This window comes from Streptomyces caeruleatus (assembly GCF_001514235.1).
Classification (GTDB): domain Bacteria; phylum Actinomycetota; class Actinomycetes; order Streptomycetales; family Streptomycetaceae; genus Streptomyces; species Streptomyces caeruleatus.
Genome location: NZ_KQ948924.1, coordinates 795,335 through 1,023,065, shown reverse-complemented (window position 1 = coordinate 1,023,065; position 227,731 = coordinate 795,335). Strand labels below are relative to the sequence as shown.

Annotated in this window: 199 protein-coding genes, 9 pseudogenes and 1 riboswitch (2 of these 209 cut by a window edge); of the genes and pseudogenes, 119 read left to right on the top strand and 89 right to left on the bottom strand. The window is 71.1% G+C overall.

Annotated elements, in window-relative coordinates; genetic code table 11:
* From AQJ67_RS04480 to AQJ67_RS04460, 5 genes are all read left to right on the top strand, one after another.
* Window positions 1-2,028, top strand: partial view of an alpha-L-rhamnosidase gene (locus AQJ67_RS04480; RefSeq protein ID WP_208614898.1) — the 3' portion only. Its footprint begins 219 nt before the window's first position; 2,028 of the gene's 2,247 nt are visible here — the last part of the coding sequence; the start codon falls outside the window, past its left edge; its stop codon occupies window positions 2,026-2,028.
* On the top strand, window positions 2,025-2,963 hold the full coding sequence (locus AQJ67_RS04475) for an alpha/beta hydrolase (RefSeq protein WP_062716621.1): 939 nt from the start codon (window positions 2,025-2,027) through the stop codon (window positions 2,961-2,963). Before AQJ67_RS04480 ends, AQJ67_RS04475 begins: the two co-directional genes overlap by 4 nt.
* Before the next feature lies 1 nt (window position 2,964).
* On the top strand, window positions 2,965-4,374 hold the full coding sequence (locus AQJ67_RS04470; protein ID WP_062716620.1) for a hypothetical protein: 1,410 nt from the start codon (window positions 2,965-2,967) through the stop codon (window positions 4,372-4,374).
* Window positions 4,375-4,453: 79 nt separating this feature from the next.
* Window positions 4,454-6,499, top strand: a complete 2,046-nt coding sequence (locus tag AQJ67_RS04465) for a TolB-like translocation protein (RefSeq protein WP_159058709.1) — start codon at window positions 4,454-4,456, stop codon at window positions 6,497-6,499.
* An 85-nt stretch (window positions 6,500-6,584) separates the two neighbouring features.
* The gene (locus AQJ67_RS04460; protein ID WP_062716618.1) at window positions 6,585-7,211 is read left to right on the top strand and encodes a TetR/AcrR family transcriptional regulator; all 627 of its coding nucleotides are present in this window, start codon (window positions 6,585-6,587) and stop codon (window positions 7,209-7,211) included.
* Window positions 7,212-8,299: 1,088 nt separating this feature from the next.
* On the opposite strand, the gene AQJ67_RS04455 is transcribed toward AQJ67_RS04460, so the two are convergent.
* Complete coding sequence (locus AQJ67_RS04455) at window positions 8,300-9,790, bottom strand: AAA-type ATPase lid domain-containing protein (protein WP_244190357.1); 1,491 nt, start codon at window positions 9,788-9,790, stop codon at window positions 8,300-8,302.
* 201 nt (window positions 9,791-9,991) lie between these two features.
* On the opposite strand from AQJ67_RS04455, the gene AQJ67_RS04450 reads away from it, so the two are divergent.
* The 5 genes from AQJ67_RS04450 to AQJ67_RS04430 all read left to right on the top strand — a co-directional run bounded on the left by AQJ67_RS04450 (window position 9,992) and on the right by AQJ67_RS04430 (window position 13,803).
* A complete protein-coding gene (locus AQJ67_RS04450) occupies window positions 9,992-10,990 on the top strand; it encodes an amidohydrolase family protein (RefSeq protein WP_062716617.1) in 999 nt (332 codons plus the stop codon).
* 1 nt (window position 10,991) lies between these two features.
* Window positions 10,992-11,786: a metal-sulfur cluster assembly factor gene (locus tag AQJ67_RS04445; RefSeq protein WP_079055747.1), complete on the top strand. Its 795-nt coding sequence runs from the start codon at window positions 10,992-10,994 to the stop codon at window positions 11,784-11,786.
* Window positions 11,783-12,808: an NAD(P)-dependent alcohol dehydrogenase gene (locus AQJ67_RS04440; protein WP_062716616.1), complete on the top strand. Its 1,026-nt coding sequence runs from the start codon at window positions 11,783-11,785 to the stop codon at window positions 12,806-12,808. The genes AQJ67_RS04445 and AQJ67_RS04440 overlap by 4 nt, the downstream gene beginning before the upstream one ends.
* Window positions 12,809-12,829: 21 nt before the next feature.
* On the top strand, window positions 12,830-13,324 hold the full coding sequence (locus AQJ67_RS04435; protein ID WP_062716615.1) for a DUF1097 domain-containing protein: 495 nt from the start codon (window positions 12,830-12,832) through the stop codon (window positions 13,322-13,324).
* A 146-nt stretch (window positions 13,325-13,470) separates the two neighbouring features.
* The gene (locus AQJ67_RS04430) at window positions 13,471-13,803 is read left to right on the top strand and encodes a putative quinol monooxygenase (protein WP_062716614.1); all 333 of its coding nucleotides are present in this window, start codon (window positions 13,471-13,473) and stop codon (window positions 13,801-13,803) included.
* 153 nt (window positions 13,804-13,956) lie between these two features.
* Here the strand turns inward: AQJ67_RS04430 and AQJ67_RS04425 are convergent, their stop codons facing one another.
* Window positions 13,957-14,940 (bottom strand): sugar-binding transcriptional regulator, encoded by a 984-nt coding sequence (locus tag AQJ67_RS04425; RefSeq protein ID WP_062716613.1) that lies wholly within the window; start codon window positions 14,938-14,940, stop codon window positions 13,957-13,959.
* Window positions 14,941-14,997: 57 nt separating this feature from the next.
* Window positions 14,998-15,270, bottom strand: a complete 273-nt coding sequence (locus AQJ67_RS04420) for an HPr family phosphocarrier protein (RefSeq protein ID WP_062716612.1) — start codon at window positions 15,268-15,270, stop codon at window positions 14,998-15,000.
* Window positions 15,271-15,743: 473 nt separating this feature from the next.
* Between AQJ67_RS04420 and srlA the strand changes: the two genes are divergently transcribed.
* The 10 genes from srlA (at window position 15,744) to AQJ67_RS04370 (ending at window position 24,235) form a co-directional block, all read left to right on the top strand.
* Window positions 15,744-16,415 carry a PTS glucitol/sorbitol transporter subunit IIC gene (srlA, locus tag AQJ67_RS04415; RefSeq protein ID WP_208614897.1) on the top strand — a complete coding sequence of 224 codons (672 nt, stop codon included), beginning with the start codon at window positions 15,744-15,746 and terminating at the stop codon, window positions 16,413-16,415.
* A complete protein-coding gene (gene srlE / locus AQJ67_RS04410; protein WP_062716611.1) occupies window positions 16,412-17,467 on the top strand; it encodes a PTS glucitol/sorbitol transporter subunit IIB in 1,056 nt (351 codons plus the stop codon). Before srlA ends, srlE begins: the two co-directional genes overlap by 4 nt.
* Window positions 17,464-17,835 (top strand): PTS glucitol/sorbitol transporter subunit IIA, encoded by a 372-nt coding sequence (locus AQJ67_RS04405; RefSeq protein WP_062716610.1) that lies wholly within the window; start codon window positions 17,464-17,466, stop codon window positions 17,833-17,835. Before srlE ends, AQJ67_RS04405 begins: the two co-directional genes overlap by 4 nt.
* A 60-nt stretch (window positions 17,836-17,895) precedes the next feature.
* On the top strand, window positions 17,896-18,261 hold the full coding sequence (locus AQJ67_RS04400; protein ID WP_062716609.1) for a hypothetical protein: 366 nt from the start codon (window positions 17,896-17,898) through the stop codon (window positions 18,259-18,261).
* Between the two features lie 11 nt (window positions 18,262-18,272).
* A complete protein-coding gene (locus AQJ67_RS04395) occupies window positions 18,273-18,695 on the top strand; it encodes a transcriptional regulator GutM (RefSeq protein WP_062716608.1) in 423 nt (140 codons plus the stop codon).
* The gene (locus tag AQJ67_RS04390; protein ID WP_062716607.1) at window positions 18,692-19,081 is read left to right on the top strand and encodes a PTS glucitol/sorbitol transporter subunit IIA; all 390 of its coding nucleotides are present in this window, start codon (window positions 18,692-18,694) and stop codon (window positions 19,079-19,081) included. The genes AQJ67_RS04395 and AQJ67_RS04390 overlap by 4 nt, the downstream gene beginning before the upstream one ends.
* A 582-nt stretch (window positions 19,082-19,663) precedes the next feature.
* Window positions 19,664-20,995 (top strand): NAD(P)H-dependent oxidoreductase, encoded by a 1,332-nt coding sequence (locus AQJ67_RS04385; protein WP_062716606.1) that lies wholly within the window; start codon window positions 19,664-19,666, stop codon window positions 20,993-20,995.
* Window positions 20,996-21,008: 13 nt separating this feature from the next.
* A complete protein-coding gene (locus AQJ67_RS48535) occupies window positions 21,009-21,977 on the top strand; it encodes a thiamine pyrophosphate-dependent dehydrogenase E1 component subunit alpha (RefSeq protein WP_062716605.1) in 969 nt (322 codons plus the stop codon).
* A gap of 18 nt (window positions 21,978-21,995) precedes the next feature.
* Window positions 21,996-23,045, top strand: coding sequence for an alpha-ketoacid dehydrogenase subunit beta (locus AQJ67_RS48530; protein ID WP_062716604.1), 1,050 nt, complete (start codon window positions 21,996-21,998; stop codon window positions 23,043-23,045).
* Window positions 23,045-24,235: a dihydrolipoamide acetyltransferase family protein gene (locus AQJ67_RS04370; protein ID WP_063807275.1), complete on the top strand. Its 1,191-nt coding sequence runs from the start codon at window positions 23,045-23,047 to the stop codon at window positions 24,233-24,235. The genes AQJ67_RS48530 and AQJ67_RS04370 overlap by 1 nt, the downstream gene beginning before the upstream one ends.
* Window positions 24,236-24,438: 203 nt before the next feature.
* Here the strand turns inward: AQJ67_RS04370 and AQJ67_RS04365 are convergent, their stop codons facing one another.
* Window positions 24,439-25,386, bottom strand: coding sequence for a sugar-binding transcriptional regulator (locus tag AQJ67_RS04365; protein WP_062716602.1), 948 nt, complete (start codon window positions 25,384-25,386; stop codon window positions 24,439-24,441).
* Window positions 25,387-25,731: 345 nt separating this feature from the next.
* On the opposite strand from AQJ67_RS04365, the gene AQJ67_RS04360 reads away from it, so the two are divergent.
* Entirely contained in the window at window positions 25,732-26,043 is a 312-nt protein-coding gene (locus tag AQJ67_RS04360) for a hypothetical protein (protein ID WP_062716601.1), read from the top strand.
* Window positions 26,044-26,242: 199 nt separating this feature from the next.
* On the opposite strand, the gene AQJ67_RS48945 is transcribed toward AQJ67_RS04360, so the two are convergent.
* Complete coding sequence (locus AQJ67_RS48945) at window positions 26,243-26,437, bottom strand: hypothetical protein (protein WP_062716600.1); 195 nt, start codon at window positions 26,435-26,437, stop codon at window positions 26,243-26,245.
* A gap of 7 nt (window positions 26,438-26,444) precedes the next feature.
* Here AQJ67_RS48945 and AQJ67_RS48940 point away from each other — a divergent pair, with 7 nt between their 5' ends.
* Window positions 26,445-26,651 (top strand): beta-xylosidase family glycoside hydrolase, encoded by a 207-nt coding sequence (locus tag AQJ67_RS48940; RefSeq protein ID WP_062716599.1) that lies wholly within the window; start codon window positions 26,445-26,447, stop codon window positions 26,649-26,651.
* 117 nt (window positions 26,652-26,768) lie between these two features.
* Here AQJ67_RS48940 and AQJ67_RS04345 read toward each other — a convergent pair whose 3' ends face one another.
* The 4 genes from AQJ67_RS04345 to AQJ67_RS04335 all read right to left on the bottom strand — a co-directional run bounded on the left by AQJ67_RS04345 (window position 26,769) and on the right by AQJ67_RS04335 (window position 31,344).
* Window positions 26,769-27,626: a sensor histidine kinase gene (locus AQJ67_RS04345; protein ID WP_244190356.1), complete on the bottom strand. Its 858-nt coding sequence runs from the start codon at window positions 27,624-27,626 to the stop codon at window positions 26,769-26,771.
* A gap of 5 nt (window positions 27,627-27,631) precedes the next feature.
* Entirely contained in the window at window positions 27,632-27,895 is a 264-nt protein-coding gene (locus AQJ67_RS48935) for a hypothetical protein (protein WP_244190355.1), read from the bottom strand.
* A gap of 101 nt (window positions 27,896-27,996) precedes the next feature.
* Window positions 27,997-30,054, bottom strand: coding sequence for an RICIN domain-containing protein (locus AQJ67_RS04340; protein WP_062716598.1), 2,058 nt, complete (start codon window positions 30,052-30,054; stop codon window positions 27,997-27,999).
* Window positions 30,055-30,279: 225 nt separating this feature from the next.
* Window positions 30,280-31,344 (bottom strand): LacI family DNA-binding transcriptional regulator, encoded by a 1,065-nt coding sequence (locus tag AQJ67_RS04335; protein WP_208614896.1) that lies wholly within the window; start codon window positions 31,342-31,344, stop codon window positions 30,280-30,282.
* 520 nt (window positions 31,345-31,864) lie between these two features.
* On the opposite strand from AQJ67_RS04335, the gene AQJ67_RS04330 reads away from it, so the two are divergent.
* From AQJ67_RS04330 to AQJ67_RS04310, 5 genes are all read left to right on the top strand, one after another.
* Window positions 31,865-33,148 carry an ABC transporter substrate-binding protein gene (locus AQJ67_RS04330; protein WP_079055746.1) on the top strand — a complete coding sequence of 428 codons (1,284 nt, stop codon included), beginning with the start codon at window positions 31,865-31,867 and terminating at the stop codon, window positions 33,146-33,148.
* A complete protein-coding gene (locus AQJ67_RS04325) occupies window positions 33,145-34,167 on the top strand; it encodes a carbohydrate ABC transporter permease (protein WP_062716596.1) in 1,023 nt (340 codons plus the stop codon). The genes AQJ67_RS04330 and AQJ67_RS04325 overlap by 4 nt, the downstream gene beginning before the upstream one ends.
* Window positions 34,164-35,051 carry a carbohydrate ABC transporter permease gene (locus AQJ67_RS04320; protein ID WP_062716595.1) on the top strand — a complete coding sequence of 296 codons (888 nt, stop codon included), beginning with the start codon at window positions 34,164-34,166 and terminating at the stop codon, window positions 35,049-35,051. Before AQJ67_RS04325 ends, AQJ67_RS04320 begins: the two co-directional genes overlap by 4 nt.
* Before the next feature lie 44 nt (window positions 35,052-35,095).
* Complete coding sequence (locus tag AQJ67_RS04315; protein WP_062716594.1) at window positions 35,096-37,132, top strand: beta-galactosidase; 2,037 nt, start codon at window positions 35,096-35,098, stop codon at window positions 37,130-37,132.
* Window positions 37,133-37,295: 163 nt separating this feature from the next.
* Window positions 37,296-39,422 (top strand): glycoside hydrolase family 2 protein, encoded by a 2,127-nt coding sequence (locus AQJ67_RS04310; protein ID WP_208614895.1) that lies wholly within the window; start codon window positions 37,296-37,298, stop codon window positions 39,420-39,422.
* Window positions 39,423-39,593: 171 nt separating this feature from the next.
* Here AQJ67_RS04310 and AQJ67_RS04305 read toward each other — a convergent pair whose 3' ends face one another.
* Window positions 39,594-39,851: a DUF1569 domain-containing protein gene (locus tag AQJ67_RS04305; RefSeq protein ID WP_079055745.1), complete on the bottom strand. Its 258-nt coding sequence runs from the start codon at window positions 39,849-39,851 to the stop codon at window positions 39,594-39,596.
* Between AQJ67_RS04305 and AQJ67_RS04300 the strand changes: the two are divergent.
* From AQJ67_RS04300 to AQJ67_RS04280, 5 genes and pseudogenes are all read left to right on the top strand, one after another.
* Window positions 39,784-40,388 (top strand): annotated as a pseudogene (locus AQJ67_RS04300) (hypothetical protein); the annotation flags it as partial. The gene AQJ67_RS04305 and the pseudogene AQJ67_RS04300 sit on opposite strands and share 68 nt — an antisense overlap.
* Window positions 40,310-40,984, top strand: coding sequence for a transposase (locus tag AQJ67_RS04295; RefSeq protein WP_244190354.1), 675 nt, complete (start codon window positions 40,310-40,312; stop codon window positions 40,982-40,984). The pseudogene AQJ67_RS04300 and the gene AQJ67_RS04295, both read left to right, overlap by 79 nt.
* 32 nt (window positions 40,985-41,016) lie before the next feature.
* Window positions 41,017-42,315 (top strand): bifunctional 3-oxoadipate enol-lactonase/4-carboxymuconolactone decarboxylase PcaDC, encoded by a 1,299-nt coding sequence (gene pcaDC / locus AQJ67_RS04290; protein ID WP_062716593.1) that lies wholly within the window; start codon window positions 41,017-41,019, stop codon window positions 42,313-42,315.
* 49 nt (window positions 42,316-42,364) lie between these two features.
* Entirely contained in the window at window positions 42,365-43,000 is a 636-nt protein-coding gene (locus tag AQJ67_RS04285) for an MBL fold metallo-hydrolase (protein WP_062716592.1), read from the top strand.
* Between the two features lie 56 nt (window positions 43,001-43,056).
* Window positions 43,057-43,836: an exodeoxyribonuclease III gene (locus tag AQJ67_RS04280; RefSeq protein ID WP_062716591.1), complete on the top strand. Its 780-nt coding sequence runs from the start codon at window positions 43,057-43,059 to the stop codon at window positions 43,834-43,836.
* Between the two features lie 108 nt (window positions 43,837-43,944).
* On the opposite strand, the gene AQJ67_RS04275 is transcribed toward AQJ67_RS04280, so the two are convergent.
* Window positions 43,945-45,711, bottom strand: a complete 1,767-nt coding sequence (locus AQJ67_RS04275; RefSeq protein WP_062716794.1) for an SGNH/GDSL hydrolase family protein — start codon at window positions 45,709-45,711, stop codon at window positions 43,945-43,947.
* Between the two features lie 238 nt (window positions 45,712-45,949).
* Here AQJ67_RS04275 and AQJ67_RS04270 point away from each other — a divergent pair, with 238 nt between their 5' ends.
* Both AQJ67_RS04270 and AQJ67_RS04265 read left to right on the top strand, forming a co-directional pair.
* Entirely contained in the window at window positions 45,950-46,357 is a 408-nt protein-coding gene (locus AQJ67_RS04270; protein WP_062716590.1) for a DUF6278 family protein, read from the top strand.
* A gap of 137 nt (window positions 46,358-46,494) precedes the next feature.
* Window positions 46,495-47,238, top strand: a complete 744-nt coding sequence (locus AQJ67_RS04265; RefSeq protein WP_062716589.1) for an amino acid ABC transporter ATP-binding protein — start codon at window positions 46,495-46,497, stop codon at window positions 47,236-47,238.
* Window positions 47,239-47,464: 226 nt separating this feature from the next.
* Here AQJ67_RS04265 and AQJ67_RS04260 read toward each other — a convergent pair whose 3' ends face one another.
* Together AQJ67_RS04260 and AQJ67_RS04255 are read right to left on the bottom strand one after the other, a co-directional pair.
* Window positions 47,465-49,033, bottom strand: a complete 1,569-nt coding sequence (locus AQJ67_RS04260; RefSeq protein ID WP_062716588.1) for a CocE/NonD family hydrolase — start codon at window positions 49,031-49,033, stop codon at window positions 47,465-47,467.
* A 116-nt stretch (window positions 49,034-49,149) separates the two neighbouring features.
* Window positions 49,150-49,908 (bottom strand): hypothetical protein, encoded by a 759-nt coding sequence (locus AQJ67_RS04255; protein ID WP_208614894.1) that lies wholly within the window; start codon window positions 49,906-49,908, stop codon window positions 49,150-49,152.
* A 120-nt stretch (window positions 49,909-50,028) separates the two neighbouring features.
* Here AQJ67_RS04255 and ggt point away from each other — a divergent pair, with 120 nt between their 5' ends.
* Window positions 50,029-51,828 (top strand): gamma-glutamyltransferase, encoded by a 1,800-nt coding sequence (gene ggt / locus AQJ67_RS04250; protein ID WP_062716587.1) that lies wholly within the window; start codon window positions 50,029-50,031, stop codon window positions 51,826-51,828.
* A 22-nt stretch (window positions 51,829-51,850) separates the two neighbouring features.
* Here the strand turns inward: ggt and AQJ67_RS04245 are convergent, their stop codons facing one another.
* Together AQJ67_RS04245 and map are read right to left on the bottom strand one after the other, a co-directional pair.
* The gene (locus AQJ67_RS04245) at window positions 51,851-54,406 is read right to left on the bottom strand and encodes an ATP-dependent Clp protease ATP-binding subunit (protein ID WP_062716586.1); all 2,556 of its coding nucleotides are present in this window, start codon (window positions 54,404-54,406) and stop codon (window positions 51,851-51,853) included.
* Window positions 54,407-54,781: 375 nt separating this feature from the next.
* Window positions 54,782-55,549 (bottom strand): type I methionyl aminopeptidase, encoded by a 768-nt coding sequence (gene map, locus AQJ67_RS04240; protein WP_062716585.1) that lies wholly within the window; start codon window positions 55,547-55,549, stop codon window positions 54,782-54,784.
* Window positions 55,550-55,614: 65 nt separating this feature from the next.
* Here map and AQJ67_RS04235 point away from each other — a divergent pair, with 65 nt between their 5' ends.
* From AQJ67_RS04235 to AQJ67_RS04195, 9 genes are all read left to right on the top strand, one after another.
* Window positions 55,615-55,875 (top strand): helix-turn-helix domain-containing protein, encoded by a 261-nt coding sequence (locus AQJ67_RS04235; protein ID WP_062716584.1) that lies wholly within the window; start codon window positions 55,615-55,617, stop codon window positions 55,873-55,875.
* Window positions 55,876-56,007: 132 nt separating this feature from the next.
* Window positions 56,008-57,771, top strand: coding sequence for a hypothetical protein (locus tag AQJ67_RS04230; RefSeq protein WP_062716583.1), 1,764 nt, complete (start codon window positions 56,008-56,010; stop codon window positions 57,769-57,771).
* A 191-nt stretch (window positions 57,772-57,962) separates the two neighbouring features.
* A complete protein-coding gene (locus AQJ67_RS04225) occupies window positions 57,963-58,805 on the top strand; it encodes a nitrilase-related carbon-nitrogen hydrolase (protein ID WP_062716582.1) in 843 nt (280 codons plus the stop codon).
* The gene (locus AQJ67_RS04220; protein WP_062716581.1) at window positions 58,802-60,085 is read left to right on the top strand and encodes an aspartate aminotransferase family protein; all 1,284 of its coding nucleotides are present in this window, start codon (window positions 58,802-58,804) and stop codon (window positions 60,083-60,085) included. Before AQJ67_RS04225 ends, AQJ67_RS04220 begins: the two co-directional genes overlap by 4 nt.
* A gap of 35 nt (window positions 60,086-60,120) precedes the next feature.
* Window positions 60,121-61,704 (top strand): PucR family transcriptional regulator, encoded by a 1,584-nt coding sequence (locus AQJ67_RS04215; RefSeq protein ID WP_062716580.1) that lies wholly within the window; start codon window positions 60,121-60,123, stop codon window positions 61,702-61,704.
* Window positions 61,705-61,859: 155 nt separating this feature from the next.
* Window positions 61,860-62,702 (top strand): nitrilase-related carbon-nitrogen hydrolase, encoded by an 843-nt coding sequence (locus AQJ67_RS04210; RefSeq protein WP_062716579.1) that lies wholly within the window; start codon window positions 61,860-61,862, stop codon window positions 62,700-62,702.
* Window positions 62,703-62,791: 89 nt separating this feature from the next.
* Window positions 62,792-64,195, top strand: a complete 1,404-nt coding sequence (gene hydA / locus AQJ67_RS04205) for a dihydropyrimidinase (protein WP_062716578.1) — start codon at window positions 62,792-62,794, stop codon at window positions 64,193-64,195.
* Window positions 64,196-64,206: 11 nt separating this feature from the next.
* Window positions 64,207-65,232: a TIGR03842 family LLM class F420-dependent oxidoreductase gene (locus AQJ67_RS04200; RefSeq protein ID WP_062716577.1), complete on the top strand. Its 1,026-nt coding sequence runs from the start codon at window positions 64,207-64,209 to the stop codon at window positions 65,230-65,232.
* A 165-nt stretch (window positions 65,233-65,397) separates the two neighbouring features.
* Window positions 65,398-66,945 (top strand): NCS1 family nucleobase:cation symporter-1, encoded by a 1,548-nt coding sequence (locus tag AQJ67_RS04195; RefSeq protein WP_062716576.1) that lies wholly within the window; start codon window positions 65,398-65,400, stop codon window positions 66,943-66,945.
* 76 nt (window positions 66,946-67,021) lie between these two features.
* Here AQJ67_RS04195 and AQJ67_RS04190 read toward each other — a convergent pair whose 3' ends face one another.
* Together AQJ67_RS04190 and AQJ67_RS44675 are read right to left on the bottom strand one after the other, a co-directional pair.
* Entirely contained in the window at window positions 67,022-67,690 is a 669-nt protein-coding gene (locus tag AQJ67_RS04190; protein WP_062716575.1) for a hypothetical protein, read from the bottom strand.
* A gap of 161 nt (window positions 67,691-67,851) precedes the next feature.
* A pseudogene (locus tag AQJ67_RS44675) lies at window positions 67,852-68,317 on the bottom strand (carboxymuconolactone decarboxylase family protein); the annotation flags it as partial.
* Window positions 68,318-68,369: 52 nt separating this feature from the next.
* Here AQJ67_RS44675 and AQJ67_RS04180 point away from each other — a divergent pair.
* A complete protein-coding gene (locus AQJ67_RS04180; RefSeq protein ID WP_244190353.1) occupies window positions 68,370-68,831 on the top strand; it encodes a transposase in 462 nt (153 codons plus the stop codon).
* 134 nt (window positions 68,832-68,965) lie between these two features.
* Window positions 68,966-69,046, top strand: a pseudogene (locus AQJ67_RS48930) (DNA-binding response regulator); the annotation flags it as partial.
* Here the strand turns inward: AQJ67_RS48930 and meaB are convergent.
* The 4 genes from meaB to AQJ67_RS04160 form a co-directional block, all read right to left on the bottom strand.
* Window positions 69,016-70,059, bottom strand: coding sequence for a methylmalonyl Co-A mutase-associated GTPase MeaB (meaB, locus tag AQJ67_RS04175; RefSeq protein ID WP_062716573.1), 1,044 nt, complete (start codon window positions 70,057-70,059; stop codon window positions 69,016-69,018). The pseudogene AQJ67_RS48930 and the gene meaB overlap by 31 nt on opposite strands.
* Before the next feature lie 5 nt (window positions 70,060-70,064).
* Entirely contained in the window at window positions 70,065-72,239 is a 2,175-nt protein-coding gene (scpA, locus tag AQJ67_RS04170) for a methylmalonyl-CoA mutase (RefSeq protein ID WP_062716572.1), read from the bottom strand.
* Complete coding sequence (locus tag AQJ67_RS04165; protein ID WP_062716571.1) at window positions 72,239-74,041, bottom strand: methylmalonyl-CoA mutase subunit beta; 1,803 nt, start codon at window positions 74,039-74,041, stop codon at window positions 72,239-72,241. Before AQJ67_RS04165 ends, scpA begins: the two co-directional genes overlap by 1 nt.
* A 355-nt stretch (window positions 74,042-74,396) precedes the next feature.
* Window positions 74,397-76,661, bottom strand: coding sequence for a peptidoglycan recognition protein family protein (locus AQJ67_RS04160; RefSeq protein WP_208614908.1), 2,265 nt, complete (start codon window positions 76,659-76,661; stop codon window positions 74,397-74,399).
* A 278-nt stretch (window positions 76,662-76,939) separates the two neighbouring features.
* Between AQJ67_RS04160 and AQJ67_RS04155 the strand changes: the two genes are divergently transcribed.
* The 11 genes from AQJ67_RS04155 (at window position 76,940) to AQJ67_RS04105 (ending at window position 89,383) form a co-directional block, all read left to right on the top strand.
* Entirely contained in the window at window positions 76,940-78,766 is a 1,827-nt protein-coding gene (locus AQJ67_RS04155; protein WP_062716570.1) for a gamma-glutamyltransferase family protein, read from the top strand.
* Between the two features lie 127 nt (window positions 78,767-78,893).
* Entirely contained in the window at window positions 78,894-79,739 is an 846-nt protein-coding gene (locus tag AQJ67_RS04150) for an inositol monophosphatase family protein (protein ID WP_062716569.1), read from the top strand.
* Window positions 79,740-79,915: 176 nt separating this feature from the next.
* Window positions 79,916-81,328 carry a phytoene desaturase family protein gene (locus AQJ67_RS04145; RefSeq protein ID WP_062716568.1) on the top strand — a complete coding sequence of 471 codons (1,413 nt, stop codon included), beginning with the start codon at window positions 79,916-79,918 and terminating at the stop codon, window positions 81,326-81,328.
* 196 nt (window positions 81,329-81,524) lie between these two features.
* Window positions 81,525-82,568 (top strand): SCO3242 family prenyltransferase, encoded by a 1,044-nt coding sequence (locus AQJ67_RS04140; RefSeq protein WP_062716567.1) that lies wholly within the window; start codon window positions 81,525-81,527, stop codon window positions 82,566-82,568.
* A 34-nt stretch (window positions 82,569-82,602) separates the two neighbouring features.
* Complete coding sequence (locus AQJ67_RS04135) at window positions 82,603-83,457, top strand: sugar phosphate isomerase/epimerase family protein (protein WP_062716566.1); 855 nt, start codon at window positions 82,603-82,605, stop codon at window positions 83,455-83,457.
* 63 nt (window positions 83,458-83,520) lie between these two features.
* Entirely contained in the window at window positions 83,521-84,228 is a 708-nt protein-coding gene (locus AQJ67_RS04130) for an EboA domain-containing protein (protein ID WP_063807273.1), read from the top strand.
* A gap of 2 nt (window positions 84,229-84,230) precedes the next feature.
* A complete protein-coding gene (locus AQJ67_RS04125) occupies window positions 84,231-85,085 on the top strand; it encodes a TatD family hydrolase (protein ID WP_062716565.1) in 855 nt (284 codons plus the stop codon).
* A 7-nt stretch (window positions 85,086-85,092) separates the two neighbouring features.
* Window positions 85,093-86,250, top strand: a complete 1,158-nt coding sequence (eboE, locus tag AQJ67_RS04120) for a metabolite traffic protein EboE (RefSeq protein WP_062716564.1) — start codon at window positions 85,093-85,095, stop codon at window positions 86,248-86,250.
* A complete protein-coding gene (locus AQJ67_RS04115) occupies window positions 86,247-87,653 on the top strand; it encodes an alkaline phosphatase family protein (protein ID WP_062716563.1) in 1,407 nt (468 codons plus the stop codon). Before eboE ends, AQJ67_RS04115 begins: the two co-directional genes overlap by 4 nt.
* Before the next feature lie 279 nt (window positions 87,654-87,932).
* On the top strand, window positions 87,933-88,835 hold the full coding sequence (locus AQJ67_RS04110; RefSeq protein ID WP_244190352.1) for a cytochrome P450: 903 nt from the start codon (window positions 87,933-87,935) through the stop codon (window positions 88,833-88,835).
* Window positions 88,836-88,873: 38 nt separating this feature from the next.
* Window positions 88,874-89,383: an O-acetyl-ADP-ribose deacetylase gene (locus AQJ67_RS04105; RefSeq protein WP_062716562.1), complete on the top strand. Its 510-nt coding sequence runs from the start codon at window positions 88,874-88,876 to the stop codon at window positions 89,381-89,383.
* A gap of 25 nt (window positions 89,384-89,408) precedes the next feature.
* Here AQJ67_RS04105 and AQJ67_RS04100 read toward each other — a convergent pair whose 3' ends face one another.
* Window positions 89,409-89,588: a class II aldolase/adducin family protein gene (locus tag AQJ67_RS04100; RefSeq protein ID WP_244190351.1), complete on the bottom strand. Its 180-nt coding sequence runs from the start codon at window positions 89,586-89,588 to the stop codon at window positions 89,409-89,411.
* 107 nt (window positions 89,589-89,695) lie between these two features.
* On the opposite strand from AQJ67_RS04100, the gene AQJ67_RS04095 reads away from it, so the two are divergent.
* On the top strand, window positions 89,696-90,187 hold the full coding sequence (locus AQJ67_RS04095) for a hypothetical protein (RefSeq protein WP_244190350.1): 492 nt from the start codon (window positions 89,696-89,698) through the stop codon (window positions 90,185-90,187).
* Window positions 90,188-90,220: 33 nt separating this feature from the next.
* Here AQJ67_RS04095 and AQJ67_RS04090 read toward each other — a convergent pair whose 3' ends face one another.
* A complete protein-coding gene (locus AQJ67_RS04090) occupies window positions 90,221-90,613 on the bottom strand; it encodes an ArsR/SmtB family transcription factor (protein WP_062716790.1) in 393 nt (130 codons plus the stop codon).
* A 174-nt stretch (window positions 90,614-90,787) separates the two neighbouring features.
* Between AQJ67_RS04090 and AQJ67_RS04085 the strand changes: the two genes are divergently transcribed.
* The 6 genes and pseudogenes from AQJ67_RS04085 (at window position 90,788) to AQJ67_RS04060 (ending at window position 96,678) form a co-directional block, all read left to right on the top strand.
* Entirely contained in the window at window positions 90,788-92,299 is a 1,512-nt protein-coding gene (locus AQJ67_RS04085; RefSeq protein WP_279616870.1) for an AlkA N-terminal domain-containing protein, read from the top strand.
* 17 nt (window positions 92,300-92,316) lie between these two features.
* The gene (locus AQJ67_RS04080; protein WP_079055743.1) at window positions 92,317-92,877 is read left to right on the top strand and encodes a methylated-DNA--[protein]-cysteine S-methyltransferase; all 561 of its coding nucleotides are present in this window, start codon (window positions 92,317-92,319) and stop codon (window positions 92,875-92,877) included.
* Window positions 92,878-92,981: 104 nt separating this feature from the next.
* Entirely contained in the window at window positions 92,982-93,614 is a 633-nt protein-coding gene (locus tag AQJ67_RS04075) for a hypothetical protein (protein WP_062716560.1), read from the top strand.
* A gap of 129 nt (window positions 93,615-93,743) precedes the next feature.
* Window positions 93,744-93,998, top strand: coding sequence for a ferredoxin (locus tag AQJ67_RS04070; RefSeq protein WP_062716559.1), 255 nt, complete (start codon window positions 93,744-93,746; stop codon window positions 93,996-93,998).
* Entirely contained in the window at window positions 93,955-95,379 is a 1,425-nt protein-coding gene (locus AQJ67_RS04065) for an NAD(P)/FAD-dependent oxidoreductase (RefSeq protein WP_208614893.1), read from the top strand. The genes AQJ67_RS04070 and AQJ67_RS04065 overlap by 44 nt, the downstream gene beginning before the upstream one ends.
* 64 nt (window positions 95,380-95,443) lie before the next feature.
* Window positions 95,444-96,678: pseudogene (locus AQJ67_RS04060) on the top strand (cytochrome P450).
* An 8-nt stretch (window positions 96,679-96,686) separates the two neighbouring features.
* On the opposite strand, the gene AQJ67_RS04055 reads toward AQJ67_RS04060, so the two are convergent.
* From AQJ67_RS04055 to AQJ67_RS04045, 3 genes are all read right to left on the bottom strand, one after another.
* On the bottom strand, window positions 96,687-97,412 hold the full coding sequence (locus AQJ67_RS04055; protein ID WP_062716557.1) for an SIR2 family NAD-dependent protein deacylase: 726 nt from the start codon (window positions 97,410-97,412) through the stop codon (window positions 96,687-96,689).
* 93 nt (window positions 97,413-97,505) lie between these two features.
* Window positions 97,506-98,000, bottom strand: coding sequence for an NUDIX domain-containing protein (locus tag AQJ67_RS04050; RefSeq protein ID WP_062716556.1), 495 nt, complete (start codon window positions 97,998-98,000; stop codon window positions 97,506-97,508).
* A 43-nt stretch (window positions 98,001-98,043) separates the two neighbouring features.
* Complete coding sequence (locus tag AQJ67_RS04045) at window positions 98,044-99,135, bottom strand: ADP-ribosylglycohydrolase family protein (protein WP_062716555.1); 1,092 nt, start codon at window positions 99,133-99,135, stop codon at window positions 98,044-98,046.
* Window positions 99,136-99,294: 159 nt separating this feature from the next.
* On the opposite strand from AQJ67_RS04045, the gene AQJ67_RS04040 reads away from it, so the two are divergent.
* Window positions 99,295-100,413, top strand: coding sequence for a glycerate kinase (locus AQJ67_RS04040; RefSeq protein WP_062716554.1), 1,119 nt, complete (start codon window positions 99,295-99,297; stop codon window positions 100,411-100,413).
* Between the two features lie 295 nt (window positions 100,414-100,708).
* Here the strand turns inward: AQJ67_RS04040 and pssA are convergent, their stop codons facing one another.
* The 10 genes from pssA to AQJ67_RS03990 form a co-directional block, all read right to left on the bottom strand.
* Window positions 100,709-101,527, bottom strand: coding sequence for a CDP-diacylglycerol--serine O-phosphatidyltransferase (gene pssA, locus AQJ67_RS04035; protein ID WP_062716553.1), 819 nt, complete (start codon window positions 101,525-101,527; stop codon window positions 100,709-100,711).
* A 22-nt stretch (window positions 101,528-101,549) separates the two neighbouring features.
* Complete coding sequence (locus tag AQJ67_RS04030) at window positions 101,550-102,206, bottom strand: phosphatidylserine decarboxylase (RefSeq protein WP_048579466.1); 657 nt, start codon at window positions 102,204-102,206, stop codon at window positions 101,550-101,552.
* A gap of 170 nt (window positions 102,207-102,376) precedes the next feature.
* On the bottom strand, window positions 102,377-103,582 hold the full coding sequence (locus AQJ67_RS04025) for an acyl-CoA dehydrogenase family protein (protein ID WP_062716552.1): 1,206 nt from the start codon (window positions 103,580-103,582) through the stop codon (window positions 102,377-102,379).
* A 2-nt stretch (window positions 103,583-103,584) separates the two neighbouring features.
* Window positions 103,585-104,097 (bottom strand): MaoC family dehydratase, encoded by a 513-nt coding sequence (locus tag AQJ67_RS04020; protein WP_062716551.1) that lies wholly within the window; start codon window positions 104,095-104,097, stop codon window positions 103,585-103,587.
* A gap of 5 nt (window positions 104,098-104,102) precedes the next feature.
* Window positions 104,103-105,062 carry an HpcH/HpaI aldolase/citrate lyase family protein gene (locus AQJ67_RS04015; RefSeq protein ID WP_062716550.1) on the bottom strand — a complete coding sequence of 320 codons (960 nt, stop codon included), beginning with the start codon at window positions 105,060-105,062 and terminating at the stop codon, window positions 104,103-104,105.
* Complete coding sequence (locus AQJ67_RS04010; RefSeq protein WP_062716549.1) at window positions 105,059-107,107, bottom strand: protein meaA; 2,049 nt, start codon at window positions 107,105-107,107, stop codon at window positions 105,059-105,061. Before AQJ67_RS04010 ends, AQJ67_RS04015 begins: the two co-directional genes overlap by 4 nt.
* Window positions 107,108-107,138: 31 nt before the next feature.
* A complete protein-coding gene (gene ccrA, locus AQJ67_RS04005; protein WP_062716788.1) occupies window positions 107,139-108,482 on the bottom strand; it encodes a crotonyl-CoA carboxylase/reductase in 1,344 nt (447 codons plus the stop codon).
* Between the two features lie 461 nt (window positions 108,483-108,943).
* Window positions 108,944-109,162, bottom strand: a complete 219-nt coding sequence (locus AQJ67_RS04000) for a hypothetical protein (RefSeq protein ID WP_062716548.1) — start codon at window positions 109,160-109,162, stop codon at window positions 108,944-108,946.
* Window positions 109,163-109,345: 183 nt separating this feature from the next.
* Window positions 109,346-110,158, bottom strand: coding sequence for a TetR family transcriptional regulator (locus AQJ67_RS03995; RefSeq protein WP_062716787.1), 813 nt, complete (start codon window positions 110,156-110,158; stop codon window positions 109,346-109,348).
* Window positions 110,159-110,342: 184 nt separating this feature from the next.
* Window positions 110,343-112,160, bottom strand: a complete 1,818-nt coding sequence (locus AQJ67_RS03990; protein ID WP_062716547.1) for a 3-hydroxyacyl-CoA dehydrogenase family protein — start codon at window positions 112,158-112,160, stop codon at window positions 110,343-110,345.
* A gap of 378 nt (window positions 112,161-112,538) precedes the next feature.
* Between AQJ67_RS03990 and AQJ67_RS03985 the strand changes: the two genes are divergently transcribed.
* Window positions 112,539-113,114 (top strand): adenylosuccinate lyase, encoded by a 576-nt coding sequence (locus tag AQJ67_RS03985; protein ID WP_062716546.1) that lies wholly within the window; start codon window positions 112,539-112,541, stop codon window positions 113,112-113,114.
* A 17-nt stretch (window positions 113,115-113,131) separates the two neighbouring features.
* Here AQJ67_RS03985 and AQJ67_RS03980 read toward each other — a convergent pair whose 3' ends face one another.
* The 3 genes from AQJ67_RS03980 to AQJ67_RS03970 form a co-directional block, all read right to left on the bottom strand.
* Window positions 113,132-113,689: a GNAT family N-acetyltransferase gene (locus AQJ67_RS03980; protein ID WP_062716545.1), complete on the bottom strand. Its 558-nt coding sequence runs from the start codon at window positions 113,687-113,689 to the stop codon at window positions 113,132-113,134.
* Between the two features lie 55 nt (window positions 113,690-113,744).
* Window positions 113,745-115,304: an alpha/beta hydrolase gene (locus AQJ67_RS03975; protein WP_062716786.1), complete on the bottom strand. Its 1,560-nt coding sequence runs from the start codon at window positions 115,302-115,304 to the stop codon at window positions 113,745-113,747.
* Between the two features lie 154 nt (window positions 115,305-115,458).
* Window positions 115,459-116,502 carry an Rv2578c family radical SAM protein gene (locus tag AQJ67_RS03970; RefSeq protein WP_062716544.1) on the bottom strand — a complete coding sequence of 348 codons (1,044 nt, stop codon included), beginning with the start codon at window positions 116,500-116,502 and terminating at the stop codon, window positions 115,459-115,461.
* Window positions 116,503-116,695: 193 nt separating this feature from the next.
* On the opposite strand from AQJ67_RS03970, the gene AQJ67_RS03965 reads away from it, so the two are divergent.
* The 4 genes and pseudogenes from AQJ67_RS03965 (at window position 116,696) to AQJ67_RS03950 (ending at window position 123,223) form a co-directional block, all read left to right on the top strand.
* Window positions 116,696-117,139 carry an SRPBCC family protein gene (locus AQJ67_RS03965; RefSeq protein WP_062716543.1) on the top strand — a complete coding sequence of 148 codons (444 nt, stop codon included), beginning with the start codon at window positions 116,696-116,698 and terminating at the stop codon, window positions 117,137-117,139.
* A gap of 146 nt (window positions 117,140-117,285) precedes the next feature.
* On the top strand, window positions 117,286-119,682 hold the full coding sequence (locus tag AQJ67_RS03960; RefSeq protein WP_062716542.1) for an MFS transporter: 2,397 nt from the start codon (window positions 117,286-117,288) through the stop codon (window positions 119,680-119,682).
* 185 nt (window positions 119,683-119,867) lie between these two features.
* Window positions 119,868-122,342, top strand: coding sequence for an ATP-binding SpoIIE family protein phosphatase (locus AQJ67_RS03955; RefSeq protein ID WP_062716541.1), 2,475 nt, complete (start codon window positions 119,868-119,870; stop codon window positions 122,340-122,342).
* Between the two features lie 153 nt (window positions 122,343-122,495).
* Window positions 122,496-123,223, top strand: a pseudogene (locus AQJ67_RS03950) (class I SAM-dependent methyltransferase).
* Window positions 123,224-123,236: 13 nt separating this feature from the next.
* Here the strand turns inward: AQJ67_RS03950 and AQJ67_RS03945 are convergent.
* From AQJ67_RS03945 to AQJ67_RS03930, 4 genes are all read right to left on the bottom strand, one after another.
* Window positions 123,237-125,798 carry an immunoglobulin domain-containing protein gene (locus tag AQJ67_RS03945; RefSeq protein WP_062716540.1) on the bottom strand — a complete coding sequence of 854 codons (2,562 nt, stop codon included), beginning with the start codon at window positions 125,796-125,798 and terminating at the stop codon, window positions 123,237-123,239.
* Between the two features lie 22 nt (window positions 125,799-125,820).
* Window positions 125,821-126,360: a hypothetical protein gene (locus AQJ67_RS03940; protein WP_062716539.1), complete on the bottom strand. Its 540-nt coding sequence runs from the start codon at window positions 126,358-126,360 to the stop codon at window positions 125,821-125,823.
* Window positions 126,361-126,524: 164 nt separating this feature from the next.
* Window positions 126,525-127,520 (bottom strand): HtaA domain-containing protein, encoded by a 996-nt coding sequence (locus AQJ67_RS03935; protein WP_062716538.1) that lies wholly within the window; start codon window positions 127,518-127,520, stop codon window positions 126,525-126,527.
* A gap of 37 nt (window positions 127,521-127,557) precedes the next feature.
* Window positions 127,558-128,334 carry a hypothetical protein gene (locus tag AQJ67_RS03930; RefSeq protein WP_062716537.1) on the bottom strand — a complete coding sequence of 259 codons (777 nt, stop codon included), beginning with the start codon at window positions 128,332-128,334 and terminating at the stop codon, window positions 127,558-127,560.
* An 83-nt stretch (window positions 128,335-128,417) separates the two neighbouring features.
* Between AQJ67_RS03930 and AQJ67_RS03925 the strand changes: the two genes are divergently transcribed.
* Together AQJ67_RS03925 and AQJ67_RS03920 are read left to right on the top strand one after the other, a co-directional pair.
* On the top strand, window positions 128,418-129,467 hold the full coding sequence (locus tag AQJ67_RS03925; protein WP_062716536.1) for a heme/hemin ABC transporter substrate-binding protein: 1,050 nt from the start codon (window positions 128,418-128,420) through the stop codon (window positions 129,465-129,467).
* A gap of 125 nt (window positions 129,468-129,592) precedes the next feature.
* Entirely contained in the window at window positions 129,593-131,386 is a 1,794-nt protein-coding gene (locus tag AQJ67_RS03920; protein WP_062716535.1) for an FAD-binding dehydrogenase, read from the top strand.
* A 10-nt stretch (window positions 131,387-131,396) separates the two neighbouring features.
* On the opposite strand, the gene AQJ67_RS03915 is transcribed toward AQJ67_RS03920, so the two are convergent.
* The 11 genes from AQJ67_RS03915 to AQJ67_RS03865 all read right to left on the bottom strand — a co-directional run bounded on the left by AQJ67_RS03915 (window position 131,397) and on the right by AQJ67_RS03865 (window position 143,612).
* Window positions 131,397-131,813, bottom strand: a complete 417-nt coding sequence (locus AQJ67_RS03915) for a universal stress protein (RefSeq protein ID WP_062716534.1) — start codon at window positions 131,811-131,813, stop codon at window positions 131,397-131,399.
* 1 nt (window position 131,814) lies between these two features.
* Complete coding sequence (locus tag AQJ67_RS03910; RefSeq protein ID WP_062716533.1) at window positions 131,815-133,311, bottom strand: APC family permease; 1,497 nt, start codon at window positions 133,309-133,311, stop codon at window positions 131,815-131,817.
* Between the two features lie 113 nt (window positions 133,312-133,424).
* Complete coding sequence (locus tag AQJ67_RS03905; protein WP_062716532.1) at window positions 133,425-134,288, bottom strand: ATP-binding cassette domain-containing protein; 864 nt, start codon at window positions 134,286-134,288, stop codon at window positions 133,425-133,427.
* On the bottom strand, window positions 134,285-135,034 hold the full coding sequence (gene cbiQ / locus AQJ67_RS03900; RefSeq protein WP_062716531.1) for a cobalt ECF transporter T component CbiQ: 750 nt from the start codon (window positions 135,032-135,034) through the stop codon (window positions 134,285-134,287). The genes AQJ67_RS03905 and cbiQ overlap by 4 nt, the downstream gene beginning before the upstream one ends.
* Window positions 135,035-135,040: 6 nt before the next feature.
* Entirely contained in the window at window positions 135,041-135,415 is a 375-nt protein-coding gene (locus AQJ67_RS03895) for an energy-coupling factor ABC transporter substrate-binding protein (protein ID WP_062716530.1), read from the bottom strand.
* Entirely contained in the window at window positions 135,412-136,119 is a 708-nt protein-coding gene (locus tag AQJ67_RS03890) for an energy-coupling factor ABC transporter permease (RefSeq protein ID WP_062716529.1), read from the bottom strand. Before AQJ67_RS03890 ends, AQJ67_RS03895 begins: the two co-directional genes overlap by 4 nt.
* Window positions 136,120-136,149: 30 nt before the next feature.
* Window positions 136,150-136,336, bottom strand: a riboswitch (cobalamin riboswitch).
* A gap of 50 nt (window positions 136,337-136,386) precedes the next feature.
* A complete protein-coding gene (locus tag AQJ67_RS03885) occupies window positions 136,387-136,776 on the bottom strand; it encodes a RidA family protein (protein WP_062716528.1) in 390 nt (129 codons plus the stop codon).
* 128 nt (window positions 136,777-136,904) lie between these two features.
* The gene (locus AQJ67_RS03880) at window positions 136,905-139,253 is read right to left on the bottom strand and encodes a transglutaminase TgpA family protein (protein WP_159058708.1); all 2,349 of its coding nucleotides are present in this window, start codon (window positions 139,251-139,253) and stop codon (window positions 136,905-136,907) included.
* Window positions 139,250-140,449, bottom strand: coding sequence for a DUF58 domain-containing protein (locus AQJ67_RS03875; protein WP_062716526.1), 1,200 nt, complete (start codon window positions 140,447-140,449; stop codon window positions 139,250-139,252). The genes AQJ67_RS03880 and AQJ67_RS03875 overlap by 4 nt, the downstream gene beginning before the upstream one ends.
* Entirely contained in the window at window positions 140,449-141,417 is a 969-nt protein-coding gene (locus AQJ67_RS03870) for an AAA family ATPase (RefSeq protein WP_079055740.1), read from the bottom strand. The genes AQJ67_RS03875 and AQJ67_RS03870 overlap by 1 nt, the downstream gene beginning before the upstream one ends.
* Window positions 141,414-143,612 carry a hypothetical protein gene (locus AQJ67_RS03865; protein WP_159058707.1) on the bottom strand — a complete coding sequence of 733 codons (2,199 nt, stop codon included), beginning with the start codon at window positions 143,610-143,612 and terminating at the stop codon, window positions 141,414-141,416. The genes AQJ67_RS03870 and AQJ67_RS03865 overlap by 4 nt, the downstream gene beginning before the upstream one ends.
* A 303-nt stretch (window positions 143,613-143,915) precedes the next feature.
* Here AQJ67_RS03865 and AQJ67_RS03860 point away from each other — a divergent pair, with 303 nt between their 5' ends.
* From AQJ67_RS03860 to AQJ67_RS03825, 8 genes are all read left to right on the top strand, one after another.
* On the top strand, window positions 143,916-145,409 hold the full coding sequence (locus AQJ67_RS03860; protein WP_063807272.1) for a helix-turn-helix domain-containing protein: 1,494 nt from the start codon (window positions 143,916-143,918) through the stop codon (window positions 145,407-145,409).
* 70 nt (window positions 145,410-145,479) lie between these two features.
* On the top strand, window positions 145,480-146,313 hold the full coding sequence (locus AQJ67_RS03855; protein ID WP_062716524.1) for a M55 family metallopeptidase: 834 nt from the start codon (window positions 145,480-145,482) through the stop codon (window positions 146,311-146,313).
* Window positions 146,306-147,610: a M20/M25/M40 family metallo-hydrolase gene (locus tag AQJ67_RS03850; RefSeq protein WP_062716523.1), complete on the top strand. Its 1,305-nt coding sequence runs from the start codon at window positions 146,306-146,308 to the stop codon at window positions 147,608-147,610. Before AQJ67_RS03855 ends, AQJ67_RS03850 begins: the two co-directional genes overlap by 8 nt.
* 5 nt (window positions 147,611-147,615) lie before the next feature.
* Window positions 147,616-149,580 (top strand): prolyl oligopeptidase family serine peptidase, encoded by a 1,965-nt coding sequence (locus tag AQJ67_RS03845; protein WP_062716522.1) that lies wholly within the window; start codon window positions 147,616-147,618, stop codon window positions 149,578-149,580.
* Window positions 149,577-150,512, top strand: a complete 936-nt coding sequence (locus AQJ67_RS03840) for a S66 peptidase family protein (protein ID WP_062716521.1) — start codon at window positions 149,577-149,579, stop codon at window positions 150,510-150,512. Before AQJ67_RS03845 ends, AQJ67_RS03840 begins: the two co-directional genes overlap by 4 nt.
* Window positions 150,513-150,665: 153 nt before the next feature.
* The gene (locus tag AQJ67_RS03835; RefSeq protein WP_062716520.1) at window positions 150,666-152,432 is read left to right on the top strand and encodes a CocE/NonD family hydrolase; all 1,767 of its coding nucleotides are present in this window, start codon (window positions 150,666-150,668) and stop codon (window positions 152,430-152,432) included.
* Window positions 152,433-152,488: 56 nt separating this feature from the next.
* Complete coding sequence (locus AQJ67_RS03830) at window positions 152,489-152,725, top strand: LapA family protein (RefSeq protein WP_062716519.1); 237 nt, start codon at window positions 152,489-152,491, stop codon at window positions 152,723-152,725.
* Window positions 152,726-152,747: 22 nt separating this feature from the next.
* The gene (locus AQJ67_RS03825; RefSeq protein ID WP_062716518.1) at window positions 152,748-153,296 is read left to right on the top strand and encodes a GNAT family N-acetyltransferase; all 549 of its coding nucleotides are present in this window, start codon (window positions 152,748-152,750) and stop codon (window positions 153,294-153,296) included.
* On the opposite strand, the gene AQJ67_RS03820 is transcribed toward AQJ67_RS03825, so the two are convergent.
* Together AQJ67_RS03820 and AQJ67_RS03815 are read right to left on the bottom strand one after the other, a co-directional pair.
* Window positions 153,274-153,621 (bottom strand): DUF6204 family protein, encoded by a 348-nt coding sequence (locus AQJ67_RS03820; protein WP_062716517.1) that lies wholly within the window; start codon window positions 153,619-153,621, stop codon window positions 153,274-153,276. The genes AQJ67_RS03825 and AQJ67_RS03820 overlap by 23 nt on opposite strands.
* Before the next feature lie 137 nt (window positions 153,622-153,758).
* Window positions 153,759-154,106 carry a VOC family protein gene (locus AQJ67_RS03815; protein ID WP_062716516.1) on the bottom strand — a complete coding sequence of 116 codons (348 nt, stop codon included), beginning with the start codon at window positions 154,104-154,106 and terminating at the stop codon, window positions 153,759-153,761.
* Window positions 154,107-154,246: 140 nt separating this feature from the next.
* Between AQJ67_RS03815 and AQJ67_RS03810 the strand changes: the two genes are divergently transcribed.
* A complete protein-coding gene (locus AQJ67_RS03810) occupies window positions 154,247-154,765 on the top strand; it encodes a phage holin family protein (protein WP_062716515.1) in 519 nt (172 codons plus the stop codon).
* Entirely contained in the window at window positions 154,765-155,802 is a 1,038-nt protein-coding gene (locus tag AQJ67_RS03805; RefSeq protein WP_062716514.1) for an SDR family oxidoreductase, read from the top strand. Before AQJ67_RS03810 ends, AQJ67_RS03805 begins: the two co-directional genes overlap by 1 nt.
* A 103-nt stretch (window positions 155,803-155,905) precedes the next feature.
* Here the strand turns inward: AQJ67_RS03805 and AQJ67_RS03800 are convergent, their stop codons facing one another.
* Both AQJ67_RS03800 and AQJ67_RS03795 read right to left on the bottom strand, forming a co-directional pair.
* Window positions 155,906-156,997, bottom strand: coding sequence for an enolase C-terminal domain-like protein (locus AQJ67_RS03800; protein ID WP_062716513.1), 1,092 nt, complete (start codon window positions 156,995-156,997; stop codon window positions 155,906-155,908).
* 19 nt (window positions 156,998-157,016) lie between these two features.
* Window positions 157,017-157,973, bottom strand: coding sequence for an LLM class F420-dependent oxidoreductase (locus AQJ67_RS03795; RefSeq protein ID WP_062716512.1), 957 nt, complete (start codon window positions 157,971-157,973; stop codon window positions 157,017-157,019).
* 227 nt (window positions 157,974-158,200) lie between these two features.
* On the opposite strand from AQJ67_RS03795, the gene AQJ67_RS03790 reads away from it, so the two are divergent.
* From AQJ67_RS03790 to AQJ67_RS03730, 13 genes and pseudogenes are all read left to right on the top strand, one after another.
* Window positions 158,201-159,871, top strand: a complete 1,671-nt coding sequence (locus tag AQJ67_RS03790) for an NAD(P)/FAD-dependent oxidoreductase (protein WP_079055739.1) — start codon at window positions 158,201-158,203, stop codon at window positions 159,869-159,871.
* Complete coding sequence (locus AQJ67_RS03785; protein ID WP_062716511.1) at window positions 159,858-161,705, top strand: transketolase; 1,848 nt, start codon at window positions 159,858-159,860, stop codon at window positions 161,703-161,705. Before AQJ67_RS03790 ends, AQJ67_RS03785 begins: the two co-directional genes overlap by 14 nt.
* 26 nt (window positions 161,706-161,731) lie before the next feature.
* A pseudogene (ligD, locus tag AQJ67_RS03780) lies at window positions 161,732-162,624 on the top strand (non-homologous end-joining DNA ligase).
* Between the two features lie 76 nt (window positions 162,625-162,700).
* Window positions 162,701-163,033, top strand: coding sequence for a gas vesicle protein GvpO (locus tag AQJ67_RS03775; protein WP_079055738.1), 333 nt, complete (start codon window positions 162,701-162,703; stop codon window positions 163,031-163,033).
* A 55-nt stretch (window positions 163,034-163,088) separates the two neighbouring features.
* A complete protein-coding gene (locus tag AQJ67_RS03770) occupies window positions 163,089-163,514 on the top strand; it encodes a gas vesicle structural protein GvpA (protein WP_062716509.1) in 426 nt (141 codons plus the stop codon).
* Window positions 163,511-164,281, top strand: coding sequence for a GvpL/GvpF family gas vesicle protein (locus AQJ67_RS03765; RefSeq protein ID WP_062716508.1), 771 nt, complete (start codon window positions 163,511-163,513; stop codon window positions 164,279-164,281). The genes AQJ67_RS03770 and AQJ67_RS03765 overlap by 4 nt, the downstream gene beginning before the upstream one ends.
* 4 nt (window positions 164,282-164,285) lie before the next feature.
* Window positions 164,286-164,531: a gas vesicle protein GvpG gene (locus AQJ67_RS03760; RefSeq protein ID WP_062716507.1), complete on the top strand. Its 246-nt coding sequence runs from the start codon at window positions 164,286-164,288 to the stop codon at window positions 164,529-164,531.
* 12 nt (window positions 164,532-164,543) lie between these two features.
* Window positions 164,544-165,149: a hypothetical protein gene (locus tag AQJ67_RS03755; protein ID WP_062716506.1), complete on the top strand. Its 606-nt coding sequence runs from the start codon at window positions 164,544-164,546 to the stop codon at window positions 165,147-165,149.
* The gene (locus tag AQJ67_RS03750) at window positions 165,146-166,231 is read left to right on the top strand and encodes an SRPBCC family protein (RefSeq protein ID WP_062716505.1); all 1,086 of its coding nucleotides are present in this window, start codon (window positions 165,146-165,148) and stop codon (window positions 166,229-166,231) included. Before AQJ67_RS03755 ends, AQJ67_RS03750 begins: the two co-directional genes overlap by 4 nt.
* Window positions 166,228-166,554, top strand: coding sequence for a gas vesicle protein (locus tag AQJ67_RS03745; protein WP_062716504.1), 327 nt, complete (start codon window positions 166,228-166,230; stop codon window positions 166,552-166,554). Before AQJ67_RS03750 ends, AQJ67_RS03745 begins: the two co-directional genes overlap by 4 nt.
* A complete protein-coding gene (locus AQJ67_RS03740) occupies window positions 166,551-167,354 on the top strand; it encodes a GvpL/GvpF family gas vesicle protein (protein ID WP_062716503.1) in 804 nt (267 codons plus the stop codon). The genes AQJ67_RS03745 and AQJ67_RS03740 overlap by 4 nt, the downstream gene beginning before the upstream one ends.
* Entirely contained in the window at window positions 167,351-167,539 is a 189-nt protein-coding gene (locus AQJ67_RS03735; protein WP_062716502.1) for a gas vesicle protein, read from the top strand. Before AQJ67_RS03740 ends, AQJ67_RS03735 begins: the two co-directional genes overlap by 4 nt.
* Window positions 167,536-167,820 carry a gas vesicle protein K gene (locus AQJ67_RS03730; protein WP_062716501.1) on the top strand — a complete coding sequence of 95 codons (285 nt, stop codon included), beginning with the start codon at window positions 167,536-167,538 and terminating at the stop codon, window positions 167,818-167,820. The genes AQJ67_RS03735 and AQJ67_RS03730 overlap by 4 nt, the downstream gene beginning before the upstream one ends.
* A 59-nt stretch (window positions 167,821-167,879) precedes the next feature.
* On the opposite strand, the gene AQJ67_RS03725 is transcribed toward AQJ67_RS03730, so the two are convergent.
* From AQJ67_RS03725 to AQJ67_RS03715, 3 genes are all read right to left on the bottom strand, one after another.
* Window positions 167,880-168,050, bottom strand: coding sequence for a hypothetical protein (locus AQJ67_RS03725; RefSeq protein WP_062716500.1), 171 nt, complete (start codon window positions 168,048-168,050; stop codon window positions 167,880-167,882).
* Between the two features lie 44 nt (window positions 168,051-168,094).
* Window positions 168,095-168,940, bottom strand: coding sequence for a class I SAM-dependent methyltransferase (locus tag AQJ67_RS03720; protein WP_062716499.1), 846 nt, complete (start codon window positions 168,938-168,940; stop codon window positions 168,095-168,097).
* A 104-nt stretch (window positions 168,941-169,044) separates the two neighbouring features.
* A complete protein-coding gene (locus AQJ67_RS03715; RefSeq protein ID WP_062716498.1) occupies window positions 169,045-170,538 on the bottom strand; it encodes a bifunctional phosphatase PAP2/diacylglycerol kinase family protein in 1,494 nt (497 codons plus the stop codon).
* 450 nt (window positions 170,539-170,988) lie between these two features.
* Here AQJ67_RS03715 and AQJ67_RS03705 point away from each other — a divergent pair, with 450 nt between their 5' ends.
* Complete coding sequence (locus AQJ67_RS03705) at window positions 170,989-172,608, top strand: ABC-F family ATP-binding cassette domain-containing protein (protein WP_062716496.1); 1,620 nt, start codon at window positions 170,989-170,991, stop codon at window positions 172,606-172,608.
* A gap of 201 nt (window positions 172,609-172,809) precedes the next feature.
* On the opposite strand, the gene AQJ67_RS03700 is transcribed toward AQJ67_RS03705, so the two are convergent.
* On the bottom strand, window positions 172,810-173,916 hold the full coding sequence (locus AQJ67_RS03700) for a baeRF2 domain-containing protein (RefSeq protein WP_062716495.1): 1,107 nt from the start codon (window positions 173,914-173,916) through the stop codon (window positions 172,810-172,812).
* Between the two features lie 62 nt (window positions 173,917-173,978).
* On the opposite strand from AQJ67_RS03700, the gene AQJ67_RS03695 reads away from it, so the two are divergent.
* Window positions 173,979-174,233, top strand: a complete 255-nt coding sequence (locus AQJ67_RS03695) for a DUF6158 family protein (RefSeq protein WP_062716494.1) — start codon at window positions 173,979-173,981, stop codon at window positions 174,231-174,233.
* Between the two features lie 54 nt (window positions 174,234-174,287).
* Here AQJ67_RS03695 and AQJ67_RS03690 read toward each other — a convergent pair whose 3' ends face one another.
* Genes AQJ67_RS03690 through AQJ67_RS03670 form a run of 5 tightly spaced genes read right to left on the bottom strand, consistent with a single transcriptional unit; the run spans window position 174,288 to window position 178,408 of the window.
* Window positions 174,288-176,381, bottom strand: a complete 2,094-nt coding sequence (locus AQJ67_RS03690; RefSeq protein WP_062716493.1) for a catalase — start codon at window positions 176,379-176,381, stop codon at window positions 174,288-174,290.
* Window positions 176,382-176,924: a type 1 glutamine amidotransferase domain-containing protein gene (locus AQJ67_RS03685; protein ID WP_062716492.1), complete on the bottom strand. Its 543-nt coding sequence runs from the start codon at window positions 176,922-176,924 to the stop codon at window positions 176,382-176,384.
* A gap of 6 nt (window positions 176,925-176,930) precedes the next feature.
* The gene (locus tag AQJ67_RS03680; protein WP_062716491.1) at window positions 176,931-177,593 is read right to left on the bottom strand and encodes a hypothetical protein; all 663 of its coding nucleotides are present in this window, start codon (window positions 177,591-177,593) and stop codon (window positions 176,931-176,933) included.
* A gap of 4 nt (window positions 177,594-177,597) precedes the next feature.
* Window positions 177,598-178,017, bottom strand: a complete 420-nt coding sequence (locus AQJ67_RS03675) for a CBS domain-containing protein (protein WP_062716490.1) — start codon at window positions 178,015-178,017, stop codon at window positions 177,598-177,600.
* Window positions 178,010-178,408, bottom strand: coding sequence for a DUF2795 domain-containing protein (locus tag AQJ67_RS03670; RefSeq protein WP_062716489.1), 399 nt, complete (start codon window positions 178,406-178,408; stop codon window positions 178,010-178,012). The genes AQJ67_RS03675 and AQJ67_RS03670 overlap by 8 nt, the downstream gene beginning before the upstream one ends.
* A gap of 136 nt (window positions 178,409-178,544) precedes the next feature.
* Between AQJ67_RS03670 and AQJ67_RS48125 the strand changes: the two genes are divergently transcribed.
* Window positions 178,545-178,715, top strand: a complete 171-nt coding sequence (locus tag AQJ67_RS48125) for a hypothetical protein (RefSeq protein WP_167366186.1) — start codon at window positions 178,545-178,547, stop codon at window positions 178,713-178,715.
* A 55-nt stretch (window positions 178,716-178,770) separates the two neighbouring features.
* Here the strand turns inward: AQJ67_RS48125 and AQJ67_RS50605 are convergent.
* Window positions 178,771-178,974: pseudogene (locus tag AQJ67_RS50605) on the bottom strand (AbgT family transporter); the annotation flags it as partial.
* Between the two features lie 35 nt (window positions 178,975-179,009).
* Here AQJ67_RS50605 and AQJ67_RS48915 point away from each other — a divergent pair.
* Complete coding sequence (locus AQJ67_RS48915; protein WP_062716488.1) at window positions 179,010-179,264, top strand: hypothetical protein; 255 nt, start codon at window positions 179,010-179,012, stop codon at window positions 179,262-179,264.
* Here AQJ67_RS48915 and AQJ67_RS03660 read toward each other — a convergent pair.
* The 3 genes from AQJ67_RS03660 to AQJ67_RS03650 form a co-directional block, all read right to left on the bottom strand.
* The gene (locus AQJ67_RS03660; protein WP_062716487.1) at window positions 179,239-181,296 is read right to left on the bottom strand and encodes an ATP-binding protein; all 2,058 of its coding nucleotides are present in this window, start codon (window positions 181,294-181,296) and stop codon (window positions 179,239-179,241) included. The two genes, AQJ67_RS48915 and AQJ67_RS03660, sit on opposite strands and share 26 nt — an antisense overlap.
* Window positions 181,293-181,706: a tRNA-dependent cyclodipeptide synthase gene (locus AQJ67_RS03655; RefSeq protein ID WP_244190349.1), complete on the bottom strand. Its 414-nt coding sequence runs from the start codon at window positions 181,704-181,706 to the stop codon at window positions 181,293-181,295. The genes AQJ67_RS03660 and AQJ67_RS03655 overlap by 4 nt, the downstream gene beginning before the upstream one ends.
* A 491-nt stretch (window positions 181,707-182,197) precedes the next feature.
* The gene (locus tag AQJ67_RS03650) at window positions 182,198-184,000 is read right to left on the bottom strand and encodes a thiamine pyrophosphate-requiring protein (protein ID WP_062716485.1); all 1,803 of its coding nucleotides are present in this window, start codon (window positions 183,998-184,000) and stop codon (window positions 182,198-182,200) included.
* Between the two features lie 249 nt (window positions 184,001-184,249).
* On the opposite strand from AQJ67_RS03650, the gene AQJ67_RS03645 reads away from it, so the two are divergent.
* The gene (locus AQJ67_RS03645) at window positions 184,250-185,038 is read left to right on the top strand and encodes an RNA polymerase sigma factor SigF (protein WP_062716484.1); all 789 of its coding nucleotides are present in this window, start codon (window positions 184,250-184,252) and stop codon (window positions 185,036-185,038) included.
* Between the two features lie 72 nt (window positions 185,039-185,110).
* On the opposite strand, the gene AQJ67_RS03640 is transcribed toward AQJ67_RS03645, so the two are convergent.
* The gene (locus AQJ67_RS03640) at window positions 185,111-186,238 is read right to left on the bottom strand and encodes a GAF domain-containing protein (RefSeq protein WP_062716483.1); all 1,128 of its coding nucleotides are present in this window, start codon (window positions 186,236-186,238) and stop codon (window positions 185,111-185,113) included.
* Window positions 186,239-186,362: 124 nt separating this feature from the next.
* Here AQJ67_RS03640 and AQJ67_RS03635 point away from each other — a divergent pair, with 124 nt between their 5' ends.
* The 4 genes from AQJ67_RS03635 (at window position 186,363) to AQJ67_RS03620 (ending at window position 190,708) form a co-directional block, all read left to right on the top strand.
* Entirely contained in the window at window positions 186,363-187,079 is a 717-nt protein-coding gene (locus AQJ67_RS03635) for an ANTAR domain-containing response regulator (protein ID WP_062716482.1), read from the top strand.
* 194 nt (window positions 187,080-187,273) lie between these two features.
* Window positions 187,274-188,224, top strand: a complete 951-nt coding sequence (locus tag AQJ67_RS50375) for a hypothetical protein (protein WP_062716481.1) — start codon at window positions 187,274-187,276, stop codon at window positions 188,222-188,224.
* A gap of 97 nt (window positions 188,225-188,321) precedes the next feature.
* Complete coding sequence (locus AQJ67_RS03625) at window positions 188,322-189,569, top strand: aminotransferase class I/II-fold pyridoxal phosphate-dependent enzyme (protein WP_062716480.1); 1,248 nt, start codon at window positions 188,322-188,324, stop codon at window positions 189,567-189,569.
* Entirely contained in the window at window positions 189,566-190,708 is a 1,143-nt protein-coding gene (locus AQJ67_RS03620) for an MBL fold metallo-hydrolase (RefSeq protein ID WP_079055777.1), read from the top strand. The genes AQJ67_RS03625 and AQJ67_RS03620 overlap by 4 nt, the downstream gene beginning before the upstream one ends.
* Window positions 190,709-190,712: 4 nt before the next feature.
* Here AQJ67_RS03620 and AQJ67_RS03615 read toward each other — a convergent pair whose 3' ends face one another.
* Both AQJ67_RS03615 and AQJ67_RS03610 read right to left on the bottom strand, forming a co-directional pair.
* The gene (locus AQJ67_RS03615; protein ID WP_062716479.1) at window positions 190,713-191,333 is read right to left on the bottom strand and encodes a DedA family protein; all 621 of its coding nucleotides are present in this window, start codon (window positions 191,331-191,333) and stop codon (window positions 190,713-190,715) included.
* Entirely contained in the window at window positions 191,330-192,103 is a 774-nt protein-coding gene (locus AQJ67_RS03610) for an MBL fold metallo-hydrolase (protein ID WP_062716478.1), read from the bottom strand. Before AQJ67_RS03610 ends, AQJ67_RS03615 begins: the two co-directional genes overlap by 4 nt.
* An 84-nt stretch (window positions 192,104-192,187) precedes the next feature.
* On the opposite strand from AQJ67_RS03610, the gene AQJ67_RS03605 reads away from it, so the two are divergent.
* The 4 genes from AQJ67_RS03605 to dnaK all read left to right on the top strand — a co-directional run bounded on the left by AQJ67_RS03605 (window position 192,188) and on the right by dnaK (window position 197,513).
* Window positions 192,188-192,595, top strand: coding sequence for a hypothetical protein (locus AQJ67_RS03605; RefSeq protein WP_062716477.1), 408 nt, complete (start codon window positions 192,188-192,190; stop codon window positions 192,593-192,595).
* A 141-nt stretch (window positions 192,596-192,736) separates the two neighbouring features.
* Window positions 192,737-194,821 carry a phage holin family protein gene (locus AQJ67_RS03600; protein WP_062716476.1) on the top strand — a complete coding sequence of 695 codons (2,085 nt, stop codon included), beginning with the start codon at window positions 192,737-192,739 and terminating at the stop codon, window positions 194,819-194,821.
* A gap of 123 nt (window positions 194,822-194,944) precedes the next feature.
* Window positions 194,945-195,373, top strand: coding sequence for an OsmC family protein (locus tag AQJ67_RS03595; RefSeq protein ID WP_062716475.1), 429 nt, complete (start codon window positions 194,945-194,947; stop codon window positions 195,371-195,373).
* A 250-nt stretch (window positions 195,374-195,623) separates the two neighbouring features.
* The gene (gene dnaK / locus AQJ67_RS03590; protein ID WP_062716474.1) at window positions 195,624-197,513 is read left to right on the top strand and encodes a molecular chaperone DnaK; all 1,890 of its coding nucleotides are present in this window, start codon (window positions 195,624-195,626) and stop codon (window positions 197,511-197,513) included.
* Here the strand turns inward: dnaK and narI are convergent, their stop codons facing one another.
* The 6 genes from narI to AQJ67_RS03560 form a co-directional block, all read right to left on the bottom strand.
* A complete protein-coding gene (gene narI, locus AQJ67_RS03585) occupies window positions 197,514-198,236 on the bottom strand; it encodes a respiratory nitrate reductase subunit gamma (RefSeq protein WP_062716784.1) in 723 nt (240 codons plus the stop codon).
* Window positions 198,233-198,727 (bottom strand): nitrate reductase molybdenum cofactor assembly chaperone, encoded by a 495-nt coding sequence (narJ, locus tag AQJ67_RS03580; RefSeq protein WP_062716473.1) that lies wholly within the window; start codon window positions 198,725-198,727, stop codon window positions 198,233-198,235. Before narJ ends, narI begins: the two co-directional genes overlap by 4 nt.
* On the bottom strand, window positions 198,727-200,361 hold the full coding sequence (gene narH, locus AQJ67_RS03575) for a nitrate reductase subunit beta (RefSeq protein ID WP_062716472.1): 1,635 nt from the start codon (window positions 200,359-200,361) through the stop codon (window positions 198,727-198,729). The genes narJ and narH overlap by 1 nt, the downstream gene beginning before the upstream one ends.
* Window positions 200,361-204,065: a nitrate reductase subunit alpha gene (locus AQJ67_RS03570; RefSeq protein ID WP_062716471.1), complete on the bottom strand. Its 3,705-nt coding sequence runs from the start codon at window positions 204,063-204,065 to the stop codon at window positions 200,361-200,363. The genes narH and AQJ67_RS03570 overlap by 1 nt, the downstream gene beginning before the upstream one ends.
* A gap of 102 nt (window positions 204,066-204,167) precedes the next feature.
* Window positions 204,168-204,983 (bottom strand): SAM-dependent methyltransferase, encoded by an 816-nt coding sequence (locus AQJ67_RS03565; protein ID WP_062716470.1) that lies wholly within the window; start codon window positions 204,981-204,983, stop codon window positions 204,168-204,170.
* A gap of 37 nt (window positions 204,984-205,020) precedes the next feature.
* Window positions 205,021-205,884, bottom strand: a complete 864-nt coding sequence (locus AQJ67_RS03560) for a helix-turn-helix domain-containing protein (protein WP_079055737.1) — start codon at window positions 205,882-205,884, stop codon at window positions 205,021-205,023.
* A gap of 186 nt (window positions 205,885-206,070) precedes the next feature.
* On the opposite strand from AQJ67_RS03560, the gene AQJ67_RS03555 reads away from it, so the two are divergent.
* Window positions 206,071-206,496, top strand: a complete 426-nt coding sequence (locus AQJ67_RS03555; protein ID WP_062716468.1) for a hypothetical protein — start codon at window positions 206,071-206,073, stop codon at window positions 206,494-206,496.
* Here AQJ67_RS03555 and AQJ67_RS03550 read toward each other — a convergent pair.
* Window positions 206,478-207,310, bottom strand: a pseudogene (locus AQJ67_RS03550) (helix-turn-helix domain-containing protein). The gene AQJ67_RS03555 and the pseudogene AQJ67_RS03550 sit on opposite strands and share 19 nt — an antisense overlap.
* Before the next feature lie 30 nt (window positions 207,311-207,340).
* Here AQJ67_RS03550 and AQJ67_RS03545 point away from each other — a divergent pair.
* The 3 genes from AQJ67_RS03545 to AQJ67_RS03535 all read left to right on the top strand — a co-directional run bounded on the left by AQJ67_RS03545 (window position 207,341) and on the right by AQJ67_RS03535 (window position 209,569).
* The gene (locus AQJ67_RS03545; RefSeq protein WP_062716467.1) at window positions 207,341-208,429 is read left to right on the top strand and encodes an ADP-ribosylglycohydrolase family protein; all 1,089 of its coding nucleotides are present in this window, start codon (window positions 207,341-207,343) and stop codon (window positions 208,427-208,429) included.
* An 88-nt stretch (window positions 208,430-208,517) separates the two neighbouring features.
* Window positions 208,518-208,820: a 4a-hydroxytetrahydrobiopterin dehydratase gene (locus AQJ67_RS03540; RefSeq protein ID WP_062716466.1), complete on the top strand. Its 303-nt coding sequence runs from the start codon at window positions 208,518-208,520 to the stop codon at window positions 208,818-208,820.
* A 5-nt stretch (window positions 208,821-208,825) separates the two neighbouring features.
* Window positions 208,826-209,569 carry a class I SAM-dependent methyltransferase gene (locus tag AQJ67_RS03535; RefSeq protein WP_062716465.1) on the top strand — a complete coding sequence of 248 codons (744 nt, stop codon included), beginning with the start codon at window positions 208,826-208,828 and terminating at the stop codon, window positions 209,567-209,569.
* On the opposite strand, the gene AQJ67_RS03530 is transcribed toward AQJ67_RS03535, so the two are convergent.
* Both AQJ67_RS03530 and AQJ67_RS03525 read right to left on the bottom strand, forming a co-directional pair.
* Window positions 209,556-210,014, bottom strand: coding sequence for a hypothetical protein (locus tag AQJ67_RS03530; RefSeq protein ID WP_062716464.1), 459 nt, complete (start codon window positions 210,012-210,014; stop codon window positions 209,556-209,558). The genes AQJ67_RS03535 and AQJ67_RS03530 overlap by 14 nt on opposite strands.
* The gene (locus tag AQJ67_RS03525; protein ID WP_062716463.1) at window positions 210,011-210,508 is read right to left on the bottom strand and encodes a hypothetical protein; all 498 of its coding nucleotides are present in this window, start codon (window positions 210,506-210,508) and stop codon (window positions 210,011-210,013) included. Before AQJ67_RS03525 ends, AQJ67_RS03530 begins: the two co-directional genes overlap by 4 nt.
* A gap of 39 nt (window positions 210,509-210,547) precedes the next feature.
* On the opposite strand from AQJ67_RS03525, the gene AQJ67_RS03520 reads away from it, so the two are divergent.
* The 3 genes from AQJ67_RS03520 (at window position 210,548) to AQJ67_RS03510 (ending at window position 214,169) form a co-directional block, all read left to right on the top strand.
* Window positions 210,548-211,498 (top strand): helix-turn-helix transcriptional regulator, encoded by a 951-nt coding sequence (locus tag AQJ67_RS03520; RefSeq protein ID WP_062716462.1) that lies wholly within the window; start codon window positions 210,548-210,550, stop codon window positions 211,496-211,498.
* A 40-nt stretch (window positions 211,499-211,538) separates the two neighbouring features.
* Complete coding sequence (locus AQJ67_RS03515) at window positions 211,539-213,413, top strand: rhamnogalacturonan lyase (RefSeq protein WP_062716461.1); 1,875 nt, start codon at window positions 211,539-211,541, stop codon at window positions 213,411-213,413.
* A 150-nt stretch (window positions 213,414-213,563) separates the two neighbouring features.
* Window positions 213,564-214,169: a DUF4352 domain-containing protein gene (locus tag AQJ67_RS03510; protein WP_062716460.1), complete on the top strand. Its 606-nt coding sequence runs from the start codon at window positions 213,564-213,566 to the stop codon at window positions 214,167-214,169.
* Window positions 214,170-214,228: 59 nt separating this feature from the next.
* Here AQJ67_RS03510 and AQJ67_RS03505 read toward each other — a convergent pair whose 3' ends face one another.
* Together AQJ67_RS03505 and AQJ67_RS03500 are read right to left on the bottom strand one after the other, a co-directional pair.
* On the bottom strand, window positions 214,229-216,898 hold the full coding sequence (locus AQJ67_RS03505; protein ID WP_062716459.1) for a cellulose binding domain-containing protein: 2,670 nt from the start codon (window positions 216,896-216,898) through the stop codon (window positions 214,229-214,231).
* A gap of 268 nt (window positions 216,899-217,166) precedes the next feature.
* Window positions 217,167-220,082: a glycoside hydrolase family 48 protein gene (locus tag AQJ67_RS03500; protein ID WP_062716458.1), complete on the bottom strand. Its 2,916-nt coding sequence runs from the start codon at window positions 220,080-220,082 to the stop codon at window positions 217,167-217,169.
* 367 nt (window positions 220,083-220,449) lie between these two features.
* On the opposite strand from AQJ67_RS03500, the gene AQJ67_RS03495 reads away from it, so the two are divergent.
* The gene (locus tag AQJ67_RS03495; protein ID WP_062716457.1) at window positions 220,450-222,171 is read left to right on the top strand and encodes a glycoside hydrolase family 6 protein; all 1,722 of its coding nucleotides are present in this window, start codon (window positions 220,450-220,452) and stop codon (window positions 222,169-222,171) included.
* A gap of 85 nt (window positions 222,172-222,256) precedes the next feature.
* On the opposite strand, the gene AQJ67_RS03490 is transcribed toward AQJ67_RS03495, so the two are convergent.
* Window positions 222,257-223,027, bottom strand: a complete 771-nt coding sequence (locus tag AQJ67_RS03490; RefSeq protein WP_062716456.1) for a phytanoyl-CoA dioxygenase family protein — start codon at window positions 223,025-223,027, stop codon at window positions 222,257-222,259.
* A 145-nt stretch (window positions 223,028-223,172) separates the two neighbouring features.
* Between AQJ67_RS03490 and AQJ67_RS03485 the strand changes: the two genes are divergently transcribed.
* Both AQJ67_RS03485 and AQJ67_RS44665 read left to right on the top strand, forming a co-directional pair.
* On the top strand, window positions 223,173-224,090 hold the full coding sequence (locus tag AQJ67_RS03485; RefSeq protein WP_062716455.1) for a class I SAM-dependent methyltransferase: 918 nt from the start codon (window positions 223,173-223,175) through the stop codon (window positions 224,088-224,090).
* Window positions 224,091-224,215: 125 nt separating this feature from the next.
* Window positions 224,216-224,492 (top strand): annotated as a pseudogene (locus tag AQJ67_RS44665) (SDR family NAD(P)-dependent oxidoreductase); the annotation flags it as partial.
* 81 nt (window positions 224,493-224,573) lie between these two features.
* On the opposite strand, the gene AQJ67_RS03475 reads toward AQJ67_RS44665, so the two are convergent.
* On the bottom strand, window positions 224,574-225,269 hold the full coding sequence (locus AQJ67_RS03475) for a glycoside hydrolase family 75 protein (RefSeq protein WP_062716453.1): 696 nt from the start codon (window positions 225,267-225,269) through the stop codon (window positions 224,574-224,576).
* Between the two features lie 121 nt (window positions 225,270-225,390).
* Between AQJ67_RS03475 and AQJ67_RS03470 the strand changes: the two genes are divergently transcribed.
* Window positions 225,391-226,002: a hypothetical protein gene (locus AQJ67_RS03470; protein ID WP_062716452.1), complete on the top strand. Its 612-nt coding sequence runs from the start codon at window positions 225,391-225,393 to the stop codon at window positions 226,000-226,002.
* 80 nt (window positions 226,003-226,082) lie between these two features.
* Here AQJ67_RS03470 and AQJ67_RS03465 read toward each other — a convergent pair whose 3' ends face one another.
* Window positions 226,083-226,919, bottom strand: a complete 837-nt coding sequence (locus tag AQJ67_RS03465) for an aldo/keto reductase (RefSeq protein ID WP_062716451.1) — start codon at window positions 226,917-226,919, stop codon at window positions 226,083-226,085.
* A 103-nt stretch (window positions 226,920-227,022) separates the two neighbouring features.
* On the bottom strand, window positions 227,023-227,731 hold the 3' portion of the coding sequence (locus AQJ67_RS03460) for an AMP-dependent synthetase/ligase (RefSeq protein WP_062716450.1). The gene runs 1,118 nt beyond the window's last position; 709 of the gene's 1,827 nt are visible here — the last part of the coding sequence; the start codon falls outside the window, past its right edge — the gene reads right to left on this strand; it ends in the stop codon at window positions 227,023-227,025.

The following is a 227,731-nucleotide window of genomic DNA, read 5'->3' as shown; positions in this document are numbered from 1 at the left end:
AGCGACGACCCCGTCGGCCACCTCCTCACAGAGGAGAACACCGTTGAGGTGCTCCTCGGCAACGGCTGGTGGCGGGCCGACCTCGGCTTCGCGGACATGAACCTCAACTACGGGGCCGAGCTGGGATTCATGGCGGAGCTGGAGGTGGTGTACGCCGACGGACACGTCCAGCTGGTGACCACCGGTGACCACTGGTGCGCCCGGACCAGCGACACCGTGCAGAACAGCCTCTACGACGGGCAGTGCGTCGACGCCCGGCTGCGCGGCACGCGGGACGCGCTGCCGGTACGGCGGCTCGACGTCGACCGCAGCCGGTTCGTGCCCCGGTCCGGCCCGGCCGTGACCCGCCAGGAGACCCTGCGACCGAGCCGCAGCACCCGGCTGCCGTCGGGCGCGACGCTCGTCGACTTCGGGCAGAACCTGGTCGGCTGGGTGCGGATGCGGGCGCGCGGGCCGGCCGGCACCGAGATCGTCCTCCGGCACGCGGAGGTGCTGTCCCAGGGCGAACCGGCCATCCGGCCCCTGCGGTCGGCGAAGGCCACCGACACCTTCGTCCTGTCGGGCGGCGACGACGAGTTCGAACCCACCCTCACCTTCCACGGCTTCCGCTACGTGGAAGTGACCGGATTCCCCGGGGAACTGACGGCCGACGCACTGGAAGCCGTCGTCGTCCACTCCGACCTCCGCCGCACCGGCCGCTTCTCCTGTTCGTCACCGCTGGTCAACCAGCTGGTCGAGAACTCCGTTTGGTCGCAGAAGGGCAACTTCCTCTCCCTGCCCACCGACTGCCCCCAGCGAGACGAGCGGCTGGGGTGGACAGGGGACATCGCCGTGTACGCGCCGACGGCGTGCCTCCAGGCCGATGTCGCCGATTTCCTGCACGACTGGCTGCTCGACCTGTACGCCGAGACGCGGCACAACGAGAACCGTGCCGTTCCGGCCGTGGTCCCGGACATCCTGAAGTACGCGCCCGTGCCCGAGGCGCCGGAGGCCGTGCCGATGAGCGGTGTCCCGACCGCGGTCTGGGGAGACGCCGCGGTCTGGGTGCCCCAGGCGCTCTGGCAGGCGTACGGCGACCGCGACCGACTCGCCGCGCACTACCCGGGGATGGTGCTCCACCTGGAGTCGGTCGCCGCCGCCCTGTCGGAAACGGGCCTGTGGGACGAGGGCTTCCAATGGGGCGACTGGCTAGACCCGGACGCGCCGGCGGCGAAGCCCTGGGCCGCCAAAGCAGACCCCGCCGTCGTCGCCAGCGCGTGCCTCGTACGGTCCGCGGCATTCGCCGCCGAGGCCGCCGACATACTCGGACAGGCTGAGGACCACCGCCGCTGGGCGGACCTCGCCGCCCGTACCAAGGCCGCGTTCCTGGAGCACTACGTCGACCCGCAGGGGCGGGTGCGCTCCGACTGCACGACCGTGTACGCCCTGGCGATCACCTTCGGCATCCTCGACGCGGAGCGCCGCCGCGCCGCGGGGGAGCGGCTGGCCGAACTCGTCCGCGCGGGCGGCCACCGTGTCACCACCGGCTTCGCCGGCACCCCGTACATCACCTGGGCACTGTCGGGGACCGGCCATGTCGAGGACGCCTACCGCCTGCTCCTGCAGACCGAGTGCCCGTCCTGGCTCTACCCGGTCACCATGGGCGCCACCACGATCTGGGAACGGTGGGACTCGCTGCTGCCGGACGGCACGGTCAACCCCGGCGAGATGACCAGCTTCAACCACTATGCCCTCGGCGCCGTCACCGACTGGCTCTACCAGGTCGTGGCCGGCATCCGCCCGGCCGAGCCCGGCTACGCGCGCGTCGCACTCGCCCCCACGCCGGGGCCGGGCCTCGACTGGGCCCGCGCCGCCCTGGACACGCCCGGCGGCACGGTCGAGTGCGGATGGGAGCGCAGGGGAGACCGGATCGACGTCCGCGCGGTGATCCCCGACGGCATGCAGGCCGACGTGATCCTCCAGGACGGGACGAAGCACCTCGTCGGCGGCGGCACGCACACCTTCGGCTACCGGGAGGACCTCTCGTGACGGTCACCGCGGACCCGTACTACCGACGACTCCTCACCCTGTCGGCGGCGCAGCAGGACCAGGACGGGGGTGAGGACCCGGAACGTGACGCGGGCCTCGCCCCGCAGCGGATCGACGACTTCGTCCCGCCGGACGTCATGGTCCGCGACGAGCACCTGCCGGGTCTGCACGGGCCCGTCCCTGTCCGGGACTACCGCCCGCACCACGCGGACGGCGACCGGCCGGTCCTGGTGTGGTGCCATGGCGGAGCCTTCGCGTACGGCGACATCGATATGCCGGAGGCCGACGTCACCGCGCGCGTCGTCGCCGAGCGGGCGGACGTGGTCGTCGTCTCGGTCGACTACCGCCGGGCCGTGGACGGCGTGCACTACCCGGTCCCGCTCGACGACGTGGTCGCCGCCTACGAAGGGGCGATCCGGCAGGTGGGGGCCGCGCCGCGCGGGCGTGTCCACCTCGGCGGCGCGAGTGCCGGCGCCGCCCTCGCGGCCGGCGCGTGCCTGCGGATACGCGACATGGGCGGGCACCTCCCGGCGTCCCTGATCCTGCTCTATCCCTGCATGCACCCGGCGCTGCCCCCGGCCTCGCCCGAGCTGGACGCCACACTCGCCCGGCTCACCCCACGGACGCGGTTCGGCGCCGAGATGTTCGAGGCCGTCATCGAGAACTACCTGGGAGCGCCTGCCGCCACGGCGCCGGGCTACGCGATGCCCGCACTGGCGGATCTGCGGGGGCTGCCTCGCACGCTGCTGGTCAATTGCCAGTACGACGAGCTGCGCGCCTCCGGAGAGGCGTTCGCGACCTCCTTGCTGCGCGCCGGCGTGGACGTCGATCTGCGCATGGCCCCCGGCGTCACCCACGGCCACCTGAACAGACCTCAGCTGGCCGAGGCCCAGCGGACCCTGACCGACATGGCGTGCTGGATCGAGGAGGACTGACGTGCGGCTGAACGACGACACCTGGGTGAAGCGCCTCGTGGCCGACGCGTTCGACGACCCCGCCGGCCGGATCGTCGACGTCCGGACCGAGGAACGGGCGGTGGGGGAAGACGGCGTCGGCGTCGTCACCCTCCGCTTCACCGCGGAGGACCTGCGCGGCGACACGTATCAGGCGACCGCCAGGCTCTATCTCCCGGCGGCCCTCGCCGAGAGGCCGCCCGCGCCCACACCCGTGTGGTTCAACTGCGGGTACGAACTCCCCGACGAGACGGCCATGGCGAAGGTCAGTCGCGGACGGATCGTGGTCACACCGTGCGAACCTGCGCCCGGAGAGGTGTTCCCCGGCCCGAACCCGCTCGTCCGGGGCCCGAACACGGAGTACGTCCTGGCCCACCTCGTGCGCGGACTCTCCTTCGTCGACCCGACCGCGATCGTGTACGCCGGCGGCAGCGCCGGTGGATACGCGGCGCTCATGACAGCCGCGGAGGCGTTCCCGGCGACCGCCGTCGTGCCGGACGTACCGGTCGTCAATCTGACCTGTCAGGGCGCCCACCTCTTCGCCGCCCTCCCCCGGATCGCCTCGGACACGCCGCCGGACCACCCGGCGGTCCCGGCACTGCGCCAGGTGATGGTGCCGATCGCCGAAGGCTGGCGGCTCACCTACGGCGAGGATCTGTCCGCGCCCGGCTGGGCCGCGCACTCGCCGGTCGAGCACGTCGAGCGGATCACCTGCCCCGTCGCCGCGGTCTTCAGCTCGGCCGACTTCCTGGTCCCGCTCGAACAAGTGGGCACCGGTCTTGTGCCCGGTTCGCCGGACGGGGCCGTCATGGCCGCACTCGACGGCTCCGGCGCCGAACACGCCGCCGTCCGCCTGCTGGACGTGCTGGACGGGCAGGCCGACGTCCGCGTCCTGCCCGTACCGCCGGCAGCGCCGGCCATGGCGGACCTCGACCTCACCCAGCCTGTGCCGGAAACACCGCTCCCGGTGCCCGACGCGCCGGCGGACGGCAGGCGCTGGCTCGTCGCCGTCGTCGACGAGGGGCCGGCGGAGCTGGGCGGTCACTGGCGGCACGCGCTGGCACCCGACTTCGAGCCGTTCGTCGCGCGGGCGCTCGCCGACGGCGTCGGAGCCGATCAGCTGACGCGGGCCAAACTCGATCAGCTGCTCGACCGCTATCGGGGCGCCGAATGGCTCGCCCCTGGTTACCGCCATCTCGACCGGCCGGAGGCCGAACGGCGCGACGTCGAACACGGTCTGCGCTCATTCTGCGTGCTCTCACCGGCCCACACACGGCGGTTCGCCGACTTGTACGCGCAGACAGACGACGACAGGCGCGTTCTCCCCGAGGGCCTCGTACGCGACCTGATCGGTCTCAACGGCCCAGATGATCGCATGGCCGCCGCCCGTTAGGGGGATCTCCCGCCCCCGGCTCGACCCGCCGCGCCACGCACGGCGCGGTGTTCCCTCACCCACTCGAAGGAGAGTGACCATGTCCATATCGAGGCGCCGCCGGATGTCGAAACGCATCGGCGTGCTGGGCGTACCACTGCTGCTCATGGCCGTGGCGGCGGCTCCCACCCCGGCGGTCTCCGTGCCGGCGTCGTCGGAGTCGACGCGCTCCGCGACGACGCCGGGCACGCCCTCCTGGGAGACCGTGCGTCTGCAGAAGATCACTCTGCCGCCCACCGTGCAGAACGCGGCCGCCCCGGCGTACAGCAAGGACGGCAAGCACCTGCTGTTCTTCGCCAACATCGTTGCGGACCCAGCGCAGAACCCCGACCCCGACCGCGGGCCGCTGCACCTGTGGATCGTCGGCACCGATGGCAAGGGCGCGCGCTGTCTGTCCTGCGGGACCGAGGAGCCGCTGGTGGGCGAGGCCGAGCAGCCGGGATTGATCGCGCCCTTCCCGGACGGCAAGCGGGTGTTCTACGGCCCGTACGGCGACCCGCGCGTGCTGCACTGCGCGCCCAGCGTGCTGGACTGCAGGACGGCCACGACGTACAGGATCGACCCGTCGGGTGCCCTGCCCCCCGGCGGGGTGATCCCGCCAGGGGGAGCGGTGGCGACTCCCTCGTTCGACACCGGCGGAGCGTCCTCGCCGAAGCTGTCGCCGGACGGCAAGTACGTTGCCTGGTCCAACTTCCGCTCGGACAGCCTGCTGTCCATGGTGATCGGCAAGCTAGGGTTCGCGGGCGACAAGTACGTGGTCACCGATCCGAGGACGCTGAACCCGGCCGGACCCGCGTCACCGACCGACCCCGATCCACGCCCCTGGTCCGAGAGCACGGCCCTGTTCGAACTCAAGTCCTTCGCCGACGGCGGGCGTTCGGTGGTGTACGTCCAGGTCGGCGGCGGCGCGTCCGGAAACCCGGACCTGTGGAAGCTCGACCTCAGGACCGGTGAACGCACCCGCCTGACCGCCTACCCCGAGTGGGAGGAGGACATGGCGATCTCGCCGGATGGCCGCTCGATGTACGTCGGGATCAACTCGCAGCGCCGGCACTACTTCGACTGGGCCGCCCTGATGCCGTTCCGCGGGTTCTTCGACTCCGCGTGGGTCGGGGCCGTCGCCATCACCCAGGTGTCGTCGACCGAGCTGCGCTCGTGCGCCCAGTTCGCGTCGAGCCTGCTGCCCGCCTCCGGCGACCGGGGCGGGAAGCTCGTGGGGCAGATCCTGGCCCCGTACGACGGCGGCGACGTGCGCGAGACCTCTCAGCTCCACGGCTGGCCGATCTGGAGCCCGGACAGCACCTCGGTGGCGCTGAGCACGCAGAGCCTCACGACGCTGGGCTCGGCGCCGTACCTGCTCGTCGCGCACTTCGACCGCGCGCCGAGCAAGCCGCAGCCCGTTGTGAGCTCGGCACCGGGGTCGTGGGCGCCGACGCCGCAGCAGTACCACGGCGCGCTCGGGGCCAAGACCACCGTCACGCTGAAGGGCCTGTCCTCGGGCACGGTGACCGTGAACTACAGCGCTCCGATGACCGCCACCCAGCCGACCGAGTCGACGGCCACGTACGACGACTACTCCGACGACGGCAAGTCGTTCGTCAACGGCACCCAGGTGATCAAGCGGGGTGGCACGACGGTCCGGCTCCTCAACGACCTCACGCTCCGTGGCGAGCACACCGGGTCGCTGAAGGGCGACATCACCATGGACCTGAAGGGCAGGCCCTTCCAGATCAGCGGATCACAGACGGCGACCTTCGACGGCACCACCACCACCGGCCCCCAGCCGCTCGATGACCGATGCACGAACATCCGCGAGATGCTGCCGCGCCCCACGGCGCTCGACGTGAGCACCCGGCGAGCCGGCAAGGCCGTCGTCGTCCAGGTGACCTCCGCTTATGACGGAGCGGGCGCCGATGAGCGGGGTGTCGACCGCCGGCCCGTGCGCGGTGCGACGGTCACGGTGGGTGGCGACACCGCGACGACGAACCGGCACGGCGTGGCCGTCCTCCACCCGAGGGTCCGCCCGGAAGTCGTGGACGTCGACGCCGGGGCCTCGTTTCTGCCGGCACGGGTGCCCGTCTCCTAGCCCGGCGCCGCTGCTGTCGCACCCGGGTGGTAGTGCCGTATACACCACGTACCGCCCGGGTTATGGCGCTCCGTAGACTTGCACGGTGTCCGTGCACCCGAATACCAGCCTCAGCGGCCGCCGCTTCGTCGAGGACGACCTCCTCGACGCGGCGCGCGCCGTCTTCCATGCCGAGGGGTACGCCGCCGCGCAGATCGCGGACATCGCCCAGCGGGCCGGGACGACCAAGCCGACCCTCTACGCCCGGCTCGGCAACAAGGAGCAGATCTACCTGCACGTCGTACGACGCGAGGCCGAGGTCTTCCGGCAATGGGTCGCCGATGCCTACGAGCGAGGCGGCCCTCTGCCCCTCGCGGAGCTGTCCCAGGTCGGCATGGAGCCACTCTTCCGCTTCGCGGCCGAGCGCGCGGAAGGCTTCAACCTGCTCTTCCGGGGCGAAAGGACCGGCGACCGTCCGGCGACGCTGAGACGCGAAGTCGTCAACGGCGTGACCGAGCAGCTCACCAGCCTCATCAAGCGCCGTGAAGAGGTGTTCGGACCCGCTCTCGGATCCAACGCCGACGCCCTTGCCGCCGCCTGCGTCGGCGTGGCCCTCCAAGTCTGTGAGCACACCATCGACCGCGGTGGTGACCTGAACGCCGCGCGGCACCTCGCGGCCCGGTTCGTCGAGAACGCGTTCCACAACCTTGACTTCGACACCCTGACCCCGTGACGCGTTCCGTACGGCGGCGGACCGGTGTGCCCCTCGCCGCCGGTGACTGGTCTGACTTCTGAGCACGTCCCTCGCACCATGGCGACCGCTTGACCGGGGGCAGTGCGCTGCGGGCGTCAGGCTGGGCTGGCCGTGTCTCGCCAGGGGCTTGCCGATGAGGCATCGTCACGGTTCTGGCGTTCCACGCTTTCAGATGCTGGCTACGCCAGCTGACATGGACATCTCCCGGAGCCCCCGGCTGCCGCGCTGGGACCCACCGGGTGCTGGACGAAGCGGTGTGTGCGTCCGGCGGAGGCCCGGGCGTGCACCGGCCGGTGTGCGAGCGGCCGGGGACGACGGCGGCAAGGCACAGCAGTGCCCACGGACTCGCCACCGTGGAGACTTGTTTCAGGCGCCATCAGGTTCAGACCGCCCTGGATGTGCGGGTGGGGTGTCGGGGGCCGACACCTGCTGGCGTGCCCCGGATCGCAACACCCGGCATCGTGCACGGGGCAAGGCGTCCGCGGCAACCGCTGGGGGTGCCCAGGGAAGCTAAACCTCTCGGATGCCGGCTACTACCACTGGTTCCTGGCGAAGGCGGTCGTCGCCGACACCGCAAATCGCGAACACCACGATGCTGCAGGCCCATCGGCACGCCCACCCATGAAGACTGCCGGCTCGGCCGACTCTCGCGTCTCCGGGACGGAAGGTGCGGTTGACCTTGCCGAGGCGGTCGCGGAGGATGACGTAGCCGTCCGGGGTGAGGGACGCGGCGTGCCGTACGAAAAGACCTGGCGTTGGCCATGGTCGGTGCACGTCGGGACGCTGGCCCGGTTCCGGGAAGCCGTGGCGGCCCACACTCAGTCGCCCCGAGCTCTTCACCCTGCCCCGTTTCACCCGGGTGGCCCGAGCGCGCAACCGCGGGGCCTCATCCCCGTCGACCACACCGTGCTCGGCTGGCTGCTCGTCCGCCGGGCTTCTTGAGCCGTGCCGACATGGTGAGGAGGCCCACCGCCGGCATGGCGACGACCACCCCGCAGACGAGGAACGCCATCGGCGTTCCGGCTCCATTGCCGAGCAGTAGGCAAACCGGGATGAACCCGGCACACTCAGGACCGCTTTGGACGGGTGCGGTCGGGCAGCTTGATGCCGTATCGCGCCACCTTGCGGTAGACGCTCGCGCGACTCATGCCGAGTCGCTCCGCGGCCTGTGCCACGGTGGTGCCCGGTTCGGTCAGGCAGCGGACGATCTCGTCGCGTTCGAGTTCCTGGAGGCGACCCAGGCGCCGGACGGTGTCGGTGAAGACCTCGGCCGGAAGGTGATGGGTATCGATCACTTCGGTGCGCGAAGCCGCGTTGCGGATGACCCGGCGGAGCTGCCTGACATTCTCCGGCCAGTCGTAGGCGCTGAGCGCGCGTTCGGCGGCGGGTGTGAAGGTGACCGCGTGTCCGCGGTGCTGGCGGGCGAAGTGGTGGGCGAGGGGCATCACGTCGTCCGGGCGGCTGCGCAGCGCGGGCACCTCGACCACGGTGTCGACCAGTGGGGCAAGCGTTTCCGGGATGGCGGCATAACTCTCCGCAGTCATGGCGAACGGCTGCAGACGGCCGGATGCTCCGCCGTCCGTCCGGTGCGCTCGCCTGAACACCCGCGCCAGTTCGGCGGCCGTCCACGCCGGCAGGGCGCCCACCCCGGAGACGATGACGCAGGTGCTGTCCTTGTCGAGCTCCGGCGTCCACAGTGTCAGCCAGTCGTGCGCATCGTCCGGGGCGGGCGGCCGGGCACTCAGAACGCGCTCGCGTGGCTCCGTCTGCCGGCGGGCGAGGGAGATCAGCGTGGTCTTGCCCGCTCCGGGCTCACCCACAGCCGCGACGATCCGTCCCTGGGCCATCGCGGTGCACGCCGTCGCGACGGCATCGCTCCAGCTGCGGGAAACCGCGCCGTAAGGGTCGCCCTGCTGCCGGAAGCGGTCGGCGTACACGCGGAACACTTCCCCGCGTGGGGTCGGCCGCGGCCTCCGGCCGGTTCCGCGCGCCAGCATCAGCGCCGTTGTGTTCCCGGCGGTGGCCTGGGCGAGCGCCAGCAGCAGCTCCGACGAGGAGTCGGACCAGGTGGTGAGGTTGACGCTGCCGGCGAGAGAGCCGGTGATCGGGTCGAGGATCGGGACCGCGGCGCAGGTGTATCCGCGCAGTGCCGTGCAGTAGTGCTCATCGGCCCGCACCAGTGACGGGGTGCGGTCGGCCAGGGCGAGGCCGAGCCCGTTGGTGCCGGCGTTGCGTTCGGCGAAATAGAAACCCGGCGCCAGGTTGACCCGGTCGAGCGACCGGTTGATCGAGGAGTCGTCGCACAGCCTGCACAGCACCAGACCGTCACGGTCGGTGATCATCAGGCTGACCGGCTCGTTGGCGAGCGTCCTGTGCAGCCCCTGGAGCACCTCGTGGCCACACTCGTAGAGCAGGGAGGCCGTGTCCACCGAGCCCGTGAACACGGGCCGCATGTCCTCGGGCGACAGACCGTAATGCTCACTACGCTGCCATGACGCACGCAACCGCGGTGCCAGCACCGCCACCTCTCGGGCCGCCGCGCCGACTGTGGCTTCCACCGGTGGCTTGGGTATGTCCACGTTCGACCTCCGGGACGCGTCCTTGCGTCTGCACCGCTCACGCTACTCGGCGTGTGCGCGGCCGTCGCCGGTGCGCGTGTCTCAAAGTGAGACACGCGGCACCTCCCCGACGTCCCTCAGCGCTTCGTACGGTCCCTTCCTGACGAGCCGAGAGCCGCCAGGACACATGGAGGGACGCACATGTACAGCAAGGACGGCGAGAGCTACTTCATCGTGGACGCCCACATCGCGCTGTGGGACGCCCGCCCCGACAACCAACTCAACGTGCACGGAAAGCAGTTCATCGACTGCTTCTACGACTACCACCGCAACCTCAGCCCGGCGTCGGAGCTGTGGCCGTACGAGGAGTACCTGTACTACGGCGGCGAGCGTCTGATGAAGGACCTGTTCACCGACGGGTACGTCGACCACGCCATCTTCCAGCCCGCCCGGCTCGGTGCCTTCTACCGCAACGGCTTCGGGCAGACGGAGGAGGCGTTCGCGCTGGCCCGGCAGCACCCCGACAAGCTCACCTACAACCACTGCTGGGACCCCCGCTTCGAGCAGGCGGGTCTTGACCAGTTGCGACGGGACGCCGGGCGCTTCGGCCTGAAGGGCGTGAAGCTGTACACCGCCGAGTGGCACGGGGACTCGCGTGGCTACAAGCTGGACGACCCCTGGTCCCGCCGCTATCTGGAGACGGCCCAGGAGCTGGGCATCAAGAACATCCACATCCACAAGGGGCCCACCATCCGGCCGCTGGACCGCGACGCGTTCGACGTGGCGGACGTCGACCAGGTCGCCACCGACTTCCCCGAGCTGAACTTCGTCGTCGAGCACTGCGGACTGCCGCGTCTGGAGGACTTCTGCTGGATCGCCACGCAGGAACCCAATGTGCACGCCGGTCTGGCGGTCGCGATGCCCTTCATCCACACGCGTCCGCGCTACTTCGCCCAGATCATCGGGGAGTTGCTCTACTGGCTGGACGAGGACCGCATCCAGTTCTCCAGCGACTACGCGCTGTGGACGCCCCGCTGGCTGGTGGAGAGGTTCGTCGACTTCCAGATTCCGGAGGACATGGACGAGTACCCGCCCCTCACGGTCGCTCAGAAGAAGAAGATCCTCGGGCTCAACGCCGCCGCCATGTACGACATCCCGGTGCCCGCCGCCTACCAGCTCACGCCTGCCGTGGTGGCCTGACATGTCCGGCCACCCGCTGGAGCGTGCCGTGCACGCGGCGCTGGGGCAGGTCTACGACCCCGAGCTGGACGAGCCGATCACCGACCTCGGTTTCGTACGGTCCGTGGACGTGACGGACGAGGGACGGGTGACCGTCCACCTGCGCCTGCCGACCTCCTTCTGCTCCCCGAACTTCGCCTATCTGATGGCCTCGGACGCCAAGGACGCCGTCACGGCGCTCGCGGACGTGACGCAGGCCGCCGTCCTGCTCGACGACCACCACGACTCCGAGCTGATCAACCGCGGTCTGGCCGCGGACGCGGGCTACCGGGGCACCTTCGGTGCCGAGGCCGAGTCCGACCTGGAGGAGTTGCGGGAGACCTTCCGGCGCAAGGCGCACACCGCGGCGATGGAACGGACGCTGACCTCGCTGTTGCGGCAACGCCCCGAACTCGCCGAGGAGCGACTTTACGACGTGGTGCTCGGCGACCTCCCCGACGCACCGGCGACTCGGGCGCTGCTGCGGCGCCGGGCCGACCTGGGCCTGGGCACCGCGTCGACGGACCCCGTCCTGGTGGACGAGCACGGAGACCGCTTCCCGCCCGGAGAGATCCCACTGCGACTGCGCTTCGCCCGCGCGGTGCGGATCTCGATCGACGGCAACGCCCACTTCTGCCGCGGCCTGCTGCGCACCCGCTATCCCGATTCCGCGGCCGACCAGACCCCACGTGCGGAGGAACCTGCATACGCCGCCTCCCCCACAGGATCGGCCACGCATTCCCCCATGAACCACCCCGTGAAGGAGAACGTCTCATGAAGGCAGTCCAGGTCGTCGGCTACCACCAGAACCTCGTCATGGCCGATGTCCCGGCTCCCGAGGTCACCGGCCCGTTCGACGTGATCGTCCGGATCGGCGGCGCGGGCGTGTGCCGTACCGATCTGCACATCCTCGAAGGACAGTGGGCCGAGAAGTCGGGGGTGACGCTGCCGTACACCATCGGGCACGAGAACGCGGGCTGGGTGCAGGCGGTCGGCAGCGCCGTCACCAACGTCGCCGAGGGCGACAAGGTCATCGTCCACCCGCTGATCACCTGCGGACTGTGCCGGGCATGCCGACTGGGCGACGATGTCCACTGCGAGCAGAATTCCTTCCCCGGCATCGACAGCGCGGGCGGCTACTCCGAGTACCTGAAGACGTCGGCCCGGAGTGTCGTACGCCTCGACGACTCCCTGGAGCCGTCTGACGTCGCCGCCCTCGCCGACGCCGGACTCACCGCTTACCACGCCGCGGCGAAGGCGGCACGCAAGCTTCGCCCGGGCGACCGGTGCGTCGTCATCGGCGCGGGCGGGCTCGGCCACATCGGTATCCAGGTACTCAAGGCGCTCACCGCGGCCGAGATCGTCGTCGTCGACCGCAACGCCGAGGCGGTGAAGCTGGCCGAGACCATGGGTGCCGACCACGGTGTCGTTGCCGATGGGGGACAGGTGGCGGAAGTGCTGGAGCTGACGGGTGGTCATGGGGCCGAGACCGTCATCGACTTCGTCGGCGAGGGCGGCGCGACCCGGGACGGGGTGCGCATGCTGCGCCGGGCGGGCGATTACCACGTGGTCGGGTATGGGGAGAACATCGACGTTCCGACCATCGACATCATCTCGACCGAGATCAACTTCATCGGCAACCTCGTCGGCTCCTACAGCGACCTGCGCGAGCTCATGGTGCTCGCCGCGCAGGACCGGGTCCGGCTGCACACCGTCAAGTACCCCCTCGACCGTTTCCAGGACGCCCTGGACGATCTCGATGCCGGACGGGTCCGTGGACGCGCGATCCTCGTCCCCTGACCTCGCCGGAGGGGAATCGCCATGAAGAAACTGATAGCTCTGGGCATCTCCATCGGCCTGCTCGCCGGCGTCTTCACCGCCGTCAGCGCGTCCGTCCACAGCCTGGGCGGGCTCAGGGCTCCGCTCGTGGTCTGGGTCGGCTTCGCCGCGTGGGCCTGCTTCTACAGCGCCGGCGGAAAAGCGGCCGGCCTCGGCAAGACCCTGGGAGCCAACGCCACCGGCCTGCTATGGGGCTGGCTCATCTTCTGGGCGGCCACCCAACTTGCCCCCGACTCCGCCGTGATCCTCGGGCTGTGCGTCGCCGTCGGCGCCTTCGGTATGTGCGTGCAGGCACGCTGGAGCCCGCTGTCGTTCATCCCCGGCGCCTTCGTCGGAGCGGCCTGCTACTTCGGCAACGGCACGGTCTGGCAGAGCACGCTCATCTCACTCGTCGTGGGAGCCCTCCTCGCGTACGCCTCGGAAGCACTCGGCGAACTGCCGCTGCGGACAGGACGTACGACGAAGCAGCCCGCCTGAGCCGCCTGGGAGCCGGCGCGCCGTGGTCGTGGGAAGGCATACGACCACGGCGCGCGCCGAGGCACTTGGCACCGACCATGAACACGAAGACCACGGCCATGCAGAACACGGCCGTTCAGCCACCACACCCACCGAGGAGTCTTGAGATGATCTTCATCACCGCGAAATTCCGCGTCCTGCCCGAGCACGCGGACCAGTGGCCGCAGATCGCTGCCGAATTCACCCGGGCGACGCGCGCCGAACCCGGCTGCCTCTGGTTCGACTGGTCGCGGAGCCTCGACGACCCGGCCGAGTATGTCCTCCTGGAAGCCTTCCGCGACGACGAGGCAGGCGCTGAGCACGTCGGTTCCGAGCACTTCCGGACCGCCCGGAAGACACTGCCGCCCTACCTCGCCGAGACCCCGCGCATCATCAACACGACGATCCCGCGAAACGACTGGTCCCTGCTCGCAGAGATGGCCGTCCCGGATCAGGGCTGACCGTCCCTCACACGCTCGCCGCGTGCCCTCGTAGGGCAACTGGTGTCGAGTGCGGCCGATGGGGCGGCCAGGGACCACCCGCCAAACGGTCCGAGCGCGAGGGCTGGAGGTACCCGGCGCATGGCTGGCTCCAGTTCCGGCGGCCCTTGGTCGCTAGGGCCTCCTCCTGGTCCCGACCATGTCGGAGGGGGCTTGGGCGGAGAGCAGGGCGCGAGCGAGTGAGCCATCGGAGATCAGCACATCGACCGTGCCGCTGCGCAGGGCGCCGAGCACGCCGCGGGCCTTCTCCGCCCCGGCCGCCACCCCCGCCACGAGCGGGATCCTGGACAGCTGCTCAAGAGTCACGGCCAGTACCCGGTCCTCGACGGGTCCGGGAATCGCTCTTCCGTCGACGTCGAAGAAGCGCGCGCAGAGGTCGCCGGCCGGTTGTCGGCTGTCGAACTCCTCTCTTTCCCGCGGGTCGAGTGCCAGGGCGTCGATGATTGCCGCGGAGGAACCGACGCCGTGGCTGCCGATGCCGACCAGCGCGATGCCGACCTGTTCGGCTGCCTTGAGCGCGGCCTGGACGGAGGGCTCGGCGAGCAGGATCTGTCTGCTCGCCGGGGTGGTGAGAAGGGCCGGAGCGTGCAGGCGGCGAAATTGGCCGCCGAGGCGCGCGGCCAGGTCCCGTACCAGTTCCTCGCCGGTGATCTCGCAGTCCACAGAGGACAGACCGCCGACGAGGGGCACCACTTCGACGTTGAGCCCGCCGTTGTCGGGGACGTGCTGCACAACCGCCTGAAGCGTGCGGCCCCAGGACACCCCGACGCGCTGCTCGGGCCGCAGGGTCTCCAGCAACCAGCGGGCTCCGAGGTCTCCGACATGGGTCAGGGTGCGGTCACTTCCAGGGGCATCGGCCACCCGGCAGTCACGCAGGCCGAACGTCGCGCGCAGCTCGCCCTCCAGGGTCAGGTGGCGCCCTGCCGGATCGTGAATGCTGATCTCGACGATCCCCCGCTCCCGGGCTGCGGCGAGCATGCGGGAGACGTTGGGCCTGCTGACGCCGAGGGCGTGGGCGATCTCCTGCTGGGAGCGACCTTCCTCGTAGTACATGCGGGCGACCTTCACCAGCAAGTGCTGATCACGTGCGGTCGGCATGGTGCTTCCTCGGCGGTGCGTCAAGCGGTGCGTTCCGGTGACCGCGGGGAACGCACCTCATGACACTGCGTCGAGGTCTCGCGCGAGCAGGTCGGCGAGGTCGGCAAGGGCAGCGTCGGACTCGGCGCCTTCGGTGCGCAGCGTGACCTCCTCCCCATGCTTGAGGGCGAGGGACAGCACGGCGAGCATGCTCTTCGCGTTCACCAGCGCTCCTTCCTCCCTGCCTATGGACACCTGGCACGGCCGCTTCGCGGCCGCCTGGACGAATGCCGCCGCGGGCCGGGCGTGCAGTCCTACCTCGGATGCGATCGTGACGCGGGTCTCAGGCACAGCGCTCTCCTTCGTGTCACCGGCCACGCACGCTCGCGTTGGCCGAGGGCTGGGCGAAGCCGCACGTTACACAGTCGATGGACAGATGTGAAGAACGATTGCATCAATGTGCAAACAGTCGTCGCCAATGACCGCTGCACACCCATGGAGGCGGAGCGGGGCTCGTGTCGGCGGGTCGAGTTTCCATCGTTGTCACACAACGTAATCAGGGCCGACATCTTGTCGTGCCTCGCCGCCCGGTGCTACACCTCTACCGAACAGAGGTGAGGAACTCTGAGCAGACGTGCAAATGCCTGTGCTGTATCTCCCGGTTCCTCGCGGCGCATCCCGATCACGTCGGCTCCCCACCCCCCAGAGCCGCCTACTGGTCTCCGCCGTTCGGGCCAGCGGCTCCGACCGGCCTCCGCATCCCCACTCGGAGAAGGAGAAAGAGACCTCCGTATCCCCGCTCAGAAACAGAGAGGAGGGCCGAGATGGTTACCGTTGCCGCGGCAGCCCTGGCGGCGTCGACACCCCAGGGCGAGGAGAGTGACAACCCTGTCATTCGTGGCGCAGTCTGGGTCGGCTCCCACTTCATCGGCCTGTTCAACGAGGCCGGCAAGCAGTTCACCGGTTTGGTGACCGGGATTCTCCCCACGCTGATCGTCCTGCTCACCGCGATGTACGCGCTGGTGACGTTCGTCGGCGAGAAGCGCGTGACCCGAGCCGTCGAGTGGTCCTCGCGCTGGTGGATCACCCGCTACACCGTCATGCCGGTGCTCGCCGTGCTGATGCTCACCAACCCGATGTGCTACTCGTTCGGCAGGTTCCTGCCCGAGCGGTACAAGCCGGCCTTCTACGACTCGGCGGTCTCCTTCGTCCACCCGGTGACCTCGTTCTTCCCCTACGCCAACGCCGGCGAGCTGTTCGTCTGGCTGGGCATCGCAAGCGGCGTGCAGAAGCTGGGGCTGTCCACCGTGCCCCTGGCGCTGTGCTACCTCGCCACGGGCGTCGTGGTGATCTTCATCAGGGGCGTCGTCACCGAGCGGATCACTCTCATCCTGATCAAGAGGACCGGCCGCACCGAGATCTTCCGCAAGTTCGACGAGGAATTCACCACGGGCACCGCCAACAGCGCGCTCACGGTGACCGGAGGCCCACGATGACGACCACCGAGCAGAGCCCACGCACATACCCCTCGGTGTTCGTCCGCAAGGGCGCCGGCGGCTGGGGCGACGGACTCACACTGCGGCGCACCGAGACCCGCAACAAGGTGCTGTCGGTCACGGGCGGGGGTATCCACCCGGTCGCACAGCGGATCGCGGACCTGACCGGGGCGGAGGCCGTCGACGGGTTCCGCACCACCGTCCCTGACGACGAGGTCATCTGCGCGGTGATCAACTGCGGCGGCACCGCTCGGATAGGTGTCTATCCGCGCAAGCGGATACCGACGATCGACGTGTATCCCGGCTCGCCCGGCGGCCCGCTCGCCCAGTTCATCACCGAGGACATCTTCGTCTCCGACGTGGGGCTGGACGATGTCATGGTCGAGGAGGGGACGGAGGGCGGCGCTGAGGCAGCGCCGGCGCAGGACACGCCGTCGGCCGAGGACAACCGTGAACAGACCGCGGACCCGGTCACCGAGTCCGTCGTGGAACCGACGGGAGGCGGCGGACTCTTCTCCCGGATATCCGACGGCTTCATCAAGTTCAGCTCCGGGATCGGTTACGCGGTCAACACCCTGCTGGCCTCGGGCAGGCAGGCCATCACGCTGACGATCAGTACCATCCTTCCGTTCATGGCGTACGTCAGCCTGTTGCTGGGCTTCGTCATCTACACCGGCGTCGCCGAGAAGATGGGTGAGGGCCTCAAGCCGCTGGCCGGCAACCCCTTCGGGCTCATCGCCCTCGGTGCCGTGGTCGCCCTGCCCTTCCTGTCCCCGATCCTCGGGCCGGGAGCTGCGATCGCCCAGATCATCGGCGTGCTGATGGGCACACAGATCGCCGCGGGAACCATCCCCGTCGAGTACGCCCTGCCCACCCTGTTCGCCATCAACGGCCAGGTCGGCTGCGACTTCATCCCCGTCGGTCTCGCCCTCGGCGAGGCGAAACCCGAGACGGTGGCGGTCGGTACGCCGGCGGTACTGCTCAGCCGTCTGATCACCTCCCCCCTCGCCGTGGCCCTTGCCTGGCTCGTCAGCTTCGGGATGTACCGATGAGCGATCTCTACTATCAGAGCACCATCCTCCGCGTCGGCGACGAGGCCGCGGACCTCATCAATGGCGGCGTCCTCATCCTCTTCGGTGAACCGCTTCCGGGTGATCTGGAGAGCCTCAGTGTGGTGCACAGGCCGGCCGACACTCCGGCCCAGGAGATTCGACCGGGCGACGAGCTGTGGCTTGGTGAGACGCGGCTGACCCTGACCGCGGTCGGGGGGCGGGCCCAGGAGAATCTGACGACTCTCGGTCACGTGGTCGTCTATGTCGCCCCCGATCCGGCTGCCGGGCTGCTGCCCGGAGCGTTGCACGCCGACGGTCCACTCGAGGTTCCCGAACCGGGAACCGAACTGAGGCTCGTCCGGGCGTGACGCTGCGGGTGGGCGTGACGGTGCGGGTGGGCGAGGCGGAGGCAGAAGGGAGCAGTGCCCATGAACACCCCTGATGACAGCGGCCCGGCCGAGGACGCCTGCCGCGACTGCGGTGGGACGCTCGTCGAGGGATCCATGGCACTGCCACTGCTCGGCTCACCTCGCTTCGCCTACCGCCTCGGCACCACCGAAGTCACCACCGAGGTGGCGGCCCTGATGTGTCTGAGCTGCGGAACCGTCCGGCTGCGCGGCCGGAATCCCGATCGGATACGGAATGCGGTGGCGGCCAAGAAGGTCCGCCACCGCCCCTCCCTCGGCCTGCCGGGACTGCTGGCCCGCTCGCCCTTTCTCCCCGAGGGTGACGGACAGGAGCGGCCGGCAGTCCCCTCCCCTCATGAAGGAGGGGCCGGAACCGAAGGCCCCTGAGAAGAGGATTCATGGAATACCTGCCCCTGGCCCTGCTGCTGCTCGGCGGCTTCGTGCTCTCGCTTCTGGCGAGCATGGCCCAGCACCGCTACTACATGCGCACGGTGAACAAGCTCGCCGCCCAGGAAAACCGGGCGGGTGTCACCCTCGTCTCCGGCCGGGCCACCGGGCGGCTCCACGGCGCTGTGGTGCTGCTGCTCGTACGGCGGAGCGACAGCGTCGTCGAGCGGGCCCTGGTGATGCAGGGGGCTTCCGTTCTCGCACGCTTCCGTGAACGCCCGCAGCTCACCGGGGAGTTGAGCACGGCACCCTCCCGGGCCGGATCCACCGCCATGGCGCGTGCGGTTGAGGACGCTCGCGACCGCTACCGCCGGATGCAGTCCGGCGCCACGGTCGATCACGGCTCCGATCTCCGGATGCGGAAGACATTGTGAGCAACGTCTATTACAAGAGCACCGTGCGGCGCGTGGGCGCCACATGCGAAGAGCTGCTGGACGGCGGAGTGCTGATCCTCTGTTCCGCTCCGGTCCCTGAGGCGCTGCAGGATGCCAGCGTGGTGCACGAGCCGAGTGTCCCGCTCACGGGCGAACTCCGCTGCGGCGACAGGTTGTGGCTGGACGGTCGGCTGATCGAGCTGGTCGCCGTGGGGGAGCGGGCAACCCGGAACCTCCGCGAACTCGGTCACGTGGTGGTCCATGTGAACGCCGCGGACACACAGGTGCCGCCCGGAGCGGTGTATGGCCGCGGAACTCTGACGCTTCCCGAGACGGGGGCCCCGTTGGCCCTGGCCGCCGGTGTGCCCAGCCGGCACCGCACATGACAGGGCAGGTCGGCTTCCTTCTCATGGGCGTTCCGCTCCCGTCCTCGGTGTAGTACCGCGCTCGCGACGCCAGAGCAGCCGGGCTGCCGCTGCGGGCACCGCCCGGGCGTCGTGCAGATCACCGGCCTGTTCGTGACGCCTGGGTGCATGGCCTGCTGAGCGCCCGCGAGCCTTCGTTGCCCGCCGCCACCGAGCGGCTGGCCGGCCTCTGCCCGACGACACTTTCGTCTTGGCGCGCCAGATCCCGTCTCGCCGTTCCTGTGTCGACCTGCGTCATCCCGTCGGCGGCCACAAGGCCGCTGCCTGTGCCGCAGGCCGCGCCGGCTCTCCGTTCCGTTGATGCTCCGGCGCGGTGACGCGCCATCAGATGGGGCGCGCCGAGCCGAGCATGCCCCGAACAACCACCTGACGAGCGGTCTGCCGACGACGTCAAGCGCCGTGAATCCCGTACGAGCCCGGCCCTTGTGCCGGGTACGGCACACGTGCTACCAAGTAAATCACCAACGTGCATATCAAATGCACGAATGTGCAAATGCGCCTCGTGGGCCGGACACCGGCAGGGCGGCAGGAAGGGACCGGAGCATGAGCTACAGGGATCAGTTGCGGGAGCGGGAGCGGGAACTCGGCCGACCGGTCCGGGTGGGCCTCGTGGGCGCTGGGCAGATGGGCCTCGGTTTCGTCGCGCAGGTGGCGCACATCCCGGGCATGGAGATCTCCGCGATCGCCGACATCGACCCGGAGCGCGGCCATGCGGCGTTCAAGCGCTCAGACCGGGGCCAGGCGCTCAGCGGCGCTACGCCCGACGAGCGGGCCGCGGCGGTGCTGGGAGGCCGGCCGGTCGTCGTCACCGACGCGCTGGACCTCGTATCGCTGCCGATCGACATCATCGTCGACGCCAGCGGAGTGCCGGACGTCGGCGCCTCGGTCGCCTTCTTCGGTCTGCTTGCGGGCAAGGACATCGCACTGCTCAACGTGGAGTGCGATGTGACGATCGGTCTGCTGTTGTCGACGGTGGCGCAGCGCATGGGCCGCGTCTACACGGTCTGCCGCGGCGACGAGCCGGTGGAGTGCAGGCGGCTGGTGGACTACGTACGCGACATCGGGTTCAGCGTGGTCTGTGCCGGCAAGGGCAAGAACAATCCCCTCGACCCGACGGCGACCCCCGAGGCGCTGGCCGATCAGGCCAGGGCCAAGGGCATGAACCCGAAGATGCTGGCCAGTTTTGTCGACGGCTCCAAGACGATGATCGAGATGGTCGCGCTGGCCAACGCGACGGACCTCCGGCTCAGCCGACGCGGCATGACCGGTCCCCACTCGACGGTCGCCGACCTGGCCAAGACCTTCCGCCCGGAGACGGACGGCGGCGTGCTTCCCGCCGCCGGGGTGGTGGACTACTGCACCGGTCCGGTCGCGCCCGGTGTGTTCGTCATCGGTCACAGCGACGATCCGGTCGTCACCGCCGAGATGGAGTACCTCGGGATGGGCGAGGGGCCGTACTACTCGTTCTACCGGCCCTACCACCTGGCCAGTGTCGAGGCTCCGCTCTCCGTCGCCGAGGCGGTGCTGGACCGCGTCCCGAGCCTCGCGCCGACGGTGTGGAACGCCGAGGTGGTCGCGGTCGCCAAGCGGGACCTGCGGGCCGGCGAACGTGTCGACGGCATCGGCGGATCCACCGTGTACGGCCTCGCCGAGAGCGCGGAGGTGGCGGCGGCCGAGGCTCTGGTGCCCCTGGGGCTTGCCGCTGGAGCCGAGGTGGTGCGGGACGTCCCCGCCGGAACCGTGCTCACCGCCCAGGACGTGCGGATCGACCAGAGCACCATGATCGCGACGCTGCGGCGCCTGCAGGACCGGCTGCTGGCGGGGGAGCGGATCGACCTGCCGGTGGCCGCGCCGACCGACTCTCTGGCCGCGTGAGGAGGACCTGAGCATGGACCTGATCAAGGACGCCGAGGCGGCCCGCTCCGCTCTCACCACGATGTGGACCATCCGGCGGTTCGAGGAGGCCGTGGACGACCTCTTCGCCCGCGGCATGATGCACGGCACCATGCACCTGTCGATCGGTCAGGAGGCCGTGCCGGTCGGTGCCTGCGCCGAACTGCGCGACGGCGACTACATCACCTCCACCCACCGCGGCCACGGACACTGCATCGCCCGCGGCGCCCGACTCGACCGCATGATGGCCGAGTTGCTCGCCAAGGAGACCGGCTACTGCCGAGGCCGCGGCGGATCGATGCACATCGCCGACGTGGCGACGGGCAACCTGGGCGCGAACGGCATCGTCGCCGGAGGCGTGCCCATCGCCGCCGGTGCCGCGCTGGCGAGCCGGCTGCGCGGCGAGGACCGGGTCGCGCTGAGCTTCTTCGGCGACGGCGCGGTCAACGAGGGCGCCTGGCACGAGGGAGTCAACCTCGCCGCCATCTGGGACCTGCCCGTGGTGTTCATCTGCGAGAACAACAACTACGGAATGTCCATGTCCGTCCAGCGGGCGTTCCGCGTGGAGCGCCTGGCCGAGCGCGCCGCCGGCTACGGCATCCCCGGCGTGACCGTCGACGGCAACGACGTGGCCGCGGTGCAGGAGGTCGTACGCACCGCCGTCGAGCGGGCCCGCGCGGGCGGTGGCCCCACCTTCGTGGAGGCACTCACCTACCGCTGGAAGGGCCACTCCAAGAGCGACAAGAACCTCTACCGCACGCGCGAGGAGATCGACCAGTGGCGTGACCGCGACCCGATCGCCCGCTACACCGCCGCCCTGCTCGACGCCGGCACCCTCACCGAGGCCGAGGCACAGCAGTGCCAGACCGGCGCACGCGACGCGGTGCGCGAGGCCGTACGCACGGCGAACGCCGCCCCCGACGCCAGCGCCGCGGAACTCACCTCCGCCGTCTACGCCGTCTGACTCATCGGAGACCTGTACATGACCACCACACTCCCGAGCTCGGCGGCCGCGACGACAGCGCGGCCGTCGGCCGACCCGTCCGAGCGCACCCTCACCTACGCCGAGGCGGTCCGCGAGGCCCTCGCCGAGGCCATGCAGACCGACCCCCGCGTCTTCATCCTCGGCGAGGACATCGGCGTCTACGGAGGCGCCTTCGGCGTCACCGGCGACCTGGTGCACCGCTTCGGCGAGGAACGTGTGCGCGACACCCCGATCAGCGAACTGGGCATCGTCGGCGCGGCGGTGGGCGCCGCACTGGCCGACATGCGGCCCATCGTGGAGATCCAGTTCTCCGACTTCACGGCCCAGGCCATGGACCAGATCGCCAACCAGGCCGCGAAAATCCACTTCATGCTCGGTGGCGCGGCCCGCGTCCCGATGGTGCTGCGCGCCCCCACCGGCTCCGGCACCGGGGCCGCCGCCCAGCACTCCCAGAGCCTGGAGACCTGGTTCGCCCACATCCCCGGACTGAAGGTCGTCATGCCCGCGACCCCGGCGGACGCCAAGGGCCTGCTGCTGGCCGCCATCGACGACCCCAACCCGGTCATCGTCCTGGAACACAAACTGCTCTACAAGCAGAGTGGCCCGGTGCCCGCAGGCGCCGACCGGATCCCGCTCGGCCGGGCGGAGGTGCGCCGACAGGGCGAGGACCTCACCATCGTGGCCACCGGCGTCATGGTGTCCCGGGCCGAGGAAGCCGCCCAGCAGCTCTTCGCCGAGGAGGGCATCACCGCAACCGTCGTCGACCCGCGCACCCTCGTTCCCCTGGACGAAGCGACGATCATCTCGGAGGTGGCCGATACCGGGCGCGCCCTGCTGGTCCAGGAAGCCCCCCGGACCTGCGGCTACATGGCGGAGATCGCCGCGCTGATCGCCGACTCGGAAGCGTTCGGCCGACTGCGGGCTCCGATCCGCCGGCTCAGCGGCCTGGATGTGCCGATCCCTTACGCGCCCCAACTGGAGCGTGCGGCCGTGCCCCAGATCCCCGACATCGTGGCCGAGGCCACCCGTCTGGTCAGGTCGTGGTGATGGCTGAAATTCCCCTGGTCATGCCCAAGATGTCCATGACGATGGAGGAAGGCACGTTCCTGACCTGGCACAAGGCGGAGGGCGACGAGATCCGCGCCGGCGACGTGGTGTGCGAGGTCGCGACCGACAAGGTCGACATGGAGGTCGAATCTCCCGTCGACGGAATCCTTGTCCGACTGGTGGCTCAGCCGGACGATGTGATGGCTGTCGGTGAGCCGATCGCCTTCCTCTCCAGTGCCGCGGACGACTTGTTGGGCGACCTCCTCGACGGACCGGCCGCGGTGGATGCCCCGCCACCCGCACCGGCGACACTCGCTGCCCCGTCCACTGTGCCGTCGTCACTCTCGACGGTCGTGTCGGCCGTGCCGCTCGCCAGGGGCCGGGCGGCGGTCCTCGGCGTAGACCTCATGGGCGTGCAGGGCACGGGACCGGGCGGGACCATCAGGGTGGTCGACGTCGAGGCCGCCACCTACGAGATCGTGGCGCCCGCGGCCAAGGCCCTTCACCGCACGTCAGCCTCCAACGGCGCACAGGCAGGTACCGGCACACCGGCCTCGCGGCACAGATATCGCAGGGCTGTCGCCCGCCAGACCAGCGCAAGCGCCGCCATCCCCCAGGCCGTCGTCTTCCGTGACCTCGACGTGGAGGCACTTGCCGAGCGCCGCGGTCAGTGCGGCTGGACCAGCCTGATCGTACGGGCGTATGCGGATGCCCTGCGGGACAGCCCGCTCAACGCCCGGTGGACCGGGGAGTGCAGCGAGGTCTGGTCCGACGTCGCCCTGGCGGTGATGGTGGACACCGACCACGGCCCGGTCGCCCCGGTGCTGCTCAACCCGGACCGGTTCCCGATCGAGGAACTCGACGAGCGCCTCGGGCACATGGCCGACCGCGCCCGCAGCGGCAAGGTGCCGGTGGAGCACCTGACCGCGGCCACGACCACCGTGCACGACCTGGGATCCCTGGGGGTCGACGCTTTCCAGGAACTGCTCAACCCGCCCCAGGCGACCGCGCTCTCGGTCGGTCGGGTAGCCCCGCACGTCATCCCTGCCGACGACGGATTCGTGGTGCGCACCCGCTGCAGGGCCGCTCTCACCGTCGATCACCGCGTCGGTGACTGCGCGGACGCCGCGCGTCTGCTGAACGCGGTCCAGCGGCGCCTGGACGACCCGAACTGGTTCGGATGGCGGTGACCCCGCCTCTCGTCCAGGAGCGCTCCGTCGACCAGTCAGCAGGCGCCCGCGCCACCCCCGGTGGCCCATGAACGCGCTGCCGTCCGTCCACATTGTCCTTGCCCTGACTGCCAGTGGACGTGACGGCAGCGTGCTGTCCCGGTTCGCAGGCAGAGGGCACGCCCTGATGTGGGCGGAATGAGGGATGCGGATGTCGGATCCCCTCAGGCCGCGGCAAGCAGCGCCTCTGCCAGCCGGGCGTCGCAGATCAGGGCGTCCACGTAGCGTCCGCGCAGCGCACCCAGCACCCCCCGGAGCTTCTCGACGCCCGCGGCCAATCCCACCACTGTTGGTATCCGACGGAGGTCTTCGAGCGAAATCGCCAGCACCCTGTCCTCGACTGTTCCGTGCACCGGGGTGCCGTCCTCGTCGAAGAACCGGGCGCACACATCGCCTACCGGCTTCGCCGCTTCGAAGGCCGCCCGGTCCCGATCGCTCAGGCGGAGCGACTCGATGATCGCCGCAGAGGAGCCCACCCCCATCGCACCGATACCGAGGAAGGCCACGGAGGACTTGCGGCCGGCGTCCAGCACCCCAGCGATGGCCGGCTCGGTCATGAGGGTGTCACGTGATGCCTTGGCCTCCAGCAGGGCGGGCGCGTGGAGTCGCTGGTAGGTGGTGCCCAGGCGGTCGGCCAGCTCTCGAACCAGTTCCTCGCCGGTGATCTCCGAGGCTACGGAGGAAAGTCCGCCTACCAGGGGGAGGATCTCCACCGAGAGGTCCTGTCCGGAGGGGATGGCATGCACCATGGCCTGGAGTGTGTTCCCCCAGGAAAGCGAGATACTGCTGCCGGGCTTGACCGTGTCCAGCATCCAGGCGGCCGCCAGCTCCCCCACCTTGGCCAGCGCCGACTCGTCCGTGTGTACCGAGGCCACGCGGCAGGAGGACACTCCGAAGGCGTTCTGCAGCTGCTCCTCCAGATCCAGATCGCGTCCGGCCGGATCGTTGATCCGGATCTCCACGATCCCCTGGTCCCGTGCGGCAGTGAGGATGCGTGAGACGTTCGAGCGGCTGACACCCAAAGCGCTGGCCACCTGCTGCTGCGACAAGTTGTCCAGGTAGTAGAGCCGTGCCGCCTTCACCAACAGGTCGCGTTCGCGGGACGCCGGCATGTCCACCCCCTCGTCTCGCCATGTCGTCACATCTGTTCGGATTGTTGCACAGCCGACCAGTGGGTTGCTTGCGAGGTCCCTTACGAGTTCCCCTTCGAGGCGCCGACCTGGACAGAGCGTGGCCGGCGTGGGACTATTGTCACCTCTGTGAATTTCACACTCACATATGTGACAGGTGGCGAGGTCTGGCGGCCGTGAGCGCTGACGGCGGAATCGCCGTGCATTCGATGCTGTGGGCGCAGTCCGGCTGCTGGGGCCACTGGCCGCCGCCCGCCCCACCCGATTGAATGCTCTACTACTTGCCCGGGGGTGTGGCGGGCCGCTGAGAGAGCCGAGGAGCCAACAATGACCGAGAGTACGGAAACCACGTATCTGGAGTGCACCTGCGGCGGAGAGCAGCTTCATCGGCTCACCTACGTCCACGGCTGCCTGCTCACGATCATCTGTGACAACTGCGGGAAAAACACCATGATGCCGAGGGAACTGGTCATAGGGCAGTACACCCGGGACTTCCGCGGCCGTCTCGGCCGACTGCCTGCCAAGCTCCGGTCTGATGCCCGGGACCATCCGGTGCGCTTCGTCGTCGGCCTGCCGGCCAAGGCGATCAACAAGCTTTCCCAAGTGCTGCACGAGATCAAGCTGATCGCCCGAACTTGAACGGGCAGGCTGGCGCCGTCTCGAGCCTCCCGGGCCCCTTGAGGTCCTCGACATGGTCATCAACGTCCGCCTGGCCTGATGCCCGTCGGGCAGCTCATGATCTACCGCCGCCCTCCTGCTCGGCCGAAAGGCCACGCCTTCGTGTCGCCGGGCGAGGGCGCCGATGCGACGAACAGGTGGCCTTCCAGGACGTAGTTCGTCAGGTACCGCGCCGCCAGGACGCAACACCCGCTACCTGTACGTCACCGCCGAGGACGACGGCTCCCCGGTCCTGCGGGCACTGAGCTGCGAGGCCGGCCGTCTCGTCGGACACGAGCCGGCCGTACCGCTGAAGCCCGGACGCCCAGTCGTCCTGCACGCCGAACTCGACGTGCCCGCCCTGCGCTTCTCGCACGACACCGGTGGGGGGAGTTCAGGCGCTGCCGATCGAGCTCGACGCCACCGTCCTGTCCGACGAGCACGCTGACGAGTTCCACGACGGCCAGTTGCGCCTTCTCGGCTTCACCGGCGCCATGCTGGGACTGTGGGTGCAGGACCTGGACGGCTCCGGTGTCCATGCGGACTTCGCCCACGCCACGTACCGGACCTCCCAGGACGGTCCCGCATGACGATCATCGACCTGAAGCGCGTCCACCTCTTCTGCACTGCGTTCGGGCCCGGTCGGACGTTCCCGACGAGGGCAATACGCCGACGCAAATGGCCGCCGACCTCGCCGCACTGCTCCGTCACCTGGGCACCGGGCCGGCGATCGCCGTGGGCCAGACCTCAGTCCGGTGCCGGGGGGCGGGTGGACTGCGGGGGTTGGCGGCGCTCTTCGCGCGCAAGGTGTCGTCGGCGTGAGCGAGGGCGACGGTGACTTCGGTGGCGTCGGCGGCGTGGCGCCGTACGTTCGTGAGGGCTTCCTGGACGACACGGTAGACGGCAGCCTGCACCTCGTGGGGCAGATTCGGGGGCACTGAGGCGTCGAGGTGCAGTTCGGCCTTCGAGCCGCTCGGACCGCCGAATCGGTCGACCAGTTCCGCGAGGGCTGTCAGGTCCCCCAGCGGGCGGTTCTCGCCCGTCGCCGGCCGGGCCGTTCCGTCCGGGCCACCGCGCAGGATGCCGACGGTCAGGCGCATGGAGTCGAGCGCTTGGGTCGCGGCGTGCTCGATTCCTGCCAGGACCGGGTCCAGACGGTCGGGTTCGGTGGCGGCCCTCATGCGGGCCATCTGTGTCTGGACCAGGATGCCGGTGACATGGTGGGCGACGAAGTCGTGCAGGTCGGCGGCCATGGCGAGGCGTTCGGAGCGGCGGGTCTCGGTGACCGCGACGCCGCGTCCGTGGTCCAGGGAGCGCAGATAGCCGCCGAGGCCGGCGAAAACGCCGGTCAGCAGCGCCAACGGCAGCGCGAACAGCAGCGTGTCTTCCTCGGCGATGACATCGTGGAAGCGCGGCGGCGTCACAACGGTCGCCCCGCCCGTGAGGACGGCGCACAGCAACGCCGACCGTGGTGAGCAGGTACGGACGGCGATCAACAACAGGCAGAGCAGCACCGCCACTTCACCGGGGCCGAGTGTCCGCACGGGCTCGGTCGTCGCGGCCACGGCGGTCAACGCCAGGGAAGCGCTGCTGGTACCTCGGCCCGCAGCTGGGGGGTGAGCCACGCGGGCCGCCGGGCGGAGCGCCACAGGACGGCCGCGAGCCCGAGCGACAGGGGCAGGAGCACCGGCCAGAGGGTCTTGCCGTTGGCGACGGCGATGAGTACGTCCGCGGCGGCAAGCAGGACCAGCGTGGTGAAACCCACCGCACGCAGACAGCCCTGCCGACGGGTCCGCGTCGTGGGGATGTCGTCCGTCGCAGGCACGAGGTTCACATCCGTCACTGGAGAGAGGAGCGGTCGGCCGGCACGGACGGCAGGCGCGGGAACCGCTTCGTCAGCGGTTCCCGCGCCTGCCATGACACAGGTGGGAACTGTTAGTTGACGCGAACGATCTTCCAGAGCTGGTCGTCGAGGTTGGCGCTGCCCCACTGGACGACGGCTGCCCCGTTGGCGGTGGCTGACTGGGCGACTCCGGCGACGAGGGTGCTGTTCACGTTGCGGAGTCTGTAGTAGCCGCCGCCCGCGTCGGTGAGGGTCCACTTCTGGGAATCGGTGCTGGAGGCGGTGTTCTGGACGATGGCCGCGCCCGCGGCGCTGGAGGAGCCTTGGATGTCCAGGTTGAGGTTGCTCTTGGCGTTCTTGATGTTCCAGGCGCCGCTGCCCGCGGACTGGAAGGTGAAGAGCTGGCAGGCGCAGAACGTGTTCTGCCACTGGCCGGCGGCGGTGCCCGCGGTGGTGGAACCGTTCGGGATGTCGAGGTACTTGCCGCTGTTCTTGTTCACCAGGACGTACTGGCCGGTGCCCAGGGGCGGCGGGGCGGTCTGGGTGAGGTTCCAGCGCTGGCAACCGCAGGTGGTGCCGCTCCACTGCACGGCGGTGGTGCCGACGGTGGTGGAGGCGCTGGGGATTTCGAGGTGCCTGCCACTGATGCGGTTGGTGATGCTGTACCCGCCGGCCGGATGGGGCGCGATGGCCCATTCGTGGTCGGGGGTGCCGTTGTCATCCCACTGCAGGACGGTGGCACCGTCGGCGGTGGACTGGTTCTGGATGCCGAGGACCTTGCCGCTGGCGACGTTGAAGATCTTGAAGTAGCCCGAGGGCTGCTGCTCGAAGCGCCACTGCTGGTTGGTGGAGGTGGTGGGGTTCTGCTGGGTGGCGGTGGTGCCGTTGGTGGTGGAGCCGCCGGCGATGGTGAGGTTCAGAGCGCTGCCCGCGTTGGTCATCGTGTAGGTGGCTCCGTCGGAGATGCTTCCGCCGAAGTCGACCGTGCTGTACGTGACCGGGTTGCGGCGGTTGTCGCCGCCGAAGCTCGCGCTGAACACCATCAGGCTGTGGCCGTCGGACAGTGGAAGCAGGCCGCGGCTGTAGCCGCCGCCGACGTTGGAGGGCATCCGCGTCCAGGTGTTCGCGGCGCCGTTCTGCGTGTTGACGAACAGGTCGTCACTGCTGTGGGCGGTGGTGACGAGGGTTCCGTTGGGGCCGCCGGTGGGCAGCCAGGTGATGTAGGGCGTGCCCTGGGGGACCAGGCCGTCGGTGGTACGCAGCGGGATGCCGGTAACGGAGTCGAACGCCTCCGGGTCGTCGGAGATCTTGTAGTGGACGGCGAAGTTGCCCGCCGCCGAACCGCCGTACTCGTACGTCATGATGAACTTGCCGTTGGGCATCTTGGCGACGGTCGGCATGCCGGGGCGCTGGCTGTAGGTGGGCATCGCCACGTCATCGACGACCGGACCCCAGTTGCGGACGTCCGTGGAGACCTGGTGGACGATCTTCTGTCCGTGGTCGGCGTCGCGCTGGTCGGAGTAGTAGACGATGAGCTTGTCGCCGGAGACCAGGAAGAACGGCTCCCACACGGGGGTGTTCCCGTTCGTGTCCGTGGCTTTGCCGCCGGTGGCGATGTTGGTGACGAAGGTCCAGCTCTGGCCGCGGTCGGTGCTGGCGTACAGGTCGATCTTGCTGCCGCCGCGGTCGAAGGGCACCGAGTCACCGGCGGCCAGGATGGTGCCGGCCGGGAATCCGCCCATGGCCTTGGGCAACTCGAACAGTTCGGGCTGCCAGCGCATGCCCCAGCCGTTCTGGGTGTCGGCGACCTCGGAGATCTTCGTCCAGGAGACTCCGTTGTCGGTGGAGCGGTAGATCGGGAAGACGGGCATGTCCACGCGGTACTGCTCGAACGTGGCGAGCAGGGTGCCGTTGGCCGAGCCGTTGTGCTGCAGGCGCATCGCCCGCGGGTAGAGGCTTCCGGGGGAGAGCGCGTCGGACGGCGGGGTGTACAGGGTCTGCGCGGGACGGGAGAGGGCCTGCGCCCGGCCCGCGGCAGGCAGCAGAATCGTCGCCGCAGCGACGATCAAGGCCAGGAACAGCAACAGGAGGGTGGTGGGGCGGGAACGCTGAGCGGCGCCGGGTCTGGCGCCCAACAGTGCAGGGGACATGTGCGGCTCTCAGGGCAGGGGAGGGATAGGAGGGTCCGGTGCCTGCCGCCCCGGGACGAAACCGGGTGGGAAGCGGCGAGCCCGGAGTGCGCGTCCACCGCGTACGAGGAACTGCGGCGTCGTGCGGCACGGGAGTCGGACCGATCCGCCTCTCGGGTGAGACGACCGGTGCGAGTGGCAGAGCCGTGCCCGGAGCGCAGTGTGTTACCTGCTGCCGAGCTGCTCTCAGGTGGTGCGCCGGCCCGTCTTGTCGGGGGGCGATGGCGGGGGCGCGGTCGAGCCGCGGACGATGAGTTCGACCGGTGGGTCGCTCGCCTGCGGCAGGTCGGTGTGGGGCTTCTCGATCGCGTGCACGAGAAGGCGGATGCCCTCCCGGGCCGCGGCCTCGAAGGGCTGGCGCACGGTGGTCAGGGGAGGAGAGACGTAGGCGAAGACCGGGTTGCCGTCGAAGCCGACGACACTGATGTCCTCGGGCACGCGACGCCCGGCTTCCCGCAGGGCGTGGATGAGCCCGATGGCCATCTCGTCGCCCGCTGCGAAGACAGCGGTAACGGAACGGTCCGAGGCCAGCGCCTCGCCCACGGCATGCCCGGAGGCAGCCGACCAGTCACCGTTGAGCAGCGGCGGCTCGTGCGCGCCCCGCGCCGCAAGTGCCGCCCGCCACCCCTCGATACGGTCCTTCGTGGCGTACCAGCGCCGCGGGCCGGCCAGATGATGAACGGTCGTGTGTCCCAGGTCCAGCAGATGCTCGGTGGCAGCCCGGGCCAGTTCGTGGGCGCCCACCCCCATGGTCACGGTGCGGGTGGCGTTGAATGCGGGCGGTGCCCCCAGGAAGAGGACGGGGACGTCGACACGGACGCTGACGTCTCCCTCCACGATGGGTTCGGAGACGATGACGCCGTCCACCCCCTGTTCAAGCAGCGACTCCACGGCGCCGGCGATACCCGCCGGGTCGCCGTCCGGTGTGTTGACCACACGGAGTGCGTAGCCCGCGTCGCGCACGGCCCGCTCGACGTGCACGAGGAGTGAAGCGGTCCCGTACCCGACGGTGCCCAGGGCCACCACGCCGATCGAGCCGGTACGTCCGGAGGCCAGTGTCCTGGCCGCCTGGTTCAGCCGGTAGCCGAGTTCCTCAGCGGCCGCGAGGACCTTTGTGCGGGCCTCCTCGGAGACATACGGCTCGTTGTTGAGAACCCGGGACACCGTCTTGCGCGACACCCCGGCCAGGCGGGCCACGTCCGCGCTGCGCGGCACAGCGGAGCCCTCGCTCCGTCCCCCCACTGCTGCCATGAAGTCTCCCGACGGCCGTACGTCTGCATCGAAGGAGGTCAACTGTATGACCACGCGGTCTGACCGCGTGGTCATGTCTACGTAGCCGACAGCTGTACGTCAAGGGTTCCCGCGGTATCGATTCCGATGAACGGATGCGGGTCGGATGGCGGGCGGCCGGTCGACAAAGGGGGTCGTAGTCGCCGTGAGGAGTGCGCCTCTGGTGGACATATGTGCTGGTCAAACGGAATAATCGCACTCTCGGGCCCGCTCGCGGAACGGGGTCGTCGTTCCCCTCCGGCGGTAGGCTGGCCGTCCTGCCGGCATGTACGGTCAGCCCTGAGCTCAGGTCGAAGGGGCTTGACAGCGGCTCCCCGGAGCGTTCAGTCTTCCTCGCAACCGCCGGTCGGATTTGTTCGATCGTGTTGAGTCTTGGTCGCGCGGGCGACCGCTTCCCGTCACACCTCGCGGGCCGACGTGCCGCCTGAGCACGGCCGCCCTGTCAGGAGCCGAAATGCACTCTTCCTCCCTCGGTCGGCCCATGCCTGCTGCCAGTCGTCGCACCGTCCTGCGCGGTATTGGTGGGGCAGTCGCCCTCGGTGCCGGCATGCCGCTGCTCAGCGCCTGCGGCGGCAGCGGTTCGGCGTCCGACCCGAAGACGGTCAGCCTCGGGTCGAACGCGTCGGACGCGGTGCCGAAGAAGGCGTTCGCCGAGATCTATGCGGCGTTCACGAAGCAGTCCGGGATCACGGTCGACGTGAACACCAAGGACCACAACACGTTCCAGGAGCAGATCAACTCCTACCTCCAGGGCACCCCGGACGACGTGTTCAACTGGTTCGCCGGCTACCGCATGCAGTTCTTCGCGGCCAAGGGCCTCGCCTCCCCGATCGACGACGTGTGGCAGAAGATCGGCGGCAACTTCCCCGAGGCGATGAAGGCGCTCAGCAAGGGCGCGGACGGCAAGTACTACTTCGTGCCGATCTCCACGTCCCTCTGGGGTGTCTTCTACCGCAAGAGCGTCTTCCAGCGGTACGGCTACGAGGTCCCCACCACTTGGGACCAACTCGTCGCCCTGTGCAAGCAGATGAAGAAGGACGGTCTGGTCCCGTTCGCGTTCGGCGACAAGGATGCCTGGCCCGCGCTCGGCACCTTCGACCAGATCAACTTCCGCACCAACGGCTACGACTTCCACGTCGAGCTGATGGCCGGCAAGGCGTCCTGGACCGACGCCAAGGTCCGCAAGACCTTCGACCACTGGGCCGAGATCCTCCCGTACCACCAGGAGGGCGCCGTCGGCCGCACCTGGCAGGACGCGGCCCAGACGCTGATATCGAAGAAGGCGGGCATGTACCTGTTCGGCAGCTTCGTGGCCCAGCAGTTCACCAACAAGGCCGACCTGGACGACCTCGACTTCTTCCCCTTCCCGGAGATCAACTCCGCTTACGGGCAGGACACCGTCGAGGCTCCGACCGACGGCTTCATGCTCTCCAAGGCTCCGAAGAACAAGGCCGGCGCGCTCAAGCTCCTGGAGTTCCTGGGCACGCCGGAGGCCGAGCAGATCTACCTGAAGTCCGACCCGAGCCTGGTCGCAGCCTCCAGCAAGGCTGACACCTCCTCGTACACCGCGCTGCAGAAGAAGGCGTACGCGACGATCGCCGGCGCCAAGCACCTCACCCAGTTCATGGACCGCGACAGCCGCCCGGACTTCACCTCCACGGTGATGCAGCCCGCCCTGCAGAAGTTCATCCGTGACCCCAAGGGCGTCGACAGCCTGCTGGCGTCGATCGAGCGCCAGAAGAAGACGATCTTCGCGTCCGCATGACCGCCACCACGAACACCGGTACCGGGACCGGCACCACCAGCACCCCGGGGACGGCCGCAGTGCCGCCCCCGGGCAACCCGAAGAATGTGACCAAGGATCAGGCCAAGCGGCCGCGGCCCCCCTTGGGCCACCGACGGCTGCTCACCCGGCGGGACCGCATCACGCTCGGCCTGATGGCCGGGGTGCCGACGATCCTGCACATCGCCCTGGTCTGGGTGACGGCTCTCGCCTCGATCGCGCTGGCCTTCACCACCTGGGACGGCATCGGCTTCGACTCCATCAAGTGGGTCGGGCTGCAGAACTTCAAGGAACTGTTCACCAACAACCCGCAGTTCTGGCCGGCGGTCGAGCACAACGTCGTCTGGTTCGTCGTGCTCATCCTGATCCCGACTCCGCTGGGCCTCTTCCTGGCCGTGCAACTGGACAAGAAGATCCGGTTCAGCAAGGTGTACCAGACCGCGTTCTTCCTGCCCGTCGTGCTGTCGATGGCGGTCATCGGGTTTGTCTGGCAGCTCGTCTACAACCCCGACACCGGCCTGATCAACAGCATCATCGGTGCGAACGAGCCCGGCCACTACATCGACTGGATCGGCGACCCGGACCTCAATCTGTGGTCCGTGCTCATCGCCGCGTCGTGGCGTCACACCGGTTACATGATGATCTTGTACCTGGCCGGTCTGAAGGGCGTCGACCCGGCCCTGCGGGAGGCGTCCGCGCTGGACGGGGCGAATGAGTGGCAGACGTTCAAGAACGTCATCTTCCCGACCCTGCGCCCCACCAACACCGTAGTCCTGGTCGTCACGATCATCGAGGCGCTGCGCTGCTTCGACCTCGTCTTCGTCTTCAACAAGGGCGCCGAGGGCACGGAACTCCTCTCGATCCTGGTCACCAACAACATCATCGGCGAGTCCAGCCGGATCGGATACGGCTCGGCGATCGCCGTGGTCCTGCTGGTGATCTCGCTCGCGGTGATCATCCCGTATCTGATCGCCACCTTCCGGAAGGAGCGGCGCGCATGAGCACCGTGAGCGCGCTCGGAAAGCAGCGCACCCCCGTCCGCCCCGCCCGGATCCTGCTGCACGTCTTCCTCGCCGGTGCCGCGCTGGCCTGGCTCGCGCCCCTGCTGTGGGCGATGTACGCGGCGATGCGGCCGTACGCCGAGACCAGCACCAAGGGCTACGTCTCCTGGCCCGACAAGCTGAGCCTCGACAACTTCACCAACGCCTTCCAGCAGTCGGACATGCTCCACTACTTCGGGAACACACTGCTGGTGGCGATCCCGGCGGTGCTGCTGACGCTGTTCCTGTCGTCGTGTGTGGCCTTCTACGTCAGCCGCTTCGACTTCCGGGTCAACCTCTTCCTGCTCCTGGTGTTCACGGCCGGCAACCTGCTCCCGCAGCAGGTCATCATCACCCCGCTGTACCGCCTCTACCTGCTCATCGACCTGCCCGGCATCACCATGAGCGGCAAGCTCTACGACTCGGCGCTGGGCCTGGTGCTGATCCACGTGGCGTTCCAGTCCGGCTTCTGCGCATTCGTGCTGGCCAACTACATGCGCTCGCTGCCGCACGAACTGACCGAGGCCGCACTGGTCGACGGTGCGTCAGTCTGGCGCCTGTACTGGCAGATCGTGCTGCCCCTGTGCAAGCCGGCGATGGCCGCCCTGGCCACGTTGCTGTCCATCTGGATCTACAACGACTTCTTCTGGGCCCTGGTCCTGATCTCCACCGGCGAGAACATGCCGATCACCTCGGCCCTGAACAACCTTTCCGGCCAGTACTTCACCGACCCCAACCTGGTCGCCGCCGGCGCCCTGCTCACCGCGATCCCCACCCTGATCGTCTACTTCGTCCTCCAGCGCCAGTTCGTCAGCGGTCTCACGCTGGGCGCCAACAAGGGCTGAAGCACGCCGCCCACTCGTTCCCCACACCTCCCGGAGTACCACCAGTGACCACCGAACACCGTCTCCGCCTGCCCGGAATCGCCTACGGCGGCGACTACAACCCTGAGCAGTGGCCCGAGGAGGTGTGGGCCGAGGACATGGCCCTCATGCGCCAGGCCGGGGTGACCATGGTCAGCGTCGGCATCTTCTCCTGGGCTCTGCTGGAGCCCGCCGAGGGCGTCTACGACTTCTCGCGCATGGACAAGATCCTCGACCTCCTCCACGAGAACGGCATCGCCGCCGACCTCGCCACCCCGACGGCCTGCCCGCCCGCCTGGTTCTTCCGGGCCCACCCGGAGGCACTGCCGGTCGACCGCGACGGCCGCACGCTGTCGTACGGCAGCCGCCAGACCTTCTGCCCGTCCAGCCCGGCCTACCGCACGGCCGCGCTGCGTATCGCGGGTGCGCTGGCCGAGCGGTACGCCGACCACCCGGCCGTCGCGATGTGGCACGTCCACAACGAGTACGGCTGCCACAACGCGGAGTGCTTCTGCGACACCAGCGCGGCTGCCTTCCGGCGCTGGCTGAAGGCGAAGTACGGCAACGACCTGAACGCGCTCAACCACGCCTGGGGCACCACCTTCTGGAGCCAGTGGTACTACGACTGGGACGAGATCATCCCGCCCCGCGCCACCGGCGCCGGCCCCAATCCCGCCCACCGGCTGGACTGGCGCCGCTTCTGCTCGGACGAACTGCTGTCGCTGTTCACCGCCGAACGCGACGTGCTCCGCCGCGCCGCCCCGGACATCCCCGCCACCACCAACTTCATGGTGGTGCACAACTTCGACGCCCTCGACTACTGGCGCTGGGCTCCCGAGCTGGACATCGTCTCCAACGACCACTACCTGCTCGCCACCGACCCGGAGTCGGAGGCCGACATCGCGCTCTGCGGCGACCTGGTCCGCTCCCTGGCCGGCGGCCGGCCCTGGCTGCTGATGGAACACTCCACGGGAGCCGTCAACTGGCAGCCCGTCAACCGGGCCAAGCGGCCCGGCGAGATGCGCCGCAACGCACTCGCCCACGTCGCGCACGGCGCCGACGGCATCGCCTACTTCCAGTGGCGCGCCGCGAAGGCGGGCGCCGAGCAGTGGCACTCGGCGATGCTGCCGCACGCGGGCACCGACAGCCAGATCTGGCAGGACGTCGTGCAGCTCGGAGCCGACCTGCGGGCCCTCGCCGAAGTAGAGGGCAGCACCAGCCCCGCCCAGGTCGCCATCGTCTGGGACTGGAACGCCCGCTGGGCGATGGAGCTGCCCTCCCAGCCCAGCAGCGAACTCCGCTTCCAGGACCTGGTGAGGGACTGGTACACACCGCTCTGGAAGGCCGGCGTGGCGGTCGACTTCGTACGTCCCGACAGCCCGGACCTCGACCGCTACCGGCTCGTCCTCGCCCCCAGCCTGTACCTGGTCGACGACGCGGGAGCGACCAACCTTGCGGCGTTCGTCGAGCACGGCGGCACCCTCGCCGTGGGCTTCCACAGCGGTGCGGTGGACGAGAACTGCCATGTCCGCCTGGGCGGTTACCCGGGCGCCTTCCGGAAGGTCCTCGGGGTGCACGGCGACGAGCCGTTCCCCCTGCTGCCCGGCCAGACGGTCGGCCTGGCCGGCCAGGTCCCGCAGGACGCGACCGCCGACCTGTGGACCGAACGGCTCCGGCTCACCGGGGCGGAGGCCGTCGCCACGTACGCCGAGGGGCCGCTGGCCGGCGTCCCGGCCATCACCCGCCACACGTACGGCAGCGGCACCGCCTGGTACCTCGCCACCCACCCGGACACCACCACCCTGGACGCCGTCCTGGAGCGCATCCGCGAGGAGGCCGGAGTGCGTCCGGAGCACGACGTACCAGCCGGCGTCGAGGTGGTGCGGCGGCGGGGCGCGGAGGCCGACTACCTCTTCCTGATCGACCACGCCGGCCACGGCGCCGAGATCCCCGCCGAAGGGGTCGAACTCCTCACCGGTAAACCGGTCGTGGGCTCCGTCACCGTCCCCGAAGGCGGCGTCGCAGTCGTCCGCGAGGCGACGCGCGAACCGAGTGGCGGGTGAGACATCTGGGGTTGCCCCAGTGAGGTGGGACCGAGGCACTTCTCTCGGTTGCTTGAGGCGGGCCGTCAGCCAGATCCGGGTGCTGCCCGGCCCGCCACGGTCGTCGGCGTAACGCCGCGCCAGGGGAGTTTCCTGCTCCGACTCCACGGAAGTGAGTTCTGACATGACAGGTTTGCCCAGTCGCCGACAGGTGCTCGGCGGGGCTGCTGCGGGAGTGCTGGCCTCGCTGGCCGGGATTCCGCTCGCCGGTTCCGCGTCCGCCGCCACGACGTACACCGCACCCGATCCCCGTGTCTGGATCCACCTCAACAACGGGTGGCGGTTCATCAGATCGGACGTCGCAGGCGCGCAGGCGCCCGCATTCAACGACTCCGGATGGACGTCGGTCAACACACCCCACACCTGGAACGCCGCCGACGGTGCCGACGGCGGCAACAACTACTACCGCGGAGTGGGCTGGTACCGCCGCCACTACACCGTGCCGTCAGAACTGGCCGGCAAGAGGCTGTACCTGCAGTTCGCCGGGGTCAACCAGGTCGCCGACGTCTGGGTCAACGGCACGTACCTCGGGCAGCACAAGGGCGGGTACTCCCGGTTCAGGTTCGACGTCACGGCCGCGCTCGTCCCGGGCGCGGACAACGTGATCGCGGTCAAGGTGACCAACGCCCGCGACACCGACATCGCCCCGGTGGGCGCGGACTACACCTTTCAGGGTGGCATCTACCGCAACGTGAGCCTGTGGGCCGTCGACGACCTCCATGTGCGGATGACGGACTACGCGGGCCCCGGTATCTATCTGCGGCAGAGCAACGTGACCTCGGCGTCGGCCACGGTGACCGTCACGACGAAGCTGTGGAATGACAGCAACGCCACCAGATCGGTGGTCGTCCGCACCGTCATCGCCGACCAGAGCGGGGCCATCGTCGCGGAGACGAGCAGCACCGCGCAGACCGTCCCCGCGGCCACCGGCAAGGAGATGCAGCAGACCGTCCACATCAGCAACCCGCGCCTGTGGAACGGTCTGGCGGATCCGTACCTCTACAACGCCAGCGTCGAGATCCATGACGTCACCGGCGGCGGGGACAGGATCACGGACGTGGTGACCGAACGCCTGGGCCTTCGCTCCCTCGCCGTCGACGCCGACACAGGCTTCCGCCTCAACGGCAGCCACCTCCACCTGCACGGCGTCAACCTGCACCAGGACCGGGCCGGTAAGGGCTGGGCGATATCCGACGCCGACCACACCCAGGACCTCGACCTCATCAGCGAGATCGGCGCCAACGCCATCCGCATGGCGCACTACCAGCACGACCAGAAGGACTACAACCTCGCCGACGAACGCGGGCTGCTCGTGTGGGCGGAGATCCCGCTGGTCGACATCGTCACCGACTCGGCCGCCTTCACCACCAGCACCCAGAACCAACTGCGGGAACTGGTCCGGCAGAACTACAACCACCCGTCGATCGCCTTCTGGGGCATCGGCAACGAACTCCTCGACTACAACGGCACCGCTGCGAACAAGCTGCTCGCGTCCCTGGCCGACATCATCGAGGCCGAGGACCCGGACCGGTTCTCCACCTACGCCGTGCGCGGCGAGGACCCCGACAACGCGCAGGCGGGCCTGCACACGCAGACGACGGGCTTCAACAAGTACTACGGCTGGTACTACGGCTCCAAAGACAACGACCTCGGGGCATGGGCCGACAACCTGCACGCGAACGCTCCCTCCCGCAAGATCGCGATGTCCGAGTACGGCGTCGGCGCCAGCACCACCCAGCACGCCCTCAACCCGCCCAAGCCGGCTCCGGGCGGACCCTGGCACCCGGAGGAGTACCAGTCGCTGTTCCACGAGGCGGCCTGGAAGCAGCTCGCCGAACGTCCCTACATCTGGGGCACGTTCGTCTGGGCCATGTTCGACTTCGCCTCCGACGGCCGCAACGAGGGGGACCGCCCCGGGATCAACGACAAGGGCCTGGTCACCCGCGACCGGCAGACCCGCAAGGACGCCTTCTACTGGTACAAGGCCAACTGGGCCGACACTCCCACCCTCTACATCACCAGCCGCCGCTGGACCCAGCGCACCGACGCCGCCACCGAACTCAAGGTCTACTCCAACGCGGGCCAGGTCACCGCCACCCTCAACGGCACCTCGCTGGGACCCCTGAGCAGCAGCGACCACATCTTCAGGTGGCCCCGCATCACCTTGAGGCCCGGACAGAACATCGTGACGGTCACCGCGACCATCAACGGCTCCACCTACACCGACAGCGTCAACTGGACACTCGGCTGAGAACCCGGCCCCTCGACAGACGCCCCGTCCGACAAGCGGAACAGGCGCTACAGGGGCAGGGGGATGCCACATTTCCGACGATGGCGTGCCACGCCAAGCGGCCTGCGCCGTCAGCAGCGTGCGACTGCCGACCTGCCACAGCGGCTCGCGATGCCAGCCGATCCCGCCTCGTCATGGTCCCGGGAGGTGTTCGGTGAGATGCATGGCATGCAGCCGCGCGAACTCGTCGTGCGTGCAGCCTCCGTAGGCGGGGTGGGCGGCGTGTTCTCCGGCCGCGAAGCCGGCCGCGGCCTCGGTCACCGGCAGGACCGGGTCCAGCGGCGGCGCTCCGTCGATCTCCGCACCGAGCGGGTGCTTCACGGACGGTGACGGAACCTTGATCCTGGTCGCCGAGGATGGGCGTCGTCTGGACCCGGTCGACGAGGTCATCGTCCTGACCGGTTTCCGCCCCGACCTGTCCTTCCTCTCCGAGATCCGCCTCGGCCTCGACGAGCGCCTGCAGGCCCCGACCGCCCTGGCCCCGCTGATCGACCCGAACGTGCACTACTGCGGCACGGTCTACCCGCACGGCGTGAATAACTTGCCCACCCGGAGAAGGACCTACCTGGTCGGCATGAAGTCCTACGGCCGCGCGCCCCCACGTTCCTCGCGCTGACCGGCTACGAGCAGGTCCGTTCCATCGCGGCGGCGATCGCTGGCGACCAGGAGGCCGCCGAGCGCGTCGAACTCACCCTGCCGGAGACCGGTGTATGCGGCGGCGCGGGTCTGTTCGACGACCCCGACGCCGCCCAGGGCAGCGAGGGCGGAGGCTGCTGCGGCGTCCCGGCCACCCTGCAGATCGGCATCTGCGCCCCGGACTCGTCCGACGGCTGCAAGCTGCACTTTCGATGTTCAAAATCGCCAAGGACTCCGCGGTCAAGGCCCGTACCCAGGCGATCAACCAGCTCAAGGCCGTCCTGGTCGTAGCCGACCCTGCTCTGCGGGAGCGGCTGTCCGACCTGGGTAACCGCGAACTGTTCCGCACCTGCGCGTGCCTCAGCCCGCGCGACGGCGAGGGCGAGGGCGATGAGGATGCCGTCGCCCAGGCCACTCGTATCACCCTGAGGCTGCTGGCCGAGCGCATCGAGCAGCTCACGGGGCAGATCGATGAGCTGAATCAGCGACTGACCGGGCTCGTCGAAGGCCATGCCCCGCAGCTGCTCGCGCCGGTCGGTATCGGCCCGGACTCCGCCATCACGCTCCTGATCACCATGGGCGACAACCCTGAGCGGCTGAGCACTGAGGCGTCCTTCGCCGCCTTGTGCGGGGTCAGTCCGATCGAGTACTCCTCGGGCCGGCAGAGCTCGCGTCGCCTCAACCATGGCGGCGACCGGCAGGCGAATGCCGCTCTGCACCGCATCGTGTTCACCCGGCTGCGCCACGACCCGCGCACTCAGGCGTACTACGAGCGCCGCACCCAGGAGGGCAAGACCCGTCGTGAGATCATCCGTTGCCTCAAGCGATATGCCGCCCGCGAGGTCTTCAACCTGGTCCGGACGGTCTCTACCGACCCCCCGTTATAGGGGCGTCCGTGACAGATGAGAGGGTCAGGCGGGTGAGTGAGACACCGATGAGCACCCTGCAATACCGCTTTGACGGGCCAGAAGACGCCCCAGTCCTGATCCTCGGTCCCTCACTGGGTACCACATGGCACATGTGGGACCGCCAGGTCCCGGAGCTGACCCAGCAGTGGCGCGTCTTCCGGTTCGACCTGCCGGGGCACGGCGGCGCCCCCGCCTACCCCGCCGGCTCCGTCGCGGAGCTCGCCGACCGACTGCTCGCCACCCTCGAGGGCCTGGGTGTGCAGCGCTTCGGCTACGCGGGCTGCGCGCTCGGCGGCGCACTCGGCATCGAACTCGCCCTGCGCCACCCGGAGCGCATCGCCTCGCTCGCCCTGATCGCCGCCTCGCCGCGCTTCGGCACGGCCGACGAGTTCCGGCAGCGGGGCGTCATCGTGCGCACGAACGGCCTCGACCCCATCGCCCGTACCTCGCCCGACCGCTGGTTCACCACCGGCTTCGCCGCCGCCCAGCCCGCGATCACCGAGTGGGCCGTGCAGATGGTGCGCACCACCGACCCGGGCTGCTACATCGCCGCCTGCGAGGCGCTCGCCTCCTTCGACGTACGGCCCCAGCTCGCCGGTGTCTCCGTGCCGACCCTCGTCCTCGTCGGCTCGGACGACCAGGTCACCGGCCCGGCGGAGGCCCGCACCCTGGTCGCCGGCATACCGGACGCCCGTCTGGCGGTCGTCCCCGGCGCCTCCCACCTCGTCCCGGTCGAGCAGCCCGCCGCCGTCACCGATCTGCTGGTCCGGCACTTCACGACCGCCTGGCAGCCCGCCTACAACTCCACCACCGGCCAGATGGCCATCGTGGCCGCCCCCGCCAAGCCGGTCCTGGCCGCCGCGCCTGCGCAGCCCGCGCCCATCGCCGAGATCGCGCCGGCCGTCGTACAGCCGCCGGTGACCGGGCGGCCGGACCCGTACGACGCGGGGACCAAGGTCCGTCGCGAGGTGCTCGGCGACGCGCACGTCGACCGGGCGCTGGCGCAGGCGGAGGAGTTCTCGGGGGACTTCCAGGAGTTCATCACCCGGTACGCCTGGGGCGAGATCTGGGACAGACCCGGCCTGGACCGCCGCTCCCGCAGCTGCGTGACCCTCGCCACCCTCGTCGCCGGTGGCCACCTGGACGAGCTCGCCTTCCACACCCGCGCCGCCCTGCGTAACGGCCTCACCCCGGACGAGATCAAGGAAGTGCTGCTCCAGACGGCCGTCTACTGCGGTGTGCCGGCGGCGAACAGCGCCTTCAAGGTCGCCCAGCAGGTCATCAGGGAGGAGACCACTCCCACGGAGTGACCACGCCCGGAGCGTGATCGCGGACCGGCGCCGAGGGCAGGATGGTGCCATGAAGCTCACGAAGAAGTCGCACGCCTGCGTCCGCCTCGAGAAGGACGGGCGCACGCTCGTCCTCGACCCCGGAGGGTTCAGCGAGGAGGACGCCGCGGTCGGCGCGGACGCGATCCTCGTCACGCACGAGCACCCCGACCACTTCGACGAGGCGCGCCTACGGGCGGCCCTGGAGGCCGACCCGGCCGCCGAGATCTGGACGCTGCGGTCCGTCGCGGAGCAGATCTCGGCGGCGTTCCCCGGCCGCGTCCACACCGTCGGCCACGGTGACACCTTCACCGCCGCCGGCTTCGACATCCAGGTCCACGGCGAACTGCACGCCGTGATCCACCCGGACATCCCGCGCGTCACCAACGTCGGCTACCTGATCGACGGCGGCCGCGTCTTCCACCCCGGCGACGCCCTCACCGTCCCCGACCACCCGGTCGAGACGCTGATGCTCCCGGTCATGGCGCCCTGGAACAAGATCTCCGAGGTCATCGACTACGTCCGCGAGGTCAAGCCGCAACGTGCCTACGACATCCACGACGCCCTGCTCACCGACCTGGCCCGGCCGATCTACGACCGCCAGATCGGCGGCCTGGGCGGCTCGGAGCACCTGCGGCTGACCCCGGGGGACTCCGCCGAGCTGTGACCGGCCCCACCCCGGGCGGGACCGCGTTGTCAGTCCCGCCCGGTAGGTTGTCAGGCATGCGCATCGCCACCTGGAACGTGAACTCGATCACCGCACGCCTGCCGAGGCTCCTGGCCTGGCTGGAGAGCAGCGGCACCGACGTGCTGTGCCTCCAGGAGGCCAAGGTCGCCGAGGACACCTTCCCGTTCGACCCGCTGCGCGACCTCGGCTACGAGGCGGCGGTCAACGCCACCGGCCGGTGGAACGGCGTGGCGGTGCTCTCCCGCGTCGGCCTCAAGGAGGTCGTCAAGGGCCTCCCGGGCGACCCCGGCTTCGACGGCGCCGAGGAACCCCGCGCCATCTCCGCGACCTGCGGCCCGATCCGCGTCTGGTCGGTGTACGTGCCGAACGGCCGTGAGGTGGACCACCCTCACTACGCCTACAAGCTCCAGTGGTTCGAGGCCCTCAAGGCCGCCGTCGCCGGCGACGCGGGCGGCAGCCGCCCCTTCGCGGTGATGGGCGACTACAACGTGGCGCCGACGGACGACGATGTCTACGACGTGGCCGCCTTCGAGGGCCTCACCCACGTCACTCCCGCCGAGCGCGCCGCCCTCGCCTCCCTGCGCGAGTCCGGCCTCTCCGACGTGGTCCCGCGCCCCCTGAAGTACGACCACCCGTACACGTACTGGGACTACCGCCAACTCTGCTTCCCCAAGAACCGCGGCATGCGCATCGACCTGGTCTACGGCAACGAGCCGTTCGCCAAGGCCGTCACCGACTCCTACGTGGACCGCGAGGAGCGCAAGGGCAAGGGCGCGTCGGACCACGCGCCGGTAGTGGTCGACCTGGACGTGTAGGGGAGGTCGCCCACAATCAGCCCGTCCGGCGTTTGAGGACGAGGCCGCCAGGCCGACAGGGGGGTCTGGGGGCACAGCCCCCAGGCGCCCACCCCAACGCCGCAAACCTCACGGCACCAGCAACCTCAGATCCACCGCCCCAGCCAGCGCAGCGAGCCCCGCATCGCCGGGATGCAGATGGTCCCCACTGTCGTACGCGGCCAGCATGCGAGAGGGCCGCGCGGGATCCCGCACCACCGCGTCGAAGTCGAGGACACCGTCGAACGCGCCGCCGGAGCGGATCCACGCGTTCACCTCGACCCGTTCCACGTCGGCCAGCGCGGTGCACTGTGCCTCGCCCTCGCACGGCAGGATCGTCGCCGCCAGCATCCGCAGCCCTCGTGCGTGCCCCCGGTCCGCGATCTCGCGCAGCCCGGCGATCACCTGCTCCGAGCTGGTGCCCCAGCGCACATCGTTGACGCCCTCGAACACGACCGCCGTACGCGCCGACGTCTGGGCCAGGACATCCCGGTCGAACCGGTGCACGGCGCTCACCCCGGCCGTGTCGGTGGAGACCCCGTCACCGGGGTAGCGGTCGGAGACCACTCGGTTGCCCGAGACCCCCTGGTTCAGCACCCCGTAGCGCGGGACCACACTCTGCTTCAGCAGCCGTGTGGCCAGCACATTGGGCCACCGCCGGTTGGCGTCCGTCGTGGACTTGTCGCCGTCGGTGATCGAGTCCCCGAGGAGCACCACGGACCCCGGCCCCCCGCTGACGTCGACACCGGTCAGCAGCGGCCAGCTGGTCAGGACCGTCGGGTACGCCGTCGCGGACCCGTCCGCCGTGTGGTCACCGGGTGCGCTCACGTACGACCGCTGCTGTGCGAGCCGGTGCACGGGCGCGGCCGGCACGGTCCCCGGCAGATGGAAGCTCACCAGCAGATTGGTGTCCGCGGGCACCTTGAAGCCGAGCGGATCGCTGTAGGCCTGCGCCCCGGCCGGGATCACGGTGCCCGCCGCACCCCGGAAGGAGACCGCGACCGGCGTCGCCCGCGCCGCCGCGCCCGCCGACTGCACGGCCACCGTGGCCCTGCCGATCCGGACCGGCGCCGCCGCGAAGGTGTTGTCGAACCGCAGCCGCACCCGAGGCCCGCCGACCGACGTGTGCACCACCAGCCGCAGCGTCCGGTCCGTCCACGGCCCCACGGTCGGATAGCCGCCCGTCGCCGTCGACCAACTCCCCGTCCAGCCCGTGGCCGGGGCCCGTACCGCCAGCGCGAACACATGGAGGCCGGTCGCCCTCGGCAGCCGTACGGAGGTGACCGCGCGTCCCACCACGACCGGCACGGTCACGACGTACAGCCGCGGCCGCTCGGCGAGTTGGCCGTAGGGCGTGTTGAGGTGCGTCAGGGCCACGGCCTTGGTGGCGAGCGGGCCGGTGCGCCAGTCGGGGGCGGTCAGGTGGTAGGAGGTGCGGCTGCCGTCGGCGTAGGTGACGACCCCCGTGCCGGCGGCGCCGGAGCCGCCCGTGCCGGCCACCAGGAAGGCGAGGGCGTCGCCCCGTCCGCGTACCCGTACGTCCTGTCCGGCGGCGAGGACGTTGTCCGGCCGACCCGGCTGCCGCTTCGGCCAGGTCAGCCGGGCGCCCTGCACGGTCAGCGCGCGGCCGGGTCTCCAGCCGGCGGCCGTGAGGGCCTGTGCCGACAGGGAGGCGCCCGACCCGTCGAAGTCGGCCTCGGCGGGCCGGGCGTCGTCGCTGACGGCCCTGTTGTCGAAGAGCTGGTCCAGCGGCAGCGGCCCGGCTCTGCGCTCGGGGGCCGCCTGTGCGGAGACACCCGGCACCAGGACCGCGAAGACAGCGAGGACGACCGCGGAACTCCACACATGTCGGCGCAACTCCGACTCCTCCCGTTCACGACCGCTCAGGACGGCGTATGACTGCACATGACAACTTCAACTTCAGATGAGACGTACAGGTGCGAGACGTTCCGGCGAGACGCATGACGCACCGTGAAGTTAGAGAGGCACCCGTGACCCGTCAACGAGCCATGCCACAACTCGACGTGAACTCGCCCGGAATCGACGGCCCGCGCGCCTGTGGTGCGTTCGGCCGTGCGAATGACACGCTGGGTGTATGAAGATCCCTTTTCTGGGCAACCGGCCCGAGAAGCGCGGGGCCCTCGACCCCGAGGGCATCGCCGAACTCCTCGCCGAGTGCGAACTGCTGCGCTCCCACGCGTCCCGGGCGGGGATCCAACTCGACGACACGGCGGCCTCGTTGGAGGAGCTCGACCAGTTGCTGCCGCGGTGGCGGGAGGACGAGGAGATCCTGCCGTGGCTGGGCAACGACGCCGGCCTGTACCTCGGCACCGTCATCGTGCGCACCGTGCCCGGGGCCGCCTGGGAGATCCGGCCGGACGGTCAGCCGGTCGTGCGGCTCGCCTCCGGCCGTGAGTTCGATGTCGTGAGCTCGGGGCAGGAGTGGGCCGCGAACGGGGTGCCGGAGCTTTCGCAGCTGTATGCGGAGGTCTCGGAGGCGTGACATCCCGGCCAGTAGTTCGACATAAATTCGGCGTAAATACGGCTTATGCCCGAAAAGTGCGTGTCGCGCATGGAGCCAACTGCTGCCCGGATAGTTTGCGGAAACCGCTACACAGCTGAGAGTGACTGGGGCTGGGCATGGCTGGCGATCCACTGATCGACCTGCGTGACGTCAACAAGTACTTCGGGGACCTGCATGTCCTCCGCGACATCGATCTCACCGTCGGCAAAGGCGAAGTGGTCGTGGTCATCGGCCCCTCGGGGTCGGGGAAGTCGACGCTGTGCCGGGCCATCAACCGGCTGGAGACCGTCCAGTCCGGCACGATCCTGCTCGACGGGCAGCCGCTGCCCGCGGAGGGCAAGGCCCTCGCCCGGCTGCGTGCCGAAGTCGGCATGGTCTTCCAGTCCTTCAACCTGTTCGCCCACAAGACGGTCCTGCAGAACGTCTCCCTCGGCCAGGTCAAGGTCCGCGGCCGCAAGAAGGAGGACGCCGACCGGCGCTCCCGTGAGCTCCTGGAGCGCGTCGGTGTGGCCGACCAGGCGGACAAGTACCCCGCGCAGCTCTCCGGCGGCCAGCAGCAGCGTGTGGCCATCGCCCGCGCCCTCGCCATGGGCCCCAAGGTGATGCTGTTCGACGAGCCCACCTCCGCGCTCGACCCCGAGATGATCAACGAGGTGCTGGAGGTCATGCGTCAACTCGCCCAGGACGGCATGACGATGATCGTCGTCACCCATGAGATGGGCTTCGCCCGCTCGGCCGCCAACCGCGTCGTCTTCATGGCCGACGGCCGCATCGTCGAGGACCGCAGCCCTCAGGAGTTCTTCACCAACCCCAGCAGCGAGCGCGCCCGGGACTTCCTGTCGAAGATCCTCCATCACTGAGCGGGAAGTGCGACCCATGCCGAGACGAACGGCGTTTCTCCACGCCGGAATCCTCGCCGCGAACGACCTCGACTACGATGTTCCGTCCGTCCCCAAGGCCGTGGAGGTGGCCCCGGTCGCGACCAGGGACGCTGCTGCCGGGTGGGGATCCCCCCACGGCCCCTAGACCAAGGGGCAGCAGGGGGCAGCAGTCACAGAGCCATACCCGCCCGGCGCCGGCCGGAGATCACTGCTCGCGCAGTGGAATCGACACGTACGACGGGTCGTTCGCCGGTGAGGAGAAGGTCAGCCGCGCGCCGGACGGGTTGTGCTCGATGTAGAGCGGGTCGACCGTGTCGACGACCAGGGCGAGCCGGTGCCCTGCCGGGACGTCGTAGGCCGTGGAGTACAGCTCCAGGTCGACGCCGAACGGCTTGCCCGGCGTACGTCCGTGGAAGGTGTACGGCGCGTTGCTGACCAGCTTGCCGAGGCCGAGCGGGCCCACGTCGTAGAGGTAGGCGACGAGGGTGCCGCTCTCCTTGGTCGGGGTGAGCGTGGTGTGCAACTCGACGGTTCCGCGCACGTGTTGGGCCGTGGCGTACTTCTCCGACTGCCAGACGCCCGCCCAGCGCCTGGGGATCAGCGGGATCGAGGCCATGGGGGGCAGCTGGGCCACCTGGTCGAGGATGCTGGAGAGGAAGACGACGCCGCCGTCCGCGCCCGAGTTGACGTTCGTGCGGATGGTGGTCGTGCCGCCGAGGGCGATCTTCCGGTCGGTCGCGCCGACCGACTTCCAGTCCGGATAGCCCTCGTAGCCGCCCGAGGAGCGGGATTTGAGCCGGACGGGCAGCTCGCGGTTGACGCCGTTGTCCTCGCCCTTGAGGTAGTGGTCGAACCAGCGCTCGGTGTCCGTCCACACGTCGTTGGGCAGGCCGAACAGGCCGGTCAGCTCGGCCGTGGCGTGGTCGCCGGGGCGGAACTCCAGGCGCTTGGGGCCGGTCAGCTTCTCGTAGAAGTCCGCGTACTGGTTGGGCGGGAAGACCGTGTCACCCCAGGCGTTGGCCATCATGACCGCGGCGCCGTTCTTGTTCAGTTGGTCCACGTATGGTGCGGCAGAACGTTCCTTCCCCCAATTGATCATGTCCTGTTCCTTGGACAGGTTGGAGGCGTAGAAGTCGTTGAAGATCTGCCGCACTTCGGCGCTCTGGCGGCCGGTGACCAGGCTCGCGCCGTCGAGCAGTGCGGCGGCCTGGACGTGCTGGGTGCGGCCGGAGTAGATGGAGCCGATGAGGTCGGCCCAGCCGCTGAGGGCGGCGACGGCCCGGACCCGTTTGTCGTGCGCGGCGGTCAGCAGGCTGATGCCGGCGCCGTACGAGACGCCCGCCATGCCGATGTGCCCCGCGTCGGCGGGGGTGTTGGCGAGCGCCCAGTCGATCACCCTGGACGCGTCGGCTATGTCGGGCGGGCCCGCCACTTCTATCTCGCCGCCCGACTGCCAGAAGCCGCGCACGTTGTAACTGACCACGACATAGCCCGAGTTCGCGAGTTTCTGGGCCTGCGCGAAGTACTCGACCTGGGGCAGGCCCCAGCTCGTGGGCAGGACGAGCAGCGGGTAGCGGCGACCGCCGTCGGCGTCGGCCGGCGTGATGACGTTCGCCTTGAGCGTGGTGCCGCCGTCGCCGCTGATGTCGACGAAGCGGACGCTGCCGGTGGCCGCCTGGGCGGCGGGGGCGAGCCCGAGGGCGGTCCCGGCGATCAGAGTCGCGGAGACGGCGCCCACGGCGGTCGTGCGCAGGGCCTTGCGTTGGGTTCCCACGGGTCACTCCTCACTCGTGTCAGTGCAAAGTGACCGAACGGTAACCGTGGCCCCTTACCGCAAGTAACCCGTGGGTAAGTTACGTGCCAGTAACGATTACCGGAATGTGATGAACCTCAGGAGGCTCGGTGGGTATTGCGCGCAGCCGCGGGTGTCGGCAGAGGCGCCTGTGCCGCCCTGGTGACATCCGCGACCAGTTCCACCACATCCGGGCCGTATGCCTGCGAGTTGACCACCTTCAGCAACAGCACGAAGGAGCCGGTGCCGTGCCTGCGGGTGAGCCGCTCGTGGTTGCGGGCGAGATAGCGGGTGGCGGCCTGGTTGGTGATCGCGGTCTGTCCGCAGAACAGGAAGACAGGGCGGGGGCCCTGGCTCTCGCCGACGGTGAGCCGGGCGAGGAGCACGTACTCCTCCTTGCCGACCTCCACCCGGTAGCGCTCGGAGCCGATCTGGAACGCCCCTCGGTCCGGGCCGGGTTCGGCGTCGACGTTCACCAGGACACCGGGCAGCAGGGAGGCCAGGTGCGCCATCATGCGGCGGTTCGACGCGGGGCCGCCCACGCAGAACTCGGTGCGTTCTCCGAAGCCCTGGCGGGCCGCGTCGTGCGGGATGATCTGGGCGTGGGCGTTGCAGTCCTTGATCAGGGCCGCGAGTTCCAGGAGCGCGAACACGTCGTAACGCATCACCGTCAGCTCGGGTCCGCCGGCCCCGCGGTTCACCACCAGCAAGGACTCGGCGTTGTCGGGCAGTCCGAAGAACGCCTGCTTGCGCCGGAGCCTGCGCTTCCACAAGTAGTTCCGGGCGAGCCAGCCGAGCGCGGCGCTGATGCCCGCCGCGACCACGCCCAGCACGATGTTGCGCACGTCGTCATTCATGGGCGCGCATGGTAGCGGGCCAACGCAAACCCGTGTTCGAGCAGTGCCCCGGCGCGGTCCTGCTGACGGGGGCATGCCGATCGCATAGGCTGCCCGGACGGTCCCTGACTGGAGGTGCGGATGCGTCGCCCTGTCGCGCGGAAACTGTCGGTCCTGGCGGTCTCGGCCGCCGTGGTGTCGGTGGGGGCCGCGGCGCCACCCGCCGCTGAGAAGACGGCAGTCGAGAAGGTTCCGGTAGCGGTCGGCTACGGCGGCGCGGTCGCGAGCGTCGACGCGGACGCCTCCGCGGCCGGCATCGAGGTCCTGCGCAAGGGCGGCAACGCCGTCGACGCCGCCGTGGCCACCGCCGCCGCGCTCGGCGTCACCGAGCCCTACTCGGCCGGCGTCGGCGGAGGCGGCTACTTCGTCTACTACGACGCCAAGTCCCGTACGGTGCGCACCATCGACGGCCGTGAGACCGCGCCCCTGAGCGCCGACTCCGGCCTCTTCGTGGAGAACGGCACGGCGATCCCCTTCGCCGAGGCCGTCAGCAGCGGCCTCAGCGTCGGGACCCCGGGCACGCCCGCGACCTGGCAGCAGGCGCTCGACAAGTGGGGGAGCCGGCGGCTCGGTACCGTGCTGAAGCCCGCCGAGCGGCTCGCCCGGGACGGCTTCACCGTCGACGGCACCTTCCGCGAGCAGACCGCCGCGAACGAGACCCGGTTCCGCTACTTCCCGGACACCGCGAAACTGTTCCTCCCGGGAGGGCGGCTCCCAGTCGTCGGCTCCACCTTCAAGAACCCCGATCTCGCCCGCACCTACGCCGAGTTGGCGAGGAAGGGCGTCGGCGCGCTCTACCGCGGCGACCTCGCCGACGACATCGTCGACACGGTCAACCACCCGCCCGTCGACCCGGGTTCCGGCTGGAAGGCCCGCCCCGGCGACCTGACCGCCAAGGACCTGGCGACGTACCGCACCAAGTCCCAGGCCCCGACCAGGACCTCGTACCACGGCCTCGGCGTCTACTCCATGGCTCCCTCGTCCTCCGGCGGCACGACGGTCGGCGAGGCGCTCAACATCCTGGAGAACACCGACCTGTCCAAGGCGAGCGAGGTCCAGTACCTGCACCGCTACATCGAGGCCAGCCGGATCGCGTTCGCCGACCGGGGGCGCTGGGTCGGAGACCCGGCCTTCGAGGACGTACCGACGAAGGAGCTGCTGTCGCAGCGGTACGCCGACTCGCGGGAGTGCCTGATCAAGGACGACGCGGTGCTGACCAGCCCGGTCGCGCCGGGCGACCCGCGCAACCCCGCGGCCTGCGACGCGCGCGGCACGGCGGCCCCCACCACCTACGAGGGCGACAGCACGACCCACCTCACGGTGGCCGACAAGTGGGGCAACGTCGTCTCGTACACGCTGACCATCGAGCAGACCGGCGGCAGCGGCATCACGGTCCCGGGCCGCGGGTTCATCCTCAACAACGAGCTGACGGACTTCTCCTTCACGCCCGCCAGTCCGGACGTCCACGACCCGAACCTGCCGGGGCCGGGCAAGCGGCCGCGCTCGTCGATGTCGCCGACGATCGTGCTCGACCGGCACGACAAGCCCGTCGTGGCGCTCGGCTCGCCCGGTGGCGCGACCATCATCACGACCGTGCTGCAGAGCCTGACCGGCTTCCTCGACCGGGGTCTGCCGCTGGTCGACGCCATCGCCGCGCCGCGCGCCAGCCAGCGCAACCAGACCACCACCGAGCTCGAACCGGGCCTCTACAACAGCCCGTTGCGGGCGAAGCTGGAGGCCATCGGGCACGGCTTCCGGCTCAACCCGGAGATCGGCGCGGCGACGGGCGTACAGCGGCTGCCGAACGGCAAGTGGCTGGCCGCCGCCGAGAAGGTACGGCGGGGCGGCGGCTCGGCGATGGTGGTGTGGTCGGCCTCGTAGGACGTGGGACGCGCCCGGCAGGTCACAACTCGGGGGCGGGCGGCAGCTCTTCCGCACGGAAGGTGAGCCGCCCGTCCTCCACGTCCACCGTCACCCGGCCGCCCTCGCCGATCCGGCCGTCCAGGAGCAGCCGGGAGAGCTGGTTGTCGACCTCCTTCTGGATGGTGCGGCGCAGCGGGCGGGCGCCGTACTCGCGCTGGTAGCCGCGCTCGGACAGCCAGTCGACGGCGGTGCCGGTGAAGTCGACCGAGACGCCCTGGGCCTGGAGCAGCCGGCGGGTCTTGTCCAGCATCAGGTTGGTGATCCGCTGCAACTGTTCCGGGGTCAGCTGGCGGAAGACGACCACCTCGTCGATGCGGTTGAGGAACTCGGGCCGGAAGTGTTCGCGCAGCGGGCGCAGGACCCGCTCGCGCCGGGCCTCCTCGTCGGCCTCCTCGCCGCCCGAGCCGAACCCGATCCCGGCGCCGCCGCGGCTGATCGCCTCCGAGCCCAGGTTGCTGGTCATCACGATGACCGTGTTGGTGAAGTCCACCGTGCGGCCCTGCGAGTCGGTCAGCCGGCCGTCGTCCAGGACCTGGAGCAGGATGTTGAAGACGTCCGGGTGGGCCTTCTCGACCTCGTCGAGCAGCAGCAGCGAGTACGGGTGCCGGCGCACGACCTCGGTGAGCTGTCCTGCCTCCTCGTGGCCGACGTAGCCGGGCGGGGCGCCGATCAGACGGCTCACGGTGTGCCGTTCCTGGTACTCGCTCATGTCCAGGCGGACCATGCGCTCCTCGCTGCCGAACAGCGCCTCGGCGAGCGCCCGGGCCAGCTCGGTCTTGCCGACGCCGGTCGGGCCGAGGAAGAGGAAGCTGCCGATCGGCCGGTCGGGGCTCGCCAGTCCGGCCCGGGAGCGCAGCACCGCCTCGGAGACGACGCGCACCGCCTCGTTCTGGCCGACGACCCGTTCGTGCAGGTGCTCCTCCAGGCCGAGCAGCCGGTCCTTCTCCTCCTCGGTGAGGCTGCTCACCGGGATGCCGGTCTGCCGGGAGACGACCTCCGCGATGGCCTCGGTCGTGACCTCCAGGTCCAGCCCCTCGTCGACCGCCTCGTGGCCGGCCGCGTCCGCGATACGCCCCTTCAACTCGACGATACGGTCGCGCAGCTGGGTCGCCTGCTCGTACTGTTCGTCGGCGACCGCCTGGTCCTTGTCCCGGTACAGCTGCTCGACCTCGCGCTCCATGGCCCGCACGTCCGTGCCCTTGGTCCGGGCGCGCAGCCGTACCCGGGCGCCCGCCTGGTCGATCAGGTCGATCGCCTTGTCCGGCAGCCGGCGGTCGGTGAGATAGCGGTCCGACAGCTCCACGGCGGCGACGAGGGCCTCGTCGGTGTAGCGGACCTGGTGGTGGGCCTCGTAGCGGTCGCGCAGGCCGCGCAGGATCTCGATGGCGTCGACGGTGGTCGGCTCGGGGACCAGGATCGGCTGGAAGCGGCGGGAGAGCGCCGCGTCCTTCTCGATCCTGCGGTACTCCTCCAGCGTGGTCGCGCCCACGATGTGCAGCTCGCCGCGCGCGAGGGCCGGCTTGAGGATGTTCCCGGCGTCCATGGACCCGCCCTCACCGCCGCCGCCGGCGCCCACGACGGTGTGCAACTCGTCGATGAAGACGATCAGTTGGTCGGAGTGGGAGCGGATCTCGCCCACGATGTTGTTGAGCCGCTCCTCGAAGTCGCCCCGGTAGCGGGTACCCGCGACCACGCCGGTCAGGTCCAGTGCGACCACCCTGCGGCCGCCGAGGATGTCGGGCACGTCGCCGTCGGCGATCCGCTGGGCCAGGCCCTCCACGATCGCGGTCTTGCCGACGCCCGCGTCGCCGATCAGCACCGGGTTGTTCTTGCCGCGCCGGGACAGCACCTCGATGGTCTGCTCGATCTCCTCGTCGCGGCCGATCACCGGGTCGATACGGCCCCGGCGGGCCAGGTCGGTGAGGTCGCGGCCGTACTTGTCGAGGGTGGGCGTACCGGAGTCGACGCGCGGCCGCTGGTCGACACGGGGCCGGGAATCGGGGGCGTCCGGGGCCTCGGGCGGCCCGCCGGAGGGGCTGAAGCGGGCCGCGTTGAGGATGTGCCCGGCCGCCGAGTCGGGGTTCGCGGCGAGGGCGCTGAGCACGTGCTCCGGGCCGATGTACCCGGTGCCGCGCGCCCGGGCCAGGTCGTGCGCGTCCAGCAGGGCACGCTTGGCGGCCGGCGTCAGGGACAGCGACGTCGGCGGCGGCGCCTCGCCCGGCGGGTGCTGCACCGGCCCCGACCGCTCGTCGATCTCCGTCGCCAGCGAGTCGGGGTCCGCGCCGGCCCGGCTGAGCAGACTCCGGGTCGGCTCGGCGGACAACGCGGCGCGCAGCAGATGCTGGGTGTCCAGGTCGCGGCTGCCGTGCTCGGCGGCGTACTGCGCGGCGCCCCGCACCAGCTCACGGGCCGGCTGGCTGAGCAGCCGGCCGATGTCGATCTGCCGGGGGCCGGGGCGCGGTCCGCCGAAGAAGCGGGCGAGGAATTCTCCGAAGGGGTCGTAGTCTTCCGGACCACCATTGAAGCCGCTGGTCATGGCGTTCCCATCCGGCGTCCCTGCGCGGGCAGGGTCGCCCTCGCTTGATCGGCGTGCCGGAGTCGGGTAACCCGGGCGGAAGCCGGTTACACCTGGCCGCGTTCGTAGAACACCTTCGCACGAACGATGGCGGGGGGCACCTTCAGGGAGCGTGGGGACGCCTGGGTGGGGCGGAGGGTCCGAGGGGCGGTGCATGCGTGGGCGGCTGCGGCGGTTCGTGGTTGCTCGCGCAGTTCCCCGCGCCCCTGGAGCGCGTGCAGTGGACGTACCTCAAGGGGCGCGGGGAACTGCGCGACCAGCCAACGACGGCCGGCGGCCGCCCTCGGACCACAATCCCCGAGTCACTGGGCGCAGCCTTAGCCGCAGGCGTTTCGTTCAGCGGGCGGTCAGGATCCGTGGGCCCGTCTCGGTGATCGCCACCGTGTGCTCCACGTGGGCCGCGCGGGAGCCGTCGTTCGTGCGGAGGGTCCAGCCGTCCGGGGCGGCGTGGTAGTCGTCCTTGCCGCCGGCGATGAGCATCGGCTCGATGGCGAGGACCAGGCCGGCCCGCAGCGGCATGCCGCGGCCTGGGCGGCCCTCGTTCGGGACCGAGGGGTCCTCGTGCATCCGGCGGCCGATGCCGTGGCCGCCGAAGCCGTCCGGGATGCCGTAGCCGGCCGACCGGCACACCGTGCCGATGGCGTGGGCGATGTCGCCGATGCGGTTGCCGACGACGGCCGCCTCGATGCCCGCGGCCAGCGCCCGCTCCGCCGTCTCGACGAGGCGTACGTCGGCGGGACGCGGCGTGCCGACGATGAAGCTGATCGCCGAGTCGCCCGCCCAGCCGCCCAGTTCGGCGCCGAAGTCGATGGAGACCAGGTCGCCGTCGCGCAGGCGGTACCCGGTCGGGATGCCGTGCACGATCGCGTCGTTCACGGAGGCGCAGATGACGGCCGGGAAAGGCGTGGGGGCGAAGGAGGGGCGGTAGCCGAGGAAGGGGGACGTCGCGCCCGCCGCGCTCAGCGCCTCGCGCGCCACCTCGTCCAGCTCCCACAGGGAGACCCCCACGTCGGCGGCCTTGCGCACGGCGGTGAGTGCCTGCCCGACGACCTGCCCGGTCGTGTACATCGCTTCGATCGACTTTTCGGTCTTCAGTTCCACCATGCCAATTACTATACCGGTATTTGAATGGGGGGAGTTCGGTCGGGTGCGGTATTAGAATCGGTGCCATGGTGCGCACCCCTCTCACTCCCGAAGAGCGTGAACGCGGCGAGCGGCTCGGCCGGCTCCTCCGCGAGGCCCGCGGCGGCCGCAGCATGGCGGAGGTCGCGGCGAGCGCCGGCATCTCCGCCGAGACGCTGCGCAAGATCGAGACCGGTCGGGCGCCCACCCCGGCCTTCTTCACGGTCGCCGCGCTGGCACACGCCCTCGGGCTGTCGATGGACGACCTGGTCGGCCGCTGCGCACCGGTCGCCGACGCCGCCGCCTGAGCGGCCCGCACGTCACGTTCCGGCAGTCGGGGCGTACTCTGCGTCCATTCGGAAAACTCCCCGTAGCCCGTTCGTAACATGACTGGTGTTGCCTAACGGACCGGAGTGCTCCGGTCTGGCGGGAGTTGGGCGATGTCAGTGGATCAACTCCCGGCTCGGGTGCGGGAGTTCGTGAACTACCTGGACGGCCTTCTGGCGCGCCTGGACCAGGGCGGCGGCTGGTGCGGGGTGTTCTGGCAGCGCGACCCGGACGGCATGCAGGCCTGCCTCGACGGACGGGAAGTGCCGCCCTGGGACGTGGTGGAGGCGCTCCTGCACGACCTCGCCGGCCAGTACGGCCCCGGCGGCGCCGCCCCCGAGACGGAACGCGCCCGCGCCCTGCACGCCGCCGCCCTCGCCGCGTACGACGCCCGGCCCGGCGGCCGTGACGCCCTCGGCGACCGCCTCGACGTCATGCTCCGCGAACAGCGCTACGCCGCCGAACGGCAGGCGGAACTGGGCCGGGCGCTCGCCTCCGCGACCAGCCAGGAGGAAGCCGACGCCATACGCCTCGACCTCGCCTGGGCCCGCGACGACCACGAACGCGCCACCGCCCGCTGCGCCGAACTCCGCGCCCGGACGGCCGACCTGGACCGCCGGGCGGCGAGCGTCCCTCGGCAGGCGATACGGCGGGAGGGGATGGGGGAGGGGTCTGCCTTCCGGGCCGACGACGGGTTCGCGGCCGATGGGTTCGCGGCCGACGGGTTCGCCGCTGACGGGTTCGCGGCCGATGGGTTCGCCGCTGACGGGTTCGCGGCCGACGGGTCCGCAGGTGGTGGGTTCGCAGGTCAGGGGTTCACGGGCCGCGGGTTCGCAGGCGACGGATTCGGAGATGCCGGATTCGGCGGTGCCGGACTCGGAGATGCCGGATTCGCGAGCTCCGCATCCCGCGAGGAAGCCGCTGTCAGGGACGCCGGGGCCGCAACCGACACCACGGCCGCCGCGGGTCGTGCACAGTCGAACGAGACCCGTGCCGCCGACCGCGGACCCCGCGCCGTTCCGGATCAGCGCGACGTGCGGCCGGCCGCCGTGACGACGTCCTGGGCGACCGACGAGCAGGGGCAGCCGGTGGCCGAGGAGCAGGGCCGGTCCGACGGGCGGGGGACGCGGCAGCGCAAACGCCGCCGGGGCAGCGCCCGCTTCGCCGGGATCGTCGAGGAGGAGGCGGCCCCCGTCGTAGTACCCCCCACCGCCGCCCCCGTACTCCCCACCCTCCCCGCCCAGCCCGTCACCGGCCGCCGTACCCCGCGTGGCGCGCGGTTCGCCGGGGCCGAGGCCGAACCGGTCGTGGCTGCCCCGGTGGAACCGAGGGCCGAGCGGATGGACGGGGCGGACCGGCGGGAGGTCGTCGAGGTCGTTCAGACGCTGGTCCGGTTGCGCGGCGAGGGACGCAGCGGTGAGGCGCACGCGCTGCTCGTCGAGGCCGCGTACTGGCCCGCCGTACGCATCCCCCTGCTCGCCGCCGAGATGCAGCGCGCCGGTCTCGGGGCCGACTGGGCGAGCCTGCTGTGGGAGGCCGCCTCACTGCCCGCCGAGCGGCTCGTGGCCGCCGCCGACGCGCTGACCGCGGCGGGCAGGGCCGACGACGGGGAGCAGATCCTGCGGCAGGGCGTCGGACGGCCTGCGCACGAGATCGGGCAGGCCGTCGTCGCGCTGGCCGGCGACGGACGGCACCGCGAGGTCCGTGCCCTGCTCGACGCCTACGTCCGCGTCCGCACCCCGGAGGAGGCCGCCCGCAGCGCCGCAGCCGACCCGAAGACGCTCGTACCGCTGCTGCTGGCGGCCGCGCAGGGCGTCTCGGACGAGTGCCAGTGGGATCTCGTCCACGCGCTGCGGGTGGCGGGCCACACGGCCTGACAGTCGGCGGGCACAGGAGGCGACACCCCTCCCACCGGCCCCATCAGTCACCCACAGGAGTGTGAAACGCGATCGACTCTGCGGGTTAACGACGATGGTCTTGGCAAGGCTGTTCCAGGGGCTTACTTTCGAGCCTCTACGGCCCCCTCTACGGGCGTAGAGGCTCTGACGTCCCGTCGAAGGAGCAGCTCATGGCCAACGTCGTTCGTGCCGCTCTGGTCCAGGCCACCTGGACCGGCGACACCGAGTCCATGGTGGCGAAGCACGAGGAGCACGCCCGCGAGGCGGCCCGTCAGGGTGCGAAGATCATCGGGTTCCAGGAAGTCTTCAACGCGCCCTACTTCTGCCAGGTCCAGGAACCCGAGCACTACGACTGGGCCGAGCCGGTCCCCGACGGGCCGACCGTGCGGCGGATGCGGGAGCTGGCCCGCGAGACGGGCATGGTGATCGTCGTCCCGGTCTTCGAGGTCGAGCAGGCCGGCTTCTACTACAACACCGCCGCCGTGATCGACGCCGACGGCACCTTCCTCGGCAAGTACCGCAAGCACCACATCCCGCAGGTCAAGGGCTTCTGGGAGAAGTACTACTTCAAGCCGGGCAACGTCGGCTGGCCCGTCTTCGACACCGCCGTCGGCAAGGTCGGCGTCTACATCTGCTACGACCGCCACTTCCCGGAGGGCTGGCGGCAACTCGGCCTGAACGGCGCCCAGCTCGTCTACAACCCCTCCGCCACCCACCGCGGCCTCTCCTCCTACCTCTGGCGCCTGGAACAGCCCGCCGCCGCCGTCGCCAACGAGTACTTCGTCGCCGCGATCAACCGGGTCGGCGTCGAGGAGTACGGCGACAACGACTTCTACGGCACCTCGTACTTCGTCGACCCGCGCGGCCAGTTCGTCGGCGAGGTCGCCAGCGACAAGACGGAGGAACTGATCGTCCGCGACCTCGACTTCGACCTCATCGACGAAGTGCGGCAGCAATGGGCCTTCTACCGCGACCGCCGACCCGACGCCTACGAAGGACTGGTACAGCCGTGACCAAGGACCTGCTGGGACGCCACCGCGCCGTCATGCCCGACTGGCTCGCCCTCTACTACGAGGAGCCGCTGGAGATCACCCACGGCGAGGGCCGCCATGTGTGGGACGCCGAGGGCAACCGCTACCTCGACTTCTTCGGCGGCATCCTGACGACGATGACCGCGCACGCGCTGCCCGAGGTGACCAAGGCGGTGAGCGAGCAGGCCGGGCGGATCATCCACTCCTCGACCCTGTACCTCAACCGGCCCATGGTCGAACTCGCCGAACGCATCGCCCAGTTGAGCGGCATCCCCGACGCCCGTGTCTTCTTCACCACCTCCGGCACCGAGGCCAACGACACCGCCCTGCTGCTCGCGACGACCTACCGGCGCAGCAACACCATCCTCGCGATGCGCAACAGCTACCACGGCCGCTCCTTCAGCGCGGTCGGCATCACCGGCAACCGCGGCTGGTCCCCGACCTCGCTGTCACCGCTGCAGACGCTGTACGTCCATGGCGGGGTGCGCACGCGCGGGCCGTACGCGCACCTGAGCGACGGCGACTTCATCGCCGCCTGCGTCGACGACCTGCGGGACATCCTCGGCCACACCCGCCCGCCGGCCGCGCTGATCGCCGAACCCGTCCAGGGCGTCGGCGGCTTCACGTCCGGCCCGGACGGGCTGTACGCCGCCTTCCGCGAGGTCCTCGCCGAGCAGGGCATCCTGTGGATCGCCGACGAGGTGCAGACCGGCTGGGGCCGCACCGGCGACCACTTCTGGGGCTGGCAGGCGCACGGGCAGAACGGTCCGCCGGACATGCTGACCTTCGCCAAGGGCATCGGCAACGGCATGTCCATCGGCGGTGTCGTCGCCCGCGCCGACATCATGAACTGCCTGGACTCCAACAGCATCTCCACCTTCGGCGGGACCCAGATCACCATGGCGGCCGGTCTCGCCAACCTGTCGTACCTGCTGGATCACGACCTCCAGGGCAACGCCCGGCGAGTCGGCGGACTGCTGGCCGAGCGGCTGCGGGCCGTCGCCGCAGAGGTGCCGCACGTGCGGGAGGTGCGCGGCCGGGGCCTGATGCTGGGCGTCGAGATCACCCGGCCCGGCACCGACGAGGCCGACCCGGCCGCCGCGTCGGCCGTGCTGGAAGCGGCCCGCGAGGGCGGCCTCCTCATCGGCAAGGGCGGCGGCCACAACACCACCTCCCTGCGCGTCGCCCCGCCCCTGTCCCTCACCGTCGCGGAGGCCGAGGAAGGCGCCGCGATCCTCGAGAACGCTCTGCGGAGCGTCTAGGACCCATCCGAGTACCCGAGTGAGGGAACGTCGCCATGGTCACCACCTCCGAGCCCCTGGAGCCTTCGGAACCCTCGGAACCCGCCCTGTCGGTCCGGCAGGTCCTCACCCTGGAGCGGGTGCTCGCCGGGGAGCCCGAGGTGGTGGCCGGCGCCGGTCAGCTCGACCGGCCGGTGCGCTGGGTGCACGTCGCCGAGGCGCCGGACGTCGGAGTGATGCTCAGCGGCGGCGAAATGGTGCTCACCACCGGGGTGCTGCTCGCCGGGGACGAGGACAAGCAGGCCGAGTACATCCGCTCCCTGCACCGGGCCGAGGCGGCGGCCGTCGTCCTGGGCCTCGGCCGGGCGTTCCCCGCGCCGCCGGACGTGATGCGCCGGGCGGCCGAGCGATGCGGGCTGCCCATGGTGGTCCTGCACCGGCCGTTCCCCTTCGCCGAGCTGACCGAAGAGGTCCAGTGCCGGCTCGTGCGGCGGAAGTTCGCCGCCGTCAGCCTCTCGGAGTCCGTACGGACCACCCTCACCGGGCTCATCACCGCGGGCGCCCCGCTCCAGCGGCTCCTCGACGAGATCGCCTCGCACAGCGCCTGCCCCGTCGTCGTCACCAACCTCGCGCACCGCGTCCTCGCCACGGCCGGTGAGCGCTCGGCCGTGGACGACGTGCTGCGCGACTGGGAGCGCATCGCCCGACAGGCCGGCGGCAGCGAGGGCGACGGCTGGATCCGCGCCGAACTCGGCGGACGCGGGGAGCGGTGGGGCCAGATCACGCTGTGCGGGTACCGCGGCGACACCGCCACCGGCCGGCTGCTCGCCGACCGCGCCGCCGAGGCGCTGGTCCTGCACCGCATGCTCGGCGGCACCTCCGCGCACACCTGGGAGGAGCAGTCCGCGCAGAGCCTGCTGACCGACCTGGTCAGCGGGGTCGTGCCGGCGCGGCAGCTCCTGCCCCGCGCGCGGGCCGCCGGACTGCCCGTCAACCGGCGCACCTTCGTGCCGCTGGTCGTACCCGACGCCCAGGCGGGCCGACTGGAGCGCGTACTACGGCTGTTGGGGCTGCCCGGGATCGTCGCCGAGCTCGCCGACGGAGCCACCGCCGTGCTGCTCAGCCTCGCCCGGGACCAGGACGCCGTCGTGCTCGCCGCGAACTTCGCGGGCCGGGTGCGTACCGAGTCGGGGGACGCCCGGACCGTCGTGGCCGCCGCCGACGCCCGTACCGCCTGGGACGACGTGCCCGCCGGACTGCGCGAGGCCCAGCACGTCGCCGACGCCGTCGCCGACTCCTCCGCCGGCCTCGACCTCCCGGCCGTCGTACGCCTCAAGGACGTCCATCTGCGCGGCCTGATCCGGCTGTTGCGGGACGACCCGCAGGTGCAGTCGTTCGCGGAACGGGAGCTGGACGGGCTGCTGTGCGCGGCCGACGAGGACATGCTGTCCGTGCTGCGGACCTATCTCGCGACCGGCCGCAACAAGTCCCGCACCGCCCAGCTCCACCATGTCTCGCGGCCCGCGCTCTACCGCCGCCTGGAGGCGATACAGACGCGGCTCGGCGTCGACCTCGACGACTTCGAGCAGGCCGCATCCGTGCACATCGCACTCCTCGCGCATGACGCGCAACAGAGCTGAAACCTGCCACGACCTGCGAAAACGGCGGTGAAACATGGCACCACGACAGGGTGACACCGTGGCACGCCGCACGCCCTCAGACGTGACACCGTGCAACTCAAACCGTGGCTCTCGACTTCCTAGGCTCCTCGCACACCGAGCGACCGGAGGTCCCGATGAGCCGAGTGATTCGTGCCGCCCTCTTCCAGACCGCCTGGACCGGCGACAAGGAATCCATGATCCAGGTACACGAGCAGGCGGCCCGCGACGCGGCCGCGCAAGGCGCTCAAGTGCTGTGCTTCCAGGAGCTGTTCTACGGGCCGTACTTCTGCCAGGTGCAGGACAAGGCGTTCTACGAGTACGCCGAGCAGATCCCCGAGGGCCCGACCGTGCGCCGCTTCCAGGCCCTCGCCAAGGAACTCGGCATCGTCCTCGTCCTGCCGATGTACGAGGAGGAACAGCCGGGCGTCCTCTACAACACCGCCGCCGTGATCGACGCGGACGGCTCCTACCTCGGCAAGTACCGCAAGACCCACATCCCCCAAGTCCAGGGATTCTGGGAGAAGTTCTACTTCCGGCCGGGGAACAGCGGCTGGCCCGTCTTCGAGACCGCCGTCGGGAAGATCGGCGTCTACATCTGCTACGACCGTCACTTCCCGGAGGGCTGGCGGGCCCTGGGCCTGGCCGGCGCCGAGATCGTGTTCAACCCCTCGGCCACCTCCCGCGGCCTCTCCCGCTACCTCTGGCAGCTGGAGCAGCCGGCCGCGGCCGTCGCCAACGAGTACTTCGTGGGCGCGATCAACCGGGTCGGCGTCGAGGACCTCGGCGACAACGACTTCTACGGCACCACCTACTTCGTGGACCCGGAGGCCCAGTTCGTCGGCGAGGTGGCCAGCGACAAGGAGACCGAACTCGTCGTCCGCGACCTGGACCTGGCCAAACTCCGCGAGGTCCGAGACCGCTGGCAGTTCTACAGGGACCGCGCACCGGGCGCGTACGGCCCGCTCACGGCCCCGTAGAAGCGCCGGCGGGCAACGCCCCCAGGGGCGCGGGGAACTGCGCGACCAGCCACAACGAAGCCGCACATGACCACCGAGGGAGAGGACCCATGACCGGCCGAACAGTAATCCGCGGCGGCCTCGTCATCACCGCATCCGACGAGACACACGCCGATGTCCTGATCGAGGACGGCCGCATCACCGCCCTCGCCGCCACCGGAACATCCGTCGCCGAGGCATGGACGGCCGACCGAACCATCGACGCCACCGGAAAATACGTCATCCCGGGCGGCGTAGACGTCCACACCCACATGGAGCTGCCCTTCGGCGGCACCTTCGCCTCCGACACCTTCGAGACCGGCACCCGGGCCGCCGCCTGGGGCGGTACCACCACGATCGTCGACTTCGCCGTGCAGAGCGTGGGCCACACCCTGCGCGAGGGCCTCGACGCCTGGCACGCCAAGGCCGAGGGCAACTGCTCGATCGACTACGGCTTCCACATGATCGTCTCCGATGTGAACCAGGAGACGCTGAAGGAGATGGACCTGCTGGTGGAGGAGGGCGTGACCTCCTTCAAGCAGTTCATGGCGTACCCGGGCGTCTTCTACTCCGACGACGGCCAGATCCTGCGCGCGATGCAGCGCTCCGCCGAGAACGGCGGCCTGATCATGATGCACGCCGAGAACGGCATCGCGATCGACGTCCTCGTGGAACAGGCGCTGGCGCGCGGGGAGACCGACCCCCGCTACCACGGGGAGGTACGCAAGGCCCTGCTGGAGGCCGAGGCCACCCATCGCGCCATAAGGCTCGCCCAGGTCGCGGGCGCTCCGCTGTACGTCGTGCACGTCTCGGCCATGGAGGCAGTGGCCGAGCTGGCACGGGCGCGCGACGAGGGGCTCAACGTCTTCGGCGAGACCTGCCCGCAGTACCTGTTCCTGTCGACCGACAACCTCGCCGAGCCCGACTTCGAGGGCTCGAAGTACGTGTGCAGCACACCGCTGCGGCCCAAGGAGCACCAGGCCAAGCTGTGGCAGGGGCTCAGGACGAACGACCTCCAGGTCGTCTCCACCGACCACTGCCCCTTCTGCTTCGTGGGCCAGAAGGAGCTGGGACGCGGCGACTTCTCGAAGATCCCCAACGGCCTGCCCGGCGTCGAGAACCGGATGGACCTGCTCCACCAGGCCGTCGTCGACGGCCACATCTCGCGCCGCCGCTGGATCGAGATCGCCTGCGCCACCCCGGCCCGGATGTTCGGCATGTACCCGAAGAAGGGCACCATCGCGCCCGGCGCGGACGCCGACGTCGTGATCTACGACCCGGGGGCCGAGCAGGTCATGTCCGCCGTGACCCACCACATGAACGTCGACTACTCGGCGTACGAGGGCAAGCAGACCACCGGCCGGGTCGAGACGGTCCTCTCGCGCGGCGAACCCGTCATCACCGAGCGGGAGTACACCGGGCGCGCCGGACACGGCGTCTACACCCCCCGTTCCACCTGTCAGTACCTCAACTAGGAGCGGAGCCCATGGACTTCGGACTCGTCCTGCAGACCGACCCGCCGGCCTCGCGGGTCGTCAGCCTGATGAAGCGCGCCGAGCGCAGCGGGTTCAGCCACGGCTGGACCTTCGACTCGGCCGTGCTGTGGCAGGAGCCGTTCGTCATCTACAGCCAGATCCTCGCCAACACCCAGAGCCTCAAGGTCGGCCCGATGGTGACCAACCCGGGCACCCGTACCTGGGAGGTCACCGCCTCCACCTTCGCCACCCTCAACGACATGTTCGGCAACCGCACGGTCTGCGGCATCGGCCGCGGCGACTCGGCCATGCGCGTCGCCGGCCGCAAGCCCAACACCCTGGCCCGGATCAGCGAGGCCATGAAGGTCATCCGCGCGCTCGGCAGCGGCCGCGAGGCCGACCTCGGCGGCGGCACGGTCGTCAGGTTCCCCTGGATCAAGCCCGGCGCCGAACTCCCCGTCTGGATGGCGGCGTACGGCCCGAAGGCCCTGAAGATGACCGGCGAGGAGGCCGACGGCTTCATCCTCCAGCTCGCCGACCTCTATCTGACCGAGTACATGGTCAAGGCCGTGAAGGACGCGGCGGTCGCGGCGGGCCGTGACCCCTCCGAGGTGAAGATCTGCGTCGCCGCTCCCGCGTACGTCACCGAGGACGACTCGCCCGAGGCCCTCGCCCACGCCCGGGAGCAGTGCCGTTGGTTCGGCGGGATGGTCGGCAACCATGTCGCGGACCTGGTGTCCAAGTACGGCGAGCACTCCGCCGCCGTGCCCGACGAACTCACCGAGTACATCAAGGCGCGTGAGGGGTACGACTACTCCCACCACGGACGTGCCGACAATCCGGACACCCAGTTCGTGCCCGACGAGATCGTCGACCGGTTCTGCGTCATCGGCCCGGTCGAGAAGCACATCGAGAAGCTGAACGCGCTGCGGGAGCTGGGCGTCGACCAGTTCGCCGTCTACGACATGCACGACGCGCAGGAAGCGGTGATCGACGCGTACGGCTCGTCGGTGATCCCCGCGGTCAACAACTCCTGACGCCCGCCAGTCAGTTCAGCCACGGCACAGCGACACCGCTCCACCCGACCCCCCATCCTTGTCTCCCTCCCCGCGGTCCCGGCCTCCCCGCCACCCGCCCCGGGGAGGGAGGCGGGGCCCCCGCACGGCCCATCCCTCCCGTTCCGCACGTCGATTGGCCTGCTCATGACCGACACAGTTCCCACGGGGTCGCCGATATCCCAGTCCGCCGGCACCGGCGGACGTATCGAACTCGCCCCCGAGGCCTTCCCCGCCGACAGCCCCTTCGCCAACGAGGACCTGCGTCCCGTCCCGGTCGCCGAGCGCAAGTGGACGACGTACAACTTCGCGGCCCTGTGGATCTCCATGGCCCACTGCATCCCCAGCTGGACCCTGGCCTCCGGTCTGGTCGCGCTCGGCATGGACTGGAAGCAGGCCGTCTTCACCATCGCCCTGGCCAACGTCATCGTGCTGCTGCCGATGCTGGCCACCGGGCACGCCGGTCCCAAGTACGGCATCCCGTTCCCGGTGCTGGCGCGGGCCTCGTTCGGGCTGCGGGGCGCCAACATCCCGGCGCTGATCCGGGCGGCCGTGGCCTGCGGCTGGTTCGGGATCCAGACCTGGATCGGCGGCAGCGGCATCTTCGCGCTGGGCTCCAAGCTCACCGGGGGCGGCTGGGAGAACGCCGGGAAGATCGCCGGGAACCCGTGGCCGCTGTGGCTGTGCTTCCTCCTCTTCTGGGCGCTGCAGATCGCGATCATCTACCGGGGGATGGACTTCCTGCGGCACTTCGAGAACTGGGCCGCGCCCTTCGTGATCGTCGGCGCGCTTGTGCTGCTGATCTGGATCGCGGTCAAGGCGGACGGGTTCGGCGCGCTGCTGGACCAGCCGTCGAAGCTGGGCTGGGGGGCCGACTTCTGGCCGGTCTTCTTCCCGTCCCTGATGGGAATGATCGGTTTTTGGGCCACTCTGTCGCTGAACATTCCTGACTTCACGCGCTTCGGCGCCAGCCAGAAGGCGCAGACCTGGGGTCAGTCCCTCGGTCTGCCCACGACGATGACGCTGTTCGCGATCCTCGCCGTGCTGGTCACCTCCGGCTCCGAGGTCGTCTACGGCGAGGCGATCTGGGACCCGGTCGCCCTCGCGGCCAAGACGGACAACGCCTTCGGGCTGCTCTTCGCACTGGTCATCGTCCTCGTCGCGACCGTCTCCGTGAACATCGCGGCCAACGTCGTCTCACCGGCGTACGACCTGGCCAACCTGGCGCCGAAACTCATCAACTTCCGTACGGGCGCGCTGATCACGGGTGTCGTCGGGATTCTGATCTTCCCGTGGAAGCTGATCTCGACGCCCGAGTTCTACATCTTCACCTGGCTCGGCGTGGTCGGCGGCCTGCTCGGCACGGTCGCGGGCATCCTGATCGCCGACTACTGGGTCGTCCGCCGTACGGTCCTGCACCTGGCCGACCTGTACACGCCCGGCGGGCGTTACTGGTACACGTCCGGCTGGAACTGGCGCGCGATCGTCGCCTTCCTCGTCGGCGGCGTGCTCGCGGTCGGCGGCTCGTACTCGGGCGTGGGTGCCGACGGGACGAAGACCGGGCCGTTCCCGACGGACGGACTGATCCCGTTCCTCAAGCCGCTGGCCGACTACGGCTGGGCGGTGGGCCTGGGGGCCTCGCTGGTGCTGTACGTGGTGCTGATGGCCGGCCACCGCGAACGCACCGCCGCCTGAACCGGACGGCTGCGGAGGACGGCTGGGCAAGGACGGTTGGGGGAGGACTGCTGTGGGGGACGGCTGTGGAGGGCGGTCAGCCCTTCTGGCCGTCCTCCAGGGCGGCAACCGCCTCCCGGGCCGCCTTGATCGCCCCCTTGTTGATCTCGTCCGTGTCGGGCGCCTTCTTCGACTCGAAGTCGCTGCCGCTGTACGTGATGGAGACCAGCGCGTTGGACACGCGGACCAGCACCACGCCCTCGCGGGTCTGCTGCTTGTCCTCGGTGGAGAGGTTGACGACCGAGTACCCCGAGTCGCCGATGCCCGGGACGGCACCGCCGCCACTGCGGTCCGCGACACGCTCCTTGTAGGACTTCTCGGCCGCCTCGTCCGACTTGGTGATCTCGAAGGACACGTCCAGCCACCGGTAGTCGTAGCCCTTGAGCGCGTTCCACGAACAGGTGCGGCGCAGCTCGGAGTCGGTCGACGGGATCTCCTTGCCGGCCGTCTTGGCGCCCGGGACGAGCGCCTTTATCGACTTCGGGCCCAGGCTGCCGCAGGGTGAGGGAGCGGCGGCGTACGTCTTCGACACGGCCGCCGTCGCGGGTGCCGTGGGCGACTCGTCGCCGCTCTTCTGGGTCGCCTGGTCCTCGGCCGCCGGTGTCGCGGCGAACGGTCCGGACGACAGCGCCCAGCCCGCCGCGGCGAGCACGACGACGGGCGACAGACGCGCGGTGAGGGCGAGCGGCAAAGGCAGAGAACGCACGGCGCACTTCTCGTGGGGGACGGTGCGGAAGGAGTCCGCACTGCGGACGGGACGCCAGTGTCACATGACTCCCTGTGGGGCGGAAGTGCCAACTCGCTCCGTGCTGACGCCATTACAGAAGGGCCGTGGGAACGCGGTAATTACGGGGTGCCCTGGGCGAATTACATGGCCTCCTGGGCGATTTGCGCGCAGATAGCGCTTTCAGTGCGGTCCACCGCCACAAAGGCGCCGTACGCGACGAGATGCACCAGACAGTGGTCGGTGTGCCCCTGGAGGGTCTGCTCCACCAGGTCGTGGTCGTCGGCGTCCAGCAGGCCCGCGCCCCGCATGGCCGCCCTGAGCAGCGCCGCGTACGCGATCCCGACGGGCGTGCCCCGCGCCCAGGCGGGGGCCTCACCGGGATCGACGGGGTCGAGCAGCTGGAGGGAGGTGCCGGGGCGGGCGGGACGGCGCACGGTGCGGGCGAGGGTGCGGCCCGCCAGGCTGCGGTACCGCCCGGAAACGCTGGGCGCCCGCCGGCAGCAGGTTCTCGGTCAGCAGGGCCGACGCGATCCGGTTGATGAACGGCTCCAGGGCGGCGCCCGGCACACGCGTGTGCTCGCCCCACGCGAGTGCACGCGCGTGCTCTCAGGGCGCGGGAGGCGAACCGGCGCGAGGACTGGGGCGAGAGACCAGCACCATGCTCGCCCGTACCTACGACCTCATCCGGTTCGAGAAGCTGAACATCAAGAACATGACCCACTCGGCGAAGGGAACCGTCGAGCAGCCCGGCAAGAACGTGGCGCAGCAATCCGGCCTGAACCGGGCCAACCTCGCCCAGGGCCGGGGCCTGCTCCGGCAGCGTACCGAGTACAAGGCCCCCGGTCGGGTCGAGGACGTCCCCGCGCCCTACACCTCCCTGCGGTGCAGTGCCTGTGGGTGGATCGACAGGAACTCGCGCAAGAGCCAAGCCGAGTTCGAGTGCGTATCCTGCGGCTTCACCTGCCACGCGGACACCAATGCGGCAACCAACGTCGCGGCAGGACAGGGCGGGATCTGCCGCCCCCGGCGCACAGCCGGTGCCGGAGGGGTGACAACGGCCACCAGCCGTTCGAGCACCCGTGAACCTCAACCCAACTGGGTTGGAATCCCCCTCTTTTAAGAGGGGGAGGATGTCAAAGGGCTGACGTCGCTGTCACTGGGGCGGGCTTCAGGGCCCGCCACATCGCCGCGGACCCGGACCTGTCGGGAGCCCGCGTGGCCCCCCGGCCTGGAGTGCCTGACCCGCCGCGAGCGGCGATGACGAAGCTGGGCGCCCGGGACCGCGCCCAACTCGTGGTGTTCGCCTACGCGTCGGGGCTGGTGGCGCCGCGCAGTCCCGACGCGTCGGCGCTCTGACCCCGTGCCCCGTGCCCGTCACCGAACGCCGCGAGGATCCGCTCGGCGGCGAGTGTCGCCGTCAACTCGCCATTCCTGACCTGCTGTTCGAGCCCCGGCGTGACCGCCCGCACCGACGGGTCGGCGTGCAGCCGGCCGAGGAGCTCGTCGCGGACCATGGTCCAGGTCCAGTCGACCTGCTGGTCGCGGCGCTTGGCGGCGAGACGGCCCGTGGAGTCGAGCAGGGAACGGTGCTGTTCCAGGCGCTCCCAGACGGTGTCCAGGCCGATCGACTCGCGTCCGCTGCAGTGCAGCACGGGCGGGGTCCAGGCGGCGTCCTTGCCGTGCATCAGCCGGAGCGCGCCCGACAGTTCGCGCGCGGCGGCCTGAGCGTCCCGCTCGTGCGGGCCGTCCGCCTTGTTGACGGCGAGCACGTCGGCCAGTTCCAGGACGCCCTTCTTGATGCCCTGGAGCTGGTCGCCGGTGCGGGCCAGCGTCAGCAGCAGGAAGGAGTCGACCATGTTCGCGACCGCGGTCTCCGACTGGCCGACCCCGACCGTCTCCACCAGCACCACGTCGTAACCCGCCGCCTCCATCACCACGATCGACTCACGGGTGGCCTTCGCGACACCGCCCAGCGTGCCGGCCGTGGGGGAGGGGCGAATGAAGGCGGCCGGGTCGACCGACAGGCGCTCCATCCGCGTCTTGTCGCCCAGGATCGACCCGCCCGTACGGCTCGACGACGGGTCGACCGCCAGGACCGCGACCCGGTGACCGAACCCGGTCAGCATCGTGCCGAACGCGTCGATGAACGTCGACTTGCCGACGCCCGGCACCCCGCTGACCCCGATCCGCCGGGCCTTCCCGCTGTACGGCAGCAGCTCGGTCAGCAACCGCTGGGCCAGCACCCGGTGCTGGGGCCGGGTGGACTCGACGAGGGTGATGGCGCGGGCGACGATCGCCCGCTTCCCGTCGAGAACACCCTTGACATACGCATCGAGTTCGATCGCCATGGGGCTCAGACGCCGTGCCCGAGGTCGGCTGCCAGCCGCTCCACCAGGTCGTGGGCCGCGTCCGGGATCACCGTCCCGGGCGGGAAGACGGCCGCCGCGCCCATCTCCAGCAGTGTCGCCACGTCCTGCGGCGGGATCACCCCGCCGACCACGATCATGATGTCCTCGCGGCCCTCCTCGGCCAGCGCCTCCTTGAGCGCCGGTACGAGCGTGAGGTGCCCGGCCGCCAGCGACGACACCCCGACGATGTGCACGTCCGCCTCGACGGCCTGCCGGGCCACCTCGGCCGGGGTCTGGAACAGCGGGCCGACGTCGACGTCGAAACCGAGGTCGGCGAAGGCGGTGGCGATCACCTTCTGGCCGCGGTCGTGGCCGTCCTGGCCCATCTTGGCGACCAGGATGCGCGGGCGGCGGCCCTCGCTCTCCTCGAAGGAGTCCACGAGGGTACGGGTGCGGTCCACGGACGGCGACTCCCCGGCTTCGTTGCGGTACACGCCGGAGATCGTACGGATCTGGCTCGCGTGCCGCCCGTACACCTTCTCCAGGGCGTCGGAGATCTCCCCGACGGTGGCCTTCGCGCGGGCCGCGTTCACCGCCAGCTCCAGCAGGTTGCCCTCACCGCCGGCCGCCCGGGTCAGCGCGTCCAGCGCGTCCCGGCAGGCGGTCTCGTCCCGCTCCTCGCGCAGCCGCCGCAGCTTGGCGATCTGCTGGGCGCGCACGGAGGAGTTGTCGACCTTGAGCACGTCGATCTGTTCGTCGCTGTCGACGCGGTACTTGTTCACGCCGATCACCGGCTGGCGACCGGAGTCGATCCTGGCCTGGGTGCGGGCCGCGGCCTCCTCGATGCGCAGCTTCGGGAGGCCGGCGTCGATGGCCTTGGCCATGCCGCCGGCCGCCTCCACCTCCTGGATGTGCTGCCAGGCGCGCCGGGCGAGGTCGTACGTCAGCTTCTCCACGTAGGCGCTGCCGCCCCACGGGTCGATGACCCGGGTGGTGCCGGACTCCTGCTGGAGGAGCAGCTGCGTGTTGCGGGCGATGCGCGCCGAGAAGTCGGTCGGCAGGGCCAGCGCCTCGTCGAGGGCGTTGGTGTGCAGCGACTGCGTGTGGCCCTGCGTCGCGGCCATCGCCTCGACACAGGTGCGCGTGACGTTGTTGAACACGTCCTGCGCGGTCAGCGACCAGCCCGAGGTCTGCGAATGGGTGCGCAGCGACAGCGACTTGGAGTTCTTCGGGTCGAACTGCTTGACCAGCTTCGCCCACAGCAGGCGCGCCGCCCGCAGCTTGGCGACCTCCATGAAGAAGTTCATGCCGATCGCCCAGAAGAACGACAGCCGGGGCGCGAACGCGTCCACGTCCAGGCCGGCCTCCCGGCCCGCCCGGATGTACTCCACGCCGTCCGCGAGCGTGTACGCCAGCTCCAGGTCGGCCGTCGCACCCGCCTCCTGGATGTGGTAGCCGGAGATGGAGATGGAGTTGTAGCGCGGCATCCGCTGCGAGGTGAACGCGAAGATGTCGGAGATGATCCGCATCGACGGCTTCGGCGGATAGATGTAGGTGTTGCGGACCATGAACTCCTTCAGAATGTCGTTCTGAATGGTCCCGGCCAGCTTCTCCGGCGGTACGCCCTGCTCCTCCGCCGCCACGATGTACAGCGCGAGCACCGGCAGCACGGCGCCGTTCATCGTCATCGACACGGTCATCTTGTCCAGCGGGATGCCGTCGAACAGCTGCCGCATGTCGTAGATCGAGTCGATGGCCACGCCCGCCATGCCGACGTCACCCGTCACGCGGGGGTGGTCGCTGTCGTAACCCCGGTGCGTGGGCAGGTCGAAGGCGACCGACAGGCCCTTCTGACCGGCCGCCAGGTTGCGGCGGTAGAACGCGTTGGACTCCTCGGCGGTCGAGAAGCCGGCGTACTGGCGGATCGTCCAGGGCTGGTTGACGTACATCGTCGGGTACGGGCCGCGCAGATACGGGGCCATGCCCGGGTAGGTGCCGAGGAAGTCCAGGCCCTCCAGGTCACGGCCGGTGTACAGCGGCTTGACCGCGATGCCCTCGGGGGTCTCCCACAGCGGCTCGTCGCCGCCCGTGGCCTGCTTGACGGCCGTACGCCACTCGTCGGCGCCGCCGCCGGTGGCCGGGGTCCCCAGTTCGATCCCGGAGAAGTCGGGGATTCCCATCAGGACACTCCCATGCGGTCGAGGGTGGCGGACAGCACGGCGACGGCGTCACAGCCCGCGAAGACGTAACTGTCGACATCGGTGTACTGCCCGGGCCGGCCCGCGAGGAACACGTGCGTGGCGCCCGCCGACCTGAACCCGGCGGCCACGGCCGCGGCCTGCTCCTCGTACAGGGCGTCACTGGAGCACAGGCACACCTCGGTGGCGCCGCTCTCCTCGAAGGAGCCCTCGGTGACGGGCTCGATGCCGCCCGCCTGGAACAGGTTCGAGGCGAAGGTGAGGCGCGCGGTGTGCGCGGCGGCCGGGCCGAGCGCGGCCAGGAAGATCCGGGGCCGGGAGCCGGTGGCGGCCAGGTGGGCGTCGGAGCGGGCGCGCAGCGCCTCGTACGCCTCGTCGCGGCGGACCCGGGGGAGACCGCCGGACCGGGGTGCGGGCGCGGGCTCGCGCTCCACGGGCGGCTCGGAGAGGTACGGGAACTCGCTGACGCCGGTGACGGGTTCGCGCCGCTTGGCGAGCTTCCCGGTGCGTGCCTCCCAGGTCTCGGCCAGGTCCTGGCGCAGCTGACCGGAGCGCAACACGGCGGCCTGACCGCCGGCCCGCTCGATCCGCTGGAAGAACTCCCAGCCCGCACGGGCCAGTTCGTCGGTGAGGGACTCCACGTACCAGGAGCCGCCCGCCGGGTCGATCACCCGGGCGAGGTGCGACTCCTCGATGAGGATGGTCGAGGTGTTGCGGGCGATGCGCCGCGCGAACGCGTCCGGTAGACCGAGCGCGTGGTCGAAGGGCAGCACGGTCACCGCGTCAGCGCCGCCGACCCCGGCGGCCAGCGTGGCCACCGTCGTGCGCAGCATGTTCACCCACGGGTCGCGGCGCGTCATCATCACCGGCGAGGTGACGGCGTGCTGCACCTGAGCCGTCGGCGCCCCGCACACCTCGGTCACCCGCGCCCACAGCCGGCGCGCGGCGCGCAGCTTGGCGATGGTCAGGAACTGGTCGGCCGTGGCCGCGTAGCGGAACTCCAGCTGCGCACAGGCCTGTTCGGCCGTCAGCCCGGCCTCGGTGAGCTCCCGCAGATACGCGACGCCGGTCGCCAGCGAGGAGCCCAGCTCCTGCGCGGCCGAGCCACCGGCCTCGTGGTACGGCAGCGCGTCCACGGTCAGCGCCCGCAGCCCCGGGTACTCCTCGGCACACAGCCGAGCCAGCGCGGCGACCGGTGCGAACGCCGAGGACTTTCCGGTACGGGCCTCATGGCCGAGCGGGTCCCCGCCGAGGTTGCCGCGCGCCGCCTCCTTGGCGACGCCGCGCTCCCCGTACAGCCGCAGCAACTCGCGGGCGGCGGGCTCCACGTCGGCTCCCGCGTCCAGGGCGACGGGTGCGAGGTCGAGATAGACGCCGTCCAGGACCCGGCCGAGCGACGACACCGGGATGCCGCCCTCGCCGAGGACCAGCCAGAGCGAGGTGACGCCGTTCTCCAGGTCCGCGAGCGCCACACCGTCCGCGACCGCCGTGTGCCGCTGCCGCAGATCCCAGCCGCCGACCGTGTTGCCCTCGGCCCGGGAGCCGCGGACGAACGGGGCGAACCCGGGCAGACCGGGGTCGGGCGCGGCGTCGCGCGCGGTGAACAGCGGACGGGTACGAAGCCCGTCCTCCAGAGCTGTGGACAGGGCGTCTTCCGCTGCCGCGCCCGAGACGTCCTTGCCCGACTTGCGCAGCACACCTTCCACCAGGTGTTGCCACTGCTCATGGGTTGCGTCAGGGAACTCGGCGGCCAGCGAGAGCCCGTCGTCAGGCAGAACCGTCATGCTCGGATGCTAGGTCAGATCGACAAAGGAGCAGCAGAGGGCACGGCTGTGACCTTTCCCTCTCCGACGCTGTGACCTGGGTCTCCGGGGTCTCCCGGGCGGTGTTTTCCGGGCGCTGGATCGCCGTGGGCGGGGCAGAAGTGACGCCGGACGATCAAGCCCGCTGCAGGGCCTCGCCGGCCTCCGCGTTACCGGAGGAGGCGCTCAACACCGTGACGTGCTCGACCTCGGGGTCGACATACGGAGGGTGAACAGGGCCGGGCCCGGGTCCCGCCTGACCGACCAGGCGGGACCCGGGCCCCTGGACCGTATGTCCCTATGTCCCCATGTCCCTCGTTGAACGGGGACCGCGGGGCTACTTGATGTAGACGAGACCGTCGGTGGTGATGGTGGGGCGGCCGCTGGTGCCGACCACGACGATCTTGACGGTGTGCTTGGCGCTGCTGGACCAGGTCTTCGTCCAGATCGCCTGCCGGTAGAGGGTGGTGGAGGATTTCACGTCGACCGTGCTGACCTTGACGCCGTCGACGTAGACGTAGACCTGACCCGAGCTGGAGGCGCGGGAGGCCACCCAGGAGGCGGAGCGGCCCGTGAAGGTCCAGGTGAGGCTGGCGCCCTTGGAGCCGCTGGAGTACGACTTGCCGCCCAGGTAACTGGTGGAGGAGCGGGTCGTCCAGCTGCCGGACTTCACCGCCGAGGTCTCCTGAAGGATCACCGGGCTGTAGGCGGGGGAGGAGGTGCGGTAGTTGCCGGCGTAGTCGTAGGCACGCATCGACCAGGTGGTGGCCGTACCGGACTTGGCCGTCCTGGCCGAGCTGGTGGTGGTCGGGCCGTATGTGGCCGTGGTCGGGGCCAGCAGCTTCACGGAGCTCAACGCGGCGTTGTCGGTCGCCTTCCAGCCGAGGGTGACCGGAACGGCGGCGGTGTTGACGGTGCCGGTGCGCAGGGACAGCTTCGGCGTGGTGGTGAAGGTCGGTGCGGTCGTCTCCGCGACGACGTTCAGCGCGGCCGTGGTCACGGTCCTGCCGGACTGGTGCACCGCACGCACCGCGACGGTGTGGCTGCCCAGGGGCAGGGTGGTGTTCGCGGAGGTGGCGGTGCCGGAGGTGGTGGCGGCTGTCTTGCCGTCGACCAGCACCTGGAAGCTCTTGATCAGCGAGGACGGCGTGGTCGCCGACCAGCGGACGGTGACGGCGCCCTTGGTGTAGTACGTCGAGCCCGAAAGGCCCGCGCCGGTGAGCGAGGTGACCTTCAGGCCCCGCACCGGGCCGGCCGCCCAGGTGCGGATCGTCGGCAGCTGGGCGTAGAGGGAGTTGCCGGGGCACTGGGTGTTGTAGCCGTCGCGGTGGCCGGAGATCCGGTTGAAGGTGTACTTGGTACCCGCGGTGTAGCTGGTGCCGAAGTAGTTCTTCTGGGTCGCGCCCGCGGTGAGCTGGACGGTGCCGGCCGGGTCGGCTCCGTACTGGCCGAGCTTCCAGGCCGCCACGCGGGCGACCGCGGTCAGCGCGGGGTCGGAAGCACCGGTGGAGGTGTACTCACCGAGCACCGCGATGCCCGCCGACTCCCGGTTCCAGCCGTAGGTGTGAGCACCGAGCACCGGCAGGTCGATACCGCCCTTGCGGCCCTCGAAGACCGTGCCGCACTTGTCGACCAGGAAGTTGTAGCCGATGTCGTTCCAGCCGTTGACCTGCGTGTGGTAGGCGTAGATGCCGCGCACGATCGAGGCGGAGTCGGCGCAGGAGTAGTCGTTGGCCCCGTCGGTGTGGTGGACGAAGACCGCCTTGACGTCGGCGTTGTACTCCGAGGGGTCCGGGCTGAGCGACTCGTCGGCGCCCCAGCCGGCCCGCGAGGTCACCGGCGGCTCGGGCACGGTGGACGGCGGCGCGGTGGGCGTGGTGGCCGACGGCTCAGGGGACGTGCTCGGGGACGTAGAGGGGGACGCCGAACCGGTGGGCGTGGGCGTGGGCGTGGGCGTGGGCGTGGGCGTGGGCGTGGCCGTGGCCGTGGTCTCGGTCGGCGTCGGCGACGTGGTGGTCGGGTCGTCCGTCGGCGTCACGGTCGTACCGTCGGTGGGCGTGGCCGCCGGGCCGGTCTCCGCGGCGACGAACGCCGCCGGCTCGGTCGCCTTCGTCTCGGCCTCGGTCACCACGCCCGGATCGACCAGGTTGACCTCCAGGCCCTTGGGCAGCGCGCCGGTGGTGCCGTCCTCGTGGACGACCTGGACCTGGACGCCGTCGGAGGGACCGACCCACAGCGGCTCGGACGCGCCGCGCATCCCGGCCTGCGGGTCCTCCGGCGGGTCGATGTTCACCTCGAGGTCCCGCCAGGCGCTCCACGCGCCGCCTTCCATGTCGCGGGTGCGCACCTGCGCCGTGCCGTCGAGCCGCTTGACGGCTCCCGCCCAGGACACGCCGACCAGCGAGAACTGCTCGGTGTCCGTACGCGGAAGCTCCCGCTTGCCGACCGTCGCCCCCTTCAGGGCGAGGTCGTAGACCTGCACCGGCCGCTTCGCCCGTCCACCCGCGCCCGGATCGCCGGACGGGCTGGCAACCGCGTAGGTCACCACACCCGCGCCCCCCACCACTACCCCGCCGAGCGTCAGCCACGCCCGGCGCTTCAAGCTCAACGGTCTGTACGCATGCGACGTACGACGACTCACGACGAACCCACCCCAGTAGAAGGCCCAGAGCCGCCGAAAGGGCCAGGGCCACGAAGAAGTCACCTGAGGCACACCCGACACACAGGCGGCCCGCCATACCCAGCGAGCCGCCTCCGGGAAACATCACTCGGTTCCAGATCTTGGTGACGCAGATCACTCCGTCGCGCGATTCCCGGAATCGGGCGGCGGCGCTCGGGGGTGCTCAGCCAGGGCGCATGGTGATCGATAGCCTGCTCCCTATGTTCACCACCCGCCCGACCCTCCAGGGCACCTTCGGCATGGTGTCCTCCACCCACTGGCTCGCCTCGCAGTCCGCGATGGCCGTACTGGAACGCGGGGGCAACGCCTACGACGCCGCCGTGGCCGGCGCGTTCGTGCTGCACGTCGTCGAGCCGCATCTCAACGGACCGGCCGGTGAGGTACCGATCCTCCTCGCCCCGACCGGCGGCGAGGTACGGGTGCTGTGCGGGCAGGGCGTGGCACCGGCCGGGGCGACCGTCGCGCACTACCGAGAGCTCGGACTGGACCTCGTGCCCGGCACGGGACCGCTCGCCGCCGCCGTGCCCGGCGCGTTCGACGCCTGGATGCTGCTGCTGCGGGACCACGGCACCAAGTCGCTCGCCGAAGTACTGCAGTACGCCATCGGATACGCCGAACACGGCCACGCGCCCGTGGAGCGCGTCGGCGAGACCGTGGAGACCGTGCGGGAGCTGTTCGAGACGGAGTGGACCTCGTCGGCCGAGGTGTACCTGCCCGGCGGGAAGGCGCCCAGGCCCGGGGAGCTGTTCCGCAACCCCGCCCTTGCCGCCACCTGGAAGCGGCTGCTCGACGAGGTCGCCGGTGCCGGGGACCGGGTCGCGCAGATCGAGGCCGCGCGGGAGGTGTGGCGCACCGGGTTCATCGCCGAGGCCCTCGTACGGCAGGCCCAGCGGCCCACCATGGACACCAGCGGCGAGCGGCACACCGGCACGCTCACGGCCGCCGACCTCGCCGCCTGGTCCGCGACCTACGAGGCGCCGGCGACGTACGACTGGAACGGCTGGACCGTGTGCAAGGCCGGCCCCTGGAGCCAGGGACCGGTCCTCCTCCAGCAGCTCGCCCTGCTTCCGCCCGAGTTGCCCCGGTACGGGTCCGCCGAGTACGTCCATCTGCTGGTCGAGGGCTGCAAGCTGGCCATGGCCGACCGGGAGGCCTGGTACGGCGACGCGGCCGAGGTGCCGCTCGCCGAGCTGCTGTCGGACGAGTACAACGCGGCCCGGCGGGAGCTGGTCGGCGAGAAGGCCTCCCACGAGCTGCGGCCCGGCAGCCCGGGCGGACGCGCCCCGCGCCTGTGCGCCCACGCGCGCGTGGTGGCCTCCGACGAACCCGGCTTCGACGTGCTGGGCGTGGGCGAGCCGACCGTCGCCAAGAGCCCCACGTCGCCGGTCCCGGGCGAGCCCGACGTCTCCGCCGACGGCGCCACCCGCGGCGACACCTGCCACCTCGACATCGTCGACCGCTGGGGCAACATGATCGCGGCCACACCCAGCGGCGGCTGGCTCCAGTCCAACCCCGTCGTGCCCGAACTGGGCTTCCCGCTCGGCACCCGGCTCCAGATGACCTGGCTGGAGGAGGGCCTGCCGAACTCGCTCACACCGGGACGGCGGCCCCGTACGACGCTCACGCCCTCGATCGCCCTGCGCGACGGCGTGCCCGTCATGGCCTTCGGCACGCCCGGCGGGGACCAGCAGGACCAGTGGCAGCTGCACTTCCTCCTGGCGGTCGCCCTGCGCGCCCCGGTCCGCGGCGGCCTCGACCTCCAGGGCGCGATCGACGCCCCGAACTGGCACAACGACAGCTTCCCCGGCTCCTTCTACCCGCGCGGGATGCGCCCGGGAAGCGTCACCGTGGAGTCCCGTACGCCCGTCGAGGTGGTCGAGGAACTGAGGCGGCGCGGGCACGAGGTGACCGTCGGGGACGACTGGTCGGAGGGGCGGCTGTGCGCCGTCGCGCGGGACCCGGAGACCGGGGTGCTGTCGGCGGCGGCGAATCCCCGGGGGATGCAGGGCTATGCGGTCGGGCGCTGAGGGCAGGCCCCGGACGCCGAGCCCCGGGGTCTGACCTGCTGATATCCGCCCCTCGTGTTCATGTCGATGCCATCCGCCGGCCACCCGGCCGGCGGGGATTGTCAGTGGGGCGTGCTCTCATGGAGGGGTGATCGAAGAAAACGAAACCATCGACGAGTTTCTCGGCAGGCACGCGGCAGACGTGGAAGAAGCGGTCCGCCAGGCGGCCGCGGCCGAGATCATGCCCCGCTTCCGGCAGCTGGCCGACCACGAGGTCGACCAGAAGGCCGGACCGCACGACCTGGTGACCGACGCCGACCGGCTCGCCGAGAAGCACCTCACCGAGGTGCTCGGCGCGCTGCTGCCCGGCTCGGTCGTGGTCGGCGAGGAGACGGTGGACGCCGACCCGGCGTCGTACGAGGCGCTCCAGGGCGACGCCCCGGTCTGGATCGTCGACCCCGTCGACGGCACCCGCCAGTTCGTGCACGGCGACACCGGCTTCTGCACGCTGGTGGCGCTCGCACAACGCGGCGTCGTGCTCGCCTCCTGGACCTACGCCCCCGCCCGCGACCAACTGGCCACGGCGATCCGGGGCAAGGGTGCCTACCTCGACGGCGTGCGGCTGCGCTCCGGCGCGCCGGAACCCGGCCGGGACCTGGACGTCGCCACCTCCCACCCGGACTACACGACCGACGAACAGAAGCGCCAGCTGCTTGGCCTGTGGACCGACGGGGTCCGGCCGCGCCCCTGCGGTTCGGCGGGCCTTGAGTATCTCGCCGTCGCCCGGGGCGAGTTGGACGCGACCGCGTTCAGCTGGGACCTGGCCTGGGACCACGCCGCGGGCATCCTCCTGGTCGAGGAGGCGGGCGGCGCCCACCTGACCCACGCGGGCGAACCCTTCCGCATCACGGGCGGCAACGCGCTGCCGTTCACCACGGCCCGGGACGCGGCCACGGCTCGCCGGGTCGCCGGACTGCTGGCGGCAGGACGCTGATCGTCCAGGAGCTCGGCCCGGCCCCGGATCGACTGGTCCAGGAGCTCGGCCCGGCCCGGACCGACACGGCCCCGCGCCCTCCGGGTGCGGCACCGCACCCCTGCTCTGTCAGTGCCCCGGCATATCCTGATCCTTCAATGGCCATCGGCTGACGAAGGAGTCCGAAGGTGCCGTCGATGCTCGATGCGGTCGTGGTGGGAGCGGGGCCGAACGGACTGACCGCTGCCGTGGAGCTGGCCCGCCGCGGCTTCTCCGTGGCCGTGTTCGAGGCGCGGGACACCGTCGGCGGCGGAGCCCGTACCGAGGAGCTGACCCTCCCCGGCTTCCGGCACGACCCGTGCTCCGCCGCGCATCCCCTGGGCATCAACTCGCCCGTGTTCCGGACCATGCCGCTCGACCGTTACGGCCTTCAGTGGCTGCACGCCGAGCTGCCCATGGCGCACCCCTTCACCGACGGCAGCGCCGCCGTGCTGTCCCGGTCCGTCGCCGAGACCGCCGCCTCCTTCGGCCCGCGCGACGCGGGCACGTACCGCAGGCTGGTCGAGCCGTTCCTCGCCAAGTGGGACACCCTGGCCCGGGACTTCATGTCCCTGCCCCTCACCGCGCTCCCCCGGGACCCCGTCACCCTCGCCCGGTTCGGCCTGGTCGGACTGCCCCCGTCGACGTGGCTGATGCGCCGCTTCCGTGACGAGCGGGCCAGGACGCTGTTCGCCGGCCTCGTCGCGCACGTCATCGCCCCGCTGGGCGGCTTCGCCACCAGCGCCATCGGCCTGGTCTTCGCCCTCGCCGCGCACGCCCGCGGGTGGCCCGTGGCCCGCGGCGGCTCCCAGTCCATCTCCGACGCCCTCACCGCCTATCTGCAGGACCTCGGCGGCACCGTCCACACCGACTACGAGGTCAAGCGGCTCGACGACCTGCCGCCCGCCCGCGCGTACATCTTCGACACCTCACCCACCGCGCTGGCCCGCATCGCCGGGCTCGGCCGCTACTACGAGAACTACCGCTACGGCGCCGCAGCCTTCAAGATCGACTACGCGCTGGACGGCCCCGTGCCGTGGACCTCACCGGAGGCGCGGCGGGCCGGCACCGTGCAGGTCGGCGGGGACAGCGCGGAGATCGGCGCCGCGCTGCGCGCCGCGTCCCGGGAGGGCCGGGCACCCGACAAGCCGTTCATGATCACGGTGCAGCCCAGCGTCGTCGACCCGACCCGGGCACCCGAGGGCAAGCATGTCTTCTGGGCGTACGGCCATGTGCCCAACGGCTGGACCGGAGACCTCACCGACGCCATCGAACGCCAACTGGAGCGCTTCGCCCCGGGGTTCCGCGACCGCGTCCTCGCCCGCGCGACCGCCGGACCGGCCGAACTCGCCGCCCGCAACGCCAACTACGTCGGCGGGGACATCGCCTCCGGCGCCGCCTCCGGGCTCCAACTCCTGCTCCGGCCCAGGCTGTCGCTCTTCCCCTACCGCACCCCGCACCCGGCCGTCTACATCTGCTCGTCGGCCACCCCGCCCGGACCGGGCGTGCACGGCATGTCGGGGCACAACGCGGCCAAGGCGGTGTGGCGGCGGCTGAGGCAGGAGCCGTGAGCTGCCCGGCGGGGAGCGCGCGGCTGTTCAGCGGGGAGCGTGAGGCTGTTCGGCGGGAGCGTCGAACTGCTCAAACGGTCCACGTTTACCGGGTGTTGGGGTGCCAAGGTAAGAAAGATTCTCTGTCTACTTTGTCACTTCGCTTACCAAGCGGTAGGTGCCTGAATGGTCAACGGCCGCGAGTAGGGTGCGGCGCATGAAAGATCGGAAAGCGGTTGCCCGCTTCGGATCCCGGTCTGCCGTGCGCCTCAGTGACCTCGCCGAACTCGTCAGAGCTCCGGCCGCGCTGAGTGTGCCCGGCGACGTGCTCGCGGGAGCGGCCGCCGTCGGACGCCCGCTGAGCGCCCGTACCTTCGGAGTGATCGGTTCCTCCGTCTGCCTGTACTGGGCCGGCATGGCCCTGAACGACTACGCCGACGCGGCGGTGGACTCCGTCGAGCGGCCGGGGCGACCTGTGCCGTCGGGACGGGTTCCGCGGCGTACCGCGCTCGCCGTGGCCGGAACGCTCACGGCGGCGGGGCTCGGTCTCGCCGCCGCGGCGGGGGGCCGGCGCGGTGTGGGTGTCGCGCTGCCGTTGGCGGGGCTGGTGTGGGCGTACGACCTGAAGCTGAAGTCCACCCCGGCGGGGGGCTTCGCCATGGCTGGGGCTCGGGTTCTGGACGTTCTGGCCGGAGCGGTCGCGGCGGGGGGCGGGGCGGAGTCGGTCGGGGGTTTGCTGCGGCGGGCCGCGGTGCCTGCCGGGCTGGTCGGGGTGCATACCGGGACGCTGATGGCGCTGAGTCGGTATGAGGTCGGTGGGGCGCCTGAGCGGGTGCCTTCGGCGACGCTGGCGGTGTCTGCGGTGACGGCGCTCGCCGCGGGGGCCGTTCCGGTCTCGGGTGGCGTCTTGAGGGGTGCCGCGCGAGGCTGTTCGGCGTCTGCCGCGCCGTCGGGGCTTGTCGCGCAGTTCCCCGCGCCCCTCAAGGGGGTTGCCGGCGCCGTGACTTCCAAGAGGCTGCGGGCTGCCATCGGCCTTGGTGGTGCCCTTGCCTATCTAGGGACCTATGGGGCCGCCCAGGTCCGGGCCATGCGGGAGCCGTCGGGGGAGAACGTGGGGCGGGCCGTGGGGGCCGGGATCATGGGGCTGATGCCTTTGCAGGCCGCGCTGACCGCGCGCGGTGGGGCGCCGGGTGTCGCCGCGGCGCTCGGTGTGATCCATCCCCTCGCGCGACGGCTCGCCCGGCGCATATCGCCCACCTGAGACCCACCACACCTCCGTGTGAGGAACCCGCACCATGAGACCTCCCCCCACTTCTGTCTCCACCCCCCTCAAGTTCGGCTACGGCACCAACGGGTTCACGCACCACCGGCTCTCCGACGTCCTGGTCGTCCTCGCCGACCTCGGCTACGACGGCGTCGCGCTCACCCTCGACCACGGCCATCTCGACCCGTACGCGGACGACCTGCCGAGACGCGTCGACGACCTCGCGCGGCAACTCGCGCGGCACGGACTGGACGTGACGGTCGAGACCGGGGCGCCGTACTTCCTCGACCCCTGGGGCAAGCACCTGCCCACGCTGATGTCCGACGGCTCCGAGCCGAGGGTCGATCTGCTGCGCCGCGCGCTGCGTATCGCGGCGGACCTCGGGGCGCCCACCGTGCATCTGTGCAGCGGCCCCGCGCCGGACGGGCTGCCGGAGCGGGACGCGTGGAAGCGACTCGCGGCCGGTGTCGAGACCGTGCTGGAGACAGCGGAGACGTACGGCGTCGCGCTGGCCTTCGAGCCGGAGCCGTACATGTTCGTCGACACCGTGGAACGCTGCCTGCGCCTCGCCCAACTCGTCGACGGGCACGAGCTGTTCGGGATCACCCTGGACATCGGCCACGCGCACTGCGTGGAGAATCGTTCCGTGCTCGACTGCGTGCACGACGCGGCGCCTCTTCTGCGCAACGTGCAGATCGAGGACATGCGGCGCGGCATCCACCAGCACCTCGAATTCGGCGCCGGCGAGATCGACTTCCCGCCCGTCCTGGACGCCCTGCGCGCGATGAACCACCGCGGTCTGATCTCCGTGGAGATCCAGGGCGGCTCGCTCGACGCGCCCGAAGTCGCCCACCGCTCGATCGAGTTCCTGCGCGCGCTCGGCTAGACGCACCCCCCGCCCGCCCTGCTTCAGGCCCCACCCCTCCCACCTCGCAGAAGGTGTTCCTCGATGGCAGTCACGACCGCCTCCGCGCCGACCCCGCCGAACCCCCACCCCGCCCTGATCGCCGTGCTGGACCCGACGGCCCGCGCCTGGCTGGACGACAGCGTTGTCAAGGTGACGGCCGAACCCGCCGCCGTACGACGGCTCTTCCCGGCCGTCCGGCGGCGCTGCGGACACGGCCGCCTCGACGGCCACTGGAGCGTCGACGAGGCCGCCCGGGCCGTCCTGCTCACCGCGCTGCCCCTGCGCGGCCAGGCCCTCGCCGACGAGGTGACCCGCCTGCACCGGCACGGCGACCCGGCCGAACAGCGCGCCGTCCTGCGCGCCGTGGCGCTGCTCGACCTGGGCGACCTCGCCCTGCCCCTCGTACGGGAAGCCCTGCGGGGCAACGACACCACCCTGGTCGAGGCCGCCCTCGGCCCGTACGCCGCCGCGCATCTCCCGGACGCCGAGTTCCGCCAGGCCGTACTGAAGTGCGTGTTCTGCGAGATCCCGCTCGACCGCGTCACCGGCCTCGACCGCCGCGCGGACCGCGAACTGGCCCGGATGCTCGCCGACTTCGCCCACGAGCGGATCGTCGCCGGACGGGACGTACCCCAGGACGTCGTGCCCCTCGTCCGAGCCTTCCCGGACGTCATCGGCGCGGAACTCAAGCACGCACTCACGGACCGACCCATGGACCGACTCACGGACGTACTCAAGGAAGAGGGCTGACCGTGCGCATCTTCGACCCCCACATCCACATGACCTCCCGGACGACCGACGACTACGAGGCGATGTACGCCGCCGGGGTACGCGCGGTCGTGGAGCCCGCCTTCTGGCTCGGCCAGCCCCGGACCTCGCCCGAGAGCTTCTACGACTACTTCGACGGGCTGCTCGGCTGGGAGCCGTACCGTGCCGCCCAGTTCGGCATCCAGCACTTCTGCACGATCGCGCTCAACCCGAAGGAGGCCAACGACCCCCGCTGCCTCCCGGTCCTCGACGAACTGGACCGCTACCTCGCCAAGGACCGGGTCGTCGCCGTCGGCGAGATCGGCTACGACTCGATGACACCGCAGGAGGACCAGGCGCTCGCCCGGCAGCTCCAGCTCGCCGTCGAGCACGAGCTGCCCGCCCTCGTGCACACCCCGCACCGCGACAAGGCGGCCGGTACGCGGCGCACTCTGGACGTCGTACGGGAGTCGGGCATCGCCCCCGAACTCGTCGTCCTCGACCACCTCAACGAGCTCACCGTCGGCATGGTCCTCGACAGCGGCTGCTGGGCCGGGTTCTCGATCTACCCGAAGACCAAGATGAGCGAGGACCGGATGGTGGCGATCCTCAAGGAGCACGGCACGGAACGGGTGCTCGTGAACTCCGCCGCGGACTGGGGGCGTTCGGATCCGCTCAAGACCCGCAGGACGGCCGACGCCATGCTCGCCGCCGGGTTCGGCGACGACGCCGTGGACGCCGTGCTGTGGCGCAACCCCGTCGCCTTCTACGGCCAGAGCGGACGGCTGGAGCTGGACGAGCCCAAACCGGACGGGGAGGCCACCTTCCAGGGCAACTCCATACGCCGCGGGGGAGCGTGACCGTCCCATGCGCTTTCTGCATCCGGACGGCACGACCGTCCACCTCGGCTACTGCAGCAACGTCCACCAGGCCGAGGACCTGGAGGGCGTCATCGCCCAACTCGCCGCGTACGCCGAGCCCGTGCGCGAACGCCTCGGCGCCGACCGGCTCGGTATCGGGCTGTGGCTGGCCCGGGGCGTGGTCACCGAACTCGCCGACGACGAGGGGTCGCTGGCGCGGCTGAAGCGCGAGCTGGGGGCGCGCGGGCTGGAGACCGTCACCCTCAACGCCTTCCCGTACGCCGGATTCCACCGCGAGGTCGTCAAAAAGGACGTGTACCTGCCCGACTGGGCCGACGAGGCCCGGCTGAAGTACACCCTGGACTGCGCCCGCGTCCTCGCCGCCCTCCTCCCCGACGATGTCGGCCGCGGAAGCGTCTCCACGCTGCCGCTCGCCTGGCGCACCCCGTGGACGCCCGCCTGCGCCGAGGAGGCCCGGCACGCCCTGGCCCGCCTGACCACGGGGCTCGCCGCGCTGGAGGCGTGGACGGGCCGCCGTATCCGCGTCGGCTTCGAACCCGAACCCGGGTGCGTCGTCGAGACCACCACCCAGGCGGTACGGGAACTCGGCGGACTGGACCCCGACCGGCTCGGCGTCTGCCTGGACGCCTGCCACCTCGCCGTGCAGTTCGAGCAGCCCTCCGAGGCCCTGCGCCGGCTCACGGAAGCCGGGATGCCCGTCGTCAAGCTCCAGGCGTCCTGCGCGGTGGAGGCCGCCGCCCCGGCCGACCCCGCCGCCCGCGCGGCCCTGCGCCGGCTCGCCGAACCCCGGTTCCTGCACCAGACCCGGACCACGAGCGACGGTGACGTCGTCGGCGTGGACGACCTCCCGGAGGCCTTGGGCGGCGGGCTTCCCGCCGACGGCGGCCCCTGGCGCGTCCACTTCCACGCCCCGCTGCACACCGAGCCCGAACCCCCGCTGCGTACCACGGCCGACCAGCTCGACCAGGTCCTCACCGGGCTGCTGGGCGGGGCCTCGGCCGGCTGCGACCACATCGAGGTCGAGACCTACACCTGGTCCGTCCTGCCCGAACCGCCGGCCGACCTGCCCGGCGGCATCGCCGCCGAACTCGCCTGGGCCCGTGACCGGTTGACCGGCCTCGGCCTCAAGGAGGACCCGTCATGACGACCGACCACCCGGCGAACCGCGTTGTCGTCCTCGACATCGTCGGCCTCACCCCCCACCTGCTGAAGCACATGCCGTCTGTCGCCGCCCTCGGCGAACGCGGCTTCCGGTCCCGGCTCGACACCGTGCTGCCCGCCGTCACCTGCACCGTCCAGTCCACCCTCCTCACCGGCGAACCCCCCTCCACGCACGGCGCGGTGGCCAACGGCTGGTACTTCCGCGACCTCGGCGAGGTCATGCTCTGGCGCCAGCACAACGCGCTCGTCGGCGGCGAGAAGATCTGGGAGACGGCCCGCAGGTCGAACCCCGACTACACGGTCGCCAACATCTGCTGGTGGTACGCGATGGGCGCCGACGTCGACTGGACGGTCACCCCGCGCCCCATCTACTACTCCGACGGCGCCAAGGAACCCGACTGCTACACCTGGCCGCCGTCCCTGCACGACGAACTCACCGACCGGCTGGGCCCGTTCCCCCTGTTCACCTACTGGGGCCCGAACGCCGGCCTGCCCTCCACCCAGTGGATCCTGGCCGCCGCCCGCCAGGTCTTCGACGAGAAGCGCCCCGACCTCACGCTCGTCTACATCCCGCAGCTGGACTACGAGCCCCAGCGCTCCGGCCCCGACTCGGACGCGACGGCCGAGGCGGCCCGCCGGCTCGACGACGCCCTGAGCCCGCTGATCGACCACTTCCTGCGCGAGGGCGCGACGGTCGTGGCGCTGAGCGAGTACGGCATCACACCCGTCTCCCGCCCGGTCGACATCAACCGCGCCCTGCGCAGGGCCGGCCTGCTGGAGGTGTACACGCAGGACGGCATGGAGTACCTCGACCCGTGGACCTCACGCGCCTTCGCGGTCGCCGACCACCAGGTCGCCCACGTCTACGTCCGCGACCCGGCCGACACCGGGCCCGTCGCGAAGATCGTCGGTGAACTCGACGGCGTGGAACGGGTGTTGGACGCCGAGGGCAGGGCGGCGCACGGCCTGGACCACGAGCGCTCCGGGGAACTCGTCGCTGTCGCCGACCCCGACGCCTGGTTCACGTACTACTACTGGCTGGACGACGAACGCGCCCCCGACTTCGCCCGCCAGGTCGAGATCCACCGCAAGCCCGGCTACGACCCCGCCGAGCTGCTCTACGACGAGACGGTCCCCGCGGTGAAACTGCGCGCCGTCGGCCAGGTCGCCCGCAAGAAGCTCGGCTTCCGCTACCGCCTCAAGACCGTCCCCCTCGACCCGTCCGGCGTCCGCGGCAGCCACGGCCGGCTGCCCGCCGACCCCGACCACGGCCCCGTACTGCTGTGCTCGGAGCCGGAGCGGGAAGGGGACGCGTACGCCGCCACGGAGGTCAAGTCGCTGCTGCTCGACCTCGCGGGCCTGCACACCGAAGGAACGCACACATGACGACCCACCCGTCCCTCCCCACCCTCCGCCCCCTGCTCGACCCGGCCCCCGAGTACGCCAAGTGGCAGTCCGAGGAGCCGATCCGCCGGGTGACGATCTGGGGCGACAACAGCCCCTGGCTGGTCACCGGTCACGACGACGCCCGCACCGTCCTCGCGGACCCCCGCTTCAGCGCGGACGCCAACCACCCGAACTTCCCCCACACCCGCCCGGGCGCGCCCCCACAGGCCCCCGGCCTCTCCACCAGATGGACCCGCCGGACCAACCCGGCTGCGCCGCATGCTGATCCCCGACTTCACCTTCCGGCGTATCCAGCAGATGGAGGACGCCGTCCAGCGGATCTGCGACGACCTGCTGAACGCGATGACGGACGGCGACGCGACGGAGGCGGACCTGGTCGCGTCGTACGCGCTGCCGCTGCCCACCCTCGCCATCTGCGAACTGCTCGGCGTCCCCTACGAGGACCACGGTTTCTTCCGCGCGAAGTCCAACGCCCTCACCAGCGTCGCCGGCGACCCGGCCGAGGCGATGGCCGCCCGCATGGCGCTCTACGGCTATCTGCGTGCCCTCATCGAACGCCGCACGCACGACCCCGCCGACGACCTCGTCTCCCGTCTGGCCACGGAACGCGTCGCGACCGGCGAGGCCGGCCTCGACGAGGCGACGGGCATGGTCTCCCTCCTGCTGCTGGCCGGCCACGAGACGACGGCCAACATGTTCCCGCTGGCCGCCATCGCCCTGCTCCAGCACCCGGCCCAGCTGGAGGCACTGCGCGCCGACGACTCCCTGTGGCCGGGGGCGGTGGAGGAACTCCTGCGCCATCTGACCGTCATCCACTCCGGGATACGGCGGGTCGCCACGGAGGACGTCGACCTGTCCGGTGTCCGCATCCGCGCGGGCGAGGGCGTGGTGGTCGCCCTGCAGGCCGCCAACCGCGACCCGGCCGTGTACGCCGCCCCCGACGCCCTCGACGTCCGGCGAGACGCGAGCGGCCACCTCGCCTTCGGCCACGGCCTGCACCAGTGCATCGGCCAGTCCCTCGCCCGCACCGAACTCCGGCTCGGTCTGTCCACCCTGTTCCGCAGGCTGCCGTCCCTGCGGATGACGGCCCCGCCCGACTCGCTCGCCCTCTCGACGAGCACGGTCCACGGGGTGCGCTCGCTGCCGGTCGCCTGGCAGTGAACCTGCGGTGGCCGGGCCGGCCTGCTATAGAGGCAGCCATGACCACCATCAGGCTCGTCCAGGGCGACATCACGCGGGAGAGCGCCGACGCGATCGTCAACGCCGCGAACTCCTCCCTCCTCGGCGGGGGAGGAGTGGACGGCGCGATCCACCGCCGCGGCGGCCCCGCCATCCTCGACGAGTGCCGCAAGCTGCGCGCCGCCCGGTACGGCAAGGGCCTGCCCACGGGGCAGGCGGTCGCCACGACGGCGGGGGAACTGGACGCCCGCTGGGTGATCCACACGGTGGGCCCGGTCTTCTCCGCCCAGGAGGACCGCTCCGGTCTCCTCGCCTCCTGCTACCGCGAGTCCCTGCGCGTCGCCGACGAACTCGGCGCCCGCACCGTCGCCTTCCCGGCGATCTCCACCGGCGTCTACCGCTACCCGCTGGACGACGCCGCGCGCATCGCCGTGGAGACGGTGCGGTCGGCGGAGACCGACGTCGAGGAGGTCAGGTTCGTCCTCTTCGACGAGCGGGCGTACGAGGCGTTCGCGGCGCGGGTCCGCTGACGGAACCGTCGGTCAGGCGGGCCGACTACGGCGCGAGCGCGGCAGCCTGTTCCAGGGGCGCTCCGGCGACGACCGGACCGTGGTTGGCGAGGAGGACGGCGTGGTGGTGCCGCGCCGTCCGTTCGGCGAGGGGTGCCAGGGCGCTGTCGCCGGGGGCGTGGTGGGGCAGCAGCGGCAGGGTGCCGGGCGGCGCCGTCACCGTCACCTGACTCACCCCGCGGCGCAGCACTCGCGCTCGCCGCGCGGCTGAACACCTCCCGGCGCCGATCCGTACCACCTCTCGTGCAGCCACAGCCACACCGAGGAAGCTCCGTGCAGTCACACCGAGGAAGCATCGCCCGCAGTGCCCGGGTCGCGACGGCGACCGGCAGTCTGACCCTGCTGCTCCTGACCACCGCGTGCGGCGGAGGCGAGGACAGGGGCTCCGCCGCACAGAGCGGCCCGACGAACGTAGCCGCCACCGTGGCCGGCGTCGTGGCCCCGGCCAAGGTCGAGGTGATCGCCGATCTGACGGGCTGCAAGGTCAAGATCCGCACCGAGGCGGACGAACTGCGCGAGGGGGTCTGCCACACCGGGAAGGGCGACTATCTCATCACGACGTTCCCGCAGGAGAAGCTCAAGCTCACCTGGCTGGACGCGGCCGCCGTCTACGGCGGCAAGTACCTCGTCGGCACCCGATGGGTGGTCAGCGCGAAACCGGCGTTGCTGGAGCGGCTGCGCCCTCAACTGGGCGGAAAGATCCAGGAGTTGCGGGGCACGGGACCGACTCCCGCCCCCAGCGCCTCGTCACCGCGCGTCCCGTGACGGTGTGCGGCGCCAGGCCGCCCGGCAGGCGCCTCAGTCGCCCTCGCCCTCGCCCTCGCTGTCGCCCTCGGCCGTGTCGCTGATGCCCAGCCGCAGATGCTCCACGTGGTACACGGCCTGGTCGAGCAGCTCGGCGACATGGTGGTCGTGCAGCGCGTACACGACCGAACGCCCGCGGCGCTCACCCACCACCAGACCCAGGTTGCGCAGCAGCCGCAGCTGGTGCGAGCAGGCGGACTGCTCCATGCCCACCTCGGCCGCCAACTCCGTGGCCGGCAGCGGCCCCTCGCGCAGCCGCGCCAGGATCAGCAGCCGGGAGGGGGTGGAGAGGGCCTGGAGGGTCGTGGCCACCTTGGCCACGTTGGCCGCGTCCAGACGTACGCGCTCCGGGGCGTCCTGCGCGGTGGTGACGGCTCCATGACCCATGGACGGCATCTTACCCACCACACCTGAACACATGAATGATTATTCATATGGCTGGGGATGCGGCTGGTGATGCGGGTGGTGATGCGGACGGTGATCCGGCCGCTCCCAGCACAGACGAGGTTGATGTCGGATTCTCGCCAGCCCCGGTCGCCTCACGTCGTCGATGCTGGACTCATGCAGAAGGGGATGCACACCGACACCGCGCGCTGCGTGCGCGCCGTCCAGTCCAAGGACGCCCGCTTCGACGGCTGGTTCTTCACGGCGGTCGTGACGACCGGGATCTACTGCCGGCCCAGCTGCCCGGTGGTCCCGCCCAAGCCGGAGAACATGCGGTTCTTCCCGAGCGCCGCCGCCTGCCAGCAGGCCGGGTTCCGGGCCTGCAAGCGCTGCCGCCCCGACACCAGCCCCGGCTCCCCGGAGTGGAACCAGCGCGCCGACCTCGTGGCCCGCGCCATGCGGCTGATCGCCGACGGCGTCGTGGACCGCGAGGGCGTGCCCGGCCTCGCCGCCCGGCTCGGCTACAGCACCCGGCAGATCGAACGCCAGCTCCTCGCCGAACTCGGCGCCGGTCCGCTCGCCCTGGCCCGCGCCCAGCGCGCCCAGGCGGCCCGGCTCCTCATCGAGACGACGCCCCTGCCCATGGCGGACGTCGCCTTCGCGGCCGGGTTCGCCTCCATCCGCACCTTCAACGACACCGTCCGCGAGGTCTTCGCCCTGGCCCCGACCGACCTGCGCGCCCGCGCACCCCGCGGCACCCCGGGCACCCCACCGAACACCCCGGGCACCCCACCGAACACCGCGGGCGCCCTGACGCTGCGCCTCCCGTTCCGCGCCCCCCTCAACCCCGACAACCTCTTCGGCCACCTCGCCGCGACCGCCGTACCCGGCGTCGAGGAATGGCGGGACGGCGCCTACCGGCGCACGCTCAGGCTGCCGTACGGCCACGGCCTCGTGTCCCTGTCGCCCCAGCCCGACCACATCGCCTGCCGCCTCACCCTCGGCGACCTGCGCGATCTGACCGTCGCGATCAGCCGCTGCCGCCGGATGCTCGACCTGGACGCCGATCCGGTGGCGATCGACGACCAGTTGCGTACGGACCCCCTGCTCGCGCCCCTGGTCGACAAGGCACCGGGCCGCCGGGTGCCCCGTACGGTCGACGAGGCGGAGTTCGCCGTACGGGCCGTGCTCGGCCAGCAGGTCTCCACGGCCGCCGCCCGCACCCACGCGGCCCGCCTGGTCACCGTCCACGGCGAACGGGTCGACGACCCCGAGGGCGGCCTCACCCACCTCTTCCCGTCCCCCGAGGCGCTGGCCGCCGTGGACCCGGAGTCACTGGCGATGCCCCGCACACGCCGCACGACGTTCACCACGCTGGTCCGTCAACTCGCCGACGGGGAGGTGAGGTTGGGCCCCGACAGCGACTGGCCGGAGACCCGGGCCCGCCTCCTCGCCCTCCCCGGGTTCGGCCCCTGGACCGTCGACGTCATCGCGATGCGCGCCCTCGGCGACCCCGACGCCTTCCTCCCCACCGACCTCGGAATCCGCCGCGCGGCCCAGGAACTGGGCCTCCCGTCCACCCCGGCGGCCCTCACGGCCCGGGCGGCCGCCTGGCGCCCCTGGCGGGCGTACGCCGTCCAGTACCTGTGGGCGACGGACAGCCACCCGATCAACTTCCTCCCCGTGTAAGCACATCAGGAGCCCAGATGAAGCAGCACACCGTCATCGACAGCCCGTACGGCCCGCTCACCCTCGTCGCCGAGGACGGCGTCCTGTGCGGTCTCTACATGACCGAACAGCGCCACCGCCCGCACGAGGAGACCTTCGGCACCCGCGACGACTCCCTCTTCGGTGAGGCGACCGAACAACTGGAGGCCTATTTCGCAGGCGAGTTGAAGGACTTCACCCTCGAACTGCGCCTGCTGGGGACCCCGTTCCAGCGCCGTGTCTGGGAACAGCTGCGCCGGATCCCGTACGGCGAGACCCGCTCCTACGGCCGGCTCGCCGACGCCCTGGGCAACTCCGGCGCATCCCGCGCGGTCGGCCTCGCCAACGGCAGGAACCCGATCGGCATCATCGTCCCCTGCCACCGCGTCGTCGGCGCGAACGGCGGCCTCACCGGATACGGCGGCGGCCTGGACCGCAAACAGCGGCTGCTGGACTTCGAGAGCGGATCGGCGCTGTTCCAGGTGATGCCCGCCCCAGCCGCTGCGCCCCACCGCACTGCGCTCGGCTCCGCGGGGCCGGGAGCGGACCGGCGGTCATGACCTGGATGGCGTATCGCGGGCTTCCTCCCGGGTGACCCCGGTGGCGCACGGCCCGCCCTCGCTGGTGGCTGTACGAAGGAGGAGCAGCCAGAAGGCGGGAGACCATGGAGGAGAAGCACGAGCGCCTCGCGACACCCTGGGCCGCCGGGGTGGCCGGGGTGGTGTTCGCGATCCTGATGGCCACGGCGATCGTCCTGGTACGGGTCGCTCTGCCCGACGGCGGGCACGACGGGACCGTCGACGCCGGACAGCGCAGCGCCCTGCGGACGGCGCTGGAACTGCTCCCGTTCGCCGGCATCGCGTTCCTGTGGTTCATGGGCGCCCTGCGTGAACAGGCCGGCGAGGGCGAGGACAGGTTCGTGTCCACCGTGTTCCTGGGCAGTGGCCTGGTCTTCGTCGCCACCCTGTTCGGCGCCGCCGCGGCCGCCGGCACCGCACTCGACGAGAGCCGGGGGAGCTCGGGCTTCGGCCGCGACTTCGCCTACGCCCTACTGACCACGTACGCCATGCGCATGGCGGCCGTCTTCGTCATCACGACCTCGACGATCGGCCGCCGCCTCGGCGCCCTCCCGCGCCCGCTCGTTGTCCTCGGCTATCTGGCCGGCCTGACACTGCTGGTGGTGGGGGCGGACGTGCCCTGGTCCGAACTGGTCTTCCCGGCCTGGGCGCTGATCCTCAGCCTGAACATCCTGTGGAGCCGGCGCCCCGCCGGGACACGGCCCGCCGCCCCGCCCTGATCGGGCCGCGTCCCTCACGCCCCGCCTCCCCCCTTCACCCGAACGGCCTCCTCCTCGTCGTCGCATCCCGCCCGGCCACCGAGAGTGGTCGCAGAAGGGTTGACCGGGCCCTTGGAGAGGACCGATCCCGTGGTCAGGATTGCCGTCGATCTGAACCGTTGTCAGGGCTATGCGCAGTGCGCGTTCCTCGCCCCGGAGGTCTTCGCCATGCACGGCGAGGAAGGGCTGCTGTACGACCCGGACGTCGACGAGGCCCAGCGCGAGAAGCTCGCCCGGGCCGCCGCGGCCTGCCCGGTCCAGGCGATCCTCGTGGATGCGGTGGATGCGGTGGATGTCGCGGATGCCGGGGACACACCGGCCGAGGCGGTGTCCGGTGCCCGGTGACGGATCCCTGGAACAGCTCAAGCGCGAGGGCCGCATCGTGGTCGTCGGCGCCTCGCTGGCCGGTCTGCGAGCCGCGGAGGCCTTGCGGGAGAAGGGCTTCGCGGGGTCACTGACCCTGATCGGCGACGAGCCCCACGAGCCCTACGACCGCCCCCCGCTGTCCAAGCAGGTGCTGCTGGGCCGGGCCAGGGCCGAGCGCACCGCGCTGCCCCGGCTCCGGGCCGTCGACGCGACCTGGCGGCTCGGCGTCGCGGCCACCGGTCTGGACCTGGCCGACGGGCGGGTGCGGCTGGCCGACGGCGACGAGGTGCCCTACGACCGGCTGCTGATCGCCACCGGGGTGCGGGCGCGGCCGTGGCCGCACGAGGCCGAGGCGGAGCTCGACGGCGTCTTCGTGCTGCGGGGCCGCGACGACAGCGCCGCGCTCGCGCGCCGACTCGACGCGGGACCCGAGCGGGTCCTGGTCGTCGGGGCCGGGTTCACCGGCTCGGAGATCGCCTCCGCCTGCCGTGAGCGCGGCCTCGCCGTCACCGTCGTCGAGCGCGGCGCGGCACCCCTGGTCGGCGCACTCGGCGGGGTGGTCGGCGCGGTCGCCGCCGAGATGCAGCGCGAACACGGGGTGGACCTGCGGTGCGGGGCCATGGTGACCGCGCTGGAGGGCGACGCGGCCGGACGGGTGCGCGCCGCGCGGCTGTCCGACGGCTCGGTCGTGGAGACCGACGTGGTGGTCGTTTCGCTCGGCGCCACCCGCAACACCGAGTGGCTGGCCGGTTCCGGACTCGGCGCCGGACCCCGGGGCATCGCCTGCGATGCGGGCTGCCGTGCCTTCGACATCCGGGGCATCGTGACCGACGACATCTACGCGGCCGGCGATGTCGCCCGCTGCCCGCACCCCTTGTTCGGCTACCAGTTCCTGTCCCTGGAGCACTGGGGCAACGCCGTCACCCAGGCCGGGATCGCGGCGCACAACATGCTCAGCGCGAGCGCCGACCGCCTGCCTCACATGGAGGTGCCGGCCTTCTGGTCCGCGCAGTTCGGCGTCAACATCAAGTCGGTCGGGGTGCCTTCGCTGGGCACGGAGATCCTCATCACGCAGGGCTCGCTCAAGGAACACCGCTTCGTCGGCGTCTACGGCTACCAGGGGCGCGTCATCGGCGCCGTCGCCTTCGACCAGGCCCGCTGGCTGCCCTTCTACCAGGAGCTGATCGAGTCCACCGCGCCGTTCCCGCCGCCGTTCGCCACGGTCGACCGGCGCCCGGACGGACAGCGGCCGCTGGACGCGGACTTCCCCGACCCGTCGGTCCCCACCCACGGCCCCACCGTGACCGTCAGCGGCTACTCACCGGCCGACCGCCGGATGACGTTCACCCCGGCGCACTGACCCGCACGGCCACGAGGACACACGGCCACAAGGACACACGGCCACAAGGACTTGAGGACTCGTCATGACCCCATCCCTGGTGCACCGGATCCTGGACCACGCCAACCGCGCCGACCCCTACCCGCTCTACGAGGAGCTGCGGAAGACGCCGGTCCACCACGAGGACGACGGGCCCTATGTCGTCAGCACCTACTACGAGATCCGCAGCCTCCTGCACGACCCCCGGATCAGCTCCGACGTCCGCAACCTCGCCTCGCACGCCGCCGACCCGCTGGCCGAGGCGTCCCCGGAGGAGGGCGCCCTGCCGCCGGGCTTCCTGAAGCTGGACCCGCCGGAACACGACCGGATGCGTCGGATGACGAACCGCCCCTTCGGCCCGCCGCACTCGCCCCACCGGGTCGACGGGATGCGCCCGGAGCTCCACGACATCGTCTCCGGCCTCGTCGACGGCATCGGCGACCCGGGCCGTATCGACCTGGTGGAGCAGTTCTCGTACCCGTTCCCGGTGACGGTGATCTGCCGGCTGCTCGGCGTGCCCCGCGAGGACGAGGCGCGCTTCCACGTCTGGGCGGACACCCTCGCCGCGAGCCTGGACCCCGACCCGGACGCGGACCCCGCCGAGCGGGGAAAGGTCACGCACGACGCCCGTATGCAACTGGGCATGTACCTGGCAGACCTGATCGAGGAACGCCGCCGGAACCCCGGCGACGACATGCTCTCCCAACTCGCGACGGCCAAGGGCGACGACGGCCCGATGAGCACGATGGAGCTGCTCAGCACCGCCGCGCTGCTGTTGATCGCGGGGCACGAGACCACCGTCAACCTCATCACCAACGGCATGCTGACCCTGCTGCGCCACCCCGACGTCCTGGAACGCCTGCGCCGCGACTCCCGCCTGTCCGTGCCCCTCGTCGAGGAACTTCTCCGCTACGAGCCCCCGTGCAACTGCTGCCCCAGCGCACCCTCCTCACCGACATCGAGGTCCGGGGCGTCACCATCCCCAAGGGCGCCCCCCTCTGGCTGGTCCTGGCATCGGGCAACCGCGACCCCCGGCGTTTCCCGGACCCGGACCGCTTCGACCCGGACCGCCCGGACATCCAGCACCTCGGCCTGGGCAGCGGCATCCACAGCTGCTTCGGCGCCCCGCTCGCCCGGCTGGAGACCCAGCACGCCCTGGCGGAGCTGGCCCGCAGACTGAAGAACCCCCGCCTGCTTGAGGACCCGCCCCCCTACCGCCAGAACGCCGTGCTGCGCGGCCCACGGCACCTGCACATCGCCTGTGACGGGATCCGCCCCTAGCTGCTCGGTTACGTGCCGAGCCGGCGCAACAGCTTCGGCAGCGCGGTCCCGATCGGCTCCCGCACGACGTCGTCGGCGCGTTCGTCGTACGGCGTCGGCTCGGCGTTGACGATGACCAGCCGCGCCCCGTGATCGGCGGCCACGCCGGCCAGCCCGGCGGCGGGCTGCACCTGCAGACTGGTGCCGACGGCGATGAACACCTGGCACGCCTTGGTGATCGCGACCGCCTCACCGAGGACCACCGGATCGAGCCGCTCGCCGAACATCACCGTCGCCGACTTCAGGATCCCGCCGCACTCCAGACACGGCGGATCCTCCTCACCGGCCTCGACCCGCGCGAGGGCGTCCTCCATCGGCCCGCGCGCATGACAGTTCGTGCAGACCACACTCCGCGCGCTGCCGTGCAGTTCGAGCACCTTGCGGGCGGGCATCCCGGCGAGCTGGTGCAGCCCGTCCACGTTCTGCGTGATCACCCGCACCGGCACCCCGGCCCGCTCCAGCTCGGCGACCGCCCGGTGCGCCGCGTTCGGCTCGGCCTTCAGCGTCCGGTTCTTGCGCCGCATCTGCCAGGAGCGCCGCCGGATCTCCGGATCGCCCATGTAGTACTCGTACGTCACCAGCTTCTCGGCCTCGGGATCGCGCCGCCACAGCCCGTTCGGGCCGCGGTAGTCGGGGATTCCGGAGTCGGTCGAGATACCGGCGCCGCTGAGAAGGGCGACGAGGGGCTTGGTCATGGTGCCGAGGGTAGGACGGCGCCGTACGGGCGGCGAATGGATATTCGAGCGGCCCGGTAGGGCGCCGGCGTCCGCGCCCTGCCCGCCCCCGCGTCAGCCCACCCGGTGACCGTTCTCCAGCTCCACCGTGCCGCCGCCGTCCGCGAGGACGTCCAGTGCGGCCAGGACGCGGCGGCCCAGGGCACCGGGCAGATGGCCGGTGATCTCCTCGCGCGGCACGAGCCGCCAGGACAGCAGCTCCTCCTCCTGCAACCGGATCGCCTTGAAGTCGTCCTCGCCGAGGACTCCGCCGTCGTACAGATACGCCACCAGCGGCGGCCGCCCCGTCCCGTGCACCCAGTCCACCGCGAGCAGCCGGCCCAGCTCCACGTCCAGGCCGATCTCCTCGGCCGTCTCCCGGCGCGCGCCCTGGCGGGGCGTCTCGCCGTCGTCGGACTCGATCGTGCCGCCCGGAAGCGCCCAGCCCTCACGGTAGTTGGGCTCCACGAGCAGCACCTGGCCCTCGGCGTCACGGAAGAGGGCGGCGGCACCGGCGAGAACACGGGGGAGCGAGGCGACGTACGCGGCGAAGTCTGGCGTGGAGGTCATTGCCGAAGCGTAACCAGCCCGCCGACCACGCCTCCACCACCGGTCAACCCGCCGCCGAGGCCTCGGTACCCGCCTCCGCCAGCCGCACCGTCCGCTCCGCCAGCTCGCTGATCCGCGCCCCGTCGAACCCGAACACCGCACTGCGGACCGTGTCCTCCAGCGGCTCGGTCCACTGGTCCGGGATCGCCTGCGCCCCGGTCAGCACACCAGCGACCGAGCCGGCCGTCGCCCCGTTGGAGTCGGTGTCCAGGCCGCCGCGGACGGTGAGCGCGATGGTGCGGGTGAAGTCGCCGTCGCCGTACAGCAGCCCGGCGGTGAGCACGGCGGCGTTCGGGACGGTGTGGATCCAGCCGAGCCGGGCGGTCTCCTCGGCGACCGTGGTGAGCGTGTCCTCCCAGCTCATCCGGGTGCCATGGAGCGACACGACCCGCCGTACGGTACGGGCGAGGCGGCTGCTCGCCGGGATCACGGCGAGCGCCTGGTCCACCGCATGCCGCACGGTGGGCGCGGTGAACGCGGCCGCGATCAGCCCCGCCGCAAACATCGCGCCGTACACACCGTTTCCGGTGTGCGACAGCACCGCGTCCCGGCGGGCGAGGGAGGCGGCGCGGCGCGGGACGCCGGGGCAGGTCCAGCCGTAGATGTCGGCGCGGATCAGGGCGCCGATCCACTCCTGGTAGGGGTTGTCGTACGTCGCGGTCAGCGGCGGTTTCAGCCCGTTGGCGAGGTTGCGGTACGCGGCCCGCTCCGCCGTGAAGGTCTGGAGATACGGCAGCCGCAGCAGCCACAGATCGCCGACCTGCTCGGTGCTGAAGCCGAAGCCGTGGGTCTCCAGGAGGTCCAGTCCGAGGATCGCGTAGTCCACGTCGTCGTCGCGGCAGCTGCCGTGGATACGGCCGCGCACGCACTGCCGCCACTCGGGCCGCAACCGCAACCCGTCGTCCTCGCTGACCGGCTCGGGGAGGTAGTCGGTGAGGGGCAGGGCGGCGGCCTGCCGCAGATACTGATCGATCCGGTCCCGTGTCCACAGGTCGCCCTGCTCGACCGGTTTGCCGAGCATGTTGCCCGCGATCCGGCCCAGCCAGCCTCCGAGGATGCGGTCGGCGAGCTCCGGCTCAGTGCCCACAGGGGTCATAGGACCGGTCTACCCAATTCCGGCAGCGGTCGCTCGGGGTTCTCAGGGTCCGGGCAGCGCATGACGTCATGGGCCTCCTCCGGTTAAGGTCGCAGCGGCGCGACTGGCCTTGGCGTGCGCGAGGCCCGGAGAGCAAGGGGATAACAGGTGACACAGCGCGTGCTCATCGCCGCGGACAAGTTCAAGGGGTCGCTGACGGCCGTGCAGGTCGCCGAGCGGGTGACGGCCGGTCTGCGCCGGGTCGTGCCGGACGTCGTGGTCGAGGCCATGCCCGTCGCGGACGGCGGCGACGGAACCGTGGACGCGGCGGTCGCGGCCGGCTTCGAACGCCGCGAGGTCCGCGTCGCCGGGCCCCTCGGGGACGAGGTGACGGCGGCGTTCGCGCTGCGCGGCGACACGGCGGTCGTGGAGATGGCGGAGGCCAGCGGCCTCCAGCGGCTGCCCGCCGGCGTCTTCGCGCCGCTCACGGCGTCCACCTACGGCTCCGGCGAGCTGCTGCGCGCCGCGCTGGACGCGGGTGCCCGCACCATCGTGTTCGGGGTCGGCGGCAGCGCCACGACCGACGGTGGCGCCGGGATGCTGACCGCGCTGGGCGCCCGCTTCCTGGACGCCGACGGGGAGCCCGTGGCGCCGGGCGGTGGCGGTCTGGGCGATCTGGCCACGGCCGACCTCTCGGGTCTTGACCCGAGGCTCGCCTCCGTCGAACTGGTGCTCGCCAGCGACGTCGACAATCCGCTGACCGGGCCGAAGGGCGCGCCCGCGGTGTACGGCCCGCAGAAGGGTGCCTCGCCGGACGACGTCGAGGCGCTGGACGCCGCGCTCGCCCACTTCGCGAAGGTGCTGGAGGGGTCGGTCGGCCCCGAGGCGGCCGAGCACGCCGCCTCGCCGGGCGCGGGGGCCGCGGGTGGCATCGGGTACGGCGCCCTGCTGATCGGCGCGGGCTTCCGGGCCGGGATCGAGGTCATGCTCGACGTCCTCGGCTTCGCGCCCGCCCTGGAGCGGGCGGACCTCGTCATCACCGGCGAGGGCTCCCTGGACGAGCAGACCCTCCACGGCAAGGCCCCCGCCGGGGTCGCCGCCGCCGCCCGCGCGGCCGGCAAGGAGGTCGTCGCCGTCTGCGGCCGCCTCGCACTCCCGCCGGACGCGCTCGGCCGTGCCGGGATCCGGCGCGCCTACCCTCTGACGGCGATCGAGCCCGACGTCGCCAAGTGCATCGCGGACGCCGGCCCCATCCTGGAACGCTCGGCAGAACACATCGCCCAAGACTTCCTGTCCTAGCCCAACCTTCCCTTCGCCCCCGCCGCCCCTACCCGTCCCATCCCTGGGGGCTGCCGCCCCCAGACCCCCGCTTCGGCCCTTCGGGCCTCGTCCTCAAACGCCGGACGGGCTGAAAGATCCAGCCCGGGCCGGTATATCCAGCCCTTCCGGCGTTTGAGGAGCGGGGTCTGGGGCGGAGCCCCAGAAGGATGGGACGGGTAGGGGCGGCGGGGGCGAGAAGAACGCGGGCGCCCCCGGCGGTGGGCATGCGAAAGGCCCCGGACCAGACCGGCCCGGGGCCCCACCCAGCGGAGCGCTACGGCAGCTGCGCCGCCCGCGCCTCCCGCCGATTGTCACGGAAGTTGTTCACCCGACGAGCAGTGGCGAACAGCGGAATCACCGCGCCCATCACCAGCTGAAGAGCGCAACCCGTCTGCAGCAGAAGCTGCCCGCTCGGGGCGTCGAAGGCCCACGCGGCCAGCAGCCCCATCGACACGACGATCCAGGACAGCATCGCCACCGCGAGCCGCCCACGCGGCTTCGGGTACTCGACCCGGCTCACCATCAGCCACGCGGTCCCCAGAATCGCCAGCAGCGTCGCCACGAAGGGCAGCTCAAGCAGCACGATCGAGACCACCGTCAACGCCCCGAACGGCGAGGGCATGCCCTGGAACATGCCGTTCGGGACGGTCACACACGAGAACCGGGCGAGTCTCAGCACCACGGCGAGCAGAACGACGATCGCGCCGACCGCCGCCACCCGCTGGTGCGCGTCGTCGGCGACCATGCCGTACACGAGGACGAAGTACGCCGGCGCCAGCCCGAAGCTGATCAGGTCGGAGAGGTTGTCCAGCTCCGCGCCCATGGGGGAGGACCGCAGCTTGCGGGCCACCAGACCGTCGAACAGGTCGAAGACCGCCGCGCACAGCATCAGGATGACCGCCGTGGCCGCACTGTGGCGGGCCATGCCGGTCTCCTGGCTGCCGGTGAGGTGCGGGATCAGGATGCCGGTGGTGGTGAAGTACACCGCCATGAAGCCGCACGTCGCGTTGCCGAGCGTCAGGGTGTCCGCTATCGACAGGCGCAGAGAGAGAGGCATCTCCTCCTCTTCGTCGACCTCGTCGGCCTCGGGCACCCAGCCCGGCTGTGTCTCAGGATCAATCACGGTCAATGCGAGTCACCCCAGCCACGGTCTTCTGCCCGACCTCGACCGCGACCTCCACGCCCTCGGGCAGGTAGATGTCGACACGCGAGCCGAAGCGGATCAGACCGATACGGTCGCCCTGCTCGACCTTCGTGCCCTGCGGGATGTAGGGGACGATGCGGCGGGCCACCGCGCCGGCGATCTGGATCATCTCGATGTCACCGAGTTCGGTGTCGAAATGCCAGACTACGCGCTCGTTGTTCTCGCTCTCCTTGTTGAACGCCGGAACGAACCCGCCGGGGATGTGCTCCACGGACGTCACCGTGCCGGAGAGCGGCGCGCGGTTGACGTGGACGTTGAGCGGGCTCATGAAGATCGCGACGCGGGTGCGGCCGTCCTTCCACGGCATGATGCTCTGCACCACACCGTCGGCGGGCGAGATGACCCGGCCCTGGGCGATCTCGCGCTCGGGGTCGCGGAAGAACCACAGCATGCCCGCCGCGAGCGCGGTGGCGGGCACGGCCACGGCCTTGGCGACGCCGGAGCGGCGAGCGCGGGCCAGGCTGAGGGCTGCGGTGGCGACGGTCGGGAGAAGCCACGGCGATGCTCCGCGCGCGAGGCGTACGCCGGCCCGGCTGTCGCGTGGTGCAGAGGTTTGGCTGTGGGGCATGGATGACCTTCGTAGCGGATGATGCCGCGCTTCGACGGGGGACGGCGGCTTTCCGGGGATCGTACCGGTCGCGGGCCGCAACTGGGCAAGCCAGGAAGCCGAGTCGGCGGCTGAAGAGTGTTGACGGGGTGTGATCTTCTTCTCGAAGAAAACACCCCGAACCCGGACATCTAGCCCTGGAAGCGATACTCTTCGAGCAACCTGCGACCGATGATCATTTTCTGGATCTCGGCGGTACCTTCACCGATAAGCAGCATCGGAGCCTCTCGGTAGAGGCGCTCGATCTCGTACTCCTTGGAGAAGCCGTAGCCGCCGTGGATCCGGAAAGCATCCTCCACGACCTCCTTGCAGTACTCGGAGGCGAGGTACTTCGCCATCCCAGCCTCAAGGTCGTTTCGTTCCCCGGAGTCCTTTTTGCGTGCCGCGTTCACCATCATGGCATGGGCCGCCTCGACCTTGGTAGCCATCTCGGCCAGCTTGAACTGGATGGCCTGGTGCTGGGCGATCGGTTTGCCGAAGGTGTGCCGCTGCTGGGCGTACTGGACACCGAGCTCGAACGCACGCTGAGCGACGCCACAGCCACGCGCCGCCACATTGACGCGCCCGACCTCGACGCCGTCCATCATTTGGTAAAAACCTCGGCCGGTGACGCCGCCGAGTACACGATTGGCCGGAATGCGCAGGCCGTCCATGATGAGCTCGGTCGTGTCGACGCCCTTGTAGCCCATCTTGTCGATCTTGCCCGGGATAGTGAGGCCCGGACGGACCTCTCCGAAGCCCGGCTCCTTCTCGACGAGGAAGGTCGTCATCGACTTGTGGGGCGCGGTGCCCTCGGGGTGTCCTTCGTCACTTCGGACGAGGACGGCGACCAGAGACGACGTTCCGCCGTTCGTCAGCCACATCTTCTGGCCGTTCAGGACGTACTCCTCGCCGTCCTTCACCGCCTTCGAGGTGATGGCCGACACATCGGAGCCCAGGCCCGGCTCCGACATCGAGAAGGCGCCGCGGATGTCGCCGGCCGCCATGCGCGGCAGGAAGTGGTCCTTCTGCTCCTGCGTGCCGTGCTGCTTGAGCATGTACGCCACGATGAAGTGCGTGTTGATGATGCCGGACACCGACATCCAGCCGCGGGCGATCTCCTCGACGCACAGGGCGTAGGTGAGGAGCGACTCGCCCAGGCCGCCGTACTCCTCGGGGATCATCAGGCCGAACAGGCCGAGTTCCTTGAGGCCGTCGACGATCGCTTGCGGGTACTCGTCGCGGTGCTCCAGCTCGGTCGCGACCGGGATGATCTCCTTGTCCACGAAGTCGCGGACGGTGGAGAGGATCTCCTGCTGAATGTCGGTCAGACCGGCGGTCTGGGCGAGGCGCGCCATGGCTACTTCTCCTGCTGCTTCAGTTCGGGGCGGCCGGGCTGCTCGCCGCCGCGCTCCTTGATGTACGTCTCGGTCGGCACCATGACCTTGCGGCGGAACACGCAGACCAGCGTGCCGTCCTGCTTGTAGCCCTTGGTCTCGACGTAGACGATGCCGCGGTCGTTCTTCGACTTCGACGGCCACTTGTCCAGCACGGTCGTCTGGCCGTAGATCGTGTCGCCGTGGAAGGTCGGCGCCACGTGCTTGAGCGACTCGATCTCCAGGTTGGCGATCGCCTTGCCGGAGATGTCCGGGACGGACATGCCGAGCAGGAGGGAGTAGATGTAGTTGCCCACGACGACGTTCTTGCCGAAGTCCGTCGTCTTCTCCGCATAGTTCGTGTCCATGTGGAGGGGGTGGTGGTTCATCGTGAGGAGACAGAACAGGTGGTCGTCGTACTCCGTGACCGTCTTGCCCGGCCAGTGCTTGTACGTCGCCCCGACCTCGAACTCCTCGTAGGTGCGTCCGAACTGCATCGCGCTCAGGCCTCCGGGATCTCGAACTTCGACGTGCGCTGCATACCCGCCGCACGTCCCTTGCCGGAGATGACCAGCGCCATCTTGCGGCTGGCCTCGTCGATCATCTCGTCGCCGAGCATCGCGGAGCCCTTCTTGCCGCCCGCCTCGGACGTGTAGTAGTCGTACGCGTCCAGGATCAGCTCGGCGTGGTCGTAGTCCTCCTGGGAGGGCGAGAAGATCTCGTTGGACGCCTCGACCTGGCCCGGGTGCAGCACCCACTTGCCGTCGAAGCCGAGCGCGGCGGCGCGCTGGGCGACCTCGCGGTAGCCGTCGATGTTGCGGATCTGCAGGTAGGGGCCGTCGATCGCCTGGAGGTTGTTGGCGCGGGCCGCCATCAGGATCTTCATCAGGATGTAGTGGTAGGCGTCCGCCGGGTAGCCGGGCGGCTGCTCGCCCACGACCAGCGACTTCATGTTGATCGACGCCATGAAGTCGGCCGGGCCGAAGATGATCGTCTCGACGCGCTGGGACGCGGTCGCGATCTCGTTGACGTTGTTCAGGCCCTGGGCGTTCTCGATCTGCGCCTCGATGCCGATCTTGCCGACCTCGAAGCCCATCGTCTTCTCGATCTGGGTCAGCAGGAGGTCGAGCGCGACGACCTGCTGGGCCGTCTGGACCTTCGGCAGCATGATGCAGTCGAGGTTCTGCCCGGCGCCCTCGACGACCGTGACGACGTCGCGGTACGTCCACTCGGTCGTCCAGTCGTTGACGCGCACGACCCTCGTCTTGCCGGTCCAGTCACCCTCGTTGAGGAACTTGACGATGGTGTGCCGTGCCTCGGGCTTGGCGAGCGGCGCGCACGCGTCCTCCAGGTCGAGGAAGACCTGGTCCGCAGGGAGGCCCTGAGCCTTCTCCAGGAAGCGGGGGTTCGAGCCCGGCACTGCCAGGCAGGAGCGCCGCGGGCGGAGACGGTTGACGGTCATGCGGGGACCTCCAGAGGGTCGAGCTTGTTCGCTTTCCGGATCTCGTCGACGATGCGGCCGATGATTCCGGTGATGTCGAAGTCCTTCGGGGTGAAGACGGCGGCCACACCGGCGGCCCTGAGCTGCTCGGCGTCACCATTCGGGATGATGCCACCGGCGATCACCGGTATATCTGTGGCACCGGCCACACGGAGCCGATCCAGGACGTCCGGCACCAGCTGAGCGTGCGATCCGGAGAGGATCGACAGGCCGACCGCGTGCACGTCCTCCGCGAGGGCCGCGTCCACGATCTGCTCGGGCGTCAGCCGGATGCCCTGGTAGACCACCTCGAAGCCGGCGTCACGCGCGCGCACCGCGATCTGCTCAGCGCCGTTGGAGTGCCCGTCCAGGCCCGGCTTGCCAACCAGGAAGCGGAGCTTGCCGACGCCCATGTCCTTGGCGGTCAGGTCGACCTTGCGGCGGACCTGCGACAGGGCCGAGCCCTCCTCGGCGGGGATCGCCACCGGCGCCGACGACACCCCGGTCGGCGCCCGGAACTCGCCGAACACCTCGCGCAGCGCCCCGGCCCACTCGCCGGTCGTGACGCCGGCACGGGCGCACTCCAGGGTGGCCTCCATGAGGTTCCCGGTGCCCTTGGCGGCCTCCTTCAGCTTCTCCAGCGCCTTGCACGGGCGCGGGTGGTTGAAGGGCGGCTGGTAGCGGGTGTCGCGCCAGTTCTGCAGACCCGCGATCACCCGGGCCTCGACCGCCGGGTCGACCGTCTGGATGGCCGTGTCGAGATCGGCGGTCAGCGGGTTCGGCTCGGTGCCCTCGAAGGCGTTGACACCGATGATCTTCTCCTGGCCGGACTCGATCCGGCCCCGGCGCTCGGCATGCGAGGCGACCAGCTGGGACTTGAGGTAGCCGGACTCGACGGCGGCCATCGCGCCGCCCATCTCCTGGATGCGGTCGATCTCCGCGAGCGAGGCCTCGACCAGCTCGTCCACCTTCGTCTCGATCACCTTCGAGCCCTCGAAGATGTCCTCGTACTCCAGCAGATCGCTCTCGTACGCCAGCACCTGCTGGATCCGCAGCGACCACTGCTGGTCCCAGGGCCGGGGCAGGCCCAGCGCCTCGTTCCAGGCGGGCAGCTGCACGGCACGCGCGCGTGCGTCCTTCGACAGGGTCACGGCCAGCATCTCGAGCACGATCCGCTGGACGTTGTTCTCCGGCTGCGCCTCGGTCAGACCGAGGGAGTTGACCTGGACGCCGTACCGGAAGCGGCGCTGCTTGGGGTTCTCGATGCCGTAGCGCTCGCGCGTGACCTGGTCCCAGATCCGCCCGAACGCCCGCATCTTGCACATCTCCTCGATGAAGCGGACGCCCGCGTTCACGAAGAAGGAGATACGGGCCACGACGTCCCCGAACTTCTCGGCGGGGACCTGCCCTGAGTCGCGCACGGCATCGAGAACCGCTATCGCGGTGGACATCGCGTACGCGATCTCCTGGACCGGCGTGGCGCCCGCCTCCTGCAGGTGGTAGCTGCAGATGTTGATCGGGTTCCACTTCGGGATGTGGGAGACCGTGTACGCGATCATGTCCGTCGTCAGCCGGAGTGAGGGCCCCGGCGGGAAGACATGGGTTCCCCGCGACAGGTACTCCTTGACGATGTCGTTCTGGGTCGTGCCCTGGAGCTTGGTGATGTCCGCGCCCTGCTCCTCGGCGACGACCTGGTAGAGCGCCAGCAGCCACATGGCGGTGGCGTTGATCGTCATCGAGGTGTTCATCTGCTCCAGGGGGATGTCCTGGAACAACCGGCGCATGTCACCGAGGTGCGCGATCGGCACGCCGACCCGGCCGACCTCGCCGCGGGCGAGGATGTGGTCGGAGTCGTAGCCGGTCTGCGTGGGCAGGTCGAAGGCCACGGAGAGCCCTGTCTGCCCCTTGGCGAGGTTGCGCCGGTACAGCTCGTTGGACGCCTCGGCCGTGGAGTGACCGGCATAGGTCCGCATGAGCCACGGCCGGTCCTTCTCCCGCTTGCCTTCGGCGGGCTGACGCTCAGTCATCTATGACCTCGGGTGTCTCAGATGTCGCGGATCAGATGTTGCGGAAGCGGTTGATGGCGTCGACGTGCTTGGCGCGCATCTCCTCGTCGCGCACGCCGAGACCTTCCTCGGGGGCCAGGCAGAGCACGCCGACCTTGCCCTGGTGGAGGTTGCGGTGCACGTCGTAGGCCGCCTGGCCGGTCTCCTCCAGGGAGTAGACCTTCGACAGCGTCGGGTGGATCTTGCCCTTCGCGATCAGCCGGTTGGCCTCCCAGGCTTCGCGGTAGTTGGCGAAGTGCGAGCCGATGATCCGCTTCAGGGACATCCACAGGTAGCGGTTGTCGTACTCGTGCATGTAGCCCGAGGTCGAGGCGCAGGTGGTGATGGTGCCGCCCTTGCGGGTGACGAAGACCGACGCGCCGAAGGTCTCGCGGCCCGGGTGCTCGAAGACGATGTCGATGTCCTCGCCGCCGGTGAACTCGCGGATGCGCTTGCCGAAGCGCTTCCACTCCTTCGGGTCCTGGGTGTTCTCGTCCTTCCAGAACTTGTAGCCCTCGGCGTTGCGGTCGATGATCGCCTCGGCGCCCATGGACCGGCAGATCTCCGCCTTCTGCGGCGAGGACACGACACAGATCGGGTTGGCGCCGCCGGCCAGGGCGAACTGCGTGGCGTACGAGCCGAGCCCGCCGCTCGCGCCCCAGATCAGGACGTTGTCGCCCTGCTTCATGCCGGCGCCGTTGCGGGAGACCAGCTGCCGGTACGCGGTCGAGTTCACGAGCCCCGGAGCGGCGGCCTCCTCCCAGCTCAGGTGGCCCGGCTTCGGCATCAGCTGGTTCGACTTGACCAGGGCGATCTCGGCGAGGCCGCCGAAGTTCGTCTCGAAGCCCCAGATGCGCTGCTCGGGGTCGAGCATCGTGTCGTTGTGGCCGTCGCTGGACTCCAGCTCGACGGACAGGCAGTGCGCGACGACCTCGTCACCGGGCTTCCAGGAGTTGACGCCCGGGCCGGTGCGCAGGACGACGCCCGCGAGGTCGGAGCCGATGATGTGGTACGGCAGGTCGTGGCGCTTGGCGAGGTCGCTGGTGCGGCCGTAGCGCTCGAGGAAGCCGAAGGTGGACAGCGGCTCGAAGATCGAGGTCCACACCGAGTTGTAGTTGACCGAGGAGGCCATGACGGCCACCAGGGCCTCGCCCGGGCCGAGCTCGGGCAGCGGCACCTCGTCGAGGTGGATCGACTTGCGCGGGTCCTTGTCGCGGGTCTGCAGGCCCGCGAACATCTCCGTCTCGTCCTTGTGCACGGTGATCGCGCGGTACGACTCGGGGAGCGGCAGAGCGGCGAAGTCGGCCGGCGTCGATTCCGGCGACTGGATCGCGTCCAGAATGTCCTTCACGGTCACGGTGTTGCCTCCGGCGGTGAGCACCCTGAGGGAGGGGTGCTGAGGGTTACGTCGGTGCTGCTGAGGGTTTTTGGGTCGGGTGCCGTCGGTTCGGCTGGTGATGCTGTTCGGCAGCGCTTTGTGGCGCGGGAGGTTGCCTGTGACGCAGGCGCCGGGCGCGCAGACCCCGGGAGGGGTTTGCGGGGACAGCCGACGTACGAAAGGTCTCTGCACGCCGGCCGCCCGGACTCCTTCAACGTATGGCACGGCGTGTCACCTGGCAAGGCACCGAGTGCCAGAACTTGCTCTCAGATGAAATCTTTACGTAACAAATGAGCGATGATCGATCAAAGCTACTCGCGAGTAGGCATCAATCGGGCGCTATCGGTCGCCGTCCGCCGTCCGCCGTCCGCCGTCCGCCGTCATCCGGAGGCACGAAAAAGCCGCCCCCGTCAGGGGGCGGCTCGTGTCGGGGGTCCGGACTAGGCGCCCAGGCCCAGCAGTGCCACCTGCAGCGGAAGCGCCGGCTCCTCGGGGAGGGCGGGTGGCTCCTCGCCGCGGCCCGTGTGCGTGGGCGGGACGGCGCGCAGGCCCTTGATGCCGTCGGCGGCCCACTTGGCGTCGGTCGCGGGGAGGGACAGGGTCATGCGCCGCCCGTCGGCCAGCGTGGCTTCGAGTTTGGTCGGGTCGTTCGCCTGCATGGCATCTCACTTCCGTCGCGCAACCATGGAGATCGTGCCTCGACATGGAGGACGGACGCGCCCGCGCGATGGTTCCCCCGAGGGGATTTCCTGAGGTACCTCTGAGGTTCCCCCCCGTCCCCCGTCCCCGTCCCCGTCCCCGTCGTCCCCGGCCCCACGCACCCCGCCCCGCGCCCTTGGGTCCTAGGCCCGCTCCTTCAGCGCCTGCTCGATCGTCCGCATCACCTCGTCGAGCGGCGCGTCGGTCCGGGCCACCGTCACCAGCACCTCGCCCTGCGAGGCCACGGAGGCAGGCGCCGTGCGCGGGGCGGTGTCCCGGCCCGCCCCGATGCCCGTGCCGAACGTCCTCCGTACGATCGCGAAGGCGTGGTCAAGCTGTGCCTCGACGTCGCCCTGGCCGCCGGCCCGCAGCCAGCGCCGCAGGACGTGGTTGTGGGCGGTGACCACGGCGGACGCGGCGACCTCCGCCAGCAGCGGGTCGTCGTTGGCGTCGTCGTCGTGCGCGTGCTCGTCGAAGTGGCCGAGGAGATAGCGGGTGAAGAGGCGCTCGTAGCGGGCCACCGACGCGATCTCCGCCTCGCGCAGGGTGGGCACCTCGCGCGTCAGCTTGTAGCGGGCGACCGAGATCTCCGGCCGGGCCGCGTACATCCGCATGACTTCCTTGATGCCACGGCACACCGTGTCGAGCGGGTGCTCATGGGCCGGGGCGGCGTTGAGCACCGCCTCGGCGCGGATCAGGGTGTCGTCGTGGTCCGGGAAGATCGCCTCTTCCTTGGAACGGAAGTGGCGGAAGAACGTGCGGCGCGCGACCCCGGCCGCGGCCGCGATCTCGTCGACGGTGGTCGCCTCGTACCCCTTGGTCGCGAACAGCTCCATCGCCGCGGCCGCCAGTTCGCGGCGCATCTTGAGCCGTTGGGCGGCCGCGCGACTGCCGGCGGCACTTTCCGGCGCGTCGGACGTGGCTGGTGTACGTGAGGACCTGGCGGGCTGGGACATGACCCGAACGTACTGCATGTGCGCAGCTTGATGCGCATGCACGGGGTTTCCCCCGCCCTCGGCGGGCGGGGGAGGGCCGGGTTCGGCGGCCGGGGCCGAGCCGTGCAGGGAGGCCGGAAGCGGGCTGCCGGGGTCCAGCAGCCCGCCCCACTCCTGACCCGCCCCGAACCAGTCCCCGGGCCGCTCAGCGCCGGGCATATTCGCGGAAGCCGCGGCCGGTCTTGCGGCCGAGGCAGCCCGCGGCCACCAGGTGCTCCAGGAGCGGCGACGGGGCGAGGCCCGGGTCGCGGAACTCGCGGTGCAGGACCTTCTCGATCGCCAGGGAGACGTCGAGACCGACGACGTCCAGCAGCTCGAACGGACCCATCGGGTAGCCGCCGCCCAGCTTCATCGCCGCGTCGATGTCGTCGAGTGTCGCGTAGTGCTCCTCGACCATCTTGATCGCGTTGTTCAGGTACGGGAACAGCAGCGCGTTCACGATGAACCCGGCACGGTCGCCGCAGTCCACGGCGTGCTTCCTGATCCGGCCGCAGACCTCGCGGACCGTGGAGTGGACGTCGTCGGCGGTGAGCACCGTCCGGACGACCTCGACCAGCTTCATCGCCGGCGCCGGGTTGAAGAAGTGCATGCCGATCACGTCCTGCGGACGCGAGGTGGCACGGGCGCAGGCGACGACCGGCAGCGAGGAGGTCGTGGTGGCCAGCACCGCGCCCGGCTTGCAGACCTTGTCCAGCGTCGCGAACAGCTGCTGCTTGATCTCCAGGTCCTCGGCGATGGCCTCGACGGCCAGATCGACGTCGGCGAACGCGTCGTACGAACCCGCCGTGGTGATCAGGTCCAGGGTCTGCGCGGCGGCCTCGGCGGTCATCCGCCCCTTGTCGACAGAGCGCGAAAGCGACTTGCCGATACGGGCCTTCGCGGCCTGCGCCTTCTCCTCGCTGCGGGCGGCCAGCACGACCTCGTACCCGGCCTTGGCGAAGACCTCCGCGATCCCGGACGCCATGGTGCCGGAGCCCGCGACACCCACCGAGCGGACCGTACGTCCGGGCGTGAGGGCGGCGCCGTCCAGCGGCGTCAGCGCGTCCCGCACGACGGTGGCGCTGCCCGGCGCCTCGTACGTGTAGAAGCCGCGGCCCGACTTACGGCCCGTCAGGCCCGCCTCGCTGAGCTGCTTGAGGATCGGCGCGGGGGCGTGCAGCCGGTCGCGGGACTCGGCGTACATGGCCTCCAGGACCCGGCGCGCGGTGTCGACGCCGATCAGGTCGAGCAGGGCCAGCGGCCCCATCGGCAGGCCGCAGCCCAGCCGCATCGCGGCGTCGATGTCCTCGCGGGAGGCGTACTTCGCCTCGTACATCGCGGCCGCCTGGTTGAGGTAGCCGAACAGCAGCCCGTCGGCGACGAACCCGGGCCGGTCGCCGACCGCGACGGGCTCCTTGCCGAGGTCCAGGGCGAGGTTGGTGACCGCGGTGACGGCGGCCGGCGCGGTCAGCACGGACGAGACGACCTCGACCAGCCGCATCGCGGGCGCCGGGTTGAAGAAGTGCAGTCCGAGCACGCGCTCGGGGCGGGCCGAGTCGGCGGCCAGCCGCGTGACCGACAGGGCGTTGGTGCCGGTCGCCAGGATGGTCTCGGGGCGCACGATCCCGTCCAGCTCACGGAAGATCTGCTGCTTGATCTCGTACGACTCCGGCGCCACCTCGATGACCAGGTCCGCGTCGGCCGCCGCCTGAAGGTCGGTGAAGGTGCGGACGCGGGCGAGGGCCTGAGCGCGCTCCTCCTCGGTCAGCCGGCCGCGCTCCACGGCACGGGCGGTCGAGGACTCCAGGGCGGCGACGGCCTTGGCGGCCGCGGCCTCGCTGATGTCGATACCGATGACCTCGCGACCGGCCTTGGCCAGGATCTCGGCGATGCCGGTGCCCATGGTGCCGAGGCCGACGACGGCGACGGTCTTGAGCGGGGACAGAGGTGTGTCGGACGAGGTGTCGGACAGGGGAGTGGCCATCGCGGGACTCCAGGAATGAGGGTGACGACTGGAAACGCCCCCGGGTGCGCCGAGCAGGCGCACCGGGTGCGGAAAGGAGTGAGTGCGGGTGTTGTTGCCGGGCTTCTGGCGCACACGCCCGGTGCCGTCGCCGGGCGCGTGCACACGCGCCGGGGAACGGCGGATCCGACCGGCCCTGTCCCGGAGCCGCGTCGTACTGAGGTACTCGAAGTACCGAACCGACAACACTCGCGGCGGCTGCGTCACCAGGCCGCTGCAAGCAAATCCACGAGTGGGTGACTCGCTCGTATGAGCTTAACCGGTGGGTAACGAGCGCGCCAGACCTTGTCTTTGTGATGTAGGTCCCGTGAGGCGGGCCGCTTGCATACGCTCGGCTTCATGGACGAAGAGTTGCGATCACTCACGGAGCGCTTACGGCAGGAGTCCGGGGCGTCGGCCGCGTACGAGCATCTCGCGGCGACCGGGGACCTCGACGAACTGGCGAGCGTGCTGACCGCGCCCGGACAGCCGCTGTGGGCCAGGGAGCTGGCCGCGTTCCGGCTGGGCCTGGCGGGCGACCGGCGGGCCTTCGAGTCCCTCGTCCTGCTGCTCAACCATCGCGATCCGGAGCGCTGCGTCTCCGCCGCCCACGCCCTCGCCCGACTCGGCGACCCGCGCACGGCCCGCGCGGCGGCGGCCCTCGCCACCAACGAACTCCGCGTCGCCTACGCCCTGCTCCCGGTCCGCCTCCTGGTCGAACTGCGCGCCCCCGAGGCCGTCCCCGCCCTGATCACCACCCTGGAACGCCGGCTGCGCCCCCATGACCCCTACCGCCGGGTGGCCCTCGCCTGCGTGGAGGGCCTCGGCACCCTCGGCGACAGCCGCGCCAGACGGGTCCTGAACGAGGCCCTGGCCCATCCGGCGCTGGCGCAGGCGGCGGTCCGGGCGCTGGCGCGGATCCCGGGACAGCGATGAGCCGCCCGACGGCGACCTCAGGCCGGCCCCAACTCCCGCGCGTAGCGCACCTCGGGCACCGCCACCCCCTCCACCTCGAACGGCTCCTCGGCGCCGTCCGGCCGGAACCCCGCCCGTTCGTAGAAGCGCCGGGCGCGGGCGTTGCCCTTGAGGACCCAGAGGAGCATGCGGGGGTGGCCGGCGGTCGTACAGCGGCGTAGCGACTCCTGGAGCAGGGACCGTCCGATGCCGTGGCCGTACTGCCCGGGGTCCACGTAGATCGCGTACAACTCGGCGTCCTCGGTGCGCACTTCGCCGTCGCGGTACGGGCCGTGGCAGGCCCAGCCGACGACCCGTCCGTCCCGCTCGGCGACCAGGTCGGCCACGCTGCCGTCGGCCTGCGAGAGGTGGGCGCGGCGGCGCTCCGCGTCGTGGGTCACGTCGAGGGCGTCCAGGTACGACTGCGGCACGAGGCCCTGGTAGGCGCGCTGCCAGCCGCCGATGCGGATCTCGGCGACACGGTCGCAGTCGGACAGGGTCATCGCGCGGACCCGGGTCGGTGTACCGGCGTCGTGCGCGGCGTCTACGTCGTTCATGCCGGGCACCGTAGACGCCGCCCGTCCGCGTCCGCCTCCGATTAACCGGCCGTGCTCAGTGCCGGAAACCGATCAGCTGGTGCAGTTCCGCGCCGCGGGTCGACGTGGACGCGACCTTGGAGCTCAGCGGCTTCGGGTCGGGCCGGGCCTCGCACACCGCGTCGACCGCGCCCGCGCCGCGCGGCACGGTGCCGTCGGCCAGGTAGGCCGCGAGGTGCCGGTCCAGGCAGGGGTTCCCGCCCAGGGTGATGCCGTGGTTGCCGCCGCCGCGCTCCACCACCAGGCTGGAGCGGGCCAGCTGCCGGTGCACCGTGACGGCACCCTGGTACGGGGTGGCCGCGTCGCCGGTCGACTGGAACAGCAGCACCGGCGCCACCTTGCCGTTGGCGATGCTCACCGAGGGCAGCGAGGTCTTCGGCCAGAACGCGCACGGCGCGTTGTACCAGGCGTTGTTCCAGGTCATGAACGGCGCCTTCGCGTACACGCTCCAGTTGTCCGCCCGCCACCGGTGCCAGTCGCGGGACCAGGCGGCGTCCCGGCACTGCACGGAGGTGTAGATGCTGTAGCTGTTCTCGTCGGACGCGTCCGAGGCGCCGAACTTCTCGTACGCCTTGATCAACGGACCGGCGTCCCTGCTGTTCGCGTACGCCGCGAACGCCTCGGCGAGATAGGGCCAGTAGCCGTTGAAGTAGCCGCCGGGAAGGAAGGTGTCCTCCAGTTCGGAGGCGCCGACCTTGCCGCCGGCCGGCGCGTTGCCCAGGGCCGCCCGCATCGCGTACCACTTGGCCTCGACCCTGGCAGGGTCGGCGCCGAGCCCGTACGTCCTGTCGTGCCGTGCGGTCCACGCCAGGAACGCGCGGTGCCGGTCGTCGAAGGCGACGTCCTGCGCGAGGTTGGCGTCGTACCAGACGCCGGTGGGGTCGACGACCGAGTCCAGTGCCGCGCGCCGCACCCGCTCCGGGAAGAGCTTGGCGTAGACCGTGCCGAGGTAGGTGCCGTACGAGTAGCCGAAGTAGCTGATCCGCCGTGCGCCGAGTGCCGCGCGGATCCGGTCCATGTCGCGTACGGCGCTGAGGGTGTTGATGTACGGCAGCACGTCCGCGTACTTCTCACCGCAGGCCCGCGCGAAGGCCTTGGCCCGCTGGAGGTTGGCCCGCTCGATCTGAAGGGTGCGGGGCACGGAGTCCGGGCGGACGGGGGCGAAGTAGCCGGGGTCGCAGTTGAGGGCGGGCTTGCTCCTGCCGACTCCGCGTGGGTCGAAGCCGATGACGTCGTACTGGGCCGCCACTTCCTTGGGCAGCGCGGCGGCCACGAACCCGGCGAGCGTGAGGCCGCTGCCGCCGGGGCCGCCCGGGTTGACCAGCAGCGGGCCCTGGTACTTCTTCGCGGTGTGCGGGACGCGGGACAGCGCGAGGGTGATCCGCCGGCCGTGCGGGTCGGCGTGGTCGAGGGGTACGTCGAGGGACGCGCACTGGAGCGTCGGGTACTTGGTGGTGCCGCACTTCTTCCAGGCCAGGGGGCCGGCCTGGGCGGTCGCCGTGGCGGCGGGGGCGGCCGTCACGCTTCCGGCCAGGACGACGGCGGCGCCGCACAGCAGGGCTGCGCGTTTTCCCATGGGGTCCTCCCGGGACGGAGCGTTCCGGACCGCGAAGGCCACGGTCCTGGCCGCATTCATCCCGGAACAGGCGCCTGGAAGAACTGTTTCTGTTCAGACTTGACCCTATTGGATCGCAGATGCCCTCCAATGCGCGCTCAGGTCTCCAACGCCTTCAGAGCAGGGAGAGCTGGGTCGGTTCGGACCGCGTGTGCCCGGCCGGCTCCGGTTCGGGCTCGCGGATCCGGCGCGGCATCCCCGCGCGCGTGGGGCCGATGCCGTACTCCTGCGCCAGGTCGTGGACCTGACGGGTGACCCGGCGCTGATACCACTTGGGCGCGTAGGCGCCGTCGGCGTACAGGCGCTCGTAACGGCGCACCAGATGCGGGTGCTCGCGGCCGAGCCAGGCCATGAACCACTCGCGCGCCCCCGGTCGCAGATGCAGCACCAGCGGCGTGACCGAGGTCGCCCCCGAGGCGGCTATCGCCCGCACGGTGGCTCGCAGTTGAGCCGGCTGGTCGCTCAGGAACGGGATCACCGGCGCCATCAGCACCCCGCACCCGAGCCCGTGCTCGGCCAGGGTCCGTACGACGTCCAGGCGCCGCTCGGGCGCGGGCGTGCCCGGCTCCACGGTGCGCCACAGCTCGGGGTCGACGAAGCCGACCGAGACGGAGATGCCGACGTCGGTCACCTGGGCGGACTGCTTCAGCAGCTCCAGGTCGCGCAGGATCAGCGTGCCCTTGGTCAGGATCGAGTACGGGTTGGCGTGGTCGCGCAGGGCGGCGAGGATGCCCGGCATCAGCCGGTAGCGGCCCTCGGCCCGCTGGTAGCAGTCGACGTTGGTGCCCATCGCTATGTGGTCGCCCAGCCAGCGGCGCGAGGCGAGCTGGCGGCGCAGCAGCTCCGGCGCGTTCACCTTGACCACGATCTGGGAGTCGAAGCCGAGGCCCGTGTCCAGGTCGAGGTAGCTGTGGGTCTTGCGGGCGAAGCAGTACACGCACGCGTGCGAGCACCCCCGGTAGGGGTTGACCGTCCACTCGAAGGGCATCCGCGAGGCGCCCGGCACCCGGTTGACGATCGAGCGGGCCCGGATCTCGTGGAACGTGATCCCGGCGAACTCGGGCGTGTCGAAGGTGCGGGTGACCACGGCGTCCGCGCCGAACAGCGCGGAGTCGGCCCGGCTGTGATCGGACTCCAGGGTGAGGTTCTCCCAGCGCATGGTGCCTCCTCGGTAGCACGGGGACCCACAATGGAACACATGTTCCCTTGATCGTGCGACCTGTCTCCCCGCTTCGTTTCCGATCACTGCGCGACCGCTTCCGTGAGTGGATCGGGACCCCGATTTGGGCGCTCCGGCGGCGGGGTGGTTGGCTTGCTCCAACCCCCGAGAAATCAGGTCCTGGAGGAAGTCAATGGCGCAGGTCGAGGCCACTACGGAGCGGGTCGTCGCGGCGGACGCGGAGAAGGTGTTCGACGCCCTCGCCGACTACAGCGGCACGCGGCAGAAGGTCCTGCCCGAGCATTTCAGCGAGTACGAGGTGCGTGAGGGCGGCGACGGCGAGGGCACGCTCGTCCACTGGAAGCTCCAGGCCACCAGCAAGCGCGTGCGCGACTGCCTCCTGGAGGTCAGCGAGCCCACCGACGGCGAGCTCGTCGAGAAGGACCGCAACTCCTCCATGGTCACCACCTGGCGGGTCACCCCGGCCGGCGAGGGCAAGTCCCGGGTCGTCGTCACCACCACCTGGCAGGGCGCCGGCGGTATCGGCGGCTTCTTCGAGAAGACCTTCGCGCCCAAGGGCCTCGGCCGCATCTACGACGCGCTGCTCGCCAACCTCGCCACCGAGGTCGAGAAGTAAGTCCCCGGTGTGCGGAGGCCCTTGGCCTCCTCACCGGTTCGGGTGGATCTCGGTCGTGTCCGGGACGGCACCGTAACTCGCCGTGCTTGCTCGTAGTTGTCGCCTAATGCGGGAAATGTGAGCAGGTACGGCGAGGGGAGCGGTCCGTGGGCGGCGCGACTTTGGTGCAGGACGAGACCGTCACCGCACCTCCTCCACCGGCTCCGCCCCAGGACGCCGAGCCCCGGCTCAGCCCGCGCCGGGTGCGCCTGGTCTTCTTCGGGCTGATGCTCGCGCTGCTGCTGGCCGCGCTGGAGCAGATGATCGTCGCCACCGCGCTGCCGAAGATCGTCGGCGAGCTGCACGGCCTGGACAGGATGTCCTGGGCGATCACCGCCTACCTGCTCACCGCCACCGTCGGACTGCCGATCTACGGCAAGCTCGGCGACCTCCTCGGCCGCAAGGGCGTCTTCCAGTTCGCGATCGTCGTCTTCGTCATCGGCTCCGCGCTCGCCGGACGGGCCGAGACCATGGACCAGCTGATCGCCTACCGCGCGGTCCAGGGCGTCGGCGCCGGCGGGCTCATGATCGGCGTCCAGGCGATCATCGCCGACATCGTCCCGGCCCGGCAGCGCGGCCGCTACCTGGGCCTGATCGGCGCCGCGTTCGGCCTCGCCTCGGTCGCCGGACCCCTGCTCGGCGGCTACTTCACGGACCACCTCTCCTGGCGCTGGTGCTTCTACGTCAACGTCCCCTTCGGCCTGGTCACCCTCGCCGTCGTCGCCGTCGTACTGAAGCTGCCCAAGCCGAAGGCCAAGGCCCGCCTCGACGTCCTCGGTGCCCTGCTGCTCGCCGTCGCCTCCACCTGCCTGGTGCTGCTGACCAGTTGGGGCGGCACCGAGTACCGCTGGGACTCCCGCGTCATCCTCGGCCTCGGCGCCGGAGCGGCCCTCGCCACCGTCCTCTTCCTCGTGGCCGAGCACCACGCCGCCGAACCCCTCATCCCGCTCAGGCTGTTCAGGGACTCCGTCTTCAACGTCACCGGACTCGTCGGCCTGGTGATCGGCGTCGCCCTGTTCGGCGCCGCAAGCTACCTGCCGACCTACCTCCAGATGGTCGAAGGCGCCACGGCCACCGAGTCGGGCCTGCTGATGCTGCCCATGATGGGCGGCATCGTCGGCGCCTCCATCGTCTGCGGCCAACTCATCAGCCTCACCGGCCGCTACAAGATCTACACCGTGCTCGGCAGCGCGCTCTCGGCCGTCGGCATGTGGCTGCTGTCCCGCCTCGAAGTGGACACGCCCCGGCTGCACTACAGCCTCTGGATGGCCGTACTCGGCGCCGGCATCGGCATGGTGATGCCGGTCCTGATCCTCGCCGTGCAGAACTCCGTGCGCCCCACCGACCTCGGCACCGCCACCAGCGCCAACAACTACTTCCGGCAGATCGGCGGCAGCGTCGGCGCCGCGATCTTCGGCACCCTCTTCGCCGGCCGGCTCGCCGACGCCCTGGCCGAACGCCTGCCCACGCGCGCGGGCGCCGAGCTGCCCGACCCCGAGTCCATCACCCCGCAGCTCGTCCACACCCTGCCCTCGGCGCTGCGTGAGGACTACATCCAGGCCTATGCCGACGCCATGCCGAGGATCTTCCTCTACCTCGTGCCGGTGCTCGTCCTCGGGCTGCTCGTCGCCTTCTTCCTCAAGGAGACCCCCCTGTCGACCGATGCAGCGTCCCACAACGCCCCGGCCCCGGAGACGGACGCGGCGCCGGTGAACCCCTCGATTCCGCAGGCCCGTTCGCAGTACGCCGCCGACGTCCCCGTCCGTGGCACCGTCCAGCATCCCGACGGGACGTTCGTCCGCCACGCGGCGCTCACCCTCATCGACATCACCGGGCAGCAGGTCGGGCGCGGCGCGAGCGGCGACGACGGGCGGTACGCCCTGGCGACGCCGGGTCCGGGCTCGTACGTCATGATCGCGGCGGCGGGCGGCCACCAGCCGCAGGCCGTCTCCGTGACCGTCGGCGACGGCCCCGTCGAACTGCACATCGTCCTCGGCGGCGCCGGACGCCTCGCCGGCCGGGTGCTCACCCCGGACGGCACCCCCGTGGACGCCACCGTCACGCTCACCAACGTGCACGGCGAGGTCGTCGCCACCACCCGCAGCGGAAGCGAGGGCGGCTATGTCATCACCGAACTCGTCGCCGGCGAGTACACCCTCGCCGCGAGCGCGTCCGCGTTCCGTCCGGCCGCCGTCCCCGTCACCGTCAAGGCCGCACGGGAGACCCGCCAGGACATCGAACTCGCCGGCGGCGCCCTGCTGCGGGGCACCGTGCGGGCGGGCGGCGGGCGCCCGGTCGAGGACGCGCGCGTGACCCTCCTCGACGTGGCGGGCAACGTCCTGGACACCCTCACCACGGGACCGGACGGCACCTTCCGGTTCGTCGACCTGGCCACCGGCGAGTACACCGTCATCGCCACGGGTTACCCGCCGGTCGCCACCGTGCTCCAGGTCGCCGGAGGGGGCCGTACGGAACGCGATCTTCAGCTCGGGCACGAGGACTGAGCCGACGTCCGGAACCCGGGTCTGTCCTGCGCGGATGCCGCGCGGACAGGCCCGTCGGCCGAGGCGCGAACCGACGTGAACCCGTCTCATCAATTCCCGTATTGCGGCACATCACCTCGACCGGGAGCCGTACGGTGGTGGGGGCGCGCAGATCTTGCGGAGCCTGGGGAGAGAGGGCCTTGGCCATGAACCGTGGCATCGAGACGGACGGCGCGGTGGCGGAACAAGCCGCGTCCGGACGCATCCCGCTGGCCGTGGTCGTGGTCGACCGCGAGGGCCTCGTCTCACACTGGAGCTCCGGCGCACGCCGTCTGTTCGGCGCCGCCAAGGAAGAGGCGATCGGCTACCCGGCCGTCGACCTGCTGCCTGTCTCCGGAGCCCTGCCCGAGGACGACGACGTCTCGCCGTACGGCGCCTACGCGGCCTACGACGGCCTCGGCCACGATCTCGAATCGTCCCTCGACGGGCGGCTGTACTACCCGGCGGCCGGCCGCGCCCGCCTCACCGTGCCCGAGCGAGAGCGTGTCGACGTGCTGTGGTGGGCCTACCCGCTGGTGGGGCCCGGACCGGAGCGGCTGCTCGTGCTCGGCGCCGACGTGGGGCGGCTCCAGGAGGACGCCCGGGAGCAGCGCGGGACGGACCGCCACAGGGACACCGGCTACGAGCGCGTCGCCCCGGGGTTCGCCCTGCACACCGACTTCCCCGGCGCCGACGAACTCGCCCGCGGGCTCCCCGAGATCCTGCCCAGCATGAGCGTCGACGAAAGCGCCCGCATCGTCGGGCAGATCCTCGAACTCGGCTATCCCGTCCTGGAGTTCAGCCAGAACGACCGCGTGCCCGTCACACCCGACTGGGGCGTGCCCCGGCGTGTGGAGCGCAGGGCACGCCGGGAGCGGGCTGCCAGAGCCGCCGCGCAGGGCCTTCCGTCGGCGCAGGACGACCCTGACGAAGCAGAGGACCTCGAATACGCGGCGGTACGCGAGCGGCTGGAGTTCCTCAACGAGGTCAGCGGCCGCATCGGCACCTCCCTCGATCTGTCGCGGACCATCGTCGAGGTCAGCAAGGCCGTCGTGCCCCGCTTCACCGACGTCGCCGGCACCTATCTGCGCGAACAGGTCGTCGCGGGTGAGGGGTTCCCCGAGGGCGTGCCGGACACGACCACCATGTGGCACCGGGTCGCCCTGGAGCACACCGACGAACCCGGTCGCTGGGACGACGTCGTGCCGGTCGGCGAGGCCATGCCCTTTCCGGCGCACACCCCGTTCTTCCAGTGCATGACCACCGGCGATCCCGTGCTCGTGCCACGCATCAGCGAGGGGATGGGCCATGCCATCGCCTCCCAGTTCGAAAAGCGTGACATCCGGCCGCTCATCACCGGCCGCTCCATGCTGGTCGTGCCCCTCAAAGCCCGTGACGTCGTCCTCGGCTTCATGATCCTTCTGCGCCACCCCGAACGGCCCGTCTTCAACGACATGGACCGTGTCACCGGCGCCGAACTCGCCGCCCGCGCGGGCCTCGTGCTCGACAACGCGCGCATGTACACCTACCAGGAGTCCGTCGCCGAGACCCTCCAGGACAGCATGCTGCCGCACATCCCGCCGCGCATGGCGGGCTGCGACATCGCCACCCGCTATCTGCCCGGCACCCTCCTCGGCCGCGTCGGCGGCGACTGGTTCGACTCCGTCAAACTCCCCGGCGCCCGCACCGCCCTCGTCGTCGGCGACGTCATGGGACACGGCCTGAACTCGGCAGCCATGATGGGCCAGTTGCGTACGGCCGTGCAGACCATGGCCGCCCTCGACCTGCCGCCCGCCCGGCTGCTGCGCAACCTCGACGACCTCGCCCAGCGCCTCGGCGACACCTACCTCGCGACCTGCCTCTACGCCGTCTACGACCCCATCGCGAGCGAACTCCACATCGCCAACGCCGGTCATATCCCGCCCGTCCTGGTCCGCGCCGACGGCGGCCACAGCGAGCTCCTCGACCTGCCCACGGGAGCGCCGATCGGCGTCGGCGGGGTGCCCTTCGAGGCGGTACGCGTGCGCGTGGAGCCCGGCGACCGGATCGTGATGTGCACCGACGGACTGGTCGAGGTGCGCGGCGAGGACATCGGTGTCGGCCTCGCGACCCTCTGCGAGTCCGCCGCCCACCCGGCCGCGTCCATGGACGACGCCTGCGACACCATCATCCGCGCCCTCGCTGTGACATTTTCAGAAGCGGGCCGCGGGGGCCGCAAGGACGACGTCGCCCTGCTCATGGCCCGGCTCAACGGCATCGCACCGCAGGACGTCGCCGAGTGGCGGCTCGCCCTCGACCCGGTGGAGGTCGGCCGGGCCCGCGCCGTCGTCCGGGAACAGCTGCACGACTGGGGCCTGGAGAGGCTCGCCGACAGCGCCGAGCTGATGGTCAGCGAGCTCGTCACCAACGCCCTGCGGCACTCCCACAGCCGCCCCGTCGAACTGCGCCTGGTCCGTGGCGACACGCTGCTGTGCGAGGTGGACGACGACGACCACGACCTGCCGACCCTCCTCAACGCCGGACCTGCCGACGAGTCCGGGCGCGGGCTGCGCGTCGTCAGCGTCCTCGCCCGTGAATGGGGCACGAGCCGTACGGCGACCGGCAAGGCCGTCTGGTTCGAACTCACGCTCCCGCGCCGCTGAGACAACAACCCCGAAGGGCGTACGACGGCGTAAGGAGTCTCGAAAGCGGAGTGAAGGTGTGTGCCGCGCGCTTGTGGCCGAAACCGGGCCGCGATAAACCGTACTCGCCCGTCACTTCACGACGGGTCGGCATCGCAACCTGGGGAGTCGGGCATGAGCGTGACGAGTCGATACCGGGAGGCCTGGGAGGGCTTCTGGCGTGAAGCCTCCGAGGAGCCGGGGGCGGTGTTCTGGGACGCGGAGCCGGCGCTGACCGCGGGCCGCCATCTGGCCCTCTTCGAGGCGCACCTGACCGATCCGGGACTGGCGATGGTGGACCTGGGCTGCGGCAACGGCACCCAGACCCGTTTCCTCGCCGGCCGCTTCCCCCGTCTGGTCGGCGCCGACCTGTCCGCCGCGGCCCTCGACCACGCCCGCCGCGCCGACCCCGCGGGACAGGCCACGTACCGGCTGTTCGACGCCGTGGAGAAGACCGAGGCCGAGACGCTGCACGCCGAACTCGGCGACGCCAACATCTATATGCGCGGCGTCCTGCACCAGGCCGAGCCCGACGACCGGCAGTCGATGGTGGACGGGCTCGCCACGCTGGTCGGAGAGCGCGGCCGGGCCTTCCTCGTCGAACTCTCCGAGTCCGCCAAACCCGTCCTCATGGGCCTCGCGCAGAGCCCGTCGGGTCCGCCGCCCAAGCTCGCCCCCATCTTCCGGCACGGCATCGCCCCGGGCGAGGTGGCCGACGAGTCGGTGCCCCAGTACCTGCGCGCCGCCGGCTCACCGTCCTCGCCAGCGGCGAACTGCCGCTGATCACCACGGAGTACGGGCCCGACGGCACACGCATCGAACTGCCGTCGAAGTGGGCGGTGGCGGGTCGGACCTCCAACTAGCCGCCCTTCACGGTCAGTTGATCCTGCGGCCCTTGCGGTACGCCGCCCAGCCCGCGGCGAGCAGCATGGCCGAGACGGCGGCCACGGAGAGCACCGTGACGCCGGTGGAGGCGAGGCTGCCGCCCGCGGTGGAGGTGCCGGTGCCGCCCGTGGAGGAAGCCGCACCGCTGTCGCCGGTGCCGCCGCCGGTCGTGCCCGTGCCGGAGCCGCCGTTGCCGGCCGTCCCGCCGGTGCCGCTGTCGTCGTCCGTGTCCACCAGGGCCTGCCCGACGAAGCTGACCGGGACCTTGAGGTCCTGGGAGCGGTCGCCGGAGAGGGTGTGGTCGTTGCGGGTGGCCAGGACGCAGGTGGTCTTGAAGCAGTCCGTGTAGTCGTCCTTGGCGTCCACGGTCAGTTCGACCTCGAAGGTGCCGCCCGTGCCGTACGGAATCGCCAACTCCTCGCCGTAGTCGGGCGGGTTGGAGGAGATCCACGCCGAGGAGTGGGAGCCGCCGGTCATGTCGACGCCGCCGATGCAGGGCGTGGGCAGTTCGCCGTCGCCGTTGTCGACGCACAGGGCGACGTAGATGCCCTTCTCGGTGTCGTAGCCGGAGCCGGTGACCTTCAGGGTCTGGTTCTCGGTGGCGAGGTGGTTGACCGGGGTGACGGTGAGTTTCTGGCCGTCGGGGCCGGTGACGGTCTTGCTGCCGGACGGCTCGGCGTCCTGGCCGTCGTCGCCTCCGTCACCGTCGCCGCCGCTGTCGCCGCCGTCGTCGCCGTCCCCGGAGGCCGTGACCGTGAGGGTGATCGGAGAAGTGCGGGTCGTACCCGCCGAGTTGGCGAACTCCGCGCGGTAGCGGTAGCCGTCCTGCGCCGCCTTCACGGTGAAGGAGTACGCGTTCTGCGTGGCGCCCTCGACCGCGGTCCAGGTCTGGCCGTCGTCGGGGCTGACCTGCCAGCGCACGGTGGGCTCGGGCGAGCCCTGGGCGGCCGCGACGAAGGTGACCTTGTCGCCGGGCGCGGCGGACTGGTCGGTGGGGGACTGGACGATCTTCGGCGAGACCCGGCGGTCGAGCTTGACGATTTCGCTCTCGGCCTGGTTGGTGACGTAGACGGAGGTGGCGCCGGGGGCCACGGCGACGCCCGCGTAGGCGCCGGCGCGGTTGCCGGGCAGCGCGACGGGCTCGGCCGCCCGCTCGGCCGTGACGCTGTCGTAGACCTCCAGGGCGCCGACGTTGTCCGCGCCGTCGTCGGCGGTGCCCCAGTCCTCGCGCAGGACGAAGGCCTCGCCGGTGGCCCTGTCGAAGGCCATCGCCGTGGCCCGGTCCGCGCCGGTCAGCCTGGCCAGCTGCTTGCCGTCCCTGTCGAGGACGAGCACGTCGTACGAGCTGCCCACCCACACGTTGCCGGTGGCCGGGTCCGGCTCCACGAAGTAGACGGCCGACGCCGGGAGTTCGACGGTGGCGGTGACGGTGAGGGAGCCGGTGTCGACGCGGTACAGTCTGCCGCCCGCGGGGTCGGCCGACCAGGCGGTGGCGCGCGCGGTGTCGACGCCGAGAATGCCTCCGCCTTCCAGAGTGGCCGTCTTCCTGACCGTGCCCGTGGCGGTCTCGACCTCGGCGAGTGCGGCGCCCTGGGCGACCAGCGCGGTGGACGCGTCGGCGCCGGGGCCGACGCCGGTGACCGAACCGCCGCCCAGCCACACGCCCTTCGCGGCCGTGTCCCCGTCCTTCGCGGTGCCCAGCCCGCGCAGGGGGTAGTGGAAGGCGACGCCGTCACCGGAGAGCGGGGCGGCGATCCAGCGGACGACGCGGTTGGCGAGCGCGCCGCCCGCGCCGGGGGCCTGCTGGATGTGGCTGAGGAGCCTGCCGTCCTTCGGGTCGAGGGCGTAGAGGCCCTGCTCGGCGACGTCCGCGGTGTCGGGGATGTTGTCCGCACCGACGTACAGCTTCCCGGAGTCGGGGTGCAGCAGCAGGTCCAGCGGGCGGCCGGCGGTGGTGAACTCGGCGCCCTTCGCATAGCCGACCGTGCCCGGCGGCACGTCCACGCCGTCTCCGCCGTCGTCCCCGCCGCCGGGATCCTGGCCCTCGAAGGTGACGGGGATGCGGACGTCCTGGGAGCGGTCGCCGGGGTTGCGGTGGTCGACACGGGTGACGACCGAGCAGGTGACCTTGGTGCAGTCGAGGCTGTTGTCCTTGGCCTTGACGTCGATCCGGACGTCGAAGGTGCCGCCCCGCCCCCACTGCACGGCCAGGTCGCCCGCGTACTCGTCGCCCTCGGGGACGATCCACTGCGAGGAACTGCCCGTGCCGGTCTCGTCGGCGCCGCCGAGGCACGGGGTGGGGACGCGGTTGTCGCCGTTGTCCTTGCACAGGGCGACATAGACGGCCTTGGTCGCGTCGTAGCCGGAACCGGTGACGCGGAGCTCCTCGCCCGCCGGGTCGAGGTTCGCCGACGCCGAGACGGTGAGTTTCTGGCCGTCCTTGCCGAGGGCGGTCTTCGGGGTGTCGGAGGCCTGCGCGGCCGTGCCGAGGGCCACGGAGGCGGCCACGAGCGCGGCGGCGCCGAGGAGCGCCGCCGGTCGTCTGTGCTGCATGGGGTTTCCTCCCGTCACACCGTCACTGGAAGGTGATCGGGACGTGGACGTCGTACTTGCGGTCCTCGCTGTCGAAGTGGTCCGCGCGCGTCACGACGGCGCACTCGACGTCCTGGCCGCAGACGCTGCCGTCGTCGAGGGCGGCCTTGACGTAGATCTGCACGCTGAAGGTGCCGCCCGTGCCGAACCTGGAGCTGTTGGCGAACAGACCGCCGAAGGTGTTGTTGACCCAGTGCGAGGCACCGGTGGAGCCGTCCTCGTCCTGGCCGCCCAGACACGGGGTGGGCTTGTTCGCGCCCTGCGCCCCGTCGACCACGCACAGGCTGACGTAGATGCCCTGACCCGTGTTGTAGCCCGAGCCGGAGACGGTGATGACCTGGCCCGCGGCGGCGGCCGTGCCGGGCGAGGTGAGCGACAGGTTGTACGTCGTGCCGCCGTCGGTGACCGTGCGGGTCGAGGTGGCGGCGGAGGCCGAGGTGGCCAGGCCCAGGGTCAGGGCGGCGGAGGCGGCCACGGCGAGGGCGGTGCGGGCGGCGGTGCGGGCGGAGGGAACGGATCTCATGGTCGGCTGCGGACCTTTCCATCGGTGATTAGGTAAGGCAAACCTAAGTGTCGGGGGCGGGTATTTGTCAACGGATGGCAAAGGGGTTCAACTAGCTTGAGAGACCTGGGAGTTGGGCATGCCGAAGAGCGGGCCGTGTCGCCCGCTCTTCGGCCGTGCATGCGTTAGTCCGACGCCCGTACTTCGAAGTCCGCAACGGCCCCGCGTTGCCCGGTCACCGTGGAGAGTTCGACGGTGTGCGCCCCCTCGGCGGCGGTGTCGTACACCGGGAAGGTCCGGGAGATCCGTCCCGCTTCGTCGGCCGACGCCTGGTACCGGGTGTCGTCGTCGATCGCGACGAGTACGACCTCGCCGGGTGCGAACCCCGTGCCGTTGACGGTCTGTTCGCCGCCCGCGGTCAGCTTGCCGAGCGTCACGGTGGCTTCGGGTGCGGGCGTAGCTTTCGGGGTTCCGGCGTCCGGCGACGGTGTCGGTGCCTCGGTGGCGGGTTTCGCTGGGGCGGTGGGGCCGGGGGAGGGCGGGGTCTCGGTTCCGACCGTCACGTCGAACAGGCCGAGCGCGTCGCCGCGCGCGAAGGTCTCCCCGCTCCACCGCGTCAGCAGCTTCGCGCCCTCGTCCGTGAGTGACGCCCGCAGCCCGGTCCAGGTGACGTCGCCCGCCCGCACGACGGGGCCGTCGCCTTCCGTCGTGACGTCCGCCAGCGCCAACTCCCGTGCCCGGCCGTCGATGACCGTACGGGCGTGGAGCGTGCCGTCGTCGCCCTCCAGGCGCAGTCGCAGGCCGGCGAGCGTCAACGGCTGAACCGGGCCGGCGGCGGGGGCGAGACGGGCGGTGGGGGCGAGGCGGGCGGCGCCTCCCAGCTCGACGTCGACGGAGCCGGTTTCGGGGTCGGTGCTGCCGCCCGTGGCCGGGAACGAGGTCCGGTCACCGGATCCTCGTACGGCGGGTTCGGTGACGTTGATCGAGAGGTCGTGGCCGACCGCGGTGGCCCAGGTCGCGTGTCCGTCGGACACCGTGCGCTCGAACGCCTCCGCGTCCTGCGCGACCGCCGACGCCGCGGCCGGGCACAGCAGCGCGAGCAGGGCGGCGCCGGCCACGGTGGCAGCGCCGGCCACGGTGGCAGCGCCTGTCACGCTGGCGGCGCCGGGTCTCTTCGTCATCTGCGGGTCTCCTTCAGGAGTCTGGGGGCGGTGCGGGTCAGCCGGCGGCTGCCGCGCGGCGCCTGCGCGCCCACAGCCATGTCCCCGTGCCGGCCGCGACCAGGACCACCGCTGTCGCCCCGGCCGTCAGCGCGACGGAGCCGGTGCTCGCGAGCGGGCCGTCGGACGCCTGCTCGCCGGTGTCGGCCGCACCGCCACCGTTGGTCGCGCTCGCACCGGTCGTCGCGGTCGGCGTCGCCTCGGAGTCGTCGCCCGCGCCCGCTCCACTGTCCCCGCCGCCGAAGCTCACCGGGACCCGCACCGTCTGGCTCTGGTCGCCGCCCCGCGTGTGGTCGTTGCGGGTGATGACGGCGCATTTCACGCCGGACTTGGTGCAGTCGGTGTTCGTGTCCTTGGCGCGGACCTTGAGCCGCACGCTGAACGAGCCCTTGTGGCCGCTGCCTTCATACGGTTTCGCCAGACCCTTGCCGTACGAGGGCGGGTTGGCGGAGATCCAGGCGGACGCCCCGGACTCACCGGACATGTCGACCCCGCCCACGCAGGGGGTCGGGGTCTTCCCGGCGCCGTTGTCCACGCAGAAGGCGACGTAGATGCCCTTGGCGGTGTTGTAGCCGGAGCCGGTCACGGTCACCGTCTCGCCGTCCGTGGCCAGTCCCGAGGACTTGGAGACGGTGAGTTTCTGACCCTCGGGACCCGTCGCCGAGCCGCCCGTCGCCGAGGCTGGTGCGGCACCCGACAGCAGGAGGGCGCCGACGCCCGTGATCCCGAGGAACGGCACAACTCCCTTGCGGTGCAGGCCACTTGCCCACGCCATGGAACACCCCCACAAGTGAAAACTAAGGGAAGCCTAACCTAAACTACTGCTCATTGTGTGTCAGGAGAGAGGACAGGAAACCCATGCGCGTATCCCGCAGACCCGTGCGGATGTCCCGGCGGCCCCTCGCCGCCCTCGGGCTGGCGCTCGCGCTGCTCACCGGTGCCTGCGGCGGGGGAGGCAACGGCACCTCGGCGGCCGACGCGTCGCCCGCCTCCGCGAGCGCACGCGCCGCCGCGGCCGAGAAGCAGCTCGCGCGGAACACCCTCGTCCCGCTCGAAGGCGCGCCGCCCACCCCGAAGTTGCCGGTCACCGTCGACTCCTCCGACGGCGGGAAGGTGACGGTGAAGGACGCCTCGCGCATCCTGCCGCTCAACGGCGGGGTAGCGGAGATCGTGTTCACACTCGGACTCGGTGACCGGGTCGTCGGCCGGGACATCACCGCCACCTTCGCGGAGGCGAAGAAGCTTCCGCAGGTCACCAAGGCGCACGACGTGAGCGCGGAGAGCGTGCTCTCGCTGCGGCCCACCGTCGTGCTGGCCGACACCGACACCGGCCCCTCGGAGGCCGTCGACCAGATCCGCGACGCCGGCGTCCCCGTCGTCGTCCTCGACCCGGCCACCGCGCTCGCCGACGTCACCACGCGCACCACTCGCGTCGCCGAGGCCCTCGGTGTCCCCGCGGCCGGCGAGGCCCTGAACCGGCGCATGAGCGACGAACTCGCCGCCGCCCGCGCCGCCGTGCCCGAGGGCAGCAGGCCCAAGGTCGCCTTCCTGTACATGCGCGGCAGCGCGGCCGTCTATCTGATCGGCGGCAAGGGCTCGGGCGCCGACTCGCTCATCGAGGCCGCAGGTGCCGTGGACGCGGGCGAGGAGGCCGGCCTGGACAAGCCGTTCACGCCGATCACCAGCGAGGCCCTGGTGCGGGCCCGGCCGGACGTGATCCTGATGATGACCAAGGGGCTGGAGTCGGTCGGCGGTGTCGACGGCCTCGTGAAGATCCCCGGGATCGGCGAGACCCCGGCCGGGATGGACCGTCGGGTGGTCGACATGGAGGACGGGGTGCTGCTCGGGTACGGGCCGCGTACGCCACTGGTGATCGACATCCTGGTGAACCGCCTCCACCAAGCATGAGAAAGTTCACGGTTGCAGCATCTGGTGGCTCCTCAGTTCTCTGGGCTACCGTCGGTAACCCCCGCTTCAGCAGCGGCATCTCGTGCGTCTCCCGCCCCTTGCGCACCTCCGACGGAAGGCAGCCCATGGAGAACCCCTCAGGCCCCGGCGCGATCACCCGCCGCCGTGCCCTCACCGTCGCCGGCGGGGTCGTCGCCGGTGCCGCCCTCGCCCAGGCGACGTTCCCGGCCTTCGCGGCCTCGGCGGGCTCCTCGGACGCGGACGCCATCGTCGTCGGCCACGGCCTCGCCGGACTGGTGGCCACGGCCGAACTGGCGGCGGCGGGACGCAAGGTGCTGCTGCTGGACCAGGAACCGGAGGCGAGTCTCGGCGGGCAGGCGTTCTGGTCCTTCGGCGGGCTGTTCTTCGTCGACTCCGACGAGCAGCGCCTGATGGGCGTCAAGGACTCCCGGGAACTCGCCTGGCAGGACTGGCTGGGCACGGCCGGCTTCGACCGGGGGACCGACGATCCGAAGGGGCAGGACCACTGGGCCTACAAGTGGGCCGAGGCGTATGTCGACTTCGCCTCCGAGGAGAAGCGGGCCTGGCTGGCCGGGCTCGGCATGCAGTGGTTCCCGATCGTCGGCTGGGCCGAACGCGGCGGCGGACTCGCGGACGGGCACGGCAACTCGGTGCCCCGGTTCCATGTCACCTGGGGCACCGGTCCCGCCGTGGTCGAGCCGTTCGAGAAGAAGGTCCGGGCAGCCGTGGCCGACAAGCTGGTCACCTTCAGATTCCGGCACCGGGTGGACGAGCTGATCGTCACGGGCGGCGCCGTCACCGGCGTACGCGGCGCCGTCCTGGAGCCCAGCGGCGCCGCGCGCGGCAAGCCCAGCTCCCGTACGGTCGTCGGCGAGTTCGAGCTCAGCGCGCCCGTCGTGATCGTCACCTCCGGCGGCATCGGCGCCAACCACGACCTGGTGCGACGGAACTGGCCCGCCCGGCTCGGCACCCCGCCCAAGTCCATGGTCACCGGCGTGCCCGCGCACGTGGACGGACGCATGCTGGCGATCACCGAGAAGGCGGGCGGACGGATCGTCAACCCCGACCGGATGTGGCACTACACCGAGGGCCTGAAGAACTACGACCCGATCTGGCCCGGCCACGGCATCCGCATCCTGCCCGGCCCGTCCTCGATGTGGTTCGACGCCACCGGCAAGCGCTTCTCCAGCCCCGACATCCCGGGCTACGACACCCTGCACACCCTGAAGTCGATCACCGACAGCGGGCACGAGTACTCCTGGTTCGTCACCACCCAGAAGATCATCGCCAAGGAGTTCGCGCTGTCCGGCTCCGAGCAGAACCCGGACCTCACCGAGAAGAACGTCTGGAAGCTGCTGTCCCGCATCTGGCAGACCCCGGAGCCGATCGAACGGTTCAAGGAGAAGGGCGAGGACTTCGTCGTCGCGAAGACCCTGCCCGAACTCGTCGCCGGCATGAACAAACTGACGGGCGACAACCTCATCGACCTCGCCGGCCTCACACGGCAGATCGAGGCCCGCGACCGCGAGATCGACAACCCCTACACCAAGGACGCCCAGGTCATGGGCATCCGCAACGCGCTCGCCTACCCGGGCGACACGCTCAGCCGTACCGCGGGGATCCACAAGATCCTGGACCCGAGCGCGGGCCCCCTGATCGCCGTGCGCCTCAACATCCTCACCCGCAAGACCCTCGGCGGCCTCCAGACCGACCTCTCCGGCCGCGTCCTGGACGCCTCCGGCACGCCCATCTCCGGGCTGTACGCCGCCGGAGAGGTCGCCGGATTCGGCGGAGGCGGCGTCCACGGCTACCGCTCGCTGGAGGGCACCTTCCTCGGCGGCTGCCTCTTCTCCGGCCGCACGGCGGGACGGGCCGCGGCCGCCGCCACCGCCACCTGAGAGCGGGGCCTCACGGTTCGGTCGGCACGCACAGCACCGGCGTGCGCGCCAGATGCAGCAGTTTGTGGGGTGTGGAGCCCAGCAGAGCCCCGCGCAACGGGCTCTCACCCCAGCTGCCGACCACGATGCATCTCGCCGAGTGGCGCATCGCCGCCTCGATCAGGGCCTGAGCGGGTTTCTGGTCGATCACCTCGACCCGGGTCCGCACACCGGCCTCGTCGGCCACCGCGACGGCGTGCGAGAGCGTCGCGCGCCCCGCCTCCCGGACGGCGTCGCGGTGGGCGGCGTACTCCTCGCCGAGGGATCCGGGCGCCGCGGCGCCGTAGACCAGCACGAGCAATTCGTCGAACGCGGCCGACACCTCGATCGCCACGTGCAGGGCGCGGACCGCGCCCGGGGACTCGTCGTAGCCGAGAACGACCGTCATCTCAGGGCTCCTTGTGGCCGGGTACGAGGGCGGGGTCGGCCACCTCCGGGCGCTCCGCCCAGAAGGCCGGTGCCGTCAGGCGCCACACGAGCATGAGGACCACGCCCGCGAGGGTGATGCCGATGCCGATGACCAGGGGCGGACCGAGTCCGAACCAGGAGACGCCGCTGTAGGAGTTCGCGGGGTCCGACATGTCGCCGATCGACTCGACCAGCAGCCAGACCAGCAGCCCGGCGCCGACCAGCGGACCGAGGCCGATGAGCGCGAAGTTGCGCACGCTCTCGGTGAGATGGCGGCGGTAGTACACCGCGCAGGCCACGCCCGTGAGCGCGTAGTAGAACGCGATCAGCAACGACAGCGCCGTCAGCGAGTCGAACAGGGCGTTCTCGCTGATCTGGCGGACCACGAGGTACCAGGCGATGGCGATGGCCGCGACCCACCAGGTGCTCACGTCGGGGGTGCGGAACCGGGCGTGGATGTGCCCGAAGTGCGCCGGCAGCGCGTGTCTGCGCGCCATGGACAGCGCGGTGCGCGAGGCGGGGATGATCGTCGTCTGCGTCGAGGCGAGGCCGGAGGTCGAGACCGCCAGCAGGACGACCCAGTCCCAGGCGCCCATGGCCTCGTCGGCGAGCAGCGCGAAGATGAACTCCTCCTCCTCGGCGTTCTCGGCCAGGTACGCCGGCCCCGCGTAGGCCACGACCGCGTAGGCGACCGACACGTACGTCACCAGCAGGATGACCGTCGACCACACGGCTGCCTTGCCGGGAGCCGTGGCGGAGTTCTCGACCTCCTCGGTGAGGTTCACCGCCGACTCCCAGCCCCAGTAGATGAACACGCCCAGCAGCAGACCCGCCGTCAGTTCGGCGCCGCCGGCCCCGAAGGGATCCAGCCAGCCGAACGCCGGATCGACGGAGTCGAGCGAACCGGTGTCGGCGTAGACCCGGTAGATCGCCACCACGGCGAACGCGAGCAGACAGGCGACCTGCGCGAGGATCAGGATGTTCTGCACCTTGGCCGACACCTCGGTGCCGATGACGCACACGGCCGTCATCACCAGGATGAGCAGCACCGTCAGCGTCTCGCGCACGAACTCGTTGTCGACCCAGCTGTCGAGGCCGAACGCGAGCAGCGCGAACGTCACCGCGACGTCCGCGAGCGAGCCGACCACCAGGACCCCGGTCATCGTGATGGCCCAGCCGCCGAGCCAGCCGGCCCACGGGCCTATCGCCCGGGTGACCCAGGAGAACGTCGTCCCGCAGTCCTGGTCGACCCGGTTGAGGTAGTAGAACGCCGACGCGATCAGCAGCATCGGGACGAACGAGGCGAGCATGACGCCCGGGGCGTAGACACCGACGAGCGCCACCACCGGGCCGATCGCCGCGGCCAGCGAGTACGCCGGCGAGGTGGCGTTGAGCCCGATGACGAGGGCGTCGACGAACCCGATCGCGTCGGCCTTCAGCCCTTCGGGCGGGCGGGTTGCCTCGGTGGCCTCGGCCATGCTGCCTCACTTCGGTCGTACGTGACCTCATGAAACAGGCAACCGTGGGGCCCGCCCCGCCTTTGGTGTGCGCTCGCGGGATGTATCACCCGTGTGCCCAACGCGCGGACAGCTCAGCCTTCGGCCGGGCTCGGTGCCGCCGCCAGGGCCGCCAGGGCCGCCAGCGCCTCCGCGTCGCGCGGGCCGGGCGACGCGCCGTCCAGCAGACCCTGCGCGCGCAGGAACTGGGCCGCCGCGACACCCCAGGGCAGCCGCAGCCCGGCCTGCTGGAGGAGATCCGTGCGGGCCAGCATGGTGGGCGCCGGTCCGGTGCGTACCCCGGACGGAGTCAGCAGCGCCGCGTCGTCCGCCCAGCGCAGGGCCAGGTCGACGTCGTGCGTGGCCATCACCACCGTGGTGCCGCTCGCGCGGAGCCCGTCGAGGGTGGCGAGCAGACGCTCCTGGCCGTCGGGGTCGAGCCCGGCGGTCGGTTCGTCGAGGATCAGCACCCGGGGCCGCATCGCGACGGCGCCCGCGATGGCCGTGCGCTTGCGCTGCCCGTACGACAGCAGATGCGTGGGCCGGTCGGCCAGCGCGGTGATGTCCAGGGCGGTGAGCGCCTCGTCGACCCGCGCGCGTACCTCCGCGTCGGGCAGGCCCAGGTTCAGCGGGCCGAAGGAGACGTCCTGGGCGACGGACGCGGCGAACAGCTGGTCGTCGGGGTCCTGCACCACCAGCTGTACGGTCGTCCGCAGCCCGGTCAGGCCCTTGCGGTCGTACGTGACCGGCGTACCCTCCACGGTCAACCGGCCGTCGTGCGGGCGCAGTCCACCGCTGAGCAGCCGCATCAGCGTGGTCTTGCCACTGCCGTTGCGGCCGAGCAGCGCGAGCGCGCGCCCCTCGCGGACGTCGAAGTCGAGGCCGCTGAGGACGACGGGGCCGTCCTCGTAGGCGTAGGACGCGCCCCGCAGGGCGACCAGGGCGGTGGGCTCGCTCATGGCAGGGCCCTTTCCAGTACGAGGGTGAGGGCGGCCAGCGCTGCGAGGAGCCCGCAACTCGCGGCCGTGAAGCGGACGGAGACCCGGGCCTCGGGCACCAGGACCCGCAGCGTGCCGTCGTAGCCGCGCCCGGCGAGCCCGGCCTGGAGCCGGGTGGCCCGGTCGAAGGCCCGCACGAAGGCGGTGGCCCCGAGCCCGGCCAGGGACCGCCACTCCGCGGCCCGGCTGGTGTGCCCGAGCCGAGCGGCCTGGGCCTGACGGATACGCCGCACGGAGTCGAGAAGCAGGAAGCTCATCCGGTACGTCACCAGAGCAACGTCCACGACGGGCGCGGGGACCCCGGCCTTCACCAGGCGGGGCAGCAGATCGGACATCGGCGTGGTGAAGGCGAACAGCAGCACACCCAGCGAGGCGGCCGAGGTGCGCAGCAGCAACTCCCCGGCGCGCAGCGGGCCCTCGTCGGCGAGGGACACGAAGCCGTCCGGCCCGCCGACCTGGACGAGCAGGGTGAGCGCGCCGGTCACACAGAAGCCGAGCGGCACACGGTAAGCCCGCCACAGCCGGCGCGCGGGCACGCCCGCCGGACCCAGCAGTACGGCGAGGGAGGTGACCAGGACCAGCGCGGCGCCCGGCCAGGGCGGCAGCGAGATCGCCAGCACGGTGAGGCCGAGCCCGAGCACGGCCTTGTCCACGGGGTGACGGCGGCGCCAGCGACTGCTGTGCGCCGCCGCGTCGATCGGCAGCATGAGAGGTCAGGACCTCTCGGCCGTGGACTCCTCGGCGGTCGCGCCGACCGCGCTCTCCGCGCCGCCGACCCGCTCCAGCGCCCGCTCCTCGCCTTGCCGCCGTCCCCGGCGCAGACCGAAGTAGTAGGCGAGGACCCCGGCGCCGAGGGCTGCCTGGAGGGCGAAGAGCGCCGACTCGATATCACCGGACGGCGGTTCGTACAGCGGCGAGAACCACGGCTCGTAGTCCGGCTCGATCTCGGTGATCGCGGTCTCCGCCTCGGCGTCGGCGCCCGTGAACGGCTCCTCCTTGTGGTCGCCGAGGCCGAGCGCCAGCGGCAGCACGGCGAGGGCGGCCACGACGACCAGCAGCAGAATGTTGATCTTCGTGTTCCTGCTCATCGGGCCACCGCCTCGGTCTCGGTCTCGGTCCGGGACTGCTTCTTGGCCAGGAGCACACCCAGCCGGGTCAGTTCGCCCTTGCTGGACTGCACCAGCAGCCGCATCACGAGCACCGTGAGCAGTCCCTCGCTCACCGCGAGGGGGATCTGGGTGACGGCGAAGATGGAGCCGAACTTGCCGAGCGCGCCCAGGAACCCGCTGCTCGGGTCGGGGAAGGCGAGGGCCAACTGGACGCTGGTCACGCAGTACGTGGACAGGTCGGCGAGGAAGGCGCCGAAGAACACGGCGACCATGAGCGGCACGTCGAAGCGCCGCAGCAGCTTGTAGATCGCGTACCCGGCCCAGGGGCCGACGATCGCCATCGAGAAGACGTTGGCGCCGAGCGTGGTCAGACCGCCGTGCGCGAGCAGCAGCGCCTGGAAGAGCAGGGTGATGGTGCCCAGCACCACCATGATCGGCGGCCGGAACAGGATGGCGCCCAGACCGGTGCCCGTGGGGTGCGAGCAACTGCCGGTCACCGAGGGCAGCTTCAGCGCGGACAGGACGAACGTGAAGGCTCCGGAGGCGCCGAGGAGCAGCGTGCTCTCCGGGTGCTCCTTGACCTCACGGGTGAGTGAACGGACGCCGTGGACGACGAAGGGCGCGGACGCGACGCCCCAGGCGACCGCGTGCGCCGGAGGCAGGAAACCCTCGGCTATGTGCATGGCTCAGCAGACCCTCTCCAGCACCTCGTGGATGGTTGACGCGCCCTGGTCGGTCTCCTGGCTTACGGGTACCACCGCCCGTGCTCCGCCTTCCCGGGTCCCGAAGGACCCAGTGGCTGCCCTTGGGGGGCTGGAGCCGGACTTCCCGATTCACAGTGGCGAGGGCCGCACCGGCATCACACCGGGTTTCCCGTTCACCAAGGCGTGGTGACAGTAGTGCCCGGACAGGGTGGCTGACAAGCGCGCCCAGGGGGCGTGAAAGGGGCGCTACGCGAGGGGCCGACGCGCGTACACCTCGATCTCGATCTTCATACGAGGGTCGGCGAGACCGCACATGAGCATTGTCGCGGCCGGCCGGACCTCACCGAAGCAGCGGCGCAGAACCGGCCAGCAGGGCTCGAAGTCCGCCCGGTCCGGCAGCAGATACCGCACCCGCACCACGTCCGCGAAAGTGCACCCCGCCTCGGCCAGCGCGGCCCCGATATTGCGCAGGCACTGCTCCGCCTGTTCCACCACGTCGTCGGAGATCGTCATCGTCGTGTAGTCGAACCCGGTCGTCCCGGACACATGCACCCAGTCGCCGTCGACCACGGCACGGGCATAGCCGATCTGCTCCTCGAAGATCGAGCCGCTGAGGATCGCACGTCGCTCTGTCATGCGCCGCACGCTAGGTGACCAGCGCGGATACGTCTAATACGGCAGAAGGCATGACCTGATGTCCCTGGGCGTATGGATCTCTCCAGGCGTACGCCAGGAGCGGCCGGACCGGCTCCAGCCGAAGCCGGTCACCGTACGGGAGGCCGGGCGCCGCGCCGTCGGCGAGGGGCGGCGGAACGCAGGAGCCGGAGCAGACGGGTGCGGTGCGGGACGCGGGCCCGGACGGTCTTTTCGAGCGCGTCGCAGTCCGCCCACGCGGCGTCTGCGGCCGCGCTGTCGGGTCTGCGGCCCGCGTACTCGACCTCGTTGACCAGGGTCGCCAGGTCCGGCAGGCGCCGGCCCACGGTCCCGCCCACATGCCGCGCGCCGAACGCGGCGATCTCCTGCGCCGTGTGCGCTCCCGTCGCGGGAAGGCCGATCTCCGTGAGGCGGTCCTCGATCTGCCGCCAGGCCCCGAGGACCCGGTGCCGCGCGTCCGGGCCGTTGCGCCGTCCGCTGCGCCTGCTGTACGGCAGCCACAGCGCGTACAGCGCATAGGCCGTGGCGAGCAGGAGCAGCGCGAGCGGGACGGTCAGCCACAGCGGCGGCATACCGGTACCGGACGCACCCCCGGTGGCGGGGGCCGCCTCGGCGGGCGTGCGCGGAGGCGTCGACGGCGGCGTCGGCTTGGTGCTCTCCCGGTCCGCCCGCTGACGTTCCTCCGGCTCCGCCGCCGACGCGGCACCGGGGCCGCCCTGCGCGGCCTCGCCGGGCGTCGGGTGGAACGGCACCCAGCCGACCCCGGCGAACCGCACCTCCGGCCAGGCCAGCACGTCCCGTCCCCGTACCTGCCAGGTGCCGGAACCGGTCCGCGTGCCCGGGCGGAAGCCCACGGCCACCCGGGTGGGCAGGCCCAGGGTGCGGGCCAGGACCGCGAACGAGGCGGCGAACTGCTCGGATGTGCCGCGCCCGCCGTCCGCCAGGAAGAACTCCAGGCTCCGGTAGGTGTGGCCGGGCAGCGCCCCCGGGTCGAGCCGGTAGGTCGCGCGCAGCCAGTCGGCCAGGCGTACGGCCCGCTGGTAGGGCTGGGTGGTGCCCCGGGTGACCCGTGCGGCGACGGTCCTGAAGGACCGTACGGAGGGGATCGGTTGCCCTGCCGCGTCGACGGCCGGAAGAGCCACCCTGGCCGGGTCGTGGGCGGCGGCCGCGTACCGCAGCCGGTCGGCGTCGTACTCGGGGAGCCGGGAGGTCGCGGTGTAGGTGAAGCCGCTCGGGACGGCCGTGCCCGTGGAGAGCATCCCGCTGTCCTGGTCGACGGACAGGGCGGTGCCCTCGGGCGTGGTCACGGACGAGGGCCGGTCGGCGGCGGGCAGCCAGATGCCGGGCAACGACTGCACGGTGAACCGCTGTTGGAGTGTCTTGGTGCGCCCTGCCGCGTCCCGGTCGGTGCCCTGCTCCTCCGGCACCCGGCCACCGGTAGGGGTCAGCCCGGCGCTGCTGGTCCACGTCGTCCCGTCGTACCGGTCGAGGACCGCCAGCCGGTAGTTCCCGGGGGCCGCGCCCGAGGTCCGTACGGTGAAGACCTTCTCGTCGCCGTTGCGCAGCCAGGCCGCGACCTGGTCCAACGGGCTGACGGACAGCGGCCGTTCGGTCGGCGGTGTGGCCGTCTCCCGGAGGTCGTACGGGGAGCCGAGACCGGGAAGGTGCGGGCCCAGCAGCGTCGCGACGCCGCCGAGCGCGGCCGCCGCCGGCAGCCGGAGCGCCATGGCCCGCAGCGGAAGCCGGACCCGTGAACGCACCAGCACCAGCAGCGCGGCGGCCCCGGCCAGCGCGCCCGCCGCCGGGTACGACGAGCCCGGGCCGTCCGCGCCGAGCACCAGCGGGAAGCCGAAGGCGAGGACCGCGGGGAGGGCCGGGAGCAGCGGGGCACGGGTCCGCAGGGCGAGTTCCGCGGCGACCGCGGTGGCCGCCCAGACGACGGCGTGCGGCAGCACCAGCAACTCCGGCTCGCCGGGTGCGGGCAGAATGGTGGTGAGCAGCGCGTGCGGGGCGTCGAGCAGCGCGGACCACGCGGCGCGCAGCGCGGCCGCGCCGGGCAGACCGTCGCTCACCTCGTGGAAGAGCGTCGCGCTGACGACGACGGCCCAGGCGACGACGGTCAGCAGCGCGGACGGCCACAGCGGCAGGGTGGGGCGGCCCGCGCGTCCCTCGCGGGTGGGGCGACGGCGGAGCAGGCCTGACAGCACCGCCGAGAGCGCGATCGGGGCCAACACCGCCACCGCCAGCACCGCAAGCAGCTCGGACGGCGGGAAGACCCGGGCGAACCCGTACCCCGAGGCGCCGGACAGTGCGGCCACGGGCAGCAGTGACCACAGCCGTCGCGTCCGGTCCGTCTCCACCGTCTCCTCCGGCGCCTTCGGCTCCCCGGCGACACCGCCGGTCCGTGCGGGTACCTCGCTCCGGAGCGAGGGGACGGCCACCGGGGTCGTAGTGCTCATCGCACGGCCTCCCGGCGCCATCCGGCGAGCAGTTCGTCCAGCGAGGCGACGCGCAACTGCGGTACGTCGGAGCCGGAGCCGGAGCCGGAGCCGGAGCCGGAGCCAGTCCCGGACCCGGATCTGTCGCGGGTGCTCTGCGCGTCGGCGCCGGCACGCACCACCGTCACCCGGTCGAAGCGGCCCCGCACCCCGTCGACGGCGCCGAGCCCCCGGGTGTCGCCCGTGCCGGTGACGACGACCAGCGTCCCGTCGTTCCCTCGGCCGCCGCCCAGGCGGCCTTCGAACGCGGCGGCCAGGGACGTCAGATCCGAGCGGCGCACCACGGCCAGCGCGTCCAGCAGCGCCTCGCCGTCGTCGCCCGAGCCGTCGGTGTGCAGCAGCGCCCCCGCCTCGCCGACCAGGTGCACGGGGAAGTGGGAGCGGGCGGCCGCGTACGCGACGGAGGCCGCACAGTCCACGGCCAGCTCGAAGTCGTCCTCCGACGTATAGGCGCGACGGCGGCCGTCGAGCACGAGCGTGGTGTGCGGGAGCGAGACGTCGACCATCTGGCGGACCATCAGCGTGCCGGTGCGGGCCGTCGACCGCCAGTGGACGCGGCGCAGGTCGTCGCCGAGCACGTACTCGCGCAGCGCGTGGAAGGTCAGCGAGCCGTCGTCGGCGGCGTCGGAGGCCGGCCCCTCCACGTGGTGCGCCTGCCCCGACGGCAGCACGGGCAGCGGGCAGATCCGGGGCCGTACGAGCAGCGTGTCCTCGGCACCGTACGGGCGCATACGGCGGGCGAGTCCGAGCGGGTCGGTGCGTTCCAGCCGCAGCGGCCCTACCGGGACGCGGCCGCGTCGGGCGGTGGGCAGCGCGTACCGCAGCTCGTGAGCCGCGCCCGGTCCCAGTGGCGGCACGTCGACGGGGATGTCCCGGTCACCGCACCGGTCGACGGCACGCAGGCCCCGTCGGGTGCGGGCCCCGGTGTTGACGAGGGTGACGACGCCCTCGGCGGGATCGCCCCGGCTCACCCGGCCCGGCGCGATCCGCCGCTCCGCGCCCAGCCGGGGCGCGGGCAGCGCCCACAGGACGGCGACCGCGACCGAAAGCAGACACGTCACGCCGAGAACCGCGAGCTCGCCGTACCCGAAGCCGTAGCCGACGCCGGTCAGTACGGCACCCGCGGCCAGCGTCCCCCACCCGGTGCCCGACAGCATCAGAGGCGTGCCCCGCTGTTCAACTCCACCGTGGCCAGCACCTCTTCGATCACGTCCGCGCCGCTGCGGCCGCTCAGCTCGGCCTCCGGCGTGAGGATAAGCCGGTGCGCGAGGACGGGACCGGCCAGCGCCTTCACGTCCTCCGGGAAGGCGTACGGCCGGGACTGCGAGGCCGCCCGCACCCGCACCGCGCGCAGCAGGGCGACGGAGCCGCGCGGTGAGGCACCGAGGCGTACGTCGGGAACGGCACGGGTCGCCGCCACCACCCGCACGATGTAGTCGTACAGCGCGTCGGCCACCTGCACCTCGGCGGCGGCCAGCGCTATGAGTTCGGCGATCTCCTGTGCGGTGGCCACCGGGGCCAGCGACTCGGGGTCGGCGCCGGTTTCCTTGAGCACCGAGACCTCGGAGGTGTGGTCGGGGTAGCCGACGGTGATCCGCATCAGGAAGCGGTCGAGCTGGGCTTCCGGCAGCGGGTAAGTGCCGCCCATGTCCACCGAGTTCTGGGTCGCGAGCACCATGAACGGGCGCGGCACCGGGTGCGTGGTGCCGTCCGCGGTGACGCGGCGCTCCTCCATCACCTCCAGCAGCGCCGACTGTGTCTTGGGCGAGGCGCGGTTGATCTCGTCACCGAGCACGATGTTGGCGAAGACCGGGCCCGGGAGGAACTCGAACACACCGGTGTTCTGCCGGTAGACGGTCACGCCGGTGATGTCGGAGGGCAACAGGTCCGGCGTGAACTGCACCCGTGCGAACTCGGCCTCGATGGAGGCGGCCAGACAGCGGGCGAGGGTGGTCTTGCCGGTGCCGGGGACGTCCTCGACGAGCAGGTGCCCTTCGGCGAACAGGCAGGTCAGAGCCAGCTCGATGGTGTCGCGCTTGCCTTTGACGACCCGTTCGACGTTGTCGGCGAGGGCGTGGAAGCACTTGGCCAGGCGGGCGGTGCCGTCGGTGGGGGGAGGGGTCATTCACATTCCCAGACGTCGGGGTTGGAGCGGGTCTCCACAAAGAGGTCAGTGACGTACCCGGTGATGTTCTTGTCGATGAGCGGGTCATAGTAGGTGAGGCGGGCCCAGACATCGGTTGTTTTCCCGCCGATCGTGATTTCCTCGCCCCTCATGTTGCAGTGGACCGTGACCTCGGGGTTCTCCCCGGGGGGAATGCTCCCCGCGCGACCACCCTCCGTGCTGTGGGGCTTGGTACGGATCCCGAGATCGCGCCCGTTGGGCTTGTTGTTCACGATGTTCATCTGCTGAGCGGTCGGGGTCAGGTCGATCCACCCCGATGCCGCCGGGCCCGACCCGGCTGCGTTCCTCGCCATCACCGCCACCCCGCGGACGATTCCATTGCGCAGGCCGCTGTAGGCGTGACTGTGCTCGGTGGTCTCCGCCGTCCCGCCAGGCCCGTTGATCGTGTACGTCACCGAGCCGGCGTCCTGAGGCGCCCGCCAGGTCACCGTGCCGCCGTGGCCGCCCTGGTCGGGAGTGAAGGTGACGTTCCGCGGCGCCCCCGGCGCCACACACGGCCGCGCGAGCGCCGACCGTGCCGACTCCTTGTCCGGCCTGCCCCCGCCGTACTCCGCGACCACCGTGAAGCTGTACTGCTTCTCGCACGACCCGCCCCGCACCTCGAAGACGAACGGACCGTCGGGTCCGACCTCGTCCGGGGTGACGGTCTGGTCCGGGCCGGCGCCCTTGAGGACGTAGCGCTGCGGCGTCGCGCCCAGCGCCTCGGCGAAGGTGATGCGGATGGCGCCCGACCGCGACTCCGCCTGCGGTGCTCCCGGCGCCCCGGGCTCGGGTGCCGGCGGTGTCGGCCCGGGTGGCCCGGACGCTCCTGCGGACGGGCCGCCGGAGGCGCCGACGGAGGGCGTGCCAGGTCCGGGAGCCGTCGCGCCCGGGACGGCCGCACCCGGCGGAACCTGCTCGACCGGGGCGCCCGTCGGGACGCCGTCCTCGACCGGCTCGTCCCCGGGCTTGCGCGCCGACGGGGCCGCCGTCCCGTACTTGCCGATCCGCCTGACCTCGCCGTCGGAGTCGATCACCGCGGCGGCGGCGCCGTCCGGGTCGTTCACCCACAACAGCCCGTCCCGCACGAAGAGTTCGAGCTCGCCGGGCCCGTCGGTGATCGGTACCGGGTCGGCGAGCGCGGACGCCGCCGTGTCGTACACCAGCAGCCTGCCGGTGGTCTCGTCGGGCAAGTAGACACGTGTGCCGAGCAGTTGGGGCGCTCCCAGGACATGGCCTGCCGTCGGTACGCGGACGCGCACGGTGTGCCTGCTGTGGACGTCCACCACGACCAGATCGCCGGTACGGGCGGCCAGCACCGGCACCGCGGAGCCCTCGGTGCCCCCGGGCACCAGAACGTCCGCCGGATCCGCCCCGGCGACCGCGGCGCCGAGGTCGAAGGCGCCCCGAACGCCCGTGGCCGACAGCACCTTCGTCGCGGCGGCGGTCCCGTCGGTCACCACGGGACGGCCGCCGGCCACGGTCAGCGTCAGATCGTGGCCCGCGTCGGCCACCTTGACGGCCGCGCCCTTCAGGCCGTCGACGAACGGCACCACGGTGCCGGAGTCCGGCAGCGGCACCCACAGCGTGCCCTCCCCGTCCACCACGGCGGCGCCGGGCTTACCGCCCAGTTGTACGGGCCGGCTCTCGGCCGTCGTCAGCGCCGGGTCGATCCGCTGGACGGTGCCCCGCACGGGGTCGACGACATAGGCGTACGCACCGCCGGAGACGAGCTGAAGCCCCGCCGCACCGTAGTCCGTCGACTGGGCGGCGGTGAGCTGCGCGGCGTCGATCCGGACGACCCGGCCGGTCCGTTCGTCCAGCACCAGCGTGGTCCTGCCGTCCTGTGCGACCGAGACGGGGTGGCCCGCCATCCCGGCCGGCAGCGCGGCCCTGCCGTCCACCTCGCCGGTCAGCCCGTGCGCGTGGACGACCTCGCCCTTCGCGCTACTGGTCAGCCAGGCACCGACGTCCGCGAGCTTCGGCCGGGTGCCGGACGCGCCGGCTCCGACGACGAGCGAGGTGCCGATGAGCGTGCCGGCCGCGCAGACCGCCAGGTAGCCGGTGACATGGTTGCCCGTCGGGCGCAGTTTGGCGCGGGCGGCGGCGATCACCGCCGTGCCGCGCAAACCTGGCCTACTGGTCTTCCTCGGCATCCTTGCTCCCCCATGCCGATAGCCAACTCTGCGTGGTCGAAGGGTAGTTGACAGGACGCAGAGGTGTCAGCGGCAACACACGCCACTCGGCCGCCGTTTCGTGGAGCGGCGGCCGAGTGATCAGGTGAGGTGGTTCAGCAGTCGGCGACCCACTTGCGGTCAGCGTCGCGGCTTATGAATCGCCGCCCGATGGGATGCTGGACGCGGAAACGTGGTGACCTTGCACTTCAGCCGGCCCGCTGGGACGCCGGAGGGACAGTGGGGCGGCGCGGTACGACGGTGTGCGCCGAGGGGGAAGACCGAATGGGATCGCAGCCCGCGGAGTTCGACGAGTTCGCGGCCTGTCTACGGGCGCTCAAGGAACGGGCGGACCTCAGCTATGACGCGCTGGCCCGCAGGACCCGGATAGGCAGGTCCAGCCTGCACCGCTACTGCTCCGGCTCGCACGTCCCGCAGGACTACGGGTCGGCCCACCGGTTCGCCACGGCCTGCGGGGCCTCACCGGAGGAACTGCGCCGATTACACCGGCTCTGGGCCCTGGCGGACGCCGCGCGGGAGCCGGACCGCGGCACGGACATCACGGATATGAACGTGGGCGTGGACGCGGATGCGGATGCAGACGCGGTTCCGGAAGCAGCCCCAGCTCTGGGCCCATCCCGGGCGCCGGCCCCGGCGGACGAACCAGCCCCGCGCTCGCCCTGGCACCCCGCCAGAGCACCGGCCCTCGCGGTCCTCGCCCTCGTCCTGGCGTTGGGAGCCACGGCATGGGGCATCGCGGCCGTCTCCGGAACCGGCCCCGTTGACGGCACCGCCGACGCCGACAAACGCCCGCTGTTCTCGGCGGAGTGCGCCGGACCGGTGCGTCTCGGGCAGCGCGGTGCCTGCGTACGGGAGGTGCAGCGGCTGCTCGCCCGGGCCGGGGCCGAGATGGACGTCGACGGCGACTTCGGCCCGCAGACGCTGCGTCGGGTGACCGCCTTCCAGGCGCTGTCGCGGATCGACGCCGACGGGGTGGTCGGCGAGGAGACCAAGAAGGCGCTCTACGCCCCGAGGGGCCGGATGGAGACCTGGCCGCCCGGGAAGGTGCGGCAGCGGGTCCGCAAGGTGTTCCGCGAAGTGCCCGACGACGCGGTCGCGCTCGCCGACTGCCAGTCGTTCCTCGATCCGTTCCACATCGTGCCGAACACCGACGGCACCCGGAACTGGGGCGTCTTCCAGATCTCGGATGCCGCGCTGCGGAAACTCGGCGGCACACCGCGCGACGCGCTGGACCCGGAGTGGAACATCCAGGCCGCCCACCGCCTGTGGAACCGCACCAAGGGCTTCGGCGACTGGCCGCACTGCGACCGCGCGTCCTCACCCGAGGCCGTCGGACCGGCCCTGGTGTCGACGGTGAACGGCCGGGCCTCCGACAAGTCAGAGAAGACCGTCTGCCCGGTCGCGGGGCAGCGTTTCAAGACGCCCCACCACGACCGCGTCTACCTCGTCGGCCCCGGCGACCGCCTGTACTACGTCCCCGACGCGACCGTCTACTTCAACCTCTGGGACGACTGGAACGGCGTCGCCGTCGTCAGCGACAGCGTCTTCGCGGACTGCGCCTGGGACGAGGCCCACGAGTTGGCCAACGGCCTCCTGGCCAGGGTGAGCGGCGACTCGCGCGCCTACATCTGGGACGCGTGGTACGGCTACCGCCTGATCACGGACCGGACCGTCTTCGACAAGTACGGCTTCTCGGCGGCGAAGATCCAGACACGGCCCTCCCTGTCCCCGATCAGCGGCGACAGCAGATGGCGGTGAGGGTGCCGTCCGACCTCGCCGCTCTCCGCCTCGTAGGAAGTAGCCGCACCGGCGCGTAACGTGAAGCCTCATGAAGATCCTCATCAGTGCCGACATGGAGGGCGCCACCGGGGTGACCTGGCCGGCCGACGTGCTGCCCGGGACGCCGCAGTGGGAGCGGTGCCGGGGGATGTTCACCTCGGACGTCAACGCCGCCGTGCTGGGGTTCTTCGACGGCGGCGCCGACGACGTCGTCATCAACGAGGCGCACTGGACGATGCGCAATCTGCTGCTCGAACGGCTCGACGAGCGGGCGGAGATGCTCACCGGCCGGCACAAGACGCTGTCCATGGTCGAGGGCGTGCAGCACGGCGACGTGGACGGCATCGCCTTCGTCGGCTACCACGCGGGCGCCGGCATGGAGGGCGTCCTCGCCCACACCTACCTGGCCAACTCCATCACCGGGGTGTGGCTGAACGACGTACGGGCGAGCGAGGGCCTGCTGAACGCGCACGTCGTCGCCGAGTACGGCGTGCCCGTGGTGCTGGTCACCGGGGACGACGTGGCCTGCGAGGACGCGCTCGGGTACGCGCCCGAGGCGCTGAAGGTCGCCGTCAAGGACCATGTCTCGCGCTACGCCGCCGTGTGCCGTACGCCGGCCAGGACCGCCGCCGACATCCGCGCCGCGGCCAAGGAGGCGGCCGCGCTGGCGGTGCGCGGGGTGCCGGTGAGCGACGGGCCGTTCACCGTGGCCCTGGAGTTCGACGCCGAGCACCTCGCGATGGCGGCCACCGTCGTCCCCGGTGTCGCACGTGTCGGCGAGCGAAAGGTGGCGTACACCAGCGAGCGCATGTACGAGGGAATCCGTACCTTCAAGGCGGTCACCACGATCGTCTCGGCCGCGGTGGAGGAGCAGTATGGCTGACCAGCAGGCACTCGACGAGGTCGTGACGTTCACCTCCGACCTCATCCGCATCGACACCACCAACCGGGGCGGCGGCGACTGCCAGGAGCGCCCCGCCGCCGAGTACGCCGCCGCGCGGCTCGCCGAGGCGGGCCTGGAGCCCACGATGCTGGAGCGCACCAAGGGCCGCACGAACGTCGTCGCCCGCTTCGAGGGCACCGACCCGTCGGCGGACGCGCTGCTCGTCCACGGGCATCTGGACGTGGTGCCCGCGCAGGCGGCCGAGTGGAGCGTGCACCCCTTCTCCGGGGAGATCCGCGACGGGGTCGTGTGGGGCCGGGGCGCGGTCGACATGAAGAACATGGACGCGATGATCCTGTCCGTCGTCCGGGCCTGGGTCCGGCAGGGCGTACGGCCCCGCCGGGACGTCGTGATCGCGTTCACCGCCGACGAGGAGGCGAGCGCCGAGGACGGTGCCGGATTCCTCGCCGACCGGCATGCCGGGCTCTTCGAGGGCTGCACCGAGGGCGTCAGCGAGGCCGGCGCCTTCACCGTCCACGACGGCGGCGGGCGGCAGCTCTACCCGATCGCGGCCGCGGAGCGCGGCACCGGCTGGGTCAAGCTCACCGCGCGCGGGAGGGCCGGACACGGCTCCCGGCCCAACCCGGAGAACGCGGTGACCCGCCTCGCCGCCGCCGTCACCCGCATCGGCGCCCACGAGTGGCCGCTGCGGCTGACCCCGACGGTCCGCGCCGCTCTCACCGAACTCGCCGCGCTGTACGGCCTTCAGGCCGACCTGGACGACGTGGACGGACTGCTGGAGAAGCTGGGCCCGGTGGCCGAGCTCGTCGCGCCGACCGTCCGCAACAGCACCAACCCGACGATGCTGGAAGCCGGTTACAAGGTCAACGTGATCCCGGGGGAGGCCGTGGCCTATGTCGACGGCCGGTATCTGCCCGGCCTGCGGGACGAGTTCGCCGCCACCCTCGACGAGCTCACCGGACCCGACGTGGACTGGGAGTTCCACCATGGTGAGGTGGCCCTCCAGTCGCCGGTGGACTCGCCGACGTACGCCAGGATGCGCGCCGCCATCGAGGAGTTCGCGCCCGAAGGGCACGTCGTGCCGTACTGCATGTCCGGCGGCACGGACGCCAAGCAGTTCTCCCGGCTCGGCATCACCGGCTACGGCTTCTCCCCGCTGAAGCTGCCGGAGGGCTACGACTACGGGGCGATGTTCCACGGCGTCGACGAGCGGGTGCCGGTCGAGGCGCTGCACTTCGGCGTGCGGGTCCTCGACCGCTTCCTGCGGACGGCCTAGGCGAGGTGGGGGAGACGGTGCGGACTCTGGCGTACGGTTCCTGGCCCTCGCCCGTCGACGCGGCCCTCGCCGCCACGCACGACGGGCACCCCGAGTGGGTGGGCTTCGTCGGCGACGAGGCGTGGTGGACCGAGCCAAGGCCTACGGAGGGCGGCCGGCGCACACTGGTGCGGCGCCGGGCCGACGGCACGGAGGAGTCCGTGCTGCCCGCCCCGTGGAACGTGCGCAGCAGGGTCGTCGAGTACGGCGGACAGCCCTGGGCCGGCGTCGAGGTCGACGGCCGGCCGCTCGTCGTGTTCGTCGATTTCGCGGACCAGCGGCTCTACCGGTACGAGGAGGGCGGCGAGCCGCGTCCGCTCACTCCCCTCTCGCCGGTGGGCGGCGGGCTGCGCTGGGCGGAGCCGCAGGTGCGGCTCGAACTCGGTGAAGTGTGGTGCGTACTGGAGGAGTTCACCGGCGACGGGCCCACCGACGTGCGGCGCGTCCTGGCCGCCGTCCCGCTGGACGGCTCGGCCGCCGAGGACCGGGACGGCGTACGCGAACTCACCGACGACCGGCACCGGTTCGTCACCGGGCCGCGGATCGCGCCGGACGGGCTGCGGGTGGCCTGGCTCGCCTGGGACCATCCGCGCATGCCGTGGGACGGCACGGAACTGCTGGTCGCCGATGTCGGCGCCGACGGCACGCTCGACGCCCCGCGCACCGTCGCTGGTGGCCCGGAGGAGTCGATCGCGCAGGTTGACTGGGCGCTCGACGGCCGGCTGCTGTACGTGAGCGACCGCAGCGGCTGGTGGAACCTCTACCGCGACGGTGTACCCCTGTGTCCGCGCGAGGAGGAGTTCGGCGGGCCGCTGTGGAAGCCGGGCCTGCGCTGGTTCGCCCCGCTGGCGGGCGGGCTCGTCGCCGTCGTGCACGGCCGGGGGGCGACGGCCCTCGGGGTGCTGGAACCCGAGACCGGCGAGATCGTCGACGCGGCGGGCCCCTGGACCGAGTTCGAGGCCACGCTCGCCGTGTACGGCGAACGGATTGTCGCCGTGGGTGCCAGTCCGCGCAGCGCGTACGAGGTCGTCGAACTCGACACCTGCACGGGACGCGCCCGTGTCATCGGCGCCGCGCACGACGACGCCGTGGACCCCGCCTACTACCCCGAGCCGCAGATCCGCACCTTCACCGGCCCCGCCGGGGACGAGATCCACGCGCACATCTACCCGCCGCACAACCCGGGCTGCGTCGCCCCCGCCGACACACCACCCCCGTTCGTCGTCTGGGCGCACGGCGGCCCCACCTCGCGGGCGCCCCTCGTCCTCGACCTGGCCATCGCCTACTTCACCTCGCGCGGCATCGGCGTCGCCGAGGTCAACTACGGCGGCTCCACCGGGTACGGCAGGGCGTACCGCGACCGGCTGCGCGAGCAGTGGGGCGTGGTCGACGTCGAGGACTGCGCGGCCGTCGCGCTCGCCCTCGCCGACGAGGGCACCGCCGACCGGGACCGGCTCGCCGTCCGGGGCGGCAGCGCGGGCGGCTGGACCGCGGCCGCGTCGCTCACCGCCACCGACGTCTACGCCTGCGGCACGATCCTCTATCCCATCCTCGACCTGGCCGGCTGGGGCACGGGGGAGACCCATGACTTCGAGTCGCGGTACCTGGAGTCGCTGGTCGGCCCCCTCGCCGAGGTGCCGGCACGCTACGCGGAGCGCTCGCCCGCCGCGCACGCCGACCGGCTCACCGTGCCGTTCCTGCTGCTCCAGGGCCTGGACGACGTGATCTGCCCGCCCACCCAGTGCGAGCGGTTCCTCGCCCGCATGGCGGGACGCCGGGTGCCGCACGCCTACCTCGCCTTCGAGGGCGAGGGTCACGGGTTCCGGCGGGCGGAGACGATGATCCGCGTCCTGGAGTCCGAACTCTCCCTGTACGCCCAGGTCTTCGGGCTGAACCCGCCCGGGATCCCGACGCTGGAGCTCACCGAGTGACAGAGCCCCTACGGCCCCTGGTTCGGCCCTCCCGCCTCGCCCCCGGCGCCCGCGTGGCCGTCGTCGCGTCCAGCGGACCCGTCTGCGAGGAGCGGCTGGAGGCCGGACTCGATGTGCTGCGCGGCTGGGACCTCGACCCCGTCGTCGCCCCTCATGTACTGGACCGGCACGGCGAGTTCGACTACCTCGCGGGGACGGACGCGGACCGCGCCGCCGACCTCCAGCGCGCCTGGTGCGATCCGTCCGTGGACGCCGTGCTGTGCGCCCGGGGCGGCTACGGCGCCCAGCGCATGGTCGACCTCCTCGACTGGGCGGCGATGCGGGCGGCCGGGCCGAAGGTGTTCGTCGGGTTCAGCGACATCACGGTGCTGCACCAGGCCTTCGCCACCCGGCTGGACCTGGTCACCCTGCACGGACCGGCGGCGGCCGGGGTCGACTTCGTCAAGAACGCCCGGGCGCAGGAGCACCTGAAGGCCACGCTCTTCCGTCCGGAGACGGTCCGCGTGATCCCCTCCCGAGGCACGGCCATGGTCCCCGGACGGGCCCGTGGCGTCACCCTCGGCGGCTGCCTCAGCATGATCGCCTCCGACCTCGGCACCCCGCACGCCCGGACCGGTGCGCGGGGCGGGCTGGTGCTGCTGGAGGACATCGGCGAGCAGCCCTACCGCATCGACCGGATGCTGACCCAACTCCTGCGCACGGGATGGCTCGACGGGGTCGCGGGGATCGCGCTCGGCTCCTGGGCGGGATGCGGTCACTACGACACGGTGCGCCCGGTTTTGCTGGACCGGCTCGGCGGCCTCGGCGTGCCGGTCGTGGAGGAGTTCGGCTTCGGTCACTGCGACGACGCGCTGACGACCCCCTTCGGGGTGGGCGCGGAACTGGACGCGGACGCGGGGGAGTTGACCCTCGACGAGCCGGCACTGCGCTGACGCCGTTCACTGAATCTCCGTCAAGAATCCCTCTTTCCGGTGATTGACCCCGCCTGACACGTGTCACACCATGACAACCGGCCAGTACCTACTGGTCGGTAAACAGGGCTGTCTCCGACATGCCTCAGTGCGGAGGTCTTCGTGTCCCGTCGCATGCCCAGATCCCGAACCCCACTCGCTCTCGTGCTCGGCGCCACGCTCACCGCCCCCCTCGCACTCACCGCCCCGGCCGCCGCCGCGACCGGCCAGTTCACCGTCACCGCCGTGAAGTTCACCGTCCGGGCAGGCGACCGCACCTGCACCGTCGACGCCGACCTGTACCGGCCCACGGGCGTGGACAGCGCCCACCCGGCACCCGCCGTCCTCGCCACCAACGGCTTCGGCGGCAGCAAGTCCGACGGCTCGACCGACGCCATCGGCAAGGCCTTCGCCCAGCGCGGTTATGTCTCCCTCGTCTACTCAGGGCTCGGCTTCGGCAAGTCGGGCTGTCTGATCTCCCTCGACGACCCCGCCATCGACGGCGTCGCCGCCGCACGGCTGATCGACTTCCTGGGCGGCAGCCGCGCCGCCGACGACGGCACGAAGGCCGACTTCGTCACCCTCGACGCTCCGGGCGACCCCCGGGTCGGCATGCTGGGCGGCTCCTACGGCGGCGCCGTCCAGCTCGCCACGGCCGCCGTCGACCAACGTCTCGACGCGCTCGTGCCGATGATCACCTGGAACGACCTCGCCTACTCCCTCGACCCGAACAACGCGATACCCGGCGGCAGCGTGCCCGGCGCCTTCAAATGGCAGTGGGCCAACGCCTTCTACCTCGCAGGCGAAGGCCAGCCCCTGCTCCAGCCGAGCCTCGACCCGTCCCGCATCAACTCCCTGGCCTGTCTGCACTTCGTCACCAAGGCCTGCGACACCGTCCGCACCCTCAACTCCGGCCGCTACCCGGCGCAGCAGACCGCCGAGCTTCTCACCTACGCGCGCAGCGTCTCGCCGGTGACCTACCTGAACCGCGTCAAGGCACCCACCCTCCTCGTCCAGGGCCAGGCCGACAGCCTCTTCAACCTCAACGAGGCGACGGCGACGTACAAGACGCTCAAGGCCCAGGGGACGCCGACGAAGATGATCTGGCAGTTCTGGGGCCACAGCGGCGGCCTCACCGACCCGGCCGCCGGTGAACTCGACCTCGTCCAGGGCAACCTGGAGACCAGCTACGTCGGCCGGCGCATCCTCGCCTGGTTCGACCGCTACCTGGGCAAGAAGAACGTCGACACCGGCCCCGCCTTCGCCTACTACCGCGACTGGATCACCGACCCGAACGGCACCTACGCCACCGCCGACCGCGTCCCCGCGCCCAGCCGGACGCTCTACCTCTCCGGCGACGGCAAGCTCGTCGACAACCGCCGCAAGGTGGCCCGCGGCAGCCGCACGTACACCAACTGGCTCGTCCCCACCAGCCACTCCGAGAGCTCACTCGCGGGAGCCATCGGTGTCCCGGACCCGGCGCCGTACGACACCCGGGGCACTTACCTCGGCTGGACCAGCGAGCCGCTCACCCGCACCACCGACGTCGTCGGCGCGCCCCGGGCCACGCTCAGGGTCGTCTCCCCGAAGGCCGAGCGGACCCAGCACTCCGGGGACGCCGCCGACAAGCTCGTCCTGTTCGCCAAGCTGTACGACATCGCGCCCGACGGCACGAAGACGCTGGTGCACCGGCTCGTCGCACCGGTCCGCGTGCCCGACGTCAGCAAGAGCTTCACCGTGACCCTGCCGGGGATCGTGCACCGGTACGAGAAGGGGCACCGGCTGCGGTTCGTGATCGCCGCCAGTGACGACGCGTACTTCGGGAACCGGGGGATCAAGCCGGTGACCGTGGTCAGCTCGCCCGAGGACACGGGGGTGATCCAGCTGCCGGTGACCGGCTGAGCGCTCAGCGAGTCGCTCACCGTGCGTGATCGCGCCTGCGGGAGCATCCTTGTCGTATGACCGCGAAGACGACGTCGCAGAGCGGCAGGAAGCCGGGCCGGACGATGACCCCCAAGGGGATCATCGTGCTGGTGCTGCTCGCCGTCGCCCTCGTCTTCATCTTCGAGAACACCCGCGAGACCGAGATCCGCCTGCTGGTGCCCCTGGTCACGATGCCGCTGTGGCTGGCACTGCTCGCCGTGGGGCTCATCGGTGCGCTGGTCGGGGCGTACTTCATGGGCCGGCGCCGATAGCGGGCCGTCGTAGGCTGGCGCCATGCCACACCCCGCGACCCGCTATCTCGCCGAAGGCCCCCGCGTGGGCATACGTCCCTTCACCTACGAGGACAGCCGTGAGTTCACGGCGCGGGTCCGGGAGAGCAAGGAACTGCACCACCCGTGGCTCTTCCCGCCGGACGGCGCCGCCGCGTACGCGGCCTATGCCGGGCGGCTGATCGAGGATCCGAGCAAGGCGGGGTTCCTGGTCTGCGCGAAGGACGACGGCGGGGGCATCGCCGGATACATCAACATCAACAACATCGTCCAGGGCGCCTTCCAGAGCGGGGCCCTCGGCTACGGCGCCTTCGCCCACGCCGCCGGGCGCGGCCTGATGCGGGAGGGCCTCGACCTGGTCGTCAGCCACGCCTTCGGGCCGATGCGGCTGCACCGGCTGGAGATCAACGTCCAGCCGGCCAACACCGCCTCGATCGCGCTCGCCCGCGCCTGCGGGTTCCGCCTGGAGGGCTTCTCGCCCGGCATGCTCTTCATCGACGGGGCCTGGCGGGATCACGAGCGGTGGGCGATCACCGCCGAGATGCGGGCTTGAAGTTGATCTTCATGGTGTCGAGGTCCGTCACGGTCGACCTCAGCTCGCGGAAGCCGTAGCCGAGCTCGCGCAAAGTGCTCTCCGCCCGGTCCTCGGCGATGGCGCCGGCCATCTCCTCGCCGTCCGCCGCGTCGGAGACCACTACAAAGCGCATCGAGAAGTGCTTCAGCGGGGACGGCTCGTAGGAGAGCGACCCCTCCTCGGTGAACCGCATGCTCGGCATACCGTGCTCGGCGGCCCCGGCGAGCAGTCGTGCCCGGGCCTCGTCGGTGAGTGCGTCCCACGTGCCCCGGACGATCACCCGGTAGGTGTGCTGCTCGCTCATGCTCCCGTCCCCATGGCCGCTCGGTCGCCGCTCCTGAATCGGCGTTGAGCGCCGACTCTACGTCGACCAGGACGGAGCGCATGCGGAATATCGTCGGGGGGCGGGACTGGCAGGAGGACCTGACGGACCTGGAAGGATCAGTCCTGACGGTCCACGTACTCGTAGATCGCCCCGTCCGGATGCATCGCGATCAGATTGCGGCCCACCGGCGTCGCCACCGGCCCCGCGATGACGTGCGCACCGAGTTCGGTGAGCACCTGGTGGGCCTCCTCGACGTCCTTGACCGCGATCGTCGCCGCGACCTTGCGCAGCACCTCCAGCTCGGCCGCCGGGCCGCTCATCAGCAGAAAGCAGCCGACCGCGGCCACCTGGACGCCACCGCGTTCGAAACGCAGGGCCTGACCGCCCGCCAGCCGTTCGTAGAAGGGGACTGCCCTCTCCAGGTCGTCGACGCACACGCGCAGCGTGGTTCCCAGGATGTCCATACGGACGAGCCTAGTTGGGGCCACCCGGCTCGGGAGATCGTTTCACGCGATCCCCTCACTCCCGGTGGAGGGGGCTCACGGGCCGGTACGGGCCGTGACGGAGCGCGTTACTCGTACTGCCGTACGGGTACCCGGGGCCCATGGACCGCTTGGATCATCTTGAGCACCTGGACAGGCAACTGGTCGACGAGCTGGCGCAGGTGGCGCGCGAGACCGTGCGGGACGAGCTGCGCGAGCAGACGCGAAGGCAGCGCCGTCGGGCCATGCTCTACGCCGGCTCCGGCGCCGTCGCCCTGTACGCGGGCGCGGCCCTCGCGCTCGCCCTCGGGCTGGGCCTCGCCGCCGGACTGCCGGACTGGGCCGCCGCGTTGATCACCGCGGCGATCCTCGGCGTGGTGGCGTACGTGCTGCGCGGCGCGGCGCGCCCGTCGGCGTCCCGGCCGACCCCGGAGCACCCGTCGGCGCCGGACGCCGGCCATCGATCCCACCCCGGGGAACACCACCTCGGTGGCGGCGCGCCGACCGCCCCGCCCGGCGGGCTCGGCCTGGCCTACCCGCCGATGCCGGCCGGCCCGCCCGAAGCGACGCCGGACGCGTCCGAGCCGCGGCCGCCGCACCCGGACGACATCGACCCCGAGCAGCCGCACCACCGGGCGTGATGCCGGTGCGCAAGCCGTGGGAGGAGGCCCTGCCGAAGCGCGGCAGGGCCGTCGTCGTGACCGGGGCCAGCGGCGGCGTCGGCCGGGCCGCGGCCCGGGCCTTCGCCGCGCGCGGCGACCGGGTCGCCCTGCTCGCCCGGGGACGCGAGGGTCTCGCCGCCGCGGCGGACGAGGTCCAGCGCGCCGGGGGCGAGGCCCTGGTCGTCACCGTGGACATGGCCGACGCCAAGGCCGTCGAGGACGCCGCCCAGAAGGTCGTCGACGCCTTCGGGCACATCGACGTCTGGGTCAACAACGCCTTCGCCGGGATCTTCGCGCCGTTCACCGAGATCACCCCGGACGAGTTCCGGCGGGTGACCGAAGTGACGTACCTGGGCTATGTGTTCGGCACCCGGGCCGCCCTGCGGCACATGCTGCCGCGCGACCGGGGCACGATCGTGCAGGTCGGCTCCGCGCTCGCCTACCGCGGGGTGCCGCTGCAGTCGGCGTACTGCGGGGCGAAGCACGCGATCCAGGGGTTCAACGAGTCGCTGCGGTGCGAGCTGCTCCGCGACGGGAGCCGGGTGCGGACGACTATGGTGCAGATGCCCGCCCTCAACACCCCGCAGTTCGACTGGGTGTTGAGCCGGATGCCGGGACGGGCCCGGCCGGTGGCTCCGGTGTACCAGCCGGAGGTGGCCGCACGGGCGATCGTGCACGCCGCCGGGCACGCGCGGCGCCGGGAGTACTGGGTCGGGGGCTCTACGGTGGCGACGCTGATGGCCAACGCCGTCGTTCCCGGGTTCCTGGACCGGTATCTGGCGCGGACCGGGTTCGACGCGCAGCACGACGAGGGTGAGGCGGAGGGACCGGCCAATCTGTGGACGCCGGCGGACGGGCTTCGCGGGCGGGACTTCGGGGCGCATGGGCGGTTCGACGGGGAGGCTTGTGCGGGGAGTCCTCAGGAGTGGTTGTCCCGTCATCGGGGTCGGGTGGGGCGGGTTGTCGCGGTCGGGGTGGGTGTGCTTACCGCACGGTGGTTGGGGCGGCGACTGTAGGTAGATCGTCTGCGGCGCCGTCGTGGCTGGTCGCGCCCGCGCGGCGGAGCCGCACATCGATACAGCCCCGCGCCCCTTACGGCGCTGCAGCCAGCTCGACCAGTCAGGCGACCCGGAACTCCTGTACCTCCTCTGCCCGCAGCGTCAACCCGTGGCCCACCCCCTGGGTCGGAGTGATCGTGCCGCCCCTGGGGTCCAGGGCGCCGTCGAAGAACATGTCCTCCACGCGGACGTGGTCGTGGAACCACTCGATGTGCCGCAGGTTGGGGAGCGCGGCGGCCGCGGCGGCGTGGGCGTGGGGGGCGCAGTGGGCCGAGACCTCCAGGCCGTGGGCCTGGGCCAGGGCGGCGGCGCGCAGGAACTCGGTGAGGCCGCCGCAGCGGGTCGCGTCGATCTGGAGGCAGTCGACCGCGCCCGCGGTGATCATGCGGGCGAAGTACGGGAGGTCGTAGCCGTATTCGCCGGCCGTGACGTCGCACGGCAGGGTGTCGCGGATCAGGCGCAGGCCGGTCAGGTCGTCCGAGGAGACCGGTTCCTCGAACCAGGCGACGTCGTGCTCGGCGAGGGCGCGGCCGACGCGGATCGCCTGCTTGCGGGTGTAGGCGCCGTTGGCGTCGACGTACAACTCCGCCTCGGGGCCGATCACCTGGCGTGCCGCCCGGACCCGGGAGATGTCACGTCGGGTCGCGCGGCCCCGGTCCTCGCCGATCTTTATCTTCACGCGCGGAATGTGCTGACCGTGCACCCAGCCGTTCAACTGTGCGGCCAGATGAGTGTCGTGGTATGTCGTGAAGCCTCCGCTGCCGTAGACGGGGACCTGTTCGCGGCAGCTGCCCAGGAGCCGGGCCAGGGGCAGTTCGAGGAGGCGGGCCTTGAGGTCCCACAGGGCGATGTCCAGGGCCGAGATCGCGCAGGCGGCGATGCCCGGGCGGCCGGCGTTGCGGATCGCGCGGACCATCGCCTCGTGCGCGGCCGGGATGTCCAGGGCCTCGCGTCCCTCGACGAGAGGTGCGAGATGGTCGCGCAGGAAGTCGCCGACCGCGGCCGGGCCGTACGTCCAGCCGGTGCCGGTCGCGTCGCCCGCCGTCACCTCGGCGATCACCACGGTCGTGGAGTTCCAGGCCAGGGTGCCGTCCGCCTCGGGGGCGTCGGTGGGCACCGTGTAGACGGAGACGACGGGGAGATGCAGTTTCATCGCGTGGGTCCGCCCCTCGTCACGGCTGGAGCTGCGGCAGCACCTTCGTACGGTAGAAGTCGAAGAAGCCGCGCTGGTCGGGGCCGATCTGACTGACGTACACGCGGTCGAAGCCCGCGTCGGCGAAGGCCTTCAGCTCGGACACGTGCTCGTCGACGTCGTCGCCGCACACCGTGTTCTCGCTCACCATCTGCTCGGTGACCAGCGGTCCCAGCTGCTCGAAGTGGCGCGGCGAGGGCAGGATCTGGGCCATCTCGCCGGGCAGCAGCTGGTTGGACCACAGCCGGCGCACCGTGCGCACGGCCTCGTCGCGGTCGGTGCCGTAGCAGACCTTGGTGCCGCCCATCACCGGCTTGCCGTGGCCGCCGCCCTTGCGGAACCGCGTCACCATCTCCTCGTCCGGCATCATCGTGATGAAGCCGTCGCCGACGCGGGCCGCGAGGGCCGTCGCCGCCGGGCCGAAGCCGGAGACGTCGATCTGGACGGGCTCGTCGGGGACCGTGTAGAGGCGGGCGTTCTCCACCCGGTAGTGGCTGCCGTAGTGGCTGATCTCCTCACCGGTGAACAGCCGGCGCATGATCAGGATCGCCTCCTCCAGCATCTCCAGGCGGACGCTCGCGGGCGGCCACACATGGCCGAGAATGTGCTCGTTGAGGGCCTCGCCCGAGCCGACGCCGAGCCGGAAACGGCCGTTCGTCATGACCGCGGAGGTCGCCGCGGCCTGTGCCACCACCGCCGGGTGGATCCGCGCGGTCGGGCAGGTCACGGCCGTCTCGACGGGCAGCGACACCGCCTCCGAGATCGCGCCGATCACCGACCACACGAAGGGGCTCTCGCCCTGTGCGTCGTTCCACGGGTGGTAGTGGTCCGATATCCACAGCGACTGGAATCCGGCCTGTTCCGCCATCCTCGCCTGCTCGACGAGTTCGGCGGGACGGAACTCCTCGCACGCCAGGAAGTAGCCGTACTCGGGCATGGGGGGCACCTCTGGAACTGCCGCGTCGGGACGGCGGCGGGGACGGGTCGCCGTCCGGGTACCCGGCGGCCCGGCGGGAAACCGGGCCGGAGACGGGACGTACGGGCCGGTGTGCTGGGGACCGGCGCTGCCCGCGGGCGACGTTTGGGTGCCTTGACCAGGGGGACGCGGAAGGCTCCCGAGGTACGCGACAGCCCCGGAGGCACACCGTGAGTCGACCCCGCATCGTGATCGTCGGCGCCGGATTCGCCGGGTACCGGGCGGCCCGCACGCTCTCCCGGCTCACCCGGGACAAGGCCGACATCACCCTGCTGAACCCGACCGACTACTTCCTGTATCTGCCCCTGCTGCCCCAGGTCGCCGCCGGCATCCTGGAACCGCGCCGGGTGACCGTCTCCCTCTCCGGCACCCTGCCCCATGTACGGCTCGTGCTGGGCGAGGCCGACTCGGTCGACCTCGACGGACACACCGTCCACTACACCGGGCCCGAGGGCGACGCCGGCACCCTGCCCTTCGACCGGCTGATCCTCGCCGCGGGCAGCGTCAACAAGCTGCTGCCCATCCCCGGCGTCGCCGAGCACGCGCACGGCTTCCGCGGCCTGCCCGAGGCGCTGTACCTGCGCGACCACGTGACCCGGCAGGTGGAGCTGGCGGCCGCCGCCGACGACCCCGAGAGCTGCGCCGCGCGGTGCACCTTCGTCGTGGTGGGTGCCGGGTACACCGGCACGGAGGTCGCCGCGCAGGGACAGCTGTTCACCGACGCCCAGGTGCGCAAACACCCTCTGCGGGCCGGGATGCGGCCACGCTGGCTGCTGCTCGACATCGCCGACCGCGTGCTGCCCGAACTGGACCCGAGGCTCTCCCGCACCGCCGACCGGGTGCTGCGCGAGCGCGGCGTGGACGTGCGGATGGGCACCTCCGTGAAGGAGGCCACGCACCGTGGGGTGCTGCTGACCGACGGCGAGTTCGTCGACACCCGGACCCTGGTGTGGTGCGTCGGCGTACGGCCCGATCCGCTCGCCGAGTCCCTGGGCCTGCCCCTGGAGCGGGGCCGGCTCCTCGTGGACCCGCACCTCCAGGTGCCGGGCCGGCCCGAGGTGTTCGCCGCCGGGGACGGGGCCGCCGTACCCGACCTGGAGAAGCCCGGCGAGTACACGCCGATGACCGCCCAGCACGCCTGGCGGCAGGGCAAGGCCGTGGCCCACAACGTCGCCGCGTCCCTGGGGCTCGGCCAGCGGCGCGCCTACCGCCACCGCGACATGGGCTTCGTCGTGGACCTCGGCGGCGTCAAGGCGGCCGCCAACCCGCTCGGCATCCACCTCTCCGGCGTCGCGGCGGGCGCCGTCACCCGCGGCTACCACCTCGCCGCGATGCCGGGCAACCGCGTCCGCGTCGCCGCCGACTGGCTCCTGGACGCCGTACTTCCGCGCCAGGCCGTCCAGCTGGGGCTGGTGCGCTCGTGGTCGGTACCGCTGGACACGGCTTCGCCGGAGCTGGCGCGGATGCCGGGGCGACCGGAGAACCCGTCGCCGGCTGGAGAGCCTGTGGGGAAGCGGGCCGGTGGTGAGCCTGCGCGGACTCAGCAGGGTGCTGAGCCGGACCCCGTCCAGGACCCCGTCCCCGTCCAGGACCCCGGCCCCGTCCAGGACCCCGGCCCCGTCCAGGACCCCGACCCCGTCCAGGACCCGGACGCCGCCAAGCACCCCGAACCCCCCGGCCCGGTGACGCGCCCCGATCTGCGAGCCGGTCGCGAGCCGGACGCCGGCGCCTTTGAGGGGGGCGAACCACCGCCCGGATCCCCTGCCGTCCACAAGCCGCATCCGGACGCCCCCATAGCCCCCGAACCCCGCTCCCGTCAGCCTTCCGAAGGAGACCAGGACACCCATGAACACCGCTGAACTCGTCGAACTGGCCCAGCAGTTGCGCGTGGACAGCGTGCGTGCCTCCGACGCCGCGGGGTCCGGGCATCCGACGTCGTCGATGTCCGCCGCGGATCTGATGGCCGTACTCCTCGCGGAGCATCTGCGCTACGACATCGACCGGCCGGCGCACCCCGGCAACGACCGCTTCGTCCTGTCCAAGGGACACGCCTCGCCCCTGCTGTACTCCGCGTTCAAGGCCGCGGACGCCATCGAGGACGGCGAGCTGGTCACGTTCCGCAAGCTCGGCAGCCGGCTGGAGGGGCATCCGACGCCGAGGCAGCTGCCGTGGGTGGAGACCGCGACCGGATCGCTCGGGCAGGGACTGCCGATCGCTGTCGGAATCGCGCTCGCCGGGAAGCGGCTGGACCGCGGCGGGTACCGGGTGTGGGTGCTGTGCGGGGACAGCGAGCTCGCCGAGGGGTCCGTGTGGGAGGCCGCCGAGCACGCGGCGTACGAGCATCTGGACAACCTCACCGCGATCGTCGACGTGAACCGGCTCGGCCAGCGCGGCCCGACCCGGCACGGGCACGACCTCGACGCCTACGCCCGGCGCTTCCAGGCCTTCGGCTGGCACACGATCGAGGTCGACGGACACGACGTGGACGCCATCGACCGCGCGTACGGAGAGGCCCGGTCCACCGTCGGACAGCCCACCGTGATCCTCGCCCGCACCCTCAAGGGCAAGGGCGTCGAAGCCGTCGAGGACCGTGAGGGACTGCACGGCAAGCCGCTGCCGGACGCCGACGAGGCCATCGCCGAACTCGGCGGACGGCGCGACCTGCGCGTCCGGGTCCATGAACCGCCCGCGACCCGCATGCTGCACGCCGTGCCCGCCGGACACGTCGAGCTGCCCCGCTGGGAGAAGGGGGAGGAGCTCGCCACCCGCAACGCCTACGGCGAGGCGCTCGCCGCGCTCGGCACCGGACGCGGTGACATCGTCGCCCTCGACGGCGAGGTGAGCGACTCCACCCGCGCCGAGTTCTTCGCCAAGGAACACCCCGACCGGTTCTTCGAGTGCTACATCGCCGAGCAGCAGATGGTCGCCGCCGCGGTGGGGCTCGCGACCCGCGGCTGGGTGCCGTACGCCTCCACCTTCGCGGCCTTCCTCACCCGCGCCCACGACTTCATCCGCATGGCGTCGGTCAGCGGCGCCGGCGTCAACCTCGTCGGCTCGCACGCGGGCGTAGCCATCGGGCAGGACGGGCCGAGCCAGATGGGCCTGGAGGACCTGGCGATGATGCGCGCCGTGCACGGCTCGACCGTGCTGTACCCGTGCGACGCCAACCAGACCGCGCAGCTCGTCGCCGAAATGGCCGGCCTGGACGGCGTCCGCTATCTGCGCACCTCGCGCGGATCCGCCCCGGTGATCTACGGGCCCGACGAGGAGTTCCCAGTCGGCGGCAGCAAGGTGCTGCGCTCCGGTGACCACGACCGGCTGACCGTCGTCGCGGCCGGCGTCACCGTGCACGAGGCGCTTGCCGCCGCCGACACCCTGGACCGCGAGGGCATCCAGGTCCGGGTCGTCGACCTCTACTCGGTCAAGCCCGTCGACCGGGCCACCCTGCGCCGGGCCGCCGAGGAGACCGGCTGTCTGCTCACCGTGGAGGACCACCACGAGGAGGGCGGCCTCGGCGACGCCGTCCTCGACGCGTTCCTCGACGGGCGCCCGGTGCCGCGCCTGGTGCGCCTCGCCGTCCGCAGGATGCCCGGCTCGGCCTCCCCGGACGAGCAGCTGCACGCCGCGGGCATCGACGCGGCCTCCATCGCCGCCGCCGGGAAGCTGCTGGTGGAGGAGGCGGTCGTACGGTGACCGGAGGCGGCGACGATACGAGGCAGGTGCGGGCGGGGCGCCGTGCCGTCGAGGTCAAACGCGTCGACAAGGTGCTCTTTCCCGGTGACGGGGGCGCGAAGGAGTACACCAAGGGCGACCTCGTCGACTACTACCGGTCCGTCGCCGAGTTCATGCTGCCGCACCTGCGCGGCCGCCCGCTGATGCTGGAGCGGCACCCCGACGGCGTCCACGGCCCGCAGTTCATGCAGAAGAACACCCCGGACCACTACCCGGACTGGATCACCCGGGTCGAGGTGGCCAAGGAGGACGGCACCGTCCGCCACACGGTCTGCGACGACGTGGCGACCCTCGTCTACCTCGCTGTCTCACCCTGCACCGCTGGCTGTCGCGCACCGACCGGATCGACTTCCCCGACCGGCTGGTCTTCGACCTCGACCCGGCCGGCGACGACTTCGGGCAGGTACGGGAGGCGGCCGGGCTGCTCGGTGAGCTGCTCGACTCCTTGAAGCTTCCGTCGGCGCTGATGACCACCGGGTCACGCGGCCTGCACGTCGTCGTACCGCTGAAGGGGGACCAGGACTTCGACGAGGTACGCCGGTTCGCCCGGGACGTCGCCGACACCCTCGTCGACGCCCACCCGGACCGGCTCACCACCGCCGCCCGCAAGAAGGACCGCGGTGACCGTCTCTACCTGGACGTGCAGCGCAACGCCTACGCCCAGACGGCGGTCGCGCCCTTCACCGTGCGCCCCCGGCCCGGCGCCCCCGTGGCCACGCCCCTGACCTGGGCCGAGCTGGACGACCCGGACCTCGACGCCCGCCGCTGGACCATCGCCGACGCCGTGGACCAGGCCCGCACGAACCCCTGGGCGGGGGTGATGAGCCACCCCCGCGCCCTGGGACCCGCCCGGCGCAGGCTCGACGCACTCCGTGGTTGACGCGCTCCGTGGCTGACACACGCGAACTCATGGGTTTGGCCGACGCCTTCCGGGCCACTCGCCGTGGGAGGCGCCCATGACTGATTCACAGAACTCACCCAAATCATCCAGACAACGACAGGGCGGGGCGGACGACATGCCGAGCCCCATGGAAGTGCTGCGCCAGGCGCGCGCCCAGCTCGCCGAGCTCACCGGCAAGGCCGCGGAGACGGTGTCCTCGTTCGAGCAGACCGAGGACGGCTGGGTGCTGGAGATCGAGGTCCTGGAGCTGGCCCGTGTCCCCGACACGATGAGCCTGATGGCGAGCTACCAGGTCGACCTCGACCAGCAGGGCCAGCTCACCGGCTACCGCCGTGTCCGCCGCTACGAACGCGGACGGTCCGACGCACGAAGGTCCGGCGGCCGTTAGGCCGCCGCCCACCCACGCCCGTCACATCATCCCCGGACAAGGAGGAACGGCCGGCATGACCGTAGTACCGGCACAGCAGACCGGAGGCGGAGGCGGCAGCAGCGGCCTCTACGACGTCCTGGAGCTCGTCCTCGACAGGGGGCTCGTCATCGACGCGTTCGTACGGGTCTCCCTCGTCGGCATCGAGATCCTCAAGATCGACGTACGGGTCGTCGTCGCCAGCGTCGACACCTATCTCCGCTTCGCCGAGGCGTGCAACCGGCTCGACCTGGAGGCCGGCCCGCGCAAGGACCCGGGTCTGCCCGACCTGGTCGGCGAGCTCACCGAGTCCGGTGCGCGCGGCAAGTCCAAGGGGGCCCTGTCCGGCGCCGCCGAGACCATCTCCGACGCCTTCAAGCAGGCGCGGGACGAAGGGGAGCGCGAGCCCAAGCCGCGCGCCCGCAAGTCCACCGCCTCGCGCCGGAAGGAGGAGCAGGAGTGAGCACGTACGTGTACGGCATCACCGCGAGCTCGCGCCCCTCCCTCTCAAGCGCCGTGGGCGGCGTCGGCGACCCGCCCAGCCCGGTGCGCGTCCTGAAGCAGGGCGAGCTGGCCGCGCTCGTCAGCGACGCCCCCGAAGGGCTGCGCCCCAAGCGCAAGGAACTGCTCGCCCACTCGAACGTGCTCGCCGAGGCGGGCGCGGCCGGGTGCGTGCTGCCCATGCGGTTCGGGAGCATCGCCCCCGACGACGACGCGGTCACCTCGGTCCTCGCCGAGCGCGCCGAGCACTACAAGGAACGCCTCACGGCCCTGGACGGCAAGGTCGAGTACAACATCAAGGCCAGCCACGCCGAAGAGGCCGTGCTGCACCGCGTACTGTCCGAGAACCCGGAGATCCGGGCCATCACGGAGGCCAACCGGCAGGCCGGCGGCGGCACTTACGAGGAGCGGCTGCGGCTCGGCGAGATGGTGGTCGCCGCGGTCAAGGCCCAGGAGGCCGAGGACGCGACCGACGTCCAGCACACCCTGGAACCGGCGGCGGACGCGGTCAGCGTCGGCCCCGACTCCTCCGGCTGGCTCGCCAACGTGTCGTTCCTGGTGGACCGCGAGGGCGTCGAGACCTTCCTCGCGGCCGTGGAACAGCTCCGCAAGGGCCATCCGCACCTCGATCTGCGCGTCAACGGCCCGCTGCCGCCGTACAGCTTCGTCGATCCCGGCCCGGCCGAGCCCGCGGGGACCATGACCGGCGCGGAGAGCGTGGAGGAGTGAGGCCGTGGGACTGATCGGAGAGGTGGTGCTGCTGCCGTTCGCCCCGGTGCGCGGCAGCGCGTGGGTGATCAGACAGGTCTTGGAGGAGGCGGAGCGCCTCTACTACGACCCGGCGACCGTGCGTGCGGAACTGGCCGCGCTGGAGGAGCAGTTGACGGCCGGCGAGATCGACGAGGACGAGTTCGACCGCCGGGAGGACGAACTCCTCGACCGGCTCGAGATCGCCCTCGCGCACGGCACGGGCAACTGAGGGGACGGCACGATGAACCGAGTGGGACTGGGCCTCGCGGTAGGGGCCGGATACGTCCTCGGACGTACGAAGAAGATGAAACTGGCGTTCGCCGTCGGCACGTTGGTGGCCGGCAAGCGCATGCAGCTGAGCCCGCGGGCGCTCGCGGACCTGGTGTCCCAGCAGCTCCAGAACAACCCGCAGTTCAAGGAGCTCGGGGACCAGCTGCGCGAGGACCTGCGCGGTGTGGGCAAGGCGGCGTCCGGCGCCATGGTGGAGCGACAGCTCGACGCCTTCGCCGACCGGCTGCACGGGCGTACCGCACAGGTACGTGACCAGCTGGCCGGGGTGGCGCCCGAGGTGCCGGACCTCGGCCCGGACGACGAGGAGCCCGAGGAGTCCGAGGAGCCGGACGAGCCGGAGGACGCGGACACCGAGGAGGAGCCCGAGGCGCGGGAGCGGCCGCGCCGGAAGAAGGCGGCGAAGAAGGCCCCGGCGAAGAAGGCGCCCGCGCCCGCCAAGAAGACGGCCGCGAAGAAGGCGTCGGCCAAGAAGACCGCGGCGAAGAAGACGGCCGCGGCGAAGAAGACGGCGAACAGGAAGCCCGCCGCCAAGAAGACGGGCGGTGACGAGCGATGAACGAGACACTCAGCGGCGTGGCCCGCAGCGAGGCCGCCGACCGGCTCAAGGCCGAACTGCGCGAGTACCTCGCCGCCCAGGCCACCCGGCTGCTGACCGGCGCCGGCCAGAAACTCGGGCAGGCCACGGTCAAGCTGACCGACATCGCCGAGGGCAACAGCCCCGGATTCGCCCAGCTCGCCCTGGACGGCGGCCGCAAGCTCGCCGAGGGCAAGGGGCCCCTGCGCAGCGCGCTGGAGCTCGGCGCCTCCCGCGCCAAGGACAACGTGACCGAGGCGCTGAAGAACCTCGTCGGCGCAAAGGGCGGCGGCAAGGGCGGGGCGGGCAAGAAGCCCACCGTCATCCTCGAGTACGTCGACGTCGGCGTCCCGCTGCGCACCGCGTACGACCAGTGGACCCAGTACCAGGACTTCAGCACCTTCGCGAAGGGCGTGAAGAGCGCGAACCGCGCCGACGACACGACCTCCGACTGGCAGCTGAAGGTGTTCTGGTCCAACCGCAGCTGGAAGGCGCACACCACCGAGCAGACGCCCGACGACCGCATCGCCTGGACGTCCGAGGGCGCCAAGGGCACCACGAAGGGCGTCGTCTCCTTCCACCGGCTCGCCGACAACCTCACCCGCGTCCTGCTCGTCGTCGAGTACTACCCCAAGGGACTCTTCGAGAAGACCGGCAACCTCTGGCGCGCCCAGGGCCGCCGCGCCCGGCTCGACCTCAAGAACTACGTCCGCTACATCACCCTCAAGGGAGAGGCCGAGGACGGCTGGCGCGGTGAGATCCGCGACGGCGAGGTCGTCCGCAGTCACGAGGACGCGGTCGCGGAGGAGGACGAGGAGGCGTACGAAGGAGGGGAGGAGGAAGAAGGAGAAGCCGCGTACGCGGACGACGAGAACGGTGAGTACCCGGACGACGACGGGGAGTACGCGGACGAGGACGGTGAGGAGCCGGAGGGCGAGTACGACAGCGAGGAGGAGTACGCGGACGACGAGCCCGAGCCCGACGCCGAGTACGAGGCCGAGGAGGAATCCGAGGAGGAGCCCGAGGACGAGGCCGAGTACGCCGGTGGCGGGAGCCGCCGATGACGACGCCCGGGCGGCTGCCCCAGCCCTACGGTCACGACAGCGGCGCCAACCTCGCCGACATCCTGGAGCGGGTGCTCGACAAGGGCGTCGTCATCGCCGGCGACATCCGGATCAACCTGCTCGACATCGAACTCCTCACGATCAAGCTGCGGCTCATCGTCGCCTCCGTCGACAAGGCGAAGGAGATGGGCATCGACTGGTGGGAGGACGACCCGGCGCTCTCGACGCGCGCCCGCCGTGACGAACTGACCCGGGAGAACGCCAAGTTGCGCGAGCGCCTGGCCCAGCTGGAGCCCGCCCGGGGACAGGAGGAGGCCTCATGACCGGACTGCGTTACGTCTACGCCATCTGCCGCCCCTTTCGCTCCGCCCTCCAGCGGCAGCTGACGGGGGTGGCCGGGTCGCCGCCCAAGCAGCTGACCCACCACGGCCTGATCGCCGTCGTCAGTACGGTGCCCGAGACGGACTTCGCCGAGGAGCCGCTGCGCGCCCACCTGGAGGACATGGAGTGGCTCACCGCCACGGCCCGCGCCCACCAGACGGTCATCGACGCGCTCACCGTCGTCACCACCCCGCTGCCGCTCCGGCTCGCCACCGTCTTCCGGGACGACAGCGGCGTACGGACCATGATCGAGGCCCGCGAGGACGACTTCCGGCGCATCCTCGACCGGCTGGAGGGGCGCGTCGAGTGGGGCGTGAAGGTGTACGCCGAGCCGGAGCCCACCGAGGCGGCCCGGCCGGGCGAGGGCGCGGCGGCCGGCGGGACCGGGCGTACGGCCGCGTCCGGTCGTGACTATCTGCGGCAGCGCCGCACGCAGACGCGGGCACGTGAGGACGTATGGCAGAAAGCCGCCGCCTTCGCCGGCCGACTGCACGAAACACTCTCCGCTTTCGCCGAGGATTCCCGGCTGCACGCCCCGCAGAGCGCCGCGCTTTCCGGCGCTTCCGGGCAGAACATGCTGAACGCCGCCTATCTGGTGCCGCGCAGGGATTCCGAGGAATTCGTGGAACTGGTGGACCGGGAGAAGGACGACGCCCCCGGAATCCGGGTCGAACTCACCGGACCCTGGGCGGCGTATTCCTTCACCGGGGAGTTCGCGGAGGAACCGGAGGTGGAACCGTGACCGTCGTCGAACGCCGCGAGATCGCCCTCGTGGACCTGCTCGACCGGCTGCTCGCCGGGGGCGTCGTCGTCACCGGGGACATCACCCTGCGGATCGCGGACGTCGACCTCGTCCGTATCGACCTGAACGCACTGATCAGCTCGGTCAACGAGCAGGTCCCGTCGCCCTGGGGGGAGCCGGCGTGACGTCCCACCGCAATCGAGTGGACCTCGACCCCGACACCGTGGAACGCGACCTCGTGAAACTCGTCCTGACCGTCGTGGAGCTGCTGCGCCAGCTCATGGAGCGCCAGGCGCTGCGCCGCTTCGACACGGGCGATCTGAGCGAGGAGCAGGAGGAGCGGATCGGGCTCACGCTGATGCTGCTGGACGACCGGATGACCGAGCTGCGTGAGCGGTACGGACTGCGGCCCGAGGACCTGAACCTGGACCTCGGGCCGCTGGGGCCGTTGCTTCCCCGGGAGTGAGAAACGAACGCTTTTCCCGGGGGTTTTCCGTTTTTCCGGGAGTGGGAACTAACTCGGACTCACCATCGATACCAGCGACCCCGGCCTCCTGCCGCGGTGGTGCCGCGCATCACGAAACCCAGGAGCCACAGCACCAGAACCACGATCGCGATCCACCACAGCGCCTTCAGTGCGAATCCGGCGCCGAAGAGAATCAGGGCCAGCAGCAGCACGAGCAGAATAGGGACCATAGTTTTTTGACCTCCTGCTCACCGTGTTTCCAGAAAAACTCGATTCAGGCATCTTTACGGCACAGAATCTCCCCGTGCAGAACACTGAACCAGCCTTCTTCCCGCCGGCCCCACTCCCGCCACGCCTCCGACACGGCCCTCAGCTGCTCCGCGCTCGCGTGCCCGCCCTCCGTGGCCCGCTCGGCATACGCCGAGGCCAGCGTGCGGTCCGCCCACAGCCCGCTCCACCAGGCGCGCTCGTCCGGCGTCGAGAACGTCCAGGTGCTCGACGTGGCCACGACGTCCGTGAGCCCCGCCCGCAGCGCCCAGGACTTCAGCCGCCGCCCGGCGTCCGGCTCACCGCCGTTGGCGCGGGCGACCCGGCGGTACAGGTCCAGCCAGGCGTCCATGCCCTGGGACGCCGGAAACCAGGTCATGGCCGCGTAGTCCGAGTCACGGACCGCGACGAACCCGCCGGGCTTCGTCACCCGCCTCATCTCGCGCAGCGCGCCCACCGGGTCGCCGACGTGCTGCAGCACCTGGTGGGCGTGGACGACGCAGAAGGTGTCGTCCGGGAAGTCCAGGGCGTGCACGTCGGCCACCGCGAAGTCGACGTTCGTCAGACCGCGGCCGGCCGCCGTGGCCCGGGCCTGCTCCAGGATCTCCGGCGCCCGGTCGACACCGGTCACCCGCCCGTCGGGCACCAGGGCGGCCAGGTCGGCGGTGATCGTGCCCGGACCGCAGCCGACGTCCAGGATCCGCATGTGCGGCTTCAGGGAGCCGAGCAGGTAGGCGGCCGAGTTGGCGGCCGTACGCCAGGTGTGCGAGCGCAGCACGGACTCGTGGTGCCCGTGGGTGTAGACGGCGGTCTCCCGCGCGTTCTCCGATGTGCTCTCGTCGGCCTTCGACATGGCTGTTCTCCTCGTCTTCGTCCTGCCGGGCGGTGCACGACGAAACGGTACGCCCGCATGTCGAATGGTGAGATCACCGTTTTACTATTCGGACTGACGGAGTGTCAGGCTCCGGGTAGCGGTCGGTAGACCGTCAGCGCCTCCGGCAGCTTCTCCAGCGTCACATCGCCACCCACCTCGGTGACTTCGCCGTCGTACGCGAGGAGCGCGCCCGGGGTGACGCCGGACAGGTGCAGCCGGCCGACCTGGACCGCCGCATGGGCCGGCGAGCGGGTCAGCGGGCCCGCCACGGCGGCGGCGAGCAGACGCAGCGCGGGCCGGCGTCCGCCGTGCACGACGCGTACGTCGAGCACGCCGTCCGCGAGGTTCAGGCGCCGGGCCGGGGCGAGGCCCATCCGGTGGTAGGTGCCGTTCCCCGCGAACAGCATCCACAACGGGTGTGCGCGGCCCGCGACTTCGGCGTGCAGCGGATGGCGGTCGCGGCGCAGGACACGCAGCGCCGCGAGCACCCCGGCCGGCCAGGCGCCGACGCGGGACGAGAAGCGGTCCCGCTCGCGCACCAGCTCCGGATACACGCCGAGGCTGCACGTGTTCAGGAACACCCCCTGCCGCCCGTCGCAGGTGAACCGGCCCACGTCCACCCGCACCGCCTCGCCCCGCTTGAGGGCCCGGCTCAGATCGCGCTCGTCCTCCACGCCCAGGTCGTACGCGAAGTGGTTCAGCGTGCCGCCGGGCAGCACCGCGAGGGGCAGCTCGTGCTCCAGGGCCACCTCGGCGGCCGCGTTGACCGTGCCGTCGCCGCCGCACACCCCGAGCACCCGGGCCCGGGCCGCCGCCTTGCGCAACTCGGCCCGGGTGTCCGCCGGTTCGCACTCGACGAGCTCGGCGCGCGGCAGCAGGTCCAGCAGCGCGTGCACCCGGTCGGAGCTGCCCGACCCCTTGTTGGCCACCACGACCAGTCCGTCCCCGTCCTCCAGCGCCGGAACGTCCGTACGGGGCCGGGCCGGCGGCACCAGCCGGTCACGCGTCGGCACCATGCCCCGTACGGCGAACGCGGCACCCGCGCCCAGCGCCGCGCCCGCCACCACATCGCTCGGGAAGTGGACGCCGGTGTACACCCGCGACAGCGCGACCGACCAGGCGATCGGCGCCACCGCCAGACCCCAGGCGGGCGACTCCAGCGCGACTCCGGTGGCGAACGCGGCCGCCGACGCCGCGTGCCCCGACGGGAACGACGTGGTGATCGGCTGCCGCTTCAGCTGGCGGCCCAGCGGTACCGGGTCCAGGACGGGACGGGGACGGCGTACCGACCGCTTGCCCACGGTGTTGATGGTCAGCGAGGCCACGCTCAGCGAGGCGAGGCCCCGGGCCGCGGCCCGGCGGGCCCTGGGGGTCCGGCTGGCGGCGATCACGGCGGCCGTCGCGAACCACAGCACACCGTGGTTCGCGCTGCGGCTCAGCCGCGGCAGGACCGGCTCGGCGTACGGCCAGTTCCGCTCGGCGGCGAACTCGAACAGCCGGGAGTCGAGGGCGAGGAGCCGGTCGCGCAGGGCGTGCCGGCCGGGCTTCGGGACGGTGAGGTCGACGTCTGGGCTCATACAGGGCTGGGTACCCTGAAGTGGCCGATTGCTGTCCGGCCGGCGGTGACCGACACACGCAGGAACCCGTAGATGCGCCTGCTCCTCGTCCGCCACGGCCAGACGCCCGCCAACGTGGACTTTCTCCTGCACACGGCTGTTCCGGGCGCCGGTCTCACCGCGCTCGGCGGGGACGTGGGGCTGCGGATGCCGGAGGCGAGAGCGGGGCGGAGGTGCGCTCGCGGTACGACGCGGCGGTGTCTGAGGCCGCGGACAGGGCCGACGGGGCGGGTGGTGCACCCCGAGTAGGGTTTTCGCCCCCGCCGCCCCTACCCGTCCCGTCCCTGGGGGCTGCGCCCCCAGAACCCCGCTGTCGGCCCTTCGGGCCTCGTCCTCAAACGCCGGACGGGCTGAAAATGCCTGTGATAAGCGTTTGCCCGGTGACGGGCTGCGACCTCAGAATGCGGCCCTATGGGACATCTGGAAGCCGCGCATCTCGAGTACTACCTTCCCGACGGGAGGGCGCTGCTCGGCGATGTGTCGTTCCGGGTGGGGGAAGGGGCCGTCGTGGCGCTCGTCGGGCCCAACGGGGCCGGGAAGACGACCCTGCTGCGGCTGATCTCCGGGGAGCTGAAACCGCACGGGGGCAACGTCACCGTGAGCGGTGGACTCGGGGTGATGCGCCAGTTCGTGGGGTCCGTGCGGGACGAGACGACCGTACGCGATCTGCTGGTCTCGGTCGCGCCGCCCCGTATCCGGCAGGCCGCGCAGGCCGTGGACGTGGCCGAGCACGGCATCATGACCGTCGACGACGAGGCGGCCCAGCTGAAGTACGCGCAGGCGCTCTCCGACTGGGCCGAGGTGCGCGGGTACGAGGCCGAGACGCTGTGGGACATGTGCACCACGGCCGCGCTCGGGGTGCCGTACGAGAAGGCGCAGTGGCGGCAGGTGCGGACCCTGTCGGGCGGTGAGCAGAAGCGGCTGGTGCTGGAGGCGTTGCTGCGGGGCACCGACGAGGTACTGCTGCTCGACGAGCCGGACAACTACCTCGACGTGCCCGGCAAGCGGTGGCTGGAGGAGCGGCTGAAGGAGACCCGTAAGACGGTCCTCTTCGTCTCCCACGACCGTGAACTGCTCGCCCGCGCCGCCGAGAAGATCGTCTCCGTGGAACCCTCGCCCGCCGGTGCGGACGCCTGGGTGCACGGCGGCGGCTTCGCGACCTACCACGACGCGCGGCGTGAACGCTTCGCCCGTTTCGAGGAGTTGCGCAAGCGCTGGGACGAGAAGCACGCCCAGTTGAAGAAGCTGGTGCTGACGCTCCGTCAAGCGGCCGAGAACAGCGCCGATCTGGCCTCCCGGTACCGGGCCGCCCAGACCCGGCTGCGCAAGTTCGAGGAGGCGGGGCCGCCGCCGGAGCCGCCGCGTGAGCAGGACATCCGGATGCGGTTGAAGGGCGGGCGTACCGGGGTGCGGGCCGTCACCTGCGAAGGACTTGAGCTGACGGGTCTGATGAAGCCGTTCTCCCTGGAGGTCTTCTACGGCGAACGTGTCGCCGTCCTCGGCTCCAACGGTTCCGGCAAGTCGCACTTCCTGCGGTTGCTGGCCGGCGAGGACGTGGCGCACACGGGGGAGTGGAAGCTGGGGGCGCGGGTCGTGCCCGGGCACTTCGCTCAGACGCACGCGCATCCCGAGCTGATGGGGCGGACGCTGCTCGACATCCTGTGGAAGGAGCATGCCCAGGACCGGGGTGCGGCGATGTCCCGGCTGCGGCGCTACGAGCTCACCCACCAGGCCGAGCAGACCTTCGACCGGCTCTCCGGCGGGCAGCAGGCCCGCTTCCAGATCCTCCTGCTGGAACTGGAGGGCGTCACCGCGCTCCTCCTCGACGAGCCGACCGACAACCTCGACCTTGAGTCCGCGGAGGCCCTTCAAGAAGGGCTGGAGGCCTTCGAGGGGACGGTGCTGGCCGTCACGCACGACCGCTGGTTCGCGCGGTCCTTCGACCGGTATCTCGTCTTCGGCAGCGACGGGCGTGTCCGGGAGACGGCGGAGGCCGTGTGGGACGAACGGCGCGTGGAGCGAGCGCGCTAGCTTCTTCGCCCCCGCCGCCCCTACCCGTCCCATCCTTCTGGGGCTCCGCCCCAGACCCCGCTCCTCAAACGCCGGAGAGGCTAGATCTTTCAGCCCGTCCGGCGTTTGAGGACAAGGCCCGGAGGGCCGAGAGCGGGGGTCTGGGGGCGCAGCCCCCAGGGGTGGGACGGGTAGGGGCGGCGGGGGCGAAGGAGGCTTGGGTCAGGGCCAGCGTAGGAGGGCGCCCAGGCCGCCGGCGGGGGTCTGGTCCTCGGGGGCCGGGGTCACCGACAGCGCCCCCGCACCCGTGGCGACCGCGCACCGGATCAGGGCGTCGTCGGCGCGGGCCGGCCAGGAGTGCTGTTCGCCGAGGATCTTGAGGTCGGTACGCCGCACCGCCAGCTGGTCGGCATCCTCGCCGATCCACACCTCACGGTGCGCGTCAGGACCGTCCGGCCGGATCAGCAGCTCGTCGATCCGGTGCTCACGCGCCGCCTCGACCAGCGCGGGCACCCCCTCCACCGCCCCGGCACGCCCTTCGCCCCCAGGCTCCCGCGCCGCGAGGAACCGCTCCAGCTCCCGCACGGCCCGCTGCCGCACATGCTCCTCACGAGCCCGTTCGACGTCCTCGTCGAGCAGCCGGCTCCCCGTGCCGTGCGGGGCCTCGACGACGAGGTCATGCAGCCGCCGCGGCAGCCGGTCGTGCACCGAACGCCGCTCCCGGTCGTCACCCACGAGGATCAGCAGGTCGGCCCGCGTCTCCTCCTGGCAGACGGTGAGCGCGTCGGCGATCTCGGCCGCGTTGTGCTCCCAGGTGTTCTCCACCTTGAGCTGGAAGTGCCGCTCGGACCAGTCGACCGTGCTGGTCCGGTGGATCGGATGCTGCCGGCCGGTGACCGTACCGACGTCCTGCCGGCCCAGAGCGGTGCGCAGCTCGAAGGCGGCGCCCCGCCGGTCCACGTACACCACCACACACACCGGGTCCTCGCCCGCCAGCTCCAGCAGCGGAGCGGTGTGCGGCAGCGGGGCCCAGTGGGCGCTGTCGCGCAGCGGGGCGCGGGCCAGCGCCGGGTCGAGGACCACTTCACCCGCTCGGGCGAAGATCGCGCGGCCGTGCGGTTCGGACGAGTGTTCCAGTTCCTCCAGCGCGCCCCGCACGGCCCGGCAGGTCGCGTCGTCGGCGCCCTGCCCGGCCAGTTCCCGGGACAGGGCCCGAGCCGTCAGGTGCCGTTCGTGCGGGGTGTCCTCCGTGTGCCGGGAGGTGCCCACGTATACGGAGGCCCAAGGCCCGGGGTGTTCGTACAGTGGGTTCAGGAAGGCGAGATCCATGGTCTGTCTCTCCTGTACGCCGCTCGGGTGCTGTGTGCTCCCGGGGCGGGTACCCGGACCGCATGATTGAACACGACGAGCGGGGCACCACGATGACCGGAGTCGACCCCAGCCGGCTGGACGACCAGCAGCTCATGAAGGAGCTGGAGACCATCCACCGGACGCGTCACGACACGCTGCTGTACGGCTCGAACGGCGCGCTGCGGGCCCACAACGAACGCATGGCGCAGCTGGAGGGCGAGTACCTGCGCCGCAACCCGCGCCGCACGGTGGCCGCGGGCCGCACCCGTGACGGCGCCCGCGACCGCGGCGCGTGACGGGCGGGGCGTGCCCCGCACACCCCGCCCGCCACGCTTCACGGACTCGCGGACTCAGCTCCCCACCGGCGGACGCCCCCAGTGGCGGTGGGCCGACACCGCGGCCTTCAAGGCCTCCAGGAAGTCCGCGCTCGCCGGGCCCGGCGACGTGTCCGTCACCACGCCCTGGTCGGACACCGTGTGGTGGAACTCGGCGGACAGCCGTACGCCTTCCGGCTCAAGGGAGGCCAGGACGCCCACGCCGGAGCCGAGCGCGCCGACCGGCTTGCCGTGCCGGTAGGCGTCCCGCACGAAGCGCATCGCATCCTGGTCGGCGGCCGTGTGCGGGGTGCCGTGCGGTCCGCCGGGCAGCACCACGGCGTCGTACAGCACGGAGGCGACCGTCGGCAGAGCCCGGTCGACCTCGCACCGGTCACCGTGGGCACCGGCGACCGTGCCGTCCGTCGGCGCCAGCGCCTCGACGATCGCACCCTCGGCCGTGAGCGCCTCCCGCACCGAGTCGACCTGCGCGGTGTCGACGCCGTCCGTGACCAGGACCGCGATCTGCCGGGTGCGGATCGAACCGTCGCCGCGCAGTGACTCCAGGCTCAGCGCGGGGGAGGAGAGCTTGTCCGCCGCCTCCGTACCGGACGGCTCGGGCACCCCGATGCCGCGCGCCACCTGCGACGCCAGATCGCCGTTCACCTTGGCGAGATGCTCGACCGTGCGGGCCCGCACCTCCTTCGCGCCGACCTTGCCGAGCTCGAACCGGAACGCGGCGACGATGTGCTGCTTCTCCCAGTCCGCCATGCTGTTCCAGAACATCGCCGGCTGGCTGTAGTGGTCCTGGAAGCTCGGGCTGCGGCGGCGGATCTTGGCGCCGTCGACGCGTTCGGCGTAGTGCGTGTACGCGCTGCCGTCGACACCGGCGTGCGCGGGGCAGCCGCCGCCGAGGGAGTTCGGGAAGTAGTTCGTGCCCCGGTGGATCGCGCCCTGGTGGTAGCCGTCGCGCTGGTTCGTGCGGACGGGCGCCACCGGGCGGTTCACCGGCAGCTGCGCGAAGTTGGGGCCGCCCAGCCGGATCAACTGGGTGTCCAGGTAGGAGAAGTTGCGGGCCTGGAGCAGCGGGTCGTTGGTGAAGTCGATCCCGGGGACGACGTTCGCCGTGTGGAAGGCGACCTGTTCGGTCTCGGCGAAGAAATTCTCCGGGTTGCGGTCCAGCACCATCCGGCCGATCGGACGGACCGGCACCTGCTCCTCCGGGATGACCTTCGTGGCGTCTAGGAGGTCGAAGTCGAACGCGAACTCGTCCTCCTCCGCGACGAGTTGGACGCCGAGCTCCCACTCCGGGTACTCGCCCGCCTCGATCGCGTCCCACAGGTCACGCCGGTTGAAGTCCGGGTCCCGGCCCTGGCACTCCTGCGCCTCGTCCCACACCAGGGACTGCACACCCAGCCGCGGCTTCCAGTGGAACTTCACGAACGTGCCCTTCCCGTCCGCGTTCACGAACCGGAAGGTGTGCACGCCGAAGCCCTGCATCATGCGGTAGCTGCGCGGGATCGCCCGGTCCGACATCAGCCACATGATCGCGTGCAGCGTCTCCGGCTGAAGCGACACGAAGTCCCAGAGTGTGTCGTGGGCGGAGGCGCCGGTGGGGATGTCGTTGTGCGGCTCCGGCTTCACCGCGTGCACGAAGTCGGGGAACTTGATGCCGTCCTGGATGAAGAAGACCGGGAAGTTGTTCCCGACCAGGTCGTAGTTCCCCTCCGACGTGTAGAACTTGGTCGCGAAGCCGCGCACGTCCCGCACGGTGTCCGCCGAGCCCTTCGGCCCCTGCACGGTCGAGAACCGCACGAACACCGGGGTCCGCACCGACGGGTCCTGGAGGAACGCCGCGCGCGTGAACTCCGCGCACGATTCGTACGGTTCGAAGTAGCCGTACGCGCCCGCGCCCCGCGCGTGCACCACCCGCTCCGGGATCCGCTCGTGGTCGAAGTGGGTGAGCTTCTCCCGGAAGTGGAAGTCCTCCATCAGGGTCGGCCCGCGTTCCCCGGCGGCGAGCGAGTCGTCGGTGTGGTCGACCTCCACGCCCTGGTCGGTGGTGAGCGGCCCGCCCCTCGGATCGTCCGCGTGGAAGGTCTCCCGCTGCTCCTGCTTGCGGTCCCCCATTTACGACGCCTCCTTCGCGAACACTTCCAGGAACGTCCCGCAGAACGCCTTCAGATCGTCCGGCTTGCGGCTGGTGACCAGCTTGTTGGGGCCGTGGTCGCAGATCCGCACCTGCTCGTCCACCCAGGTGCCGCCCGCGTTGCGGATGTCCGTCCGCAGACTCGGCCAGGAGGTCAGCACCCTCCCGCGTACGACGTCCGCCTCCACCAGGGTCCAGGAGGCGTGGCAGATCGCGGCGACCGGCCGGCCCTGGTCGAAGAAGTCCCGTACGAAGCCGACGGCCTTGCTGTTCAGCCGCAGATAGTCCGGGTTGGCGACGCCGCCCGGCAGGACCAGCGCGTCGAAGGAGTCCGCGGACGTCTCGCCCACGACCTCCTGCACCGGGAACTTGTCCGCCTTGTCGAGATGGTGGAACGCCTGGATCGTGCCCGGCTTCGTCGACACCAGCACCGGCTCGTGCCCCGCGTCCACCACGGCCTGCCAGGGATCGGTGAGCTCGACCTGCTCGACGCCCTCGGGCGCGGTCAGAAATGCGATACGCATGATGTCTCAACGTCCTTCCGCGGCCCGGTAACGGGCCTCGTCACTCGTGATGCGCTTCTCGTCCCGCCGACGGGCCCGCCAACAGCGCCACAGCTCCTCGCCGTACGGCAGCAGCACACAGGCCCCGACGGCGACGCCGATGCCCGCGAGATAGCCACGCGACAGCGGCCGCCGGCGCGGCACGAGCCGCCACGCGTCGGGATCGCCCCGGCCGCCGCGCACCAGGGATTTCACCTGGTCGGCGTGCAGACACATCAGCGCGGAAAGCCCGCCGAACGGCAGCGACTCCAGGAAGCTGTGGATGTGCTGCTCGACCGGCTTGACCTGGCGGTCGCTGTCGACGGCCGTCCGTACGTCCCACAGCGCGGTCGCCTCGTGCGCAGCGGTCGCGCTCAGCTGCACGCTCAGCAGCAGCGGGTTGACCTCGTAGCGCAGGGTCAGCGCGATGGGGATGCCGACCTCGGTCATCATCAGGGAGTGGATGAGTGACTCCTTGACGCCCGCGGTCTCCTCGATCCTGGTCCGGCGGTGCATCCACCAGTCGGCGACGCCCGGCGCGAACCAGCTGGGCAGCAGCCCGTAGAGCAGATAGCGGACGGTGGCGTCGCCGACGTCGACGGTGACGCCGGAGGTGCTGATCTCGGCGGCCTGGCTCCGGCTGCGGCTCATCCGATCACTCGTCCGCAGCCGCGCGGCTGATCTCGGCCAGCGCCGAGTCGGGATCCTGGGTCTCGGCCAGATCCCCGAGGCTGATGACGCCGACCGGCAGCCCGTCCTCGACGACCGGCAGCCGCCGCACCGCGTGCTCACGCATCAGCGCGACCGCCACGGACACCCGCTCGCCCGGGTCGATCAGCACCGGGTCCCGGGTGCACACCGACCGGGCGCTCACCGTCAGCGGATCGGCGCCGTCCGCGACCGCCCGCACCGTGATGTCACGGTCGGTGAGAACGCCCACGACATCCTGCCCGTCGGCCACGACGACGTCCCCGATGCCCTGCGCCCGCATCAGCTGCGCGGCCTCGACGAGCGAGGCGTCCGGGCGGACCGCGACCACCCCCGGTGTCATCACGTCCCTCACGAAGTCAGCCATCCCTGGTGCTCCCCCGTTCCCCCGCCCCGGTCAGGGCCTCGGCCAGCTGCTGGACGTTGGCGTAGCGCGTCGAGCGCGGCAGCCGCTCCAGCGACTCGACCAGCGCGTCGGGCGCGTACCCGCGGCGCAGGGCGGTGGTCAGTTCCCGGGGGCTCGCCGGGAAGGCGCTACGGCCCAGGATCCTCGCCAGTTCGAGCCGGACCGTCGCCAGGGAGGCCGTACCTCCCGGCGTCACCGGCCCGCCCGCGACCTGCGGATCGTCGTCCGCGGTCGGCTCCGGGTCGTGCCACTCCTCCGTCCGGGTGGGGTGCCCGGACCGCAGCAGCCCCTGGAGTTCGTGCTTCATCTCGTCGTCACGGTGAACGCTCAGCCGGTCACTGCCTCGCTGCATGACTCCCTCCGATCTTCGGCGTGCGCACCGCGTACCCGTACATCCGGGGGCGACACGGGGTTTGCGCGGCGGAAGGAGGGAGACCCGGCCCTTCACCCCCCCCCACGCACGTTCTGCTCCGGGGAAGGACCAGGTCATGGCACTGCTCGCTGTGCTGCTCCCACTTCTGATGCTCGGCGCGGTGCTGGCACTGGGCCGTTACGAGGATTTGCTGCTGCCGAGGGAAACGGACGAGACGGACCGGCCGGAGGCCGCTCAGGCCATCCCGATGCCCGCGCCCGGCCCCAGCGGCAGGCCCAGCGCGTAGACATCAGGGTGCCCAGGCGGGCATCCGGTTCGTATCTGCGCATCCAGGCCAGGGACACGAACAGGTACGGGTTCAGCGGCGTGATCATCTGCGTGGCGGAGTCGGCGATGCGGAGCGCCGCCTGGGTCAGCGCGGGGGAGAGGCCGATCAGCTCGGGCAGGGCGCGGCCAGGGACGGTCGGACGGACGTACCGGATTTGGTCGGGCAGAGCCTGCAGGAGGCCCGGCGGATGGCGGACAACGTCGGGCTCACCGTTCACCGTCGACCAGCGGGAACCTTGCGCCGACCAGCCCGATGGCCACGTCTGCGAGCAGTCCCCGAAGGGACGGCGAACTCGCCAAGGGGAAGGCCGGCTCGGTCACCGTCTCCACGGGAGCACCGAAGCTCCGCACGACCGCCGCCGCGATCGACGTGTCAGGCAAACTCTCCGACGTGATGCCGCTGTTCATCGCCATCATCGCCATCATCGTCATCCTCGGCCTGAGCGGCGCCCGGGTGCGGGTGCCCGGACGCCGCTCACGGGTCATTCGCCGGGGCAGACCGCCCTGATCGCCTGCAGGGTCGAGATGTTGTTCCGCAGCCCGGCGCTGGCCGCCAGGGCGGCTACGACGTCAGGGTGAGGGGGGTACGTCACGTTCATCCGTTCGTCGTTCTCGCGCACATCAGCCGCCGTCTTGGCGTCGAGGTCGTCCGCCTGCTGGTTGAGTTTGGCTCGGATGTCCGTCTCGGACGCCTCCGTGGCAGCGGCCCTGAGCTCCGAGGTCAACCCGCGGGTTTTTTCCGCCAGTTCGTCGAACGTACGGGTCTGGTCGGTGTCGTAGGCCTCCAACGCCGCGTACGCCGGTTCGCAGCCGGCAGGCGTGTCGTTCGTGTTTGCCACCACGACCGCTGTGGTAGCCGCCACCACCACGGCACCGGCAGCCACGGTGGCGCCCGTTTTGGTGGAGACGGTGGCGAAGATCTTCCCGAAGAAACCGAGTGCCTTGCCGCTCTCGGCCGCGGCTGCCCCGAGCGCCGGGGCGAGCAGCATCGTGGCGGCCGCGGTGGTGCCCGCCTTGTCGCCGTAGAGGAGGTCGCGGGTCAGCTTCTCGGCCTGGTCGTAGAACTTGACGTCCTTGTTCAGACCGGCCCGCGCGGCCGCCAGTCGGCCCAGCATGTACAGCTGGAGCGCCAGTTGACCGAGCCCCTCGGTCAGGGCCCGGGGGCCCGCGACGCGGACGAATCGTGAGGCGAGCGCCCACTGCTCCTCGCGGACCAGTGCGCGGGCGACAGCCAGGAAGAGGTAAGCGTCCGGTTCAGGACCTGACGGCCCGTCCTGCTGCGCGAACGCCGCAAGCAGGCCCTCCGCCGCGGTGGTCGCCGAGGCCGCGGCCCACTTCTGGCTGTGCACGGCCGCGGCGGCGTCCTCGGTGATCCAGTACGTCCCGTCGAAGCGCTTGACCAAGCGCCGGTCGTACAACTCCGAGGCCGCGGCGCCGTCCTGTGGATAGCCGGTGACCGAGGCGATCCAAGCTGCAGGAAGCGCCGTGCCGAACGTCGCCAGTGCCAGCAGTACGCGACGCGCAGGTTCGCTCAGGGCGACGGCCAGCGCTTCCGCCTGGAGTCGTGGGCTCAGCAGCGCCGGATCGACCAGGGCTGGGTCGTCCCCCGGCTCGTCGGCCCCACGGACGCGCCGCTCCCACTGCTCGGAGGCCTTGATGAACTGGGCGTACTGGCAGATACGTTGAGGCGCGCCGCCCGACTCGTCCCACACGTGGTCGAACTGCAGATTCTGCAGCCCCGCCGGGCCGAGCGGGAGCCCCACTTCGGCGCTGAGCAGTTCGACGGCGGCGGTACGGGACAAGGGCCGCACGAGATGGGCCGCGTCGGTGTCAGGCAGCGTCGCGTAGGGGGACGTGAACAGGAACGTGCAGCCGCGGAAGGTCGCAAGGAGCCGCGTCAGATCGCTCTGCGGCAAGGCGCAGTCGATGACGGTGACGTGCGTTCCGGAGAAGTCCGCTGCGGCCACGGCCGCGTGCAGCTGCGTCTCGTCGATGGCCCGCAGAAAGTGCGTACCGAAGAACGCCCCGGCAAGCCGCCCGTACAACGCCTGGAGCGACTCCTCCTCGTCCACCCCGGTGCGGGGATACAGGACGTATCCACGACGCCCCTGGGCAGCGAGCTCCCGGTGCACGGCTGCGGCCACGGCCTTCTTCCCGACCCCCGGCTTCCCGTGCAGTTGCACGCTGCAACCGTCGCTGACCTGTGCGACCACGGCGTCCACCAGTGCGTCCCTGCCGAACAGCTTGGCCCGGGCAGCGGCCGACACCAGCGGTGGCTGATGGGGGGTGAGGTCGCGGAGGTTGGTGATCTCGACGAGGCCTTTTCCGTCGTAGATGACGTTGAGGCTGTGGGGGCCGGTGGAGACGATGCCCTTGACGTCGCCGATCACGACGACTTGTGCATGGTCAGGGTCGACCTTCGCCCGGCCGACGTCGGTTGTGAGGTCAGCGCTTGCGGCCGACCGCTCGGCGGCGTTGGGGTCGTGCGTCGGGTACGGGGGGATCACCGGCTTCTCCGGCACCTTGCTGTCGCCCGTCACTGGCGCTGGATGTTCATCGCACCGTCTCCGGTCGAGACGATTCCTGAGACGCTTCCGCTCACCGCGACACTTCTGGCTCCGCCGCTCTGAGCGTGTCCGGCAGCAGGGAGCAGTGCGGCGATCTCGTGGACGAGTGAGGGGTCGGCCGCGAGGGCTCGCCTGATCTGCAGCCGTAACGCAGCCAGCGCGTCAGGATCGTCGGGATCGGTGGCCAGGTCCGTCACGGCCCCGTCGATCGCGGCCGGATCGGCGGCGCGGCCCCGAATGTGGGCGAGCAGCCGCTGGCCGAGCCGCACGGTGGCTCCTGCTGCCTCGTCCTCGACCGGTCGCAGCACAGCAGCGCCGTACACGGCCACTGCCGCTCCCGCGGCCGGAACGATCTGACCGAGCATGACTTCGATGTTCGACACGTACACCCCCGTCTGAGGCGCGTTCAGTGAGTTCCAATTGCGCCTGCGCTGAGTGAAGTTGCCCTGCGGAATCAAGGGAGGTCACCAGTACAGCCTCTGCCGCGTCGTCCCGCCACTGAAACGCGCAACCGCAACGAAGCCACCACAACACCAGGAACGCACTTGGGAACGCGATGTGTGGATGGTGTGCTCAAAGCTTGTATGGCGAGGGTTGCCGGCGCGGAACGGCATCAGGTCGGGCCTGAGGACGGTCTGGGCGGCGCGCCGCGTGTCCCGCCTCCAGCGGCTTTTGCCACCGCTTCAACGGGATCGAGCCGCAGGAGCCGGTCCGACACATCCAGGGGCCCCGCCTTCCCCCCCCGGCGCCCCGGCCCTTTGTTCGTATTTGACCTGCTCTTGCAGTAGCGCTCACTCCAGTTGGAGCGAGCGCTACATCAATGGTCGCCCGCGGCGGAGGACAACCACACAGGGACTTCAGCGCTGGCTCAGGCTCAGCCGCCCTTCTTGTCCCGCCCCGGCAGGAACTCCTGCATCTTCGCCTTGAACCCCTGCCTGACCATCGAACCGCGATCCGCGTCCCCCTTCAGGATCGACGAGGCCGTGGCCTCCATCTGGTCCCAGGTGGCATGTGGCGGGATCGGCGGTACGGCGGGGTCGGTGAGGAACTCGATCACAGCCGGGCCGTCCGCCTCCAGGCCCGCGCGCCAGCCCGCCTCGACGTCCTCGGGCTTCTCGACGCGGATGCCGGTCAGACCGAGGGAGCGGGCGAACGCGGCGTACTGCACGTCCGGGAGCTCCTGGGACGGCAGGAACGACGGCGCGCCCTCCATGGCGCGCATCTCCCAGGTGACCTGGTTGAGGTCATGGTTGTTCCACACGGCCACGACCAGCCGCGGGTCCTCCCACAGGTCCTTGTACTTCGCCGCGGTGATCAGCTCGGCCAGGCCGTTCATCTGCATCGCGCCGTCGCCGACCAGCGCGATGGCCGGGCGGTCCGGATGGGCGAACTTGGCGCCGATCGCGTACGGCACGCCGCAGCCCATCGTCGCCAGCGTCCCGGACAACGACGAGCGCATGCCGGGCCGCATCGTCAGATGCCGGGCGTACCAGTTCGCCGCCGAGCCCGAGTCGGAGGACACGATCGCGTTCTCGGGGAGCAGCGGGTCCAGGCAGCGGGCGACGTACTCCGGGTTGATGGGGTCGGCCGACAGCTCCGCCCGCCGCTCCATGACCTCACGCCAGCGCGTCACGTTGTCGCACACCGTGTCGTACCACTCGCGGCCGCGCTCCTCGGACCTGATCAGCGGGATGAGCCGCTCCAGCGTCGCCTTCGCGTCACCGACGAGATTCACCTCGTACGGATAGCGCATCCCGACCATGTGCGGATCGATGTCGATCTGCACGCCCCGCGCCTTGTCGAAGTCCGGCAGGAACTGCGTGTACGGGAAGGACGATCCGATGGTCAGCAGCGTGTCGCAGTCCCGCATCAGCTCGTACGACGGACGCGTGCCCAGCAGCCCGATCGAGCCGGTGACATACGGCAGTTCGTCGCTCAGGGCGTCCTTGCCGAGCAGCGCCTTGGCCACCCCGGCGCCCAGCAGGCCGGCGATCCGCTCCACCTCGTCCCGCGCACCGGACGCGCCCTGGCCGACCAGGATCGCCACCTTGTCACCGGAGTTGAGGATCTCCGCCGCCCGCTGGACCGAGTCGTCCGAGGGGATCGCCGTCCAACTGCTGCGGTCCAGGCTGGAGGGCACCATCTTGAACTCGTGGGTGGGCGGCGAGTATTCGAGCTCCTGGACGTCGCCCGGGATGATGATCGCCGTCGGCGCGCGGCGCGCGTACGCGGTGCGGATCGCCCGGTCCAGGACGTTCGGCAGCTGCTCGGGGACCGTCACCGTCTCCACGAAGTCCGAGGCGACGTCCTTGAACAGCGTGTGCAGGTCGACCTCCTGCTGGTACGAGCCGCCCATCGCGGTGCGGTGCGTCTGGCCGACGATCGCCAGCACGGGGACATGGTCGAGCTTGGCGTCGTACAGACCGTTCAGCAGATGGATCGCGCCCGGCCCGGACGTCGCCGCGCACACCCCGAGACGGCCGCTGAACTTGGCGTAACCGACGGCCTGGAACGCGGACATCTCCTCGTGCCGGGACTGGATGAAACGAGGCTGGTTGTCGGCACGGCCCCAGGCGGCGAGCAGGCCGTTGATGCCGTCGCCGGGATAGCCGAAGACGTGCTCCACACCCCACTCGCGCAGGCGCTGCAGGACATGGTCGGCGACCTTGGTGCTCATGTGCGGGACCTCCTGGGCTCCGGGAAGACTGCGCGGCACCACTCCGAGTGACCCTGCGGGCCGGTGGAAAACCTGTACCGGTGTTTGCGGACGAGGCGCGGGGGCAGGCGAAGAAACAGTGCTTCGGACAGGAGGCACGTCCGTGGGAGCGGGAATCCCCCGCCACGGGTGTGTCCCGCTCCGGTGCGCGCCCGCACTCCCATGGTGACCGTCCAAGCCAGAGCACAACCAAGGGAGTTGCGACGCACGATGCCCACTTCAGTGAGCGCGAAGCACCACCCGCACGACGACGCCCCCGACACCGCGGAGGACTTCCGCAGGCTCGCCACGCTGCCCGAGGGCCAGCAGCGCGACACCATCCGCGAGAGGATCGTCGAGGCCTGGCTGCCCATGGCCGACCGCCTCGCCGGACGGTTCCGCAGCCGTGGCGAGAGCTTCGACGACCTGCGGCAGGTCGCCGCCCTCGGACTGGTCAAGGCCGTCGACCGCTACGACCCCGAACGCGGCAACGCCTTCGAGAGCTACGCCGTGCCCACCATCACCGGCGAGATCAAGCGGCACTTCCGCGACCACATGTGGACGCTGCACGTGCCGCGCCGGGTGCAGGACCTGCGCAACCGGGTCCGGTTCGCCGTGCAGGACCTGCAGACCGTCTCCGGCCGGCGGCCCACCGTCGCCGAGATCGCCGCGCACGCGGACATGAGCGAGGCCGACGTCAAGGTCGGCCTTGAGGCGCTGGAGAGCTTCACCGCGCTGTCGCTGGACGCGGAGTTGCCCGGCAGTGACGACGGGTACTCGCTGAGCGACGCGCTGGGCTCCGCCGACCCCGCGCTGGACACGGTCGTGGACCGTGAGGCGGTCGCGCCCCGGCTGGCCGCGCTGCCCGAGCGTGAGCGGGCGATTCTGTACATGCGGTTCTTCGGGGACATGACGCAGAGCCGGATCGCGGAGCAGTTGGGGATCTCGCAGATGCATGTGTCCCGGCTGATCAGCCGGTGCTGCAGCCGGGTGCGGGAGCAGGTTCTCGATGCCGGGTAGCGCCGTGGGGGGTGCCGGTTGTCTGCGGGGTGCGGGCCATATGTGGCTTGTCGCGCAGTTCCCCGCGCCCCTTCAGGGCGTCCCGGTCGCCGCCAGTGAAATGTGGCGGGACATGATGTCCATGGCCTGTGCCTCTGCCATCGAGAAGGCTGGGCGGGCCCCGCACCTGAACAAGGTCAGCACGCCCTGTACCTGGGCGTCGATCGTCAACGGTACGCACAGCAATGACGTGACGTCCGCCTGTACGAGGACTGGGCCACCTTGAGGGGCCTGGCCGAAGGCGTCCGGGGCCGACGGCCGGACCTGGAGGGACGCGGAGCCGGTGCGTGCCGTTTCCAAGACGAGGGGGCACGTGGACGGGGCCTGACCTGCCAGTGCTTCAGCCTCCTTGTCCGAGGGGGCCAGCACCGTCGTACGGGATAGACCGCCCGTGCCCGTGTCGGCGATCACCCAGTCGGCGAAGCGGCCGTGGAGGACCTGGGCCGCCTGGCGGACGACCGCGTCACGGTCGCCGCGCGGGGCGGTCAGCAGGGTCGCGGTCATCTCGTCCAGGACGTCCATCAGGGACGCGTGCCGGGTGGTCTCGGTCAGGTCGGGGACCTGGGTGGTCGGGGTCTCGGCCGCGCTCGGGGACCCGGTCGCGGACAGGTCGCCGGGCTGGAGCACCACCAGCACCGTGGTGTGCGGCTCCCCGCTCGGACGTACGGCCGTCAGGGTCGCGTGGACCGGCACGGAAGGGCGCTGCTGGAGACGCACGGTGAGGCTGCGGTCGCCCTCGCCGCGGGCCACCGCCGCCGCCTGGGAACGGAACGCGGCCCGGTCGGCGTGGGCGAGGAAACCGGTCAGCGGCCGGCCCGTCGCATAGCCCGCCCGCACCCCGGTGAAGGACGTCGCCGCGAAGTTCAGCCGGCGCACCACCGCCTCCCGGTCCACCAGCGCCACGGGCAACGGAAACCGCTGGAAGACCGCGCGCAGCAGACGCTGCTCCTGGCGGTCGGCGGACGTCGTACGGGGCGGCCCGGCCGACGACAACCGCTCGAACCACGGCCACAACTGGTCGGCGACATGGTCCAGTTCGAAGATCGCCGCGTCCAGTACGGTCGGCAGGTCCCCTCCGGACACGGACCGCGCCGCCTTGAGCTCCGCGACGCGGCGCACGAAATCCGCGAGCTCTTCACCGAATTCGTCGGTCTTCGCCATGAGAACGAACCTAGCTCGTGGCCGCGCGGCGCGGGGCGGCGGGGACCCAACCCGTGCTGCCCGTTCTTCCACTGTTTTCTCCGCGCGGGGACGGGAACGCGCGGGGAGAGAGGAGGAGTTGAGGATGCCCGCTCACCACCCTGTGGGTCACTGGGTACACGAGTCCGCCGAAGCCGCCCTTCCGGCGCGCAGACTGTCCGAACTGGTGGAACAGGCCGTGCGCTGCACCACCGACTGCTGCGGGGCGAGCAGCATGGTCGCCGAGCCGGGAGCCGAGCGGCCCGCCGCCGTCACCCATCCCGACCTCACCGGACTCGTCGCCGTACAGCTCCGCTGCGGGGACGGACCCATCCCGGCGGCTCTGGAACGCGGCGAGCCCGTCGACTCGGCCGACCTGCTGCACGACGAGCGCTGGCCGCAGTACCGCGCCATGGCGCTCGACTCGGGCGTGCGCTCCAGTGTCACGCTGCCGTTCCGCCGCTCCGGGCTGACGGTGACGCTCAGTCTCTACAGCTTCCGGCCGGGCGCCCTGGAGGACGTCGCCCACGGGCCCGTGCACGCCCTCGGTGACTTCGCCGCAGGCTGCCTGGTCCGCGACCGCTCGTATCGCGCCGCGCTCACCGAGCTCGACCATCTCGGCACCGCTCTGCGCTCCCGGCCCGTCGTCGACCAGGCGTGCGGCATCGTCATGCACGTCCTCGGCTGCGACGCCGACGCCGCCTTCGGTGTGCTGCGCCGTATCTCCCAGGGCACCAACCGGAAGCTGTCGGACGTCGCCGCCGGGGTGGTGAACAGGCGGGGGCGCGGGCTGGAGCGCGACCTGGCGGCGCTGCTGAACTGACGGCACGGGGCACGGGGCAGGGGGCGGCAGGGAGCCGAGGCCGGGGCAGGGGAGGCCCGGGATGTCACCCGCTCGGGCGTGGCCGTCCCGCGAATGGTGCCCGGCCGCGCGCGCCCCGACGCCGGGCGGGCTGTCATGGCTGCGGGGGCACGACCGCCGTACCCCCGCAGCCGTCGGCCGAAGGAGCTCACCCCATGCGCCGCACCGCCCGCGCCCTGTCCGTCGCCGCCCTGGCCGGTGTCGTGCTGGGCCTCGCCGCCTCGGCCGTCTTCGCGGAACCGGCCGCCGAGGTCAGCCCCGGCAACGTCGCCCCGGGCGGCAGCGTCACCGTCTCGGTCTCCTGCGACCCTGCCGACGGCTCCGCACCCGCCACCCTCGACGCCACCTCGCAGGCGTTCGAAGACGGCACCGTCGAGCTGAAACGGGTCTTCGGCAACGACGACAAGAGCGCCGGGCCCGCGTACAGCGGCACCGCCCGCATCCCCCCGGCCGAGAACGTCGAGGGCGATCCCGACGCGGTCGGATCGCACTCCGCATGGACGGTGGACGGCACCTGCCCCGCGGCGGCCGGAGCGGAGGGCAGGCCGTGGAGCGCGACGTTCACGGTGGCCCGCGACAGCGGCGGCGGGACGGGCGGCAAGGACGCGGGCGACGACGGCGGCAAGGACGGCGGTAAGGGCGGAGGCGAAGAAGGCGGCGTCGAGGGTGGAGGTACGGACGCAGGCGCGGGCGGCTCGGACGGCGGCCGAGGCGGCGTGGACGGCGGCCAGGGCGGCATCGACGGTGGTCAAGGCGGTGGCATGGAGGATGTCGAGGGCGGCGGTCAGGGCGGGATGGAGGGTGGCAGTGGCGGCACCGACGGCGGTGGCCGGCACTGCGCCGATCCCCGTTCGGGCATGACCGGCCCCGGCATGACCGGCCCCGGTATGACCGGCCCCGGCGTGACCGGCCCCGGCGTGACCGGCCCCGGCAAAGCCGAGACGGACTGTGCCGACGAGGCGGAGCACCATGGCGTGCGGGCCGGCTCGGGCGGCACCTTCACCGACTCGGTGCCGGCCCTGGTCGCCGGCGGCTTCCTGATCGCGGGCGCGGCCGGCGGCGCGGTGTACCGGCTGCGCCGCAGGACGCCCACCGCCGAGGACTGACGCACGCAGACGCTGTGACGGGCGCACCCTGCGGGCGCCCATGGGGGGCGGCACGATGGGTACTCACTGAGGCACCAGGCACAGCGCGGAGGCACGGATGCGCCCGACGGACCCCGAAGGCCATGGCCCCGTCCGCTACGGTCCACCGCTGCCGGGCGACGGGCTGCCCGTGCTGCCCGAACTGGCCGCCGTGCTCGCCGCGGCCGCCGGCCGGCCCGAGAGCGAGCCGATCGGCGGCGGCCAGGGACTGCGGGACGCCGCGTGCGGCTACTGGGACCGGCGCGGGCTGCCGACCGGGCCCGAGCAGGTGGTGGCCGCCCCCGGGGCGCCCGCCCTGCTGCTCGCGCTGACCGCCGCGCTCGGCGGCGACGTCCTGGTGCCACGGCCCTGCGCGGTCTGGTGGGCGCCGTACGCACGCCTGTTGGGCAGACCCGTCTTCCATGTGGCGACACCGGCCGAGAGCGGCGGTGTCCCGGATCCGTACGCCCTTCTGGAGACCGTTCGCCGGGTCCGGGACGAGGGCGGTGACCCGCGGCTGCTGGTGCTGTCCGTCGCCGACGACCCCACCGCCACCGTGACCCCGCCCGAAGCACTGCACGAGACCCTGGAGGCCGCCACCGACGAGGGGCTGCACCTGGTCAGCGACGAGACCTGGCGCGACACCGTGCACTCCCCGCACGACACCGTGCTGCTCAGCCCCGCCGAGATGCTGCCCGACCAGGTCACCGTCGTCACCGACCTGTCCGGCGCCCACCTGCCACCCGGCTGGCCGGCCGCGGTCGCCCGGTTCCCCGCCCACGACGCCGGGAACGGCCTCCACGCGCGCGTGCTCGATGTGCTCACCGCGCTCGGCGCCCGGATCGCCGGCCCCGTCGCCCTCGCGGCCGGATACGCGCTGGAGGAACCCGAACCGGTCACCGCGCGGATCACCGCCGCCGTACGCCTGCACGCGCGCGTGGCCGCCGCCGCGCACACCGCCGCCGTGGGCGCGGGCGCGGTGGCACGACCCCCGCAGGCCGGACGGCACCTGTACGTCGACCTCGGCCCGCTGCGCGCCGGGCTGTCCGCGCACGGCGTCGGGGACGCGCAGGACCTGGAGGAGTTCCTCGCCGCCCGGCTCGGCATGCCCGCACCCGGCGGGCACCGCTTCGGCGACGACCTCGGTGCGCTGCGCGTGCGGCTGTCCACCGGACCGCTGCTGGCCGGCACCGACGAGGAACGCGCGCGATGCCTCACCTCACCCTCGCCGTTGGAACTGCCGCACGTGCACCGCGCGTTGATCCACTTGAAGTCGGTCTTCGACGACCTCCGTGACGAAGCTCAGCGATGGGAGCCTCCTCGATGACGCAGCAGTCCGAGTCAGCCACGTCGACCACACCGCGCACGCCCACCCGGGAAGCCGGCGCCGCGCCGGCCCCGTCCCGCCTCGCGCCCCCGTTCCCGCCGCTCGCCGCACCCCGCCCGCTGGGCGAACGCCGGGTGTGGCCGCGGACCTTCCACGACCGTCTCACCGCCCCGCTGCCCGGTATCAAGACCCTCGCCCGCTTCGCCCGCGAGGGCTCCGTACGCCCCGGCCCACAGGGCCTCGCCGACATCCCGCGCCTGCCCTACGAGCCGGGCCCGGTGCCCCGCGTGGACGCCCGCACGGTCGCCGTCTCCTGGGCGGGGCACGCCAGTTGGGTCGTGCAGATCGGCGGACTGACCGTCCTCACCGACCCCGTCTGGTCCCGCCGCATCCTCGGCACCCCGGCCCGCGTCACCCCCGTCGGCGTCGCCTGGGACACCCTGCCACGCGTCGACGCGGTCGTCATCAGCCACAACCACTACGACCACCTGGACGCCCCCACGCTGCGCCGGCTCCCGCGCCACACCCCCGTGTTCGTACCGGCCGGCCTCGCCCCCTGGTTCCGCCGCCGCCGGTTCACCCAGGTCACCGAGCTGGACTGGTGGGAGGCGGCCGAACTGTCCGGTGTCCGCTTCGACTTCGTCCCCGCCCACCACTGGTCCAAGCGCACCCTCACCGACACCTGCCGCAGCCTGTGGGGCGGCTGGGTCCTCACCGCCCCCGACGGACAGCGCGTCTACTTCGCCGGCGACACCGGCTACGGCCACTGGTTCACCCGCATCGGCGAGCGCTACCCCGGCATCGACCTCGCCCTGCTCCCCATCGGCGCCTACGACCCCCGCTGGTGGCTCAGCGACGTCCACTGCGACCCGGAGGAGGCGGTGCGCGCAGCTCAGGATCTCGGCGCCCGCCGGATGGCCCCGATGCACTGGGCGACGTTCGTGCTGTCGGCGGAGCCGGTTCTGGAACCGCTCACGCGGGTCCGGGCGGCGTGGGAGAAGGCGGGATTGGCGCGGGAGGACTTGTGGGATCTTCCCGTGGGTGGGTCGAGAGTGCTCGACCCATCAGGGGCGAGCGGACCCACCCAGGGGCGCGGGGAACTGCGCGAGCAACCACATACGACCCGCACCCCGCGATGAACCATCACCTGGCAGATCGAACCCGTTTCCACACACTGGGCGCCACGCTGATGACCAGCGTCAACGCAATCGCCGCCACAACTCCCTCCCACGGCTCGTCGAACAGCGACCCCCCGAGAATCCCGATCAACTGGTACGTCACAGCCCAGGCCAGGCACGCCGGCAAGTTCCCCCGCGCGAACCTCCGCATGGGCCACTCCGCCACCAGACAGGCCAACATCACCGGCAACCGCCCCGCCGGCACCAGCCGGGACAACACCAGCACGGCCACCCCGTGCGCGGCGAGCTTCTCCTGCGCCTGCGCAAGCCGCTCCTCCGGCGCCCGCGAACGGATCGCCTCCAGCCAGCGCGACCCGTTCTTCGAGCCCATCCCACGCCGCCCCAGCCAGTACAACGTCACGTCCCCCAGGAACGCGGCCGTCGACGCCGTCACGAACACCAGCGCCAGCGAGAACGGCGCCGTCCGGTGAAACGCCACCACCGCCGCCGAACTCACCAGCGCACCCGTCGGGACCACCGGCACCAGCGCCCCGATCAGCACCAGCAGGAACAGCGACGGATAGCCGACCGCCTGCTGCGTCGACGCCGTCGGCACCACCGTCGTGGTGGCGGCCAGCACCGTCACCGGGTCACCTCCGGGCGCACGCGCTCCCCGTGCGCGAGCCGGTGCACCGACACGCCGGGAGCACGCGCCGCCGCGAGCCGCACGAACTCCTCGCCGGGCGCATGGAATTCATGGGGGCGCACGGCGTCCATGCCGATCGGCCAGTACGTGCCGTAGTGCACCGGCACCGCACTGCGCGGTGCGAGCCGGGTCAGTGCCTCGGCCGCGCGCCCCGCGTCCAGATGGCCTTCCCCGAGATACGGTCCCCAGCCGCCGACCGGCAGCAACGCCACGTCGACCGGCCCGACCTCCTTCGCCATCGCGTCGAACAGCCCGGTGTCCCCGGCGAAGTACGTCCGTGCCTCGCCCTCGATGACATAGCCGAGGGCGGGCGCGCGGCGCGGGCCGACCGGCAGCCGCCGTCCGTCGTGCCGCGCGGGCACGGCCCGTACGGACAGATCACCGACCGTCGTCACGTCCCCCGGTGCCATCTCGCTCACCTGGAGATGCGCGAGCCGGCGCAGACCCGGCACCGCGCGGAGCGCGCCCCGGGGCACGAGCAGGCGGGTGCCCCGCGCCAGCCTGGCCAGGGACGGAACGTGCAGATGGTCGGCGTGCAGATGGGAGACCACGGCGACGTCCGCGCGCCAGGCGCCCGGCGGCGGCACCGCGCCCCGGCGGCGACGCAGGTGGGCGAGCCGGCGCGCGAACAACGGGTCGGTCAGGACGCGTACGTTCGAATCCTCGACCGTGCAGGTGGCGTGACCCCACCACGTGATCTCCACGGCCACCTTCTTTGCCTCCTTCGCGCGACTCCCCGAAGCGTACGGGCTGGAGTAGGGTCGGCGGCGAAACCCGGAGGTGAGGGGGACGCCATGGGGTCATCCGTAGTGCGCGTGACGGCCATCGCCAGTCTTACGCCGCTCGAACAGCTGGACGCCGACCCCTTCCTGGTGGACTCCCGCAGCCAGCACGCGATGTGCGCGCGCTGGGCCGCCGAACACGGGTACGTCGTCGCGCGCGAGCTGCTCGTACGCCGGTTGCGCGCGGACCACACCGTCCTGTGGGAGGGCGTCCGCCCCGGCCTCGACCTGTTCGTGGCACCCAGCCGGAGAGTCCTGGAGAGCGCGCTGTCCTCCGTCGAGGAGTTCAGTGCGGAGTGCGCGCGGCGAGGGGTGCGGGTGGAGGTCGTGGGGCGCGCCGAGCCCTTGTACGACGCGCAGATGAAGGCCCGGGTGCACCGGCGGCTGTCGATGCCGACGGCGGGCTACGACGGCCGTTGAGAGGTCGTACGGCCTCTTCAGCCCGTCCGGCGTTCGAGGACGAGGCCCGGAGGGCCGATCAGGGGGGTCTGGGGGCGGAGCCCCCAGGGACGGGACGGGTAGGGGCGGCGGGGGCGACAGAATGGGGTCGGGAGGTGGGCCGTGCGTTGGCGGAGGGTTGTCAGCCAGGTGGGGCGGAGCGTCACCGTGTGGGCGGTCTCCACCGTCACCATGCTCGTGCTCGCCGGCCTCCTCCCCGACTTCCAGCTCCAGTCGGCCGACGGCGACAGCGCCACCAGCATCGCCATGACGGCGGCCCTCGGCGCCGGCGCCTTCGGCCTGCTGTCCGCCCTCGCCTGGCCGCTTCTCGTACGGCTCCTGCTCCTCGTGCCGGCCCTGGTGCTCGGCCTGCTGGTGTTCTTCCTCAACGGCTCCCTGCTCATCGTCGCCCTGCGCCTCGTCCCCTCCGGTGACAGCGAGGCCGCCCCCGAGACCGCCGTCATCGTCGCCGCGGTGATGTCCGCCGTCGCCTCCGCCACCGGCGCCGCCCTGGCCGTACGGGACGACGACGCCTACCGACGCCGGCTGTACCGCCTCGCCGACCGCCGCCGCAGGGCCCTGCCACCTGGTCCGTCCAGCCCCGGCACCGTCTTCGTCCAGCTCGACGGCGTCGGCCACGACGTACTCCTCGCCGCCGTCGGCAGGAACCTGATGCCCACCGTCGCCCACTGGCTGGGAGAGGGCACCGCAGACCCTTCCCGCCCCGCCCGCCCCACCCACCGGCTCGCCCCCTGGCGCACCGACTGGTCCAGCCAGACCGGCGCCAGCCAGCTCGGCATCCTGCACGGCAGCAACCACGACGTCCCCGCCTTCCGCTGGTACGAGAAGGCCGGCCGCGAGGTGATGGTCTGCAACCGCCCCGCCAACGCCGCCGAGCTCCAGCGCCGCGCCATCGACCGCACCGGCGACGGCGGACTCCTGGCCGCCGACGGTGCCAGCCGCGGCAACCTCTTCAGCGGCGGAGCCGACGAGCAGGCCCTCGTGCTGTCCATCGCCACCAGACGGCGCGGCCGCGAGAACCGCTCCCGCGCGGGCTACTTCGCCTACTTCTCCGACCCGGCCAACGCCGTGCGCACCGCCCTGTCCTTCCTCGCCGAGGTGGTCCGCGAGATCGGCCAGTCCACCCGGGCCGGCGTGCGCAAGGACCGCCCGCGTGTCTCCCGCGGCGGCCTCTACCCGTTCGTCCGCGCCTTCGCGACCGTCGTCGAACGGGACGTCGTCGTCGCCGCGGTGATGGGCGACATGCTCGCCGGACGCACCGCCGTCTACGCGGACCTGGTGGCGTACGACGAGGTGGCGCACCACTCCGGGCCGGGCAGCCGCGATGCCGAGAAGGTCCTCGCCCGCCTCGACCGGTCCCTCGCGCTGATCGAGAAGGTCGCCGAGCACGCGCCGCGGCCGTACCGGATCGTCGTGCTGTCGGACCACGGCCAGAGCCCCGGGGAGACCTTCCGGTCCCGGTACGGGCTCGGCCTCGGCGACCTGGTGCGGGCCGGCTGCGGGCTGCCCGTGCCGCGCAGGGCGCGGCGCACCCACAGCGGTGCGGAGGCCCGCGCGGCCGTGCGCGCCGCGCTGCGCCGGCCCGTCGAGGAGGGCGGCGAGCAGCGTCGCCCGTCCCGTCGCTCGGAGCCGATCGTGCTCGCCTCCGGCAACCTAGGCCTGGTCTCCTTCCCGGACGTGCCGCACCGGATGACCAAGGAGGAGATCGACGCCCGCCACCCGGCTCTGCTCACCACCCTCGCCAACCACCCCGGCGTCGGCTTCCTGCTCGTCCGCAGCGAGGAGCACGGCGGAGTCGTGCTCGGCGCGTACGGCGCGGAACTCCCGCTGGACCGACTGGACGAGGATCCGGGGCCGTTGAAGGTCTTCGGGCCGGGCGCCGCCGACGCGGTGCGCCGGACGCACTCCTTCCCGAACACCGCCGACATCATGGTCAACTCCGCGTACGACCCGGCCGAGGGCGGCGAGGTGCTCGCCTTCGAGGAGCAGATCGGCTCGCACGGCGGACTGGGCGGGGCGCAGGGCAAGCCGTTCCTGCTGTCGCCGCGCGCCTTCTCCGCGCCGGCCGACGACGGGGAGGACCTCGTGGGCGCCGAGCACGTCCACCGGGTACTTCGGCGCTGGTTGCGTGAGTCGAACGGTCCCCAGGTGCCCCTGGACGCGGAGCCGGAGGAGCGGGCCGCCTGAAGAAGCCGGGGCGTCGCCTGCCGTTCACCCGGCGTGGGCCGGTCTTCCGGGTGCGTTGGGCCGGAGTGTGATCGGATGGGGGCCCGGACCCAGCAAACGGGCCCTCACGCGAAAGGAAGAATCGTGGCTACCACGCGCTCCGCACACACCGTTTGGGAAGGCAACCTGCTCGAGGGCAACGGTGTCGTCAACTTCGACTCCTCCGGTGCCATCGCCGCCCAGCCGGTCACGTGGGCCTCGCGCTCCCAGGACGCGAACGGCAAGACCAGCCCCGAGGAGCTGATCGCCGCCGCGCACTCCAGCTGCTTCTCCATGGCCCTGTCGCACGCCCTGGCGGGTGCCGGGACGCCCCCCACCAAGCTCGTCACCTCGGCCGACGTTAACTTCCAGCCGGGGGAGGGGATCACCGGGATTCACCTCACGGTGGAGGGGACGGTGCCGGGGCTCGACGAGGAGGGGTTCGCCGCGGCGGCGGAGGATGCGAAGAAGAACTGCCCGGTGAGTCAGGCGTTGACGGGGACGACGATCACGTTGTCGGCGAAGTTGGGCTAGCGGGGCGCCTAGGGGGTGCGGGGAAAGGGCTGTGTGGCGTCTGCTGCGCCGTCGTGGCTTGTCGCGCAGTTCCCCGCGCCCCTGAGGTGGCCGCGGCCCTTCGGGCCTGGCCCACCTCGTCCTTCGCCGGCTGAGCGGGCGCTCAGCCGGCCGTTTGGCTCCCGGCCCCCCGGTCACCCGTCCCATTGACAAGAACCCGCTCAAGTTTTGTGCTGGAGTTCAAGGGGTGCCCTGGCGGAAGGGGACAGCGATGGCACGCGCGGTCGGGATCGATCTCGGGACCACGAACTCGGTGGTCGCCGTCCTGGAGGGCGGCGAACCCACTGTCATCGCCAATGCGGAGGGGGCCAGGACCACACCGTCGGTCGTGGCCTTCGCCAAGAACGGCGAGGTGCTCGTCGGTGAGGTGGCCAAACGGCAGGCGGTGACGAACATCGAGCGCACCGCCCGTTCCGTGAAGCGGTACATGGGCGACGGGAGCTGGCGGTTCCCGGACCAGGGTGACATCGGCGGCACCCGCTACCGGGCGCAGGAGCTGTCCGCCCGGGTGCTGCAGAAGCTGAAGCGGGACGCCGAGTCCTATCTCGGCGAGGACGTCACCGACGCGGTGATCACCGTCCCGGCGTACTTCGACGACTCCCAGCGGCAGGCCACCAAGGAGGCCGGGGAGATCGCGGGCCTGAAGGTGCTGCGGATCATCAACGAGCCCACCGCCGCCGCGCTGGCGTACGGCCTCGACCGGGGCGAGGAGCAGACGGTGCTGGTCTTCGACCTCGGCGGCGGCACCTTCGACGTCTCGCTGCTGGAGATCGGCGACGGCGTCATCGAGGTCAAGGCCACCAACGGCGACACGCACCTGGGCGGCGACGACTGGGACCAGCGGGTCGTCGAGTACCTGGTGAAGAAGTTCAAGGGGCAGAACGGCATCGACCTCGGCAACGACAAGATGGCGCTGCAACGGCTCCGTGAAGGCGCGGAGAAGGCCAAGATCGAGCTGTCCAGCTCCTCCGAGACCACGATCAACCTGCCCTACATCACCGCCTCCGCCGAGGGCCCCCTCCACCTCGACGAGAAGCTGACCCGCGCCCAGTTCCAGGAACTCACCGCCGATCTCCTCGACCGCTGCAAAACCCCCTTCCACCAGGCGGTCAAGGACGCCGGCATCAAGCTCTCCGCCGTCGACCACGTCATCCTCGTCGGCGGTTCGACCCGGATGCCCGCCGTCACCGACCTGGTGAAGGAACTCACCGGCAAGGACCCGCACAAGGGCGTCAACCCCGACGAGGTCGTGGCCGTCGGTGCCGCTCTCCAGGCGGGTGTCATCCGCGGCGACGTCAAGGACGTCCTGCTGCTCGACGTCACCCCGCTGTCCCTCGGCATCGAGACCAAGGGCGGCATCATGACCAAGCTCATCGAACGCAACACGACGATCCCGACCCGGCGTTCGGAGATCTTCACGACCGCCACCGACAACCAGCCCTCGGTCGGCATCCAGGTCTACCAGGGCGAACGCGAGATCGCCGCGTACAACAAGAAGCTCGGCGTCTTCGACCTCACCGGTCTGCCGCCCGCCCCGCGCGGTGTCCCGCAGATCGAGGTCGCCTTCGACATCGACGCCAACGGGATCATGCACGTCTCCGCGAAGGACATGGCGACCGGCCGCGAGCAGAAGATGACGGTGACGGGTGGCTCGGCCCTCCCGAAGGACGACATCGACCGGATGATGCGGGAGGCCGAGGAGTACGCCGACGAGGACCGGCGGCGCCGCGAGGCGGCCGAGACGAGGAACCAGGCAGAGCAACTCGTCTACCAGACCGAGAAGTTCGTCCGCGACAACGAGGACAAGATCCCCGCGGACACCAGGACGGAGGTCGAGTCGGCGGCGGCCGAGCTGAAGCAGCTCCTGGCGGACAACGCCGAGACGAACGCCCTGCGCACCGGCATCGAGAAACTCGCCACGGTGAGCCAGCAGATGGGCCAGGCGATGTACGCCCAGACCCAGCAGACACCGGCCGACGCCGACCCCGGGGCGGGCGCCGGTTCGGGTACGGGCACGGAGCAGACCCCACCGCGGGACGACGACGTGGTGGACGCCGAGATCGTCGACGACGACCGCGACGCGAAGGGCGGCGCGGCCTAGCTAGGCGTCCGTCTTCTCCCAACCCCGCCGCTCCGGCCGGGACCCCAACTGCCTGGGGTCCCGGCTGCGGTACACCACGTACGGCCGGAACAGGTACTGCACGGGCGCGCTGAACATGTGCACCAGCCGGGTGTACGGCACCAGCGCGATCAGTGCCATGCCGATCAGTGCGTGGATCCGGTAGAGGACCGGTACGCCCGCCATCAGGTCCGTGTCCGGGGTGAGGGTGAACAGGCTGCGGGCCCAGGGGGCGATGGACCCGCGGTAGTCGTAGCCGTCGCCGGAGGTGTGGGTCAGCTTGGCGACCATGCCCAGCACGATCGCCGCGACCAGTACGAGGTACATCACCTTGTCGTTGGCGGTGGTCGCCCGGAACACCGGTGCCCGGGTGCGGCGGCGGTAGACCAGCAGCGCGATCCCGCCCACCGTGACGAGGCCGGCCGCCGTACCGCCGTACAGGGAGAACAGGTGGTAGGTGTGCTCGCTCACGCCGACGGCGTCCGTCCAGGACTCGGGGACGAACAGTCCGACGACATGGCCGACCAGCACGAACAGGATGCCGTAGTGGAAGGCGGGCGAGGCGATGTTCAGGAGCCTCGACTCGTACACCTGGGACGATCGGGTGGTCCAGCCGAAGCGGTCGTAGCGGTGCCGCCAGAACAGACCGGCGACGAGCAGGGCGAAGGTGACGTAGGGCAGGACGCCCCAGAGCAGAGTGGTCACGGGCGCGTCCCCGTCTGTGCGGTCGGCAGGGTGGCGCACACGGCGTCCAGGACGGACGCGTACGGCGTGCCGAAGTCGGTGAGCCGGGTGCGGAGCTGGTCCAGGCAGTCCCGGTGTTCCAGCAGGAGGTCGGTGTTGCCGGTGCGGGCCGCGAACTCCAGTACCGCGGGCAGGAAGTCGGGCAGCTCCTCGCCGGTGAACTCCAGGCCGTGGGCGCGGTAGAGGTTCTTGAAGCGGACCAGCGACATGCCGCGCCTTCGGGTGTCGCCGTCGCGCCACCAGCTCAGATACAGGCTGTGGCGGTTCTTCAGGTCGAAGACCTGGACGTAGTGCGCGGCCAGTTCGCCGGGCGGTGTCACGGCCGCGTGGTCGGTGAACTCCCGCAGCTGCGGGGCCGCCTCGCGCAGCAGGGGCAGGCGGGCGCGGAAGTCGTCGTCGGGGTAGGTCAGGCAGAGCGCGGCCGCCTGGTAGAGCACCTCGAAGGACGGCATCATGCCTCCTCGCGGTCGGCTGTGGGATCGGCTGTGGGAGTGGTCTCGGCCGCGTCGTCGGCGGTCTGGCGGCGGCGCAGGATGTGGAAGTTCTCCACCGGGACGAGCGGCAGCAGCTTGCGGCCCGAGTCCTGACCGAAGGGCCCGTCCCCGCCCATTCCGGGCCCGCCGTCGTAGTCGAGGCTGCACCCGTCGGGGAGCGCCGACTCCTCCAGGCGCCGTGCGTCCGCGACGGCCGCCGTCGGAATCACGTACCGGTCCTCGTACTTGGCGATGGCCAGCAGCCGGTACATCTCCTCGATCTCCCGCGCCTCCATGCCCACCGCGTCCGGCACCGAGGGGTCCGGCTCCTCACCGAGGTTGATCGCCCGCATGTGGGAGCGCATCGCGGCGAGCTTCTCCAGGGAGGCCCGGACCGGGCCGATGTCACCGGCGGTGAACATCTCCGCCAGGTACTCCAGCGGAATGCGCAGGCTGTCGATCGCCCCGAACAGGTTCCCCGCGTCCTCGCCGTCGTGCCCGGTCTCGCTGAGCGCGTCCACCACCGGGGACAGCGGCGGGATGTACCAGACCATCGGCATCGTCCGGTACTCCGGGTGCAGCGGCAGCGCCACCCGGTACTTGCTGATCAGCGCGTGCACGGGCGAGCGGCGGGCCGCCTCCACCCAGTCGTACGGGATCCCCGCCTCGTCGGCGGCCCGCTGCACGGCACGGTCCTCGGGGTCGAGGAACACGCCCAACTGGGCCTCGTACAGGTCCCGTTCGCTCCGCACGGACGCGGCCGCCGTCACCTTGTCGGCGTCGTACAGCACGACCCCGAGATAGCGCAGCCGGCCCACGCACGTCTCCGAGCAGACCGTCGGCAGACCGACCTCGATCCGCGGATAGCACATCGTGCACTTCTCCGCCTTGCCGGTGCGGTGGTTGAAGTACACCTTCTTGTACGGGCATCCCGTCACGCACATCCGCCAGCCCCGGCACTGGTCCTGGTCGACGAGGACGATGCCGTCCTCCGCCCGCTTGTACATCGCCCCGGACGGACAGGAGGCCACGCAGGACGGGTTGAGGCAGTGCTCGCAGATGCGCGGCAGATAGAACATGAAGGTCTGCTCGAACTCGAACCGCACCTTGTCCGAGGCCTGTCTGCGCGCCTGTTCCACCATGGGGTCGAAGTCGCCGTAGGCGGGCGCGCCCGCGAGGTTGTCGTCCCAGTTCGACGACCACTCGATCTTCATCGGCTTGCCGTCGAGCTGCGAGATGGGCTGTGCCACCGGGAAGTCGTCGCCCAGCGGCGCGTCGGTGAGGTTCTTGTAGTCGTACGTCCAGGGCTCGTAGTAGTCCTTGATCTCCGGGAGTTCGGGGTTGGAGAAGATCCCGGCGAGCTTGCGGAAGCGGCCGCCCGCCTTCAGCTTCAGGGCCCCGCGCCGGTTCAGCTCCCAGCCGCCGCGCCAGCGCTCCTGGTCCTCGTAGCGGCGTGGATAGCCCTGGCCGGGGCGGGTCTCGACGTTGTTGAACCAGACGTACTCCATGCCCCGCCGGTTGGTCCACGCCTGCTTGCAGGTGACCGAGCAGGTGTGGCAGCCGATGCACTTGTCGAGGTTCATGACCATCGCGATCTGGGCCATCGGGCGCATCAGTACTCGACCTCCTGGCTGCAGCGGCGGATCACCGTCACCTCGTCGCGCTGGTTGCCCGTCGGGCCCAGGTAGTTGAACGCCCAGGACAACTGGGCGTAGCCGCCGACGAGATGGGACGGTTTGAGGATCAGCCGGGTGAGTGAGTTGTGGATGCCGCCGCGCATGCCGGTGGTCTCGGTCTTCGGCACGGCGACCGTGCGTTCCTGCGCGTGGTGCATGTAGACGGTGCCGGCCGGCATCCGGTGCGAGACGACGGCCCGGGCGACGACCACGCCGTTGCGGTTGACCGCCTCCACCCAGTCGTTGTCGACGACGCCGATCGCGTCCGCGTCCTGCGGAGACATCCAGATGTTCTGGCCGCCGCGCGAGAGGGCCAGCATGAACAGGTTGTCCTGGTACTCGGAGTGGATGGACCACTTGTTGTGCGGGGTGAGATAGCGGACCGTCACCTCCCGCTGCCCGTCCGGGCCGAGGCGCGGCTCGCCGAACAGCTTGTTCATGTCCAGCGGCGGCCGGTACACGGGCAGGGCCTCGCCGAGCTCGTGGATCCAGTCGTGGTCCAGGAAGAAGTGCTGGCGGCCGGTGAGGGTGTGCCAGGGCTTGAGGTGCTCGGTGTTCAGGGTGAAGGCGGTGTAGCGGCGTCCGCCCGACTCGCTGCCCGACCACTCCGGCGAGGTGATCACCGGCACGGGCGCGGCCTGCGTGTCCGCGTAGGTGACCCGCTTGGCTTCGTGCTCGGCCGCGAGGTGCGCCATCTCCTGCCCGGTGCGGGCCTCAAGGGTGCGAAAGCCCTGGGTGGCGAGGCGGCCGTTGGTGGTGCCGGAGAGGGCGAGGACGGTGTTCGCGGCCTTCACGGCCGTGTCGAGCAAGGGACGGCCGTCGGCGGTGACGCCGTTCAGGTGCCGGAGGTCCTCGACCTCCTCGTCCGGCTTCAGCGTGATCCCCTTGGTCGGCAGGCCGAGCTGCTCGACCAGCGGCCCGAGCGCGGCGAACTTGGCGCCGATCGCCGTGTAGTCCCGCTCCACGACGGTCAGTTGGGGCATCGTCCTGCCGGGCACCGGATCGCACTCCCCGCGCCGCCAGTCCAGCACGACCCCGCCCGGCTGGGCGATCTCGCCCGGGGTGTCGTGCTGCAGCGGGGTCGCCACCAGGTCCTTACGGACGCCGAGATGGTCGACGGCCAGCTCACTCAGCCGTTCGGCCAGCGCCTTGAAGGTGTCGAAGTCGGTGCGCGCCTGCCACGGCGGATCCACGGCCGGGGTGAAGGAGTGCACGTAGGGGTGCATGTCCGTGCTGGACAGGTCGTGCTTCTCGTACCAGGTCGCGGCGGGCAGCACGACGTCCGACAGCAGCGTGGACGACGTCTGCCGGAAGTCCAGCGACAGCAGCAGGTCGAGCTTGCCCTCGGGGGCCTCGTCACGCCAGGTCACGTCCCGCGGCCGTACGTCCTCGGGGGCCTCCTCGGCCTGGAGGGACGAGTGCGTGCCCAGCAGATGCCGGGTGAAGTACTCCGCGCCCTTCGCCGACGAGCCGAGCAGGTTGGCGCGCCACAGCGTCAGCACGCGCGGCCAGTTCTCCGGCGCGTCGGGATCCTCGCATGCGAACTTCAGGGTGCCCGCCCGCAGTTCGGCCACCACCCGGGCCACCGGATCACCGAAGGTCTCGCCCAGCTCCAGCGGATTGCGGTCGAAGGTCGGATACGACGGCATCCATCCCACCCGCGCCGACAGCGCGAGACAGTCCGCGCCCGTCATCCCCCGGAACCGGCCCGCACCGAGCGGCGAGGCGAGCACGTCGGCCGTGAACCCGTCGTAGCGCCACTGGTCGGTGTTGAGGAACCAGTACGCGGTGCCGATCATCTGCCGCGGCGGCCGCGACCAGTCCGACGCCGCCGCGAGCGTCGCCCAGCCGGTCACCGGACGGCACTTCTCCTGGCCGACGTAGTGCGCCCAGCCGCCGCCGTTGCGGCCCTGGCAGCCGGTGAGCTGGAGCAGCGCGAGGAAGGCGCGGTAGATCGTCTCGGAGTGGAACCAGTGGTTGGTGCCGGCACCCATCAGGATCATGCAGCGGCCCTTGGACCGCTCGGCCGTGCGCGCGAACTCCCGTGCGATCCGTACGCACTTGGCCGCGGGGACGGAGGTGTGGGCCTGCTGCCAGGCGGGTGTGCCGGGCGCGTCCGGATCGTCGTAGGACGCCGGCCAGCGGCCCGGCAGCCCCTGCCGCCCCACCCCGTACTGCGCCAGCAGCAGATCGAAGACCGTCGTCACCAGCGGGCCGTTCACGCCGCCGAGCTGTGTCGCCGGGACACCGCGCCGTACGACGCCCCCGCGCCCCTGCCCGTGCGCCCCGCCCTCGGTGTCGAAGCGCGGCAGCAGCACCTCGACACCGACGGCAACTTGACTGCCGTACAGGCTCAACTGCGGGCGTATCTCGCCGAGTTCGAGGTTCCACCTGCCCTCGCCCGACTCGGACCAGCGGAAGCCCAGGGAGCCGTTCGGGGCGACCGCGCGCCCCGACACCTCGTCGAGCACGACCGTCTTCCACTCGGCGCTCCCGCCCTGCTGGCCCAAATCCGAGGCGCGCAGGAACTTCGCGGGGACATGGGCGCCGTCCCGTTCCTCCAGGGTGACCAGGAAGGGCAGGTCGGTGAACCGCCGTACGTAGTCCGCGAAGAACGGCGTCTCGCGGTCGACGAAGAACTCCTTGAGGATGACGTGGCCCATGGCGAGCGCCAGCGCGCCGTCCGTGCCGGGGTGCGGGTGCAGCCACTCGTCGGCGAACTTGGCGTTGTCGGCGTAGTCGGGCGCGACCACCACGACCTTCTGGCCCCGGTAGCGGGCCTCCGCCATCCAGTGCGCGTCCGGGGTGCGGGTCACGGGGACGTTCGAGCCCCACATCATCAGATACGCCGCGTCCCACCAGTCGCCCGACTCCGGCACGTCGGTCTGGTCGCCGAAGACCTGCGGGGAGGCGACGGGCAGGTCGGCGTACCAGTCGTAGAACGACAGCATCGGGGCGCCGATCAGGGAGTGGAAACGGGCGCCCGCCGCGTGCGACACCATCGACATCGCGGGGATGGGGGAGAAACCGGCGATGCGGTCGGGGCCGTACGTCCTGATCGTGTGGACGTGGGCCGCGGCGACCAGCTCGACCGCCTCGTCCCAACTCGCCCTTACCAGACCGCCCTTGCCGCGTGCCCGCTGGTAGCGGCGGCGGCGCTCGGGGTCGTTCTGGATGTCGGCCCAGGCCAGGACGGGGTCCCGGAGCCGTTCCTTCGCCTCCCGGTACATCTCCAGGAGCACCCCGCGGACGTACGGGTAGCGGACCCGGGTGGGGGAGTAGGTGTACCAGGAGAAAGCGGCGCCGCGAGGGCAGCCGCGGGGCTCGTACTCGGGGCGGTCGGGGCCGACGCTCGGGTAGTCGGTCTGCTGGGTCTCCCAGGTGATGATGCCGTCCTTGACGTACACCTTCCAGCGGCAGGAGCCGGTGCAGTTCACGCCGTGCGTGGAGTTCACGACCTTGTCGTGGCTCCACCGGTCCCGGTAGAAGGCGTCCGCCTCGCGCCCGCCGGTCAGCGCGACGCTGTGCAGATCGGGCGCGGGCGTGCCCGGCCGGAAGAACCTGCCCGCCCTGAGCAGCGCCGCGCCCGGTTCGGGGGGCGGCTCGGCGGGCGGGGTGGGCGGTATCTCCGTGTCGGTCACAGGCGCTCCCTTGCTTGCCCTACGGCCGAACCTATGGCGGAGCGCGGGAGCGCACCCCTTCACCGCACCCGTACGGGTCAGACCCGCGGCCTGTCCCCGGCTTCACGCCTTGCGGGCGACCCCCGCGTACACCGGCACGATGCCCTCCGCCTGGGCCGCCACGTCCTCGGGCCCGGGACGCCAGCCGGACACCGGGATCACACCGGGACCGAGCAGCTCCAGACCGTCGAAGAAGCGGGAGAACTCGGGGAGCGAGCGGGGGTGGAAGGAGGTGCCGCTGCGCCGGAAGTGCTCGGCGGCCTTGTCGATCGCGGCGGGGTTCAGATCGGGGGTGACCTGCGAAAGGATCAGATAGCTGCCGGGGGCCAGCGCGGCCACGTACCTCGCCAGCAGGCCGTAGACGTCGTCGCCGTCCGGCTCGGCGCCCAGATAGTGGGTCAGCGCGACCAGGGACAACGCGACGGGTGCCCCGAAGTCCAGGGACTCGGCGGCCCGGGCCAGCAGCGCGTCGACGTCACGGACGTCCGCGTGCACATAGGCGGTGGTGCCCTCGGCGGAGCCGTGCAGCAGGGCCTGGGCGTGGCGCAGGACGATCGGGTCGTTGTCGGCGTACACGACCTTCGCCTGAGCCGCGACGCCCTGCGCCACCTGGTGCAGGTTGGGTTCGGTGGGGATGCCCGTGCCGATGTCCAGGAACTGGCGGACGCCGGCCTCGGCGACCGTGGCGACGGCCCGGTGCATGAACCGGCGGTTGGCGCGCGCCCCGCGCACCGCGCTGCTGTCCACGGCGAGGATCCTGCGGGCGAGCTCCTCGTCCACCGGGTAGTTGTCCTTGCCGCCCAGCCACCAGTCGTACACGCGGGCCGGATGCGGGCGGCTGGTGTCGATACGGACGGGCGCGGACTCGGATCCGGTCATGCCGTGTGCTCTCCTCGGGGTCGGGCCTGCTCGTGGGTCAGCAGCTCTCGCGGAACTCCCGCAGGATCTTCTTCGTGCGCTCGGCCGACGCGGCGGCCGTCGACATGTGGTCGAGGACCTCCAGATGCGTGGCGACCTCCGTGCGGGAGTCCAGATACAGGGCGCCGGTCAGGTACTCCGTGTAGACCATGTCGGGCAGCTCGGGCTCGGCGAACCGGAACAGGCTGAAGGGCGCGTACGTCCCCGGGTGCGGGCCGGCGGCGAACTCGGCGATCTGCAACGTGACCCGGTCGCGCTCGGCGAACTCCAGGAGCTTGTCCACCTGGCCGCGCATCACCTCGCCACGGACGCTCACCGGCCGCCGCAGCACCGTCTCCTCCATGATCACCCACAGGTGAGGGGGGTCCGGGCGTTCCAGCAGCCGCTGCCGTGCCATGCGCAGCGACACATGCCGCTCTATGGTCTCCGGCCCCGTCTGCCCGATGGTCCCGGCCTCCAGTACGGCACGGGCGTAGTCCTCGGTCTGGAGCAGGCCCGGCACGAAGTGCGCCTCGTAGGAGCGGACGATGCGGGCGGCGCCCTCCAGGCTGACGTACAGGCTGAACCAGTCCGGCAGCACGTCGTGGAAGCGCTGCCACCAGCCGGGCTGGTTGGCCTCCTCGGCCAGGGTGACGAAGGCGGTCGCCTCGTCCTCCGGTACGCCGTACGTCTCCAGCAGGACCTGCACGTACGGGATCTTCAGGGCGACCTCGGCCGTCTCCATCCGGCGTACGGTCGCCGGGGCCACGCGCAACACGCGTGCGGCTTCGTCGCGCCCCAGGTTCGCCGCTTCGCGCAGCTCCTGCAGGCGCTTGCCGAGCACTACTTGACCCACGGTGGGCGCGGGTCGCCGCTCACTCACGCCACGCCTCCCCTACGCGCCGGAAATACGTCGAGCAGTGTGCCAGGGTTTGCTGCGGGGATCCATTGGGGTGGTCACTGAGGACGTTGTCGTCGGCCCGCATTACCTCGCAGGTAATCGACCTCCTCGCTCATTCGCGAAACCGTTGGGTCATCGCAGTTCGACCTCGACGGAAGGTGATGCACCATGTCCGCCACCTCGCTCGCCGCGCTCACCCGGACCTCCGACCCGCAGACCGTGCTGCGCCGCCTTCTGGCCCTGGACGCCGTGGTGACCGGGGCGAACGGGCTCGCCTACCTCGCCGCCTCCGGGCCGCTGGGACGGCTGCTCGGGGTCGACGACGGGCTGCTGCTGGGGCTCGGTGCCTTTCTCGCCGTGTATGGCGTCGGCGTCGGCTTCCTCGCCTCGCGTGCGCGTCCCGCCGAGCTCCCCGTACGGGCCGTGATCGAGGCCAACCTGGCCTGGAGCGTGCTGAGTTGCCTCGCCCTCGCGCTGTGGCTGTCGCCGAGCACGGTGGGCGGGGTGTGGACCGTGGTCCAGGCGCTCACCGTCGCCGGTTTCGGCGGGCTTCAGTACATGGCGCTGAGGTTGCGTCAGGGAAGCAGTGACTGAAGGTACTTGACCGTCGCCGGGTCGGCCGGGAGGAGGGTCTCGATGGCCAGCTCGGCGACGGTCACGTCCATGGGGGTGTTGAAGGTCGAGATGGAGGAGACGAAGGACAGGACCCGGCCTCCGTGCTCGATCCGCAACGGCAGCGCGAAGTAGGGGACCGGCGCGGCCGGTTCGGCGGCCCCGGGTGGCTCCTCCGGTACCGGATACGCGGCCACCTCGTCGTACAGCCGGCGCAGTGGGTCGGAGCGGCGCAGGGCGATCTGCCGGTCCATCTGGGCCAGCAGATGGCCGCGCCATTCGCGCAGGTTGCGGATGCGCGGGGCGGGCCCTCCGGGTGCAGGGTCAGGCGCATCGCGTTCAGCGGGGCCGTGAGGAGGTGCTCGGGGATGCCGTCCAGCAGCATCAGGATGCCCCGGTTGGCCGCGTGCACGTCGTACATCGCGTCGACCACGAGGGCCGGGTAGGGCTCGTAGCCCTGGATGAGCTGCTCCATGCCCGCGCGGAGCGCGTCCAGCGAAGGGTCGTCCAGCGGGGTCTCCGGGTAGCGCGGGGCATAACCGGCGGCCAGCAGCAGCGCGTTGCGCTCCCTTACCGGCACGTCCAGGTGCTCGGCCAGCCGCAGCACCATCTCCTCGCTCGGCCGGGAACGGCCCGTCTCGATGAAGCTGATGTGCCGCGCCGACGAGTCGGCCCGCAGCGCCAACTCCAGCTGGCTGACCCGCCGTTGCTCCCGCCAGGCCCGCAGCAGCGGGCCCACGCCGTGGTCGGTGGGGGTGGCGGCGGGCGCGGCGCCTTCGGGCGGGACAATGGTCATGTGTACGACCGTAGTCGAGGAGTGCGTGCGATGACTGAGCCTTGGACGTCGTCCCTGGTGGGAGAGGCCGTGTACCGCGCCCGGGTGCGTGGCTGTCTGCTCGGCGGGGCCCTCGGGGACGCCCTCGGCTATCCCGTCGAGTTCAGCTCGCTGGAGCGGATCCGCGCGGCGCACGGCGAGCGCGGGGTGACCGGGCCGGTGTTCGCCGGGGACAGCGACGTGGCCCGGATCAGTGACGACACGCAGATGACCCTGTTCACCGCGGAGGGGCTCATCCAGGCGCATCGGCGGGAGCGGCTGAAGGGCATCGGCGGCGGCTGGGCGCTGCTGGTGCGCTGGGCGTACGAGCGCTGGCTGGAGACCCAGCGCCACCCGGGCCCCGAGCACGCCGCACCGCCACAGAGCGGCGCCCCCGAGGGCGGGCTGATCACCCAGGCCTGGCTGTACGCCCGCCGTGCTCCCGGCAACGCGTGCGTGTCCGGGGTGGCCCAGATGTACGCCCCCGATCCGGGGCTCGCCCTCGACGGCAAACCCGGCGAGGTCAACCCCGACTCCAAGGGCTGCGGCGCGGTGATGCGCTCGGCGCCCTTCGGCCTGCTGAACGCCCCCGACCCGGCCTTCGCCATGGCCGCCCGCGCCGCCCAGATCACCCACGGTCACCCCACCGGCTACTACGCGTCCGGCGCGCTGGCCGCCATCGTGGCGCACGTCGTCGCCGGCGAGTCCCTGGAAGGCGCCGTACTGCGCACCCTGCGGCTCCTGAAGCGCCACCCCGGCCACGAGGAGACCTCGGCCGCGCTCACCGCGGCGCTGGACCTGGCCGGGGCGGGATCGCCCAGCGCGGAGAAGGTCGAGAGGCTGGGGGAGGGCTGGGTCGCCGAGCAGGCCCTCGCCATCGGCGTGTACTGCGCCCTCGTCACGCCCTCCGTGCGGGACGCCCTGCTGCTGGCCGTCAACCACTCCGGCGACAGCGACTCCACCGGTTCCATCTGCGGAAACCTCCTCGGCGCCCGGTACGGCGACCCCGGCCTCCCGCACGAGTGGGTGGAGCAGGTCGAGGGCCGGGCGCAGATCGCCGCGCTCGCCGACGACCTGGCGGCCGAAAGTGTCCGCCGCTGACCCGCCGGCCACCGGTCTGACCAGGGCCGCCGCGCCCCGCCTGTGGCAGTCTGAAGACGAAGCCGCCCGTTCAGGAAGGAGCGAGGCCATGCCCCTCGAACCGCTGTCGCAGAAGGAGATCGAGGACCGGCTCGCGGAGCTGCCCGGCTGGTCGCTGGACGGCGACCGCATCGCCCGCTCCTACCGGCTCCCCTCGCACTTCGCGGCCACGGCGATGGTCGTGCACATCGCCCAGGTCCAGGAGGAGCTCGACCACCACTCCGACCTCACCCTGGGCTACAACACGATCTCCCTCACCGTGAACACCCACACCGTGAGCGCCGTGACCGAGCGGGACTTCGCACTCGCCCGCAGGATCGAGGATCTCGCCCCGGGCCACGGGGCAGACTGAAGGGTGTGCTGGACTACGACGAGGAAGCGGAGCGTTACGACGCCTCGCGCGGCGGCGAACCCAGGGCGGCGGCCGCGGCGGAGGCGGTGCTGGGACTCCTGCCGGCCGGGACACGGCGCCTGCTCGACGTGGCCTGCGGCACCGGCATCGTCACCCGGCGGCTCGCCGCCGCGCGCGACGGCCTGAGCGTGACCGGCGTCGACCTCGCGGCCGCCATGGCCCGGCGCGCCGCGGCCCGTCTGCCCGGCTCGGTCGTGCTCGCCGACAGCCGCCGGCTGCCGTTCGGGGACGGCGGGTTCGACGCCGTCAGCAGCGTGTGGCTGCTGCACCTGGCCCGGACCGACGACGACGTGCGGACCAGTGTCGGTGAGTGCGCCCGCGTGCTGCGGCCCGGCGGGGTGTACGTCACCACGGTCGACAAGGCCGCCGCCCACAACGTGGGCAGCGACATCGACGCCGTCCTGGCCTCCCGTCCGCGCCGCCCCGCCCGCGACGAGGCGGCGCTCGTGGAGTCGTACGCCCTCGCCCACGGCCTGGTCCCGGCCGGGCAGGCCCGTTTCGCGGGCCGCGGTCAGGGCCGCAGCCCCCGGCGCACGGTCGCCGACCTGCGCCGGGGCTGGTTCGTCGCCCTGCCACCGGGCGGCGCGCTCGCCGACGGCTTCGCCGCCCGCCTCGCGCGACTCCCGGACCAGGACCGGCCCCGACCCGACCCGGTGTTCAGCCTGCGGGCGTTCCTCAAGCCCGAGTGAACTCCATGGTCCAGTTCGTCAGCCAGGTCCGCCCGTCGTCGACGGAGAACGCCTGCTCCCAGCGGGCCGAGGTCGCGGAGACACCCGACCAGACGAACCGCACCCGTACGTCCTTGCCGTCATAGGTGTCGTCGCCGTGGAACTCCCCGCGCTCGCCCTCGAACCGGCCGAGGACCGGCGGGAACAGCGTGCCGCTGACGCTGGAGGCCCAGTTCAGCGACCACTGCTCGGTCTCCCGGTCGAAGAGCCGCAGCGTCGCGCCCTTCGCCGACAGGTGCGGCATGTCGATCTCGTCGAGGTTCGCGGCCCCGTCGAACAGCGGCCAGCAGCGGCTGGTCGCGGGGAACTCCTCCCAGCCGCTGTCGGGGTCGAGGAAGTCGGTGCGGCGGCGGTTGCGGACCTGCCAGTCGCCGTGGAAGAAGTCGAAGTCGTGCGGGCTGCTCATGTGCGGTCTCCGGTGGTTCCTTCGGGCAGGGAATCGGCCAAGTAGGCCGTCGGGTCGGGGACTTCGGGTGCCAGCAGATGCCGTACCCAGGCGTCCCGTTCGTGCAGGATCGGCGGGAGTTCCCAGACGCAGCCGATCCACGGCAGGTCCGGGGTGACGAAGTGCGCGGGATCGCGGTCCGGGCAGCCCAGCACCGGCTGGCCCGCCGCGGCGCCCTTGAAGTGCAGGACGTTGTCCCACACCCAGCTGTAGGCGTTCAGATAGGCGCCGTCGTCACCGCCCCGGTGCAGCACGACGAACGTCGCCGGAGGCGTGCCGTCCGGCTCCGGCAGCAGTTCCGGCAGGATCGCGTACGCCGCCTTCTCCACGTCGGGCGCGATGCCCGCGGGGTCGGCCGTGACGTGGTAGCGCTTGATCCACCGTCCGGCCACCTCGATCGGCGGCGGTACGGTCAGCAGTTTCTCGGCGAAGGCCGGTGTCTCGGTGAGGGACATGACGCGACGCTACGGCCGCTTCACTGACATCCTGTGTCAGTGAAGTCCAGCCGACTCGTCTCGATCCTCCTGCTGCTCCAGACCCGCGGCCGGATGACCGCCGCCCAGCTCGCCGAGGAGCTGGAGGTGTCGGTCCGCACGGTGTACCGGGACGTGGAGGCGCTGGGCGCGGCCGGTGTCCCGCTCTACGGCGACGCGGGACACGCCGGTGGCTACCGCCTCCTCGACGGCTACCGCACCCGCCTCACCGGACTCAACGCCGACGAGGCCGAGGCCCTCTTCCTCGCCGGAGCGCCCGGCCCCGCCGCCCAGCTCGGCCTCGGCTCGGTCCTGGCCGCCGCCCAGCTCAAGGTCCGCGCCGCCCTGCCACCCGAACTGCGCGGCCACGCCGACCGGATCAGCGGCCGCTTCCACCTCGACGCACCCGGCTGGTACGCCGGCGCCGACGAGACGCCGTACCTCCCGGCGGTCGCCGACGCGGTCTGGGACAGCCGCGTCCTGCACGTCCTGTACCGCCGCTGGCGCGAACCCACCGACGTGGAGCGCCGCCTGGAGCCGTACGGCCTGGTCCTGAAGGCGGGCCGCTGGTACGTCGTCGCGGGCCCCGGCCCCCGCACCTACCGCGTCGACCAGATCATCCAACTCGCGGCCGTGGATGAGGAGTTCACGCACCCGCACGACTTCGATCTCGCCGCGTACTGGAGCGCGTACCAGCGCGACTTCCACGACCGGTTGTACCGCCGTGCGGCGGTCGTGCGGCTGGCCCCCGGCGTGACCCTCGACCGGGCGACCGACCACCGTACGCAGAAGGACGGTTGGACGACGGTCACCGTCCCCGTCGAGTCCGTCGACCACGCCCACGCCGAGTTCCTGCGCCTGGGCACCGGCATCGAGGTGCTCGAACCGCCCGAGCTGCGTGAGCGGATCGCCCGGACGGTGGCCGAACTGGCCGAGAGATACGGCAACTTCCGCGCGCACGGCGACGACTGAGGGAACGGAATCCGTCCGTCCTCCCGAGGAGGTACGTCACGTGCAGCACCCGCGCAAGCACCGCAGACGCCGCGCCGCCCTCTCCGCGACGCTCGCCACCGCCGCCCTCGTCGCCGCCGGGCTCACCGCCCTGAGCGGCGTCGGCACGGCGGAGGCGGCCACCGCACGCCAGGTCGAGGCCCTCGACCGGGGTGTGGTGAGCGTCCACACCTCCAGCGGCAACCTGGTCAGCTGGCGCTGGCTCGGCACCGACCCGAACGACGTCTCCTTCAACGTCTACCGGGCCGGCACGAAGGTCAACCCGACCCCGATCACCGGCTCCACGAACTACTTCCACTCCGGCGCCCCCGAGCAGGCCGACTACACGGTCCGCCCGATCGTGGGCGGCGTGGAGCAGGGCGACTCCGTGCACGCCGTCCAATTCCGCACGGGGTACAAGGACGTCCCGATCAGCCCGCCCGCCGGCGGCACGACCCCGGACGGAGTGGCGTACACCTACGAGGCCAACGACGCCTCGGTCGGCGACCTCGACGGCGACGGCGCCCTCGACATCGTCCTGAAGTGGCAGCCCACCAACGCCAAGGACAACTCCCAGTCCGGCTACACCGGCAGCACGTTCCTCGACGGCGTCAAGCTCGACGGCACCCGGCTGTGGCGGATCGACCTCGGCCGCAACATCCGCTCCGGCGCGCACTACACGCAGTTCCAGGTGTACGACTACGACGGCGACGGCAAGGCCGAGGTCGCCACGAAGACGGCGGACGGCACCCGGGACGGCACCGGCGCGGTGATCGGCAGCTCGTCGGCCGACCACCGCAATTCCAGCGGGTACATCCTCTCCGGGCCCGAGTACCTGACGATGTTCAACGGGCAGACCGGCAAGGCGATGGGGACGGTCGACTACGTCCCGGCGCGCGGCACCGTGTCGTCCTGGGGCGACTCCTACGGCAACCGGGTCGACCGCTTCCTGGCCGGCACGGCCTACCTGGACGGCGCCCGCCCCTCGCTCGTCATGGCCCGCGGCTACTACACCCGCACGGTGATCGCCGCCTGGGACTGGCGAGGCGGCCAGTTCACCCGCCGCTGGACCTTCGACACCAACTCCTCCACCAACGCGGGGCAGGGCTACGACGGTCAGGGCAACCACAGCCTGTCCGTCGCCGACGTCGACGGCGACGGCAAGGACGAGATCGTGTACGGCGCCATGACCGTGGACGACAACGGCTGGGGGTTGTGGACCACCAAGCTCGGGCACGGCGACGCCGGCCACGTGGGCGACCTCAACCCGTCCCGGGCGGGCCTGGAGTACTTCAAGGTCTCGGAGGACACCAGCAAGCCCGGCTCCTGGATGGCCGACGCGCGCACCGGGCAGATCCTGTGGCAGACGGGGTCGGGCGCCGACAACGGCCGCGGTGTCGCGGGCGACATCTACGCCGGCAGCCCGGGGGCGGAGGCGTGGTCCGCCTCCGACACGACCCTGCGCTCGGCGACCGGCGCCTCGCTCGGCCGGGAGCCGTCCAGTATCAACTTCCTGTCCTGGTGGGACGGCGATCCCGTCCGCGAACTCCTCGACGGCACCCGCATCGACAAGTACGGCACGTCCGGCGACACCCGCCTGCTCACCGGCTCCGGCGTCTCCTCCAACAACGGCACCAAGGCGACGCCCGTCCTCTCCGGCGACATCCTCGGCGACTGGCGCGAGGAGGTCATCTGGCGCACCAGCGGCAACACGGCGCTGAGGATCTACTCGACCCCGGTCGAGACCAACACCAAGATCACGACGCTCCTGCACGACCCGATGTACCGCACGGCCCTGGCCTGGCAGAACACCGCCTACAACCAGCCACCGCACCCGAGCTTCTTCATCGGCAACGGCATGGCCACGGCACCTCGGCCGAGCGTCTTCACGCCCTGAGCGCGGACGACCACCGCCCAGCCCGGCAGCCCCGACGTCACATCGGGCTGCCGGGTTGCCTCTTGTCCCCGGAATTTTTCGGTGAGCCGTACAACCATGCAGGTTCTTTACGGGTCCTTCACATGCGTACCACCGAAACCTGGGGAGAACATGGTCCACCACACCCGCATACGTCTCGCCGCCACCGCGGCTGTCGCCGTCGCCGCGCTCGGTCTGACGGCCTGTGGTTCCGGCTCCGGCGACGAGGTCGTCGACAAGCCGAAGGCGAAGGCCTCCGCCACGGCCGAGGGCGCCGCCGAGAAGGAGGCCCCCGCCGAGAAGAGCAGCGCCGCGCCCGAGGTCGCCAAGGTCGGCGACACGCTGGCGCTCAAGGGCATGGAGGCCGGCAGCGGACTCGATGTCACCGTCGTGAAGGTCGCCGACAACGCCAGGTCCGGCGACGAGTTCTTCGCGCCCGAGTCCGGCAACCGGTGGATCGGCGTGCAGTTCCAGCTGGTCAACACCGGCACCAAGGTCTACTCCGACGCTCCCGTGAACGGGGCGAAGATGACCGACGACCAGGGCCAGCAGTTCGGGACCGTGCTCGCCGACATCACGGCCGGCCCGTCGATGTCGTCGGACGTCCGGCTGAAGCCCGGCGCGAAGACGCTCGGCTGGATCGTGTTCGAGCTGCCGAAGGCGTCGAAGGCCGCCACCGTCACCTTCGGGATGGACTCCGGCTTCGCGGAGCAGATCGGGGAGTGGAAGCTGTCGTAGACAGCACCGGGGGCGCGTGCGCACCAAGCGCACGCGCCCCCGGGCTCGCCCATTTCAGTTCAACTCACCGTGCAGGTCTGCTCGCCCAGCTTGAAGGTCGTCGGCTCGGCGTTCGCCGCCGACCAGCTTCCCGTGAAGCCGAAGCTCACGGACGAGCCGGGCGCAACGCTGCCGTTCCAGCCCACGTTCTTCGCGGTCACCGCCGAACCGGACTGGGTGTGCTCGGCGTTCCAGACCTGGGTGATCCGCTGCCCGTCCGCGAAGGACCAGCCGAGGGACCAGCCGCTCCAGGCGCCCGAACCGGTGTTGGACAGCTGTACGTCGGCCTGGAAACCACCCGACCACTGGTTGGTGACCTTGTACGTCACCGCGCAGGCCCCGGTCGGCGTGGGGTCCGGATCCGGGTCGGGGTCCGGGTCGGGATCCGTGGTGCCACCGTCGGCCGTCTCGCCGTAGATGACACCACGCCCGTTGGTCGCCACGTACACCCGCCCGTACACCCGGGGGTCACCCGTGATCGCCGCGCCCGTCCAACCCCACTGGTGGGCGTCGTCGTTGACGCGGGTCCAGGTCGCGCCCTTGTCGGTGGAGCGGAAGATGCCGCGTACACCGGCGATCTTCGCGCTGGTGTACAGGGTCTGGTACGACGCTCCCGGCGCCGCCTTCCCGAAGCCGATCGCGTCGGCCTGCTCGACGTTCGCGAGCTTGGTGAAGCTCGCGCCGCCGTCCGTCGAGTGCCACAGACCGTACGCCCCGTCCGTCGCACCGCCCGCCAGCCACACGTCGCCCTGCACGCCGGGCAGCGCCTTGAAGCGCACGCTGTCCCCACTCGGCAGCCCGGTGGCCGCCGACGCCGTGAAGGTCGCGCCGCCGTCCGAACTGACGTAGAACTTCCCGGACTTGAAGCCGTAGAAGGTCTTCGGGTCGACCCGGTCCGACTCGACCACCGCCCCGGCCGGGATCCCGCTCGACGCCTGCCAGGAGTTGCCGAACCCGGTCGCGTACTGCACGCCCGTACCGGCCGGGCTCCACACGAACCGGCTGCCGTCCGCCGCCGCGGCGACCGTACCGCCGCCGCTGACGCCCGATGGGTCGGTCCCCGCGAACCAGTTGGCGCCGTTGTCCGTCGAGAAGGCGATGTGCGGGCCGGAGTCGAGATTGCCGACCCTTACGACGGTGTTCGGGCTGGACTCGGCGTAGTCCAGGCTCGTCGTCGTGGTGAAGTTCGGCTGGGTGAACATCATCGACGGCACCTTGGTGAGGTCCGTGTGCCGGAAGCCGCCGATGTCACCCAGCGCGCTGAGCAGCGGCGCGCCCGAGGGCGGCGAGGCGAGGTCGTTGACGGCCGTCTCCTCCAGGCCCTGCACCATCGGCCTGATGGCGAACTGGCTGCCGCTGTCCCACTTCGTCAGGTCCTCCGTGCCGTAGATCGTCGCGCCCGTCCCGTACATCATCCGGTTCGAGTCGAACGGGTCGATCTCCAGCGCCTCCGTCATCCAGCCCAGCTTCGGCGTCTGCTCGGGCGGGGACGGGTTCGCGCCCCAGGTCAGCCACGGCGACGACGAGACGTCCATCGTGTACCGGTTGGCGCGGTCGGGATACGACGTGTAGTCCCACGCCTTCGTCCAGGTCCCGCCGCTGTCCGTCGAACGGAAGATCTGGGTGTCCGGCCACCAGGAGCTGTACGCCGTAGCCATCACCGTGCCGGGCTTCTGCCGGTCGACGGTCAGACCGGCGAAGCCGTAGTAGGTGTCGGCCTCGGCGACCGGGCTGATGTTCGTCCAGGTGCCGCTCGCCGTCGCGTACCGCCACAACTGGCCCTTGCCGCCGTCGTACGGCCCGCCCTTGTCGCTGTACGCGAGATACAGATAGCCGTTCGCCGCGTCCAGGACACCCTTGTGCGCCAGATACCCCGTCGGCTGCCCGGCGACCCGCGACCAGGTCGCGCCCGCGTCCGTCGACCGGTACACGGCGTTGTCCTTGTCGGCGACCCCCACGTAGATGGTCCTGGTCGCGCTCCCGGACGTCCCCGTGGACTCGTCGAAGGTGACCCAGACGATCCCCTGGTTGTCGCTGGCGTACCCACTGGTGTCGCTCGGATCCTGCGCGTAGTTGCCGACGTTGGGGAAGTTAGCCACCTGCGACCAGCTCGCCCCGGAGTCCGTCGACCGCCACAACCCCTTGCCGCTGGGCGCGCCCAGATACAACACGCTGTTCCGGTTCGGGTCGACCGCCAGCCGCTCACCCATGCCGCGCCCCGGCATGTTCCCGCCCAGCTTGAACGGCAGATCCGCCTTCTGCCAGCTCGCGCCCCGGTCCGAGGACCGCAGCACCGCGCCGTTCGTCGGGTCCCAGCTGTTGGTGTACGTCCCGACCGCCGCGTACACCCGATCCGGGTCCACGGCGTCCGACGCCAGGCTCACCACCCCCGTATGCCCCCAGTCGTCCCACCCGACCGAGTCCAGCAACGGCGTCCACGTCTTCGACGCCTGCTGCCAGCGGTAGGCTCCGCCGATGTCCGTACGGGCGTAGGCGAGGTTCTTCTCCTTGCGGTTGAAGACGATGCCGGGCACGAAACCGCCGCCGTCGATACGGGCGTTCTTCCAGGTGTAGCTGTCGGCCCTGACCGACACGTCCCGCGCGGCAGGCGCCGCCAGCGCGGTCGGGGTGCCGGCGAGCAGGCCGGCCGCGAGTGCGAGTACGGCCGTGAGGATGCGGGTTCTTCGCACGGGGGTCCTTTCCGGAAAGAGGAGTGGGGGCAAGCGCTTTCCGTGCGGTGCGAGAGTTGCCGGGCGACCCCCAGTGCGGGAGGGGGCCGCCCGGCCGGTCGGTCCCGCTGTCAGGTAACGGGACCACGCACGCGGAGCCTTTCAGGCGGTTCCGAGGAAACGCCGTGATCTGCCACGCCCTGTTTTGGGGGCGCGGGGAACTGCGCGACCAGCCACATCGGACCCGCAGTCGAAACACGGCCCAACCCGCGGAGCGCCCGGCGGGGGACTATTCGAGAAGCTCCGCATACGAACCCATGGCCAACGCAATGTCCGCCTGGGCCCAGAACCGGTGATACGTGAACGACGGCGCCGCCCCACCCGCGAGATACGCCTCGATCTTCGACCACGCCGGATCGTCCTCGTAGAACGACCGGATCGACTCGAAGGTCGACGACGAGTTGATCGCGTCACCGTTCGGCATGGTGCCGGTCCAGCCGCTCGGCACGTAGACCGGATCGTCGAAGCGGTTGTAGTCGGCGCGGGTCTCCGGAACGGCGATTCCGAGGTCGTCCTGGTAGTTGTCCCACATGCCGTCCAGCAACGCCTTCGCCGTCGTCGCGGCAGCCGTGTCACCGGAGCGGTCGGCGTAGTACGTCAGGGTCTTGGCGTACGCGGCCGCCACGCCGACGTCATTGGTGTAGTCGGCGACGGTGACATGAAGTCCGTTGTTGGCGCCCGGACTCGAGGCGTTCCAGGTGTCGGGCTGCCCCGACCACTGAAGCGTCGACGGGATGCGGAACGTACCGTCCGGGTTGACCGTCGTCTCCGACAGTGCCCAGTCGACCCACTTGTCGAGGACGGCCTTCGCGGCCGCGTTCCCCGTCTGCTGGTAGTACTCGGCCACCCGCTCCATCGACCACGCCTGGAAGCCGAACCACTGGTTGGACGGCGGGTCGTGGTAGACGGGCTGCTGGTCGTAGTACATGCCGTAGAAGGTCGACTTGCCCGCGGGCGGCGTCGCGTACCTACCCGCCCAGCTGTTGGTCGCGCCACCGGCTATCGCGCCCTCGCTGGACTGGAGCCACCGGTAGAACTCGACCTGCCGCTCCAGCGACTTGGCCCAGTCCACCTGTCCCGTCGCCGACTTGGGCTTCAGGTCGGCGTAGTTGGACAGGGCGTACGCGGCCATCGGGTTCTGGTAGCCGCCGTGCGCGTGGCTGGATCCGATGCGCCAGGCCCAGCCCGCCGAGGTGTCGGTGGCGCCGCCCCAGGCGTAGTACCAGGAGAGCAGGTAGTGCGAGGCGTCCTTGCCGGTGCCGGCGGGACAACTCGAAGCCCCCGCACAGTTGCCGACCTTCTTGAAGTACTTGTCGTACATCGCGTAGCGCAGATAGTCGCCCATCTTCGCGGCCTTGGCCACGGTCGCGGAGATCTCCCCGCCCTTGCCCTGCTCGTCGGCCCACTTGTCGGCCCAGTACGCGGCCTGCACCGCACGGGCGTCGGCGTCCGGGGCGTTGGTGAACTTCCACTGCTTGGCGTAGGAGGCGTCACCGGTGAAGAGGTCCAAGTACCCGTTCGCGCCACCGTACTTGAACTGATCACAGGTCGGCTGCGGCACCGTCTCCCACACCGACTCCTGCGCGCCGCGCTGGAAGGTGTTGATGTACGACGGCCCGGTGTCCGACGGCCCGGCCTCGCACTTGCCCGGCGAGTTGCCGTAGCCGTAGGTGTTGTCGACGTCCTGGAGCCAGTGCATGCCGTAGACGTCGTCCGTGCCGTACGCCGACTTCAGCTCACCGGCGATCGGGTCGGACCCGACCGACACCCCGGTGTCCAGCTTCGCCGGGTACTCGTTCGGCGTGTCCAGCTCGGGCGCGTAGGTCGCCGGCTTCGAGGCGTTGTAGAAGGAGTTGGTCGGCTGGTCGGCGTGGGTCGGGATCATGTACTTCTCCATGATCTCCCAGGCCCCGTTGAACTTGGCCCAGTCGCCCGTGACCTTGCCATACATCGCCTGCAGCCAGAGAAGGTAGCTGTAGGCCTCGGACGTGGTCTCGTGGCCGTGGTCCGGCGCCTCGACGATCAGCGTCTCGACCGAGTGGTAGGGGATGCCCTCGGGCGAGAAGTAGCCGTTCGCCGGGTTGGTGATCTTGCCGTACAGCTCCAGGAAGCGGGCGTCGTACGCCTTCGTCGCCGCGATCTGGGTGGCCGTGACGGTGGCCTTCGCATGCCCGGTGGCCGTCGACTCGAAGGTCGCCGCGCCGGTGCCGGAGGAGTTGGCCGTGATGGTCACCTTCTGCGCGGTGTTCCAGTTCGAGGGCGTGAAGGTGAGCGAGGCGCCGCCCGTCACCGACAGGCCCGAGTTGCCTGTCGTGCGGGCGGTGGTGACGGTGACGTTCGACGACGGCTGGGTCGACAGCTTGACGTCGTACGAGGCCGACTTGCCCTGCTGGACGGGGAGTTGGGTCTGCGAGGTGACCACGGCGGGACCCGAGGCGACCGTGACGCCGACCGGCGTCGACTCCGCGGACGCGCCCAGGCTGTCGTAGGCCTTCGCGAGGAGCGAATGACTGCCCACGGTCAAACTTGAGACCGAGAGCGAGTACGGCGCCGTGGTGTCCGTGCCCAGCAGCGTGGTGTTGTCGTAGAACTCCACCTTGCTGATCGTGGCGTTGTCGGCGGCCGCGGCCGTGGCCGCGAGCGGGACGGCGTCGCCCTGCGTGTAGACGGCGCCCGCTGCCGGGCTGGTCAGCACGGTGATCGGGGGTTGGTGGGCGCCGGTGCAACTGGTGCCGTTGACCGCGAAGTTCGTCGGAGCGGCGTTGCCGCCGCTGTAGCTGAACTGCGCGCCCGTGGTCACCGCGGCCCCGGCGGTGATCCGCGCGTTGTGGCCGGCGTTCTTCACGGTGATCGACTGACCGGACTGGGACCAGGTCCCGTTCCAGCCGTTGCCGAGCTTCTGGTTGCCCGTGTAGCCGTACGTCAGCGTCCAGCCGTCGATGACATCCGTACCGCGGTTGGTGATCGTCAGATCCGCGGTGAAGCCGGAGCCCCAGTCATTGGTCTTGTAGTCGACACTGCACTGAAGTGCCGCTGCCTGGGCGGGCGTCGAGTTCGTGCCCATCATGGCCAAGGGAAGTGCCAGGGCCGCGACGACGGCGGTCCACAACCGTCGTGCGGTTCTGCGTCTGCGTGGGGGATGCACGTGCTGGTTCCTCCTTGCGGCTCGGAGAAGTCAAGGCTTGAACCAGTGGGAGCGCTCCCATAGTGGGGAAGGGGGTGCAAGGGGTCAAGGTGCTTGAAGAGTCGAAAAGATTCGACGGATTTAGTTGAGGGAAAGTCAGCAACTCCTCTGTCCTTTACTGACACTTGGCGCTAGCTTCATTGACACCAGTGGGAGCGATTCCATCAGTCGACGCGTCCGTCACGGCGCGCTGATCTGCAAGGAGATCGCTCATGCGACACCCCCCGCGTTCAGTACTTTTAGCCGTCGCCGGCACCTCCTCCTTGCCTCTTGCGCGCCCTGCACGGACGAACCGTCAGCACCCGCGATCAAGAAGGAACCCGCACTCATGAGTCGTACCAGAACCGCGATGCTCGCCGCCCTGGCGCTGGTCGCCGGGGCCTCGGGGACCGCGCTCGCCGCGGCCGCCCCGGAGGACATCGGCACGGCAGCCGTCCCCTGCACCGTCGACTACAAGGTGCAGAACCAGTGGGACACCGGCTTCACCGCCGCCGTGACGGTCACCAACCAGGGCTCCGCCAAGTCCAACTGGTCTCTGAAGTGGTCGTACGCCGGAAACCAGAAGGTCACCAGCGGCTGGAACGCGAAAATCAGCCAGAGCGGTGCCGCCGTCACCGCCGCCAACGAGACCTACAACGGGACGCTGGCGACCGGAGGTTCGGTCAGCTTCGGCTTCCAGGGCTCCTACAGCGGCACCAACGCCGTCCCGGCCACCTTCACCCTCGACGGCGTGACCTGCAACGTCGACGACGGCAGCGGCGGCCCGACGGATCCGCCGGACCCGGACCCGACCGGCCCCAAGGTCGACAACCCATACTCCGGCGCCAAGGTGTACGTGAACCCGGAGTGGTCCGAGAAGGCCGCCGCCGAGCCGGGCGGCAGCCGGATCGCCAGCCAGCCGACCGGCGTCTGGCTCGACCGGATCGCCGCGATCAACGGCGTCAACGGTGACATGGGTCTGCGCGACCACCTCGACGAGGCCCTCACCCAGAAGGGCTCCGGCGAACTCGTCGTCCAGCTGGTCATCTACAACCTGCCGGGACGCGACTGTGCCGCCCTCGCCTCCAACGGCGAGCTCGGTCCGACGGAGCTCGGCCGCTACAAGACCGAGTACATCGACCCGATCGCGGCCATCCTCGCCGACCCGAAGTACGCCGCGCTGCGGATCGTCACCACGATCGAGATCGACTCGCTGCCGAACCTCGTCACCAACACCGGCAGCCGTCCGACGGCCACCCCGCAGTGCGACGTGATGAAGGCCAACGGCAACTACCAGAAGGGCGTCGGCTACGCCCTGAACAAGCTGGGTGACGCGGCCAACGTCTACAACTACATCGACGCCGGCCACCACGGCTGGATCGGCTGGGACGACAACTTCGCCGCCAGCGCCACCGTGATGAAGGAGGCGGCGACCTCCGAGGGCGCCACCGTGAACGACGTGCACGGCTTCATCGCCAACACGGCGAACTACAGCGCGCTGAAGGAGAACAACTTCACCGTCAACGACTCCGTGGGCGGCAAGTCCGTCCGTGAGTCCAAGTGGGTGGACTGGAACCGCTACACCGACGAGCTGTCCTTCGCGCAGGCCTTCCGGCAGCAGTTGGTCACGACCGGCTTCAACTCCGGTATCGGCATGCTGATCGACACCTCGCGGAACGGGTGGGGTGGCTCTGCCCGGCCCGCCGGCCCGGGTGCGATGACCGACGTGGACACGTATGTCAACGGCGGGCGGTACGACCGGCGTATCCACGTCGGCAACTGGTGCAACCAGTCCGGGGCCGGGCTGGGGGAGCGGCCGCAGGCCAGTCCGGCGGCCGGGATCGACGCGTATGTGTGGATCAAGCCTCCGGGTGAGTCCGACGGCGCCAGCCGGGTGATTCCGAACGACGAGGGCAAGGGGTTCGACCGGATGTGCGACCCGACGTATACCGGTAATCCGCGCAACGGTAACAACATGTCTGGTGCGCTGCCGGACGCTCCGCTGTCGGGGCACTGGTTCTCTGCGCAGTTCCAGCAGTTGATGCAGAACGCGTATCCGCCGTTGTCGTAGTGGTGTGACTGCGGCTGCTGGTCCGTTGTGGCTGGTCGCGCAGTTCCCCGCGCCCCTTGGGGGCGTTGTAGTCGCCGGGGTTTGGTCAGTTCTCTTGGGCCAGGCCCCGGCGGATTGCGAACTCCACCGCTGAATAGTTGCCGTCGGGGCGTTCCAGTTCCAGGGGGACCGATGTGTGCAGCGGAGGCTGGGCCATGAAGCGGGGGCGGGTGCCGTGGTGGGGCTGGGCTGCGTGGACCAGGAAGGGGTGGCAGAGGTAGACGTCGCCGGGGGTGCCGGTGGCGTGGGTGAGGGGGCGGTGGGCGGAGGCCTCGGCGACCTTGGGGCCGAGTTCCAGATAGGAGGCGCCCCGCTCGCCGTACGGTGCCAGGACCGGGGGTACGTCGAGATGTGAGCCGGCCCGGATGCGGGTCGGGGCGTCGTCCTCGGTGACCTCGCTGAACAGGAACAGCATCAGCAGGGCGCGGTCCTTCGAGCGCAGGTTGGTGTGGGGGTGCTCGGCGCCCTCCGGGGTGTAGCTGGCCTCGATGTGCCAGCCCGCGTCGTCCGGTTCCTCCTCGTGCGGGAACCGCAGCGGGAAGGTCCCCAGCGAGTAGCGCGACTGCCAGCGGTCCTCGCCCACCAGCAGATCGAAGGCCTCGTGCAGGACAGGCGAGTTGGCGGCCGCCGCGAACGGGCCCGTCGCCATGTCGTACACCCAGTGCACGGGATCCTTCCAGGTGCCCGGGTCCTCCCGGTCGTACCCCGTCTCCCGCCACAGCAGCCGCGCGCAGTGCTCGGCGACGCGGGGCGGAAAGGCCCCCTCGATCTTCACGAACCCGTCCTTGAGGAAGCGCTCCACCATCTCGTCGTCCATCCGGCCATCGTGGGCGACGGGCCCTCGTGGCCGCACCTGATTTTTTTGCCCCGTTTTTGCCGCTACGGCAAGGACAGTGGCCCGCGGGCCATGCCTCGGAGCACTCTTGCGGCATCCGGACGCGAGGAACGAGAGGCGGACCACTGTGGCGCACGACCACCATGACCACCAAGGCCACGACGGGCATGACCCGCGGCACGCGCACCCGCACCACGACCACACCGACGTCGACTGGGAGCAGATGGGCCCGCTCCTGGAGACGCAGGCGGAGCTGTTCACGCCGCTGTACGAGCACGCCATGGCATGGCTCGCCAAGCGGCAGACCGAGCCGGGGCTGGTCGTCGACGTGGGCAGCGGGCCCGGCGTCGTCGCCTGTCTGTTCGCCGACACCTTCCCCGGCGCCCGGATCGTCGCCGTCGACGGATCCGCACCGCTCCTGGCACGGGCCCAGGCGCGTGCCGAGCGGCTCGGTGTCGCCGACCGCTTCGGCACCCTCGTCGGTGAACTTCCCGATGTCCTGGACGAGTTGGACTACCCGGCCGATCTGCTGTGGGCCGGCCGCAGTCTGCACCACCTAGGCGACCAGCGCGCCGCGCTCGCCGCGTTCGCCGACCGCCTCACGCACGGCGGCACCCTGGCCCTCCAGGAAGGCGGCCTGCCGGCCCGGTACCTGCCGCGCGACCTCGGCTTCGGACGGCCCGGGCTGCAGGCGCGGCTCGACGCACTGGAGGCGCAGTGGTTCGCCACGATGCGCGCGGACCTGCCCGGCTCGGTCACCGAGACCGAGGACTGGCCGGCCCTGCTCACCGCGGCCGGCCTGCGCCCCACCGGCACCCGAACCTTCCTCCTCGACCTGCCCGCCCCCACCACGGACCGCGCCCGCGCCTACGTCGCCGCCCACCTGACCCGCCTGCGCGACGGCGTCGGCGAGGCCCTAGACGCCGACGACCGCGCGACCCTCGACCGGCTCCTCGACCCGGACGACAAGGCGAGCGTGCACCACCGCCCGGACGTCTTCGTGCTCGCGGCGCAGACCGTGTACACGGCGGTACGCACGAAGTGACGCCGGCCGGCGCCGCACGGCCGGCGATCAGCGTGCGGCCTTGACTTCGAGAGCTCTCCAAGTGACGGACTCCCGGTCATTCAAACCACCGTCCGAACCACCGTCCGAACCGTCGAGCGTACGGAATACGGAACACAGGGGGCGGCAGCGGCATCGGCGCCGCTGTCGCACGGCAGCTGCTGGACGCCGGGTACTGGGTCACCGTCACCGTCACCGGTCGGGGCGCGGCGCGGCTGCGGGATTTCGCCGCGGAACTCGGGGACCCGGAGGGGCTGTTGACGGTCGTCGGGAACGCGGCCGAGTACGCCGACGTCCAGGCGGCCGTGGACGCCACGCTCAAGGCGTTCGGCCGGCTGGACCGAGATGGTGCTGACCAACGTCCTCGGCCCGGCCCTGCTGATCTGGTGTGGGCCGTCCGGCAGCCCGACGGCGTGGACGTCAACACCGTCGTCGTACGCCCGATCGGACAGCCCAACTGACGGCTCAGTTGTTCTGGACGAACTCCTTCGCCAGCTGCTCGCCCAGCGTGACCGCGGCCTCGTGGCTCTCGACGGGCGCGACCCGGGAGCCCTTGAACAGGATGTACGTCACGTCTGAGGCGGTGCCGCCGGTGGCTGGGTCGGGGTCGATGCCGAGGGCCTCGGCGGCGGCGTACGACGCCTCGCCGATGATCCGCCCCGGGCCGGTGTCGCCGACGACGGCGTACAGGAGCCGGTCGTCGTGGATGACCGCGGCCACACTGCCGCCCTGGATGCCGGCGGCCGAGTAGTCCCAGAGGCCGCTCGCGCTCGGGACGACGACGAACGGCAGGCTGTCGGACCGCAGCGGCTCGCCGTCGGACTGGTGGAACGCCGTGTCGGGCTGGAACCAGGGGTCGGTGACCTCGTTGCACCTGGCGGTGCGCCGGCCGTCGCAGTCGATGTCCATGTCGGCCTTCCAGAAGACGGCGCCGTGCGCGCCGCACACGGGGACGGTGGCCGCGCTCGTCGCGTCGGTGCGGTACAGGCCGTTCGAGACCGGCTCGCAGGACGCGGTTTTCGCCAGCAGGTCGGCCGCCTCGACCGGCCCCTCCCGTGCGAACGGCGGGTCCGGAACGCCGGACGCGACGGCGGGGAGCAGTCCGGCGGCGAGCAGCGCGGCGCCGGAGGCCGCGGTCAGGGTGAGGGATCGGATGCGCACGAGGGTGGACCCTCCTGAGTAGGAAAGTTTCCTTACTGGCGCTGATTGCGGCGCCATCACCCCAGTAGAAGACTGGACATACCGAAGCTTTCGGATATCTGACCGAGCTTCTGGAGGTGTCATGTTCGTACGCGCCATCTACACGACCGGCGATCCCACGAAGATCGACACGGCCATCAGGGCATTGAACACACAGGGGCGGGAACTGCTGGAGGACCGTCCGGGATACCGCGGAGCCAGTGTCTTCGTGGACCGCACACTCGGGAAACTGCTCGCGGCGAGCTGGTGGGAGTCGGAGCAGGCCCGGCGGAACAGCGACGAGGTGCTGCGCGAGCGGCGGACGGCCATGCTGGAGCCGTTCCTGGGGACCGTCGCGGTCGACAACTACGAGGCGCTGGTCTTCCACCAGGTCCGGCAGCCGGAGACGGGAGGCGGACTGCGGGTCACCAGGCTGGAGTTCGACCCGATGGACACGGACCTGCTCGCCGACACGTTCCGGGCGACCGTGGTGCCCAAACTGGACACCCTCACGGGGCTGGCCAGGGCGTCCCTGCTGGTCGACCGGGAGCGGGGGCGCGGGATGGTCGGCGTGCTCTTCGTCGACCAGGCGTCCCTGGCGGCGTCCCGCGCGGGCCAGGCGGCGGCCCGGCACGAAGGCGCGGCCAAGGCCCATGTGACCGTGACCGGGCTGGAGGAGTTCGAGGTCGTCCTCTCGGACGTGCGCGGCGACTGAAGCGGCCCGAACGCGCATACGGCGACGTCCGCCCGCCGCTCACAGAGCCGAGCGGCGGGCGGACGGTCGTGTCACGGGCGTCAGTCCTGGCCGAACGCCGCCGGGTCCGGGCCGATCCGCCGGTCCTCGTTCAGCGCGCTGATCGCCGCGAGGTCCTCGTCGTCCAGGCTGAAGTCGAAGACCTCGATGTTCTCCTTGATCCGCGAGGGCGTCACGGACTTCGGGATCACGACATTGCCCAGCTGGAGGTGCCAGCGCAGCACGACCTGGGCCGGGGTGCGCCCGTGCTTCTGCGCGATGGCGACGATCGCCGGGACCTCCAGCAGCCCCTTGCCCTGGCCGAGCGGCGACCAGGCCTCGGTGGCGATGCCCTGCTCGGCGTGGAACTCACGGGAGGCGCGCTGCTGAAGGTGCGGGTGCAGCTCGATCTGGTTGACCGCCGGGACGACCGACGTCTCGCCGATCAGCCGCTCCAGGTGCTCCGGAAGGAAGTTGGAGACACCGATCGCACGGACGCGGCCGTCGGCGTGCAGCTTCTCGAAGGCCTTGTACGTGTCGACGTACGCGCCGCGGGCGGGCAGCGGCCAGTGGATGAGGTACAGGTCGACGTAGTCCAGGCCCAGCTTCTCCAGCGACACGTCGAAGGCGCGCAGCGTGGAGTCGTATCCCTGGTCGCTGTTCCAGAGCTTGGTGGTGACGAAGACGTCCTCGCGGGGGAGGCCGGCGGCGGCGATGGCCTTGCCGGTGCCCTCCTCGTTGCCGTAGATCGCCGCTGTGTCGATGCTGCGGTACCCGGCCTCCAACGCGGTGGCGACCGCCCGCTCCGCCTCGTCGTCCGGCACCTGCCAGACGCCGAAGCCCAGCTGGGGCATCTCGACGCCGTTGTTGAGGATGATCGGGGGGACCTTGCTGCTCACGAGCTCTTGATCCTTACGGTTGTCGTCAGGTGGTACTGACATCGTCAACGATCACGAGGCGCGATGCATTCCTGACCGGAGAATCCGTGGGAATCGGCCGGTCTCAGGCCCGGTACAGCGCCTCGACCTCGCCCGCGTACGCGTTCTCGATCGCCTTGCGCTTCAGTTTCAGCGACGGGGTGAGCAGTCCGTGCTCCTCGGTGAACGGCTGGGCGAGGATGCGGAAGGTGCGGATCGACTCGGCCTGGGAGACCTGGGTGTTGGCGGCGACGACCGCGCGTCGTACCTCCGTCTCCAGGTCGGCGTCGCGGACCAGCTGTGCCGGGGTCATCCGGGGCTTGTCGCGCATCATCAGCCAGTGCTCGACGGCCTCCTGGTCGAGGGTGACCAGGGCGGCGATGTAGGGGCGGTCGTTGCCGACGACGATGCACTGGGAGACCAGGGGGTGATCGCGGACGCGTTCCTCCAGCAGGCCCGGGGAGACGCTCTTGCCGCCTGAGGTGACCAGGATCTCCTTCTTGCGGCCGGTGATGGTGAGGTAGCCGTCCTCGTCGAGGGAGCCCAGGTCACCGGTGGCGAGCCAGCCGTCGTGCAGGGTCTCGTCGGTGGCCTTCTGGTTGTTGAGGTAGCCCTGGAAGACGTTGTCGCCGTGCAGCCAGATCTCCCCGTCGTCGGCGATGTGCACGGTCATGCCCGGGATGGGCTGGCCGACGGTGCCGTAGCGGGTGCGGTAGGGCGGGTTGGCGGTGGCGGCCGCCGTGGTCTCGGTGAGGCCGTACCCCTCGTAGACATGGACGCCGGCGCCCGCGAAG

Excerpts from the sequence above, each read along its gene's own strand:
- AQJ67_RS04465 (WP_159058709.1), top strand. The coding sequence starts at position 4,454 with ATGTCCATATCGAGGCGCCGCCGGATGTCGAAACGCATCGGCGTGCTG.
- AQJ67_RS04450 (WP_062716617.1), top strand. The coding sequence starts at position 9,992 with ATGTACAGCAAGGACGGCGAGAGCTACTTCATCGTGGACGCCCACATC.
- AQJ67_RS04445 (WP_079055747.1), top strand. The coding sequence starts at position 10,992 with ATGTCCGGCCACCCGCTGGAGCGTGCCGTGCACGCGGCGCTGGGGCAG.
- AQJ67_RS04440 (WP_062716616.1), top strand. The coding sequence starts at position 11,783 with ATGAAGGCAGTCCAGGTCGTCGGCTACCACCAGAACCTCGTCATGGCC.
- AQJ67_RS04435 (WP_062716615.1), top strand. The coding sequence starts at position 12,830 with ATGAAGAAACTGATAGCTCTGGGCATCTCCATCGGCCTGCTCGCCGGC.
- AQJ67_RS04430 (WP_062716614.1), top strand. The coding sequence starts at position 13,471 with ATGATCTTCATCACCGCGAAATTCCGCGTCCTGCCCGAGCACGCGGAC.
- AQJ67_RS04425 (WP_062716613.1), bottom strand. The coding sequence starts at position 14,940 with ATGCCGACCGCACGTGATCAGCACTTGCTGGTGAAGGTCGCCCGCATG.
- srlA (WP_208614897.1), top strand. The coding sequence starts at position 15,744 with ATGGTTACCGTTGCCGCGGCAGCCCTGGCGGCGTCGACACCCCAGGGC.
- srlE (WP_062716611.1), top strand. The coding sequence starts at position 16,412 with ATGACGACCACCGAGCAGAGCCCACGCACATACCCCTCGGTGTTCGTC.
- AQJ67_RS04405 (WP_062716610.1), top strand. The coding sequence starts at position 17,464 with ATGAGCGATCTCTACTATCAGAGCACCATCCTCCGCGTCGGCGACGAG.
- AQJ67_RS04400 (WP_062716609.1), top strand. The coding sequence starts at position 17,896 with ATGAACACCCCTGATGACAGCGGCCCGGCCGAGGACGCCTGCCGCGAC.
- AQJ67_RS04395 (WP_062716608.1), top strand. The coding sequence starts at position 18,273 with ATGGAATACCTGCCCCTGGCCCTGCTGCTGCTCGGCGGCTTCGTGCTC.
- AQJ67_RS04385 (WP_062716606.1), top strand. The coding sequence starts at position 19,664 with ATGAGCTACAGGGATCAGTTGCGGGAGCGGGAGCGGGAACTCGGCCGA.
- AQJ67_RS48535 (WP_062716605.1), top strand. The coding sequence starts at position 21,009 with ATGGACCTGATCAAGGACGCCGAGGCGGCCCGCTCCGCTCTCACCACG.
- AQJ67_RS48530 (WP_062716604.1), top strand. The coding sequence starts at position 21,996 with ATGACCACCACACTCCCGAGCTCGGCGGCCGCGACGACAGCGCGGCCG.
- AQJ67_RS04370 (WP_063807275.1), top strand. The coding sequence starts at position 23,045 with ATGGCTGAAATTCCCCTGGTCATGCCCAAGATGTCCATGACGATGGAG.
- AQJ67_RS04365 (WP_062716602.1), bottom strand. The coding sequence starts at position 25,386 with ATGCCGGCGTCCCGCGAACGCGACCTGTTGGTGAAGGCGGCACGGCTC.
- AQJ67_RS04360 (WP_062716601.1), top strand. The coding sequence starts at position 25,732 with ATGACCGAGAGTACGGAAACCACGTATCTGGAGTGCACCTGCGGCGGA.
- AQJ67_RS04340 (WP_062716598.1), bottom strand. The coding sequence starts at position 30,054 with ATGTCCCCTGCACTGTTGGGCGCCAGACCCGGCGCCGCTCAGCGTTCC.
- AQJ67_RS04335 (WP_208614896.1), bottom strand. The coding sequence starts at position 31,344 with ATGGCAGCAGTGGGGGGACGGAGCGAGGGCTCCGCTGTGCCGCGCAGC.
- AQJ67_RS04330 (WP_079055746.1), top strand. The coding sequence starts at position 31,865 with ATGCCTGCTGCCAGTCGTCGCACCGTCCTGCGCGGTATTGGTGGGGCA.
- AQJ67_RS04325 (WP_062716596.1), top strand. The coding sequence starts at position 33,145 with ATGACCGCCACCACGAACACCGGTACCGGGACCGGCACCACCAGCACC.
- AQJ67_RS04320 (WP_062716595.1), top strand. The coding sequence starts at position 34,164 with ATGAGCACCGTGAGCGCGCTCGGAAAGCAGCGCACCCCCGTCCGCCCC.
- AQJ67_RS04310 (WP_208614895.1), top strand. The coding sequence starts at position 37,296 with ATGACAGGTTTGCCCAGTCGCCGACAGGTGCTCGGCGGGGCTGCTGCG.
- AQJ67_RS04305 (WP_079055745.1), bottom strand. The coding sequence starts at position 39,851 with ATGACCTCGTCGACCGGGTCCAGACGACGCCCATCCTCGGCGACCAGG.
- AQJ67_RS04295 (WP_244190354.1), top strand. The coding sequence starts at position 40,310 with ATGTTCAAAATCGCCAAGGACTCCGCGGTCAAGGCCCGTACCCAGGCG.
- AQJ67_RS04285 (WP_062716592.1), top strand. The coding sequence starts at position 42,365 with ATGAAGCTCACGAAGAAGTCGCACGCCTGCGTCCGCCTCGAGAAGGAC.
- AQJ67_RS04280 (WP_062716591.1), top strand. The coding sequence starts at position 43,057 with ATGCGCATCGCCACCTGGAACGTGAACTCGATCACCGCACGCCTGCCG.
- AQJ67_RS04270 (WP_062716590.1), top strand. The coding sequence starts at position 45,950 with ATGAAGATCCCTTTTCTGGGCAACCGGCCCGAGAAGCGCGGGGCCCTC.
- AQJ67_RS04265 (WP_062716589.1), top strand. The coding sequence starts at position 46,495 with ATGGCTGGCGATCCACTGATCGACCTGCGTGACGTCAACAAGTACTTC.
- AQJ67_RS04255 (WP_208614894.1), bottom strand. The coding sequence starts at position 49,908 with ATGAATGACGACGTGCGCAACATCGTGCTGGGCGTGGTCGCGGCGGGC.
- ggt (WP_062716587.1), top strand. The coding sequence starts at position 50,029 with ATGCGTCGCCCTGTCGCGCGGAAACTGTCGGTCCTGGCGGTCTCGGCC.
- AQJ67_RS04245 (WP_062716586.1), bottom strand. The coding sequence starts at position 54,406 with ATGACCAGCGGCTTCAATGGTGGTCCGGAAGACTACGACCCCTTCGGA.
- map (WP_062716585.1), bottom strand. The coding sequence starts at position 55,549 with ATGGTGGAACTGAAGACCGAAAAGTCGATCGAAGCGATGTACACGACC.
- AQJ67_RS04235 (WP_062716584.1), top strand. The coding sequence starts at position 55,615 with ATGGTGCGCACCCCTCTCACTCCCGAAGAGCGTGAACGCGGCGAGCGG.
- AQJ67_RS04230 (WP_062716583.1), top strand. The coding sequence starts at position 56,008 with ATGTCAGTGGATCAACTCCCGGCTCGGGTGCGGGAGTTCGTGAACTAC.
- AQJ67_RS04225 (WP_062716582.1), top strand. The coding sequence starts at position 57,963 with ATGGCCAACGTCGTTCGTGCCGCTCTGGTCCAGGCCACCTGGACCGGC.
- AQJ67_RS04215 (WP_062716580.1), top strand. The coding sequence starts at position 60,121 with ATGGTCACCACCTCCGAGCCCCTGGAGCCTTCGGAACCCTCGGAACCC.
- AQJ67_RS04210 (WP_062716579.1), top strand. The coding sequence starts at position 61,860 with ATGAGCCGAGTGATTCGTGCCGCCCTCTTCCAGACCGCCTGGACCGGC.
- hydA (WP_062716578.1), top strand. The coding sequence starts at position 62,792 with ATGACCGGCCGAACAGTAATCCGCGGCGGCCTCGTCATCACCGCATCC.
- AQJ67_RS04200 (WP_062716577.1), top strand. The coding sequence starts at position 64,207 with ATGGACTTCGGACTCGTCCTGCAGACCGACCCGCCGGCCTCGCGGGTC.
- AQJ67_RS04195 (WP_062716576.1), top strand. The coding sequence starts at position 65,398 with ATGACCGACACAGTTCCCACGGGGTCGCCGATATCCCAGTCCGCCGGC.
- AQJ67_RS04180 (WP_244190353.1), top strand. The coding sequence starts at position 68,370 with ATGCTCGCCCGTACCTACGACCTCATCCGGTTCGAGAAGCTGAACATC.
- meaB (WP_062716573.1), bottom strand. The coding sequence starts at position 70,059 with ATGGCGATCGAACTCGATGCGTATGTCAAGGGTGTTCTCGACGGGAAG.
- scpA (WP_062716572.1), bottom strand. The coding sequence starts at position 72,239 with ATGGGAATCCCCGACTTCTCCGGGATCGAACTGGGGACCCCGGCCACC.
- AQJ67_RS04165 (WP_062716571.1), bottom strand. The coding sequence starts at position 74,041 with ATGACGGTTCTGCCTGACGACGGGCTCTCGCTGGCCGCCGAGTTCCCT.
- AQJ67_RS04155 (WP_062716570.1), top strand. The coding sequence starts at position 76,940 with ATGTTCACCACCCGCCCGACCCTCCAGGGCACCTTCGGCATGGTGTCC.
- AQJ67_RS04145 (WP_062716568.1), top strand. The coding sequence starts at position 79,916 with ATGCTCGATGCGGTCGTGGTGGGAGCGGGGCCGAACGGACTGACCGCT.
- AQJ67_RS04140 (WP_062716567.1), top strand. The coding sequence starts at position 81,525 with ATGAAAGATCGGAAAGCGGTTGCCCGCTTCGGATCCCGGTCTGCCGTG.
- AQJ67_RS04135 (WP_062716566.1), top strand. The coding sequence starts at position 82,603 with ATGAGACCTCCCCCCACTTCTGTCTCCACCCCCCTCAAGTTCGGCTAC.
- AQJ67_RS04130 (WP_063807273.1), top strand. The coding sequence starts at position 83,521 with ATGGCAGTCACGACCGCCTCCGCGCCGACCCCGCCGAACCCCCACCCC.
- eboE (WP_062716564.1), top strand. The coding sequence starts at position 85,093 with ATGCGCTTTCTGCATCCGGACGGCACGACCGTCCACCTCGGCTACTGC.
- AQJ67_RS04115 (WP_062716563.1), top strand. The coding sequence starts at position 86,247 with ATGACGACCGACCACCCGGCGAACCGCGTTGTCGTCCTCGACATCGTC.
- AQJ67_RS04110 (WP_244190352.1), top strand. The coding sequence starts at position 87,933 with ATGCTGATCCCCGACTTCACCTTCCGGCGTATCCAGCAGATGGAGGAC.
- AQJ67_RS04105 (WP_062716562.1), top strand. The coding sequence starts at position 88,874 with ATGACCACCATCAGGCTCGTCCAGGGCGACATCACGCGGGAGAGCGCC.
- AQJ67_RS04090 (WP_062716790.1), bottom strand. The coding sequence starts at position 90,613 with ATGGGTCATGGAGCCGTCACCACCGCGCAGGACGCCCCGGAGCGCGTA.
- AQJ67_RS04085 (WP_279616870.1), top strand. The coding sequence starts at position 90,788 with ATGCAGAAGGGGATGCACACCGACACCGCGCGCTGCGTGCGCGCCGTC.
- AQJ67_RS04080 (WP_079055743.1), top strand. The coding sequence starts at position 92,317 with ATGAAGCAGCACACCGTCATCGACAGCCCGTACGGCCCGCTCACCCTC.
- AQJ67_RS04075 (WP_062716560.1), top strand. The coding sequence starts at position 92,982 with ATGGAGGAGAAGCACGAGCGCCTCGCGACACCCTGGGCCGCCGGGGTG.
- AQJ67_RS04065 (WP_208614893.1), top strand. The coding sequence starts at position 93,955 with ATGCCGGGGACACACCGGCCGAGGCGGTGTCCGGTGCCCGGTGACGGA.
- AQJ67_RS04055 (WP_062716557.1), bottom strand. The coding sequence starts at position 97,412 with ATGACCAAGCCCCTCGTCGCCCTTCTCAGCGGCGCCGGTATCTCGACC.
- AQJ67_RS04050 (WP_062716556.1), bottom strand. The coding sequence starts at position 98,000 with ATGACCTCCACGCCAGACTTCGCCGCGTACGTCGCCTCGCTCCCCCGT.
- AQJ67_RS04045 (WP_062716555.1), bottom strand. The coding sequence starts at position 99,135 with ATGACCCCTGTGGGCACTGAGCCGGAGCTCGCCGACCGCATCCTCGGA.
- AQJ67_RS04030 (WP_048579466.1), bottom strand. The coding sequence starts at position 102,206 with ATGCCCCACAGCCAAACCTCTGCACCACGCGACAGCCGGGCCGGCGTA.
- AQJ67_RS04025 (WP_062716552.1), bottom strand. The coding sequence starts at position 103,582 with ATGGCGCGCCTCGCCCAGACCGCCGGTCTGACCGACATTCAGCAGGAG.
- AQJ67_RS04020 (WP_062716551.1), bottom strand. The coding sequence starts at position 104,097 with ATGCAGTTCGGACGCACCTACGAGGAGTTCGAGGTCGGGGCGACGTAC.
- AQJ67_RS04015 (WP_062716550.1), bottom strand. The coding sequence starts at position 105,062 with ATGACCGTCAACCGTCTCCGCCCGCGGCGCTCCTGCCTGGCAGTGCCG.
- AQJ67_RS04010 (WP_062716549.1), bottom strand. The coding sequence starts at position 107,107 with ATGACTGAGCGTCAGCCCGCCGAAGGCAAGCGGGAGAAGGACCGGCCG.
- AQJ67_RS04000 (WP_062716548.1), bottom strand. The coding sequence starts at position 109,162 with ATGCAGGCGAACGACCCGACCAAACTCGAAGCCACGCTGGCCGACGGG.
- AQJ67_RS03995 (WP_062716787.1), bottom strand. The coding sequence starts at position 110,158 with ATGTCCCAGCCCGCCAGGTCCTCACGTACACCAGCCACGTCCGACGCG.
- AQJ67_RS03990 (WP_062716547.1), bottom strand. The coding sequence starts at position 112,160 with ATGGCCACTCCCCTGTCCGACACCTCGTCCGACACACCTCTGTCCCCG.
- AQJ67_RS03985 (WP_062716546.1), top strand. The coding sequence starts at position 112,539 with ATGGACGAAGAGTTGCGATCACTCACGGAGCGCTTACGGCAGGAGTCC.
- AQJ67_RS03980 (WP_062716545.1), bottom strand. The coding sequence starts at position 113,689 with ATGAACGACGTAGACGCCGCGCACGACGCCGGTACACCGACCCGGGTC.
- AQJ67_RS03975 (WP_062716786.1), bottom strand. The coding sequence starts at position 115,304 with ATGGGAAAACGCGCAGCCCTGCTGTGCGGCGCCGCCGTCGTCCTGGCC.
- AQJ67_RS03970 (WP_062716544.1), bottom strand. The coding sequence starts at position 116,502 with ATGCGCTGGGAGAACCTCACCCTGGAGTCCGATCACAGCCGGGCCGAC.
- AQJ67_RS03965 (WP_062716543.1), top strand. The coding sequence starts at position 116,696 with ATGGCGCAGGTCGAGGCCACTACGGAGCGGGTCGTCGCGGCGGACGCG.
- AQJ67_RS03955 (WP_062716541.1), top strand. The coding sequence starts at position 119,868 with ATGAACCGTGGCATCGAGACGGACGGCGCGGTGGCGGAACAAGCCGCG.
- AQJ67_RS03945 (WP_062716540.1), bottom strand. The coding sequence starts at position 125,798 with ATGCAGCACAGACGACCGGCGGCGCTCCTCGGCGCCGCCGCGCTCGTG.
- AQJ67_RS03940 (WP_062716539.1), bottom strand. The coding sequence starts at position 126,360 with ATGAGATCCGTTCCCTCCGCCCGCACCGCCGCCCGCACCGCCCTCGCC.
- AQJ67_RS03935 (WP_062716538.1), bottom strand. The coding sequence starts at position 127,520 with ATGACGAAGAGACCCGGCGCCGCCAGCGTGACAGGCGCTGCCACCGTG.
- AQJ67_RS03930 (WP_062716537.1), bottom strand. The coding sequence starts at position 128,334 with ATGGCGTGGGCAAGTGGCCTGCACCGCAAGGGAGTTGTGCCGTTCCTC.
- AQJ67_RS03925 (WP_062716536.1), top strand. The coding sequence starts at position 128,418 with ATGCGCGTATCCCGCAGACCCGTGCGGATGTCCCGGCGGCCCCTCGCC.
- AQJ67_RS03920 (WP_062716535.1), top strand. The coding sequence starts at position 129,593 with ATGGAGAACCCCTCAGGCCCCGGCGCGATCACCCGCCGCCGTGCCCTC.
- AQJ67_RS03915 (WP_062716534.1), bottom strand. The coding sequence starts at position 131,813 with ATGACGGTCGTTCTCGGCTACGACGAGTCCCCGGGCGCGGTCCGCGCC.
- AQJ67_RS03910 (WP_062716533.1), bottom strand. The coding sequence starts at position 133,311 with ATGGCCGAGGCCACCGAGGCAACCCGCCCGCCCGAAGGGCTGAAGGCC.
- AQJ67_RS03905 (WP_062716532.1), bottom strand. The coding sequence starts at position 134,288 with ATGAGCGAGCCCACCGCCCTGGTCGCCCTGCGGGGCGCGTCCTACGCC.
- cbiQ (WP_062716531.1), bottom strand. The coding sequence starts at position 135,034 with ATGCTGCCGATCGACGCGGCGGCGCACAGCAGTCGCTGGCGCCGCCGT.
- AQJ67_RS03895 (WP_062716530.1), bottom strand. The coding sequence starts at position 135,415 with ATGAGCAGGAACACGAAGATCAACATTCTGCTGCTGGTCGTCGTGGCC.
- AQJ67_RS03890 (WP_062716529.1), bottom strand. The coding sequence starts at position 136,119 with ATGCACATAGCCGAGGGTTTCCTGCCTCCGGCGCACGCGGTCGCCTGG.
- AQJ67_RS03885 (WP_062716528.1), bottom strand. The coding sequence starts at position 136,776 with ATGACAGAGCGACGTGCGATCCTCAGCGGCTCGATCTTCGAGGAGCAG.
- AQJ67_RS03880 (WP_159058708.1), bottom strand. The coding sequence starts at position 139,253 with ATGAGCACTACGACCCCGGTGGCCGTCCCCTCGCTCCGGAGCGAGGTA.
- AQJ67_RS03875 (WP_062716526.1), bottom strand. The coding sequence starts at position 140,449 with ATGCTGTCGGGCACCGGGTGGGGGACGCTGGCCGCGGGTGCCGTACTG.
- AQJ67_RS03870 (WP_079055740.1), bottom strand. The coding sequence starts at position 141,417 with ATGACCCCTCCCCCCACCGACGGCACCGCCCGCCTGGCCAAGTGCTTC.
- AQJ67_RS03865 (WP_159058707.1), bottom strand. The coding sequence starts at position 143,612 with ATGCCGAGGAAGACCAGTAGGCCAGGTTTGCGCGGCACGGCGGTGATC.
- AQJ67_RS03860 (WP_063807272.1), top strand. The coding sequence starts at position 143,916 with ATGGGATCGCAGCCCGCGGAGTTCGACGAGTTCGCGGCCTGTCTACGG.
- AQJ67_RS03855 (WP_062716524.1), top strand. The coding sequence starts at position 145,480 with ATGAAGATCCTCATCAGTGCCGACATGGAGGGCGCCACCGGGGTGACC.
- AQJ67_RS03850 (WP_062716523.1), top strand. The coding sequence starts at position 146,306 with ATGGCTGACCAGCAGGCACTCGACGAGGTCGTGACGTTCACCTCCGAC.
- AQJ67_RS03835 (WP_062716520.1), top strand. The coding sequence starts at position 150,666 with ATGCCCAGATCCCGAACCCCACTCGCTCTCGTGCTCGGCGCCACGCTC.
- AQJ67_RS03830 (WP_062716519.1), top strand. The coding sequence starts at position 152,489 with ATGACCGCGAAGACGACGTCGCAGAGCGGCAGGAAGCCGGGCCGGACG.
- AQJ67_RS03825 (WP_062716518.1), top strand. The coding sequence starts at position 152,748 with ATGCCACACCCCGCGACCCGCTATCTCGCCGAAGGCCCCCGCGTGGGC.
- AQJ67_RS03820 (WP_062716517.1), bottom strand. The coding sequence starts at position 153,621 with ATGAGCGAGCAGCACACCTACCGGGTGATCGTCCGGGGCACGTGGGAC.
- AQJ67_RS03815 (WP_062716516.1), bottom strand. The coding sequence starts at position 154,106 with ATGGACATCCTGGGAACCACGCTGCGCGTGTGCGTCGACGACCTGGAG.
- AQJ67_RS03810 (WP_062716515.1), top strand. The coding sequence starts at position 154,247 with ATGGACCGCTTGGATCATCTTGAGCACCTGGACAGGCAACTGGTCGAC.
- AQJ67_RS03805 (WP_062716514.1), top strand. The coding sequence starts at position 154,765 with ATGCCGGTGCGCAAGCCGTGGGAGGAGGCCCTGCCGAAGCGCGGCAGG.
- AQJ67_RS03800 (WP_062716513.1), bottom strand. The coding sequence starts at position 156,997 with ATGAAACTGCATCTCCCCGTCGTCTCCGTCTACACGGTGCCCACCGAC.
- AQJ67_RS03795 (WP_062716512.1), bottom strand. The coding sequence starts at position 157,973 with ATGCCCGAGTACGGCTACTTCCTGGCGTGCGAGGAGTTCCGTCCCGCC.
- AQJ67_RS03785 (WP_062716511.1), top strand. The coding sequence starts at position 159,858 with ATGAACACCGCTGAACTCGTCGAACTGGCCCAGCAGTTGCGCGTGGAC.
- AQJ67_RS03775 (WP_079055738.1), top strand. The coding sequence starts at position 162,701 with ATGACTGATTCACAGAACTCACCCAAATCATCCAGACAACGACAGGGC.
- AQJ67_RS03770 (WP_062716509.1), top strand. The coding sequence starts at position 163,089 with ATGACCGTAGTACCGGCACAGCAGACCGGAGGCGGAGGCGGCAGCAGC.
- AQJ67_RS03755 (WP_062716506.1), top strand. The coding sequence starts at position 164,544 with ATGAACCGAGTGGGACTGGGCCTCGCGGTAGGGGCCGGATACGTCCTC.
- AQJ67_RS03750 (WP_062716505.1), top strand. The coding sequence starts at position 165,146 with ATGAACGAGACACTCAGCGGCGTGGCCCGCAGCGAGGCCGCCGACCGG.
- AQJ67_RS03745 (WP_062716504.1), top strand. The coding sequence starts at position 166,228 with ATGACGACGCCCGGGCGGCTGCCCCAGCCCTACGGTCACGACAGCGGC.
- AQJ67_RS03740 (WP_062716503.1), top strand. The coding sequence starts at position 166,551 with ATGACCGGACTGCGTTACGTCTACGCCATCTGCCGCCCCTTTCGCTCC.
- AQJ67_RS03725 (WP_062716500.1), bottom strand. The coding sequence starts at position 168,050 with ATGGTCCCTATTCTGCTCGTGCTGCTGCTGGCCCTGATTCTCTTCGGC.
- AQJ67_RS03720 (WP_062716499.1), bottom strand. The coding sequence starts at position 168,940 with ATGTCGAAGGCCGACGAGAGCACATCGGAGAACGCGCGGGAGACCGCC.
- AQJ67_RS03715 (WP_062716498.1), bottom strand. The coding sequence starts at position 170,538 with ATGAGCCCAGACGTCGACCTCACCGTCCCGAAGCCCGGCCGGCACGCC.
- AQJ67_RS03705 (WP_062716496.1), top strand. The coding sequence starts at position 170,989 with ATGGGACATCTGGAAGCCGCGCATCTCGAGTACTACCTTCCCGACGGG.
- AQJ67_RS03700 (WP_062716495.1), bottom strand. The coding sequence starts at position 173,916 with ATGGATCTCGCCTTCCTGAACCCACTGTACGAACACCCCGGGCCTTGG.
- AQJ67_RS03695 (WP_062716494.1), top strand. The coding sequence starts at position 173,979 with ATGATTGAACACGACGAGCGGGGCACCACGATGACCGGAGTCGACCCC.
- AQJ67_RS03690 (WP_062716493.1), bottom strand. The coding sequence starts at position 176,381 with ATGGGGGACCGCAAGCAGGAGCAGCGGGAGACCTTCCACGCGGACGAT.
- AQJ67_RS03685 (WP_062716492.1), bottom strand. The coding sequence starts at position 176,924 with ATGCGTATCGCATTTCTGACCGCGCCCGAGGGCGTCGAGCAGGTCGAG.
- AQJ67_RS03680 (WP_062716491.1), bottom strand. The coding sequence starts at position 177,593 with ATGAGCCGCAGCCGGAGCCAGGCCGCCGAGATCAGCACCTCCGGCGTC.
- AQJ67_RS03675 (WP_062716490.1), bottom strand. The coding sequence starts at position 178,017 with ATGGCTGACTTCGTGAGGGACGTGATGACACCGGGGGTGGTCGCGGTC.
- AQJ67_RS03670 (WP_062716489.1), bottom strand. The coding sequence starts at position 178,408 with ATGCAGCGAGGCAGTGACCGGCTGAGCGTTCACCGTGACGACGAGATG.
- AQJ67_RS48125 (WP_167366186.1), top strand. The coding sequence starts at position 178,545 with ATGGCACTGCTCGCTGTGCTGCTCCCACTTCTGATGCTCGGCGCGGTG.
- AQJ67_RS48915 (WP_062716488.1), top strand. The coding sequence starts at position 179,010 with ATGGCCACGTCTGCGAGCAGTCCCCGAAGGGACGGCGAACTCGCCAAG.
- AQJ67_RS03650 (WP_062716485.1), bottom strand. The coding sequence starts at position 184,000 with ATGAGCACCAAGGTCGCCGACCATGTCCTGCAGCGCCTGCGCGAGTGG.
- AQJ67_RS03645 (WP_062716484.1), top strand. The coding sequence starts at position 184,250 with ATGCCCACTTCAGTGAGCGCGAAGCACCACCCGCACGACGACGCCCCC.
- AQJ67_RS03640 (WP_062716483.1), bottom strand. The coding sequence starts at position 186,238 with ATGGCGAAGACCGACGAATTCGGTGAAGAGCTCGCGGATTTCGTGCGC.
- AQJ67_RS03635 (WP_062716482.1), top strand. The coding sequence starts at position 186,363 with ATGCCCGCTCACCACCCTGTGGGTCACTGGGTACACGAGTCCGCCGAA.
- AQJ67_RS50375 (WP_062716481.1), top strand. The coding sequence starts at position 187,274 with ATGCGCCGCACCGCCCGCGCCCTGTCCGTCGCCGCCCTGGCCGGTGTC.
- AQJ67_RS03625 (WP_062716480.1), top strand. The coding sequence starts at position 188,322 with ATGCGCCCGACGGACCCCGAAGGCCATGGCCCCGTCCGCTACGGTCCA.
- AQJ67_RS03620 (WP_079055777.1), top strand. The coding sequence starts at position 189,566 with ATGACGCAGCAGTCCGAGTCAGCCACGTCGACCACACCGCGCACGCCC.
- AQJ67_RS03605 (WP_062716477.1), top strand. The coding sequence starts at position 192,188 with ATGGGGTCATCCGTAGTGCGCGTGACGGCCATCGCCAGTCTTACGCCG.
- dnaK (WP_062716474.1), top strand. The coding sequence starts at position 195,624 with ATGGCACGCGCGGTCGGGATCGATCTCGGGACCACGAACTCGGTGGTC.
- narJ (WP_062716473.1), bottom strand. The coding sequence starts at position 198,727 with ATGCCGTCCTTCGAGGTGCTCTACCAGGCGGCCGCGCTCTGCCTGACC.
- narH (WP_062716472.1), bottom strand. The coding sequence starts at position 200,361 with ATGCGCCCGATGGCCCAGATCGCGATGGTCATGAACCTCGACAAGTGC.
- AQJ67_RS03565 (WP_062716470.1), bottom strand. The coding sequence starts at position 204,983 with ATGACCGGATCCGAGTCCGCGCCCGTCCGTATCGACACCAGCCGCCCG.
- AQJ67_RS03555 (WP_062716468.1), top strand. The coding sequence starts at position 206,071 with ATGTCCGCCACCTCGCTCGCCGCGCTCACCCGGACCTCCGACCCGCAG.
- AQJ67_RS03545 (WP_062716467.1), top strand. The coding sequence starts at position 207,341 with ATGACTGAGCCTTGGACGTCGTCCCTGGTGGGAGAGGCCGTGTACCGC.
- AQJ67_RS03540 (WP_062716466.1), top strand. The coding sequence starts at position 208,518 with ATGCCCCTCGAACCGCTGTCGCAGAAGGAGATCGAGGACCGGCTCGCG.
- AQJ67_RS03530 (WP_062716464.1), bottom strand. The coding sequence starts at position 210,014 with ATGAGCAGCCCGCACGACTTCGACTTCTTCCACGGCGACTGGCAGGTC.
- AQJ67_RS03525 (WP_062716463.1), bottom strand. The coding sequence starts at position 210,508 with ATGTCCCTCACCGAGACACCGGCCTTCGCCGAGAAACTGCTGACCGTA.
- AQJ67_RS03510 (WP_062716460.1), top strand. The coding sequence starts at position 213,564 with ATGGTCCACCACACCCGCATACGTCTCGCCGCCACCGCGGCTGTCGCC.
- AQJ67_RS03495 (WP_062716457.1), top strand. The coding sequence starts at position 220,450 with ATGAGTCGTACCAGAACCGCGATGCTCGCCGCCCTGGCGCTGGTCGCC.
- AQJ67_RS03490 (WP_062716456.1), bottom strand. The coding sequence starts at position 223,027 with ATGGACGACGAGATGGTGGAGCGCTTCCTCAAGGACGGGTTCGTGAAG.
- AQJ67_RS03470 (WP_062716452.1), top strand. The coding sequence starts at position 225,391 with ATGTTCGTACGCGCCATCTACACGACCGGCGATCCCACGAAGATCGAC.